Consider the following 230,686-nt stretch of genomic DNA (forward strand, 5'->3'; position numbering starts at 1 on the left):
TTTGGTGCTTGGGATTTCCCTTCCGGGGATAAGTATTTTTTACTTATCCCTTTTTTGTATAGACACGTATATTTATGGCAAAACTAATTACAAGCAGATTTTCTGTTTATGCGTAGTTCTAAACAAGATTACTTTTTCTCCTATTAAAGGACGGCAGGTACGACTGCTAGTCCTTTTTTCTTATTTCGCATACTATCCTATCCCTTTTGTTAACTTCACACTGCATTATCTTCATCGTCGTAATAAGCAATTTCCCAATAAGGATGGCAGTTGTGCATCTCGAGTTCCCATCGAACAAAACTAACAAAGTTACAAATTTCTTTCACCAAATCGGCCAATTCTTTGTTTGCAAAAGATGTTTTCATATCGTTATACCAATTGATGTTTTCATAATTCGTATCATCATCAGAGGGGCTAGTACGAATTGCTTGCTCTCGATTTTTTTCGATTAAATATTGTCCATACGTAAGTTGCACCTGTTCTTGAATTCCGACATGGTTGTAGTACCCTTGTTCTACTGGTTTTGGATTATAAAATTTCCCTTATAAGTTTTAAATACGGTGAATGAAATTTTTGTTTTTTTCTTGCCATCATCCTTGTTGTATACAAACAAAAAAAGAGCCACAATATTTTGCGACTCTTTACAATTATAACTATTTAACGGCCACGTCTTTGCTGGCCTTGCTTTGTACTACCTTTTTTATTACTTGGCTTATTAAATGATCGGTTGTTTTCATTTCTTGAACTATTTCTTGAATCGTTTCTTGTGCGACCTTTAGAACCACTTCTTGAACCTTCACGGCTATCTCTTTGACGATATTCGCCTGATTTCTTCGGAGCCGGCTTTGGTAGCGGTTTTCCATTTTCATCTACACGTTTTATCTTCGGTTGTTCGATTATTTCTCTTTGTATTGGTGCGCCAAGCGTTTTTTCAATTTCTTCTAAATGTTTTTCATCTTTCGCTGCAACGAACGTAATTGCAAGACCTGATCCACCTGCACGTCCTGTTCGGCCAATGCGGTGAATATAACTCTCTACATCTTCAGGGATATCATAGTTAAATACGTGCGTTACACCATCTACATCAAGTCCACGAGCTGCTACATCCGTTGCGATTAAGTACTGAATTTTAGCTTCGCGGAAACTCTTCATAACTCTTTCACGTTTCGCTTGAGGTATATCACCATGAAGTTCAGCACAATTATAACCTAGTCCTTTTAAATTATCATAAAGCTTACTCGCTCTAACCTTTGTACGACAGAAAATAACTGCTAAAAATGGCTGATCACGATCCATAACAAAACGAAGTGCATCTGGCTTTGCACGATCTGTCGTCTCAATGACACGCTGATCAATTGTATTTACCGTTACTTCTTCACTTTGTACTTGAATCATTTGCGGCTCATCCATATAACGTTTCGCCAATTTTTTAATATCTTTTGGCATCGTTGCTGAGAATAACATCGTTTGTTTACTACCAGGTGTCTCATCTAAAATATCTTCAATATCATATAAGAAACCGAAATAAAGCATTTGATCCGCTTCATCTAGTACAATCGTTGACAGATTACTTAAATCAATTGTCTCACGTCGTATATGATCTAATAATCGTCCTGGTGTTGCAACAACAATATGTGTATTACCTTTTAATTTTCTCAATTGTTGTGCTACATCTTGCCCGCCATAAATCGCTAGTACATTAATATCTTCTCTTTGAACAAGCATTTTTTTAATTTCAGTTGTAATTTGTAGTGCTAGTTCCCTTGTTGGTGCAACAATTAAAGCCTGAACATCACTAGACTCTGGATCGATTTTTTCTAAAATCGGTAACACGAATGCTAACGTTTTACCCGTTCCTGTTTTCGCTTGCCCAATAATATCTTTACCTGACAGAATAACAGGAATTGCCTTCTCTTGAATTGGTGTTGCTTCTGTAATTCCATTTTCACGTAATGTATGATTAAACGTTTCACTAATTCCTAATTCTAAAAAGTTTTTCAAATAGACCACTTCTTTTCCTTATTTTTCACATTAGCTTTCATTGTACCATTTGTTTCGCCAAATATGAAAAATAAAAAAATTCTTATCTTCTTTTTTTATATTCATCGTGTACTAGGTGGACAAATTCTTTTTGCTTTTTCTCACATTTTATTAATGCTTCCATATTAGTAGAAGACAAAATGAACTTCTTAATTTTTCTATTACTCCAAATTAATTTTGTATACTTTGTATCTTCGTGTAGCTTTCGAAACCACTCAAATTCGCTTAATTTAGCAATATGATGTTTTAATTTCATGTCATTTCGAGGATAAAATGTAATTATATCCATTATTACATCAAACAATAAACTCATCTTCTCCCCTCCAATACATATATTTCAATGTTATGGAAACATAGTTACAGGGCGATAAAATTGACCATTACACTCATCAAGATATTTTGTATATTTTTCTTACTATATTTTCAATCGACCTCCATTATTATGGAAAAACCTCAAACAGATGTGATAAGTGAATTTAAACAAGCTTTACTCATAAATGATAAAAAATTAATGCAGTCCTATATAACAGAAGGGATTGAACTACAATGTTAATGATTTGATTAGAATTGCGGAATCTATGAATTAAAAAACCGATTTTTTCGATATAAGAAATATCAGCTTTTTAATATTTTATATCATGAGTTTTCCTCCATGATAGCAATAATACCTTGCTGCTTTAAGGTTTTTAATTCTCTTTAAAGACTCTTCCGCTTTTTCTATATCTAAGCAAAAATCCGGATTCGCTATTACTAACTCACGATTCTCTTGAACAGCCGCATCTCCTGTAATTACAAAATCTAAATTCGGAAAATATAATGAAATATGTCCCGAAGTATGTCCTGGGGTCGCTACTATTTGACATTCACCATTCAAAATCATTTGGCCATCATGTACTTTTTCATCGACGAAAATATGTCTTATATTTTTTAACTGTTGTATAAACCATTTACCAAATTCTTTTTCTTCATTTGGCATACGTTCTAACATTTCTTCTGCTTGAACTAATCTCTCTGATTTTATATCACCATTAATGTAGTTAGATTCAATTTCACTAGCAATAATATGAACGTGAGGATATTTAACTTGGAAATCATATAAAGATCCTATATGATCGTCATCATAATGAGTAATAATTATATTTTTTAAGTTTTTCAGCTCATACCCATGTTTTAATATTGCATTTTCAATTAAAGGTAAAAAATTTGTATATCCTGTATCGACTAATGTTAATTCATTATGTAATATAATTAAACTTGGAAAAATACATTGTTTTTTCCCGTTAAATTCGAATTCAATTGGTAGTTCTATTATCTTCATTTTTCTTCCCCCATACCGCTTAATAAATGTTTAATAAATTAAATCATCTACATACATTTCTTTCAAATTCATGTTTAATGTGTACATTCTATATAACAAAGAAAAAAGCATCCGTTATGAATGCTTTCCTTATCTTACCTGTTCAACTACATAAATCAACTTGGGCCTATCCGAAACCTGATATGTATAGTCTTTATTTTTATGCATATATGTTTCTATCCTATTTATCACTTTAAACATTCTGTCTGAATTCGCACTGAAACGAGATACTGAATCACATAAAACTATTGACCCTTTCTTGTAAAAGTTTATAATTTCATAAATATCTCGTTCTAAACAAACTTCTCCTACTTGCAAATCCTCTTTCGCTTCATAGTTGTCAACTACCCCCACTGAGATAAAACCTTTCAGTGGGGGCTTGAGTTCGAACACTAGGTCTTTTCGTCTATCGCTAGACAGTTTGACGCTCTAGCATTCATGCTACCTTATGGTAACACCCCAAGTCTGTTTTTGGTTGGTACTGACAACGAACGATTGTTTTCCCACTTGCACCACCCTTTCGAAAAAGAGCAATTCTTCCTTATGGAAGAAGCCACCACTCAGATGACTCCGGCGTGTGCTACAAGCCCCGACAAGCCGCGTACACATGGATGGTTGACGCACCCACTAAGCTATGCGTGAAGCAACAGCCTTACGTTTTTGTACTTCTAGTAGAATCGGCGTTTTCACTTTGAGATTGTCATCCAATTCTACAACTCCTGACTTTTTCAATGTATTCAGGGCACCATTAATATCAGCATGGATACATGTTCCTGCTTTACTTTGATACAGACCGCGAGTCATTCGTTTGCCACTAAAGCGATACTGCGTCTTATCATCCTTAGACCAAACTGGAACCGGATCCTTATCAAAAAAACTAGCTTTTGAAGTATAGCTTTCTTCTTGTTTAAAAAAGCGGATGCCTTCTTTTACACATTTATTCTCAATCGCTGCCATCAATTTTTGAAATGGGATTTGAACAAACTTTTGATTATTCTTTTTCCCCATATGAGATTTTTGTTTCCAACCAGCGTTATACCCTATAACAATCGTATCTATATCGAATTCTTTCACTTTTTTGAACAATAGACCTACCGTTTGTGCAATGTAACCGTTTATTTGTCTTTCTCGTTTACGCCAAAGTGCGGCCATTTTATTCGTTACAATACGTTTTGAAATTCCATTGTCCATATTTTTCTGCCCTAGATTACATATCATTTTGTTGAAGTATTGATTTATGGATTTTAGTTTTTTTCCATCAATTAAGAAGGCATCACCTGTATTGGTTACGCAACTTACTAATCTATCTACACCTAAATCGCAACTCAAAGCGTTACTCGTAGTCGTGGATGGTTTCTTCATTTGAGAAACGTGCATTTCATATGTGTAATGCACCTCAAAGAACCGACCTTTTTGCTTCGGTACAATCTCAATGTAGGAGATGTTTTTATTTCTTAAGTTTTTTGGCATACGTATTTTAATAGAACCGAATTTTTTTCTGAACGCAACATTCATTGGAATGATCCAATACCCGTTCTCATCCACTTTTGGCACTTGATAGATTTCAATGATTCGTTTGTCAGTGGAACGAGAATAATTTGGAAACTGAGGACGACCTGTGAACTTCTCAGGGTGTTTCTTCCACTGTTCCATTGCTTTAAAAAAGCTCTTCACTTCTGTAAATAAGGCTCTGCGAATCGCTTGAACAGAGTTTGATTGAACTCCTGGATAGTTCATATCGGCTTGCATGGCAGTATCCACTTCTTTTACAGTAGCCATCCTGTTATGGTTCAAGTAACTTTGTTTCATCGTGTACAAGCCAACATTTCGCAACGCTTTTGAACTATGTGACATGCGTTGCAGTAAGCGAAATTCTTTTGCAGTCAGACAAGCTCGTCCGATATTCTGTTTCTGCGTGAATCGTTGCATGTTTTCTCTTTTCTTTTGTTTCCGTAATACTTTCACTGCTTTCTTTCTAGTCATTGTTTTCACCACCTTTCTTAGAGGGAGTATTAAAATTATTTTTGAAAAATTAATATGTAGAAAGAAATGGAACAAGTAGCGGAATGAGAATCATTATCTAATTTCGTTGTCTTACAATCTATTTCCTCTTTATCTACATGATATCGTAAGAAAAAAAGAAACAAACATTCGCCCTCAAATATTATTATGAGCGAAACAAAAGAGTTCAGCCTACCTGCTGACGGCAATTCATCTCCACCTGAATTGTTGGGTTTCACCCGTAACACAAATCAGATGGAGTCTTCTTGCCGAAAAGGATAAATTCCCATTCTCATCTTCCCCTCAACTTGTATTTTTTCTTACAACATCCCCTTGTTACATAAATAATACCACGATAAAATTCTAAAACTCAAACTCATCGGCTTCATCTGAGAAAATAAAAAGCCATCACCGAAGTGACTACTTTCAAGAAGATGGGAGAAAAGAGAGGAAAAAATAATTCAAAACAAAGTAACACCTGAAATGCTAGATGAAGCAGCTAATCGTTTAATAACAGAATCACATTAGAAGCTTATGAATCACCAGCGAGTAAAGGGGCTATTCAAGAATTACTAAATTTCTCACCAATAGATTATTTAGAAGTAATTTAACATTGTACGAATGCAGAGATTAATGTGAAAAATTAACTTTAATACGCATTACCACAAAACGTTATCTACGTAGTACCTTTACTTGGAACGAACATATACACTGTGAGATGTTACATAACCAACATTCTATTATTTTGAACAGGTAATTCCCTATTTTTATGGAAATATACAATGAGAAAAACAATAAAATTGATTATTTCCTCACTTCTTTGTCTATCCTTTTAAAAAATCTATGTTTTTGTAAAAGGAGTGTTTATATGGAGAAACAGACACTTTGGAAAAAATTCAAGAAAAGCTCAGCAAATCTCGGTAAATCTAGCGTATATGAAAGTATTATTTTATATTACATAATGAGAAAAAAAGGATTACCTACTAAAGCGAAGTTCATCATATTAGCCGCTTTATCTTATTACGTATTAACAATCGATTTCATTCCAGATATAGCTGCTATTATTGGGATTGGCTTATTAGATGATGTTTTGGCGATCGCTGTAGCTCATAAATACGTGATGCGCCATGCAGACGCTGAAATTCGAGAAAAGAGCAAAGTAAAAATGGAGTCATTATTTACTCCCGCACAAACATAATGAAAAAAGAGCTAATATAATTTCACTTAGCTCCTTTTTCATAAAACTATTTCACTTCATTCGCCACAAAAAATTGCTCACAAACACTCGATATGCGCTGTAAGTCTACGTTCCCACCAGATATAACCGCTACTACTTTTTTCCCTTTAATATATGTATCCACTTTCCCTGAAAGTAGAGCAGCAGTAGCTAAAGCACCTGCACCTTCTACAACAGCTTTCCCACGCTGTAATAAGTCTTTCATCGCTACTTCCAGCTCTTTTTCTGATACTGTTACAATATCATCTACTAATTCTTTTACAACTTCAAAAGTTAAATTGCCTGGTATTTTTACCGCGCAACCATCTGCTATCGTAGGTGCCTCATAATGTTCTATAATTGTACCTTTGTCATAAGATGCCTTCATCCCATGAACATTTTCTGCTTGGACACCAATTATATGAATCGACGGATTAAAAGATTTTAATGCAACAGCAATTCCAGAAATAATTCCTCCCCCGCCAATTGGTACAATGACCGTATCAACATCCCACATATCATCAAGAATATCTAATCCTATTGTACCTTGACCAGCCATTACTTCTACATCGTCATATGGATGTAAGTATGTTTCACCTGTTTCTCTAATAATCTCCTCACATTTTGCCTTCGCATCATCAAAGGTTTCACCATGTAAAACCACTTCAGATCCATATCCTCTCGTTGCATCAACTTTCGCTTGAGGGGCAGAAATCGGCATTACAATTTTACTTTTAATACCGAGTAAATGAGCAGATAAAGCAATTCCTTGCGCATGATTACCAGCAGAACAAGCAATTACTCCTCTCTCTTTTTCTTGATCTGTCAGCTGTGACATTTTATTAAACGCACCACGGAATTTAAACGAACCTGTTAATTGCATATTTTCTAATTTCAAGTGAATTTCTCCACCCGTTTTACTAGTCAAATAAAATGATTTTACTAATGGAGTTTTACGAGCATTTCTATCCAGAATGCTTTGAGCTTTTTTAATATCGTCTATATGTAATGGTAGTTTTTTAGTTATCATACTAACACCTCTTCCAATGTTCTATTCCTAAGTTTTCGTATGTAGCAACTCCTTTATACGAAACCAACTATATTAAGAAAAAGTCTTTATATATGTACCTCACTCTGTAATACACACATTTGTAAACAATTCAACATCCTTTTCATATCACGTTCTTTGTAATGATTTAGGCATGCAATTTGGATCCAGTTATTCTTTTGTAAATACGCTGATTCATAATGGACAATATATCCTTGTAATGCTAACTCATCACCTATCGTTTTAGAGGACTGGCCTTCGCTTAATTGAATCGTAAGTATAATTGGCGCGGCATGTTCTTTAGGTGAAACAAGGTTTAATCCTATAGTCGTAATAGCTTCTTCCATATAATCATATGTCTCTTTTATTTTTACAAATGCTGTTTCATCTTCAAATCTCTTCAATGCTTCTTGCAAAGCATTAATTAAATTCCATGAATGAGAATATGGAATACTTTCATTTTCTTCGTACATGCCAATGTCCATATAGGCCGGTACTGCTTCATTTATTTTTACAATATGGTTATGAAAAACAAAAGATAATCCTGTATATGATTTAATCGCTTTTCCACTAACACCGCTTGCAAAATATATATCCTTTAAATCTATGGGTATTGCTCCAATCGAACTGATACAATCTACACATAGTTTCAGTTGATACTTGTTACTTAGAGCATTTAGCTCGTCTAAATCATTTAACATTCCAGTTGATGTTTCATGGTGAACAAACCAAAGCCATTCATAATTTCCACTTTCCATTACTTTTTCTAATTCTGTATAAAGAAATGGTTCCCCCATTTCTTTTTTATACGTATCAAAATGTAATTGCGCGCGTGTTGCATGCCCGACTAATCTATTACCAAATTCCCCATTTGTTAATACGAGCCCCTTTCCTTTTAAAGAACGTAACTGTAAAGCAATGGTATCATTCGCTAATGTCCCTGTTCCTAACATGATTTGCACACGTTTTGCTTTTGTCATTTGAAGTAATCGTTTCTTTACATTATCCATCGTCACTTGAAATGACTTAGAACGGTGTGAAATAGGCTTAGTAGAAAATGCCTTTCGAACATTCTCTTCAATATCTACTGGGCCGGGTAAAAACGTATACTCTTTCGTCATAATTCCCCCAACACTCGACGCTTCAAACATAGCAGGGGTAACATACATTGGCTGGAATGCTGCTGCTTCTGTACCAACTAACGAATGGAAAGATTTGAATCCCATTTGCTCATATAAAGGTAGTTCACGTGTTGTTGCAGAAATGAGTGCCAATTCATATCCATTTAGAAGCAAATAACGATGTAAAAAGCGAATTAAACCTAATAACGCTCTTCCATTTCGATATGCACTTTCTACTGAAAGTAAACGAATTTCATATACGTTTTCTCCATGTTCTTGCAAATAAAAATCTAGATTTGAAATTTTATAATCTAACGAGAATGGTCGTTTTCCTCGCAACGCAACCATACCTACTAACTTATCGTCATCTAAACAAATTAAATATGTATTTTCTTCATGAAAACGATCTATACGAACACGCTCTTTCGTTTCTTCATGTTGCGGAATTTCTTCTACAAATGTTTTATAATTCAATTTATGAATACTTTCAAATTCCCAAACTTGATCAGCAACTTTATAAATTAACCCCATGCCCTATCTCCTTTATCTATTTAATAAAAAATGATAAGTGGAGATTAACCCCACTTATTAAATGTTTATTTCATTCGCGATTTACATATAAAATAAGTACAATGATGAGTGCACTTAAAATAGTCGTAACAATTGAGTAAGAATACAAAATCATGCAAAGTGGTAAACAAGCAATTGTAATTAGTCCTGGCTTCGTAAATCCTTTAAAGATTAAATAAAATATAATGAAAACTGCAACGAGAGTAAGCGCTATCAAATAATCAAATGCGATTAGTCCTCCGATAAATGTTGAAATACCTTTACCGCCCTGACCTTTAAATAAAACTGGATAAATATGTCCAATTATTACAGCCAATAATGTTAGCATTACGAATGTAGAATCTTCAAAAAGGTATTTTGCAATAGAAACTACGATTGCCCCTTTGATCGCATCACCTAAAAATGTAGCAACGAAATACCCTTTTCCATATACGCGCCCCATGTTTCTTGCGCCAGGATTACCACTTCCTTCATCACGAATATCAACGTTATATCTCCATTTCGTTACTATATAAGCGGTCAATATGTTTCCAAATAAATAAGAAGCGACCAAATACAAAAATTGCATACTATTAATCATGTAATCATTCACTTTCTACGTAGGAGTACTTATACAATATTCAAGAACTATGTATATTGTACGTTTCTATCCACATCCCTTTATACATTTTAACATCATATATTTACAAATCATACAAAAATTCTCATACAGCTATTTTTTAAAATATGTATTTTTCATTAAATAATATGTTCCTTTCACTGCAGATTGTGATTGTGATATAAATGTAACTTTTCCTATGCTTTTCTCACAGCATTTCTTAAATTCATCATATATTTCAGGAACGAAACGCAATATGCTACCACTTACTGCAATGGAAGCTGATAAATCAAACTGCATCTTGTTATAAACATCTATTGTAATCCTTGCTAATTCCTTTCCAGCTTGCATCATAATTTCATGTGCAGCATCATTCCCATTTCTAGCTTCCCGAATAACTAATGGTGCGATTGCTGCAACTTTATCTTTTGAAGAACTATAAACTAGTCTTTTTATATGAGACGATGTTAATAATTGAAACTCATCTTGAATCCTTAAGCTTAATGGACAAAATGTAACGCCTTGATCAAATTGATTTGCCATTCTCTTTAAACCTTGTAATGCAATCCAATATCCGCTTCCTTCATCTCCTAAAATATGTCCCCATCCACCGCTATACTCATGTACTTCTCCTTTTCTCCCTAGACAAATCGCACCTGTGCCACCAATCGTTAAAATTCCATCCATTCCTTCTAAAGCGGCTGCATGTGCTATCATTGCGTCATTAAAAACTTCAATTTGTATTCCATACTTCTTTTTTAGACGTAATGTTAATTCATTTATATTTGCTCCACTTATACCTGCTAATCCTAAACAAATACACACACAATGCTCTTTCACTACACTTATCTGGCAATGATCAATCGCTTCCATAATATGCACAAGAGCTTCTTCAAAATCTATTAATATGTTTCCAAATCCACTAGTAGCTCTTACAAGTTCATTTCCGTCTTTATCAAATGCAATTGCTTCTGTCTTCGTTCCCCCGCCATCTATTCCAATCATATACTTCATATACGTTCTCCTCATTTTCTTCATATTGAAGGGTACGTTACATTCCCTAAAACTACAGATTTCTTTGCACCTGTTGCGCTCGGCACGTTACTCGGATTACGATGATATGTTTCATTTGCTAAAATGGCAAAGGCAATAGCTTCTTTCGCCTCTGAAGAATAGCCTATATCTTCTTGAATGAATATTGCGCAGTTTTCATCCTTCAATCCATTTCGCAACATTTCAACAAGTGTGCTATTATAACTGCCACCACCGCCTAATATCACCTCATCGATTTCATAATACGGCAAGATAAACTTCTTATAATGATGAACAATTGAATTTGCAGTAAACATCGTGACAGTCGTCAATATATTTTCTTTACTATGCTTTTCAAACCGCTTCAATAATTCACTTGCAAATTTTTCTCCAAACTGTTCTCTACCTGCTGATTTCGGTGGATTCATTTTCAAAAATGGATGACTGATACAATATGTCAAAATTTCATCTACAACTCTACCCTGTTTTGCAATTTCACCATTTTGATCATATGGCAACTGAAATAACCTTTGACATACTTCATCAATTATCATATTCCCTGGACCAGTATCAAAAGCTATAACGTTCTGATCACTTTTTTGACTTGGTATTACGGTAACATTACCAATCCCGCCGATATTTTGTAGTAGTCTATTTTTACTTGGGTCACGATACAAAATAACCTCTGAATATGGCACAAGTGGTGCACCTTGTCCTCCTGCTGCCATGTCCATCGTTCGAAAATTTGAGATAACCGTCGTGTTCGTGTTATATGCTATTACTGCAGGCTCCCCAATTTGTAATGTGGAAGCTATCATATTCCCTTCTGGCTTTGGCTGATGATAAATCGTTTGTCCGTGAGAACCTATCAAATCTAATTGTTCCAAAGAAAAATTGGCCTCTTTACAAACTTCTTTTACAGCGTTGGCGAAACATAAACCTAACTTAAAATTCAAACTACATATGAGTTGGACATTTGAATTTTCTATTGATAATGCTTGTTGTATTTCACTTTTTATATCATTACGAAATGGAACTGTAGTAAAATGGATGAGTTTAACCTTAGAATCTACACCACTCCCTTCTATACGAACGAGCGCTACATCTATTCCATCTAATGACGTACCGGACATTACACCTGCAATATACATAACATGCGTGACCTCCTATTTATTAAAAAACAATCATGTAAGTTACAAACGTACAACCGATCGAAAAGAATATAAATCTAAAAAACAACTGAGCTTTCGATGCAAACGATCCATCAATGAAAGAAACAACTACTGTAAGCAAAATGCTTGCCGCAATGCTTGTAACAAGCCATATACTATGCATTTGTGATAGATGTAGCATTCTTAATAAAGGCACAAAAAGTAAATTCGCACATATCACTCCAAATAATAATAAAAATACACCTTTATAACTAAATTTTATATTCATTCCATTTCATCCTCTCTGGACTTCATGTGAAAGAAGTGATAGGCAAAATACCTATCACTCATAAATTAAAGCATAAAGATTATGGATTAACAGATTCGCCTTCACCACTCTTCTCAATTTCAAGCATATTTTTGTCGTACATTTTAAAGAATGGTAAATATATAAGGAACGATATTGCTATATTTATAAAAACTAATACAATCGCACGCCAATCCCCACCTGTTGCTAAATAAGCACCAATTGGAGCAGGTAATGTCCATGGCGGCATAATATGCGTTGGTGTTACAAATCCCATTGCAGTTGCAGAATATGCAACAGTTGCCGTTACAAGTGGTGTAATGATAAATGGGATAATTAAAATTGGATTTAGTACAATCGGTAATCCGAATATGACTGGCTCATTTATATTAAAAATACCCGGAACAATACAAGTTCTTGATAATGCTTTCGAATATTTTGATCGACCAAATACAATCATAGCTAATACAAGCCCTAATGTCGCACCAGAACCGCCAATCCATATAAACCATTGATATAACGGCTCTGGTGAAATAAATGGCAACTGATCTGCTCCACTAGCAACTGCTTCTCCATTTTTCCCTAGATATACTTCCCATAATGGCCGAGCAACAGTTCCAACAACCGACACACCATGGATTCCGAATGACCAAAAAAACGTAATTAAAAACACTGGAATCATTACACCGAAGTAACTATCGCCAGCTTTTACTAATGGTGCTGCTAGTTTATCAACAACATGGTGTAAATCAATGCTAAAAACGACAGTTACTAGACTCATTATAATAATAACGAATGCAGCAGGTATAAGTGCTTCAAACGAACGCGACACAGATGGCGGTACTTGTTCTGGCATTTTAATCATTACATTTTTCTTCTTACAAAACCTTAAAATCTCTACGGATAAAATAGAAACAATCATCGTCACGAATAATCCATGACCTCCGAGATTTGTCATCGGAAGCATAAATCCTTTTTTATCAATTAATTCAGGAGTTAATGTTAATAGCAATGAACATACTGCAAGCTGTGCTCCTGATAAAGCATCTAGTTTATAACTTTTCGCCAAATTATATCCTATTCCAAATGCTATATATAAAGACATAATAAACATCGTTAACCGATATGGTATTAATATACTTGTTTGATTCTTTAATGCCCAAACGGATATGAAACTATCTTTCGGTAAAGGTGGAAATGCTACGATTAAAAAGAAACTTCCTACGATGATAAATGGTAATGCTGAAATCACTCCATCACGGATTGCTTGTAAATGTCTCTGTTCAGAAAGTCTTGCCATCGGTCCAGATAAGTTTTTATCGAGAAACGTGACAAACTTATTCATAACGGTTCCCCCTAACGAATTAAATCATTTACAGTCTTTAATAAAGTCGGTCCACCAAGAGGTGTATATGCTTGCGGCGGTATAATACCGCACGGGATAGATTCCTCTTCTGCGAATTTTTTAACAGAATCAAATCGATGTCTAACTTGAGGTGCAACCATTACAACGTCCCAGCCATTCTTTACTTCTTCCTCTACCTCATTTGTTCCAATCGCATGCACTTCCATGTTCATCCCCTTTTTCTCCGCCTCCCTTTTTAAAGCGTTTACAACAATTGCGCTGGACATTCCCCCAGAACAAACGAACAAAACCTTCATTTATGAATCCTCCTATACTTATAATTTATTCCCCTTCAAATGAAAGGAAGTTTCACTTTACTAACAAGCATATGAAGTAGTAAATGAATTTAGTTATACTGAAAGTAAATTTCATTAAAAATATTTTTCCTATTAAATTAATGTTTCAATATACAATTTTCTCTATTGCAAGGCCAACCTTGCCTCGTATATTATCTTAGATAATCATATGATAAGGAGGCGTATACATGATCGTTAAACGTTTATTTATGATATGTTGCATCGTCATCTTGTTCATCCCTTTCTCTTTCATTTCCCCTCACCTTACTTATGCTGAAGTAACTACTACGTACAAAAAACACGAATTACGTGCTGTATGGATCGCATCTGTTCTTAATATTGATTGGCCCTCAAAAACTGGCTTACCAATTGAAAATCAAAAACAAGAATTTATTAAATTATTAGACGATGTAAAAAACACTGGTATGAATGCAGTCATTGTACAAATAAAACCAACTGCTGATGCCTTTTATCCTTCCAATTACGGCCCTTGGTCTGAATATATTACCGGTACACAAGGAAAAGATCCCGGATACGACCCACTAGCATTTATGATTGAAGAAGCACATAAAAGAAATATAGAATTTCACGCATGGATTAATCCATACCGAATAACGATGAATCACACTGATATAAATCGATTATCAAATAATCACCCTGCAAAACAACACCCCGATTGGATTGTACCTTATGGCGGGAAGTTATATTACAATCCCGGTATTCCAGAAGTGAAAAAATTTATAACTGAAGGTGCTTTAGAAATCGTGCAAAATTATGACATTGATGCGCTGCATATGGATGATTATTTTTATCCATATAAAGTAGCAGGTGAACAATTCCCCGATCAAAAAACGTACGAATTATATAATAACGGTAGATTTACAAATATAGAAGATTGGCGACGTGACAATGTAAATGAACTTGTAAAAGATTTAAATACTGCTATAAAACAAGAAAAATCATATGTAAAGTTTGGCATAAGTCCGTTCGGCGTATGGCGAAATATAGCTGACGATCCAACTGGCTCTAACACAACTGCCGGCCAAAGAAACTTTGATGATCTTTATGCTGATACACGTGAGTGGATACAAAAAGGTTACATTGACTACATCACACCGCAAATATATTGGAATATAGGTTTCACTCCTGCTGCGTATGACATATTAGTAGATTGGTGGGTAAAAGAAACAAATAATAAACCGATCCACCTATACATCGGTCAGGCGGCCTATAAAATTAATAATAATTCTGTCCCAGCTTGGTCTAATCCAGAAGAATATCCAAGACAAATTCAATTAAATCGGTTATATCCTGAAATAAAAGGTAGTATGCATTTTAGCTTGAAAGATATTAATAACAATCCACTAGGAATTAAAGATAGACTCTCAAAAGACATATATAAATATCCTGCATTAATCCCCTCTATGCCTTGGCTTGATCATGATCCACCAAAACAACCGACTTTAAAAGGTGCTATTCCAAGAGATGAAGGTATTGCTGTAGGTATCATTGATAATAGAGAGAATGATTCTGCTTATTACGCTATTTACCGCGTGAATGGAAAAAGTAAAGTGAATATAGAAAATCCGAAAAATTTACTTACTACTGTAAGAAAGACAAAGCCTGGAGAAATTTATGTAGATAAAACGGCTATTCCTGGAGAAACATATACGTATGTAGTAACTGCGGTTGATCGATTGCATAATGAAAGTGTTGCATCTATTGAGACCACTGTAAAAGCAAAGTAAAGTATACAACAAAAAACTACCTATTCTTTTATGAATAGGTAGTTTTCATATTATCATTTATAAATTAAACTACATCATTTCTTTTAATAAAGAGTTCGCACTCTTAAGAATTTCTCCACCATCATTCATTAAATTTGTAGCTCTTTGCATTTTTTTTGTATTTCCTTCATCCAAAGCTTCTGGAGTTAACTTCGCAGATTGATTAAATTTCTCTAAAGCCTGCAAATATAAACTATTAACTTCTTTGAATTTGTCAGGCACTTGAGCGTTTGGTGGGTTTTGAGTTACATCTTGTAACATAATTAGACTCGCAGCTAATTTAATCGTCCATTCTTCATCCCCAATTTTATTATTTACCAAAAGATTACCTGTCTGATTTAAAGAATCTGTTAGTTTTTTACTATGAGTAGCATATGCAGATCTATAATTTGATTCCAACACTTTTTGTTGTGTTTCTGCCTTACGCGCCTCTGCTTCTGCTTTCTTTTTTTCTTCTTCTTTTTTACGTTGTTCTTCTTCTATTTTCTTCTTTTCTTCTTCGTCTTTTTTACGTTGCTCTTCTTCTATTTTCTTCTTTTCTTCCTCTTCCTTCTTACGTTGCTCTTCTTCCGCTTTCAGTCTATCTGCTTCTGCTTTTTCAGCCGCTTCTTTTTCTAACTTTTCTTTTTCCTTCGCCTCAGCTACTAATTGCTTCTCTTTTTCTTTTTTCGCCTTTTCAGCAATTTTTTCTTCTTCTATTTTTGCTTTTTCAGCTTTCTGTTTCTCTTCTTTTTTAGCTACTAACCGTTTCTTTTCTTCAGCTTGTTTATCCATTTCAGCCTGTTGTTCTGCAGTTATTGGATAAAAAATATGACTTAATGTTAAAGAAACGATAAACACAGATAAACATGAACCAAAAATAATAGCAAATTTTTTCAAGCGCGAACGATATTTCTTTATAATTATCGTCCCTATCATAGCAATAAAAAATACTATCGCTCCAATTAAACCAACCATCCCAATAAACATTAACAAAGTATCCACTATTTAAATGTACTCCTCTACTTATGTATTTCATAAGACCCAAACTAGTTATCTATACATGTTTTTGGATATTTTTATATAAAAACAATTTCTTTTGGAATCTTACATTTTCAATATTTGTCAGTATAGCAATAATAATATCATAATAAAAGTCTTTTACTTACTTATTAATACTTCAACTAATTCCGCAATTTCTGATTAAACTATAATTTTTATCAAAATAAAAAGAGATCCCTCAAAAAAGCTATATTTATCAGCTTTTTTGAGGAAATCTCTCCTACTTATTTTTAAACTTCTCAGTCGCTGCTCTCATCTTCACATTCAAATCGTGATCAATCGAGTCACGAATATCTCGCTCTACTTCTTCCATTTCTTTTTGGAAATTTTGCAAGTAGATTTTTAATTCTTCTTCTTTTTCTGGCCGTTGTGAAGGTGGTAATTGTACGACTAACGATAGCATCGCTATTAAATCTTTCATTAAGAACGTTTCAAGTTTATGTTGCTGTTCAAACATACGCTGCTCTTGATAATATGGCAAAGCATTTAATACTGAAATTGTAATATCATCAACCGTTCGTTGTAATGAAGGATTTATTGAGCGTTTATACGCTTGAATTGTATTTAATGCATCTGGATATCGATCATAAAAATACAATTTATAAAACGATAAATCTGTCGGTTTTACTGTTTGTTGCGTTTCTTGTCTTAAAAAATCTTTTATTTTCATCGCTGCTACATCAATATCTTCATTAGTAAGCTTTTTCGTCGTTTTTGCCATTACATGTACTTTTTTCTGTTTTTCTTTCGGTAACATTGAGAATACTTGCTCTCTCGTACGTTGACCTGATGCACAGAAAAGCGTATTTAATATATGTTGTTCTTTTTTTCCTTCCGTACGAATCCAACGATAAAAGAGTGGATGTTGTGTAAATTCTTGTAGAAACGGTAATGATTTATTCGATAACTTATCTAAAGAATCGTGTGCTCTTTTATATGGCTTCGTCCACGAAAAATACAGTTTACGTCCGAAATATACAACTAAAACAACGACAGTAAATGCGATTAAAAACAATGTACCTAGTAGTAATAATACAGTTTGAATAAAACTCATTTTTTCACCTCCTCTAAAAGTCTGCTATTTTCTTGGGCGCTGAATGAGTTTTTGTTTCATTTCATCATTAAATGTGTCTAGTTCAATAACAAACTTCTTACTTGACTCGATAATACGTTCTGACGATTTTTCAGAAGCTTCAATTGCAGCAAATACGTTTTGGAATGATTCACGTAATTTATCCATGCTAATTGCAGGATTTTCAAGTAATTTCGTTGTTTCTTCTGTATTTTGTTTTAATGCCTGAGAATTACTTAATACCATAGACTCAATTGCTTCATTTGTTGCATTCACTGCATCAATTGTTTTACGCTGATTTGTTAATGCTAACTGGATAGCAGCAGAAACTGTTACAACGTTTTGCGTCATCGTAATTGCATTACGAATTGCCTCTGTTAACTTTTCATTATTTTTCTTAATAATGTCTACTGATGCGATAGATTGTAATAACACACTTTTCGCTTGCTGCATATTGCGCGTACGCACTAAAATCTTTTCTAATGCATCATTAATTAATGGAATATCCCTTTGACGTTCTGGATTTTGTTTCTCAGCTTCCAGCATGCCAGCAAGTTTTTTCCCTAAGTATACTTGCTTATCAAGCGCGTGAATTTTATCGTGTGATTGCTCTTTAAGCATTTCAAGACCGACTGTATCTTCTTGTAAATTATCACGACCAATTAGAAGCGATCTTATAATCTCCTCAATTTGCTTATCTATAGATTGATATTTATGCACGTATGTTTCAAGTGGATTTTTCTTGAATACTTTAAACATAATTTTTTTCATACCACTGGCTTTTAATGAATTCGGATCAAGCTCTGATACCACTTTTCGTAACTCTAACAATGTATTTGGAATTTCTTCGTTCTTTCCATTCATCATCGCTGTGACAGGACGTTTTAATGCTGATAACGTTTGTCCTGCTGCTTGTTGCTCTTTATCCCCTAAATCTCCTAGCTGAGACAATACTTTTGATAAATCTGTATTTTGCTCGCTATTTAACTTTTGTACATAAAGATCAGCTTCTTTATTCAGTTCCTCTAATTCTTCATCTTTTATAACTGTATCCACTACTACTTCTACATTATTATCTTTCACAACCGATACAGGTTCTTTTTTCTCGAGTTCAGTCAACAAAATCGCTCCTTTATTTATATGTGCGAATTTATATGCACTATATTTCATCTATTATATCGTATTTCATATGCATTCTGACTGCTTGAAATCGATTTTTTTAGAAATGTCTGTTTATGCAGTCATTCCCTGTTTCTTACTATAAGTATACCTGTAATCAACATAATTTTCCTCAGACTTAAGACCTAGAGAACCACATGCTGAAGGCCGATTCTTCGTATGTTATATAAATTATGTTCTTCCTATCCTTCTGTACTCAATATTTTGACATACACCTTTTACAATGTGATAATTATATTACGCTCAGTCCTATTTCTTCTTGCGCGCTACAAACGCTCCATTTTGGAATGCCAATAACACCGTTTCAAACATTTCATCTTCTTCAATCATTTTTCTAAACTCGGCTAATTCACTTGCATGAGAGGTTGCATTATCAACAACTAGAAAACCTTTTGGTTGTAAAATGCGTTTTATATGCTCAAGCCACCACATGTATTGCGTACGCTCTGAATCTAGGAAAATAAAATCAAATGAATGATCTAGTTGCGCATCTAAAAATGCCCCTGCTTCTTGATTATGAACATCAATCCTTTGCAACAAGTTTGCCTTTTCAAAATTGACAAGTGCCTCTCCAACTCGTTCTGAAGAAAGCTCCACAGTTGTTACATTTCCATTTGTTTCTTCTACCGCATTAGCTAACCACAATGTAGAATAACCATTAGAAGTTCCAATTTCTAAAATATTTATTGCGCTACACCCTTTTACTAAAATTGATAAAAACTGCCCCATCTCACGAGAAATATTCCGTAGTTTTTCTTCCCGTGTTTTTTTATTTCGATCATGCTCTTCTCCATATTGTTCAAGTTGAAGTAATAATGAATCTAACGTATCCATTCTTTTCATCGCCTTTCCAAAGCAATATGATGAGAAAGCTCTCGTTGCCCGTCTACTTTCATTATATGCGAAACGAAAACCTTTTTCTCGTTATATGATAAAGATTTGCAATTTTTTATAGCATATTGTTTCGTTTTTTGGTAAAGTTAATTTCTACGTGCAATTATTCCATTCATACTATTTTTATTTCAATTGCAGTTGTTAAATCATATAAACCTCATTTAAATGAATCGGTATTTCAAATTCAATTAAGCGCCCTTTCCGGACGCATTTTCTTTTGTTTATATATTTATTAGAAGAAAGGATGCTTACAATGAACGTGATTAGCTTAGATGCCGCTCGAAAGCGAAAGCAGCATAAAAAATTAATGATTACTATACCGATTATTTCACGTATTTATGAAGAAGACGGGGAAATTAAATTTGAGGTAGCTGGCGAAAAAGACGTACCTCTTGAAATGTTAGAGAAATAATAAAAAGACGCACTTCTAAAGAAATGCGTCTTTTTTATACTATTCTATTTAAGTGCATAAGTTTTTCAGGATTAACCATCATATAAATATTTGAGATTTTCTCATTCTCAAATGTGAATGAAAGTACATAAGTCACTTTGTTTTTCACTTTAACAATAACACCTGGGGCACCATTTACTATCTTATAATCAACATTGTACGCTGATGGGAACTTACTTCTAATTCCAGAGAATAAACGAATAATTCTATCTGCAGAATAGATTGGATGAATTGCAGTTGTAACTTTGCCACCACCATCAGCTTTCAATATCGCATCTGTTTTTAATACTTCTAACATGCCTTGCGCATCTCCACATTGTAATGATGATACAAACTTTTCCACATAAGCAGCCATTTGTTTCGTACTTAACTTTGACTGCTTCGGCTTATCTAAAATACTTTTTCGTGCACGTTGAAAGATTTTCCGGCAATTCGCACTACTCCTATCAACAATCGAAGCGATTTCTTCGTACTCATAATCGAAAACTTCTCTTAATATGAAAACAACCCTCTCTACTTCAGACAATTGTTGTAAAAGTAATAAATATGCCGTAGAAATTGATTCTTTCATTACAAATGACTCTGATGGGTCATCAGTCTCTTCCACAAATGGTTCTGGTAACCACATTCCGACATATACGTTCCGTTTATGTGCTGCTGAACGTAATTTATCAATTGATCGATTTGTTACCATTTTACATAAATATGCTTTCATATTTTCTATAGATTGAACGTCCTCTATTTTATTTAACGAGATAAAAACGTCATGAACGATATCCTCAGCATCCATAACACTCCCAAGAATTCTGTATGCTAATGAAAACAATAATGGTTGATATGCTTCATATAACTGCTCCGTTTCCATGATGAACCACCTCACTTTCGGAATGCTTTAAAATGTGTAACGCTGCACGTTTTCCGCTTGCCACTGCAGCATCAGCTAATATTTCATCATGCCCTACCCAATCTCCTGCTACATAAACACCTGGCATTTCAGGTATATTAGGACCAGGATCTTCAATACGGTTAATATGAGGAAAATCATGTACTACTGTTATTTTCGGTAAATATTGTTGTGCAACAACTTCTCTTTTCCAATTTGGATGTAGCAAATCCATTGTACTTTCTAACTGTTCTTTATCTTCATGAGTATGTTTCATCTCTAGTACAGGATTATGGTACTTAATTAAACTCACTGCAATTGATCCATCATCACTTAATTTAGCTGCTCTTGATTGATTCGTGAAAAATATAGGCTGATCTAACCCTAATGCAAATTGATGTGTCGGATTAGGTAATCGTCTCAAACCAATATCTAATGCAGCAACAGTAACCGGTACCGATTGTTTACTCCATCTATGCAAACTTGTTCCTTCCACACCTTTAATTATGTTACAAGCTTCTTTCGGTGGAGTCGTCACAATGACTGTACCTACTTCAAATACCTCATCATCAAAACAATATATTCTTTGTTTATCTTCGTAATGCTCTATTTCCAAAACATGCTTTTTATCCAAAAATTGCACCCCGGCATGATTCGCAATGTCTCTTAATTTTGTTATTATCGTCTCCCAGCCACCATCTACATAAAATACCCCATCTTTTATCGAAAGCTGTATTTGCTTTAGTACAGATGATGCTAATTGTATTGTAGGAGCAAACGTATATGTTGTTGTTCGGCATAGCGCATAAAATATATTTCGAACCATTGGATCTTTTATTTCATTTTCTGCCCATGTAGTTAGGCTCACTTTTTGAACTTTTCTTACATCTAAATTCCCTAAACGAATCATAAGACGTGAGAATTGTACTTTTGCAGACCACGAAAGTAGTGGTGTTGATAAAATTGAGCGGAAATCTGTTGGTATGGTGAAAATATCCCCTTTCCATATTCCATGTGCTTTTGTAGATGGAATTCCACCCGGTAGATTCATACCGAGCTCATTAAAAGTTAAAAATGCGGCTCCTCCTCTATATAAGGCGTGTGCACCAAGATTCATACAGATCCCATTTTTATTAATAGTCATCCCTCGACCACCAAAGCGATTGGACTTTTCTAAAACAATCACTTTTCTTCCAGCTTTCGCTAAATATATAGACGCTGTTAATCCAGCAAGCCCACCACCAACAATGGCTACATCAAATTTCTTCATAATAAAATCCCTCCTTATCGTTCTACATACAAGACGAACGATTAAGGAGGGATGTGACATGAAAATATATTTTTACTCATCTATTTTATTTCATTATTTTTTTAATCGGTCATATTGCATACGAAATAACTCAATTGCAAATGGTATATCCTCTTCACTCTTTATATAATAACTTATCCATCCTGATTCAGGTAATACGTGATGTGGTTTGACCAATCCTTGTTTTACTAATTCATCCCGCTTTAACTTTGGAAATGGTAAATCAACTAACTTATCTCCATGCAGATGACCAAGTTCTTTCTTGCCATAATTTATTTCAATGCCGCCAAATCGATGCGGTTTTTCAGAGACACCTGCCCAGCCAAGCACTTCATTTCTAATCATTTCACTAAATGACATGAACCTTCACCCCTTATTAATGATTGATGTAATATTAAATTAACACGTTCTTTACTTTTTTCCATCAATCCAAAGTATGAATGGATATACGAATATAGTTTCATCTCAACACCTTTATTTTTTACATAATTAATATAATTTCAAAGGGTATTTATTCTATTATATAGAATTACTATTAAAAATAATTTTAAGGGACGGATTTATATGAGCGAGGTATTATTACAAAAGGCAAATTATCTACAATCTAATGAATTAAAACTCTTGAAAAAAGCTATATATTTTGCAGAGCAAGCACATGATGGACAATACCGTCAAACTGGAGAACCATATATTATTCATCCTTTCGCAATTACAGAAATACTGCTAAATTATAAAGCTGACATTACAACATTGATTGCTGCTTTATTACACGATGTTGTAGAAGATACCGAATATTCTCTAGAAGAAATCGAATCACATTTTGGTGCGACTATTCGATATATTGTAAATGGATTAACAAAAGGGAAAAAACAACAAGATCAAAACAAAGTATTATACGAAGCAATTAATTTTAAAAAATTACTATTATCCTCTCAACATGATATACGTGTTGGCATTATTAAAGTTATAGATCGCCTTCATAATATAAAAACTTTGAATGTTAAAAAACCCGCGAAACAAGTAGCATATGCGAATGAAACATTAACACTTTTTGCGCCACTTGCAAAGCGACTTGGATTATATACAATCCAGTATGAATTAGAAAATCTTGCTTTTCAATATTTACATAAAGAAAGATATAGCAAGGTACTTAAATTCTTAACGGGATATGTTCCACATCTTCAAAAAAATATAACCGATTTAAGCAAAGGAATTCATTCTTTTTGTGATACTAACCTTTCATTTGAAATAAGCTATGAGTTCCCTCCGATTTATACTGCTTACTCACAATTACAAGAAATACAAAACGTATCAGAGGTTTCACAAATTTGTATTACAACTACAAGTCTACTAGATTGCTATAAAATTCTTGGAATGATACATCAATTATACAATCCAACTATAAACTATTTCGAAGACAATATAGCACTTGAAAATAGCTATTTTAATAACAATTTAAAAACTAAAGTCAATATGAATAATACTGAACAAACAATTATCATTCAAACACAATTAGCAAAAACATTAAAAGATAACGGCATTTTTTCTTTATTAAATAATAGAACTGCAAATGTCCAATCCATATCTTATAAAATAATGAATGATACAATTGTGCATAACAATTTATTAACTACAGATCCAATTGTGTTCCACAATCTAGTATCGTACGAACTATTTGAAAATACCATAACGGCTTATACTTCAGATTTACAACCTATTTATTTACCAGATGGTGCTACAATTATTGATTTTACTTTCTCTGCATTTCCAAAAATTGCACATAACATGAAAAATGCAAAAGTCAACGGTATACCTGTTCCACTTAAAACAAAGGTATCTCATTTTGACATCATAGAAATCCATTTTGGTTTAAAACAAAACTTGGCATTAGAGTGGCTAAATTACGCCAATACCGCTAAAGCACAATTAATTATTCAGCAAAAACTATCTTGAATAACAGACCAATACCTCTATGAAAAAGGATTGGTCTGTTATTCAAAATACGAAATACAACCCATATTCTTTATGGCATAGGCAAATTTATTATGATACCAACAACCGCACATAACAAACACTAGACACATATCCTAATTTTATAACCTTACTTACTAATAGAAAGGCAGGTAATACAATTGAGTTCTAATATCGACTACACTTCCCCCTCAATTAATTTCACTTATGATTTAAATAAAAGTAATTTTTTTCAGAAAGATGCCCAAAATTATATAAACGTACTTGGCGAGAATCAATTAAATACGTTAGAAAATACTTCTTTATTAGATATCTATTTAAGTACAGGAAATGTTGTAGAACCACATATTCATCAAAATGCAGCTGAACTTGTTTACTGTATTTCAGGATCTGCGGTTGTTTCTTTACTTAATCCATTTACGAATCAACTATTAAACTTACCGATAAAACCAGGGCAAGTTGCCAACATTCCACAAGCGTGGTGGCATTATGAAATTGCTACAGCAGATAATACTCATTTATTAGCAATTTTCGATGCCCCAACACCAGAAGTTATTTTTGGTTCTGATATTTTAAGATTAACTCCCGCTAATATAATGGCCCATACTTACTGTCTCGATGAGCAACAATGGAAACAAGCGGTATCCCCTATTCAATCCACTACAGTAATTGGTCCCCCAGTAAATTGTAATAAAAACCGTGGAACGATAAACCCAACAACTCAGCCTCCTAATCCACAACAAAATTTATATTACCAAGATTCGTATTATTTTCCTCTTTACTGGGGATATTAATTTATATTATGAAAGGACAATTATTTATCTCCTCGGAAAATACGTAGGAGATTTTTTTATTGTATACCCATTCCTATTTATTATCGTAACAATTAATAGAATAGCTACATATAATAGTTATATATTTAATTGGAGGTGATAGTACTATGAGTAATTATAACTATCGAAAAAACTACTCTCATAATAAAAATAGTAGTTCATCAGCATCCTCTCAGTCTTCAAATTCTCAATCTTCCAATTCCCAATCACAAAGTGAATCGGCTACACTAAGTTGGACAGATACTATAAGGGCTAGTAGACTTAACATACTAACCTAAGGGAGCGTGCTACTATGTCACGTCAACGTCGAACTTTTACACCAGAATTTAAACTTCAATTAGTAAAGCTATATGGAAATGGAAAGTCCCGTGCAGATATCTGTCGAGAATATGAAATAACGCCTTCTGCGTTGGATCGCTGGATTAAGAATCATCAAGAAACTGGGACATTTACTGCTAAAGAAAATCGGACAGAAGAAGAAAATGAGTTAATCAGATTACGTAAAGAAAATCAACGTTTAATGATGGAGAATGACATTTTAAAGCAAGCAGCGCTGATCATGGGACGAAAATAGATGTGATCCGAAATAACACTCACAAATATTCAGTATCAGCAATGTGTAACGTCCTTAACATCGCCAAAAGTACCTACTACTATCACGCCAAGCCGCGTGAACAAGACGCACATGAAAAAGAAGACGTTGAGCTTTCCAACGAAATAGAACGACTCTTTAAAGAAAGCCGTAGTAACTATGGTACTCGTAAACTCAAAGTAGAATTAAAGAAACAGAAGATGGTCGTTTCTAGACGTCGAATCGGTCGAATTATGAAACAATTAGGACTTGTATCAAATTATACGGTGTCACAATACAAGCCGTATAAACAAACCTGTAATGAAGCACCAATCAAAAATGAGTTACAACGTCAGTTTAAACAAGAAGAGCAATTAGCTGTAGTTGTCAGTGATTTAACATACGTCCGTGTTGAAAAAAAATGGCACTATGTATGCTTATTTGTGGACCTTTTCAACCGAGAAATTATAGGTTACAGTGCTGGTCCAAATAAGACAGCAGACCTTGTGTATAAAGCATTAGCGAGTATTAAAGGAAATTTACATAACATCAAGATGTTTCATACAGACCGAGGAAAAGAGTTTGATAATAAACTGATTTCAGAGGCTTTAGAAACATTCAGAATTCAACGATCATTAAGTATGAAGGGCTGCCCCTACGATAACGCTGTGGCCGAAGCGATGTTCAAAGTGTTTAAAACAGAATTCGCAAACGGAGCACACTTCGCTTCTCTTGAACAGCTCGCTCTTGAACTTGATGATTATGTTCATTGGTTTAACAACATTCGAATTCACGGAACACTAGGCTATTTAACGCCAGTGGAATATAAGAAACAGACCTTATAAAAATTGTCCAGTCTAGTGTTGACATTCCAAAGAGACTTAGCCGAGCAAGGCTATGTAAAGAAAAAAGGATGTAACTGTAATAAAAACAAATAGTTTATTATTAATTTGAACAATAACATTGCAACGCTCACGATAAATAATGTACTTCCCTTTTATTTAAAAGATGAATTCTATTAGAAATAGAATTCATCTTTTTTATTTATAGATAATTTTTCATATCCTATAACTTATTCCATAAACAATAGATTATAAATCATAAATTTTGATTTTTTAACAAAGAGTACTTTCTCAATTGATTTATCGCCTATCTTTCCATAAAATATAGCCCTTCCTAATACAATTAGGAAGGGCTATATACAAATGCCAGTTCAAATTTCTAACAGACATTACAGCAAACTAGACGATATTAATACCTGCACTTACAAATCCAGCTACTGCAGCTATTGGACTTGCTGCTGTTAAGGAAACATATAATAATACTTTATCCCCAGCTGCTACTGGAATAGCTTCAGGTATGATCCCTGATGCTGTAGAACCAATTGCTATTGCAGCAAATGCTGGTGTTAATAATAGAGGTGCGCCTTGTACTGTAAACGTATTACTTGCAGCTGGTGCAGTTAATATTTGTATCTGCACTTGAACAGGTGATAATGGAGATAATGCAGCTGTTGCACTAAAGAAACCTGCTAATGACGTAATAACACCTGCGCGTGGTGCTACAAATGCATAATCACCTACACCTAACGCTAACGTGATACTTGTTCCACCCGTTAAAGCTATACCAGGCTGACTAAAACCAAACCCAAGGAGAGTTCCTGTATTAGCTATTAACGCGTTAACTAACGCAGCTGGTGTTGTACCCGAAGCGAATGGAATAATAGCTCCGCCACCTGTTGCTCCTGTTGCTCCAGTTGCTCCCGTTAGGCCTGTTGCTCCTGTCGGGCCTGTTGCTCCTGCTAGACCTGTTGCTCCTGTCGGGCCTGTTGCTCCTGTTAAACCTGTTGCTCCTGTCGGGCCTGTTGCTCCTGCTAGACCTGTTGCTCCCGTTGGGCCTGTTGCTCCTGTTAAACCTGTTGCACCACCAGTACCTGCTGGACCCGTCGCACCTGTTGGACCTGTTGGACCTGTCGCTCCTGTTGGACCTGTTGCTCCTCCTCCTGGACCCGTTGGACCCGTTGCTCCTCCTCCTGGACCTGTTGGACCTGTTGGACCTGTTGGACCTGTTGCTCCTCCTCCTGGAGTAGCACCAATTAGTTGAACTAATAAGTTTAATAGAAGTTGTAAGCTTGCAGGATCAAGAATTAAAGAGAAGAAGAATGGTGCAAGAGCACTGAAGAATTGTTGTAATAAAGAAAGTAATTGACTTAGATTTGGATTAGGTGATTGAAGTAAGTTAATAATACTTTGAATTAATTGTTTTAAGAAATTTCCTTCTGGAGAAGGTGCTAATTCATTTAGCAAGTTCAATAGCTGAGTAAACAAATTGAGTAAAGCTAATCTGTTTGCATCACTTGGATTTGCAAAAAACGCTGCAATAGCCGCAATTAAAGAGTTTAGTAAAGTTATTAATCTTCCTAATTGTTCGCTAGTAATTGGAACTGTTTGTGGATTGTTACAACAATCTGGTGTGAAAACAATCGGATTATTGCAGTTGTTATGACCAAAACAATCATTATGTTTCATTTATTTCCTCCTTACCTTTCTTTTATTTGAGTATTTTCCTATTATAAGAACTATAAAATTGTGCATAGATTTCATTCACTTAAAATAGGAAACATGAATAATAATTAAACTTTAAAACGTTATTTAATTATGTTCATGACTCACATATTAATTATATGTTTTTAATAATTGACTGCTTAGATTAAACACCTAAACTTAAAAGTTTATTTTATTTTTCCACGTTTATCTCTTAGGTTTAAAAGCACATTTTAATCTGAATATAAAAACTAAACATTACCATATAACCAACAAGTAACAATAATATGTTTATTAAAATTGTGTTCCCTCTATTATCATAAAGCCGTTTCTATTATCAAAAACTCTCATACAATATAGTGGACAAGTTATTGTATACTTCGTTCCAAAAAAACAATATAGGGAGTGAGAATTAATTGCCAATTATTCAACCATTTATGGCATCCAGAAGATTTACATCTACATTAGGAGCTGGAACCGGAACTGGTGCAGCTTTTGCAATTGCTGCTACAGCTTGTTTAAACGATGTTGGCACTACTGCAACTGCTTTTCCGACTTTTACGTATTACAACTTATATGTAAACGGCATTCTTCAACCTAGTGTGAACTCCAGTGTTACTACTGGACCTACTGGTGCTATTACAATTCCTGGCGGAGATGCATTAGACGGTGGAATTCCAATTACAATCGAATTTATCGTCACTTAGTTTTAACTATTTTAATGTAGAGCAAAAAGACAGATCCTTCTTATTTAAGAATCTGTCTTTTTTAATTAATAATGATAAATTGTAAAATAATTGAAGAACCTTGTGGTGGTGGTTGATTATCTAATAAAGTTAGCTGGCCAGTACTAACCTGATATAATGGCTGTGGTTGAAGTATTCCATTAATAAACAAATTAATGTACGAAACCTCATCAGGAGATAATATGTGAGTTGTACCATATTGAGCTAGCCCATCTGAATCTGTATATGTAAGTTTTTCTCCATCTGAAAAAGTGTAAAATAATAAATTAGTTGTTGTTATGGGGCCAATAACGCCAGTTGGACCTGTTGCTCCTGTTATTCCTGTTGCCCCTGTTACTCCTGTTACTCCTGTTGCTCCTGTTGTCCCTGTTGTCCCTGTTACTCCTGTTGCTCCTGTTACTCCCGTTACTCCTGTTGCTCCTGTTGCTCCCGTTGTCCCTGTTACTCCTGTTACTCCCGTTGCTCCTGTTGCTCCTGTTACTCCCGTTACTCCTGTTGCTCCTGTTGCTCCCGTTGTCCCTGTTACTCCTGTTACTCCTGTTGCTCCTGTTACTCCCGTTACTCCTGTTGCTCCTGTTGCTCCCGTTGTCCCTGTTACTCCTGTTACTCCCGTTGCTCCCGTTGTCCCTGTTACTCCTGTTACTCCCGTTACTCCTGTTGCTCCTGTTGCTCCCGTTGTCCCTGTTACTCCTGTTACTCCTGTTACTCCTGTTGCTCCTGTTGCTCCTGTTGCTCCTGTTACTCCTGTTGCTCCTGTTACTCCCGTTGTCCCTGTTACTCCTGTTACTCCTGTTACTCCTGTTGCTCCTGTTGCTCCTGTTGCTCCTGTTACTCCTGTTGCTCCTGTTACTCCCGTTACTCCTGTTGCTCCTGTTGCTCCCGTTGTCCCTGTTACTCCTGTTACTCCTGTTGCTCCTGTTGCTCCTGTTACTCCCGTTACTCCTGTTGCTCCTGTTGCTCCTGTTGCTCCTGTTGCTCCTGTTGCTCCTGTTGCTCCTGTTGCTCCTGTTGCTCCTGTTGGAATATAAATTGGCGGAAGAACCGGAAAAGTAGGTCCAATATTCTCTGGTCTTACCATCCCTTTATTCAAAGATAATTTTTCATTACTGTTCAATTTACTACCTCATTCCACATTTTGTTTACTAATTAACAAAATAAAACCTCTATCATTTTAGAAAAATTCCATAACTACTTTTTCATACTCAAATGATTTTACATAAAGTAAACTTTTTACCGTTTCTATAACTAGTAGTATTCATATTATAAAATGATAGCTCTATTTCAAAATACTAAATTGGTTACGTTCTAATTAAAAGATGAGGTGATTTATATTCAAGATAAGAATGAAAAAACAAAAAAAAAATCTATTATCACTGGCTCTTGAAATTATTCTTCCATACAGACTTACAGGTCCTACAGGTATCACTGGTTCCACAGGCATCACTGGTCCCACAGGTATCACTGGTCCCACAGGCATCACTGGTCCCACAGGCATCACTGGTCCTACAGGCATCACTGGTCCTACAGGCATCACCGGGCCTACAGGCATCACCGGGCCTACAGGCATCACCGGGCCTAATATTACAACAAACTCCATGTTCGCTAATAATACGTCAGGTGGTCCCATTTCAGTTATATTAGGCGGAACTAATATTCCACTTTCTAATAACCAAAGTCTCGGTAATTTTACAGTGAATGCTTCAAATGATATATTTACAATTCCTGTTACTGGGAGATATTATTTAACCTATCAAGTTAATACAACAACTGCACTACTTGCTGGTACAAGGCTACTATTAAACTCTTCGACTCCACTTTCCGGATCTATTTTTTCTCCCGCATTATCAACTTCAAATTATAATAATAATTTAATAATTAATTTAACTGCTGGTAATACAATTTCACTTCAACTATTCGGCGTATTATCCATAGTTAATTTAGTTGGAGGTGGTTCAACAGGTGCCTCTTTAACAATTATACGAATCGATTAAAAAATGATTCATTCTTTTTATAATAATCATTCTTAAATGCTAAAATAGTAACTACTAGGTCATTCCTTTAGTTTATATTTTAATAACTTCACGTAAGTGATTATGCAATAAGAAATACTTTGTACTATATTCATAGTACAAAGTATCTATACTAAATTTTCCGTATATACATTATCAATTTACACTGCTCTCTGCCAATGTTACATTAAAGGTGAAGGTAGTTTCTCAAATGCGAACCATCTCAATACGTATATGAGAAACAAACTCCAATCCTATACGCGAGAGCAATACTATGTTGACACTCAAACGAGTGTCCTTTTTTATGAATTTCAAAAATAAAACCATCTTTTATAGATGGTTTATCAACGCACTTTTCTTTATATTCTTCGTGTAATAGTAAATTTATATATTAGGATAATATATGGTTATACTTAACCTAGTTAGCGTTCTTCCGAAATTATGATAAGAGTGTGGTCTATCCGCCTTAAAGCGAATTGAATCCCCACTATTTAATTTATATTGACAATCATTTATTTCAATTGTCAATTCCCCTTCAAACACCGTTATAAATTCTTCGGTTCCTTCTTTATGACCTTCCGAACTTAATTTTCCTTCAGTTTCAATTTCAACTGTATAGATTTCAAAGTTCCTATTATCTTGAAAAGGAAAAGATGGATACACTTTATATCTCCCATTGTCTTCTAATAATGCTTGAACATCACTTCGTAAAACGACTTTCGTATCCAGTTGGGGATTATTAATTAAAGAAGTAAAAGACACTTTCAACCCATTAGCTATTTTCCATATCGTTGTTAATGTTGGACTTGACTCTCCACGTTCAATTTGTCCAATCATTGTTTTACTCACACCTGTTAATTGGGCAACTTTTTCTAAACTTAATTTTTCTTTCTCTCGTATTGTTTTTAAATTTTTTGCCAGAATAAGTTGAATTTCTTCCATAAGAAACACTCCTAAACTATATACAATATAACGACCGTTATGTATAATAAAAAGCACACGTTATATTGTTATTTTCGGTCATTATAACATACACCAAATAATTAGGGGGTTTTGAAATGCCTATATTCTCTTTTTTGTTATTTGTTATTATAAGTAGCTTCACACCCGGTCCTAACAATTTCTTAGCTATGACATACGCCAATCAACATGGTTTAAAAAAGAGTATGCAATTTTGCTTTGGAGTAGCTTTCGGTTTTTTCATCCTCACTTCATTATGTAGCTTCTTTAATATTGTACTAATTAATATCCTACCTATAATTGAATTCCCTTTAAAAATTTTAGGTGTAGCATACATGCTATATTTAGCCTTTAAAATACTCACTAGTAAAACTAGTGCAGATCCAGATGAAAAACATAATAAAAACTTATTTACAGTCGGGATTTTTCTTCAATTTGTTAATCCTAAAGGAATACTATTCGGACTAACTGTAGTATCAACCTTTATTCTTCCTTACTACAATTCATATTCAAGTTATCTACTTTTTTCATTATTTCTAGGTGTAGTTGGATTAATGAGCACATTTAGTTGGACATTATTCGGTTCCATGTTTCAAAAACTTTTGTTGAAGCATACTAAATCATTTAACATCATTATGGCCGTTTTATTAGTTTTCAGTGCGCTTTCCATTATAACCAATTAAATTTCCTTTATTAAAAAAAAGAGGATTACTCAATAAAAGTATCCTCTTTTTGAGGCCGAGTGATTTTTCTGTTTCACTAAAATAAAATTTTTACTTAACTTCATACCACCAGCCTCTACGCTCAAGGTAATCCGTCATTCCTTTAAGTTGCAGCCTCTACTTTTTATCATTCATTTTAAAATCTCTTTATAATAATACAGAAAAATACGCTATAATATAAGTTATTGTTCTTTAGGAGGGGTTTAATGGCTGATAAGTATAAATTTTTAATTCTTGTTGTTACAGCATCTTTTTCTTTCTTTTCCTTAATAAAAGATTTCCGTAACACTTCAAAAAGTTTCTTTTGGGGAAGCTTTGCAATCCTAACAAGCTTTATATTATTATTAACACACGCTTTAGAGTTAACTCCAATACTTCTCCATTCAGCCCAGATGGCTCTTGAGATTATTACAATACCTCGTAAATTATTGTTCCCGTCTGGCACTGAAGTTGCTAGTATTTGCTAACAATTCGTGTATCTAAAAAAATTCAAGTCTATATTTCTAATTATCTTTATAAATATAAAAATGCGGTTTCTCCTTTCTAGAGAAACCGCACCCTATCAAAAATTCTTATTAAATTTTAAACTGACTCGTATACAGATCAAAGTAAAATCCTCTATCTTCCATGAGAGATTCATGGTTCCCTTTTTCCAAAATACTTCCATCTTTTATAACAAGGATTTGATCTGCTTTTTCAATCGTTTTCAGTCGATGAGCGATTACGAAACTTGTTCGACCTCTCATTAAATTGTTTAGTCCTTCTTGTATTTGTAATTCTGTTCTCGTATCAATATTAGATGTTGCTTCGTCGAGAATTAATATATCTGCATCTGCTAAAATTGCCCGTGCAATCGCAAGAAGTTGTTTTTGTCCTTGACTTAAATTCGATCCTTCTGAAGCAATTTTCGTTTCATATTGATTCGGTAAATGTTTTATAAAAGAATGTGCAGATGCTGCCTTAGCTGCATTGATTACCTCTTCATCACTAGCATCTAATCGACCATAACGTATATTATCCATAATCGTCCCAGCAAATAAATACGTATCTTGTAAAACTACTCCTATTTTACTTCGCAACGAATTCATATCATATTCTTTTATGTTTTTTCCATCAATGCGAATTTGCCCTTGCTGTATATCGTAAAAGCGCGTTAGCAAATTAATGATTGTTGTTTTGCCCGATCCAGTTGGACCTACTAAAGCAATTGTCTCCCCTGGCCGCGCTTTAAGACTCACTTCTTTTAAAATCGTTTTATTTTCCTCATACCCAAATGAAACATTCTCGAGTGCAACATGTCCTTGTAAATTTTGTACAACGAATGCATCTTTTTTATTTTTGATTTCCGGTACTTCATCCATAATTTCAAAGACACGTTCCCCACCAGCCACTGCCGCTTGAATCGTATTCATTAAAGTTGCGAATTGACTGAGTGGTCTTGAGAATTGACGAGAATAATTAATAAAAGCTGCAATGACACCTACTGTTGTCATTCCATTTAAAACCATTACTGACCCAGTTCCAATTACAAGTCCCATACCTAAGTTGTTAATAAAGTTCATACTCGGAAAAATAAAAGCTGAAAATGTATCCGCCTTCGTTGCAGAAACTCTTAGCTGTTCATTAATTTTATTGAAATTTTGTACGGTTTCTTTTTCTTTCCCATATAACGTTGTAACATCCGCACCTGTTATAGCTTCCTCAATAAATCCATTTAATTCTCCTAAATCTTTTTGACGCTTTGCAAAGTTTTTACCACTATAAGCAACTAGTTTTTTTGTAACGAAAAACATAATAGGTACTGTAATTAAAGTAACAATCGCTAAAATCCAATCTAATGCGAACATCGCAATCGTCACACCTATAAAAGTTAGCGCTGATGAAATAATTTGTACAACACTTTGTGTCAACGCTTGATTCAAATTATCTATATCATTTGTTACACGACTCATTAAATCCCCTTGAGAACGTACATCAAAGAACCGTAAAGAAAGCGTTTGGATTTTCTCAAAAATATCTTGTCGTATTTTTTGTATCGTTTTTAATGCAACATTAACCATTACAAATGTTTGTAACCAAGTTAATAATACTGTTACACCATAAATCGCGATAAGTATCAAACACATTCTCGCCGTACCGCTTAAATCTTTCGGTACAATATATTGATCGATAATTACTCCCATTAAATACGGACCTAATAACCCAAGTAACGTCGTAACAAACACTAAAAATATAACGAACGTAAGGGCAGCCTTTTGGTAGCCCATATAGTTCCATACTCTCATCACAGTTCCTTTCGTATTTTTAGCCTTCCCCATCTTTGATGCGTTACGCCCACCTTTATTAGCAAATTGTCCTTGAAAATTACGCATGTTCTTTCCCACCTTTTTTATATAAATTACCGCCTTGGGAAAGATAGATTTCTTTATATACCTCACATTGTTCTAACAGTTCTTCATGTGTACCATCACCAACTAATTCACCATTATCTAAAACGAGAATTTTATCAGCATCTATTATTGATGAGATTTTAGAAGCAATTAATAATGTTGTTGTTCCTTTATATTCTCTCCTTAATGCTGATTGAATGTTAGATTCTGATTTAGCATCAACTGCTGATGTAGAATCATCTAATACAAGAATAGATGGCTTTCTCACAAGCGCCCTTGCAATGGATACACGTTGTTTTTGTCCACCTGATAAATTCGTCGCACCTTGTGTTACATGATATTGATAAGAATCTTCCAGTTTGTTAATAAACTCAGTCGCACAAGCTGATGAAGCCGCCACTTCCAGCTCTTCCTTCGTTGCATCTTCTTTTCCATAACGTAAGTTCTCTTCTATACTACCTGAAAACAACAATGCCTTTTGAGGTACAAACCCGATTGAACCACGAAGTTTTTGTAAATCGTATGCCTTAACATTTATTCCATCAATACATATTTCACCTTGATCAACATCGTATAAGCGTGGTAACAATTTTGCTAAAGTAGATTTACCACTTCCTGTAGAACCGATAACCCCTACTTTTTCACCTTTACATATGCGAAATGAAATATCTTTTAAAACATATTCATTATTTTTCGTATAACTATAACTAACATTTTTAAAATCAATATTCCCCTCAATTTCCTTAGGTACAAGCGCATTTGTTTCGCTCGTAATATCAACCTCAGTATTTAAAACTTGCTGTACTCGATCCGCAGACGGAAATGCTCGCGCGATTTGCATAAATACCATACTGATAGACATAAGTGACATTAAAATGATATTCAAATAATTTATAAACGCTAATATAGCTCCTACTTGAAGAGTCCCGTTAAATACTTTTTCTCCACCAATCCATAATGTTGCGACAATCCCTCCGCTTACAACTAACATTATGATTGGCATCATTAAGGAAATAAGCTGCACCGCTCGAATATTTATCTTCGTTAAATTTGTATTAACATTTCCAAACTGATTAATTTCATATTTTTGTCTTACATACGCTTTAATAACACGTACTCCAGATAAATTTTCTTGTAACTTTGTATTCACTTTATCTAATGCTTCTTGCACCTTTTTGAACGTCCCGCTCGCTTTACTCGCAATGAATATAATCGCAAGTAATAAAATTGGAACGACTACGAGTAATATAGGAAATAACTCGCGTGCTGTTACAAAAACAATTATGATACTTCCGATAAATAACAAAGGACCACGAACGAGAACACGTAATGTCATCGTCATCGCCGATTGAATAGATGTAATATCATTTGTCACTATCGTTAATAACTTTCCAGTTCCAAACGAATCACGATTTTCACTAGAAAATGTTTCTATTTTCGCAAACACATTTTTTCGTATGTCAGTAGCGAAATTAACAGCTGCTTTTGTAGAATACATCATACACCCAAGCCCTCCAACTAAACCGAGTGCTGCAGCTCCTATCATAAGAAGTCCCATTTTTATTACATAATTCATATCCCGATTTGCTATCCCAACATCAATAATATGTTGCATAATAGTCGGTTGAATTAAGTCCATCGCAACCTCAAGTACCATAAATAGTGGTCCAATAATAGCGAAGAACATGTATGGTTTTAAATACTGTAATAATTTATGAAATGATTTCATACATAATCTCCTTTTCCCATGAAATTACCCCCGAATAACTCATATCCCTCCTTATTTAAGCGCTGTAGTTTGTAATTTCTTTCTTATTCCTATTATATTATGTAAATTAATATTTAACATTATTAAATGATAAGCATTAATGACTTTACGGTCAATAAATGTGCTTTTTATTATATACATATAAAAACCGCATTCCTAATGAAAAGAATACGGTTTTTCATCTATATTTTTTCAGTCGTAAACTCTAAAAACTCAGTCTCAAATCCATTATTTTTAGACGGACTACACGTGTAAAAACCTATTTTAATAGGCTTATTTCCTATATCCTCCATCAAATGAGCGATTCTTATTTGTTCCCATTGGTGGATCTTCTTCACATATATTGTATAATCACCACGTTTACGAACAATTCGAAAACGCAGTTGCTCGTTAGCTAATTCTGTCGGAAAGTCTTGCGTGGACCAATCGGAATATCCATTATTCGTTACGACAGCTCCTAAATGAGATGGACCATCTGGAATATATTCTAATGAAGTTTTCAGCCAACACTTTTCCGAAACCATAACAAAAAGACCAGCTTGATCGAATTTTGAATTTGGATTCATACGCAATTGAACTTCAGCTTGAAAGTCTGTCATCGTCTCTGTATAAAATACATGACCATTCATTACTTCGAATCCATAATGTGTTTTAAGCCAAAAATCTGTTTCGGCTTTCGAGCGGACAATAAGCGCATGATTGTTATTAAGCTTATAATATTCAGGTACATTCATTATAGTAAGTTGCTCAATATGTTCTGGTATATGTGATATTTTCATAGTTCCTCCCTAATAAAGCATCTATATACACATTTAAAATTCTACTAATACTGGGAATTTATAACCTTTCAAATCCAACTCTCTATTACTTCGAACCATTAAATACTTACTTGATTGTAATTCTGTAAACTGTACATCCTCAACCCCTAATTGATCTGGAGAGAAGTAAAATTCGATTTCTGTAAATCTTTCAGCGATCTCCCCACATATTTCATCTAAAACTGGAATTACTGGTGCAAACACTCCATATAATTTCAACTTTTCATTATCTACTTCATACACAATTAGAGCATCTAGTTTCTCTGAATAATACAATTTCTCATTCCATTCCGAATTGTACATATTCAAATAAAACGAAGGATGGAAGTTTAATGTTGAAAAATTATTTGAAAGTCTTTGGCTACTATCTATAGTTTCATGTATTAATTTTCTATCCTCTTCCATATAATAATCTAGCTCTCTAAGTAAGGAATCATTATTATTCTTTTTATCATATGGAATAGTCATCAAATACTCCTGTACAACTTTAAAACCATATGATGTATATAGTTCAGGTTTTTCCGTAAACAATAATGTGCATTCACATTTCTTATCGATTTCTTCTATCATTTTACTCATTAATTGCGTCATGAGTCCTTGTCTTCGAAAATTAGGGTGTGTCATTACCGATTGAATGCCTGCTGCATTTATTCTTTCACCATTCACTAGCAATGGTAACGAGAATACCGCAACGTTTGCAATCGCTTTATCTTCTTGTAAAAATGATAAAGCTTTATATGTATCATCCCAATAACCTCTCTCTGAAAAATCATGCAATGTTTGACTTGAAATCCCAAACACTTCTTCAAATAAAGGAAATAACTGCTCTCTTTTCGGTTCTTCTAAAAGAAGTTTTTCAAAATTTTCAACATTCCCCATGTTGTCCCTCCATATGTTAATTCCATCAAATTAGATATAGTTGTAGAACCTGCTCTTAAAGTAATAGGTCTTACCAATCAATATACTATCATAAAATATAAAAAAAAAGTCTAATTAATTTTATGTTTCGACTATTCGAAAATAAGTCGAATAAAAAGATATTAAGATTTTTGAATATTAATAAGTTTATAATATAAAAATAGCGCTTTCTAATTCGTTTTTACTAATAGAAATGCACCATTTATAAAAAAATATTTTTTATTATTTTTTCCCTTCTAGTCTTTCCTTCGTATTAATTTCTTCTCCTCTCATTCGCTTTTCAAATGTATTTCTCCAACTTGTAGAAAGTGCATGTACTTCTAAGATCCTCTTTACCCCTTCCGAATTTTGTTTTTCCTTATGCATAATACGATTAGCAAAAGCTACTGTCACACCTTTCAGATCCGACTTCAGTAACTTTAATGTATCAGCAGGTGATACCCATCCTTCTTTTAATACGCGAAAATAAAACCCTGTATATCCTGTTTCTTGAAAATATAGTGGTAACTTCGGGATATTGTATTTCTTAGCTAATTTAAAACAAGGTTGCCTTGGCTGCGTTACTTGTACAATTGCTTCTCCAATTTGAAATGTATCACCAATACAAACATCCTCTTCACACATACCACTAATTGTTATATTTTCTCCGAATGCTCCATATACAAGTACTTGATTCAACTCTTTTTCCCAATATCTATAATGTTCTCCCGAATACACACAAACCGCTTTATCTACTCCACCATGATGAACTAAATCCGCTTGACCATCTCCATTAAATTTTACAAAGGATAAAAACACCGGTTCTTTTATTTGTTTCTTATTTATGCCTGTATGAATTACTTTTCCGCCGTATGTAACCTCTTTTGGTAATCCTATATTTAAAGATAATAATTGATATTCATTAGCCATTCTATTTCCTCCTTTAAAGGTGTTACATGTATTTTCTCTCGGTTAATTTTTACAATCCTCTCTGTTATATAAAGATGATTATAAAACCTCTAAAATCATTGTTCAATTCAATTATTTATATAATAATGATAGGTATAACCTATTATTATACTTGAGGTGATTCCAATCGAATTACGACAACTTGAATACTTTTTAGCTGTTTCAAAAGAATTACATTTCACAAAAGCAGCTGAGAAATTAAATATTTCACAGCCTTCACTAAGTCAACAAATACGTGCATTAGAGCATGAAGTAGGAATGCCCCTTTTCGATCGAATTGGTAAAAAAATATCTTTAACCGAAGCTGGGAGGATTTTATTATTACATAGTAAAACAATTTTTCATGAAGTTGAACAAGCCCGTTCTGCTATTCAAGATTTAAACGGATTACAACAAGGTTCCTTAACAATTGGATCATTATTAACCGTCGTAAATTACTTACTACCACCAGCTATTTTAAATTTTAATAATTTATATCCCAATATAGAACTTTCTGTATTAGGACTTCGCACAGGAGATATTCGTGAAAAATTATTACAAAACGAACTAAATATTGGCATTACATTTCTACCGGTGCAAGATAAAGAAATTATTTCTATCCCTCTCTACAAAAGTGAACTTATAATAGTCGTACCAACTGGTCATCAATTAGCTGAACATAATCATGTATCTATTGCTGAATTACAGAACTACCCTTTAATTCTTTTACCTAAAAATTTCTTTTTAACCGAACTAATTACATCTCATTGTCAAAAATTCAACTTTAAACCAAAACCAATTTTAGAAATTAGTACAATGGAATCTTTAATCCAAATGGTTTCAAAAGGCATGGGAATTACAGTTTTACCAAAACCGTATATAGACTTTTTACAAAATACAAACATTCAAGCTATTAAAATAGAAAATCCTACTCCAACAATAGAAATAGGGCTTATTTATAGAAAAGATAAATATATGTGTGCTGCAACTCGAGAATTTATTAAACAATTGAAACTAACCGTACATTCTTTACAAAATTAAACAAACAAAAGAGATTATCCTATGAAGTCATTTCATAACGACCTAGTAGAATAATCTCTTTTCATAATGAAATAAAGTATTAACTATAAGTTTCAGTGCACCTTTTTGGAAATTGGAATATATTTTGTAAAATAAGCCCCAACTAACAATATTACGATTGAAAATAGCACTGTCAACATACCACCGAACTGAAACCAATATGCGAACAATTTAAAAATTGCAAGTGAAAAGAAACAAATTGAAGTTAATGCACTCTTCAATCCTTTTATTTCTGCTTTTTTTCTTTTTTGATACGCAATATACATGGAAACGGCTAAAAAAATGATAAAAACAATCATTAATAAAATGTTTATCATCGGTAATCCCTCCAGTATAAATAACCTCCTTCGGTGCTACCATATTACCCCATTTACCCTTTTGGAATCAATTTATTATTCTCTTCTCTCCAAAAATCAGTATAAGTTTTATTTTCAAAGTTCACATTCACCTCAGAAAAAGGAAGACTCTCTCCAACCTCCAACGAGTACCAGTCATTTAAAAGTGGAGACCCGAAACAAATATTCATTGTGCATTCATGCAAATCAAACAATACGGAATGTAAAGTTCCAAACCATTCTTCATAATTATGCACCGTCAGCCCGGCAGGATATTCTTTTTGTACTAATCCTTTTAAAGACTCTATACTCACTTGTTCATTTCGATTTAAATGTTCATACAATGTGTGATATCTGTTTGTAGATTGTTCTAATCTTCTACTATTCAGTTTTTGAATAGGTAAACTAATTGCATGGTTTGTTGATACGATAAAATCTTGGCTTTCCTCATCAATTGAAGTTATTGATTTATATCCGTCAAATATTTCAATACGTGCTGCGTCTAATGAATCTGCTACTATTAAATTTATATTACTAGCAATCGGTATTTCTTCTAATAGTGACTTAGCCTCCTGCACATTTTTGCATTTCTCCAATAACAGTCGAATTACTGCAAAACATTGTAAACCACTTACTACTGGCTTTCGTAGACCTTCAATATTTCCTACTGGTTGACCACATGCTGAAAATGTAACAGCTAATCCATGCTCGTTAACCCCTTCCGTTCGGCCAAAATATTGAGTAGAAAAGCCACTATGTGCATACGCACCTTCAACATGAGTTGAACAAAAACGCATATCATCTATTTTTGGTGACAAATCATAATTTCTTAATACATAAGTATGCTTTAAATCTGTCTTTTTAGGTAAAACAGCACAATGGCTACAACCTGCTTTTAATAGTGTTTGATAATAATACATTATATTTTCAGATGGAATTTTTAATACTTCACAAAATCCTTCAATCTCTTCATTAATTCCTGGACAATAATTATGTAATATGTTCCTAGATTCTGTCCAATGCTGATGCGATATTAACTTTTCTTTCTGTATAAATTGCGGAATAAGGTAAGGATGTTGTTTTACAAATTCCCCTTGTTGCTTACCGATTTCATAATGACTTCCTTTTAGCGATGAAAAATACCCCTTTACTTGATACATCTAATTCCCCCTTATTGAATTTATCCATATCGTACCAAATAAACTGTATTCATTCTTGATGTTTTTTACTGTCTTTCAAATCAAATACGGCTGGAATAAAGCGAACAGTTATAAAATAAAAACTAGGAAACTGTAATCTTTAACAGTTCCCTAGTTTCCTTCATACTAAATGATTCCCTCTTCCACCATCGTTTCTGCAATTTGCACCGAGTTCCATGCCGCACCTTTTAATAAATTATCGGAAACGATCCAAAGATGGAATCCGTTTGGTGTATCAGGATCTTTTCTAATTCTACCGACAAATGTATCTATTTTCCCTTCTGCGTATAATGGCATTGGATACAGCTGTTCACTAGGGTTATCCTGCAAAATAACACCTGGTGCATCCATTAATACTTCCTTAATTTCCGTAACGGTAGCTTCTTTTTCCAGTTCTATATAAACCGATTCTGAATGCCCTGATACAACTGGAACACGTACACAAGTAGCTGCCATTTTCAGGTTTGGGTCTTCTAAAATTTTCTTCGTTTCTTGAATCATCTTTACTTCTTCAAAGGTGAAATCATTATCCGTGAATATATCTACTTGAGGAAGTACATTAAATGCAATTGGATAATGTTTTTTATCTTTTTTCGCTGGTAATATAGTACTCTCCACTTCTTCACCTGCAAGTATTGACTTAGCCTGTTCTTTTAATTCTTGAATCGCATGAATACCAGAACCCGATACAGCCTGATAAGTGGAAACGATAATTCGTTCTAATCCGAATACTTTTCGTATTGGCTGAAGAGCTGTTACCATCTGTAATGCTGAACAATTCGGAACTGCTATTATCCCTTTATGTTCCTTTAAAGTGTGCGCATTCACTTCCGGAACAACGAGCGGTACATCATGTGCCATTCGGTATTCGCTTGTGTTGTCAATGACGATGGCACCGCTAGAGACAGCTTGATTTACAAATTGTCTAGAAACTTCTCCTCCAGCGCTAAAAAAGGCAATATCTACCCCTTCAAAACTATTTATTTTTGCTTCTTGTATAATGATCTCTCGCCCTTTAAATTGTACTGTCTTACCAGCTGATCTTTTTGACGAAAGTAACGTAACTTCAGCTATATTAAACTTTTTTTCTTTTTCTAACAGTTCAATAATTTTCTGACCTACTGCACCCGTAGCCCCAACAACAGCTACATGATAGCCCTTTTCACTCATCTTTTCTCCTCCAATGTTAAATGAATAAATATTTCTACAATTTCATTTTATAAGGAATTTAATCATTTGGAAAATTGAAATACGTGATATAATCATTCACAAATCATGATAATAAAAGAGGGATTGTTTATGGAAATGAGACACGTTAAAACATTTTGTGCGATTGTTAAGTATGGTGGTTTTTCTAAAGCTGCTCATGCATTAGGTTATGCACAATCTACAGTTACAGCGCATATGAAAGCATTAGAGAACGATTTACATATTCCTCTTTTCGATCGGTTAGGAAAAAAAGTACTTCTTACAAAAGCAGGTCATCAATTTCATCCTTATGCTTTAGAATTACTTGCAATTTATGAAAAAGCGCAAGAAATCCCTCAAAATACCGATCAATTAGAAGGTACATTGAGTATTACATCAAACGAATCATTAGCAGTGTACCGTTTACCACAATTATTACGCGCTTATAAACAGAAAAATCCGAAAGTAAATATCGTACTTGAAACAAACACAAACGAACAAGCATTACAAAAATTACGTGAAGGAGAAACAGACGTTGTCTTCTTAATTGGAGAAAGTATAGAACATAATGATTTTATTACACTTACTTTTAGTAATGAAACATTTGGATGGATTTTACCTCCCCATTACTGTATACACTCTAACCCATTTTATTTATTAATGGATACTCAGTTTATTTTTACCGAACAAAGCTGCGGTTATAGACCAATGGTAGATCGTTTTTTACGTCAAAGCGGGAATATTCCAGCTAAAACATTTGAAACGTCCAACGTTGAAGTTATTAAACAATCTGTTATGTGTGAGTTAGGAATTTCAATTCTTCCTTACATCGTTGTACAAGAAAGTTGTCAAAAAGAGCAACTCTGTTTTCAGCCTATTGAAACTCCAACAGTTATTCAAAGCCATGTAATCTATCATAAATCTAGATGGATTTCCCCTGTAGTACAGTCGTTTCTTTCACTATTAAAGGTTATGAAAGTATAAAATAATATGAAAGAAAACATGAGTTGAAATCCTTTAAAGAATATCAACCCACGTTTTCTTTACTACTACTTATATAGTCATCTTCTTTTTATTAGGTGATGTTTTTTCTTTAACTATAACAAATATGATTGGAAGGACAAGTAAACTAGCAATTGCACAGATTGTTCCTAAAGAAGAAAACGGAAATCCATTACTTATGGCAAGTGACGCTATGCCAGAAGCAATAGTCATCCCAATATACATGGCAGAGCTATTTAATGCCATTACAGTCCCTCGCACAGCTGGTTTTAATTCTGAAATTAGTGCCGTTAATGATGCTTGGCCAAATCCAATAAATAAACTCCAAATAATATGTACAATAATTGCAATTACTAGATTTCCTGTGGAAAGCGAGAATAACATTACACTAATTGAAGATACAATACTCGCAATGACTATAACATTCTTCTTTCCTATTTTATCAGCTAACTTTCCACCCAAAATATTACCAGCTACACTACCAACTCCCGCCAAAAAGATTACAATACCTATTTCACCAACGGAAAGTCCAAAATTATCCCCATAATAAATACCTATGTATGAAAACATGCCGTGTAATCCAATTGTCCATAGAAAAGTTGCTAATAATGCAAATAAAACTGATATATTTACTACAGTCATTTTCAATGGTGCATCCACCGTTTTCGTTAAAGAAACATGCACATCCTCTCTCTCTTTTTCATTTCTTAATATGTGATTAATAAGTAATGTCAGAAATAAAGTTAAAAGTCCTATACTATAAAATGTCCATTGCCAATTTCCTACTTCAGATAAAAATGCACCTATAGGTACTCCAATGACTGTCGAACCTACCATTGCTCCCATAATCGTTCCCATCGCTTTTCCTCTTGACTCATATGTAACTTTATCTCCCACTAATGCAAAGATACTTGGCATAATCATCGCACCAGATAAACCTGTTAGACCGCGAAATAATAAAAGAATTTCAAAACTCTTCGCTAATCCCGTACAAAATGTAGAAATAGAGAAAATAGCAAATCCTATTATGATCATACGTTTCCTTCCAACTCTATCGGACATCGTTCCAAATACGGGTGCAGTTATTCCATAACAAAGTGCATAAATAGTAATTAATAACCCTCCACTTCCATCAGGAATACTAATTGTTTCTGTAATTACTGGTAATAAAGGTGCGACTAATAATGAATCTAATCCAACAAAAAAAGCTACAATTGCCAAAATGCGTATCATTGACTTTAACTCCATATATAACTCCCCTTTATTTCATATATGAAATAACTCTTTATTATGACCTCTTCTTCAATTTTTACTACTCTACATTTTATTTCATATATGAAGTATTTATATAAATAAAAATGTAACAGAGTGTTACATTTTTACTATATTTAATTCAAGTGCTTCTTCCACTTTAATAATAAATCCTCTAAAATCCCTTCTTCTTCTTTCGTAAAACAACCACAATTCTCTTTTAAAAAATCACTATATTGCACATCGACTTGCTTTTTCGTCTCTTCACCTTTTTTAGTTAAATAAACGAGCGTTTCACGTTGGTCATTCGGGTTCTTCTCTGTCATTACGTAACCATCACGCTTCATCCGTTGAATCATTGTTGTCATATTACTTGGAACGCATCCCATGTTTTCAATTAACTTTGACATAGATACTTTCCCAGATTTTGCGAGTACTTGAATCACTCCAAATTGTACGTAACTTATATCATACTGTTCAATTGCCTTATCTAGATTTTTTTGGAGTAAATGATAAACATCACGAATATTACCGTAAAGCTCTCTGTTATTCATATGTATATTTAAGCCCCTCTAATTTATTTCATATATGAATCATATTCCCATTTATTTCTTGTGTCAACAAAAACACCTTTGTATGCATAACAACAAAGGTGTTTCAAAATCAACATACTTCTTATTTATTAGTCTGTTCTCCACCTGCAATTAATTTACTGCCTGAATATGTACTTTTTTGCATAAACACTTGATTAATTAACTCTTTTTGTTCGGCTTCTGACATTACACCTTTTCCTTCGCCTAAATTCCCGCTTTGTAATTTCCAAATCTTGTTGTGATCCGCGTCCATTTTTTCATATTTTCCTTGTTTCCATCTCTCTAAAATATCTACATATGTAGTTCCTTGTACTAGATCATTGCTCTTTACAATATCAAGTAAACTTTCAATACGTTCTTGTGTAATAAAAATATAGCCCCACTTTTGATCAGCTTTCGTTTTTTGATGTGCCATTTCATGTAATGCTGTTTGTATATTCTCATCAGTCCATTTAAAATTTTTATTAAATCCGCTATTTGGCAATGAATGATTGCCATTTTCTAAAACCTTTGCATCTTCAGCTTTTACATTACTATCAGCTAGTACTTCTGCTGCCGGTGCAGCTGGTGATGCCTTTTTCGCAGCTGGTTTACTATTATTTAAATAATACAGCATACCATATGTTAAACCTACTCCGATTACCGCCATGCCAGCTATAATTCCAATTATTTTAAAGAATGTTTTCATCTTGCTTGTTTCCTCCCACATATCTCATTTCATATTTTCTATTCCCTAAACCACATATGTATTTCCTTATATTATATTTCTTTCTTTTATAAATTGAAAGATTATTCTGTCAAAAAACACCGTCTTTTTCAAATGCAACTTCACCTCTAAGCATTTCATTTTAATTTTATAAAAATATGTGCTAGCCTATCTATAAAGGAGATGAATAAATATGAGTTTATTGCATAACGGTTTAACTTTTTTAAACTTTGATGATACGTATTTATTACAAAATAAACTACATTCTTATTCACATGAAGATATTGATTTTACTCATTTAGAACACGCAAATCTATATTGCGAAAACACTTCTTTAATGCATATAAAAAGAGCATTAAATCGTAGAAAGAATAAAGGAATTACTTTTATAGGTTCTGGAAATTATCATTATGTATCTCATTTATTATTAGAAGAAATAAACAAACCTTTTACCCTTATACTATTTGATCATCATACTGATATGAACTTACAGGAAGCAAATGAACAGACTCTTATTTCCTGTGGATCTTGGGTATCATTTTCTCTTCGAAATAATGATAATTTAAAGAAGGTAATCATTATTGGGCCTTCTTCTCTTACAATTCATTCTAATGATTGTCCATACGTAGAAATTTTTCCAATTGATATATCACATGAAGTATCTATACATACAATACTTTCACATATTCATACAGAAACAATATATGTAAGCATTGATAAAGATGTTTTAGATCCAAAAGTTACTATTACCAATTGGGATCAAGGGCACATGAAATTATCTAGACTTTTACAATTTATTCATTCTCTAATTATGAATAAATCTATTTATGGTATTGATATTTGCGGTGAACTCCCAGTTTATCCTTCTCAACTTTTCTTACCTAAATATAAAAATGCTATTCATAAAAATGAACAAGCAAACTTACAAATTTTAAAAACAATTTATGAAACAAACTTACATATTCAATATGCATAAAAAGAACGAGTACCTTATAAGGTACTCGTTCTTTTTATGCGCGATTTTCTTTTAACCACTTCGTAATCGCATCTAATCTCGAAACATCAAAACGACTCTCTTCACACACATGTAAACTGTTTAAACTTTTCACAATTTCTAATTCATTCGACTTTACACTTTTTGCCTCAATTAATTTACAGTACCCGTCTGTAACGGTATTTAAATTTTCATAATAACGTTGAAACGCTTTTGATATATGTAAATGCTTTTCAAAGTTTCTTCTTCTTTTTGTCTCGTCAGATTCTTTCCGTTTTCTAAGTTCTTCATCATTCGTATATAAATAAAAATATTGATCAGGAAAACCAATTTCCCTATGTATCAGCTTTTCTTTATAAAAGTTTTCTATTAAAGATAATGGCTGATCAAATACTTCAAAATGGAAACACCAATTATAACTAAGTGGTTGATAAATGTCGCCATCAAGTATTATTAATTTATATTGCTCTGACTTCTGCATTGCTATTTTCCAGCGCTCTACTTGTTTTTCAAAATACCATGTTCTATGTTCATTTTTTGGTCTTTCAAATAATAAATTCACTTCAGGTATAATATAAGCACCATAATTCTTTTCTAACTCACGACACGTTGTGCTCTTACCAACCGCACTTGCTCCCTCAAATGCTATAATCCCCATAGTTTCTCCCTCTTTCATTAACTAAAATCTCTTTGTTTCGCTTTTCTCCCCCATAACTGTTTCCATAAAACAATTGAAGCGATGGAGAGCATTATTGTTGTAATGATACTCCCCTCAATTCCGAACGAGCCTCCATGAAGGAATTCCGATCCACTTGTTACAGGTTTAAAAATTGGTGTAGAATACATTGTCATCCCACTAACTGCAAAACCAAATACGTTATATTGTGCCCAATTCCAAATGGAATGCCATGCGCATATCCCCCAAAGACTACTGTCTTTCAAAACGTAAAAAGCTGCAAACACACCCACTAATATTATATTCGATATTGAAAGAATTGTAATACCTGGATTTAGTAAATGAAGAAAACCAAATAAAAATGAAGTTACAACAATACCGACCCATATACGGCTTCTAACAGAAAGAACTGGAAATAACCAACCCCGAACAACAATTTCTTCTGTTGCACCTTGTATTAAAAAAGCAACTAAAGATCCCACAATTCCAAGTATAACGGTTGGTGTAATGTGTTGCATTTGTAGTTGTACATTTCCAGTTAATAAAAGTAGCATGACTGGTATTGAAATAAAAACAAAACCTATTAATGCACCTCTTAAATATTTTCTTATCCACTGATTTCTCCAAAATCCAATGGATGAAATTGATCTTTTCTCTACAAATCTAATCCATAAAAAAACAAAAAATATAGCTCCGCCAAACGTCAATATCATTTCAATATCACTATAAATTGCTTTCATTAAAAGCGTTTCTGCTTTCGGTAAAAACAACATAAATAACATGAACAATTCACCTAAAGTTAAAAATACAATTGCAAGTATAACAGCGAATACTGGATGAACTTTTCTTCTTCCTTTTTTGGCTGCTTCAATTATTTTAAATTTATTGGACTGCAATATTCTCGCCTCCTAAACAAATACATCAACACTATTCTTATACTATATATCGATTCACTAATACAAATTTTCAATAAAAATGTTCTTAGTTTAGCATAAACCAAAATTAGGAATAATATATAAATAAAAGAGATGTTTTTGTGTCTTTTACCATCCTATTTCAGATTGGTATTACCAGCACTTGCTATTTCCCACCATTTGTTGTAAGATAGTAATTAAGGTCAATTTAACAGTATATTTTCTTTGCATATTATCAAGTATCAATGAGGAACATTTTATATTCCTTATGGGTTTTTGATAATATGTGAAATTTTATTTTTCATTCAAATAAGGCCGAACATATTGTAATCTTTTTAATTTTTAGGAGGCATTACCATGACATTAACAGGTAAAGTAAAATGGTTTAACAGCGAAAAAGGTTTCGGTTTCATCGAAGTTGAAGGTGGCAACGACGTATTCGTTCACTTCTCAGCTATCACTGGCGACGGCTTCAAATCTCTTGACGAAGGTCAAGAAGTTAGCTTCGAAGTTGAAGACGGTAACCGTGGACCTCAAGCTAAAAACGTTGTAAAGCTATAATTCAAACAATAAAAAGGTTGTTACCAGCACGGTTAACAACCTTTTTAATATATAACTAAAATTTTTTACATAAAAGGAGTGGTTACATGTATCGCAATCGAAAGAACGATGTAGCAGAAGTACCACCAGAACAAACCCCTGTCTGGGAATGTGAAGCAGAGGATTGTTTAGGATGGATGAGAAAGAACTTTTCATTTGAAGAAGAGCCTAAATGCCCTTTATGTAAAAGTAGCATGAAAAGCGGAGAACGTTTATTACCTAAGTTAGGTTAATTTTTTACTTAACCCCTCTTATTTAAGAGGGGTTTTTTATTATAAATTTATATCTTCAACATCCGTTCGAACTATAGAATACAATAATGCATCATGTTGCTTATTTCCTTGATGAATATATCCACGTAATAATCCTTCTTTATGAAAGCCTATTTTAGATAACATTTTGCAAGAAGTAACATTTTCAGGGTATGTAATAGCACCAATTCTAAATAAGCCTAAATCTTGAAATCCATAACGAATAATTTCCCTGGCTGCTTCTGACGCATAACCATTCCCCCAATAACGAGGATGTAAGTCATATCCAATTTCAGATCGTTTACTCCATAATTGTAAATTATTTAATCCAATTGTACCTATTAAAGTATTTGTTTCTTTTAATACAATCCCCCATCGTATTGCCTTTTTCTCAAAGTAATTTTTTGAAAAAGATTCAATCATACGTGAAGCTTGTCCAAACTCTGTAAAAGAATTCATACCGTAATAACATGTTACCTCATCCAATGAAAAGATTTCATATATTTTTTGACAATAAGATTGTTCTATTTCAACTAAACGCAAACGTTCTGTTTCTAATATAGGAAATGCCATAGGATCACTCCTTTCTTTCTACTTATTCATTATAGCAGAAAACATATTTATAATTAGGAAATGCCTCAATGTCCCATTAATCAAATATTTCAAGAGTAGCCTACCCTCTTAATTCAATACGAACTAAGAGTAACCCTTCTTGCATTTACTTGATGCGAAATGAATCGGCTACACTAAGTTGGACAGATACTATAAGGGCTAGTAGACTTAACATACTAACCTAAGGGAGCGTGCTACTATGTCACGTCAACGTCGAACTTTTACACCAGAATTTAAACTTCAATTAGTAAAGCTATATGGAAATGGAAAGTCCCGTGCAGATATCTGTCGAGAATATGAAATAACGCCTTCTGCGTTGGATCGCTGGATTAAGAATCATCAAGAAACTGGGACATTTACTGCTAAAGAAAATCGGACAGAAGAAGAAAATGAGTTAATCAGATTACGTAAAGAAAATCAACGTTTAATGATGGAGAATGACATTTTAAAGCAAGCAGCGCTGATCATGGGACGAAAATAGATGTGATCCGAAATAACACTCACAAATATTCAGTATCAGCAATGTGTAACGTCCTTAACATCGCCAAAAGTACCTACTACTATCACGCCAAGCCGCGTGAACAAGACGCACATGAAAAAGAAGACGTTGAGCTTTCCAACGAAATAGAACGACTCTTTAAAGAAAGCCGTAGTAACTATGGTACTCGTAAACTCAAAGTAGAATTAAAGAAACAGAAGATGGTCGTTTCTAGACGTCGAATCGGTCGAATTATGAAACAATTAGGACTTGTATCAAATTATACGGTGTCACAATACAAGCCGTATAAACAAACCTGTAATGAAGCACCAATCAAAAATGAGTTACAACGTCAGTTTAAACAAGAAGAGCAATTAGCTGTAGTTGTCAGTGATTTAACATACGTCCGTGTTGAAAAAAAATGGCACTATGTATGCTTATTTGTGGACCTTTTCAACCGAGAAATTATAGGTTACAGTGCTGGTCCAAATAAGACAGCAGACCTTGTGTATAAAGCATTAGCGAGTATTAAAGGAAATTTACATAACATCAAGATGTTTCATACAGACCGAGGAAAAGAGTTTGATAATAAACTGATTTCAGAGGCTTTAGAAACATTCAGAATTCAACGATCATTAAGTATGAAGGGCTGCCCCTACGATAACGCTGTGGCCGAAGCGATGTTCAAAGTGTTTAAAACAGAATTCGCAAACGGAGCACACTTCGCTTCTCTTGAACAGCTCGCTCTTGAACTTGATGATTATGTTCATTGGTTTAACAACATTCGAATTCACGGAACACTAGGCTATTTAACGCCAGTGGAATATAAGAAACAGACCTTATAAAAATTGTCCAGTCTAGTGTTGACATTCCAAAAAATAAAGAGATGATTATAGTACACTGATCATCCCTTTATTCCATACTAACTTTTCCCTTCTAAAACAACACCCTACCCCATACATTTATGGTAAAATATAGTCAATACATTATTTTATTGTGGAGGTGTAAATTTCCTTTGTATATATTCATCGGTTTATCCCTCTTACTCATATTACTCATATTTTTATTCGCAAAAAAGTTCACTCCAAACTCATTCATAATGACTAGTTTTAAAGGTAATAGCTTTAAAACATTTTCAATCAGCATTTTAATCGCCGCTACTCTTTCTCTTTCATATGGAATCTATCACGCAGCAACATATCAACCTAAACATTTAGACATCACATTACAAAATCAAAACTTTACTGTTTTCGGTAACGTTGGAGAGCTTGGATATTTCTCAGAAGAATTACTAAAAAAAGATACAGAAGTTAAGCTACATTTTGCCTCTTGGAAACCAATGCAATTAAATAATCCAGAAATAATAGTAAACTATCCTTCAGGTAAACAGGAAACATGGAAACCGAACATCACATTACTTCCTGCCAATAAATTAAAAGAGAAACATGGTATAAAAGAGCTTTATCAACTCTCATCATATTCATTTAAAGAATCCGGTAACATAACATTAATGATTACTGAGAATCATACAACGAATAAAAAGATCTCAATTCAAGTGAAATAAATAAAATGTCCCTCCAGCATAACGGAGGGACATTTTATTTATATATGTATGCTATATTAATTTGTCGGTTCATTTAATGTTGCAATTATCTTATTTGCAGTGTTCTTTCCATTTCCAATACACGCACCAATACCGACACCGTAATATGAGGCACCTGCTAAGTATACATTAGGATATAGATCCGTCATTTTTTCTTGTAATGTTTGAACTGCTTGATTATGTTCTAAATGATATTTCGGCATTAAATCTTTCCATTTTGTCACTTCAACTACTTCTGGTTCACCTTTAATTCCGAGACTCTTTTCAATATCATATAAAGCGACTCGTACTAGTTCTTCTTCATTATAATTTTTAATCGTTTCATATACCGGATTCGTACTCTTATAAAACATTCTCACTAATAGCTTTTGGTTTCCAGATGTATGTTTCCACTTCCGGCTTGTCCATGTACAAGCATCACAATGTAAATCACTGTTTTCTGTTACGATAAATCCTGTGCCGTCCGCTGGTAATTGTTCATCTAGTATGTCAAATCCTAAGTAAATACTTATAAGTGATGAATTTTTAAATGTATGAAACTGCTCGTTTAACTCATTAGACTGTAATAAAGTTTCTGCGATATCATGCGGAGTTGCTAAAACAACATAATCAGCTTGGATTGATTCTTGATTTGCAAAGGAGACTTCATAGCGATTACCTTGTTTACTTACAGCTGTCGTTACAACACCCTTCTTAACAACCGTCTCAGTCAGCACTTCTTCTAAACGATCAATAATCGTAGATAATCCACCTTTAAATGATACGAACTTTTTATTTCCTGCTGATTGAAACTGCTTTTTATTCTCTTCAAAACCTTTAATAATACTTCCATATTTATTTTTATAATCCAGTAAATACGGTAGTGTAGACGCCATAGTAAGCTCATTCAATTTACCAGAATATACACCTGAAAGCACCGGAGCAATTTGTCTTTCTACTAACTCTTTCCCTAAAAAGCTTTCTAAAAATACAGCAAGAGAAGTATCCTTCGTAAACTCTTTATTTTTCGTTATGAAATCTTTTAAAGCAACAATTTTCCCTTTCGTTGATACTAGCGTACTGCTAAACAACGACTGGACACTCATCGGTATCCCAAATATAGTATCAGAAGGAATTGGATGTAAAGTATTATCAGAATATATGTAAGAAATACCCGTTTCGTTATACACCATTTCTTCTTCTAAATTTAAATCCTTTATAAGCGGCATGACATGTTCATTACGAGCAACGATAGAATCTGCTCCGGATTCCATAATAAAATCCTTTTCTTCTACACTATGGATTTTCCCACCTAAGTACTCTTCTTTTTCTACAAGGATTAAATTTAAATCTATATTATAATCCTTTTTTAATTTTTCTAAATAAAACATAGTAGAAAGTCCCGTTATACCTCCACCGATAACAACAACTGTTTTCATATGTATTGCGCTCCTAACCGATACAATTAATAATTCCTTTATTATTATACCCAAAAGTCCTTATATTCGACTAGCAACTTGCGCATTCTGTAAGAAATTAGACAATATATCCGAATAAATTTTCGGTTGATCATTATGTACTAAATGACCGGCAAACGGAATAACGGCAATATGAATATTTCCGTTTAATTGTTTGAACGTTGTAGCAGCTGTAACTTCATCTTCTGAATCTCCCCCAACAATACAGAGTGTAGGTATTTGAAGATTCGCTACATCACCAGTTTCATCGAAAGGATACCAACCTTTAACTTGCCACGATTCAAGCAATGCTTTCCAATCACTTTTTTCATGAATTTGATTCATATACGTTATAACTTCTTCATTTTTCATCAATTGCTGATGACACTTCGCTTCATACTCCAGAGACTCTTCCCAATTATCCCTCTTAACTGGAAATATACCTGAAAAAGTTAATGTTCTCACTTTCTCTGGATACTTTTTTGCAAATAATAAAGCGACTAATCCTCCTAGTGAAACACCAGCTATATGACATCTATCAATTTGTAGATGCTCTAACGTATCATATAAATCCTTTACAGAACGTAGGAAATAATTCTCCAATGTCCCCCCTGATTTTCCATGCCCTCTTAAATCAGGACGAATAACTTGATAATTTTGTTCTCGAAAAAATGCTGCCTGCTCTTCATATTCTACTAAACCTGTCATACCACCAGAATGTAAAAGTACGATTGGTTCCCCTTCTCCTGAAATGTACGTATGTAATATCATGTATCCGCCTCCTCTAAAACAGAATATTCCATCTATTATTAGTATATAGAATATACATCTGAATTTCCAAATAAAAAAGAACTATAACATTTTCACATCATGTCATAGTTCTTCCTATTTTAAAAACATAAAGTAATTAATCAGTTTGTCTATTTCTTGACTTAATGCCAATACTTTTTCATGTTGAATTCCGTAATCCGATACTAAATATAAAAGTTCTTCTTTCTTTATTTCAATTACTTTTTCCAATTTCACTAATTCCATGTCGTTTTACTTCTCTCTCCAATACTAAAATGTATGTATTTTAGTATAGCCTATTTACATAATTAGTAAAAGTAAAATACTCATGTAAAATCTTACATATTTTAAAATAATATACTAACAACAAATAAATTTATATTTTTGTACCTTAATACAGACCATTAGGCTTCATTACGTATTCATAACAAATCGGAATTTCTCTAAAGTTATATCTTTATATTTTGGAGCCCTCTTAATATGATCAAAGTAACTATATGAGAATTTAAAGACATGTCCAAAATCCCAATCAATTGACAAGCCACCTTTTAAAACAGTTTTATTTTCCATCTTTTTATCCCCCGTAATAAAAATCACTTTATACTCATCCTAAAGATGGCGTCAATACAAATAAAATATGATTGGATTCATCACTTTTATTCAAAAAACGATGTTTCACATTTGGTGGGATACGTACAACATCTCCTTCTTCTAAGAAGTACTCTTTTCCTTCTAACTCCACATAAACTTCTCCTTTCATAACAACAGCAATTTCTTCTTTATCTTCATGTGAATAGTGATTTTCCGTTGTATTTGCTTGTTTATTTAGGTCCATCATTAACATTTCAATACGCGCTTTCATAAAATCAGGTGTTAATACATCGTATACGATGTGATCGTTATTTTCTCGATATACTTTCTTTCTATCTTTCTTCTTAGAAATGAGTGAATCTGTATCAATCTCATTAATAAATAGTGTAAATAGCGGTACATTTAACGCTTTCGCTATTAATTCCAATACACTTAACGAGGGATTCGCATGTCCTCGTTCAATTTGACTAATTAATGAAGTACTAATCCCTGCATAATCCGCAAATTCGCGAATAGTCATTTTATTTTTCTTACGATAATTTAATACAGTTTGTCCAAGCCTATCATGTATCATAGTAAATCCTTCCTTCGTCCATCATAATATATATTTCATCGTTTTTGTGCTGACTTACTAAACAAAGGCAAATAATCCTTTTCTATCGTCTCCGAGACTTATATACTTACCTTTGTACATTTTATCGTATTTAGTTCATTATAATAGACAATCTATCGGAGGGACAAACTTTGAAATCACCTATTCTTTCATATTGCATCTTATTTTTCGGTGTATTCGCCTTATCAACTTCAGCGATTTTTGTAAAATTGGCAGATGCTCCTGCAACTATCATTGCTTTTTATCGATTATTTTTCGCTGCATTAATTCTGTTACCATTATTACTTTTTAATCAAAACAATCGAAGCGAACTAAAAACAATAACAAGAAGACAATGGGGATTCGGATTCATTTCTGGTCTATTTTTAGCTGCACATTATGTACTATGGTTTGAATCGTTACAATATACTTCTGTAGCAAGTTCTACAGTTATCGTAACGTTACAACCTTTATTCTCAATGATTGGTGGTTATTTTTTATTCAAGGAAAGGTTTACGAGAGGCGCGATTATCGGTTGCCTCATCGCTATTTCAGGAAGTATCGTTATCGGATGGCAAGACTTCCAAATTAGTGGAGAAGCTTTATACGGAGATATTTTAGCGTTTATTGCGGCCGGAATTATTACCGCATACTTTTTCATTAGCCAATATGTTCGTAAAGATTTATCACTTATACCGTATTCGATAATTAGTTATGGGAGTAGTGCCTGTTTTCTTGGTGTATTCTCTTACATGCAAAACGAATCTTTCATCCACTACTCTACACAAACTTGGCTGTGCTTTATTGGCTTAGCATTTATTGCTACGATTTTAGGGCAAACAATTTTTAATTGGTTATTAAAATGGATAAGAGCTACTGTTATCTCTATGAGCATTTTAGGAGAAACGATTGGGACTTGTATACTAGCGTACTTTATATTAAATGAGACTATTTCTTTACAACAAGGACTAGGCATTACAGTTATTTTTATTGGTCTTACATTATTTTTATTACAACCAAATTCTAATAAAAAAGCATGACATTATACTGTCATGCTTTCACTATCCATTATGTATGATTAAACCGTCAGGTCTAAAACGACTCATCATAATTTCATTAATAAACTTTCCGTGAGCCTTCAAATTCCCTATCTTTACTCCCTCTTCTACAAATCCGAATTTTTCATATAGAGATTTCGCTTTCGGATTCGTTTCTAAAACACCAAGTTCCACTCGCTCTAACATTAACCAATTATCAGCCAAATCAAGCTTTTTTGTAAGAAGAGCTTTTCCAATGCCTTTATTATGATATTCACTATCTACCCCGATAAACAAATCACCCGAATGAGATCTACGTCCAGGACTTTGGGTTAACCCAACAAATCCTACAACTTCCCCATCATACTCTGCGACAAATTCAAATTGATTTGGTGCTAAATTTCGAATTCTATTTTCCATCGCATCTACACGCATGCTAGGTAAGAAAACCATATAAGGTAAAACGTCATCTTGTATGCATATACGGTGAATCGCTCTGGCATCTTGTATTTCTACTGCTCTTACTTTGATCGTCATATTTTCTTCCCTCCATATTCTTAACAATACATATATTCATTCTAGCCTCCTGCATGAAACCCCTTCTCTCCTTTATTTCTTTATGTTATTTTTATATAATTATTTCGGCATAATATTAGATTTACGAACAAACTTATCTACATTATACATTAGGGTTAACTTTTTACTTTATTATATAATGCAAGCAGCTTTTCCATTGGAATACCATTTACTTTCATACCGGCTATATCACAATTTTCTATTTCAATATTCTTCAAGTTACTATTATGTATTACACTACCTTGTAAATCACAATTATCAAATAAAATAGGTTCCTTCTCATCTCCAAGACTTGTATCTTTAAATTGAACTCCACCTAAAGTCACCAAACTAAATTTACTGCCAGAAAGATTTAAATCTGCAAATAAAGATCTTTTAAAGTTTATATTTCTAAACTTAGATTGGCTTACATTACAATTACTCATATTCATATGCATTATATTACTACCAATAAATGAACTATTTTTTAAATTTACTTGATAATACTCGGTATTTTCCAAGTTACAGTTTTCATATTGGCTATTTTTTATGTCTTCATTTTTAAATACACTTTCTTTGTTTGAGCTCGTCCCTATTCTTTTCACGTAACAATACTCATCTTCTGATTCAAAAATTGTTTGGTAACCCATCTTTTTATAAAAATGATGATTATTAAGTTGTCTACTAGATGTTTCAAGATCCCAAATCCTTATGCTTGGATACTCCGCTTCTATTAATTTAATAACATTTGATTCAATTCCTTTTCCTTGATAAACAGGCTCTACAAAAATACGATCAATCCGGCCATATGACTTACCTGAGATCGTAACTATAATTCCCCCGATTATTTTTCCATCCATTATCACTTTGTAACAATTCAATTCTTCGATTGAATATCTCATCATTTCTACTGAAGAATACCCTGGTGGTTGGATGTTATAGTCAATAACATCACCTTGACCACATAACCATCGTTTTGCTTCTTCATCAAATGTTCTTGTCATTATTTCTGTTAACTTTTCTGCATCTAAAATTGTAGCTTTTTCTATAGATATTATTGTCATTTTTTTCCCCTTTATTATTACAAGATAATATTTTTGTAAACAATACAGTTATAAAATAAAGAAAATTTAAATTAATCACACTACTTATTATTAAACTACAAATCAACCTATATTTTCCACTGTTCTTTAGATGAATAAAAAAGAGACCATGCAATATAAACATGATCTCTTCTATTATTTATTTTCACTTGTATATAATTTAAAATTAGTTTTTATTTCAGCCACTCGTTGCAACTATTACTTAACTCCTGTAAATCTTCTATAAATCGACTCGCATGATATCCATCACAAACCGAATGATGAACTTGTAATGAAATTGGTAGCATAATCTTATTTTCTTCATTAAAATATTTCCCACAAGTTATAATAGGTAATAGAAAATCAGCATTATTACTAATATTAAGATTAAATCCAGTAAAACTAGTCCAAGGTATGCTAGAAATCGGAAATACATTAGGCGGAATATTTTCTTTCGTGAAAAGACCATGGACACTAGCATAGTATCTCATATCGTCTTCATAATTTTTATAGAAAGTGCGGAAATCACTTGAATAATCCGTCCATATACTTGAAAAAGACTTATCATCTTTATGAAAGATTGTATAACTCGGTATCATTTCCTCCCAATAGCCTAAAGCTCCTTCATCATTAAAAGATGTTCGAAATTCTTTATGATTATTTACTACTTTAGAAATTAAGTATATAAAAACGGGATAAAATTTTATTCCCTTTTGATATACTTCCTCTAATAACATCGTGATATCAACATTAACAGTCATACTAAATGTACATTTCAACTTTAAATAATGCTCAAAATACTGCTCTCTATTCCAATTTTCTCTATCCATTACATGAAACTTCATTTTAATAGCCTCCTAAAATTTTCTTTTTATTTTAGGAGGCTAATTTCCTTGCTTTCACCATAATTGTTCACTCCTAACAGTTTACATTTCACCCTAATTGTTTATTTAATTATATTACATCTATAAGAATCAATTCACATATTTCTGGAAATCCATCCACATACTATAAATAAATCAAATGAAATTTGGAGGATTCATACATGAATAACAAAAATATAAATATAAATAAAAATGAAAATGTTATCGAAAACGCTACACCTATTCAAAATAATAATACTGCCAATCTTACTATCGAAGAACAAGCAATGAACGGCTTATATGGAATGCCAGAAACCGATATTGAAGATGCTGATCATGCTGCATCTGATGATTTGACTTCAAAAAATTAATTACATTGAAAAAAGCCAAGGAAAATATCCTTGGCTTTTTCAACTACGCATCCACTTTTTGTATCTCTTTACTCTTCCTTGAAAGTTTTCCTGGCCAAAAAGCAAAACGGCCTAAAACGACTGTGATTGCCGGTACAAGTAGTGGTCTTACAATAAACGTATCCAGTAATACACCAATTGCTGTTACAATACCAAATTGAACAAGAACTTGAATTGGAAGTGTTCCTAATACAGCAAAAGTTCCGGCTAAAATTAAACCTGCAGATGTAATGACACTACCTGTTTGTATAACGCCATTTTTTACTGCATCCAAATGATTTTGTGTCTTTCTGTTTTTCCATATTTCTGAAACCATAAAGATATTATAATCTTCACCTAAAGCAACTAGAAATACAAATGCGTATAACGGTATTGCACCTTGAATGGCCGGTGCTCCCATACCGAAGTGAAGTAATATCCATCCGGCTCCTAATGCAGAGAAAAATGATAAAACAACAGTTACAATTAAATAAATCATCGCAACAATTGATCGTAAGTAAACAAGTAATAATAAAGCTATAATACTAATCATTACTGGAATAATAACAGCTTCATCACGTTCCGTAATTTGCTTAGTATCATATAATGAAGCTGTTTCTCCGCCAATCCATAGTTGATCTTCTGCATTACTAATCCCAGCATCTTTGAATACTTTTTCTACACTGTTTTTCAATTTAGGGATTTGATCTAACGCTTCAATTGAGTATGGATTTTCAGCTAAGGAAACCTCATACATTTGTATTTGCTTATTTTCTTTACCCTCTTTGGGGTCTTTAACTGTATTTACAAAAGAAAATTTCTCTAGTTCTTCTTTTATAGGAAGCTCTTTTCCTTTCGTATCAACAACAACTTTTACTGGCGCTAGTTCACCAGCTGAGAAATGATCACTAATTAACGTAAACCCTTCGCGTGAAGGCATATCTTTAGGAAACGATTCTAATAAGTCGTATGTGTATTGAATACGTGGTACAAATGATGCCAATCCACCTAATACAAATACAGTGAGCATAATGATTGTCCACGGTCTTCGTACTACAACATCTCCAAGTTTTTTACTAAAGGCGCCTTTTGATTTTTTAACTTTTACTACTTTCTTTTTCCTTCTTGCTAATTCTTCATTCATCGAAATTGTTCTCGGTACAAACGGGAAGAATGCAGTTCTATCGAAAATTAATAAAAATGCTGGTAAAATCGTTAAAGCAGCAATTCCCATTATAAATACAGCTACACTAAATGGCACTGCAAATCGATGAAAGGCACCATAATGAGCAAGTAATAATATTCCTAATCCAAGTACAACTGTTAACGCACTCATTATAATTGCTCCGCTAGAAGCTTTAATTGCAAGTTGCAATGCCTTATATTTACTTTCTTCTTCTAGCAAGTATTCCCGATATCTCGAAATTAAAAATAGACAATAATCCGTTCCAGCACCAAACAATAGTACAGTCATAATTGATATCGCCTGTGCATCTACTTTAATCCATCCGTGATCAGCTAAAAACCCAAGCGTCGGACTAATAATACCGTATGCAAAGCCAACAACAAGTAAAGGTAAAATTGCTAAAATTGGTGAACGGTATAGCAAAATTAATAGGACTAATACAAGTAATACAGTAGCAACTAACAGTTTTACATCAGCTTGACTAAATAAGCTAACTGCATCCGTTTGAATGCCAACAGGTCCAGATAATCGAACATGTAAACCAGCGTCACTAATTTTTCGTTTGAATGGATCTTCATCGACTTTACTATTTACTATGTTTCTTAAATCTTCAAGATTTCCTTTTAATATATCTGTTCCAGCCGACTTGTTAAAAAATACCGGTGTAACAAATGATGTACCGTCTTTTGAGGCACTTTTTGATAATACTTGTTCCGGGATTGTATCAAATGGTGGTAATGTTGATTGCTCCTTTAAAGGACTAGCTTTTAACTCTTTATAAACGTCTTGTATGAGTTTATAATCCTGCGACTGTAATCCACCATCCCTATACCATACTACTAACAAAGGATTCCCCGCATTATTCGGAAACTCTTTTTTCATAAGTGCTTCCGCTTGCTGCGACATAGCTGTTTCGGGTAAATTTTTCGGGTTCGGTTCTTTCGTACTGTTTACTTGTGGTAACGTAAATGAAAGTAATAATGTAATAAGAATCCATACCGATAAAGTGATCCATTGCGTATTTTTCCCTGCTACAAGCCTCCCTAACATATGTAACGGGTGCTTTTTCATAAAAAACCCACCTTCCTTTTTTCCTCCACTATTAATTATATATACTGGTCGGTTAATTAATCAAGAATGAATAAAAATTATGTTATAATTATCTAAACAATACATGTCAGGAGCGAATGGATTTGGAACAAAAACAACGCCCTCTTGGAAGGCCTCGTCAAAATAAAAATACAAAATCTACAAAAGAAACCATTTTAGAAGTTGCAACTCGGTTATTTCTTACTCAAAATTATCAAGTCGTTTCTATGGAGGAAGTAGCAAAAGTTTGTGGTGTTACGAAAGCAACCGTCTACTATTACTATTCAACAAAAGCAGATTTATTTACCGCTACTATGATTCAAATGATGGTACGTATACGTGAGAATATGTCGCAAATACTCTCTACAAACAATATTTTAGAAGAGAGATTATTAAACTTTGCTAAAGTTTACTTACATGCCACAATGGATATCGATATGAAAAATTTTATGAAAGATGCAAAACTGTCGTTATCTGAAGAACAATTGAAGGAATTAAAAAAAGCTGAAGATAGCATGTATGAAGTATTAGAAAAAGCACTCGATAAAGCGATGCAACTTGGAGAAATCCAAAAAGGAAACCCTAAATTTGCCGCTCATGCATTCGTATCTTTATTATCAATTGGGAATTTTAAAGATGAAAATGACAATCCTATTCTTACAAATATAGATGAATTAGCACAAAAAATCGTTTCTTTTTATTGGAACGGATTAGGTCATTCATATTAAACAGATTTCCTTTAATAAAAAGCATGTTTGAATTTTTTTCAAACATGCTTTTTTATAATTTAGCATCCATTATCAAAAAATTATTATCTTCGACTTTTACAAATTTTGAAGTTGAATCTTTATATTCCCCTTACTTAATCCCCCATGGTAACAAACTACAGATTCAATATCTAGATTTAAATACTTCTCCAAAGACTGCTGTGCTTCCATAATATTTAAAGTTGTTGGGGCGTGAATTCCTCCTAACTTTCCATTCACACTATACATCGATTCTCCTGCAATAAGAGTTTTACTTTGTTTCAAATATAAACTAATATGACCAGGAGTATGCCCTGGAGTATGGAGAATTCGTATTCCACCGCAATACGGAAGTTCTTGCCCGTCAATCACTGTGTCACTCACTTTTCCTTTTGGTGGATTCTCTACATGTACATCTTTCAATAAAGGTAAATCCCCCTCAATATATCGTTTATCTAACTCGTGCGCATAAACTTTAATATCGCTTACACCATTCTCCAATACATCAGGAAGGCTACCTATATGATCTATATCCTGGTGTGTCAAAATCACAACTTTTAGCTTATCAACAGATACCCCAACTCTCTTCATCTCTACTTGTATATCTTCGAATTGTCCAGGAAAACCAGTATCTATTAAAACTGCCATTTCATCATTCCATAAAAGAATTGGGTGAATGATAAATTCTTGAAATTCGAGTTGTAACATTTCTACCCCTTTTGCAATCTCCATACAGCAATTCTCCTTTATAATGAAGTTTGAAAATATGTACGAGTAAACTGAAAATATAAAGCACCGCTATCTCATAATATGTTTTGTCATCCCAATAGAGAATGCTTCAAACCCTATAGATTCATAGTAAGATTGCAATTTTTGTACACACATAAGTTGTGGAATAACTTTGCTTTGTTCACATCGCTGGATTAACCGTCCTACTATTTCTTTTCCAATACCAATGGACTGATACTCTGGCATTACACATACACCGCAAATAACGCCCGTTATTACACCATCTGATATAATACGCCCCATTCCTACTAACTTCTTATCATCAAATGCATAAATTGCATACCAACTTTGTTTACACATTTGTTCCAATTCATTAACCGTTAATTTAAGAGAATTCCATCCTAAAGATTCGTATAAGTCTAATAATCCATTAAAATCTGTAGGATGTTCACTTGTGTAGCGTATACTATTTTCCATATAAATACTCCTTATTCTATAGTTTGTTAATGCTCCATAAAATTCCCCTTATAAAAATTGCAATTGACGTGAAAATAACTAGAACAAACTTCAATAAGAAAAATAGAATTCCTTCTCAACATAAAATAAAAAGAAGTTATCTCACTTGAGATAACTTCTTTTATATAAGACTCTCATTATATTATTAACCAAAAATTATACAACTACATACGATAAGCACAAACACAACTAATAAACCATTTGAGAAATAACCCATAGAATACTGCCCCTTTATTAAATTATGTAAAAGATTTTATCATAAAATGATTTACAACATAATAACTGAAAAAGACATTGTATTCATTAGTTACGTATATTTAGTAATATTTTAATTTCTATTCATATTCTCCTTACTTTATTGTACTAGAAATTAAAAAGAATTCTCTTTCCCTTTTCATCCCTCAACTAAAATTCAATAATACAAATTTCAAAATGTTAATATATGATAAAATAAATTTAACAACACTTTACTTACAATAATAAGGGGGCCTGCTCATGAAGGCGAATCTAGGAACATGGAATGTCAACACTAGACTGGACAATTTTTATAAGGTCTGTTTCTTATATTCCACTGGCGTTAAATAGCCTAGTGTTCCGTGAATTCGAATGTTGTTAAACCAATGAACATAATCATCAAGTTCAAGAGCGAGCTGTTCAAGAGAAGCGAAGTGTGCTCCGTTTGCGAATTCTGTTTTAAACACTTTGAACATCGCTTCGGCCACAGCGTTATCGTAGGGGCAGCCCTTCATACTTAATGATCGTTGAATTCTGAATGTTTCTAAAGCCTCTGAAATCAGTTTATTATCAAACTCTTTTCCTCGGTCTGTATGAAACATCTTGATGTTATGTAAATTTCCTTTAATACTCGCTAATGCTTTATACACAAGGTCTGCTGTCTTATTTGGACCAGCACTGTAACCTATAATTTCTCGGTTGAAAAGGTCCACAAATAAGCATACATAGTGCCATTTTTTTTCAACACGGACGTATGTTAAATCACTGACAACTACAGCTAATTGCTCTTCTTGTTTAAACTGACGTTGTAACTCATTTTTGATTGGTGCTTCATTACAGGTTTGTTTATACGGCTTGTATTGTGACACCGTATAATTTGATACAAGTCCTAATTGTTTCATAATTCGACCGATTCGACGTCTAGAAACGACCATCTTCTGTTTCTTTAATTCTACTTTGAGTTTACGAGTACCATAGTTACTACGGCTTTCTTTAAAGAGTCGTTCTATTTCGTTGGAAAGCTCAACGTCTTCTTTTTCATGTGCGTCTTGTTCACGCGGCTTGGCGTGATAGTAGTAGGTACTTTTGGCGATGTTAAGGACGTTACACATTGCTGATACTGAATATTTGTGAGTGTTATTTCGGATCACATCTATTTTCGTCCCATGATCAGCGCTGCTTGCTTTAAAATGTCATTCTCCATCATTAAACGTTGATTTTCTTTACGTAATCTGATTAACTCATTTTCTTCTTCTGTCCGATTTTCTTTAGCAGTAAATGTCCCAGTTTCTTGATGATTCTTAATCCAGCGATCCAACGCAGAAGGCGTTATTTCATATTCTCGACAGATATCTGCACGGGACTTTCCATTTCCATATAGCTTTACTAATTGAAGTTTAAATTCTGGTGTAAAAGTTCGACGTTGACGTGACATAGTAGCACGCTCCCTTAGGTTAGTATGTTAAGTCTACTAGCCCTTATAGTATCTGTCCAACTTAGTGTAGCCGATTCAACAATAAAAGAACACTTAAACAGTGAAGAAGATATTCTTTCTACACTCTACTGCGTAATAAATTTTGGTTATATCAGTAGATCTGGCATTTTAGCTGCTACAAATAAAAGATTATTGTTCTGTTCTGATGCTATGTTTGGAAAAGGACTAAAATGGGAATTCAAATATACTGAAATAGAAGATTTCAGTCATACGGATGGGGTTGTATTAGAGATGTCTGCAATTCCCTTTATCAAAAAAATAACCATGAACCATGGAGACGATTTTATTGTCTTTGATAATTTTTCAAGCCCACAAAACGTACAATCCTTTTTTAAGTTGGTTCAATCCAAGCAATAAACCTATCAAGACTCTTACATATACCATATTCTTTGGCACGGTAAAGCTTATAGAATGTACAAAGAGGGTTGCATTTGCACCCCTCTTTGTATATGTCACTGTTTTACTTTAAAATCTCTTTTTCACACATAGCTCTACTTATATTTTTTTGACTCATAATACCTTCTTAATTTTCATAATGTTTTCACCTAACTAAACGTATGATTTAGATTATCTTCATTATGCATGCTACAATCTTTCAATAGATCACATTTAATATTATATAATTTTTATAATTAGATAATACAAATTTATTTACGCTACTTTTACAGCTTTATTCTTCAAAATAAACTTTGCAAATAAGAAACGCACAAGTGGCCCCATAATAATTAATTGTAATGGATAAGCCATAATGAAATTTTTAATAAAAATTGTAAAATATATTGAAACAAATGAATCCCCTTGTAGCCCACCATGTAAATGCATCATAGTCATTCCGAAAAATGACATAAAGAACACCATTCCGATTACCATTGCTGTCGCCATCGCAACTATAATATTTATTTTCTTCGATTTATCAAACGGTAGCATGAATACAATTTTTTTCGCACAAGGTCCAACGATACATATTTCAATTAATAGCGCAATAATAAATCCAATTAGTAGTTCTAATGCGATCTCCTTAATATGAATTGGCCCTCCTGATCCATTCGTTAGTAAATTGTAAAACGTCATTACGATAACCATCCCAAGGCACATCATCATACCAAATTGGAGGTTTTCCTTTCTTGTTGTTGGCAAAATTCATCATCCTTTCTCTTTGAGTCTTTGTCATTATATCGATATTGGAAACCTCTTCGTAAGTGAACATTTTGTGAACAAATTTAAAACGTTTTCATATATTTTCTTTGCTTTCAACTCAAATTCTCACTTTTACTTATAAAGGTTTTATATATTTCAATGTTGAATTACTAAATTGAAACATTACTACTAGGAGGAGAACCATGAATGAACAAGGATTTTTCGTATATCATATCGTAACAAGGAAAAAAATGAAGATCGGACAAAGCATTCAATTTAATAAAAATCAAACTAATACGCTATTCCACTTCTTTTTTGAAAGAAAACATTTAAATTCTAATGGTGAAGATTCTATACAAATTTTAAAAGAACATTATACAAATGAAGAATTACATATAAAGAATGAAAATGCTACAGTAGTTATGAATTACATGGATCAAACAATTAGAGCCATTAGAGAAACGATTGTGGAAATGGTTAGGCTGCAAGAATATCCTGATTATCCATCAAGATTGTCTTGTTTATATGCTGCTAAAAGCTATGAAGATGCTTTAAAATGGAAAGCATTATTTGATTCTTACAATCGAGAAGTTTTGCAGATTGTTAAACTACGAGTAATCGGAAGTTCTTTTGAAGGTGACGGGAATCTTTTACCGAAAGAAGATGCTATTCCTTTTCTCAAAAAATGGAACAATATAGAGAATATTGGAAAGGAAATGTGAATAACGAACTCCCTGAGCTACTCATTAATGGCGAAATTGAAGTAGTCGAAATTATTGATGACTTTTCCTCAATGCATGTTTAATTTCTAACTAAATCAAATAGGATGGAGATTACAATGATGAAAAAAGTGTACTTCAATCATGATGGTGGTGTAGATGATTTAATTTCACTATTTTTATTACTTCAGATGGATAATGTCAAACTTACAGGTGTTTCAGTTATCCCTGCTGATTGCTATTTGGAACCAGCAATATCTGCAAGTCGCAAAATTATTGATCGCTTCAGCAAAAAATATATTGAAGTAGCCGCATCAAATTCCCGTGCGAAAAATCCATTTCCAAAAGACTGGCGGATGCATGCATTTTATGTAGATGCTTTACCCATTTTAAATGAGGCTGGAAAAGTTAAAACACCTGTAGCAGCAAAGTCTGCACATCATCACTTAATAGAAACGCTTCTACAAACGGAAGGGAAAACAACTTTATTATTTACGGGACCCCTAACTGACCTTGCTCGTGCATTATATGAAGCTCCCATAGTCGAAGATAAAATTGAACGTCTCGTTTGGATGGGGGGTACATTTCTTACCGCAGGCAATGTACATGAACCAGAGCATGACGGAACAGCTGAGTGGAATTCGTTTTGGGATCCTGAAGCAGTAGCTCGTGTATGGGAATCAAAAATTGAAATCGACTTAGTGACACTAGAAAGTACAAACCAAGTTCCATTAACTATAGACATACGTGAACGTTGGGCAAAAGAACGAAAGTATATTGGTGTAGATTTCCTTGGTCAATGCTATGCGATGGTTCCTCCCCTCGTTCACTTTTCAACGAACTCTACTTACTACTTGTGGGATGTACTAACAACTGCGCTTGTCGGAAACACTAACCTCGCAAAAACTCAAACGATTAATAGTATCGTTCATACATACGGACCAAGCCAGGGGCGTACAGTGGAATTTGATGGTGGGCGACCTGTAAATGTAGTATATGATGTAAACCACAATGGATTTTTCAACTATATAACTGAATTAGTAAGGAAAGCTTCCACTTGAACCACTATCTATACGAAAAATACATAGAATGACACCCCTCCAGACAATGATTCCCCATTTATAATTTGGTTGAAACTACATATTTAACTATTGAAAAGAGTATTGAATTAAATTTCAATACTCTTTTTGTGCAATTTAATTATATTGGATTCATGTCGTGTCTTATTGATTATTCATTTCATAACCATTTACAAAAAACGTTATTGTTTCTAGTTCATCTTCATTTAATTCTCTATCTATGTTTCGTTTATACGCTTCCTTTATCTTCCCTTCATCGCCTTTATGTATTTCAGTATAAGTTCCTACTGTTTTTAACATACGAATCTCTTGTAAAAACTCCTCTCGATTTATCGCTTCCCCATGAGAGAGAATATATGTCTCAGCATCAAATTTTTCTAATTCATCTATTAATGCAAACGTTCTTTTCGTCGTATAGTTCCACTTCGAAGAAAAAATATCTGCATATATACAGTCTCCTAAAAACAATATCTTTTCTTCTTTTATGTACATAACAATTGAATCATGTGCATGATCTCCGCTCACATGTTTTAACACGCAGGTCACCTCACCAAGGTCTAATTCAATTTGATCCTGGAACGTTAAGGTTGGAAGAATAATTTTAATATTTCTCGCTTTTTCTTCAAACTCTTTTTTGATGCAATCCGCACAAAATGCAATTTCCGTACCCTCTTTTACGCGTGCGTCCAACGCTTCATCTGTCCATTCATAAGATACTATTGCCTGCATTTCTTTTTTCGTTTCAGCGTGTGAAATAGTTAATGCATTCTGTAATACAGATAATCCAAAAATATGATCCCAATGCCAATGCGTTAGTGCTACAAAATCAGGATTCGATACATTTTTTTCTTTTAACATTTCTAAAAATAATTGTGCATGTTCCTCTGAATTCCCTGCATCGATCATTAAAGTTTTTTCTTTTCCAATGACCATTCCTAATATAGGTCTATCTGTTTCGGAAACGGGTGTCATATACCAAAATGAGTTTCCTATTTTTTTAATTTGTTGCATCATTTGTTCCTCCATTTACTATTACTCTCTTGAATTATTATCTGTAGAACCTTTATCAAGCACATAGGGTGAAATTATATTGCTTTCTTTAAAACGTAATAACTTTTTCTATCCATTTAAATATGCATCCCAATCGTAGTCTTCAATTTTATAGAATCTACCTTCATCATTTCTTTCATATGCACATAAAGGTGGTTCCTCAAGAAATTTTAAAATAGAATCATCTATATTCAAAATGACTCCAATTGAAATAATTTGAAAGTTTTTAGGATTATTGACATAGTCATCACTTTCATAACCACTCAGTATTGACCAACCAGAGTCACCTTTTTCTCTTGAACCCTCTTTAAGCATAAAGTTAAATTCTCTTTTTTCAAGTACATCATTACTAACAATTACCTTCGTATCAAAATAAAAATCCCAATCTTTTGAAGATGGATCGTCATATTCCGTATCACATATATTTTCAATCCCAAATGAAATTTTATCACCTATTTTTAAATCTAAGCGATATGGTTCATTGCTCAGTTCCCCTACAAACTTCTTCTCATTTCTTTCAATGATTTCAACCCACATTCTTTCACCATTAAATCCATCTTCTTCCTCATTTTTAGATACAAAAATTAGCTTTACCAAATCCCCAACCTTTAATTTCTCCAAAACTTCTGAGCTAGGAAGGTAGAATGTATAGGGCGCTTCTTTATTTAATTCATAAACATTATCTAAGTACCAAGTCATTTTTTCCTCTCCTTAAAGGCTTTTCACATTCATATTTTTAAAATAATACTATTTTTTCTTCCGGCAGACTACTACCATAGAATAGCAATCTTCTCCCAACTCATTGCCTTCCCAATCATTATATATATGTAATAATTCAAAACCATTCGCTACTAATAATCTTTCTAACTCCTGCGGGTACGTATAACGAAGATCTATCGTTGTTTTTATTTCCTCTACTAGAGTATCCCCCTCATAAAACCTTCTTGTTGTTATGTAGTGCTGTATTTGTTGAATTGAATTGAATCGTATGTCATTTCAGTATATAAATCACATTTTCTTCCCTTTTCATCATTAACAGTTGTCCAATATTCTTCTATAGATGGTTGTATTAATTCTTCTTTTGAAGGGAAACGTGTATCGAATATGAATATACCATTCTCAGCTAACACATGATGAATAGATGTTAATAATTGATTTTGATGAATATTTGTAAGGAAATGCTGGAATCCATGCCCCACCATAAATGCTAGCGAAATGGTATCTTCAATGTTCAATTGTAAGCAGTCTTGTTGTAACCATTTTACCTTCTTACAATCCGTAGTTTTTGTCTTTGCTTCAGCAAGCATGCCTTCATGTATATCTACACCAATCATTTGATATCCATTTTCTATAAATGGAATTGTAACCCTTCCTGTACCACAGGCAAGATCTAGAATCCATTCATTTTGTATATGTAGTTTTTGTGCCCATGATAGTAAAAACGGAAAATCTGATAAACTTTTATTTTCTATATCATATCGTTTTGGATTTTCGTATTCAGATAAACTCCATTTTGTTTGCAAAATTCTTCCTCATTTCATATTTACACTTAAATTTAATATATAAATTATAACGAATTATTAGTTTTTTCTCTATAATGAAACACAATTACTTGGACTAATCTAACTTTCCTTTTCGTAAGCTAAAAATAAGGTGGAAGAATCGGAGTGTGATACGATGGAACGATTATGGATTCCTATGATAGTTACATTTTTTTCATTTGGTGGCTTATTATTAGGCGGTGCTGTTGGCATTGCTACACGCCAGCTAATTGAAGAAAAGATGCACCGTTTATACGCATTATGTGGAGGGATTTTGCTTGGGCTTTTATCCCTTGAAATTATTCCTGAAACATTTTCAAGCTATGAAATAATTGGTCCTATACTTGGTATAGCTATCGGCATTTTAGCTATGAGCTTATTAGATAACTATTGTCATCATCCAATGATACATAAAAAAGATCAACAAGCTTGGCAAACTTTCCTTTTCCTCTCTTTCGCTATATTTATTCATAATTTACCGAGTGGCTTTGCTTTAGGTACTGCTTTTATTAATCATGCTGACTCTGCCATACCTTTTTTAATAGCAATCGTCGTTCACCATATTCCTGAAGGCTTAGCATTAATTATCCCCTTTCTATTTACAAAACATAAATATATTTCCTTTTTATTAACAACTTTATTACTATCTCTTATTCTCGGTACCGGTACAGTTTTTGGCATTTTAATGGAAGGAAAAGCGCTTCATTTACAAGGACTCATTATGGGAAGTGCTATCGGTTCACTTGGCTATGTCACAATTCATGAAATGCTTTGGAAAGCAAAGAAGCAGCTCTCTTTCCTTTCATTTTTAACATGGGCATCTAGTGGATTTTTACTAATAACAGTATTTACACTATTCGCTGGTCATCATTAAAGATAATAATATTATCATTTGTATATTTTTCCTTTTTCTCCAAAACATAATAGTATCTACCTGATTATAAGGAGGAACAATTATGTTTGGAAAAACAGCCGGTGAAGCATTAGTTGATTTATTAATTGACTGGGGCGTAGAACACATATACGGTATGCCTGGAGATTCCATCAATTCTATCATTGAAGCTTTAAGAAAAAAACAAGATAAAATTAAATTCATTCAAGTTCGCCACGAAGAAGCTGGTGCATTAGCAGCGGCTGCCTATGCGAAATTAACAGGAAAACTTGGCGTTTGTATGGCAATTGCAGGACCTGGTGCTATTCATTTATTAAATGGTTTATATGATGCGAAACTCGATAAAGCCCCTGTTCTAGCAATTTCAGGTCAAGTAGAAACCGATTTACTCGGAACGGATTTTTTCCAAGAAGTAAATTTAGAAAGAATGTTTGATGATGTCGCGGTTTATAACCAGCGTATTATGTCAGCAGAGCAACTACCTGCCGTAGTGAATCAAGCAATTCGAATGGCTTATACGAAAAAAGGTGTATCCGTTCTTACAATTCCAGATGATGTCCCGAAATTCGAAGTAAAAAATGGTGCTCGTATTACAAATACTTCTTTTACTTTGCCTGAGTTGTTTCCACAAAAAGAAGATTTAGATGCAGCAAAACTCGCAATAAATGCAGCGACAAAACCTGTTATTTTAGCTGGTAAAGGAGCAAAACATGCGAGAGAATCTTTACTTGCATTTGCAGAACATATTGGTGCTCCAATCGTACTTACATTACCAGCTAAAGGCGTTATTCCGGATGAACACCCTCTTTGTATTGGTGGATTAGGATTAATTGGAACGAAACCTTCTTATGAAGCAATGAAGCATGCAGATACTTTAATTATGGTCGGTACTTCTTATCCGTTCACCGGCTTCTTACCTGAAAAAGCAAAAACAATTCATATCGATACAGATCCTGCCCAAATCGGGAAACGTTATGCGACAGATATTGGTTTAGCTGGTGATGCTGATAAAACATTACGATGGTTAATTGAAAATGTTGAAGAACACACAGACCATTCCTTCTTAGAACATCACCAAGACATGATGAAAAAGTGGGAAGAAAAATTACACGATCAAGAAGAAGACTCTTCCATTCCAATTAAACCACAACGCGTTATGCATGCTCTGCAGCAAGTAGCACATGATGACGCAATTCTATCAGTCGATGTCGGAAATGTAACAGTATGGACCGCAAGGCACTTCCGTATGACAAACCAGCAATTTGTCATTTCTAGCTGGCTCGCAACACTTGGTTGCGGTTTACCTGGTGCTCTTGCTGGAAAAATTGCATTCCCGGATAAACAAGTATTTGCAGTTTGTGGTGATGGCGGATTTGGAATGACGATGAATGACTTCGTAACAGCTGTTAAATATAAACTACCAGTCGTTGTCGTCGTATTAAACAATAATAAAATTGCGATGATTAAATTCGAACAAGAAGTGATGGGTAATATCGAATTCGAAACAGACTTAACGAATCCTGATTTTGCAAAATATGCAGAGGTATGCGGAGGTATTGGATACCGTGTTGAGAATTTAGATGAACTACTTCCCGCTTTCGAAAATGCAGTAAAACAAAATAAACCGTGCATTATTGATGTAGTTGTAGATGCTAACGAAGCACCAATGCCAGCAAAAATCACATTTGGTCAAGCTGCTGGTTATACGAAGCATATGATAAAAGAATTATTTGAAGAAGGTAAGATTGATTTACCACCACTATAAACAGAAAAAGATAGCTGAAAACAAGTTGCTTTCAGCTATCTTTTTATTTTTGTATCTCTCTATAAAAAGAAAAGTCATTCGTAGTTGGTTGTACTTGTTTCTCTGCTTGCACTTCTCTACCTTTCCGCTCTGGCCTTCTCGTATTTCCTAACTTAATCGCATCTTGCATACTATTACTAACTAGATTTCCTGCGAGAATTGTCATACTATAAAAAGCAATCGGTATAAGTACAATCCATGTATGTGTAGTTAAATGGCGGAAGTTTTGACCAATTAGGCCAGTCCATTCCTTTGTTACACTATCTGCATCTAATCCAAATAATATCGTTCCGCCAAAAAACAACTTAAGTAATCCAAGATGCAAAAGAAGCAATAGTACACTCACAAATTGTTGGGCTACTAATAAAAGAAATGATGGTAACATATGAGGCCATATATGGCGCTTCAACCTCTGCCACTTACTACCGCCGAGCACAGTGGCTGCCAACATAAATTCTTCTTTCTTAATACGTTTTACTTCTTGCGCTACATACAACATCACTGTTGGTACAGCGAGACATACAAGAACTATAATTTGAAATGCCACACGCAAATATAACGGCACAACTTCTGCTCCACTATCAAACGTTAATACTTCATTTAACATAAAATAAGAAATCATAACCATCGGTACAATACTAAAAGGATCAAAAAAGGATGAAATAACTGGAAAAGAACGTTTACCATACATACCAAGAAGTAAACCAATTCCCCCTCCAACTATAACTCGTAAAATCGCTATAATTATACTTGCACCAACTGTCCATTTTGCACCTTCTATTATTAATTGAACAAGGTCACGACCTTTCACATCACTTCCAAACCAAAATTTACTTGATGGTGCAAATGGAGCTGCCTCTAGTTCCCCTTTTTCGTTATACATCATCGTAAGTTCACGAATATTCCCATCAAAAAACAACGTATATCCAATACTAACAATCATTAGTACACTCAAAAAAGTAATACCTATCCAAAATCTCACATCTCTTTTTACAACTTGCCACATGTTACACACGCTCCTTTATAACATTTTGTAAGAACGTATGTAATAAACGAAATAGTATAAAAAGCGGTACGTATAATATAATTAAGCTCACTGTAAATATTTCTAATTTCGAATTTTCTTTTACAAAAACAAACATGCCGTACGTATTAAATATCCATTCAATAATATATAGATTTGATAACATAAATAAAATATTTGTTTTTGCATAATAGATCGTTGTTAACAAAACATTTCTTGAAATATGATGTGTTAAAATATGTCTTAAACTAAGCCCTTTACTTTTAGCAAACAAACTATAATCTTTCTCTAATTCTTCTTTAAACCGTAATAACAACAGTTTAATAAACAATAATGTTGTTGGTATTGTAAGACATATAATTGGTAACAAACGTATCCTTTCTTCCCCTAATCCAGCCAGTTTGATCGGCATAAATCCTGTTTTTTGAAACATAATTACGACAAGAAGTTGCGATAATAAAATAAGTAATATATCTGGTATACTCTCAAGCGTAAGAAAAATCCCGTTCCACATTTTCTGTTTCATATGAGAACGCTGTAATACCCAAATGACAAGTATATACGCTATAAGCAACGAGAATAAAAAAGCTGAAAGAAATACAATCATCGTTTCAATATAATGAATCCATATTTGCGGAAATAATTTTCTTGAGTCCCGAAATCCATATGTAATTTCACCCGGTTGAAGTAACTTTCCTCCAAGAAATACAATCGTGTTCCAAAAACCGATTAAATCAATTTGCAACCCCTTAAATAAACGCGGTAGTGCACCTAGGCAGAGTATACATAAAATTGCAGCTACTAGTTGTAAACAAGTAATCCCACACCACTTAACCATTCGCATCAACATAACAATTTCCCCTTACCATACGATAGAATATTCAGAAATAAAAAACTAAATATATCACATCTCTTTAGCTACTGTATGTACTTGCTTTTGCCCACTTGGTAGAATAGCTTGATATAAACATGTAACAAACAATAATAAACCAAATAAAATAATATACAATGTATCTGCAAGAATCCATTTTGGGAATAACATCGCTATCGCACCGAGAGATAAAAGCTGGAATCCTGTCGTTAATGGACTAAGCAAGCTTTGTACACGCCCCATGAATGACTCTTCTACAATTTCATACATCCAGCCCGATATTGCAACATTAATAAACGGTAAAAAGAAAGTCGCAAAAGCGATACATACATAAAAAGACCATACGTGATTTACAAAGTAACACATACCGAAGAAGATCCCTGAACCTGCCATACCAAATACAATAATAGGTTTAGGAGCATATTTCTTACCTATACTCGTTGCTACTATACTTCCAATTAATAATGAAATCCCTCCAACTACACCGCCCACCATTGCTAAACTTTCATACGTTGCTGGTGCCAATTTGTATTTTAATATGTAAGTAGTAGATACGCTTAAAATACCATTTAATAAACCAAACACGATAAATCCTAAAAGTAATTTTTTTAAAGTTTCATTTTGGTATATATACTTGATCCCTTCTTGAAACTCTGTTATTAACATCTTCAAATTAACTTCTTTCCATTTTGTTCTCCCATTTGGTAAACGAACTTTTTCTGGAATGGAGATCGTTTGAATCAAAATACCACTCATAATAAAAGTGAGCGTATTTACTAAAATGCTCCCGTAAATTCCAAAAGTCCAGTACACCATCGTTGCAATTCCTACACCAAACAAAGCATACAAACTATTTACCATTTGATTCATACCCGCTGCTGCACCGTATTGGTCTGATTCAACCACTCCCTGTATCATCGACTGTTCTGATGGAGAGAAAAATTGTATACATGCATTTTCCAAAAACAAAAATATAAAGACAAGTATAATCATCCCGTAATAAAGCGAAACTAGGATTCCAATATTACAGAGCGAACAACATATATTACTTATCGTACAAATACGTTGTCTATCAAAACGATCCACTACTGTCCCTACTAATAGAAAAAAGATTAATGCAGGTAACGCAATCATAATTTGCGTCATTGTTGCGTAAACTGGTTGTTTTCCGTATTGATCTAACAAGTAAAACATTAAAGAAATTCCAGCAATCATAGAACCGAGTCGTTCTAAAATATTCGCTAGAAAAAATCGTGCATACACTTTGTTGCGAAATAACTGTAGCATTTCTTTCATATTTCGTATCCTTTCTCTCGACAAAATAGTATTATTTTAGTCATTTCTCGGAAGTTATATTATATTTTTCGACCATTATCCAATCTTTTCCTTCTGTATAGAGAACATTATGAAAAAAGCCCTTGTTTTCAAACAAGGACTCTTTTCATAAACTATTTAGCTACTTCTTCTTTCGGCATTACCATTCCTTTATACAATTGAACAGTTATCCAGTAATAGATGAAATAAATGACTAAGAAAATCCCAATTGGCACCCACACTTTTACAAACGGGTCAACTAATATAAAACTAAATAAGTTAAGCCCTACTAACACGTGAGAAATACCAATGATTGCTGGGAAGATAAATAAATATGAAATTTCTTTATATATACTTTTCGTTAACATACTACGTCTCACACCGATTTTTCGTAACATTTCATAACGGCGTACATCACGAGAAGCACCTGTTAATATTTTGAACATTAGTGAACTTGCCATCATCGCTAAAAAGGCAATTCCAAGGAAAAATCCCATAAACATTGTTCCGCTCATTAAACTGCTCGTTAACTGATAAATTGTCATTTTCGTAAATATGTCTACTTTTGTACCTGTTGTTTTTTCAATTTGTTCTTTTTGTCTCTTATCTATTTCAATCAACAACGGTTTATACTTTTTCATATCATCTACTTTTGCTAATGTTACAGTGTGTTCTGTTCCTTGAATTCCTTTATAATACGCTTCATCTGCAATTCTTACAGGTTTTCCATTAAATTGATTATGTGTAATTTGTATTTCTCTTACAATTGCATCTTCCCAATCTTTCGGCATACGAGGGAATTTTGCTAATTCAGGAGCCTCTAAAGCAGAGTATACAGGTTCCGTTAAAGGTTCGGCCACCCGTTTACGCGCAGGCTCTTTTAAAGTTTTCGTATCAAAGCGTTCAGAAATTAGTGGTGGTTTCGCTGTTAAATCATTACGTAAGTAATAAACCGCTTCCCCATCTACTTTATACTTGTACTTGCTTTCTTCAACAATTTCCATTTCTTTTAATGCAGCTGTATCTTGTTCATTTGGATCATGAATTACGACATCATACACACGTGAGAAGTCTGTCATAATACCTACATTTTTTTGGAACGCCATACCTGCTGTCATCGCACCTGCCCCTAATGCAATTAACATCGCTACAGTGCCTAATACTCTCGATAAACTATTTACTCGAAAGCGTAGCTGTGCGTATGTAAAACTATTTAAGCCCGTTTCATTTCGTTTTTTATTTCCTTTAATTTTCATCACAAAAAATGGGAGCAATGAACTAAAGATAAAATATGTTCCAAGTGTTGTGACGATTGTCGCTATTATAAAACCGAGTTCAGCAAACATTTTTATATTTACGATAAAATAGTAGCCTGTACTTACTAGTAATACACCAAGTACTGTCATTATAATAATGCGAGTTTTACTTTTCTTCACTTCATCTAGTGTTTCATCTTCACGAATTAGCTCTAGTTCTGTTTTTCGTAATAAACGGATGCTATTCATTAAACCAGTAATAAAAAATAGTATTACGAAGAAAATAGCTGTAACTAGGATTGCTGGTATATATACAGATGAATAACTACCTTTTGCTGAAATTTCCATACCATTCATTAAAAAGTTTCCTGCTACACTTGCAAGTAACATCCCTACTAAAATTCCTATAATAATACTGACAATACCTATACCGAATGTTTCAATAAATAATAACTGTGCTACTTTTTTCTTTTTCGCTCCGAGCATCATATACATACCGAGTTCTTTTCTTCTTAACGAGAGTAAGAAAGAATTGGCATATATAATATAAAATACAGTAATGAAAGATAATAGTATTGCACCTACCCAAAATACAAGCCTTATACTACTAATGAGACTATTATCCTTCGTGAATTCACTATTCATCGCCATCGTTTGGAACATGTAAAAAATACTAATGCTAATAACGAGACCAATAAGTAAAACCATATAATCTTTTAACATCTTTTTCATACTATGACGTGATAATTTGAATAACATAGTCTCGCCCCCTACTTAGACTCAGCAGCTGAGCCCATATGAGCGAGCACACCTAAAATGTCTTGATAGAAACTTTCTCTCGTTCCTTGACGCTTTAACTCTTTATAAAGAAGACCGTCTTGAATAAATAATATACGCTCACAGTAACTCGCACTAAATGCATCGTGTGTCACCATCAAAATACTTACATTGTGATTTTCATGTAAATCTTGCATCGCTTCTAATAAGCTTTTTGCATTTTTGCTATCAAGCGCTCCTGTCGGTTCATCTGCTAATACAATGGCTGGATTATGTACTAAAGCTCGTGCTGCTGCTGTTCTTTGCTTTTGACCACCCGAAACAGCCGTCGGATATTTTGTTAAAATTTCAGTAATCCCTAATTTCTTCGCTACGTCATTTACCTTTCCCGTAATCTCACTTGAAGGTACGCCTTGCAGGGAAAGTGGTAAAGCGATATTTTCATAAATTGATAAGTTTTCTAGTAAGTTAAAATCTTGAAAGATGAACCCTAATTTTTGAGATCGAAAATCTGATAATGCGTTCCCCTTCATAGAAGTAATATTTGTGCCAGCTATTATCACACTACCACCCGTAGCTTGATCTAATGTACTAATCACATTCAGTAAAGTCGTCTTTCCAGATCCAGAAGGACCCATAATCCCTACAAATTCCCCTTCTTTAATACTTAATGACACACCCCTTAATGCTTTTGACTGATTCTCATTTCTTTTCCCATACGTTTTTTCTACACTTTCTACAGTAACTACATTTGTTGACATCTCTTTCACTCCATCCCTTTTGTATAAATTTAATTTCTCACATATTCCTTATTTTTTCTCATATGAATTATTATTTTTTTTTAATTATTCATTCTATTAGGATTACACAGGCTACATGGACCTATTTCCTACTTCATATTCTCATTTTTCTACAACTCGTTCCTTCGATTTCGCTTACATTTACCTTACATTTTTGTAAGATAAAAAAGAAAACACACCATTATGAAGTGGTGTGTTTTTTTTCAAACTCTATTTTCGATTTTTTATTTCCTCTTTCATACTTTCCACAAATGCATCTAACATAATAACTTCCGACTTCTCTTCCCCATATTTACGTACATTTACAGCAACGTTTTCCATTTCTTTATCACCAATAACAAGAACATAAGGAACTTTTTGCATGTGTGCTTCTCTAATTTTATATCCTAATTTTTCATCTCGTACATCTCGTTCGACACGAACACCAGCTTGTGCTAATTTATCCGCAATCTCATCTGCGTATTGTACATGGACTGCATTTGAAACTGGAATGACTTTTACTTGAACTGGCGCTATCCATGCCGGGAATGCACCTCCAAAGTGCTCAATTAATATTGCTAAGAAACGATCTAAAGATCCTAATACTGCCCTGTGAATGACAACCGGTCTTTTCTTTTCATTCTTCTCATCTATATAATTTAAATCAAACTTCTCTGGCATTTGGAAATCTAGCTGGATTGTTCCGCACTGATGACTTCTATTTAAAGCATCTTTAATATGGAAGTCAATTTTCGGTCCGTAAAATGCACCATCACCTTCATTTAGTCTATATTTATAATTTAGCGATTGTAATACATTTTCTAATGACGCTTCTGCTTGCTCCCATAACTTATCATCACCCATTGAATCTTCTGGACGAGTAGAAAGTTCTACTTCATATTCGAATCCAAAAGTTTTATATACATAATCGATTTGCGCCATTACAGATTTGATTTCATCTTCAATTTGTTCTGGAGTTACAAATAAATGTGCATCATCTTGGCAGAAAGTACGTACTCTTAATAATCCGTTTAACGCCCCACTAAATTCATGGCGATGTACTTGACCAAACTCACACATACGAATCGGTAATTCGCGATAAGAATGCAATTTATTTTTGAACATTAACATATGCCCTGGGCAGTTCATCGGTTTTAATGCAAAACTTTTATTATCCACTTCTGAGAAATACATATTATCTTTATAATGTCCCCAGTGCCCTGATCTTTCCCATACTTCTTGGTTCATCATGAATGGAGTGCGTACTTCTTGATAATTATATTGTTTTTGAATTTCTCTTAAAAAAGCTTCTAATTCATTACGAATAATTTGTCCCTTCGGTAAATAAAACGGCATTCCCGGAGCCTCTTCAGAAAACATAAATAACTCAAGCTCACTGCCTAATTTACGATGATTTCTTTTTGCTGCTTCTTCAACGAAATGTAAATACTCTTCTAATTCTTTTTGAGAAGAGAATGCAACACCATATATACGCTGAAGCACTTGGTTATTACTATCTCCTCGCCAATATGCACCAGAAACGTGAGTTAATTGGAAGGCTTTCAAATAACCTGTAGATGGTAAATGTGGCCCTCTACATAAATCTACAAATTCACCTTGCTTATATAGTGTTACACTTTCCTCACTAGGAATTGCTTCTAAAAGTTCTAATTTCAAGCGATCATTCATTTCTTGAAATAGTTTTGCTGCTTCTTCTCGAGACACCTCAACTCGCTCTATATTTATATTTTCTTTTATGATCTTTTTCATTTCTTTTTCGATTTTCCGTAAATCTTGTACGTTTACACTACTTGGAAGATCCATATCATAATAAAATCCATTTTCAATAACAGGCCCTACTCCAAGATTTATATCACCATACAATCTTTTTACAGCTTGCGCTAAAATATGTGCCGCAGAGTGTCTTGCAATTTCTACACCTTCATTTGAATCTATAGTAACGATTTCTACTTCCGCATTTTTTTCAATATTACGGCGTAAATCATATAACCCATCATTTACTTTCCCTGCGATTGCTTTCTTTTTCAAACTACTGCTAATGGATCCAGCAATTTCTTCTAAAGTAATTCCTTTTACAAATTCTTTCACGCTACCATCTGGAAATTTAATTTCAATCATTTGTTCTTTCATTTTTCATCTCTCCATTTCATAATAAAAAGCACACTCCTCCCTAAAATAGGGACGAGCGTGCTTATACCCGTGGTTCCACCCAGATTCCCATCATAAAAAACATAATGGCTTCATTTACGGTAACGTCGTTTACACGGCACTAGATACTTACTTTCCCCAGTGCAGCTCTAAGGTGGTAAGTTATTTTTCTGCGTTAGGAAGTTCTCAGCTTTCCTTCCTTCTCTGTATAACCGGGGAAAATAACTCGTGTCCTTTTCTTCGCTTATTATGAAATTGAATGCAAAAAAGCATATTCATCCCTAAAAATTAGGGACGAATATGCTTATATTCGTGGTTCCACCCAGATTCCCATTACAAAAAACATAATGGCTTCTTTTGCGATAACGTCGCTTACACGGCACTAGATACTTACTTTCCCCAGTGCAGCTCTAAGGTGGTAAGTTATTTTTCTGCGTTAGGAAGTTCTCAGCTTTCCTTCCTTCTCTGTATAACCGGGGAAAATAACTCGTGTCCTTTTCTTTGCTTTTATAATTACATCCATTAATTGTTATTTACTATATCTTATTCATTTTATTTTTGCAAGTGTTAAAAATAAATTTTTATTTAATAAAAAAAGAAACCAAAAATAAATTTTTGGTTTCCTCTTCTCAATTTTACCAATCTTGTGGTTCGTAATTTAAGTCTGCAAATAGACGTCGTTTCTCTTTCTTCGTTAAATCTCTCCACTGTCCAACAGGTAAATTATTCAATTCAATATTCATAATTCTCGTACGTTTTAACGTGTATACTTGATAACCTAAAGCTTCACACATACGACGAATTTGGCGATTCAACCCTTGTGTTAAAATAATTTTGAACTCATATTTTGATAACTGTGTGATCTCACAAGGAAGTGTTTTTGTACCTAGAATTTTAACACCCGCTGCCATTTTTTCTAAGAAATCAGGTGTAATTGGCTTATCTACTGAAACGATATATTCTTTCTCATGTTTGTTTTCAGCACGTAAAATTTCATTAATAATATCACCATCATTCGTTAACAAAATTAAACCGTCTGAATCTTTATCAAGACGTCCAATGTGACTAATTCGTAATGGATGATTCACTAGATCGATAATATTACCTTTTACTGATTTTTCACTCGTACATGTAATACCTACTGGTTTATTTAAAGCGATATATACGTGATCTCGAGCAATGCGAAGTTGCTCTCCATTTACGCGTACATCATCACCTGGATTCACTTGGTCACCAATTTTTGCAACCTTACCGTTAATAATTACTCTTCTCTCATTAATTAATTTATCTGCTCCGCGTCGAGACGCTTTTCCAGCTTCACTAATAAATTTATTGATACGCAAATTAGGCACATCCTTTTCTAAAAAATTTCAAGCTCACACTGCTTCTACCATACAATACAAAAGGGTAAGCCTCCTATTATAACTTAAATATATTAACATGAAAGGGTATATAACGTCTTCTATTAATTTCTTGTTTATAAGAAATTATCTTTATTATACATTCATTTATGCACTTTTTCTGTGCTTAATATACAAGCCATTCTTCCTTACATATAGCTTGTTTACCTCTTATATCTTCTATATCTTCATGAATATTAGCTAGTTTATACAACTCAGGGAAAATCTCTTCTACATAATTTTGATGCGCCATTCCATCTTTCCAATACGTTAACACGATGTAACGATTTTCATTTTTTAAAGACTTCCCAACTACTCCACCTAGCATGCCTTTTATATTTTCCATTCCTTTATTCCAAATTGTTTCTTGTTTATGTAAAAATTGCTTTTCTTTTTCTTCCTTTACATCACATACAGCCGCCCTTACGAAGGATCCTTCTGTAACAACGTCTTTCAAAGGCACTTCTGCTATATCATACAATGTTTGAAATAATTCAATTTCACATGAAAGAAACGTATCCTCTTGATTACTATTTACATAAATGGTATCGTGAGCACCATTCATAAATGATTGATATGCATTTCTATCTTCCCATAAAGTAAATACACATGCCTCATTTTCATTCCATCCACCAAATTGTCCATAAAAACCATCTAGGTGCTGTATATCACGCCATTTTTCTTGTGCCATTGAAAATAACTCTTTTTTCTCTTCTTCTACTTTACAATAGATTGTTTTTAGTAGCATTTTTAATTTCCCCTTTAGCATATAATTTATCTTCTTCTCACAATAATTAGTTCACATAATATTTTTATAATCACCCTAATACTCTTTATAGATATATAGAACTAATCATATTTAGCACTACATCTATCAAAACATCTATCGAATTTAATTTCAAATAATTCAGAATGCAAAAAAGATGTAACTCTTAATGAATTACATCTTTAGCTAATCTCCCTTATTCATCTTTTTCTCAAATAAATAATACGTAATTTCTCCCGGATAATGTAATACAGTTACCTTCCGCTCCCCTTTTTTAAAACTAACAGTATGCCCGTTTTCACCTAAGTTCTCCCATCCACTTACCGTTGTAATAGGCATTACACTTATATATTTATAATCCTCTTCCTTATCATCGTTAATATGGATTGCTGACATGGGCACTGGAAAATCTTTAATTTTAGATTCTTTATTCATAAATATGAATGCAATTAAACCAACTAATAACATAGCCATTGAAATATTTGAAACTAGTTTTCTTCTATTCATTTCCACTAAAAATCCTCTTTTCTTACATATTACTTTCATCATTTTACTAACTTTAATTATTTATGTATATAAAATATATATATTATATACTTTCTAACCTATTTTCTCTACTTAAAACAACATTATTGTTATATATTATAATTATAAGTTTTTTAATTTTGGAGGCGTTACATATTGCAAAAATTACTTTTTACTAAATGGACAGTTGTTATTTCTATTTTCATCATTTTCGGTACAATTTTCTACGTTACTAATGTTAAAAATAACAAAGAAAAAGCACCTGTAGAAACAACAGATACAAAAACTTTCAAAACGAAATTACAGCCTAAAATTAATGAATTGACTACTAATTATAATGATATCATCGAAAAAGATTGGTTGCCTGCCTGGGAAGAGATTAACACGAACGGTGATTCAGTAGACAGAGATAAACTATTAGTTACAATGAATGCTGTTTCAAAACAATATGAAAACATTATGAATGAAATAGACATTTTGAAAATTAAAGAAGATATATCAGAAGTACAAATACAAGAACAACTTCTTTATTTCACAACTGAATTTAAGGCTGCTTCTAAATTTATGAAAAACGCGGCAGATTTAATTATAGACGGAGCCACTAACTCTACTCCAAACAGTGCAACAATTGAAAATACGAAACATGCTTTAGGGCTTGCAGATCAACATATTGTCATCGCTTTATCTACTTTAACTGAAGTTGAAGAGAAATTAGGACTTTCGAAAAAATAGAATTCTTTACTATTTTAAAATAAAAAATGATTGCATTTCATTAATTGTATATCTATAATGTTTTTATTGATTCTATACACATTCAATGCGTATAGGTTATTAATTTTATAATTCGGATGAACCATTCAGGAGAAGGTCTATTGATCTACCGACGGGGCAAAAAGTTGTTAACCAACTTTGAAACTCTCAGGTCTTGTTTACAAGTAGAACTGCATGGGGACGAATCTCTGGAGAGACTCCCTCTCGCTTTAAATAGCGCGGAGGAAAACGAGCACCGAAGGAGCAAATCCGCTACTATAGCGGATAATCTCTCAGGTAAAAGGACAGAGACAAGCGAAAGAAAATGCCGATTTATATCGGTTTATTTTTCTATCCCTTGTTTCTCCAGAGACCATTTCATTTACTTGAAGTGGTTTTTATTTTTTCTAAAAAAGGAGAATAAAGATGGAGACAGTAAGTACAGTATTAGAACAAATCAATCAATATGTGTGGGGATTACCAACGTTATTGTTACTCGTTGGTACTGGTATTATTCTCACAGTGCGTTTAAAAGGTTTACAGTTTAGTAAACTATTATACGCTCACAAACTAGCTTTTAAAAAATCAGAAGATACATCTTCCTCTGGAGATATTAGCCACTTCCAAGCACTTATGACAGCTATGGCGGCAACGATCGGTATGGGAAATATAGCTGGTGTTGCAACTGCTGTGACGATTGGTGGACCCGGTGCCATCTTTTGGATGTGGATTACTGCTTTGTTCGGTATGGCAACAAAGTATGCCGAAGCAATTCTTGCGGTGAAATACCGTGTTAGTAATGAAAATGGCGAATATTCAGGTGGACCCATGTACTATTTAGAACGTGGTTTAGGTAAGAAATGGCTTGCAGTTTTATTCGCTATATTCGGTACAACTGCTTCTTTCGGTATCGGGAATATGGTGCAATCTAATTCAGTGGCAGAGGCAATGCGAATTAATTTCTCTTTCCCTCCTGCTTTAACTGGTATAGTAATGTCATTTTTAATCGCTATCGTTATTTTAGGCGGTGTAAAAAAAATCGGGAAAGTAACAGGATATGTTGTTCCTATTAAAGCTTTCTTTTATATCATTGCTGGTCTTATTATCATTTTCTATCACTACGATCAAATTCCTGAAGCATTTTCACTTATTTTTTCTGGTGCGTTTAATGGTACTGCAGCTGCTGGTGGTTTTATCGGTGCAACAGTTGCATCAGCTATTCAAATTGGAATGGCGCGCGGCGTATTTGCGAACGAAGCTGGTTTAGGGAGTGCCCCTATTGCCGCGGCGGCTGCAAAAACTGATTCCCCTGCAAAGCAAGCTTTAGTTTCAATGACTGGTACTTTTCTAGATACGTTTATTGTATGTACAATTACAGGGCTAGTATTAATTACTACAGGTGCATGGAAGTCTGGTAAAACTGGGGTTGAAGCTACAACACTTGCGTTTCAATCTGTATTCGGTACTGCTGGTAGTATGATTCTTGGTATCGCAATTATTTTATTCGCCTACTCTACTATTTTAGGTTGGTCGTATTACGGTGAGAAATGCGTGGCTTATTTATTTGGAGAAAGTGCTGTTAAATATTATAAAGCAATCTTTATTGTCATGATTGCTATTGGTGCGAATTTAAAATTAGGCATCGTATGGACATTTGCGGATATTGCAAATGGACTTATGGCGATTCCAAACTTAATCGGTCTTATTGGGTTAAGTGGTATTGTTGTTGCTGAAACGAATCGCTTTTTACAAGCAGAGAAATTGAAAGAAAATAATAAAAAACAGGCAAGTTAATCTATGAAAAAAGGAATGACTCATACATGATGAGCATTCCTTTTTTCATCCCCTCTTTTACTTTATTACTATCATTAAAAATATATTTATATCAATGTTTACTCCTTTTTATTCCTCCAAAAGTTTTTCACATAAATATCATAAATCGTATGGTCTAACTATATAGTTGAAAAGGAATGCGACATTAAAGTGTCGCTGAAAAACTCATCCAAGAAAAGGGAGGAAAAATCTTTTGAAAAACAAAATCATTGTTTTCTTATCTGTTTTGTCATTTATTATTGGTGGTTTCTTCTTTAACACGAATACTTCAAGCGCTGAAACATCATCTACTGATTACGTTCCTAACCAATTAATCGTTAAGTTCAAGCAAAATGCATCTTTAAGTAATGTGCAATCTTTTCATAAATCTGTCGGAGCTAATGTCTTATCTAAAGATGATAAGTTAGGTTTTGAAGTCGTTCAATTTTCAAAAGGTACTGTAAAAGAAAAAATAAAGAGTTATAAAAATAATCCAGATGTGGAATATGCAGAACCGAATTATTACGTTCACGCCTTTTGGACTCCGAACGATCCATATTTTAAAAATCAATATGGATTACAAAAAATTCAAGCTCCACAAGCTTGGGATAGCCAACGAAGTGATCCTGGTGTAAAAGTAGCCATTATAGATACAGGAGTTCAAGGCTCACACCCTGATTTGGCTTCGAAAGTAATTTACGGGCATGATTATGTTGATAACGACAATACATCTGATGATGGTAATGGTCATGGTACACATTGCGCTGGAATTACTGGAGCACTTACGAATAACAGCGTCGGAATTGCTGGTGTTGCCCCACAAACTTCCATTTATGCTGTTCGCGTATTAGATAATCAAGGAAGTGGTACTCTCGATGCTGTAGCGCAAGGTATTCGAGAAGCTGCTGATTCGGGTGCAAAAGTAATTAGTTTAAGTTTAGGAGCTCCAAATGGTGGTACTGCATTACAACAAGCCGTTCAATATGCATGGAATAAAGGCTCTGTTATAGTTGCAGCTGCTGGAAATGCTGGAAATACAAAAGCTAATTACCCTGCTTATTACAGCGAAGTGATTGCAGTTGCTTCTACAGATCAATCAGATAAGAAATCTTCATTTTCTACTTATGGTAGCTGGGTTGATGTTGCAGCACCAGGTTCAAATATATATTCCACATATAAAGGAAGCACGTATCAATCATTAAGTGGTACATCTATGGCAACACCTCATGTCGCAGGAGTTGCTGCTCTTTTAGCAAATCAAGGATATAGCAATACACAAATTCGCCAAATTATTGAGTCAACTTCTGATAAAATTACTGGTACAGGTACGTACTGGAAAAACGGTAGAGTCAATGCATATAAAGCTGTACAATATGCGAAGCAATTACAAGAAAATAAAGCTTCTTAAGAAATAAAGTAAAACTTTAATCAGTAGATTTACCATTAATACGGAATAAAATAGAAGGAGAGACTTCTACAACTAAAGCCTCTCCTTCTTATAAACTATATTACTCTCCCTGCTTTTTAACCATATGTAAATACAGAACAAAATCCATCATTGTCGACGAATGACCAAGTTGACGAATCATCGCTGTTATATTTCCTCTATGATATGTACCATGATTTACAACATGTTGTACTAACTCTAAAATTGAAGTTTCTAATTTTCCTACATATGGATTCTCGATAACAAATACAGCATTCACATCTTGTATTGTACTTAAAAAGTCTTTATATTGATCTGCCATGTTTTCAAACATTTTTTCTAATTCATGTAACGATTTGTTTTCCATTTGTTTTCGTAAATCTTCTCGGCCTTGTATTGCTTCATTCATACTTTTACCATGCAATATGTGTAACCACACTTGATCTGTAATATAAATATGGGCAAACGTATCCTTGATTGATGGAAATACACTCTGCATCTGTTCAGTAAAAATCGTCTCATAGTTTGGTAATTCTTTTAGTCGATTGAATAATCGTAGATTAGCCCAAGCATGGTAATCCACTTGTTTTAACATGTACTCTTTCAATCGAAATCGCCTCCTTATTGTATGAAACGAATAGTTTGTTTCTTTATTTCTGATTCTCTATCAGCTTTTGCAATTCCTTTTTCTTCAATTTCTTGTTTATTTATAGTTTTATATTTTACATACGTATGAAATTCCGTTTGAAATGGAAACGGTGTAATCCGAATTGTTTCCTTGTCCACCCATTCAGCTTGTATAGGTTTCTCCTCCTTACTATTAAACATTTCTGTTCCTTCAAAACCATCTTTAAACAAATCAATTTCCTCTTCCTTTTCTACACCCGGTTTATTCATACAGACATATAAAGAAAGTTCATCGCAAAACTTTAATAATCTATAATGTTTATCGAACATCGCAAATTGTTCTTTTGTTAGCGTCGTCAATATTCTTTTTTGTCGTTCCAATTCCCCTGTATAAAATGACATCATCTCTTCATCTTCCTCATTTAATGGAAATGATAAAAAATGCTTACTACAAAGTAATGCTCCGTATGGATTGGAATCTTCAATTTCATTCAAACCAATCGTATAAAAGACAAAACGTAATGAACTTGGACAATCCATAAATGTATATGGGATATTTTTAGCATCATTTAAAATTGGTACTTTATCAAGTTCTATCCATCCTCTATCATGCTCATATATTGCATCAATTGTCTCTTTTAAATATGTGTCATCTTCAAAAAAATCTTCTTTTATATGCTTTGCAATCTCTCCAGCTAAAAAACCATGATCATGTTGACGAATTAATGTACTTTCTTTCTCATCCTTTTCACGAAAAATCATCCGTATACTCCCCCTCATCCTCATATTATAGCGTTTTGTATGCATCATTTCTTAATTAATCCCTAATTATTAGCAGGGATTCAGTTTCCTGCAACGAAATTAACATAACTATATAGCATTCTTTCTAACAATATAAATAGCTTTATCTTTACTATCTATTATACTAAATCATTCATTACAAAAAATTTTTTATGAGGTGAAAACATGAACAAAACAGAATTAATTAAAAATGTCGCACAATCAGCTGATATTTCTCAAAAGGATGCTTCTGCAGCTGTACAATCTGTATTTGACACAATTGCTACTGCATTACAGTCTGGCGATAAAGTTCAATTAATCGGCTTTGGAACTTTTGAAGGTGCGGGCTGTTGCTCAATAACTAGTGCTGTCTAAACGTCACTCATGACAATCAGGTGGTAGGACGCAAGTCCGAAAACTAGGAAATGAAGCGGGATTCAACCTGAATCCTAACTGCACCAATCTTATGGGTGAATGAAAACACACCCCTTATCCAATATCACAACCAGGATAAGAGTCTGATACTCCTACGTGCGACGAGGTGATAGCACACCAGATTGTGCGGAGCTAGGTAAAGTCGTAATCCACGTTGCGTGTGGCTCTTCTATTATAAGAAGACCTCAGGTCTTGAGGACGTAACAATGATGCGGGACTCCACAACTAAATATGGCTAGGAGACGAACCCTTGCGTGAAGCGTCGATAGTTCCACCTCCCCTTGTCACAAAGGGGATACAGAGTAGGTGTGATGAAATTCTCTTCAATAATTTCATCATCCAAATCTTTAAATGGATCTGGAATTTGAGAACAATTCGTGGTATTAAACTCAAATCAGACCTAACGGCGTAAAGAGGGAGCCTAAGTTTAGTTTATAAGGAAAGATAGTGCGGAACAGTCGAGAGCAAGTAATCACAGGAGGTATGCTATTACCAATGAAGGTGATGAAAGCAGTCAGTGTCCCATAGTAGTGTTGATGGTATGCCATTAGTAATATAGAAGTAATTCTATATGAAGGATATAAACATACCGGAGCAAAGGGGACTAGTCGGTGTTAGAATATAGCGAAAATCGACGTACGACAATACGAGGCAAGTCCGAGTCAAACAGCTAACCTATCAGTAACTACTATTAATAGGAGTGATGATATGGGGTTCAAAGGTCGTACAATCGCAGGCGAAAGAGATTTATTAGGATTCCAAGATAAAATGTATCAGGTGGCTTTAGAAGGAAAACCCATCTACAATCTAACCGAGTTCATGAAATCCGAACCAGTTATCGATAAAGCCATACATAACATCAAATCCAATCGCGGCTCTCAAACCGCAGGAGTAGATGGGACAACCATCAATGACTATCTCCAAATGGATAGAAAACAACTTATCAACCTAATACAATCTCAAATCGACAACTATAATCCAAGCACGGTAAGAAGAACCTATATTCCTAAAGGAAATACAGGAAAACTCAGACCACTAGGGATTCCTGTCATAGTTGATAGAATTATTCAAGAGATAGCAAGAATGGCTATCGAACCTTATTGCGAGGCTAAGTTCTATCCTCACAGTTATGGTTTCAGACCATACAGAAGTTCAGAACACGCAATCGCTAGAATAGTTCAGAATATCAACTCGAAAGCCTATATAGCCATCGAAGGTGATATCAAGGGTTATTTTGACAACATCAACCATAATAAGCTACTCGCGATATTGTGGGAAATGGGGATAAAAGACAAGCAATTCCTCTTCCTCATCAAGAAAATGTTAAAATCTAAAATCCTTGACAATGGAAACATAATCAGCTCAGACAAAGGCACACCACAGGGTGGTATTATCAGCCCTTTGTTAGCAAATGTTTACCTAAATAACTTCGACTGGATGGTCAGTGATTTATGGGAATCGCATTCGGCAGTGACCACTTATGCTGCTACACGAAATGGTAAAACGGTTGAGGAAAAGAATTACCAATTCCTTCGAAAGAAATCTGTTGCCAAACACTACAAGACGAATCTTGTAAGGTACGCGGATGATTGGATAATCCTAACGGAGACAAAAGAGTATGCAGAAAAACTTCTCACGAAGTTACGAAAGTATATGAAACACCAACTCTCCCTTGAACTATCGGAAGAAAAGACGGTCATCACGGATTCTCGTGAGGAACCCTTACACTTCCTTGGATTCCGAATCAAAGCCGAACCGAAGCGTTTGGATGGTAAGATTGTCGGAAAAGTCTATCCTGACTGGAAGAAAATACTGCCCAAGGTTAGCGAAATAAGTAAAGATATTTCCCAATTACGGAGGACCAAACACCTCAAACATAGAGTCACTAAGATTGAACTAATCAACTCTAAAATAATTGGACTGTCTAACTATTACAGTATTGCTATGTCCAAACGGACATTTTCCAAAATCGACCACATACTGTTTAAGTCAACTTACGGGAGTTTCAGAAAACTCTATGGTAAGAACCATACTAAACAGATTTACAAATGTTGTGAACTTACAAATAGGGCTGTAAGGCACGATAAGTACAACTCCAAAACATATGCTGAAACTTATCAGGATACTATCGTGGGTATAACTAAATGTGCAATCACAAAGATTGAATACGCTAGATTGTTTAATCCAACGTGGCTACCTTACACCCCTTCGGGACGAGACCTTTGGCACGATGCTCATAACAAAAGGCTAAAGTTACATCTCGAAGACATATGGGTTAACTATGAAAAATTAAACCTATATGCTAACCACAACAATCACAAGCACAACTTTGAGTACTTTATGAACAGACCGTATGCCATAAAGCGTGATAAAGCCAAATGCTCCGTATGTAAATCATTTGTTTATCCTGAATCGGTGGAAGTCCACCACAAGAAACCTAAATTACCTTTAGAATTAGTAAACAAAGTGTCTAACTTAACAACGCTTTGTCTTCGATGCCACAAATATGTCCATAATAATGTACAAGTTATGGAACTAAATCCTAGCCAGTGCAAAAAGGTCAACAAATTAAGAAAAGAATTAACAATGACTGTATAGGTATAGTTGTAAAAATGTGCGACGAGAAGTATCTATAATGCCCGTACAAAGGTGACGATGTACAGGGTAAACATTTGTATCTACATCGATGGAACGCCGTATGCGCTGAAAGGCGCACGTACGGTGTGAAGTGGGGGAAAACGTGGAGTTGCATAAACAAAACGTTACCTATCACTATTGCGTGAAAGATCTGCTCGTACAGGACGTAATCCACAAACCGGCGAAGAAATTCAAATCGCTGCTGGTAAAGTTCCTGCATTTAAAGCAGGTAAAGAGTTAAAAGAAGCTGTGAAATAAACAAGAAACCAGCCATTTTATAGGCTGGTTTCTTGTTTTAATTTAGTAATTGCTTTATATTTTCTGCATGATACACCTCGCAAATATAAAATATGCATCTGCAGTTACTTACAATTTGATATTTTCTTGTTGGATACACATGCGCCGAAACAGAGCATCCATCGAACAATTCAATAATATTCCCAGAAGGCTGATATCCTTCATATAATACGTTCCTTCTTACTTCCATCTTTTCTATAAGTTTTTCAACTGGAATGTTTCCACTCTCTAGCTCCATCTTTATTGTATTTGGTAAAAACGAGGTATCCGCAAAAATGAGATTTTCAGATAACACTTTTCCTTTATAGCTAACATGAGATACACGATAAAGAAATGTTCCGTTTTTATCAAAGAAGTTCTTCGCTTCTTTCGGGATGTACTGTCTATCCAGCACCTCTTGTTCTAAAACATCAAACTGAACTGTATCATTCAATAACTTTTCTAAAGCATGAATAGATGATGTATCTCCAGAAAATAAAATATTTTTAATTGCTTGTACATTATAAGTGGATTCATTTGTTCTATTTTCCGCTACTAGCATGAGGAACACCTCTTCTATAAAATATTTTATTAAACTTATTTATAATTTAAAAGCGCTACTGCATCCAGCTGTATGATTTCGGTGACTTCTTTACTACATATTGCAATTGAAGCTATATAATCTACACTTGGCCTTAAATCTCTCATCACTGTATTTTCTACTAACTCTTGTCTATCCTGAAAAACTAACAAGTTTGGAGGATCATTTGGAGCTGATATAGTAATATCCACTGGTGGAATCATTAGACCTTCACCTGTCGCTTTGAGCACAGCTTCCTTTCTAGTCCAATATGTTAAAAAACCTTCTATTTTTTGTTCATTAGGTAACTTCATAACTTGCGCTATTTCAATGTCGGTTAATACGCCTTCTGCCATTTTCATAACATCAACATCTGGATTCATTTGTTCAACATCAACGCCTACAGGTGCAGACTTTGTAAATGCAACTACAACCCACTCACCCGAATGTGAAACCGATAACTGCGGCATCCCCTCTGGTAATTGTGGTCTACCATGTTGTAGCTTACATACTGGGCACATTCGATTAATTGGAACTTGAACCGGCGACATAGAAAGCATTTTACCTAGAACTAATCTACTAATTACACAGCCTATTATAAAACGGGCACGATCTGCCGAATGATGATATGAATTTGCTTTTTCTCGTTCAACATCATTTAGTAAATTGTAATGCCATGATTGTAAATCCAAAATCCTTCCCCACCATATTTGACAATCATTCTCATTCAAAATTGGTATAGAATCTACAACTTTACTTTCTATCATGTAAACTCTCTCCTTCTAAATACCCAATGTAGATTAATTCCAAAATACTATTACCAAACTTATTCATTGACAATTTCTTTCTCTTTTTGTAATACAGGTAACGGTTTTTTCTTCTTTTTTGACATTACCTCTTTATCAGAAATACGTAAAGAAAATAGTAATGCTACGAGTAAAAATATTGCTGATCCAATTAATGCTGCTTGATATGGCAATAAATCTGAATGAGTATTATGTTGTACACTGCTATTTCCAAAACCGGCTAGTATACTAGCTAAAACAGCAACTCCTATAGCTGAACCTAATCGATTTTGCACATTAAATATAGTAGTTGCTCTCCCCATAGAAGGCGGCGTTATATTGTTAAATGCAGAAAATTGAACTGCTCCAACTGATTGGCCTAAGAAAATACCTATGCCAAACAATAATACCCGTATTTGCCAAGGGTTCGTATCGTGATTTACAAAACTTAATAAAATAAAGATAATCGCCGTACAAATTAACCCTATAGAAATTACCTTACGAGCTCCTAATTTCTTATATGACCATGGTACGATCTGTGACGATATCATTAATCCAATGGCCTCTGGGAATGTAGTAAGGCCTGATTCCAGTGCGGATACCCCTATTACATTTTGATACATAAGCGGAAAAACAAATAACATTCCTAGTAAACCAGCTGAAGAAAACAATGAAATAAGACTCATTTTTCTAAAGACTGGTTCTTTTAATAAGTTTAAATCTAGCATCGGTTGCTTTACTTTAAGTTCTACAATGATAAACAGTGTAATAAATACAATCCCAGCTATTCCAGTACTTATAACCTCTGTAGAAATCCAGCCTCTTGATGGCCCTTGACTGAGCGCATAGATTAGCATCGCAAACCCTGGTGCTGAAAAAACAAAACCGAGGTAATCAAAGCGACCAGCTGATTTTTCAATATGCTCTTTTAAAAATAGAAGACCGAATAGTAACGCCATAATTCCAAATGGTAAATTAATATAAAATGCCGAGCGCCAAGACATTTGATCTACAAAAAAGCCCCCAATAATTGGTCCTACTGCCGGTGCAACAGCAATTGGCAACACAATAAACCGAGAAATTTTCGGCCTTTCCTCTGGTGAAAATGTTCGGAATAACATCGCCATCCCAACTGGTGTTAAAAGCCCCCCACCAGCACCTTGAATAATACGAAAAATATTCAATGAAGTAATATCGTTCGCTATCCCACATAACGCAGATGCGGTTGTAAAAACGAAAAGAGCAGTTAGAAATATCCTTTTCGTACCGAATCGATCTCCTAGCCAACCAGAAATCGGAAGGAATACAGCTAAGCTAACTAAATACCCAACATTAACTGTCCCCATCGCAGATGGTGGCACTTGCAGTTCCTTACTTATCGTTTGTAGTGCTACATTTACAATCGTTGCATCCATGGCAGCCATAAACATCGCTGTTATATATACGATGCTTACAACTACTTTTGGATTTATTTTTGCTTTCATTATCGTTTTCCTACTACTATGTTTTCACCAGCTTGATTACTTTTTGGATTCAAATCTGTCCAGGTATTTTCAACATATTGTAAGCAATCGTGCCTGCTAGCTTCTTCATGTACGACATTCCATCCAATAGGTACATCAAGAAAGACAGGCCAGAGAGAATACTGGCCCTCCTCATTTATTAATACTTTATATGTGTAATTATCGTTTTCAAATGGATTCGTCATACTCTACTTACCCCTTTCTTATTCTGCAAATATTTCGCTAATACTTGTCCAATTTCCGTAAGTGGACCTGGCTGACATAGATCTTTATGTCTACAGTCAATATCATGCTGCACAATTTTCCCATCTAAATAATTTAGCCACGTATTTGGAGAAATAGGATCAAACCAGTCTGGTATAACAGTAGATCTAAAGAATAAAATATCTCCATTATAAACTTTCGGTACGTATCTCCCTAATAATCCTACCGAATTTACATATGTTTCTTTCAAGTTCAATATAGTCTCTTCTTCAAGACTTGCTAATGCACTTCCATCTTTACGAAGGATTTCAACTGCACTTTCCATCGTAAGTGGTTTACCATCCATGTTATCTGGGTCATATCCGCCTAAAGCAAGTAATGCGATTAATGCTTCCTCTTCAGTAGGCGCTTCCGTATTCGGTAGGAAGTGACCAGGATAAGAATCTAGCATAACGAGTAATTCTACTTCTTCCCCTTCATTTTGTAGTTGCGCTGCCATTGCATGCACAACATTTCCTCCGAGCGACCAACCGAGTAAACGATATGGTCCGTGAGGCTGTACTTCACGAACGTGTTTTAAATAATCCGCTGCCATTTCCTCTAAACTTCTTGGAAGTTCTTCATTTTTAGCGATACCACGTGCTTGTACACCATAGATTGGATAATCTGTTCCTAAAGATTTCATAAGTCCTGCATAGCACCAACTTAATCCACCTGCTGGGTGTACACAAAATAGTGGCAATTGGTTTCCGCTTGCTCGTAACGGAAGCAACACATCGAGTGCACTGTGTCCATTTCCCACTTCAAGTCTTTCAGCAAGGCCTGCAACAGTAGGTGCTGCAAATAAAGTTCCGATATTTAATTCGATCCCAAGTGCTTCTTTAATACGGCTCATAAGCTGCACTGCAAGGAGTGAATGACCACCTAAATCAAAGAATCCGTCATCAATTCCAATTTGAGGTACACTTAGCACTTCTGTAAACAAGTCACATAACATTTCTTCTTGCGGTGTTCTTGGTCCACGACTAGAAGATGATACGATAAATTCTGGAGCTGGCAATACCTTTCTATCTAACTTACCGTTCGGAGTTAAAGGGAACTCATTTACTACTACAAAAGCGTATGGAACCATATAATCTGGTAAACTACCACTAGCAAACTGACGCATTTCATTCGTATCAATCGCTTCATTATTTGATGCGACGATATAAGAAACTAATCGTTTATCCCCTGGTTGATCTTCCCGTACAATAACTGCTACTTGCTCAACTGTAGGGTGTTTCATTATGACCGCTTCTATTTCTCCTAATTCAATTCGGAATCCACGAATTTTTATTTGATGATCTGCACGTCCTATATAATCTAGCGTCCCATCTTGACGCCAACGTGCTAAGTCTCCAGTACGATACATTCTTGTACCTGGCTTGCCAAATGGATCTGCAATAAAACGTTCTGCAGTTAAACCTGCCCTTCCTAAATATCCACGAGCAAGCCCTGCACCTGCAACATACATTTCTCCAACTACTCCAGGTGGCACTGGTTGTAAATAATGATCTAATACGTATACTTTAAGGTCAGGTATACTGCACCCAATTAAACTATTTGCTCGTAAAGAAACGGTACTCTCATCTAGCTCAATATAACTAACATGTACTGTCGTCTCAGTAATACCGTACATATTAATAAGCTTCGGTGCGTTATGAGGATGTCGACTATACCAATCTTCTAATCGACTTAGCTCAAGTGCTTCACCTCCAAAAATAACATATCGTAAAGATAATTGTTGGCCAATCTCTTCATTTTCACGATCTGCTTGCATCAATTGATAGAACGCTGATGGAGTTTGGTTTAAAACAGTTACCTTTTCTTTAACAAGAAGCTGTAAAAATTCTTTCGGCGAGCGACTTACAGTATGTGGAACTACAACTAAACGCCCTCCGTATAATAAAGGTCCCCAAATTTCCCAAACCGAGAAATCAAAAGCATATGAATGGAACATCGTCCACACATCATTTCCATCAAACTGGAACCAATGATCAGTTGCTCCTAAAAGTCTTACTACATTTTGATGAGGTATCATAACGCCTTTCGGTCTACCTGTTGAACCTGATGTATAAATAACGTAAGCAATATGTGATGGAGTTAATGGCTTCACGCGCTCCATTTCATCAATATTGTCTTCACTATGTTTCTCAATTTCTTCTATTACTTTTACATTATCAACTAAAACTTTTAGTGCCTCATTACATTCAATTTCCACTTCTGAATTCGTTAAAACACATGATGGTTTCGCATCGTGTAGCATAAACGAAATACGGTCTGCTGGGTAATCTGGATCTAACGGAAGGTATCCAGCACCAGCTTTAAGAACAGCTAATAAGCTTACAACCATGTTTAATGATCTTGGCATCGCTAAAGCAACGAGTTGATCAGGACCAATTCCTTTTGTTATTAGGAATCGAGCTATTTTATTTGCTTTTCTATTTAACTCTTCATAAGTTAATTTCTTATTTTCAAAGGCGACAGCAATAGCATTTGGATTAATATGAACCTGCTTTTCAAATAATTGTGGCAATGTCATTTCTGGTGCAATTTGAAAACCACCATTCCACTTTTCTAACACTGTATTTTTCTCTGCTAAAGTTAATATTTCTAATCTGCCAATGGATTGATCTGGATTTGTCGCCGCATCATCTAATAACAAAATGAATCGTTCTATTAGTTTTTGAACCGTTTCATGTTTATATAAATCGGTACTAAACTCTAGTAATCCATGTAAACCGTTCGGAGTACCATCAACCCCGTTACTCTCACTAATTTCAAATGTTAAATCAAACTTCGCAGAGCCAACACTTTGAATTTCAAGGCTCGCTTCTATATCCGGGACATCAAAGATTGCTTCTGGCGTATTTTGGAAAGCTAACATAACTTGAAATAGCGGATGACTATTTCGAGTACGCACCGGGTTTAACACTTCAACGAGTCGTTCAAATGGAACATCTTGATTTTCATAAGCTGCAAGATTTGCCTGCTTCACTCTATTTAATAATTCTTTAAAACTTGGATCTCCTGAAGTATTTGTACGTAACACTAATGTATTTACAAATAAACCAACAATATCTGAAAGTACATCATCATTTCTTCCAGCAATCGGACTTCCAATTGGTATATCAGTGCCTGCACCTAATCTTGTAAATAGTGCACTTAGTCCTGCTTGCAATACCATAAACAAACTAACTCCGTTTTTCCGTGCGAGCTCTACTAACCTACTATGCATACCTGCATCTATATGAAAATGAATTGTTTCTCCTCTGTAACTCGTTTCCATTGGACGCTGATAATCTGTAGGTAACTCCAATTGATCTGGTAATCCCTTTAACTCTTTCTTCCAAAAATCTAATTGTGTTGAAATGAGACTTTCTTGTGTAGTTTCATCCCCTAACAATTGCTGTTGCCAAAGTGCATAATCTGCGTATTGAACTGGAAGTGTCTCCAGCTGTACTTTGTTCCCTTGACATCGCGCTTTATACGCCGCTGTAAAATCTCTCGTTAACGGTTGTAACGACCAGCCATCCCCTACAATATGATGCAATAGAATTAGTAATACATGTTCGTTTTCATTCACTGTAAATAGTTGCATACGAACTGCTGGTTCAACATCGAGGTTAAAGCTATATCTTACCGCCTCCGCAAGTACACTTTCTAATTCATTTTTACATGTATTTGTTATAATCATTTCAAGATTTAAGTTTTCCATATGTAAAATTTCCTGATAGGAACTACCTAATACGTTAGGGAAAATTGTTCTCAGTGTTTCATGTTTCTCGACTACATCATAAAAGGCACCTTGTAATGCTCCCTCGTTCAACTTTCCAGACAAACGAATGACTAACGGAATATTATAAGTAGGACTTGGACCTTCTAAACAATGTAAGAACCATAATCTACGCTGTGCAAATGAAAGTGGAACTTCATTTGGCCTACTTACTTTCTTAATCGCTGGTCTTGCAGTTTTTGCTCGATCCAATTGTTTCGCTAATTCAGCAACAGTTGGCGATTCAAATAGTTTTCCAATTCCTAATTCGACACTTAACGTTTCACGAATTCTTGCCATTAAACGCGATGCAAGAAGCGAATGTCCACCCATTTCAAAGAAATTATCATCAATGCTAATGCGAGAAACACCAAGTACTTCTGCAAATAAATGACATAATATTTCTTCTTTCGGATTTCTAGCAACTCTCTCATTGTTCATGCCATTAAAATCAGGAGCAGGTAATTTCTTTCTATCAACCTTTCCATTTGGCGTTAATGGTAATTCTTCTAGCAATACAAATGCTGATGGCACCATATAATTCGCTAAACTTTCTGAAATATAAGAACGAATTTCTGAAAGATGAATCGTTTCCTTCTCTTCGGCAACAATATACGCAATGATTCGTTTATCATTTGGACGATCTTCTCGTACCATAACCACTGCTTGCTTAACATTTTCATGTCGTTGTATTACCATTTCAATTTCAGCTAATTCAATTCGGAAACCACGAATTTTAATTTGATGATCTGCGCGGTTCATGTACTCTAAAACACCATCACTGCGCCATTTTACTAGATCACCTGTACGGTACATGCGCTGCCCTGGTTTTCCATAAGGATTTGCAACAAACCGTTCAGCTGTTAACTCTGGTTTTCCTAAATATCCGCTTGCAAGTCCTTCCCCTGCAATATATAATTCACCAATAACTCCAGGTGGAACTGGTTGTAACCCTGCATCCAATACATACACTTCTGTATTGCAAATTGGCTTTCCGATAGGAGGTATCCCCTTTTCACTTTCTTCAATGTTCATGAAGGTAGACCAAATCGTTGTTTCAGTTGGTCCATATAAATTAGTTAATGAACAACCTAATTCTTTTAATTTATTTGCTAAATGCGCTGGAAGAGCTTCACCACCAACTAGTATGTTTAGCCCTTGTAGCTTCTCTGGATAATCAGTTACTAACGCCTGCCAAAGCGTCGGTGTAGCCTGCATAATGGTCACTCTTTCTTCCTGTAAAAGTGTCGTTAATGCAGAAGGCTCTTGAATGTCTTCCTTTTGCGCAATTGTTAAACTTGCACCACTAATAAGAGGTAAATAAATTTCTAGAGCAGAAATATCAAACGCAAATGTTGTAACTGCTAATAAATGATCATTTTCATGTAATGACAACATATCGTCCATGGCCAATAAAAAGTTACTTAAAGCTTTCATAGGAACAATTACACCTTTTGGGTTACCCGTTGAGCCTGAAGTATATATTGTATAGGCTGGGTTTAAAAGTGATACATCATTCTTACATTCTATATTCATGCGAGAATATGTATGTAATGCTAGTTTCGTTTCTTCGTCATCTAATACAATTTTTTTCATATCATTTTCTATAACTAACTTAGATGAAACAGATGAATGCGTTATGATACAAACTGGTTTTGCATCATTTACTATATAATTTATTCGCTCAGCTGGGTATTCTGGATCTATTGGTAAATACGCTGCACCAGCCTTTAAAACTGCTAGCATACTAGTTACCATTTCTATTGATCTTGGAAATACTAAAGCTACAAACTGATTTGGTCGTATTCCTTCTTCTACTAAATAATGTGCTAGTTCATTCGCTCGTTCATTTAGCTCTTTATACGTAAAGTTTACACCGTCACAAGTAATCGCTAGTTTATTTGGAGTTTTTTGCACTTGTTTTTCAAATGATATAGGTAGACTGATTAACTCATCGTCTTCCTTCGTTTCATTCCATTCCAATAAAACTTTATGATTTTCTTCAGGAAGAGTAATATTTATTTTTCCAATCGACTCGTCTTTTTGATAAGCATTTATCATTAATTCTAATAATTGCATAAATCTTTCTTTATGCAATGCTAGCTCCACACCATTATATACTTCCGGATTCGCATCAAAATGAATCATTAGCTCATTTTGATCAAAACGTTTATATACATTTATTGATAAATCATCGACAGGTCCTGCTGATAAATTATGTGTAATACCACGATTCCCACCAAAGTTAAGCCCGTAATCAAAAGGCATAACATTCACTAACGGTCCAAATAATCTTTGATTTTCACCTAATAACTTTAAGTCTCTTCTTAATTCCTCATGACGGTATTTATGATGGCGACGTACATCTTGGATTTCTTTAGAAACTTGCTGTAATAATTCTACGAGAGTTATATTTGGAGTTACAGTAAGACGAAGTGGTACTAAATTCATTACCATACTCGGTGTATGAATAGATGCAGAACCTAGACGCCCCATCATCGGTAAACCTAAAACAATATCATTTTCACCTGTTAATTTATGCATATAAATACTTGTTACAGCGACAATGAATTCCGGCCAACTTGTTAACGAAATATTGATATTTTCTAGTAAAGTTTTCGTACTAGAACTAGATAAATAAGCTGTTTCACGTAAAAATCCATTCGATGTTCTCGGTGCTCGTTCTGCCAAACTTACAACTTCTGGTTCATCCGCAAATTTTTCTAACCAAAAAGCACGATCTTCCTGAAATTGTTTAGACTCACGATACTCCATATCTTCTTGCACAACTTTTGCAAGAGAACCAAATGTCTTTTCATTCTTGTTTGTTTCTTCTATAAGTGATGTATACTCATTCGCTACCTTTTGGCTAAGAAGTGAAAATCCATAGCCATCCATCACAATGTGATGGATGCGCTGATACCAAAAGAAACGGTTATTTTCAACTTGAATAAGTGCTTCAATAAATAAAGTATCTTTTTTCAAATCGACTGGCATAGATAAATCATTTTTCATCCATGCTTTAGCAGCCCCTTCAGGATTTTCTTCTTTACGAACGTCAATAAAATGCATATGAAACTGTGATTCTTCAATAACTTGCCATGGGCCAATTTCATCCTCTTCGAAGCGAACATGAAGTGCTTCTGCTTCCATTACAACTTTACGTACAGCTAATTCAAAAATGTCTTGATGAATATTTCCGTTTATTTCTACATATTCCCCAGTATTATAAATTGGATTAAGTGGATCTAATTTTTGCGCAAACCACATACCAGACTGCGCAGATGATAACGAATGACGAACCTTTTGACTATTAGGCATTCTTCACTACCCCTTTATTATGTAGTCTATATTAAAGTACACGTTCTGTTTGCAGAGATAATAAGCGATGCCAATCAACAACCGTTGGGTTCTCTGCTAAATCCGCAAAAGTAATCTCCTTTCCTTCGCGACGCCACTTCTCTACTAAACTCATAATTCTGACCGAATCAAGTCCTCTATTTAATAAATCTTCATCAGTCCCAACACTCTCTACTGGTTCACGAAGTAATTGTGCAACTAGTTCATGTACTTTTTGTAAAGTGATTTCATCATCATCTTTTAAACCTTGTAACTCTGTTAACAAACTGTTAGTTGATGTCGTTACTGCACATCTATTTGACGCATACTCCAACGCTTGTTTATGATGTTCTAGTGAAAAATCAGCAACTGCATCCGCTACAAAGAACGGCTGAATTCCATCCATAAATGCTTCACAAGCTGTTAAAAGGCAGCCAATATGCGCATAAATACCGCAAATAATGAGTTGATCTCTTCCTTGTTCGTTTAAAATTTCTAATAGATTTGTCTTTTTAAATGCACTATATCTCCATTTTGTTAAGAATATATCATCCTCATCAGGAGTAAGTTCATCGACAATTTTCTTTTTATCTGGTCCAGCAGGAATACCGTCCCCCCAAAAATCTTGTAATAACCCTCGTTGTTCTAACGTTTGTCCACCTGGTTGAGCTGTATAAACAACTGGTATACCAAGTTCCTTACATTTTTCTCTTATCACCTTAATATTTGAAATGAGTTCTACTTTCGGTGACTCTTTATCGCTATATGCATCAAGAAAATATTCTTGCATGTCATGGATTAGAAGAACCGCACGTTTCGGATCTGGTTTCCAATCCACTTTATTTTTTGGTAGTTCTGATTCAATTGGCATTTTATATACTGAAATAGATGGGATAGCCATCTAATCACTTCCTTCCGGTTTTTATTATTGTTTTACTGTAATAAGTTTTTCAGCAATGACTTTACGTAATTCTTTTTTGCTTACCTTTCCAACGCCTGTTTGCGGGAATGATTCAATAAATTCAATTCGATCTGGAATTTTATAAGCCGCTATACCACGTTCTCTTAAAAACATTTTTAATTCACTTACTGCTGGAACTTGTCCGCGAGCTATAACAAAAGCACAGGTGCGTTCACCTAAATAATCGTCAGGCATAGATACAATTGCTACGTCATGGACCGCATCGTGTGCTAATAGATGATTTTCAACTTCTTCCGCAGCAACTTTCTCACCACCACGGTTAATTTGATCTTTATCTCTTCCTTCTACAATGATGTATCCTTGTTCATTTACTTTTACAAGATCACCTGTGCGATAAAATCCATCCTTTGTAAATGATCGTGCATTATGCTCTTCGGCTTTATAGTAACCACGAATTGTATATGGACCTCGTGTTAATAAACTACCTACTTCGCCAGGTTTTACATCGTTGTCATTTTCATCAACAACTCGTACTTCATCGAGTGTAGACATTGGTCTACCTTGTGTATGAATAATAATTTCTTCCGGATCATCTAATCTTGTATAGTTCACTAATCCTTCCGCCATACCGAACACTTGCTGTAATGTACATCCAAATGTAGGGCGTATACGTTTTGCAACTTCAGCACTAAATTTCGCGCCACCTACTTGAATCACTTCTAGACTCGATAAATCGTTATTACGTGAAGATGCAGCATCAAGCCATATCATTGCTAATGGCGGTACGAGAGCAGTAATCGTAACTTTTTCTTTTTCAATAAGTGCAAATGCCTCATCTGGACTACCTCCAGTTGCCAGCACTACTTTTCCACCCGCATAGAAAGTTCCAAATGTTCCAGGAGAGCTCATCGGGTAATTATGTGCTACTGGAAGAACGGCCATATAGACACTCTTTGCACTTAAATTACAAATTTCAGCGCTAACACGTAAACTATAAATATAATCATCATGCGTTCGAGGAATTAATTTAGAAAGTCCTGTTGTCCCCCCTGATAATTGGAGAAACGCAACATCACTCGGCTGAACTTCTGGTAATGGAACGGGATCTATATATAAATCACTTATGTTCACAAATTCTTCTTCTTCTCCCACTACAATTACATGTTGTAAAGTTGGCACTTTCTCTTTCACTTCTCTTGCTAGTTTTCGATAATCAAAACCGAGAGCTTTATCTGAAATAACGTAAGCACTCGCCTCACCAAACTCACAAAAATAACTAATTTCACTACTTCGATGTGAAGGTAATGCAAAAACAGGAAGTGCCCCAATTCGAAATAGCGCAAAACATACTTCGAAAAACTCAATAACGTTAGGTAGCTGGATTACAACTCGATCCTCTTGCTTTATTCCTAAATTCAGTAGCCCTGAAGCTAATCGATCTACTTTTTTATCAAACTCACTATACGTAATATGCGTATTACCACTTACAACTGCAATTTGATCGCCATATTTTTCAGCTCGCTCTCTTAACATCCCGCCAAATGTTTCCCCAAGCCAACACCCTTCCTCTCGATAACGATCAGCAAATTCTTTTGGCCATTTTGTATAACCTGTTAGCATTCTTTCTGCCCCCTACTTTTCATTAAGTGAACTATCATTTAATCCTAATGCTTTCAACATTGTTTGGAACTTAGCTGATGTTTCTGCTAATTCATCTTCTGGTTTTGACTCAGCAACAATGCCCGCTCCTGCATATAAACGGAGTGTATTTTCTTGTACTTCAGCACAACGAATTGTAACAATCCATTCACCGTCTCCATTTAAATCACTCCACCCTAGCATTCCTGTAAAGAATTCACGGTCAAATGGCTCAATTTTTTGAATCGCCTCTCTCGCTTCTTCCATCGGTGTGCCGCAAACTGCTGGCGTCGGATGAAGAGCAATTGCTAATTCCAAAGAAGTAGTATTCGGATCCTTTAGTTCACCTTTCACTTCAGTAGATAAATGCCACATCGCTTCACTATGAATAACGGATGGCTTTTCCGGAACATGTAATGTATGACAGTACGGACGAAGCGCTGTAGCAACTGCTTCTACTACTACCGCATGTTCATGTAAATCTTTTGGAGAAGAAAGTAATTCCTCTGCTCTTCTCTTATCTTCAACTGAATCCTCACTACGTGGCCTTGAACCAGCTAACGGATTAGAAATGACTTGCATACCATTACGTGAGACGAGTAATTCAGGGCTCGCTCCAATTAACGTCTTACTATTCTCATTTTCATCTTTCGATACATTCACAGCAAATGTATATCCATGCTTATTATGCGCTGCTAATTCTCGAAGAAGTTTTTGCTTATCAATCTTTTCGGAAGAATTAACATCTAACGATCTGGATAGAACGATTTTCTTTAAATCCCCGCCCTTTATTTTTGCAATTCCTTGCTTCACACCATTCATATACACTTCAGGCGCTGGTACAGGCGTCATTTCGAATGTTAAGTTCTCATTTATTTCAAGCTGATTTGTTGTATCCAATTGTAATCGCTCAGAAGTCCTACTATATTCTGGTACGATAAGTTGGACTTCTTTTCTACGATCAAATGGCAAAGCACCGACAACGATAGGATTCGGATTTCCGGCTTGTTTTGCATTACATAATACTGCTTGTACAAGTTTTGGGAAACTTTCAATTTCATGATGCTTTACTGTAGTAAACTCTCCTTCTGCTAATATCGTTCGAGTTGGTGAAGCAAAAAAGAATGAAGATTCAGTCTTATAATCTTCTAGTAATTTTTCTGACAGTTCCTTTACAGCCGTAAATTCCTTCATTGTATAGTAACCCCCTGAATTTTTTATTAAACGCCTAATGTAGCTCCGCCATCAACACATAAATTATGCATTGTAATATGACTAGCTTTATCTGAAGCTAAAAACAATACTGCTTCAGCAATTTCTGAAGGCTGTGCAATTTTTTGTAACGGTATACCGAGTCTATATGTACTTTGAGAACCAGCAATTATATTTTTTTCTCCATTCTCATCAGCCCATAGTAGCTTTTGCATTTCAGTTTCAGTAGAACCTGGAGAAACTACGTTACAGCGAATGTTATACGCTGCAAGTTCTAATCCTAAACATTTCATAAACATCGTCGTAGCAGCTTTTGATGCAGCATATGCAGCCATCTCCATTCTCGGCGTATTTGCTGCATTTGAACCAACTGTAACAATTGCCCCTGACTTTCTTTGCATCATATGTTTACTTACTGCTCGGGACATATAGAAAACTCCTGTAGAATTTACAGAAAACGTTTTATTCCAATCTTCATCACTTAACGAGTGAATCGCTCCCATACGTAAAACCCCTGCAACATTTACTAATATATCTATTGGCGCTATTTCATTTTCAATATCATTTACCATCTGTTCAACTGCGGTACTATCACTCACATCTAAGCAAAACGTTTTCAAATGTATTTCATTTAAGAGTTCGTTTAATCCCTCTTCATTTTGATCAACCGCAATAACTGTAGCTCCTCTTTCTAAAAACATTTTAGCAACAACACTACCTATACCTTGAGCTGCACCTGTTACTAAAACAGTTTTCCCATCAAATTCCCCTAAGTTCATTTCCTCTATCCTTTCATTTAAAAATCAATCTAATTAAACAAATAATGATAATGATTATCATTATCGATGTAAAAAATAATACACTTACTAAACTAATTGGTCAAGTGTACTTTTCATTAAAATATTATTCATTGATAATGTTTTTCATTTAACGTTCTTACACCGAAATGATAATATTTCTCAATAAACTTGTCAACCTATTTTTATTTTTCAGATAAAAACTTTAGTGCTTTTCAATACAATTACATCTAAAAGTATTAATAAATACTTACATTAATACTTTAATTCTTACTCCTCTTTGTAAAAATTGAAGATGATAAACTGAAGATCTCTTCAGTTACAAAGCCTTAACAAAAAGTCGAGCATTTATTTTCTCAATATTTGTCTGAAAATATATCTTGCAAACATCAATTCATATTTTCTTTATTATTTAAGATTTAATACATATTTCGAATACGATGTATCGATTTATTATATTCCAATATAATCCAAACGGATATTTCACTCACTTTTATATCAAAAAAAATAAAAAGTAATTTAACCTTGTTAAAATAACTCAAAAAAGCACCCTATTTAACAGGATGCTTTTTCGTAACTATAGTGTTATAGAAGATTTATATACTTATGCTACGCTGCGATACTCTTCTTCTTGTTCTTTTTTCTGTTTAGGTGCTCGAATTAAAATTGCGATAATGAATGACACGACACATAGTACGCCAATCACCATAAAGGTTGGTTTGAATCCACCTAGAAGTGCACCGATAAAGGAACCTGCAAGCGCTCCAAATCCAAATCCTTGATACACAATTCCGTAATTCTTACTATGGTTTTTCATACCGAAGAAATCACCAACAATAGCTGGGAAAATAGTAATATTTCCACCAAAGCAAAACGCTACACTTGCTACACATACGAAGTAGATACCGTAATTCAAATCTACGAAACTTAGAACTAATACCGAACTCGCCATAACCACAAAAGTACCCGTAACGATTTTCAAACGACCAATTTTATCTGATAACGGTCCTAGAATAATACGACCTAATGTGTTAAATATTGCAACCATAGCCACCGCATTAGCTGCTGTCGCTGCACTAAGCCCTACAAGTTGAACACCAATGTCTTTTACCATACCAATTAAGTATAAGCCACTCATACATGATGTAAATAACATGATGAATAATAAGTATACTTGTTTTGTGCCTAACATTTCTTTCACTGTATATTCATGAGTGTTTGTTTCCTGAACTGCACCTTGATCAGCAGCTTGATGGATTAAACAAGCTCCAAGGACAATCATAGCTGTAACAATTAAACCCCAATATATAAACGCTTGCGATACACCAACGGAATCGATTAACTTTGCATTTATATATTTGAAAATTAAGCTACCTGTACCATATGCAGCTACAGATATACCAGAGATTAAACCTTTACGTTCAGGGAACCACTTAATTAAATTAGATAGTGAAGTAATATAAGCTGTACCATCTGCGTAACCTACAACAACTCCTGCTAGTACATAAAGCAATATTAACGAAGAAGCTTGTGAACTAAGTACTAATCCTAGTCCTAATGCTAGTCCAGCTATCATAATAAGTTTACGAAGTCCCCATTTTTCTTGCAATTTACTTGCAAATAAAGTTGAAAATGCTAAGGAAAGACTAGTAATTGAGAAAGTTATCGCAACCGCGTTAAGACTCCAACCGTATTTACTAACTAAAGGCTGATTGAATAAACTCCATGTATATATCGTTCCAAGTCCCATTTGAACTATGACTGTACCAAGGACAACAAGCCATGGATTAACCTTTGATTTTTTCATACCTTTCTGCCTCCTCTTTCTATTTCAATGCTTTTCGCTAAGTCTTGTTTTTTTATGTTCATTTTGGTCATCTCTTTTGATTTAACACCTTCATTGTATAAGATGTTTTCAGTTATGTAAGCACTTACAAGACAGGACGTCAAAAACATGGAATCAGTTACAGAAAACGAAGGATGAAATACAAAAAATGTTTTTTAAATACGTAATAGTTGTTCATATTGTTTTGTATAAGTTAAATTTACATATGTTTTTGAATCCTTTTTTCAATAGTAAAACAATAAAACCGTCTCTTTAATAAATATTAAAGAGACGGTTTTATTAAATTAATTCATAAGCCTGACTTTCTTTATACATTTATAATTGTTTCTTCAAATGTAATAATTGGCTCTACAAATTCCATCATAATAAAAGCATTTTCAATACGTCTTGTTAAAACTTCTTTTAATTCTGCACACATTTCTTCTGTAAGTAATTTTACAAATACAAAGTTGTGATAATACATCACACTCTTCTCTTTACTTAAAGGATTTAAAAACATCCCCTCTTTTGTAACGAGAGCGTTAGAATGCCCCGCTAAAGCTGAAAGAAATGTCTCTAAAATTTTTATTTCTCTTTTTGAAAATGCTTCTTCACAAACTACTTTAATATTCATTTCTGTTATCATTTATATATTCCCCCAACCATTTTTTCACAAGGGGATACTATTAAATCTTTACACAACTCCCCTTGTCGTTCAAAAAATTCACCAGAAAACTAAGTTGACTAACTTGTTTTTTCCCTTTATTCATATAAATCTCTCCTTTCGTATATATTACTTCTCCATTTGTAATTGATTACCTTTTTATATTGAAGTTTTTCTATGTTTTTAATTGGAATTCCACCAAAAAGAGATCTTATTCCTAAACATATATTTTTTTGTACTCCTAAAAAACCCTTACTTATTTACTTTACGTTTTGGGCTACATAGTATTTGTCTTTTAAATAATTTGTTTAGCTGCAGTATATATTACATAGAAATATTGTTTCACTGATGCTGAAAACAATTTACTTTGCTTATAATAAAATATAAATTTTAGCATAGGAGTACTTTATACTCTTCTATTAGACTACAAATATTTTTTTGAAAAATAAAACTAAATATTCACTAATATACTTATACGTGGTTTAATATATATAATAAAAAATATTTCTGTCTTTAATGAGGAGGTACTATGAAAGCAAACGTAGGGGATACTATACTTTTTCAACGAAACAATTTAAAGATTACAGGATCTGTATTAAAACTTTATACTGAATCGGTCTTAGTTGAAATTACAAATGTAAGCGGTGGTACTTTTGAATTTGATCGAACAATTGTAAATCATAAAAACTATAAAGTTTTAAATGCAAATACATAAAACAACACAAAATAGCCCCTGCTCACCAGCAGCGGCTATTTTATATAAAAATACTTCATTAGTTTATATATCCTAAAACATTAACAATCTTACTCGCTTTTAAATTATTAATATGATAATAAATTTCTAAACCTCTTCTCTCTGCTCGTAACACTTTACCCTTCATTTTTGATAAATGTTGTGAAACAGTAGATTGCGGGATGTTCAGTAACTCTGTTAATTGTGTTACATTACAAGTTTTTCTTGTACTTAATTCATTTACAATTTGCAGTCGGATTGGATGCGCCATAATTTTTAAAATATCTACATCTTCTTCTGAAACTAAAGTTTTTTTCATTTCACTTGTATATGTTGTCATAAGACATTCCCCTTTTATATGAATTCCATTTTTATAAGATCTATTTCCAAAATTTTTAAAACCCTCGATTAAAACTTTCATATAGAAATAAAAGGATTTTAAATTTTTGAAAACAGAACTTACATTCACTTTATTTATTTGGTACATACACATAATACAATGTTAATATGTGCTCTATGTGAAGTTCGCATAAATTTGTGATGAAGATTTATTTAGCCACTCGCATCCTACTCAGCTAATTATCCTCTACATAAAATCATCAGTTATTTTAACACATTTTAGGCGTTTGTATATACTATTTATAAAACAACTTTTATAAAGGGGGATTCATATGCCTACAGCGTTACAAGAAGAAGTCGAAGAAGCACGGGAAACATATGTCAGTCGTATCATCTTAGTTGGAGGATCGACTTTATTTTTAGTAGGCGGGGTTATATCGGCAATTTCAGCTTTTAAAGCTTATAATCGTTTGGAAAATACGCCGCCTTCTACAGATAACTCATAGGTAAATTATCTAATTTTGAATAACAAATAAAGAGGCTGTCCCAAAAGATGCTTTTTAGCCAAAATCGTATAAAAAGTGAAAGGCAGAAATGTTGATTTTATAACATTTCTGCCTTTTCGATTTCATGTGATCTTACTTCGAAAGAGACTTATGAGACAGCCCCTTTATTTTATCAAAAGTTCTATACTAAAGAATCGCAAATAATATGAATTACAATTGAACTTACTTCACCACAAACCGCGTCTGACTACACCCATCCTTCTGCTTCGTTACTTCTAATACAGCTGGCATTGCGTTTTTCAGCTCTTGAACGTGTGAGATTACACCAATAAATCGACCTGATTTTTGTAAGTCAATTAAGGCGTCAACCGCTTTTGTTAATGACTCCTCATCTAATGAACCGAATCCTTCGTCGATAAACATCGTTTCGATTGAAATACCGCCTTCATACGCTTGAATGACGTCTGCCATGCCGAGCGCTAAGCAAAGTGAGGCATTGAATTTCTCGCCGCCAGATAATGTTTTTACATCGCGTGTTTGGCCAGTATATGCGTCGTATACATCTAACCCTAATCCACTTTGACGATTTCTCTTTTCAACTCGTTCACTTCGTTTTAAATAAAATTGTCCATTTGATAATTTACGTAATCGTTCGTTTGCAATTTGAACAATTTGTTCTAAATACTCAATTAAGATGTAACGTTCAAATGATATACGGCTTTCGTTATCACCTTTCATTACTTCATATAAGTCAACAAGTTCTTGGAAGGCTTTTTCTTCCTCATGAATTTGCTCATCAATACGTCTAATATTTTCATGTAAATCAGAAATATATGTTACCGCATTTTGCGAACGTTGACGTTTTTCTTTAATGATATCAAGGTTAATTTCTAGTTCTTTAATGTGTTCACCTAACGCCGTAATATCCATATACTCTTTATCTTTTAATTCAGCATGTAACTCTTCAATTTGTTTTGCAAGTACTTCAAGAGATGAATAATAGCTTTGAATTTCTTTTTGTAACATACCCATCTCGGCATCACTTAATTTCGCTTCTTTATACGTAATTTGATCTGTAAATCCACTCTGTTCAAGCTCTTTCATAAAGCGCGTGAAAGTCTCTTCTTTCTTCGATTTTGCACTTTCAAATTGATTAGAAGCACCTTCCTGTTCTGCTTGAATACGTATATTTTCATTTTGCCAATGTTGATACGCCTCCTGCACTTTCTTCCATTCGTCCTCCATTAATTTGAGTTCATGCATAGCTTGGTCAAACTGGACTTTCCAAGCTTGGACTGTTTGTAAGTTTTCAGGAATGTTTTTCTTATCATGTTCATATGACGTACGAAGCTGCATACAATCTATTTCTATACGGTGCTGTTCTGTTTCTACCTCATGTTTTTGTTTCTGAAGTGCATCTACTTTTTCTTCTATGCTTTTTATTTTCACAGCTGTTTGCTTACGCGTTTCTTCACTTGCTTTTAACGTATTCACTTCAGTTGCTAATTGTTTTCCTTTTTGAACAAGCGCACTATATGTTTCAGCTAATTCTTCTGAGCGATAACCTCGCTTCTTAACCTCTTCTATTACTTGTTCATATTGAAGATGATAGAAATTCCATTTCTCCTCTACTTGCACATGTAATTTTTCAGCAATGTTCTTCTTGTCTCTTAAATCATTTAACTCTTTTTCATTGATGGCATCACTTTGCTCTGAAGCTTTTTTCGGATGGTTCGTGCTGCCACATACTGGACAAGATTCACCATCATGTAGATGAAGAGCTAATATACCAGCTTGTTCACTTAACCAGCGACGTTCCATATTCTCATATGCACGAACTGTCTCTTGCATCTTAATAAATGCAGTTTCTTTTTCTTGCTCGAATTTTTGTTTTTCTTGCCATACGTCATATGCTTGCTTTAAAACTTTTGCATCTTCTCGCATATTCGTTAGTTCTTCTACTTTATCTACATATCGTTCAAGCGCTCGCTCTAATTGCTGTAATTCACCAGACATTAGCTGTTTTTGATTTGTATGCTCTTCTAATTGTCGATCTAAGTTTTGCATACTTTCTTTTAATTTTCCTAGTTGAATTTCTGCATTTTGTAAATTCAACTGTTTCTCAGCTAATGATGCAATAATCGGTTGTAACTCTTCTAATCTTTGAACAAGTTTTTTTGCATTCTCTCTCTCAGGTTCTTTATTCTTTACTGCTTCATATTTCTCCTGAGCAAGTTCAAAATTATTCATTATATTTTCTTTTTTAGCGATAATTTGTTTTAACAAACTTTCAGCTTTCTGCTCATTTTGCATTGCTTCTTCGTACCACTGTTCAAATGGTAATAAGCGCTTCGCTTGTTCCGCACGCTTAAAAGATAGTTCTTTCATTTCAATTACTGAACGTTTTTCTTGTAAAGTATTATATTTCTCATTCTTTTGTTGTAAATCTATAAATTTCTCATTTACAGACTTCGCTGCATGAAAACGTGTTTCAGCATCCTTTAATTGCTTCGTTTGAATATCTTGTTCTAATTGTAATTGCTCCACCTCTGCCTTATACGCAGCTGTCTCTTGTTCTAATGCCTCTACTACTTGATGCGTATTTACATGGTCTTGTTCCACTAATGTCTCTAATAATGCTCCATCACGAATTGGTAATTTAAAAACATTACGGAAATATAACTCTCGCTCTTTCTGTTTTTCTTGTAAGACGTCTTTCCATTGTTTTCGTTTTTGGTCAAGTAACTCACGCATTAACTTATAACGATCTGTTTTAAAAATACGACGCAAAATTTCTTCTTTGTTTTCTGTCTCAGATGTTAATAGTTTTCGGAATTCCCCTTGCGGTAACATAACAATTTGACTAAATTGATGTTTACTTAAACCAATTAAATCTTCTACTTTTTTATTTACATCCGTTACATGGAAACGATCAACAGCCGGAATCTTCTCTTCATCAATTACTTCATATAATTCTACTGCATGTCCCGTAACCGTCTTGTTCCCTTGTTTTTTATGTCCCAGTTGTCGTTTTATTTCATAACGTTTCCCTTTTAACTGAAAGGTTAATTCTACGCTTGTATACACATTATCATCAGCAAATTGACTGCGGAGCATGCTCGTATCACTTCGTTCTTCTCCGCTTGCCTCACCATATAAAACATAACAAATCGCATCAAAAATCGTTGTCTTTCCGGCGCCCGTGTTTCCAGAAATGGCGAAAATACGATGCTCTCCCAAATCGTCAAAATCAATTACTTCTTTCTGTTTATATGGGCCAAATGCCGTCATAATAAGCTGAATCGGTCTCATCCTCGTTCACCTTCCCGTTCTTGCACTGTTTGTAATACTTCTACAAATAGACGTTCTTTCTCTTCTGATAAATCTAAGCCTTTCATTTCTTTATAAAAAGCCTTTAATAATGATAAATCATCCATTTTATGTCTTGAAACAGTTACTTCATTTGACTCAGTGAACTCTCGTCTTTGAATGGCTCTTTCAACATGCATTGCATTTGGATAAACAGAGCGTATTTTTTCCATTGGCTGCAAGACAGGATTTTCATCTAATAATTTTACAAACACGTAATCTTCACTTACTGGATGTTGTAACAATTCATCTATTTTCGCTTCTACTGTTCGCATTTTACGGCGTGGTGTAAGTAACCTTTTTTCAATTGTTACTTCACCTTGCTCGTCCAATTCCACAATATAATATCCTTTTTTATGTTTTTCTTCAGAAATAGAATATGCAAGTGGAGAACCTGAATATCGAATTGTCTCATTACGTACGAAATGCGCTTGATGTAAATGTCCAAGCGCTGTGTAATGAAACTTATCAAAATAATGACTATTCACGTATTCAGCACCACCAATTGAAAGCGGTCGTTCAGCATCACTTGTATTCTCTTCCGCTTCGCCCGCAGAAGTTACAAATGCATGACCAACAAATACATGTCTAGCTTCTTTATCCATCGTTTCAGAAAGCTCATTCATAAAAATACGCATCGCATCATCATGAGAACGTACGTCTTCGTTTTTCAATACATGTCTCACTATGCTTGGATCCGCATAAGGAATGAGATGGAAGTGAACCTCCCCATATTCATCATTTAATATAATTGGCTCATATGGAAATTGAAATTGCCCCACAATAAATAATCCTTGTTTCTTCATTAAACTACTTCCAAAATGAATACGATCTGGACTATCATGGTTTCCTGCGACTGCAATAACTGGTGTTTGTAAATCAATCACTATTTTTTGCAGCACATCATTTAATAAGTCTACTGCTTCCGTAGGTGGAATTGCTCGGTCATATAAATCCCCTGCAATAATTATGGCATCTGGTTTTTCTTCTTCAACAGCTTGTACAAACTGATCTAATACAATCTTTTGATCTTCAGTCATATACACGCCATGAACAAGCTTTCCTAAATGCCAATCGGCTGTATGAAATAACTTCATGGTTTCCTGCTCCTTTTAATTTACTGAATTTAGTGATACAAGTTGATAGTTTATTGTAGTTTTTCCGTTCTCCCATTCTAACTTATGTATCATTGCACTACCGATTCTTTCTTCATTTGATTTATATAAAGGTAATATTTCTTGAACTGTAAATAAGTGATAACCATCCAATTTTAATTGAAATATGTTTTCTTCTATATGTAATCTTACTTCTTTTTCATTTGAAATAATTTTTGTGTGCATCTCAAATTTCATGATAGATACAACCCCTTTTTCTAATCTCTACACTATTAATAGTATATTGGCTATGCAAGATTGACAAGTACATACACGGTAAAGTACATACTTTTCTATTGCGATATGTTTTTTAAATTTCACATATAATACGGTATGTGAAATTTTATTCTTTCCAAAAATAAAAATGTCTCATATGACATCTTTATTTTTGGATAAATTCTTTCATTACATAATATAAAACTGTAATGAAAACAATCGCTACAAAAAATGAAAATACTGCAACAATGTACCCATCTTTATTTAATAAAATGCAAAAAGAAATAGATATGATAAAAATCGGAAATACAAGTCGTACTTTATCCTTCACTTCCTCTGTCGTATCTGTATGATGAAAATACTGCGTTATCCCTATCATTAAAGAAGACAAAATAATCACCGACAATAGTAAAGGTACTGGCATTCCGATTTCTCCTTTCTCTATTTCTAATGAAAAGCAATTTTTCTTTCATTATAATCACTCTTTTCGAAGTGATTATGTACAATTTACACATATATAATAGCGTGTTTATCATGGTAACTTCAAATAATTACAATTACAGTAATGTTGTAATATTCATTTTCAACCTCCAAAATCCTGCAAATATAACTCGTCAAAATATGCAGTGGATAAATTAACATATACCGCCAACTTTAGACAAAATTTATAAAGGACATTTCAGTACGTATAAAGAATTAAGAATAAGAAGATATGTAAGGGAGGATGAATTATGACTGAACACGTTTTATTTTCTGTTAGCGAAAACGGCGTTGCATCAATTACTTTAAACCGCCCAAAAGCACTTAATTCTTTATCTTATAACATGTTGCAACCAATTGGGCAAAAACTGAAAGAGTGGGAACATGATGAGCGAATTGCGCTTATCGTATTAAAAGGAGCTGGCACAAAAGGTTTTTGTGCAGGTGGCGACATTAAAACTCTTTATGAAGCACGTTCAAATGAAGCTGCATTGCAGCATGCGGAACGTTTCTTTGAAGAAGAGTATGAAATTGATACATATATTTATCAATATAAAAAACCGATTATCGCTTGTTTAGATGGAATTGTAATGGGTGGTGGTGTCGGTCTTACAAATGGTGCGAAATACCGAATTGTAACTGAGCGTACGAAATGGGCAATGCCAGAGATGAATATTGGCTTCTTCCCAGACGTCGGTGCTGCTTATTTCTTAAATAAAGCTCCAGGGTATGCCGGCCGTTATGTCGCTTTAACAGCATCTATTTTAAAAGCTTCTGACGTATTATTTATAAACGCTGCTGATTATTTTATTGCATCTGATTCATTACCAAATTTCCTTACTGAACTGGAAAGTGTAAATTGGCCTAAAGAAGATGATGTACATACTCATTTAAAAGAAGTCATTCGTACATTTGCAACTGCTCCAACATTAGAAAGCGAGCTTGCTCCTTCATTAGAAGAAATTAATTCACATTTTGCATTCGATACAATTGAAGAAATTATTCATTCATTAGAGAAAGATCAAAGTTCCTTTGCTTTAAAAGCGAAAGAAACGTTATTATCAAAATCTCCTATTTCACTAAAAGTAACATTAAAACAGTTTATTGATGGACAAAATAAGTCCGTTGAAGAATGTTTCGCTACTGACCTTGTACTTGCTAAAAACTTCATGAGACATGAAGATTTCTTTGAAGGAGTACGATCTGTTGTCGTTGATAAAGACCAAAATCCAAATTATAAATATAAGCAGTTAAGTGATGTTTCAGAAGAAGATGTAAATAGATTCTTTAACTTACTTAACGCATAAAGTGAAACTTTAATCAGTGGGGGTTTTGTTCATCCCCCACTGATTATTAGCCCTCACCAATCGGACTTTTACGGACAGTTGATCCCCCACCTAACTTCTTTGCTTCCGTTGAATTTTGAGGTGGGAGTCTTACTGCCCGTTTATGCGGGATAAACCTGAGGCTATATAGTCATGTCATTACATGACTATATAGCCTCTTTATCATTTAATAATTTTTAATAAAATTTAATTTTATTAAATCGAATTATGTGCTACACTATTTTTAATTAAATATTCTAAAAATAAAAGAAGGAGGAGCGACTATGATTGAAAATTATTTTCTTTTCATCATTATGTCTATTTGTCTTATTATTTTACCTGGTCCTGATACTGCAATGGCTACGAAAAACACATTAGTTGCTGGTAAGGTAGGCGGGGTGAAAACAGTGTTCGGTACATGTGTTGCACTATTGATTCATACTTTAGCAGCAGTAATCGGACTTTCCGCACTTATTGTAAAGTCAGCTCTTTTATTTTCTATTTTCAAGTACGTTGGAGCTCTATATTTAATTTATATTGGTATTAAAGCCCTTTTAGCAGTAAGAAATAAAGAAGGCGTCAATACGAACGATATATCTTTGAATAACGCAAACGAGAATACTTCTTGCTTTCGCCAAGGGTTTCTTACAAATTTATTAAACCCTAAAATCGCAGTCTTCTTTTTAACATTTTTACCGCAATTTTTAAATCCAAATCATAATACGTTTATCCAACTTCTTATAATGGGCCTTACTTACTTAGTTTTAACAGTTATTTGGTTCGCTTTTTATATATTTTTAATTGATAAAATTAGTGCTTTTATGAAAAAACCGAAGACACAACGTTATATTCAAGGGTTAACGGGAATTGTCTTAATTGGTTTTGGTATTAAACTAGCTTTTGAAAAAAGCAATTAACAAGAAGAAAACCACCACTATTCATAGTGGTGGTTTTCTTTTAACAACTGATTTGGCTGTCTACTTTATATTAAAACCAGCGCTCAGTTACAACTTTTTTACGTGTATAGAATTGAACGCCATCTGTACCATTTGTACCTAAATCACCAAAGAATGAAGCTTTATTTCCTGCGAATGCGAAGAATGCCATTGGTGCTGGAACGTTTACGTTTACACCGATCATGCCCGCATCGATGTTATCACGGAATGTTTGTGCATGTTTACCGCTTGATGTATAAATAACCGCTCCATTTGCAAATTTAGATTGATTTGTTAGTTTAATACCTTCTTCTAAATCTTTAACACGTACAATGCTTAATACTGGAGCAAAAATCTCATCTTGCCAAATTTTCATTTCTTGATTTACACCGTCAAAGATTGTCGCACCTACAAAGTAACCTTCTCCAACTTCTTCCTTAATTTTACGGCCATCTACTAATAAAGTAGCTCCATCTGCTACACCGCTGTTAATATAGCCCAATACGCGTTCTTTATGAGACTCACGAATTAATGGTCCAACATAATTATCTTCGTGGAAACCGTCACCTACTTTTAACTTCTTCGTCTCTGCTACTAGTACGTTGATGAATTCATCTGCAATTTCATCAACTACTGCTACTACTGAACATGCCATGCAGCGCTCTCCACTACTTGCAAATGCAGATCCAATTACACCTTGTACCGTTTTCTCAAGATTGCAATCTGGCATAACAATCGCATGGTTTTTCGCACCAGCTAACGCTTGTACACGTTTCCCATGTTTCGTACCTGTTTCATATACGTAACGAGCTACCGGCTCAGATCCAACAAACGAAACAGCTTGAATATCTTTATTTTCTAAAATGCTATTTACAACATCTTTTCCGCCTTGTACTAAATTTAATACTCCTTTTGGAAAACCAGCTTCATAGAATAACTCTACAAGTCTCTCTGCTAAAAGTGGTGTTCTTTCAGATGTTTTTAATACGAATGTATTACCACAAGCAATTGCAAGCGGGAACATCCATAATGGAATCATCATCGGGAAGTTAAACGGCGTAATTCCAGCAACAACTCCAATTGGGTAGCGCCAAATTGATCCATCAATGCCGCTTGCAATATTCGGAAGTGCTTGTCCCATCATTAAATTTGGAGTAGATGTTGCAAGTTCTACTGCTTCAATACCACGTTGTACTTCACCAGTTGCATCCGTTAATGTTTTACCATTTTCTAGCGTAATGATTTTTGCAAGTTCTTCTTTGTTTTCTTGTAAAAGCTGTAAATATTTATACAATTGTCTTGAACGATTCGGAACTGGTACTTTAGACCACGTTTCGTATGCTGCTTTTGCCGCTTCAACAGCTTTTTCAACATCTTCTTTCGGAGATAGCGGAACGTAAGCGATAATTTTTCCAGTCGCTGGATTCGGAACTGCTTCTACTTCTGTACCAGTAGATTCTACCCACTCACCATTAATATGATTTTTTACTCGTTTAATTTCAGTTGTAATCATTATATACTCCCCTTTTTTATGATGTTTATAAATCTATTATTTTTGATTAGAAATTAATTGTTCACTAACTTTCTTATATAAAGCAGCCATATCATTTTCACCATAACCTGCTTCACTTGCTTCTTCATATACGTTTAATAGCATTTCGCTTACTGGTAAGTGAAGCTCACTTTCTTTCGCTAAATCTACTGCAAACCCTAAATCTTTCTTTAATAAATTTACAGTAAAACCTGGCTCGTAGTTTTCTGATGCAATAAAACTTTTATAATTGCGCTCATAAATTCTACTTTGACCATAGCTTACATTTAAAATATCAAACATTTTATCTAAATCCATATTGTTCTTTTTCGCTAATGTTAAAGCTTCACTCACACCAGCTGTATAAAAACCAATTAATAGGTTATTAATTAATTTAACTGTTGTCCCACTATCAATTTGCTCACTAACATGGAAAATGTTCGCACCTAATACACCCATGATAGATTCCGTTTTCTCATATACCTTTTTTGATCCACCAACCATAAACGTTAATGTACGGTTTTCGGCTCCAATTACCCCACCACTTACAGGGGCTGCTAAAAAGTCTACTTTCTTTTCCTTTGCAGCTTCCTCTAACTGTTTGTTTAACTGTGGAGATACAGTACTTGTATCAATTAAAACTACATTCGAATGACTATTTTCAAATAATCCTTCTTGTCCAAAATACACCGCTTCAACAGCACGAGGTGAAGGTAAACTTGTAAAAATCACATCGCATGTTTCTGCTAATTTTGAGATTGATAAGCCAATAATTCCTCCTTCTTTTTCAAAGGAAGCTTCAGCATCTTTATTTAAATCCACACCATATACTGTGTAACTTGATTTAACTAAATTTTTAGACATCGGAAGACCCATGTTACCTAAGCCGATAAAACCAATCTTTTTCATATCGCTTTCCTCCTATTTACACAATATACTTTCCACGATTTATAATAGCTTTCGCAACTTCTCTCTTTTTTGTAAATACGTTCGTATATAAAGGTACTAATAATTGACGAATTTCAGCTAAAATTACGTGTCTATCTTGTTCTTCTGTAACAGCCGCTGAAAGTATAGAAATCGCCGCTTCTTCTACTTTGCGATAGCCTTCTTCACAAATAACGTCAGTTATCATTTGTTTCGTACGTTCTTTCTCTTCACCATTTTTACTAATTGCTTTACTCGTACGTAAAAATGCTGATTCCATGACGTACACGTCCGTTAACATATTTGATAATACACGTGAATATTCTTGCTCTTGATCAATTTTTAACCCTGGAGTTTTAGAGAGCGTTTTCAAAGATTGTTTCAACAATTTTTTCGCTAATAAAATGTAACGATGGTTTCTTTCGACATTTGCTACATCAATCTCTACTTCAGTATCTTCAATTTGTTCCATTTGTTTCATTAACATTTTGGCAACTGTTAATCTATTAATTTCATTCGTTCCTTCAAAAATACGACTAATTCGAGCGTCACGATATAAACGTTCTACTTCGTATTCTTGCATATAACCGTAACCACCATGAATTTGTACAGCTTCATCTACGATGTGACCAAGTGTTTCAGAAGCATTTACTTTATTTAGTGCACATTCAATTGCAAATTGAGACATTTTCTTCATAAGATCTTCATCGCTCTCATGAATTGCTTCATCAATTACACCTGCTGTACGATACGCTGCACTTTCTGCTCCATAGGTAGCAATGATCATATTTGCAATTTTCTCTTGAATCATCGTAAAGTCTACTAATTCCGTTTGGAACTGTTTACGTTCTTTTCCGTATTGAACGGACAATCCAATTGCTTGCTTTGCTGTTCCAATATTTCCAAAGGCAAGTTTTAATCTAGCAAAGTTAAGAATATTAAGAGCTACGTGATGCCCTTTCCCAACTTCCCCTAAAACATTTTCAGCAGGTATGACAACATCTTCTAAAATAAGGGTAGCCGTTGAAGAACCTTTAATCCCCATTTTCTTTTCTTCTAGCCCAATAGATACCCCTTCACATGTTCTTTCGACAATAAACGCTGTCATTCCTTTATTTGTCTTCGCAAAAACAACGTATACATCTGCCATATGAGCATTTGTAATCCATTGCTTTTCACCATTTAGCTTCCAAGCAGTACCATCTTCATTTAATACTGCACTCGTTTTTGCACTTAAAGCATCAGAACCCGCATTTGGTTCAGTTAAAGCATAAGCCCCAATCCATTCTCCTGATGCAATTTTCGGCAAATATTTTTCTTTTTGTTTTTTCGTTCCGTAATATATGTAAGGCAATGTACCTACACCTGCGTGTATATTAAATGAAACGCTAAATGCACCAGCGTATCCCATTTTTTCGGCTACAAGCCCTGAAACTGCCTTTCCTAATTCAAATCCGCCATATTCTTCTGGAACCTCGATACTTAATAATCCAAGTTCTCCAGCTTTCTCAAACAATTGACGAGAAACTTTATAGTTATGTTGTTCAATATTCTCCATTTGTGGAACAATTTCTTGTTTAACGAATTGTTCAGTCGTTTTTGCGATTAAATCTTCGTCTCCTGAAAAATCTTCTGGCGTAAAGAAAGCATGATTCACATCTTTATTAAGTGAAAAAAATTCATCCCACGGTAACTTCGTTTTCTCCATCTGAATCCCCCTATCATTTCGGCCTTACTTGCTACTACATATGCTCGTCTACGATGAGTGGAATATCTTATTTTTGAAAACAGAAGGCGATGAATTTTCACATCAAGCAGTTTGTCTTGCTAAAGATGTATTCTCATCGCCTTAGTTGTTTTATCTATTGATCCTCTGATAATACTGTTTTTGCAATTCCAGTATCTAGTTCTTCAAAGTCATGATATGAAATTGTTTCATATAACTCACTTCTCGTTTGCATATTAGAAAGTGCATCTTTTTGAGAACCAGTTTCCTTAATTAAAGTAAACACATTCTCATACGCTTTCGCTGCTACGCGAAGTGAAGTTACAGGATAAATAACCATTTGGAAGCCCATATTCGCAAATTCCTCTGCACTATAATACGGCGTTTTCCCGAACTCAGTCATATTGGCAAGTAAAGGTGCATTTACTTTACTATTAAATAGACGGAACTCTTCTTCTGATTGAAGCGCTTCTGGGAATATTGCATCTGCACCTGCTTTTACATAGGCGTTTGCTCTTTCAATCGCTTCATCCAAGCCCTCTACACCGCGAGCATCTGTGCGCGCTACAATATATAAGCTCGGTGCAACTTCTTTAATCGCTTTAATCTTTTGAACTAATTCTTCTGTCGTAACGAGTTTTTTACCATTTAAATGTCCACATTTCTTTGGTAATTGTTGATCTTCAATTTGAACAGCTGCTACTTTTGCTTCCACCATTTCTACTGCTGTTCTCGCTACATTTAGGACGCCACCGAATCCAGTATCAATATCAACAAGAACTGGTAAGTCTGTAGCTCTTACTAGATCCCTTGCTCTCTCTGCTACTTCAGTAGACGTCACGATTCCTAAATCAGGTAGCCCTTTACTTGCAGTATAAGCAGCTCCTGATAAATAAAGAGCTGAAAAACCTGTATTTTTCGCAACAAGAGCTGCCATTGCGTCATGAGCACCTGGAATTTGCAAAATTTCATTTGCTTCTACTAAAGCTCGGAAGCGATTCGCAAGCTCTTCTTGTGTTGACTGTTTATTCACAACCCAAGCCATTCTAAATTCCCCCTATTATTAAATTAAGAATAGATCTATAAATTCATTTACATTCATATTTTCTAGTTTCTCTTCATTTAAACAAGCTTCATGAATTTGTTCTTGTTGCTTACTAGAATAATGACCTGCCATATTTGCAGTGAATTTTTGAACAACTTTTGGAATTGCTTCGTCTCTACGGAAACGGTGACCAAGTGGATATTCACATTCCACATTTTCTGTTACAGTTCCATCTTTGAAATGAACTTGAACAGCGTTGGCGATTGAGCGCTTGTTCGGGTCAAGGTAATCTAAACTGTACTGTTTATTTTCAACAACAACCATCTTATTACGTAATTCATCTACACGTGGATCATTTGCTACTGCATCCTCATAATCATCCGCAACGATATCCCCTTTTAATAAACCAATTGCCGTAATGTATTGTAAGCAATGATCACGATCCGCTGGGTTATTTAATGGACCTTCTTTATCAATAATACGAATTGCTGATTCATGCGTTGTAATTGTAATACGGTCAATTTCATCTAATTTTCCTTTAATTTCTGGATGTAATTTCACAGCACATTCTGCAGCTGTTTGTGCATGGAATTCTGCTGGATATGAAACTTTAAATAATACATTTTCCATTACATAAGAATCTAATGGTCTTGCTAATTTTAATTCTTGTTTATTGAATAATACATCTTGGAATCCCCAGCCCGGTGCAGATAATGCCGTAGGGTAACCCATTTCACCTTTTAGAGCAGTCATTGCAAGATGAACACCGCGGCTCGTTGCATCACCTGCTGCCCATGATTTACGTGATCCCGTATTTGGAGCATGACGATATGTACGAAGACTAGAATTATCAATCCATGCATGTGATAATGCATTAAAGATTTCTTCACGTGTTCCGCCAAGCATTTTTGCAACTACTGCAGTTGTTGCTACTTTTACATATAATACGTGGTCAAGACCAACTCTGTTTAAGCTGTTTTCTAAAGCAAGTACACCTTGAATTTCATGTGCTTTAATCATCATTTCTAATACTTCACGTACTTTTAACGGTTCTTTTCCTTCTGAAATACGAACACGGCTAATATAATCTGCCACAGCTAAAATTCCGCCTAAGTTATCAGATGGATGTCCCCACTCTGCTGCAAGCCAAGTATCGTTATAGTCTAACCAACGGATCATACAGCCGATATTAAATGCACCTTTCACTGGATCAAGTACATATGACGTACCTGGTACACGTGTACCATTTGGCACGATTGTTCCTGGTACAACTGGTCCTAATAATTTCGTACATTCTGGATATTGTAATGCTAAAATTCCGCATCCAAGTGTATCAAGTAATACGTAACGAGCAGTACTGAATGCTTCTGCACTTGTTACCTCTTTATTTAATACATAATCCGTAATCTCTTCTAATAATGCATCTTTTTGTTTAATTTCATTTGTTTTAATCATGCTATCCTTCCCTTTCTGTCGAAAATTCGTTATTATTAATGATGGGTGTCGGTCAAACACCCATCTGGCGGGCGGTGCTAACAACTCCCCAGTTGTTCTTATTTACTAAGCACATGTCGCTCGCCAATATAATTTACACGTGGACGGAACAAACGATTGTTCGCATATTGCTCAATAACGTGCGCACATAGTCCTACTGTTCTAGAGCTAAAGAAGATTGGTGTGTACAGTTGAATTGGAATACCAAGCATCCAATATACTGGAGCTGCGTAATAATCAAGGTTCGGATAAATTCCTTTTTCCTTCTCCATAATCTTTTCTCCAGCTTCACACATTTCATATAGTGTATAATCACCTTTCACATCACATAACTGCTTTAAAGCTTCCTTCATCATTAAAGCTCTTGGATCCATCTTCTTCATATATACACGGTGTCCAAAGCCCATAATTTTTTCTTTGTTATATAGTTTCTTCTGTAATAACTCTTCAAACTTTTCAACATTACCAGCTTCTAAAAGCATGTACATAACCGCTTCGTTCGCACCGCCATGTAAGCTACCTTTTAAAGATGCAACCGCACCTGTTAAAGCACCATATAAGTCGGATTGCGTAGATGCAATAACGCGCGCTGTAAATGTAGAGTTTGGCATTTCATGTTCACTATATAAAACAAGGGAACGATCAAAGATCTTCTCCTCAAGTTCAGTTGGTTTTTTACCTGTTAACATATAGAAGAAATTCGCGCTATATGATAATTCCTTAAGTGGTTCGATTGGCTCTTCATTATTTAAAATATGATAGCTATTCGCTACAATGTTTGGTACTTTACTCAATAATTTGTATCCGCGACTTTTGTTTACTTCTAACGAGCGATTTTCAATATCATTATCGTAACCAGCTAATGCGGACACACCTGTACGCAATCCATCCATAGGGTGTGTTTCTTTCGGTAATGCCTTCAGTACGTTAAATACACCTTCTGGTACCGCGTATTCTTCTTTTAATTTCTTTTCAAGTGTTGCTTTTTCATCTTCATTCGGTAGATGTTCTTCCAATAAAAGGTGCACAATGTCTAAGTACTCTTTTGTTTTTGAGAGTTCAATTAAATCATACCCTTGAATTACAATTTCACCTTTCACTGTGTCAAGAAACGAAATCTTCGTCTCCGCTGCCACTACACCATCTAATCCCGGGGAAAATTTTTCTTCAGCTTTCATCATTATTTCCTCCAATCCTAATAGATCTTCGTGCACATAACTGTAAGCCTTTACAATATTGTGAAACTACATTTCTATTTCAATGTATCAGAGTTTTTAGAAGATTTCAATTTATTTTATAATGATAAGTTTCCTATACTTTTACCGATGTAACAATACAATTTTTCAACAATAATTTTCATAGTTTATAAAAAAGGACAGACTTCTCTTTATTTATCTTTAAAACAAAATATAAAGTTAATTCATATAACCCAGTTAAATATATACCTACTTTACAATTCCTTTTACTAAATAAAAAAACGAGCTGTATTCATATACAGCCCGTTTTTTTATTACATTTATTTCACTATTCTCTAAATATAATTTCCATATAAAATTTATTTATTTTTAATAAAGTTATTATTTTACGTAATTAAATTGAATTTCTTCTATTTCCTCATGATAACCTACAACTAAATCATAGTTTTGAAAGTACCAAAGATCATCAACATCTACAAAAAATAAAATACTTTCCTTCTCAACTGAAACGATTTCCCCATCTGGTTTCTCTGCAACAATCCCTAAAGAATAACCAGGCTGAATGGAGCTATCTCCGCCGTATCTTACATTAAACCGTATAGACTCACCATGTTTTATACGTAATTCTTCTTGAAACCATTGTAAAGCTTTATGATCAATTGAAATCTTCATCTTTGTTCCTCCCGTTTACGCAAATTCTTTTTTACCTAATCGCTGTTTTACAAAAACGACAAAAATAATGAAAGCAATTAATCCTGAAATTGCACTACCAGCAAATAAAATACGGTAACCAAACATTTGTGAAACAACTCCAAGTAAAATTACACCAAGTCCAATCCCTAAATCAAATGCTGTAAAGAATGAAGCATTAGCGACTCCTCTTTTACTCGGATCAACAATTGTAAGCATCGCCGCTTGTAATGCTGGCTGTGCTGAACCGAATCCAACACCATATAATGTAGCTGCGATAACTACACCTATTAAATTATTCGAAATTGTTAGCACGACTATTGCAATAACAGTAATGCATAGTGCCGGAAGTATGATAAATACTTCTCCATACTTATCTAATAGTTTTCCTGAAACTGGTCTTACGATTGTTAAAGCAATTGCATACACAAGAAAGAATGTCCCAGGATTCACATCAATTGACGATGCAAATAGCGGTAAAAACGTCGTAATCCCTCCATATGCAAATGATAAAAAGAATACAACTATCGTAATGGATAGTACGGATTTTTCAAACAGTTTCATTTTTCCTTTTTCTTTTTGTGGTGTGAATGGCATTTTCGTCATTAACGATAATAAGACTGCCATAAAGGATAAAAGAGTGGCTAATAAGAAAAGGCCATGAAATGAATAATTTTGTACAACCGATAATCCAATCATTGGGCCGATTGCCATTGCAATCGTCATAGCCATCCCATACCAACCCATACCTTCACCACGGCGTGAATCTGGAATAATATCAGTTATCGCTGTTCCAACAGCTGTTGTAGAAACAGCCCATGTTATTCCGTGAATAACACGTAAAACAGCTAAAAGGACAATAGTCGTCGCTAAATGATAAGAGTACATCGTTAACCCAAAAAAGATGAGTCCGAAAATAATAAAGGATCTTCTACCATATTGATCCAACATCCCTCCAATAATCGGTCGTATTACAACTGCCGCTATTGTAAACATTCCCATCATAAGTCCGACTTGTGATTCATTGCCACCTATCTCTTTAATAAAGAGTGGGAGCGTTGGAACAAGTAAATAAAATCCTGTAAATAAAAATAACATTGCGAAAGTCATTTGAATAAATGATTTCGTCCATAATCGTTCCATTCATATTCCTCCATAAACACGTAAGTTATTGCAATTAACACCTCCATTTTACAGTTTCTTCGTTCCTTTTCCCTCCGTAAATAGACGTATCTTTTTATAATAAATGGTCCAAAATCAATTTAAATTGGTCTTACAACTTTATATGTATACATTAGCCTAAAGTCCCATCTATATGTACCTTTATACACATGAAAAGAATATACTACTTTATTATCACAACTTAGGAGTGATTATGTTATGTGGATCTCTTCAAGAGTAACAGCCGTCGTTCCTTCGACTCCTGGGATACACGTTCCAGCCGTTCATACAGCTAGTTCCGATGTAGGAATTGAACTTCCTGCAACTTGGCAACACTATCAAATTCCAGGTCAAGTTACTCCCTCATTTTGGCATCATGGCGCACATCCAAGTAGTACCCCCTTTCAAAGCCACGCTTATCCTCCGTTACCTCAATCTCAAATTTTTTATCACTTTCCTTCAATTTATTTTCAAAACTTCTATGGTACTTTTAATATTTAAAATACATTGTCTCATAGCTACTGCATTTAAAAGAAAAAAGCACTTAAGATTGTAATTTTACAAAACTTAAGTGCTTTTTAATATTTTTTATAAAATTTTCTTATTGTCCATTATTAGCAGGGGCCTCTCCTGCATTACCGCCAGTTTCTGGTTGTGTGGTCGCTGGTGGAGTTGTATTTCCTTGGCCTCCTCCATTATTTGCTGGAGGTGTCGTATTTCCTTGACCTCCACCGTTATTTGCTGGAGGTGTCGTATTTCCTTGACCTCCTCCGTTATTTGCTGGAGGTGTCGTATTCCCTTGGCCTCCTCCGTTATTTGCTGGAGGTGTCGTATTCCCTTGGCCTCCTCCGTTATTTGCTGGAGGTGTCGTATTCCCTTGGCCTCCTCCATTATTTTGTTCATTTTGTTTCTTTTCTTCTTCTTGTTTCTTTTGCTCTTCTAGTTTCTTTTGTTCTTCTTGCTTCTTAAGTTCCTCTTGTTGCTTTTGTTCTTCTTGTTTTTTCAGTTCTTCCTGTTTCTTTAATTCTTCTTGCTTTTTCTCTTCTTCAGTTTTTTGCTGTTGATCTTGTTTTGGTTTTTCCGTTGTATCCGGTACGCTCGTATTTGGAGAAGAATCACGTTTTTCACCTTTTATACGCAGCTCACTACCTTCTTGAATTACACTACTTGGCATTTTAAATCTTGATTTATCTGTAGCCATCTGGCTCATCATTGCTTTAAAGATCAACTGTGCAATTTTCGTATTTTTACTACTAATATACTCGTCTTTACCATCTTTCATATACCCAGTCCATACTGCCATCGTATATTGCGGCGTATAACCTGCAAACCAACTATCACGAGTTGCACTTTCCGGAATATTAAATTTTGCTAATTGTTTTGAATCATAGTTTGTTGTACCTGTTTTTCCAGCTATATCTAAAGAACTTATATTTGCTGCTGTACCAGTACCTGATGTCACTACTGAACGAAGCATATCAGTAATCATATATGCTGTAGAGTCAGCTATAACTTGTTTTGGTTTTTGCCCGAAACTTTGTGACTTACCGTCTGGATAAACTACTTTCTTAACAAAATGCGGTTTTGCATACTTTCCACCATTACCAAATGTCGCATAAGCACCCGCTATTTCAGTTGGTGATACTTCGTTTGTACCAATAGCTGTAGATTCTGTTGGCGCTTTTTTAAATGTAATACCTAATTTCTCAGAGAATTCCTTTGATTTATTAAGTCCTACTTCTTTTGCAGTTTTAACTGCTGGAACGTTACGTGACATTTTTAACGCCTCACGCATAGTAATTGGACCTAAATGACTTCTGTCTGCATTTCGAAGTTCTTGTCCAGTTGAATATTTAAATGGAGAATCATCAATTTGATGATACGTAGCCCATTTTAAGTATTCAATTGCAGGACCGTAATCAAAGATTGGCTTCATCGTCGAACCAGCTGCACGATCTAATTCAATGGCCATATTATGCCCTTTAAATACGGCTTTATTTTCACCGCGCCCACTACCTATAGCACGAACCTCTCCGGTTTTCGTATCCATAAATGTGAAAGCACCTTGGAACTTATCATTTGGATAATTAATAATATTTTCATTTAAAATCTTATCAGCAAAATCCTGTGCTTTCGTGTCTAATGTTGTATAAATTTCTAAACCGTCAGAACCAATATTAGCATCTGGCAATTCTTTTTCAACTTCTTTCACAACCGCATCCATAAATGCAGGATATGGCATTGCTTGTACAGTTGCAGTCCTAAGTCCATCTGTTACTTTAACTTTCGAAGCTTCTTCCATTTCTGCCTTCGTAATATAACCATGTCGATTCATTAATTTTAGTACAACATTTCTTCTTTCTGTTGCTCTTTCAATATTTTCTGTTTTCGTCGGATCATAGTTATTCGGTGCTTTTGGTAAACCTGCAAGCATCGCAACTTCTGGTAATGTTAAATCTTTCAATTCTTTACCATAGTAGTTTTGTGCTGCTGTTGCGATACCATACGAACGGTTTCCTAAGTTAATTTTATTTAAATACATTTCTAAAATTTCATGTTTTGAATATTGTTGTTCTAGTTTATACGCTAAATATATTTCCTGAACTTTACGTTTTGATGTTTTTTCCATCGATAAGAAGTAATTTTTAATAACCTGTTGCGTTATTGTACTTCCACCTTGTGAACCGTAATCTCCTTTAAGACTCACCAAAACAGCACGGGCAGTACCTTTAAAGTCTACTCCGCTATGCTCGTAAAAACGTGCATCCTCTGTTGCTAAAAATGCATTTTCTACTAATTTAGGAATTTGATCATACGTAACATTCGTCCGCTTTTCTTTCCCGTATTCATATACCAAATCGCCATTTTTATCATAAATTTTTGAGGATAACGGATTAACAAGTTTTGCTTTCTCAAGTTTTGGTGCATCCTTAATCATTACAAAGAAGGTAGCAACTCCCCCCACTAAACCAACAATACCAAGTAATAAACAAGTAATTAAAAACTTGCGAAAAAATGATGTTTTACCTTTTGGTTTTTGTGTTTTAGAAGCTGGCTGTTTTTTCTTTTTAACTTGTCGTCGCTCCTCTCGAGAACGATAATTTTCTGACATGTTACTTTCTCCTGCCTTTCAATTCTCCCGTTGATTTACTTAAAAATATTGAGGTCACTTTCTAAAATAAATTTAATTAAGAAAGTATATTGACCTGGAGCATTCAATATTTTCCTAATTCACAGATTATAAATTTTAGAATGCTTGTTACACAAAGTATTTTCACTTCTATTTTTCTAATAATGCTGCCCCTTTAAGCATAGAATGTAAAAAGTGAATTTTTAATACCTCGTATAAATAATATACCTTTTTTTCAAATGGTCAATATTTTCTTATTTATAAATCAAAGGTGAAATAAAAATAGCACAACGATATGTACTTCGTGTGAACTTCCTTATAATTACGTATAACGAACATTTAATATATTGCATATAAGTATAATACCTCTTTAATTATAAAGATTTCAACATCACAACCTCAACATCTATAAGAAATTATTAAAAATGAAAAGTGAGGAGTTGCGTAATGATGGAGTTATCTCCCGTGATTTCCAAAACTATAGTTGCTGTTGGATATAATCCTTTTTCTATGATTTTACGTATTCAATTAAAGAATGGACTGTATGATTTCTTTAACGTTCCTGAAAACATTTACACCGGTTTACTAAACGCACACTCTAAAACGAGTTATCACAATACTTATATTAAAAATTCTTACCGCTACACCAAAATATAAACTTAACCAGAATAAAAAAAAGAAAGGAGGTGGTCCCCCTTTCTTTTTAAAATCGTTTCACAACTCAGCTATCTTCTGTTCTTTTTATTTATTTCATCATATGCTTGAATTTGTTTTTTTAAACGCCGATCTGCTTTTTTATCATGTACAACTAATATCGCATGAATAACGCCTGGAACCCAAAATATTAATGTTAATAGGAAATTAATTATTGCTTGAAATGGTTTTCCACAAAATAATACGGCTACAGGCGGTAGAAGAATTGCCAACAAATACATCATCTCTTGAAAACTCCTTGTTTTGTATTTTTATCTCTCCATACACTATAAAAACCAGTGACTTTTACATTTCCGATATTTTTATTACCCACTAATAACTGTTCTACCATTATATATTCTATTTCAATGCAAAAAAACCTACCACTTCAACTTTTCTACTTATGTAAAATCAAAATTTTACATACCATCTTTCCATGAACAATTTCATATGATTATTTTTTCTAATCTTTTTTCTTTCTCTATTATAGTTAATCCAATTGCCGAAATAGCAGTTCCTATCGCTTGTATCCAAACACCAATAAGTGCTATTATTCTCTCATCTTTCTTATCAACCTTACTGTCTTCATTTTGTATTCTATTCTGCATTACATTAACAATACCTTGATACGCTTGAAGTCCAGCGCCTAAACTTTGCAGAGAATTTCCTATCACTATAATTTTCTGCAACATTTTCATCTGAAGTAAAGCCGCTTCTACTCCTAAAAAAGCTCCAATTGATTGTAAGCTATTCCCTACAATTATAAGATAATCATTCTCTTTCAATTGTTCATTTATATTAAAATATATTCCTATTACATTTGATATATTCCCTAACGCTAATAACTCAATGCCCATTTTATCGAGCATTTCACTTTTTTTCTCCAAACACATATTTTGATTTTCTTTTTCAACTTTATCTTCGGTTTCATTACTCCCTATAATTTGCAATATATACCCGAGGGCTTGTAATGAACTTCCTACAATTACAATCTCCGATTCAACTTTCTCTTCCCCTATAAATCCTCTTGTCGTCCCAATTGCCGCTGTAAGATTCCCTCCTACTTGAAACCATGCTCCTGTCACTTTTAAACCGTTTGGATTCATTCTTATCACCTATTTAGAAATTTTCTAGTGCTTTCGAAATACATAAATGGCATCCTTTAACTCATATTTATTTTCTATATGTAATTTTGTGCATTCTATAATGAGTTAAAAATACAAAAAAGAGTAACTCATAACAGTTACTCTTTCCTATATATCAAAAAAATCATTATTTATTTCGTTATTGCTTTTAAATTTCAACTTCTCTTTCCCGCACTTCTCACACCTATACACATAAGCTACACCTAGCTTACCACTTTTGAAATCTTCATTATCCTGCATCTTAATAAAACTATATGTATGTTTACAGTGAGATTCGTCTAAAAAATTTTCAAACCATTTTTTCAACATAGAACTGTTCACCTCTATGCAAGAATCTTCCTCTTGCCTTATTACATACTTTTACTTAAATACTCAATCTCATGTTGTAACTTTTTAAATTGTTCAAAATGCATAGTGATAGATTGACTGTTTCCATACTCAGCACTATGCTTCACCAATAAAACACCCGTGTCATGAAAAAACGCGTCAAGCTCTTTTCTAATGGATACTTTCATTATATGCGCTGTTTTAATAGCCGATAAAATTGCAATTTCATTAAACTTTAATTTTATTTCCTTTGGACAAAATGCTTCTTCCACCAATATAACTTCATTGCTATAAATAAGTGCAACAAGATTACTTGGCTTTGCATCTGTTAAATCTACTTTTTTTATAACTTTATTCATTACATTTTGCCTCCTTTGTTTTCATATATGACAATTATACAATTTCGATTTTTAATTACGTAACCTTACATTCAGTTTAACACACTTTTATTATGGGATTAAGCTACACTTCAAACGTTTTATTATTCCGCAATTTTCGTTAGATGAACCATTTGGACTATAAGACCATATAGTAGTGTTAACAAATGATTGTAAAGTGGGTGAGAACTATGCCCTCAGTTGTAGGGAATTTAGTTGTACAAAATAGTAACGGTTCATTTAATTTAGGTGATTTCTATAACGTTTCTCCAAAAGAAAACACGAAGGCTTATAATGGATCTGGTGCTTCCAACGTTGGTTTTGTTGTTAATACTTTTAATGGTGTGAGTGCGACTAATACGTTTGATTCTGACCTTGCGGATCAAAACCAAGTCGGTACAGCTTAACCCTATTTTTTCATCGTTCTGTTTAAGAATTTTTAATTTGTCCATACTATAATCAGGCTGTTATACAGCTATTGTTGATTTTTGGAGTACCCTATCTTTTTCTCCCTTTCCCTGGGGCTTAGCAGCTAGTATGAAGCTAGCTGCTTTTCCGTTTCATTTTTTCTGTTTCACATCTAACATAGCTTACTTTACGCTATTTCAATAATATCCGTGGTATTAAATACGTAAGTTTTATAAAACGCGTCAGTACACATTACAATGCGCTTTAGCGGATTTATATGTACAACTGTCATGTAGCTTGTAAGTATGTATCCATCTTCAAAATATGTCACCAATATTTCTTTCTCAGACAATAATGACATTAATAATTTATCAGAAATTCCCTCTTTTGCTTCTTTTGTTAAAAATGGTTTTTGTACTTTAAATTTCTCCCCAATAACCTTTCGCATACTTAATAACTGTTCCGACATTACTGTAAATGGAACCCATTCTCTTTTTGCTCTTTGCATCTTTACATCATTCATTTCTCTATCTCCTCGATTATTTATCCATTCTATTTCAAACATATTGCGCTTCGATTATTCTTTAATAATTGCTCGGCTCATATTTCCCCCGCATGAACAGGTAAGAAATCTCCCACCTCAAAATTCAAGACATACAAGGAAAGTAAGTCGAAGATCCACTTCCCGTAAACACCCGCTAATTACAGTTTCACTTTATTTCTAAATCTTATACTATCTACACTTACAAGAACATTCGTTCTAATTATACACGAACTTACGTTCTTTTGAGAAGAGATTTATTTTTTCTTCATCAAATGATCTTTTCACTTCCTATTAAATGGGAGGTGAAAAGATCAACTAAACAGTTTTAATTTTTTCGAGTTTATTAACCATCTATAAATGAAAGCATATATTATAAAGAACGAACTCACAAAATTTAAGGGATTTATAATGGACCTCCATTCGTTCCTTATGAATTTCTATGAAAAGAGAGCAATTTAAACACTCTCTTTTCGTACATACTACATAAAACTATTCATTAATAATTCACTCTAATTACTAAATATATTTTGGTTGTACTATTATATGTAACTCCCTCTCTGTTACTGCTTTTTTCGGGTTTCGAAAATACTCTAATTCGTATTTTAATACCTCATATTCAACCATCCCGATCTTAATCCCTTTCGTTTCTTTTAAAATAGCTAATAGGTTATTTATATCTTCATCATACGATTCAAAAATTTTCCCTCCGTCTTCTCTTTGAAAAATTAATTTCACATTTTCTCCCCCTACATCATTTATTTATCTATCCAATAATTCATTCTTTACCTTAAAATTTCATACGAAAAAGAACATCCATCTTAATAGAATGCTCTGCTTTTCACTTCATTTAACGTCAATATATTTCAATCTTATTGTATGTTTCATTCTGCAAATTATGTTTATCGACTTCTATAAAGTGAAACTTTAATCCACTCAAGCTTTGTTCATTCCTGACTAATAATTAGCCTACGCAAATCTTACTGCCTACAAATAATGGGCTAAAATTAATTAATTCGTTTTATATTTAATGAGATGAAACAAAACATTATAATATCAACATTCTATGAAGTGATGATTAACCTACTTTAAGAAAATTACATAAATTTCCATTGTAATTCTTAATATTTATATGTAATATTGTATTGTCTTACTATCTATTTATAACTCACACACTAATTAGAAAAGGGAACCTTTAAAGGTTCCCTTTTCTAATTACAGTCATTATTTCTTTTCTAGAAATTCAAATGTATTTTTAAACTCTTTATCATTCACCTTAATATCAGCATCTTTCAATAATTCATTGACTACTTGTTGTTTCCATTTACCTGTCGTGTCTTGTAGTCTTTGCTGTTCTATATCTTTACGAATTGAATCTTTTACTTCATCAAATGGCTTTAATTCTTTTTTATCTGTCACTTTAATAATATGGTAACCGTAAGTTGTTTTTACTGGTTCACTTACTTGTCCTGCATCTAATTTATATGCAGCTTCCTCAAATTCTTTTACCGTTTGCCCTGGAGCAAAACCAGTGATTTCCCCGCCCTGTTCTTTTGAACCAGTATCCTCTGAGTATTGCTTCGCTAAAGCCGCAAAATCTTCTCCGTTATTTACTTTCTCTTTCACTTCTTTAGCAGTCTTTTCATCTTTTACTAAAATGTGACTTACCTTCATTTCTGGTTTATAGTTATTTTTTACATCTTTTTCTGTAACAGTCGCTTTAATCGCTTTCTCAAATGCAATTTCTGGCTTCATTTTTTCTTTTAATTCATCTTCGTTTTTCAATCCAAGTTGTTCTAAAGTCGCTTTAAAGTTCTCACCCATTTTATCTTTTGCTTCTTCTACTTTCTTTTTTGCTTCCTCATCTGAAACTTTATATTTATCGAGCAACGCCTTACTTAACACCATTTGGTATAAAGTACTTTCCCCATATTTTTGTCTTAATTCTTTACTTAACTCTTTCTCTGTAACATTTCCTACTTTTGATGTTACTACGTTGTCTGAGGAGCCACATGCGGATAATGCCAGTACTACGCATGAAATAATTGTTCCTAAAAATAGCTTTTTCTTTTTCAATTCAAAATACCTCACTTTTATTATTATATAAGAATAACTATACAGTGTTGTTGTGTATACAATGTGTTTTCTAGATGTAATTCATTTCATGTGAAAAAACTATGTATCAGTAGATAACATTAGTTAATCAATCTATCTTTTGCGCTAATATTAGAACCATTTTCTCTATTACTAATCTTCGTTTTTTGTAATTAATCTTCTTTATACTATGAAACAAATGTATGAAAGTTAATTTACTGTATTTTTTGTGATTATTCTATATTAACGAAAACAATTTATCTCTCATTTCTTTTATATTTCAATTCAAAAATACTATCTTTACACTCTATATAAGATTCAGTAACAATTTTATCAGTGGAAGCCTCGTTTATCGTCCGCAATAACTCTACAAAATAACGTTAATGCATACGAAAAAGACATTTTCTATTAATGAAAATGTCTTCTCACAATTTAATAAAACAGTTTTGGTGTTAAATCTGTATTTTGTAATTGTGCACTTTCACTGCTCGGAACACAGCTTGTGGAGAATAATATTGGGATACCACAAACATCATCGTTCATTACATCATGAAATACATTTGCAGCAACACCAGTAAATGTTTGACATAAATTTGAAATATCATCATTAAAAAATTGAATTACTTGTGCAGCAAAAACAGGAAAGACAACATTTGCCCCACCAGGGAGTTGAGGCTGTACAACAACTTGTTCGAAATAAGGATTATTTTCTAGCGCCACTTGAAATAAATGGGCAATTTCAAATGCATCTAGTGGACATGGCAGTGGATTTACAATGTCATTTTCATTATTAGTTACAATAACTGTTACACTTACATTCCCAAATTCTACAAAAGATTTTAGGAGCGTTGCTAACGCTCTCGCTTTTTCATCACTTAACGCGTGCACTAAAATAATATAATTCCCGCCAACTGGAATTAGCGGACCAACTGTAACTGTTGGATCAGCACCAATTGAATTTTTTAACTCATTGAAATATGTGATCCATGGTGGTGAAAGCTGAGGTTGAGCTTGTACATTTTCTTGCAATCTTTCATTACCTCCTAATACAATTCTTACTACTATAATATGTAGCAAGAAAAAAAGCGTATTAGATAAATTACTTATTTTTTACTTTTACCTATTATACTGATTATACATTGTATAGAACATTCTCAGTTTTTACTGTATTTTCCACATTTTCACCATGCCATAGAACTCCATATCATTATCAACTCAACTAAAATTTCATATTATATTAGTACGTCTTTATAATATGAACGAAAAAACGCAGTATACAATACTGCATCATAGGAGCTGATTTCATGGAGAAAAAACCTATTGTTTTCAAAGTCCCACCAAATTCAAAATTAAAAGTTACATTTTTCGGTCCTTGTAACGAGGTCATTACAAATGTTTCTATAATTAATCAACTTTCCACACCTAAATGTCAAACTATTACACAATATCCAAACTATACGAAATATGAAACTGAAGTACGATCATTATCCAGTTGTTAATCTATTCTATACAAAATCCTTACAATTTGGTTAAATACACAACTTTATAAATAGACTAAAATTACTCATTTCATGATATTCCATTGATAATTTATTGATTTTTTACACGTTTTTATTAGCCGAGCATATATTATCGTATGGAGATTATCCACTCATAAAACCTATCTTTCTTTAGAGCGTACTTTTTATGTATGCTCTTTTTTTATTTATCCCTTATTCTGTACATATAAATCTGATCACTTTTATATTTCACGTCGGGTAAATCGACCTGCCCTTTATAAATAATCTAGTCAAGGTGTCCCCCATAATACTTCTTTATTTATTAGACATTCACTACTCTATTAAATTCGTGTATCCATTCAAGCACCATTCATCTAATATATTTTCCTTCTAAATTCACCAAAGGTGTATTAAAATTCTTTATATACTCAAGGAGGTCAAATATGTTCAAGTTGCATCCCATACTACTCATCTTAGGATTTATTTTATTTTTATATAGTGTACTTGCCTTCATGTTATTCCTTTCCATACAATAGTAATACCTGCACAAACCGATGTTAAATATGTAATTTCTATATAGTAATGAAAAAGCCTTTAATTATACGGACATAAATTAAGATGTCTTTTTATACCATTAGGCAACTAGCAAATGTAACGCCAAAGAACTTTTACAACCTAGTTACTTACTCTTTTTATTACCTGCAGAAGATCTAATACTTAAAATAAGATAGCCCTTTCAACATCAAAACTGTAAAAAATAATTTTTAAAATTTACCTTTCATCATTACATCTTTAGCATGTGAAATTTTCATGAAACAAACTATATTTAATCGATTCACTTGTATATTTTAAATAAACAATAATAATCCCCCACCATTCGGTACAGGGGATTAACTAGACCTACTGAAAAGTATTTTATTCTCTTCGTTATTTAATTGGAGAAGGGAATCTTGCTGCTTCAAAATGTGAGCCGTCTTCCGAAGTACTTAAAACTCCGTCTATGCTACTTTGTGCATAAACCTCAACTTGATCCCCTTCATGCAATTGAATAATTGTCGAAACACTTACTACATTTCCAAAACCTATTGGACCAAAAAAGTCATTATCTATAGCTATTGCTGCATTGCCATTCACACGAATTTCTACCCGTGCTCTATAATTTAAACTTGGATCGTTAGGAAAGAAACCAATCGTTCCAATAAAAGAATATACTCCTTTAGTCTTCGGTATAAAAATAGATGTTTCTGGATTATACTCATTCGCTAAATCAAATTGTTCATTTTGGAACAATACTTTTACAAAAGTATTAGCAGGAACAGGTTGATTCACCGTATTTCTAGCTCTAAATGCTGATGCCCTAACAAGACTATCCTTGTTATCATTACACTTACTATTGTTCTTACAACCGTTATGCTGTTTCTTTTTATATTCTTTACAATACTTACAGTAGTAATAGCAAGACATACTCGTTCCCCTTTCATGCTTATTACTCCATATTATGTAAAAGAGATTCACAATGTTTGGACGAACTATTGTTCCCCCCTATACTTGTCGCCTATTTATATACACGTAAGCGGAAGACATTTCAATAACACAACAACCTAGTAGTATAGTAATCTCTATTCAAATTTGATAAATCCCTTTCCTTTCTATTTTACTTTTTATGGTCCAAAGCTTATCATCCAACCTAACATAAATCCAAATATAGAAAACAGTAGCATAAAAACAAATAAACTACATGCCCACAATGCATATTTTCGACTTTTTCTTTTTGTGATCATGCCTATGACTGAACATAACAATCCAACGCCAACTATTTCCCGAAAACCTTCGCCTATAAATGTTTCTTGACTAAGCAATGTAATGTTCAAATACAATAACGCTAGAAAGGCAATAATTAATGAAATAGTCCCCATCCATGTTTCTTTTTTATAACTATGACTCTTTCTTTTTTTTAAGAATGCCAATTCCATAATCTCGCTTCACCTACTTTCAAGTTTCTAACTTTTTCATGGCTCATCAATTTTTCAACTTCCCCTTTAGGTCCAGTTACAACTGCCCCGTATGTTTTTACCCCATTTTTTTCAAGGAAAGAAATACGCTTTGACAACTCTAATGTTTTCGCTCTAGATAGCTTCATCGCTAAATCTTCATGCTTTTGTAATGACTTTAACACATCAATAAATTGTTCCTCATGAGGTGAATCACTCACAAAAGCACCACTTGGTCTTGAAATCATATCTGCTGGAAAACCAATCGGAGCAACATACATACCCTCGTCATTCGTTTGCTTCTCCTCTAACCCTGTATTAACGGCATACCAGACGATATCAATAGTGGGAAACATATTCGTTACCTCTTGTACACTCAACAATTCTCTAAAAGATATAAATGCTTCTACAACAGATTCTTGCGGAAGACCCTTTAATACTTGCGCTTCTTCACTACTATTATAGGATGAATTATAATTATTAGGATGAGACAATACCTCGTTTTCTATATATGGGACTTCCGGAATTTTTTCATCTGTTGTATATTTACGGCTAACTTTCGTTGCTCTACTAAATATATAATCTGTTTTCTCTTCCCCTATTCGAATATCTTTCTTCCCTACCCTTTTATACAAATCAAAATGCAATTGTAAACTAAGCGGTAACAATGTTTGCTCCATGTCCCTATCTTTCAAAAATACATTTGGTTCTGTTACACTTAATGTTTGATTTACTACATTCCGTATCTCCATTGCGTTTGTAGGTGCAAATACATAGTATGCGAGAGTAAATATATATAATATAGGTTGAATAAGTAATAAAAAAGTAAATACAATTAAAACATTCGTAATACGCGCTCTTTTTTTCCCTATTTTCATCACTTGCTCCTGTTTTCCATTAGAAAGTGCATCTGGCCTTTGATGAAGAGCTTCTTGTAACAATTCTTTATAATCATCTTGTTCAGAATGAGGTTTATCATTTGTCATTTTGACTCTTTTCCTCCTTTAACAATTCTTTTAATCTCTTTCTCCCGCGAAATATGTGACTTTTATACGTGTTTAACTTTAAATCTAATACAGAAGCACCCTCTTCGTACGTTAATTGATGTACGTCACATAATAAAATAGCTTGCGCCTCTACCACTGGTAAAGTATGAATAATCTGAATTAATTTTTTATAACTATTTTTTGCGACTACATACTCTTCTGTAGATTCACCTGCTTGAATTGTTTCTAATTCCTCCGTTCCTACAAAAGCTACTTTTTTCTCTTTCCTAACAAAATCAATAAAGGTATGATATGCCACTTTAAAAAGCCATGATTTCACCTTTTGGTTTTCATAGTCTTCTAGATAAAGAAACGCCCGATAAAAAGTCTCCTGCATCAAGTCCTCCGCTACATGATGGCTACGAGAAAGGGAAAATAAATACCGGTACACATCGTTTATATAAACTTTATATATTTCTTCAATCTCCATCCCCCTCCTCCTTTCATATATAACACGAATAAACAAATTAAAAAGTTGCATTATTTTTCCTTTTTATTCATAAAAAACATTTATACATTTCAATAACTATTTACAATTATAAACAAAACATAAGATGTTATGGCTATAAATATACTTCAAAATGGGGAAAAACGGTCCGGATGTTCTCCTGCTCTTGTAAATTGATAGTCATAGGACAATCTTCCTGTACGATATAACCACAGATAGGATTTCGTTGCTACCTCTCGTCCTGGTTCGCGTTAGTAAATGTTCATGTATCTTTTCATATAGTGCCACTATCCATGATTTGTCATGATAAGATAATTCTCATTCTTTCTTCGATCGACGATATTTTCTTACCAAAAAACAACTTGTAGAGTATGTACAAAGATTATCTCATCAGCTATTTACAAATTGTAGATGGAACTATTTGACGCTTACATATACACTCACCCCCCTCAATTATTTCCGCTATTTGCGGATACCTCAAAATTCGGCATCTGTGATAAAGGTAGGTGGGAGCTGGGTTTCCCGTATATATCCAATTGGTAATGGTTAGGTTAATAATCGGTTTGGGATACCTGCTCCTATTCATAAAATTTTCAGCTTATAGATTGAAGACAGTTCCATATGGAATCGTAAGAAAAGAACTTCCATACGGTGTGATTTGATGCACTGGATAAAAATACTCCATAGATGAATAATACGGCTGGATACCTTGTTGTTGCATTTGCATTTGTTGTTGCATTTGTAACGCTTGTTGAACAGCTTGAACTGTACTTTGTGCTCCGCTAAACGTTATTGATGTACCATATGCTGGTCGCATACCCGCTTGAGAATAAAAATACGAATAAAACATTTTTTTCAGCTCACTTTCATATAAGTTATTACAAATTATGTTATGATTCTTTATTTCAGTGGGTGCTGAAAGTTAGTCTATTAGCTTTGATTAGGTTTAAAAATTTCTATTCTCTCTTACACTTTCATATTTCATTTACAAAGTTTATCTCCTAATACTAATTTAATTTTCGTAGGGGCATTTCATTTACAAGTTTTCGATAATTATTTTACAAACTAAAAAGGTAAAAAATTCACTATTTCTAATTCCATTCGATTACCTTCAAAACTATACAAATGAATTTTTAAGATTATTAAAGGTAAATTATCTATCTATACATCCTCCACAAAATAAAAGCACCCTAAACGGATGCTTTATTTTTCACTACTATAATTTCTTAGCAATAATTCAATTGTCCACGAATTTCACCATTAGGATGTTGTACTGTATGAACATTAATATAAATGTTTCCAGATATGATTTCATTTACAAGAGTAGCTAATGTTTGACCCGCTAACGGCCCAACCAAATCTTCTTGAGTAATTATTCCCGTAAGCGTTGCACACTCTATTGAAACCGGATTTGTTATAGGTCCAAATAAAAAAGCTACAACAGGACCATTAGTTCCTTTTGCTCCAATATGCAGATGGGCAACTACTACATCCTCTATATCAAATAAATCCAACTTAAATTTTAGGCTAAGCTCGTCCTGGCTTAATTTAAAGAAAGCCTCCCCTCGAGCGTCTGTTTCTACTGGTGGAACTTCATTTCTACCACGTAGCTTTGCAAAAAACATATCTATCACTCCTATGCTTTTATATACTACTAATATATTCATACCCTTTGTATAAGGTGATAAAGAAGCAGTTGTTAGACCAATAAAAATTCATTTTATATAATAGATTAATTAATGAATTTTATAAAATTCATTAATTTAACTATAACGTTATTTAAATTCAATTCATATATTGTAGTAGATTACTAGAAGGGAGGTGTAAATATGGAAAGTTGTGTTTTGTTCGTTAATGGACAACCTCTTTTAGTGGTATCAGTTGCTGGAATCGAAATTGCTAGATTAGAACTTTCTCTTCAAGTAGCATTGACTTTAATAGCATTAGGAATTCCAATCTGTGCATAAAAGTTAGGCATTTATAAAAAGAGGGCTTAAGCCCTCTTTTTTATTTTTACCTTTCCTTCACAACAAAAAAAGACGCCATTAAAATCACGGCATCACGTACAATAATTGCGATTTGTTTTATCATTACTTCACTAGCAACCCTAATTCATGTAGAATTTCTGAGAACGAATAGCCATATGCAAAACCTATAATACGAATCCCTGGGGTCCATCTATGTTCTAAATTTTCATTGTATGTTTTCTTATAATACTTTAATTCAGAATCTATATTATATTTGTCGTTAATAATTACTTCCTCACTATGAAATCCATCTATTTCAATCTGAACAGCTACGTACTCTGCTCCCTCAATTAAGGCTTTAATATAACACTTTTCTAATTCCTCTAATGTCATCCCCATTATTAACCTCCTATCATAATGGGCGTTTTGTTCGATAAAAAAGAACATCTGGATCAGTAAATACGAAGATATACAAAAGGTAATCTCATTGAGTATTCAATAGTTTATAAGCTGTTTGCTTGTCCCACAACATATTATATGATTTTTATATAAAAATAGTTCATCCAAAAAAGTAAAAATTACCATTTATTATTTTAAAAGATAGTTACAATCTTATTTTTTAAGCTAGTCTATCAATCGCTCCCTTGTGTTAAAAGAAGCAACTAATTATATTTATGAGTTTAAAAACAGTCACAAATTATCTATATCACACTCTAACCTTATTTTCCTAACCTCCTATACCATCACCTTCTAAAATTCCTTTCCACAATAAAAAAGCAGCTGTTACGCTACTTTACATTCATTTTATCCCCAAGAGAAATGATAAATATATTCCCCCGTTACACTTTGATTAATCCCAGTAATTCTAGCAAATCTCATTAAGTCTGCCCCTTGAAGAAAATACATCGCAAGCATTACTGGTACTTGCGACCACATAAATTGATAAAAATCCTCGACTCTTTCGTTTGTTGAAACAATTAAATCATTTACAGGCCCTTGATTCCATACAGAAGTACTAACTAAACGAAACGGAAGATCTTTCCCATTAACTACTATTCTTGCCATGCTTTGAGTTATGTTCACATCAATTCCCTCCATCATTACAAAAATCGGACCTGTGTATTTACTCCTATGGTTATAAATATTCTTGACTTTCATAAATGACTAAGGCAAACCTCTATTTTTCACTTCTATTCAAATGAATTTATTACAGTAAAAAACAAATGAAATTTTAGTATTACTCTCCCTCAACTTCCGTATTATTTAGATCATTTATACCCTTGTTCGCTTTTACAATCTGGTATGCAAAATTACATATCTTATTATCTCAATATCACTTTATTAACTACAATTTGATAGAAATTCATTTGTATCACCTGATAAATCAGCGTTTGTAATTTAATTCCTTATTTAAAATTCCACTCTTTTATTTTTAAACACTATATTCGAATAATTATATTGGAATTTCTTGTTGTATACACATCTATCTTTTTCATGTATTATATACGAGAAGAGTAAGGTAAGAGTTACTCTTTGCCATTTTAGGAAAGGTCCTGTTGGAAACAACAGGACCTTTTTTCGTATTAGTAAAAGCAATCTTGATTTACTCATTTAACCCACTCATTACTTCCCCAAATATAGTTTCAACCATTTTTGCTTTAAGCTCTCTGACCTGAAATGCTATACGTTCTCTTCTAAGTAATCGACTACTCGTACTATGCGTGCTTCTCTTTACATACCTAACTTTCCGTACAGCTTGTTTCCCTTTAAAGTATTTCACATAATACAAACAAAAGAACCGTTCTTGTTCCGTCAATTCTTCATCATCTAGCATCTCGTTCACCTCCTTAAAAATGCAGGATTTCCCTTTCCACTATCGAATTAATAATGTTCGGAAAGGGGGTGTAACATGGCGGAAATTAAAGTGGGACTTACACAATTTTTAGACTTTACACTGAAAAGTAGTGCAGCTAAAACAAATTTTGTAAAGAATCTTAAATCTCAACCTGAATATCACCCAGTTTTTGATTACTGGAAACAATTACGAGAAACTGTTATTAAATTTCATAAAAACGAACTACCTTTTGACTGTTTTGAAACATTAGTACAAACTGTTGACCAGAAGAAAAAGCAAAACTACATTGATGTTATAAAGCAGTATAAAAAATTTATTAAAAACAAAGACGTCTCTTGGTTTGATCCAGGTAAATCACATTGGTTATCACATAATTTAATCGTCCGCTCATCACCTGAACTTGGTTTGCTCATTAATGATGAGCCACATCTTATTAAACTGTTTTTCAAAGGAAAAAAAGAGCGAATTGATAAATATAACATCAACTCAACATTAACATTATTAAACGAATCAACATTTTCGAATGAACATAACAATGTGAATTATACGGTCCTTAATATCCAAAAGAACAAAATGTATACGAATAACTCTATTAATAATGATCATGTAATAGCTCTTGAATCAGAAGCTCACCAGCTTTGTTATTTATGGAATAAGATATAAAGGGTTTAGGAATCTCTTTCTATGTCTTGTTCATGCGCAATTTAGGAACATTTTTCACAAACTACATTCATTTCGTTTAATGGAAGCTCACCTTCTTGTTTCTCACAAACAATGCAGGGTGGGCATTTTAAAAAAAATAGTTTCTTTACCCATTTCACCATCCTAGTTACCCCTTTGAAAGAATAATGTAATACTGTCTTTCTATCACATCTACATTCCCCCTGACTTCTACCGCTAAATACTTCCTAACATGTTCTTACGATTCCTTTCTCGCTCCATATCATGTTTTTCTTTCACTCTATACAGTGCCGCAATTCCCCCTTCTAGTTAGCCTTGCTTCTTTTACCTGCATTACTTTATTTAGCTGTAATTGTTGCTGGAACTCCGCTAACGCCACTTAATCTCTTCTCTCACAACACCTCATAAAAATATATGGGGAAAAGAACTTTATAGCAATGGCTATCATGAATACAATTTACCTTACTAATAAATAGTAGCCTTACAATTTCAGAAGTTTGACACAGCTCACGAAAAAGCTTATAAAGAAAAGTGAGGTTCCTAATATTCATTTCTAGATTTAAGATGCATATAAGACTAGAACATAAAAAGTAGAATCACACTGGATATCTACTCATATGTACCAGGACTTCAAGAAACTGCGGTGGATCAATTTGCTAACGAATTTTTCGAAAAGAAAGGTTCTCCCTTTCACAGCAAATACACCGACTAAATAACCAAAAATATTGATAGTGAAAAAGGAGAAACTAACATGAAAGAAATCAAATCTGAACAGGAATTCAAAGACATCATCGCAAGCGAGGAGCCAGTAGTTGTTAAGTTCTTTACTACATGGTGCCCAGATTGCGTGCGTATGGACAACTTTATCGGAGATGTGATGGAAGAGTTCAATAAGTTTGAATGGTATTCTATTAATAAAGATGAGTTCCCAAATATCGCTGAAGAGTATCAAGTAATGGGTATTCCAAGTTTACTTGTATATCAAAATGGGGAGAAGCTAGGCCACTTACATAGTGCTAACGCAAAAACTGAAGAGCAAGTTACTGAGTTTTTAGAAGCATACTAAGATGAAAACCCTCTGAAAAATATTTTCTAGAGGGTTTTTTATTTTTTCCAAATCAGCTGTCAGAAGTGTAAATATTTGTACTCCCTTCTCCTTCCCCGGTTATACATAGATCTAAATCGCTTACATACCCTAACTTTGCACTTTACAACATATTTTTCCTTCATGAAACTTTGTTATCCACTTCTTAAAAAGCTATAAAACGTCAACAATGTTTGTATAGACCCACACGACTTTCGTTTGATACTCTATTTATAGAAAGAAATTCCTTGTAGAAAGGTGAGTGATTAAAATGGATACTCTTTCTCATAAAGAAGCTGATAAAGGTGCTATTGTCAGCATTTTGGCCTACATATTTTTATCCTCTATGAAAATCATCATCAGTTATATTACCCTCTCTAGCGCGTTACGTGCTGACGGTTTAAATAACTTAACCGATATCGGTGCTTCTTTAGCGATATTAATTGGTCTAAAAATCTCTCGGAAACCTCGTGATCCGGATCATCCATATGGGCATTCGCGTGCAGAACAAATTGCATCACTTGTTGCTTCTTTTATTATGGCAACGGTCGGATTAGAAGTTGTTATTAGTGCCATTCAATCTTTTTTAAATCCGAAACAAGCAGCACCTAATGTACTTGCTGCATGGATAGCTTTATTTTCTGCTGTCGTTATGTACTGTGTGTATTTGTATACGAAAAAGATTGCAGCACGAACAAGAAGTAAATCATTAGAAGCAGCTGCAAAGGATAATTTATCAGATGCTCTCGTAAGTATTGGTACAGTAGTAGGTATTGTCGGTTCGCAGTTCCAAATGCCTATTTTAGATCCTATTGCTGCTTTAATTGTCGGTCTTATTATTTGTAAAACTGCATGGGAGATTTTCGTAGAAGCTTCTCATATGTTAACGGATGGAATCGATCCAGATAAGATGGAAGAGTACGCTGATGCGATTGAACATATTGGTGGCGTGGAAAACATCGTAGATATTCGCGCTCGTATGTACGGGAATCAAACGTACGTTGATATTACAATTGAGGTAGATGCTCGTATGGATGTTGGAGAAAGTCACTGTATTACTGACAACATCGAGGCAATGCTTCGGAAAAAGTTTGGCATTTATCATGCGCACATTCATGTTGAACCAATGGAAAAAGAACCTATTATGACATAGGTTCTTTTTTAATGAACGTTTTATGAAATATAACACATAAAACGAGCCAGCTACCGCCAGCTGCCCATCCTGCTAATATGTCAGATGGATAGTGAACGCCAAGATATATTCGGCTAACTGAAATAGATAATACAACAAAGCTCGCTATAAAAATAATCAACAATTTTTTATGCAACGTAATACGTTCTTCTGTAATCGTGACGTATGCAATAAATCCTAAAAAAGCAGTAGCATTCATCGTATGACCGCTCGGAAAACTATATCCAGTTGCAGTAACAAGCTGCGACACATCAGGTCTTGCTCGCTCGTACCATAGTTTCAGCATACTGTTTAAATAACGAGATCCATAATAATTAATTGTTAGAAGTAATGCACTAAGCAACTTTTTTCTAACGAGAAAATACATTACAAGAATAATGAGTAACGGAAAATATATTCTTTTGGAACCGATAAAAGACACCCAAGTAAAGTAGGCTGTCAAATAATCGTTTCGAAAACTTCGAATAAAATGCGCGACTATATTGTCAAATTTCTCAATACAAGCGGTATGATACGAAAGTGATAATACGACAAAACAAATGAGTAGCGTTGAACTTAACAAGTATAAATGTCGATATCGTTTCACATACATAACCTCACTATGCAAAAAAATGGAGCGGTTGTTTTAGTTTTCCTCTCCATTTCTTTTTTATGCATAGTTTATTAAAAAATATAATTGTTAATTGTTTCTTTCATTTTTGGAATATCTTCATTCGTTACTGTAAAGCGCATCACTTTCTCATCAAGATCAAGTGCTTCTGCAAATAAACCTGCTAATCCACGAGATTTTCTGTCTACTTCCATAATAATCTCTAGGCGATCGTAAGCACTTGGCAAGATCAACAATTCTAGTTCATCTAATTTCCCATAATACTGTCCGGAAACAGGAACAAACTCAAATTCTTGTGCGAATGGAACTTGCTTACGTAGTCGATACGGTAATTCTTCACACTCAATATGACGCGCTTTAAAGCCTAATTGATTGACACTTTCTAACACACTATTTAATAGTGCATTTGGCAATACTTGAATGTAATCACGATCACTTGGATCTATACTACGTTTAATATCAAGGCCTGTGTGTATCCAAACTGTTTTCATTCCAAGAGTAAGCGGTGTTTCAACTGGCATTTTAAATGAAAATGGAATTTCTCTTTTTTCATTCGGCTCAACAGAAAAAGGTTCTGTTAAACGAACTCGCTCTAAATCATATGTTGTTGTTATTTTTTTATCATCCACTTCTCGAATATACGATGTTGATAGCGTTAAGTAAATGCTTTCAATTTGTTGGCTAACGGAACCTCCAGTTATGTGAACCTTCCCGAGTATCTCTTCTCCTACAATATACTCATCTTTTTCAAGAACTGTATCTACCTTTGCATTACCGATACCAACGCTTGCTAAAAACTTTTGAAACATGGATTCTCCATCCTTTCTAAAGCAAAAGCTACATCTTTTTTTAAATCTTGTACATTCTCATAGTACGGCGTTTTTATTTGTAACATACGCATCAACATTTCACGGTTGTAATTTTCCAAAGTTAATTCGTCATACCATGGCTTTTCATGTTTTTCATTAGATTCATAGCCTGCATATAATAAAAATAATGAGAAATGACCAAGCGCATAAAAATCGCTACGAAAGTGAACTTCTCGCATCAAAGCTTGTTCACCTTCATACGTTGTAGCTCGTTCATCACCCTCACCTTTCAATTTCGCCAACCCAAAATCAATAATACTAATTTGGTTTTCTTTCATTAATATGTTTGGAATGCGTAAATCTCGGTGAATAATACCTTTACTATGAAACACTGATACAATTTCTAATATTTTATATAAAATTTTTAAAACTTCACGTTCTGTATATACATGTCCATCTAAGAAAATATAATCTTCAAAATTTTTACCAGGCATATATTCCATCACAAAAAAGCTTTTTTTCTCCCATACGAAATGATCATATAAACTAGGAATTGCATGATGATTTAATGTTTGTAAAATCATTTTCTCTTGTTCAAATGATTTTCTACCAGACTCATATCTTTGTTTACTTTGTCTTAATTGTTTTAAGACTTTATATCTATTTATTTGTAAATCATTAACGACATATGTAACCCCATAACTACCCATTCCAATTACTGATTCAATTTTATAACGTTCTACAACAATTGTATTTTTTCGCAGTGGTCTATCAAATAAAGCTAGTATACGACGCCATTTCATCAACTACTTGAAAAGAAGCTACGGCTTTTACGTTTTCTTTTATAATGATGATGCCCATAACCAGATGAACGTCGTTTATAATCGCTACTTGAATAAGAGCGACCTCTATGGCGATAATCACTACTAGAATACGAACGATATTTTTTCTTTCCTAATAAAGAATCAATAATTTTTTTGAACATCCCTTCACCTCTTGAGTAAAATTTTCTTTTAATTATATCAAGTATTGCTGGCTACATTTGTGACAAGTTTGTAAAGAGTAAAAAACGACGAGTTAAGCCCGTCGTTACTTTCACTCATCCTCTTCATCAAACACTTCATCAATCATACATTTCTCTAATAAATACTCGAATGTAATATCTGCGAGATCTTCAATTTCTTCTCGTTTTGGGACGTATCCTCTTTCAATTAGTTGCTCATAAAAAAACTCCGCAATCTCTTCCGTATCAATTACGACTTCAATTTCCTTCATGAGCATCACTCCTTTATTTCTGTTTTATGAAAAAATCTCAAAAATATGTATATGAGATTAGAAAAATAGTTTTTCTTTTTTATAGGTCATATCCTTTGGACAAGGTGCATACGATGGTAGTACAAGCTATCAAAAAGGGGGATATAATTATGGAATATCAATACGAGGTAAAGCAAGAAGTAGGACAAACAAAAGAAGAGTTCATGCATGAAGATCAATGGGCAGACTCTCTTATTAAATGGCTTTTTATTTTTTTAATAATTGTAGGCATACCTTATACTGCATATGTTGTTGTTCAATTCATTCTCTCTTTCTAGTTAACTATTTTTTCTCTGTCAATTTAACTAAATAATTATGAACAACATCCATAACAATTTTGTATTCTTCATCTTTAAATGTATCAAATAACAATTGATAATCGTTATAAATATCAAGTAATCCATCAATGATTTCTTGACGATTTGTCTTAACACTCACTTTTTTCGAGTTGTTAATTGACTTTAATTTTCCTAAATCTAATTTATTCATACCTGCTTTATCTTGTTTCATTTTCTTCAAAATTGCATTTGCCGTTTGAGCATTGGCAAGTAACGTTAAATCTGACTCATCCGCTTCTAACCATTCACCATCCGTAATTCGTGACAGTTCATATATTGTATCTTCCCATGCGTCATTTTTATATCTCCATACTTCTGTACGAAAACCAACAATTCGAAACACATCTTTATCGTATCCTGTTACTTGCACGAGATCACCAAATGTGAAATTATAGTTTAATTCAATCCACTCAGTTTCACCTTTTTTCATATCTTGCTCTGTAACGTGCTGCAATGTTTGCTCTACGTAAAATCCATCGTGATTATTGACTTCGTATACGTAAACTCCATCTAAAACCTTCATATTTGTGATTTTACCAACGGTTCCATATAGCGTAATCACGACTATGTCCCCTACGTTATATTTAGGTTGCTTTTTCCTTGCCATCTATATCTCTCCTTTTTTTGACGTCGTGATTTTGATAACAGTATATGCAACCTACTTAAAAACGCTTATCACAGAAGCGTATATTCATAAATTTTTTCAATAAAAAATATCATCATATGAAAATTTATTTACAACGTAAAAAAAGCTAGCAAATAGACTAGCTTCATGTCGAAAAAAGTTCATATAGTTTTTATCTATCTTGTATGTATAAATCCCACGCTTCATCAAATATAGACATACTTTCTAGCATTCCACTTAGCTCTAAGTATGAACTAATTTCATCGTAATCTTCAGATTGCTTCGGAAAACTTAAATCATCATACATTGCCTCTGCTAAATTCGATATTTCATTACTAAATAAAGCTGCACGATGCTTCATCATATAGTGGTAAAATGTCTTTTTCAAAAATATTCCCTACCTTTCTAGCTTGGGTACATTATACAAGGCAAAAAAGAAAAAAACCAGCATAAAAGCTGGTTAAAAGTCGAAATAATTTCTTTTTAATAGACGTGGTCTTCCCATTAATTCTTCATATGTTAGTTGTTTTGGTAAGTCTTTCGTATAAATTAGAAACAATTGATCTTCTATTTCTTTCACTGTTTGATCTGATTGATAGTCCATACCACATGAGGAACAAGAAATGCATGGTGTCTCTTGGATTTCAATGGCTTTCGTACCATCTGGTAATTCCCAATATACAGTATTTAAGCTTTCTTTTGCTTCTGTACTGTCACACCACATACAATTCATACTGCATCACCCTCAGTTTTTTTGTCATTTTCTTCTAATTTAGCCATTTGTGCTTGATATTTTTTATCTTTCAATTGGTCGCGCTTATCACGTTTATCTTTTAATGTTGCATGTGTTTCATTATCCTCATAGTCTTTACGACGGTTCATACGCTGTAAATCGTCTGGAACAAGATTAAATTTCTTATCGCTCATAAGACCCGCGATACCAACATCTGAACGTTTTTCTTCGTAGTTTGGATAGATTTCTTTAAAGTATCCTTCTGCTCTTCCTGGAATGTAGCTTTCTGGCTCTGGATACGTTGTAATAACACCTTCAAAGTTACGAAGTACAACTTTATCTGCACTTTGCGAGATTAAATAGTTTGGCTGAAGCGCAATTTTACCGCCTCCTCCTGGTGCATCAACAACGAATGTTGGTACTGCATAACCAGACGTATGTCCGCGTAAACCTTCAATAATTTCAAGACCTTTAGAAACTGGTGCACGGAAATGGCCAATACCTTCAGATAAGTCACATTGATAAATGTAGTATGGACGTACACGGATTTTTACTAAGTCATGCATTAGTTTTTTCATAATTGGAACGCTGTCGTTAATACCAGCTAAAATTACTGCTTGGTTTCCGACTGGAACACCAGCATTGGCTAACATTTCACATGCTTTTTTCGATTCTTCAGTAATTTCAATAGATGTATTGAAATGTGTATTTAACCATACTGGATGATATTTTTTAATAATGTTACATAAGTTTTCTGTAATACGCTGCGGGAATACTACCGGCGCTCTCGTTCCGATACGAATAATCTCAACATGCGGAATCTCTCGTAAATTTTTTAATACATATTCTAAAATTTTATCGTTAATAAGAAGACCATCACCACCAGAGATTAATACATCTCGTACTTGTGGTGTTTCACGAATGTAAGCAATTGCATCATCTAATTGTTTCTTCGGCACACCCATTCCAATTTGTCCACTAAAACGACGGCGTGTACAGTAACGACAATACATAGAACATTGATTCGTTACTAAGAATAGTACGCGGTCAGGATAACGATGTGTTAACCCTGGAACTGGTGAATCTTCATCTTCATGAAGCGGATCTTCTAAATCATATTTTGTTTTATATAACTCTTCCGAGATCGGTACAGATTGCATCCGAATCGGACAGCGTGGGTCATCAGGATTCATTAACCAAGCATAGTACGGTGTAATATTTAACGGGATCGTTTTCGTTGAAATTTTAACGCCCTCTTCTTCATCAGGTGTTAAGTTAATCACTTTCTTTAAGTCATCTAACGTTTTGATCGTATTCGTTAATTGCCAAACCCAATCATTCCATTGCTCTTCAGTAACATCTTTCCATAATTCGATATCCTTCCAGTGACGATTTGGTTTGTATACATCATGTAACATTGCTATTCCCCCTTTTTATACGCTCATTCTTTATATAAGCAATAGTTATGCCAACTTTACTTTATTGATAAGTAAACGTACGGATAACCCTATTATATAAGCGAAAAAAATATTTTTAAGCACTGTATGAAATCCATACATACTATCATATTCATTACTTTACATATATGTAAACGCACTTTTATTGGTGCAAACACACAAAAACCGCCAATTATTCGGCGGTTTTGTCGTACTTACTCAGTTTATATTGAAGCGTCTGGCGAGGGATACCTAACATTTTTGCAGCCTGTAATATATTCCCTTCTGTTTCAATTAACGCTTGATCTATTAATTTTTTTTCCGTTTGATGAAGTGCTTCTCTAAGAGGCAATATGCCCTTCTTCTTTGGAAAACTCTCTTTCCGAAATGTACGCGGTAAACAATTGGCTGTTAATGTATTCCCTTCTGCAATAATGACAGCATGTTCAATCGTATGTTTTAACTCCCGAACATTTCCAGGCCATTGGTAAGCTTGTAGTCTTTCTTTCGCTTCCTTATCCATTTGAAGTACACCTTTTTTATAACTTTTATTATATTCTTTCAAAAAATAAGACGCTAACAATAATACATCCTCCGTTCTTTCACGGAGCGGCGGAATATATAATGAAAAGACATTTAATCGATAGTATAAATCAGTGCGAATTTTATTCTCTTTTAAACATATTTCTGGTGGCTGATTCATTGCGGTAATAACGCGAACATCTACTTTTCTCGTCTTATTATCACCAATACGACGAATAACACCATCTTCTAATACACGTAGCATTTTCGCTTGTAAATCGAGTGGCATTGAATTCAGTTCATCTAAAAACAATGTCCCTCCATCTACAAGTTCAAATAATCCCGCTCGTTCAATTGCCCCCGTATAACTACCTTTCGTCGTTCCAAACAATAAACTTTCTAATAGAGACTCTGGCAAAGCTGCACAGTTTTGTGCAATAAACGGCTTGTTCTTCCGCTTAGAGGCTTCATGAATCGCTTGTACAAATAACTCTTTCCCTGTTCCTGTTTCCCCATATATTAAAACATTCGCATCAGTTGGGGCTACTTTTTGTGCTAATTCTTTCGTCTGTTTAAACCGAGCATCATTCGTCACGATCGTCTCAAATGCAACATCCTTTTTGACCGCTTTTTTTCTAGATGACCGCTTTATTTTCGACTGCAAATCGACTATTGTATCGGTAAGTTTTTGTACTGTGGAATAATCTTTTGCAATTTCAACAGCTCCAGCAATATTTCCATCTATGAAAATAGGTAACGTCGTATTTACTGTACAAATGTCTTCCCCATTTAAGTTTTGATAATGCTGCACTTGATGAACGATTGGCTTTTTTGTATCTAATACTTTCATCAACGTACTTGTTTCCCTAGATAAAGAAGGAAACGCTTCTAACAAATGTTTACCTAACACTTTTTCAATTTTTGATCCATCGTGTTTTGCAGCTACAGTATTATAGAAAATTGTAATACCATTTTCATCTACTGCGTGTATAGCCTCATCAATACTGCCCAAAATCGCCTCAATGACTTCTTGTGTCGAAACTGCTAGCAATGTCATCCCCCCTCTTGCCGAAAATTCAGCAAATACTATGCCGAATTTCCGGCATACCTATGTGCGATTATAAGCATGACGATTCCGTTCTATTTTTATAACGTACTATTTAGACAAATCTTTTACCCATATATTCATATCTTCTAGCTTATCAAAAATGTAGCAATTGTTCGCCAATCTTCCTGTATACGTATAGCCTAACTGATGAAAGGCTGCATTCATTCCGAAAGAAAGCGATCGAGCAATTGTATAAGAACAGAAAATCGATTTTTCTTGAAGTTCTTCTTCTAACTTAATTAATAAACTTTTCATAAACCCATGTTTACGATATTCGGGTAAGGTCGCACAATTCGTTAATTCTGCATTTCCTTCTTTTATATTCATTTCTGCAGACGCTGTACTAATTATTTTCCCCTCGAATTCATACACATAGTAAATTGTATCGTCTTCTTTCATCGTTTGTTTTACATAACTCGCTTCGTTTAAAGGAGTCGGATACACTTCAAATACTTCTCCAAAGACAGCTGCTAATTCTTCTGCGTCCTCTTCTGTCGCTTTTCTTAATAGGAATTTTTCCGGAACTATTTTTTCCTTTACTTCTTTTGCTTTTACACCGCTTAAAATGGTATCTTCCTCAGCCCAATGAATACTATTTCGTCTTTCATCATTATTAAATTTCACGAAGAAGTATGCATCGTGACCTTGAAAATAATGTGGTATTGTTGCTTCTAATAAAAAACCGAAAGAGAGCCATGTTGAAACATGCTCTCCCTTTCCTTTAACAATACATTTAGTGAAAGAATGTTTCTCTGCTAATTCGTCAATTGTTTGGATGATTCTCTCAATATTTCCTGTGTAGTGGTCTACTCGAATACGTTTATTAAAATAGTCCAAAACGCCTTCTACTGTATAGCCATTCGTCTGTTCTCTAAAAGATTCATAGTATTTCATTTTTTCACCTCACACCAATCTAGTAATGTACATGCAATAATTTTTGCGGCAGCTATCATTTTATCAACTTCTATATATTCGTTTGGATAATGCGCTACTTTCGTTTCTCCTGGGCCAAATACTATCGTTGGTACACCTGCGATTTGTGTAAATAAACCTCCATCAGTCCCCCACGGTGATGCTTCAATAATCGGTTTGTTCCCTTCGATTTCAACAAAGTTATGTTCAAGCGTTGTAATTAACTCATGATTTTCTTCTAGTTCACCTGGAACCCATCTTGCTCCAAACCATTCCACTTCTACAGGATTTTCAACAAACCAATTGTCCACATCATTTAATTCAGCGATCCAATTCTCGAACTCTTCTTTTGCTGCCTCTATAGTCTCATTCGGCGCAATACCGCATCTTCCTTCTAAAATTAACGAATCAGGAACAGAACTTGGCCAGCTACCGCCTTCAATTTTCCCAATATTAATTGGAATTGGGATCGGGATTCCTTTAAATAATGGATCTGTAATTCGGTCATTTCTCTTCTCTTCCAACTTTCTCAAATGATCTATAACAAACATACTTTTTTCAATTGCACTTACTCCTTCATAACGCGTCCCACCGTGTGCTGCTTTCCCTTTCACATGTAGACGAAACCACATGGATCCTTGTTGTTTCGGGAAAAACTTCATATTTGTTGGCTCCGGAATAATAACACCATCTGCTTTATATCCTCGTAATATAGTTGCTAATGTTCCTGCTCCGCCGCTTTCTTCTTCTATTACACTTTGAAAATAAATATCTCCTTTTAATTCAATACGAGATTCAATAATTGCTTCCATCGCAAGCATTAATGCGACATTGCCGCCCTTCATATCTGTCGTTCCACGACCATATATACGATTTCCTATTTTCTCACCACTATAAGGATGATGGTCCCACTGATTCACATCTCCTTCTGGTACGACATCAATATGCCCATTTAATATCATAGATTTCCCGTCGCCACTTCCTTTAAGGGTTGCCACAATGTTCGGGCTATCTGAAAAACTTGTACGCGGTGATACAAAATAAGGATGATCTTTCATTTTAGAAAATGATGGCTCCCATATATCAAGATCTAAACCTAGCTCACGTAATTTTTCAATCACAATTGCCTGCGCACCACTTTCATCACCAGATATGCTCTTTTCTTGAATTAATCGTTTTAAAAATTTTACGCTTTCTTCTTCATGACTCTCAATATAATCACAAACTTGTTTTTTTAATTGCTCCATATATTATATCTCCCCTCATTCAATTACTAGTAAGTTAGAGCCAATTTTAAAATCCGCTTCTGTATGTTGTTTTATATCTTCCACTGTGTATGGGCTCATCAATTCTTGTAAAATAAGTCCACCCTGCGTTACTTCCATTACTGCCATATCCGTAATAATTAAATCTACGCATTTTTTTGAAGTTAATGGTAATGTACACTCCGAAACAATTTTTGCATTTCCGTATTTATCGACATGATTCATCACAACAACGACCCGCTTCGCTTTTTGAGCTAAATCCATTGCTCCTCCAATACCTGGAACACGTTTTCCTGGAACAATCCAGTTTGCTAAATCACCATTCTCGCTTACTTGTAATGAACCAAGAATCGTTATATCTAGTAAACCTTTTCGAATCATCCCAAACGCTGTGCAACTATCAAAATAACTTGCTCCTGTAATAAGAGAAGTTGGCAAACCTGCTGCGTTACATAAATTTTCGTCTTCATTTCCTTTGCTTGGCGTAGGTCCCATACCTACAATTCCATTTTCCGCATGAAACATAACGTTTATATCGTCAGGCAAATGATTCGGTACAAGCGATGGTATACCAATACCTAAATTTACAATCATGCCATTTTGTATTTCTTTCGCCGCACGTCTAGCAATCTTATCTCTCACTTCTACGCCCATACCCATTTCCAATTCACTCCTTCCGACGGTACGATATAATTTACAAATACTCCTGGGACAACAATTTCTTCTGGATCTAAACTTCCAAGTGGAACAATTTCTTCTGCTTCTACAATCGTTATATCCCCGGCCATAGCAACGTGAGGATTCATGTTACGAGCGCTCTTATCAAACACAAGGTTACCGAACGGATCCGCCTTTTTCGCATATACAATCGCAACCTCAGCAGTTAATGCTGTTTCAACTAAATATGTTTTACCATTCATTTCAACAGTACGTTTTCCTTCTTCTACAATCGTATCAACACCTACATCAACTAATACGCCACCAAGTCCTACACCACCAGCGCGAATACGCTCTGCTAATGTTCCTTGAGGAGAAAACTCAATTTGTAACCTTCCTTCGTTTAGCTGTCTTCCTGCATTTGGATTTGATCCAATATGAGAAGTAATTAATGATTTTACTCTTTCATTCGTAACGAGACGACCGATTCCTACATCAGGAAATCCTGTATCATTTCCAATTAAATTTAAATTTGTAACTCCTTTTTCTAAAATGGCCTGTATTAAAGATGGAGGGGATCCGATCCCCCCAAATCCCCCAAACATTAATGTCATATCATCGTGGAATAAAGAAATTACCTCCTCTATCTCTTTTAATTTACTGAATGTATTCGTAATAGTTGTCATGCGATACTATGCCCTCCTTTTTGCATCATTTCTTCAACACTTTTTGCAAAAATTGAAAGTAATTCATCTAACTCGGAATATGTAGTTGTCATTGGCGGTGCTACAAGCAGTGCGCTATCTTCTTTTCCTGCTTGCCCTGAAACAGCTTGATATAAAAGAAGACCATTTTTAGCTGCAACCGAAATAAGTTCTGACGCTTTTGTAAACGGTTGCAATTCTACTCCGATCAGCAATCCTTTTCCGCGCACATCAGCAATGATTGTCGATTGTTGCTGAACTTTCTGTAATCCTTTTATTAAATACTCTCCCTTTTCCGCTGTTTTTTCAGGTAGATTATGTTTCTCCATATATTCAATAACAGCTAGAGCTGTTGCTGCAGATAATGGATTTGCACTTAACGTATGTCCACTCATAACAGAACGCGATCCTCGTAAAATTGGCTCCATAACACGGTCACTTACAACCGTCGCTGCCATCGGTGTGTATCCAGCTCCTAAACCTTTACCAAGGGTCATAATATCCGGTTCTACACCCCAATGCTCCATCGCAAACCATGCACCAGTACGCCCAAGCCCAGTCATTACTTCATCAGCAATAAATAAAATATCGTAATGACTACAAATGTCTTTAATAACTTTATAATATTCTTTCGGCGGAACGACTGCACCTCCAGCTGCTCCAATAATCGGTTCAGCAATAAAAGCCGCAATATGTTCTGCTCCAATCCTTTCAATTGATCTTTCTAGTTCAGTCGCACAAGCAAGCTGACAAGTTGGATATACCTTTTGTACCGGACATCTAAAACAATATGGAGCTGGAATAGTTGGATAATCTTCTAAAATTGACACGAAACGTTGTCTACGCAGTGGATGCCCAGACATTGATAAGGCTCCCATCGTAATACCGTGATAACTCATCCATCGTGACAATATTTTATGTTTCCCTTGAATACCTCGCTCTTGAAAATGCTGAATTGCAATTTTCATAGCTGTTTCATTTGCTTCCGTACCACTATTTACAAAAAAGCTCCAGTTCAAATCTCCTACACTTAAATCGCTTAGTTTCTTAGCTAATTTTTCAGCTGGTTCACTCGTAAACTGTGATCTATAAACGAAAGCAATCTCCTCAGCTTGCTTTTTGATAACGTCCGCAATCTCCTTTACGCCATGCCCAATACCTGCCGTAATTGCTCCTGACGAGCCATCAAAATATTTATTTCCGTTTTGATCATACAAATAGACACCTTTTCCATGTGAAATCATTGGATACGGCTGACCAACAAGTGGTTTAATTAAGTAATCGCGCATAGCGCTCCCCCATTTCTCCAATTTGTATATATATATGAAGAAAATTGACGTTTCTTTCATAAAAAAGAACCCTCTGCGAAAGCAGTGAATTTATCAAAAAACTATTATAAAATATACAAATGAGTGCTAAATACCAATTTTAAAAACAGAAAATTCAGAACTTAATTCAAAGACCAATCCTTATCTATACGCTCAAATAACCCTCCCTTATATAAAATTAACGCTTCACTAAATGTTTTTCTAACATAATGTCAGCTTCCCTCAAATGCCGACATTGTGTAAACTTCGACGAAACTCCCTTTAAACTCCTTCCTGTTCTCCTACTTTATATTGCATATTTTTAAACAAATCTCGACAATTAATCCTACTAAATGCATAGCAATTATTTTAAAGAAATCAATATTTCACATACAACTCCATCCGTTTTATACAATAAAAAAAGAACCGATTAACCACATTAATCAGTTCGGCACGACGCTCTTTTATCAGTTAATACCGTCACTTGCTAACATAAATAGAAACAATAGTATTACAAAATCACAATTCATCCTACAGTATAAAGCACAAAACCGTCCATAACTCCATTCACAATTCCTTGCGGGATATCCCCATCCCAAAGTTTCATTCCTTTCCTTAATTTCAAACTACCTTTCCTTTATAATTTATGTAGGACAATTATTACTTTGTATGTGTATTTGCCCATAATTAAAAAAATCCCTAGTTTCCTAAGGGTTTCAGGACATGGTTTCGACATGTCACGTGTTATGCTCTCAAATTTTTCATTTCGAAATACACACTTCCTCTGCCAATATGGATGATATATTTTTGTATCCTCTAGAAAATTATAACTCTCGTTCACCTAAACTTAACTTATCCTTAAAAAATACTTATTATTAATTTTCAACCTTTCTCCTTTAAAAAACAATTTTTTCGCATAACCTCATTCTTGCTAAGCATATAGTTTTAATGATGACAAAGGAGGAATGTTCATGTCTCAATCTGAAATCGAAAAATATGGACAAGAAGCTGCACGTTACGAACAGCTCGCTCGTTACTATCAATTTCATAATCCAAAAAAATATGTAGAACTATATATGAAATATTATGATGCGCTTACGAATCTTGTACAGGCATACGAAAAAAGAAATTCACAAGAAGCTGCTTTACCATCGCACATAAGATTTTTTCACTCTGCTTCAAATACACCTGCCGTTGACATTTTAGTAAACGGGCAAAAGGTAATTAAAAATATTTCATTTAAACAATTTAGTCCTTATTTAACATTAGTACAAGGTAAGTACCGAATAGATATCGTTCCTGTTGGAAATGAAACGCCCATCTTTTCAGCTTTAGTACCAATAATGGGAAATCACACTTATACTTTTGCCGCAATAAATAGTGATAATCATCTACAATTACAACCTATGCTTGATAATACTCATTTACCAGCAGGCCAGGCAAAAATACGCTTTGCACACTTTTCTCCCGATACCCCTGTTGTAAATGTAAGTTTAAAAGCTGGCGATCATTTATTTGAAAATGTACTCTTTAAACAAATAACAGATTTTTTAGAAGTTAGCCCTGGTACAGCGGATATAGAAGTTTCACTCGCAGATCATCAAAGTGTCTTACTAACTATACCGGATTTCAAAGTCGAACCGAACATTATTTATACAATTTCAATTTTAGGTTATTCAACGAAAGATCCTAAATTAGAAGCCGTTATACTTACGAATTAAAACAGTCTACACCATTCATTTGGTGTAGACTGTTTATTTTTGAAATGCAATTTGAAATTCTGTCCAATCATTATCTGAACGACACATGATGGACCCATTATGCTTTTCTACAATTTGTTTACATACAAATAACCCAATACCAGTTCCTAACTTTTTAGTAGTTACAAATGGTTCAAAAATCGTTTCTACATTTTCAGCTGGAATCATTGGCCCGTTATTTTTTATTACAATCCGAATCGATTGATCTTCTTCAAATACATCAATGATAATTTTTCGTTCTTCTTTCATTGATTCAAGAGCGTCAATTGAGTTCATTAATATATTTAAAAATACTTGTCTCACTTCACTCCGATAACCAGTAAGCGGAATTGGATATGGCAAATTCTTTTCAATAGAAACATTTGCATTGACCAAACTTGGATATAAGAACTGTATAATGTCTTGAAACAAATCATTTAGCCAAAACCGTTCAGATTCAGTCCACATTTCTTTTTTCGATACGAGTAAAAATTGCGAAATGCGAAAATTTAATTGGTCTAATTCATGAGAAATAATATCTAAATACGATAAACTAGGATGGTCTGCCTTTAATAATTTGACAAACCCCATAATGGAAGTAAGCGGATTACGAAATTCATGTACAAAACTAGCTGACATTTGCCCTAAAATCGTCAGCCTTTCTTTATGTGTTTCGTTAATATATTGCTGTTTTTCCTCTAAATTTCTTGATATAATTTCCGAGTATTTTAAAACAGTGTAATAAATTAATTTGTCAAAACAAGTATGTATTTGGGCCATAATTGGTTTCAATTCACGTGCACTAACATCTAATTCACACATCGCTTCGAAAAGCTCATTTCTTCCTACATTTGCATTATAAACAAAATCACCTATATTCGCATCTGCTCCTGCACGTTCAATAGCAATTTTCTCGCATAATGGCTGAAGATAATTTATATCTTTTTCTTCCATAGTAAGTTCAATAATAAACTCTAATAAATCCTCTCCATTTTGAACTGCTTCTAGTCTAAATGGATCTTTATCGGAAATTATCATTTTGTTTTTCCAGTTCTCAACGAATTGGTGCCTGTTGTTTTTCAAGTGCGAACAAAATACTTCTTTAATATCCTTATCGATTGGAAAAACCTCCATTCCTCCATTTCCATGCGACGAACACCCTTTATATTTTGAATATTAACACAAAAAACATGATTCGTTAATAGATTATTGTCACATTTTGTTAATATGTGTTGATAAAATTTTTATAACTTTATTAATTGTTTAGATTGTTACATTCCATTTTCCTTCCTTTCATTCAAATTTTTTATATTCGATGCGACTTTTTTTGCATCCTGCTTCATTCTTTCGTACAATAGAAAAGGAAAGGTGTGAAAAATATGGTAAATAAAAATGTGGAAGATTATCTCCAAGAAGGCATTTACGGCCAAAAGCAAAACAAACCAGAAGAACGTAATATGTATTTAACTACATTACGTGAGCGTGTAGAAATCGCTTTAACTATCGGTCAAGTAATGCAAAGTAATGTATATTCTGAAGTAGCTAGTAGCATGCGCTCTTCTCAATCATTACAAATATTCCTAAATGGTGGCATTGCTTACCCACATTTATCAAAATACATTAAATTAGCGAACGAAAAAAATGTTCCTTTTACAATTGTTCAAAATAAAGGTACAGAAACACCAATCGGTTTAGTATTATCTCATAGCAATGCTGTCGACAAAGAACAAATTTATGTAGAAGATGCTATTTTCAAACAAGAAATGAAGTAAAAGGTACACTTGATTAAATGAAATCATTCTAAGAAACGTCAAATAAACAAAAAAAACGAGTATGGAATCGTAAACATTTCCTACTCGTTTTTTTTTGCGATGTTTAAGTTCTAGTTCCTTTATTTTTTAATACACACTAATTTCATTTCTGTCATTTCTTCGATTGCATATTTAATTCCTTCACGCCCCGTACCACTTTCTTTCACACCCCCGTAAGGCATATGGTCTACTCTGAACGTTGGAATATCATTTATCATGACACCACCAACTTCAAGCTCATCAATTGCACGCATAGCTTTAAACAAATTATTTGTAAATACACCTGCCTGTAGACCGTAACGTGAATGATTTACTTGCTCTATAGCCTCATCAAATTCTTTAAATGTATTTACTGTCATAAGTGGACCGAATACTTCTTGGCACTGTACAGATACATGCTCTGGAACATTCGTTAATACAGTTGGTTCAAAAATCCTTTCATCACGTTTGTTACCACCATACAAAACGTTCGCTCCTTCTTTAACTGCTTCTTGCACCCAGTTATCGATACGCTCAACATCTTTTTTCGAAATTAAAGCTGATACATCCGTTTCCTCAAGCAACGGATCACCAACAATAACTGTTTCCATCGCTTTCTGTAACTTAGATAAAAATTCATCCAGTCTCTCTTCATGTACAAAAACGCGTTGTACCGAAATACAAACTTGTCCATTATTAACAAATGCTCCCCATTTTACTCGTTCAATTAATTCATCTGTTAATTCAACATCTTCATCAATAATAACAGCGGCATTCGATCCTAGTTCTAACGTAACTCGCTTTAACCCAGCCTTTGCCTTAATTCCAAGTCCAACTTTCGGACTTCCCGTAAAAGTAATGGAAGCAACATCATCATTTGTAACTATTGCTTCGCCTACAGTTGAACCAGGACCAGAAACAATATTTAAAGCCCCTTTTGGCAATCCTGCTTCTTCAAATAGTTCAACTAATGCATAAGATGATAGAGGCGTTTGATCAGCTGGTTTTAATACAACTGTATTTCCAGCAGCAATTGCGGGGCCCACTTTATGTGCCACTAAATTTAATGGAAAATTAAATGGTGTAATCGCCCCTATAACCCCAATCGGTTTACGTATTGTGTATGCAATACGCCCATCTGCACCAGGTGCCGCATCAAGTGGCAGTGTCTCACCGTATATACGCTTCGCTTCTTCAGCTGCAAATTTGTATGTCTGAACAGTACGATCTACTTCTCCCCTTGCAGCACGTATTGGTTTTGCAGCCTCTTTTGCAATAATTTCTGCAAATTCTTCTCTTCTTTCATCCATTTTTTGTGCGACTTTCTCTAAAATAGTCGCTCGATCATATGCAGATAATGTATTCATTTCTTTCATTGCATTTTTTGCGGCAGTAACAGCCTCTTTTACATCTTCTTCCGTTCCTTGCGCAATTTCCGCTAATGTTTCTTCAGAGTATGGTGCGTATAATGGTTTATACGTGTTTACAGACTTCCAATCTCCATTTATATATAAATGCTTTTTCATAATTCTTCCCCTTTCAAATATATGTATACAACAATACTTCACCTAGTGAAAGGTCTGACTTATTTCATTGTAACATAGCCCTTATTCTGCCAAAAACATTATGCTCAAAAAAAACTCTGCCATCTAGCAGAGTCTACGAACTAATTTGTTCTTGTAATGAAATTTGTTTTTCATCTTCTAAAATAACAATTGATTCTACAGTTTTTGTAACTTCTAGTCTCTTTATATAGTGTCCATCTAATTCTTTCACGCAAAACTTATAATTTTCGATTTCAATGAAATCCTCTTCGGCAATTTCTATATTTTTCGTTAAAATCCATCCACCTATTGTATCAACACCATTATCATCAATCGTTAAACCTAATAACGTATTTACTTCACTAACAAGTACTTTTCCCTCTAGTATCGTTTTCGTTTCACTAACTTGTTGAATTTCTGGCTGTTCATCTGTATCAAACTCATCTTGAATATCTCCAACTATTTCTTCTAAAATGTCTTCAACAGTAACAAGTCCAGACGTACCACCATATTCATCTATCAATATAGCAATATGTGTTCTTTCTTTTTGCATTTTTAAAAATAAGTCGTGTATTGGGATAGAGTCGATAACTAAAATAATCGGCCTAATATATTGCTCTACTTTCTTATTACTAACCGCATTATGCTGCACAAAATCTGTGAAAATATCTTTAAAGTTTACAAATCCTATTACGTGATCTTTGTCACCATCAACAACTGGATATCTCGTATATTTTTCCTGAGACATTTTTTGTAAAGCTTCTTCAGCAGGCATTTCTTTACTTATAATATGCATCTCAGTTCGGGGTACCATTATTTCTTTTGCTATACGATCATCAAATTCAAAGATTTTATTTACATATTTATATTCAGACTGATTAATCTCTCCATTTTTGTAACTTTCTGAAACTAACAACCGTAATTCTTCTTCTGAATGAACTTCATCGTGCCCTTTCGGTGGTTTCAGCCCTAGCAACTTCGTAATTATTCGGGCTGATCCATTTAATAGCCAAATAAATGGAAACGCCATACGATAAAAGAAAGTTAACGGTTTAGCAACAAATAAACTCACCTGTTCAGCTTTTTGAATCGCAAATGTTTTTGGAGCCAATTCCCCTATTACAACATGTAAAAATGTAATAAACAAAAACACTAAAATTACAGCAAAAATATCTGCTAGTTGAGTAGAAATGTTCAAATTCACAAAAAATGTGTCAAACATTTGCTTTAACGCAGGTTTACCGAACCACCCAATTCCCAGTGCTGTAACTGTTATTCCTAGCTGACAAGCAGATAAATATTCGTCTAAGTTTGTAATGACTGTTTTGACAGATGTTGCGCGATTATTTCCTTCTGCAATTAAATAGTCAATTCTTGAACTTCGTACTTTAACAATTGCAAATTCTGCTGCAACGAAAAATGCCGTTAAGGCAATTAAAACAATCACTATACTTATACTATATATGTCCAAATACTTTTCCTTACTTACATTGTAAGCAAGGAAGCCACCTCCTACTTAATTTTATTCAAGTGAAGTAAGCATTCTAATACTCTAACAAAATTCTACATTAGCAACCACCTTTTTATATATTATATGCATACATAAAAAAGATATTTATCATTATGATAATCTAATTTATTTCCCTCAGTCAAATGATTCTAAATTTTAAAATAAAACATTTTTATATACACGGTATATTCTTTATAGCTTCTTTTCGTGAAAAAACACTTTCTTTGCCGATTCCACACTTCTTTTGTCACACTGGAAGGGAACTTACTTCATAGATCGAAATCATTCAACAGGATATATATAGGAGGGATTATTTTGGAATATAAAACACCATTTATCGCAAAAAAATTAGGTGTTAGCCCAAAGGCTGTTGTCCGGATTGCACAACAATTAAATCTTACTATAGAAAAAAATAAATATGGTCACTTTATTTTTACACAAGATGATTTAGACCAAATGTTAGAATACCATCTTTCACAAATAGAGAAGTCCCAAAACACTCACCCTACTCAAAAAACATCATCAAATGATGTTGAAGAATTGAAAACTCAAGTAAATACAATTGTTCAAAACATATCATCACATGATTTTGAGCAATTAACCGCTCAATTAAATACAATTACGAGAAGACTAGATCGGATGGAAGAACAAATGCAAGATAAGGCAAATGATGTTGTTACGTACCAACTTTTACAACATCGCCGTGAAATGGAGGAAATGTTAGAGCGAATTCAAAAACTAGAAGCTACCCTCAAGAAAGAAGAACCAATCTATATTACTCCCGATACAAAGCCAATATATGAACGTGAAAAAAAACCGAAGCGCCGTAAAATGATTTTTAGTATATTTGGATTATAATTTTTAGACCCTTATTAAAATAATAAGGGTCTTTTTCATGAAAAATGATTTCATTTTAAAATCGCATTCTCTTTATTATACATATTCATTTCGTTTTATTTGGTTAACATAATATTCTTACTGTATTCTGCGATTAATGCCTGTGCATGGGCATTTCCTTGAATTACATCTCGAAATTCTTTTAAAGAATACAAATGCGTAGCCCCTTTTCGGGCATGAATTCGTACTGGTACACCTTGTAAAGTATCATGAAATTGAAATGGCTTATCTATCGGTTCAATTGGGAAACCGAGTGTTAATAAATACATATACATTCTTTTTGTAACCGCTGCGATATACCATTCTGCTTTTGTTTCTAATGCATGCATAAATAAAATAGCTGTTAGTCTTTTGAAGTGTCCTCTCCCACGAGACGTTTTCGCGATACTTAACTTGCCTATTTCATATACATTTTGCAAATCTTTCACTAAATCATTTTCAGAAAACGGATAGAAAAACTCAGAATTTGATTGTTCTGGTACCGTATACTTCATACATTCTACTGTACCGATATGATGTTCATCTTCTATTAATAAAAATCGTGATGGATTTAAATTACGTTCTACGAACATTAAGTTTCTTTCTTCACAAAAATCTCCCCACAGTTGCTCGAACCAAAAATGTTCTTCCTTTGTTTGAACACGCTGGAACATATTTCCCCGCCTTTCCCATCGCCGCTCTGTTTTTGATAACGCTTTCACTATCTATCATATAAGAACAAACCTTCGTATGCAACTAAAAACATTTACGCCTTATTATATTCTGCAAAATAAATTAAATTCCATCATAATCGCCTTTTATCCCTCATGTACCGTTCTTCTCAAAATATATTTCTATCACTTGCAAATTCATATCATATGAAGCTGTCTCCCATACTGCATATAATTCTTCTTAATCTAAAAAAATCCTTTATAAAAAAGGATTTCTTTTACTTCTTCATGCTTTTTAACCACTTCTCAAAAATTTGTACTATTCCATGTTTCCCCGCTAATTTCTCTTCTCCTTGTTTCGTTTTATATGGATATAATTGCAAAAAAACACCGCATCCAGACTCAATTTTTTTACTATGCATATGACTTCCTGGGTATACACAAATGACTTCATAAATGGCCCTTCGATGATAGATTCGCTTTCCATCCTGTTCTTCTACAAATTTTATAGACCAGTACTTATACATTTGCTCAGTTGCTTTCGTATTCCCAACATGTTGAAAAATATTGTACATTGGGCTATACTTCACTTCAATAATAATAGAAGATTGATATACGTATTTCTCTTCCTCCTTTACATAACAGTCTAATCGAATATCTGGCTTCTTCGTGTCTTCTCCATTATAAAAATTACTCCCTTTACTTAATGCAATAAGAGGATGTGTTTCAATTAAATCATTAAATGCGACATGGACTTTCATATCATCTCGATGTAAAACTACTGTCGTTCCATCTTGTAATCCATCTACATAAAAATGTTCTTGTATTTGTTCACGAATGGAATTTCTAGCTTCAAAACCAATTTGCTCTAACATGGAAATAACGATAAAAAAAGCGTAATATTCATACACTAAAAAAGTTGGTTTATAAACAAATAATAAAGATGGAGATTGATCTGTATATTGTGGAAGTAAATCTAAATGCTGTAGTAATTGTTGATGTGGTATCGGTAAATTATATGAATTCATCTTACCCGTTTCAGAAACTTCTCTCCAAAATGGAGAATGCATTAAAGTTTGAAAGTATTGTACACTATCATGTACAAAATGCGCTAAAATTTTATATTCTTGTATCTTCATAGAACTTTTTCGTAAATCCGCCTCTTTTAGTAAATGTATATTTTTATATTTTTGTTTCTCTCTATCGGTCACTGATCCATTACGCTCAATTGTTTGTATAATCGTTTTTACAGCTTGAAATTCTTCTGATTTCTTCTTTTTTTCTCTTTCTAATATTTCAATTGTTTGACGCAAAAAATTTTCCGCTTCAAGTAAATAGAGATAAAATTGCATCGCTTTAAATTTAAGAAATGCATTTTCCATACTATTTTTTTGTTCGATAAACTTACGATTATAATATTTTGCATACGGTTTTCTTTCCGCCACTACCGCTCCTTTCCTCGTTGCTTTCCGCTCCTTTTCTTCCCATTTATATTCATGTATAAATTTTGAACTTGATTCTATTTTCTTAAAAATTTGCTTTATCTTTTTCATTTTTTGCGGCAACTTTCTAAGTAACACTAAATAAGAAGAATCTTCAATATCGCTAAGTGCAGAGAAAGTCTTTTTATAATAACCTCTATCTAAAATCAACTCATTTAAAATCGACTTCACATAGTTTTGAATCATTTCAAATTGATCATCAAAAAAATTTTTGGGGACGACTTGAAAAGCGCCATAATACGTTCGCTCTTCTATATTCACTTCAAAATGATATAAACCACAACGCCATGGATAAAAGAATTCCGTTTTTCCATGTTCATATATTAATACCTTTTGTTTTTGGTCATTTATTTCATATTTTGTCTCTTTTATATTCTTCTGTCCCTCATAGACTTTATTCCATATAAAAGTAATATTCATTGGATTTTCATAATGGTATTGCAATCTAATTGGTTTTAATTCTTGCACTTTATAAATACATTGAGCTAATGCTGTTGCAGAGGTACAAAGACGATTTAATAAAATATATTCTCCTTTTGACTCCGTTCCAATAATTAACTTTAATACAAAAGGAAGCGTTTCTTTCGTATCAACGATTTCTGTTTCGTATCGCCCATCATTTTGCATAACCATACAACTCCAGTTCTCTACGCTTTTCTCTTATATATGCTAAAGAGTGTTCAAATGTAGATACTCTGTTTGCAAGTGGAGATTGCAAAAGAGGTACTAATGTTGCCCCCCTTTTTACTTCCTCTGAAAGTAAAGACCCAACCATCATTTCAGTCCCTCTTATTTTCGTCAATACACGTTGCTTTATTTGTAAATCAAATCCTTCCTCTCTACTAATCATATAAGAATGATTATTTTGGAACGGTATATTTTGCAAATAAGTAGCAATTGCATTTGCACATCGAAAAGAAATTCCCTTTGACGTATCGTGTGATGACAATACACCATGTAACTTATCTAATAGCTCTAACTCTTCTTCAGAAAACACCTCAATCATCGTTTTATTCCTGACCCAATTTATGCGAAATTCTCCTGCAGTTACTTTCAGAGGTGGTTGTAATACAACTTTCTCTTGCTCCATACACATCTCACAAAACGGAATCTTTCGTAAAGTTATTACATTCGTCCGATCTAATAATCGATCTGAGAGCTCCTTCGTTGTTTCATCAAAATTCACAGTACCAACAAATATAATATTTTCTCCAATTTCAATTGTTGGCGGAATTGAATTTTCTTTTTCTTGCACACCTTCATATAAATTTAAAATACGATTTTGTTTTTCAAGTTGAAGAACAGATAGAAATGGAGTAAACCAATGCTCAATATGTGACATATTCATTTCATCAAAAACGATTATATACAGCTGATTTTGATTTTCTTTTGCCTTCATTAACGCCCTAACTAATTTTGTTTCACTTTCAATAAAAGTACCATTTGGATGAAGGTAACCAAGTAAATCATGTGGTTCTTGATATGATGGTGAAATCGGGATCCAAACCAATTCTTCCCCGTATTGTAATCCAAGTGCTTCTGCATAAGCTTGCACAAAACGGGATTTTCCAACACCTGGTATCCCCCCCAGAATCGTCAACATATTTGTTTTTGTACTTATATGAAAGTTATAAATATCTGTTTCATCCAGATATAGCCCTTTATTACGTACAAAACTTTTCACATACTGTAAAAAGACGGATTCACGCTCATCCCATTCCCATTCATCCTTTTGCACTTTTATTTCCTCTACCTCTACAAGCTTACCTTCTTCAGTTATTCGTTTTTTTAATTGCTCATACACATGATTGCTTACAAAATATAATTGATCTTCTACCGCTATTTCTACATACTTCATCCAATCATTAAGTTCTATATACTTACATTCCCGCTGCTGTTCAAAATATGCGATTGAACTAATTGACGATGACTTTAAAGATATATTTCCATATAACCTTCCCTCATGCCACAATAACTCAGGAGGCTCAAAGTCTTTCGGATATTTTGGCATTAGAAATGACAAATAACCATTACTAAGTTTTCTTTCTAAAGACTCTCCCTTTTTATAATCGGAAACTTTAGGTACTGGAATCATTTTATAACCGTTTGCTATTTCTCGCGCTTCTTCTGTACAAATTAACTCCACGTATATATGTCCTCTTTCATAATAGAGACGAAACATAATCAATTGCTTTTCTAGTTTTCTTTTCTTTAATTCCGAAAAGACTTTTTCATTCTTTTTATTGCTACATAAACCTTCAAATACATATGGTTCATTTTTCAATTGCTCTTGCAACGTGAATGGTATTGGCGATAGGCATTGTACAAAGAAATTCTCCCCACTCTTCTCACTCTCTGCTTTTGTAAACTTCCCAATAAACCTCATATAGTACATTCGTTTTATAAAACTTGGCTGAAGAGCTTTATGTAATTTCACCTTCGTCACCTTCTTTTTTTCATACTATTCTTAGTGTATGAAAGAAACGCAAAACTAGAAACAAAAAACCTGACGTTATCCGCCAGGTTCAAAATGAAATCGTATATTAATGAGATGGAAATGCGTTTTTCTCTTGTAAGATGGCATTATGAGCAATTTTCATTTTAGCAAGTACATATCGTAAACGATCTTCAGCGTTTTCATCTTTATGTTGCTGTAATTCCGCCAAATTCTCTACCGCACTCGCTAAATTTTCAATCACTCCTCGCAGTTCAGGATGATGATTAAAAAAAGATTCTTGCACTAACACTTTCCTTACTTCACTCGCTAAATCAACAATTCTGTTCAACTGTTCTTTTCCTTCCATTTTCATCCCTCCTGAATATCTTATGTATTAAATATTCTATAGACAAAGAAAAAAGCCCTTTAAATGAAAAGGACTTTTACATTTTTATATTTCCAGTCAATAACATATAAAGAGATGTAACAGCTGCTACAACAATTGCCCACATTACATATCTCTCTATACGAGTAAAACAACGATTTCCTTTTTCTTTTCTTGCGTACACATAAACAATGATCCCAATTCCGTATACGATTGAGACGAGCAATAAATTCTTCAAACCAGCTGCATAAATAAGCCATACAGAGTAAAGTGAAGCAATTAAAGCTAGCGAACCATTTTTCACTTTTGCATCTTTTAGTTCATTTGTAATCACTAATTTGAATTGGAATAACGCTGATAATAAATATGGTACTAAAATTGATGTTGACGCTATGAAATACATAATTTGATATGTTGACTCTGAAAACAGAACGATTATAAATATAACTTGGGCAACGCCATTTGAGATCCATAATGCCATATGCGGCGTTTGTTTTTTATTTGTTTTCGTAAAGACTTTCGGAAACACACCATCTTTTCCTGCTACATGGGAAATTTCAGAAACAAGTAAAAACCAACCTATTAATGTACCTACAAGTGAAGCAACTAACCCGATGTTAATCGCTACTGCGCCCCACGTCCCAACAACATGTTCTAATACATGTCCCATTGACGGCGTTTCTAAAACAGAAAGCTCTCCTCTTGTCATCGCTCCCATTGACAAGACAGAAATTAAAATATAAATAGACATTACTAAAATAAGTCCTAATACTGTCGCTTTACCGACGTCTCGACTATTTTTCGCTCTTCCAGATAATACTACCGCTCCTTCAACCCCGATGAAAACCCAAAGAGTTACAAGCATTGTATTCTTCACTTGACCAAGTATAGAGGAAACTGAAATAGTTCCTTCTCCCCAAAAATCATGTGTAAATGTATCCCAGCGAAACGCTGTTACCATTACAACAATAAATAATACGATTGGTACCAATTTCCCTATTGTTGCAATCACATTCATAATAGATGCTTCACGAATGCCAAATAAAATTAGAAAATGAAGTGTCCATAATAAAAGTGATGCTCCTACGATAGACGCAACACTATTTCCACCTTTAAAAATGGGGAAGAAATAACCTAATGTACTAAACAGTAACATGATTGTTGCAACGTTTCCTAAAATTCCTGCTAACCAGTATCCCCAAGCGCTATTAAATCCGATATATTCACCGAAACCAGCACGTGCATAACTATAAATTCCGCCCTCAAGCTCTGGTTTTTTTCTTGCTAACGTTTGATATACTAGCGCGAGTGGAATCATTCCCATCGCTGTAATACACCAGCCAATTATGATAGAGCCGCTATTTGCTCCTACTGCTAAATCATGCGGTAAACTAAAAACACCGCCACCGACCATTGTTCCGACTACTAATGCAATTAATGGAAAAAACCCTAACTTCTTTTCTATTTGTACCACCCCATCTGTCATTCTAGGTGTTATGTTCGTTCAACTATTAAAGTCACCTTTTTCTCTAATAGACGCTTCTCTTATATTTTTTCAGGAAAACATTACTTATTCTAAAAGAAAATGAAGAAAAATGGAATACTTTTTTGAAAAAATGTATAAGTATGCACAAAAAAACCGTTCATTTTATAATGAACGGTCATTTCATACATATGAATTTGTATATTTTTTGTAAATTTAACGAAGTAAATTCTCTTTTTGTAAAAATTGTTTTGCGACTTCTTCACTACTTTTACCATTCACATTTACTTCATAATTCATTTTTCGCATTTCTTCATCTGTAATTTTTCCAGATAATTTATTTAATACTTTTTCAAGTTCAGGATATTTTTGTAATGTCTCTTTTCTTAATAACGGTGCACCTTGATATGGTGGGAATAACCCTTTATCATCTTTTAACACTTTAAGTCCGTACTGTTCCAATTCACTATCTGTTGAATATGCATCGATTACATTAACATCCCCTGATTGAATTGCACTGTAACGTAATTTCGGTTCCATCGTTTTCACATTTGAAAATTTATAGTTATATATTTTTTGCATTCCTTTATAACCGTCTTCACGATCAGCAAATTCTAATGTGAACCCTACTTTAGCATCCTGTGCAATATTTCCTAAATCAGAAATTGTACTTATATTCTTTTGATCTGCTATTTTTTTCGGCATAGCTAGTGCATATGTATTGTTATACTCCATTGGTTTCAACATAACCATACTATATTTCTTTTCCATTCCAACGCGAGCCTGCTCATATACTTCATCCCGATTTGTACTTTTTGGCTCTTCTTTCACTAATGTAGATAAAGCTGTTCCCGAAAACTCAGGGTATATATCTACTTCCCCTGATTTCAATGCTTCGAATACAAATGCTGTTTTTCCAAGACCTGGTTTTAATTGTACATGTAAATCGGTATCTTGTTCAATAAGCTGCTTATACATTTGAATTAAAATTTCAGGTTCTGATCCAAGTTTGCCCGCAATAACAATATCTTTCTTTTCTCTATTCCAAAGAAATGGAGAAGCAACCATTATACAAACAATACATATCGTCAATATAACACGCTTAGACGAACGTTTTGGACTCTCAAGTACCCGAAGTACTATATCAAAGAATAAAGCAAGTAACGCGGCTGGTACGGCCCCTAGAATGATAAGCGCATGATCATTCCGATCGATACCAAGCAATATGAGTTTACCAAGCCCACCAGCACCTATAAGAGCTGCTAATGTAGCCGTTCCAACAATTAATACCATTGCCGTACGAATACCGGCCATAATAATTGGTAACGCAAGAGGAAGCTCTACCTTCCACAGTCTTCTCCAGCTATTCATCCCCATAGCTTTCGCTGCTTCGATTAAAGATTCATCTAACTCCCGTATTCCTGTATATGTATTGCGTAAAATAGGTAATAGTGCATACACAACTAATGCAATAACGGCCGGGATTTTTCCGATTCCTACTAACGGAATTAATAGTCCGAGTAATGCAAGTGATGGCACCGTCTGCATTACTGCAGAAGTTCCTATTATAAATTCAGCCATTCGCTCTTTTCTCGTTAATAAAATGCCAAGCGGTACCGCAATAATTACTGCAAAAAATAATGAAATAAGCGATATTTGTAAATGCTCACTTAATGCAGTTAGTAATTCTATTTTTCGTTCTTGGAACGTTTGTATAAAATCAGTCACTGTTTAGCCTCTTTCCTTCATTTGTTCAACTATGTAATTGACAATATGACGACTTGTTAAAGCTCCAACATATTGACCATTTTCTTCAACTGGCACTGATTCTTCAGCTTGTAAGCGAATCAGTGCTTCTTGTAAAGGCGAATGCAAAGATAAAGCAATCCCTTTAACTCTTGTGCGATCGTCTAGCGGCATTACCTCTCCTATATTCATGCCCTCATACCAAGGTCGTCCACGATTTCCAATGAACTCCTCTACAAATTCATTTTTCGGGTTATGTATAATTCCTTCTGGTGTATCTAATTGAACAACTTTTCCTTCTTTCATAACGCAAATACGGTCTCCAAGCGATAACGCTTCTTGCATATCATGCGTTACAAATACAATTGTTTTTTGAATCTTTTTTTGCAATTGTACAATATCCTTCTGAAGCTGCTCCCTACTTAATGGATCTAACGCACTAAATGGTTCGTCCATAAGAACAATTTTCGGATTTGCGGCTAATGCCCGTACAACACCAACGCGCTGCTTTTGACCTCCTGACAATTCATCAGGCATGCGATCGCGATATACGTCTGGATCTAGCCCGACCATCTGTAGCAATTCATCGACACGGGCTTTTGTTTTTTCTTTGCTCCACTTTCTCATTTCAGGAACAACTGCAATATTTTCTGCAATTGTCATATGCGGGAACAAAGCGATTTGCTGCAACACGTATCCTATATCCCAGCGTAATTCGTTTATATTATATTGTTGAATATCTTTTCCATCGATTAAAATCGATCCTTCAGTCGTTTCAATTAAACGATTAATCATTTTCATTGTCGTTGTTTTCCCGCAACCACTCGGACCAATAAGGACAAAAAACTCTCCCTTTTTAATTTCTAAATGCAATGAATCCACTGCTTTCGTGCCATCTTCATACGCTTTTGACACATGATTAAATTGAATCACAAATACAACTCCTTTATCGTTGTTTCCTTTATTTTGATGGAAGATGTAATTCATTTCAAATGATACGCTTTATTCTACAAAAAAAGAGCTCCTATTTGAGCTCTAACGGTCGAACAATATTGTTTTCATTATTGCAGCATATTCACGTACATACATTTTCCTCTTAGAACGCATTGGTGTTTCAGCAGCTAGCGCCTCCATCTTCATGCCTAAACGCTTTGCAATTATTTTCGTTCTATACAAATGATACGTATTACTTACAACTACCGCATGTTTCACATCATATAAATCCATACTAAACTTTACATTCTCATACGTATTTGTAGATTGATCTTCTATTAAAATACGACTCTTATCTATACCATTTACCATTAAATAGTTTCTCATACTATGAGCTTCCGGTATATCTTCATCTTCCCCTTGACCGCCTGAAACAATTACTTTCGCTTCAGGATGAGAAACTAAATATTCCAATGCTACATCCAAACGGTTTTGAAGAGATAAAGACGGTCTATCTCCAAATAACTTTGCACCTAATATAAGAACGTACGGAGAGTGATGGCTCAACTTTTCACGAGCAACTTTCTTCATTCGAAAGGTCATATAAAGGATGTATAGTGGTGGTAATAATAAGATTATAAGTAATATCCATTTGTTCATATATACGTTTGCACTCCCTTTCTTTTTAATTATATAGAAAAAGATAGGAAGGCAGAAGTATTTTTTATCCCGCTTTAATGGGCAGTAAGACCCCTACCTCAAAATTCAGCGAAAGCAAAAAAGTTAAGTGGGGATCGGGCTGCCCATTAAAGCCCGATTGGTGAGGGCTGATAATCAGTGGGATGGAAAAAAAACCTACTGATTATTAGTTTCACTTTATATGATTGATTTATTAGAAACGTTCGTTCTTACTTTACGCTGTGAAAGTACATAATAGATAGCGATTCCTAATGAAAAGATCAATATGCAGCTTAATACGTAAAAAGGAAGCATTACCCCGGCTTTAGATACACCCGCTGTAAACAACATTAATAATACAATGCGTATTCCTGTACCAATTAAGCGAAATAAGCTATCTACACGTCCCATTATTTCATTTGGGATTTCCTCCATCATCAATACATTTCTCGCCACTCTTGTCCCCGCATTTCCAATCGCATGAAAAATCGCTAGTCCATATAAAAATAATACGGATGGTTCAATAATCATTACGGTAATTGAAATTACATAAATGCACATCGTCATAACAATTGAAACTTCTGTTTTGACATATTTCATTATGAGTGGAATACAGATTCCTGCAACAACCGCTCCAACACCATACATCATCCCCTCTATTGCGTATACAGAGGCATTAGCTTTAAGTATATCCGAAATATAAACTGGTATTAAATAATTTGCCATCATGACCCCTATAAACGGCATATAAGTGGCAAGTAAGAACCAAAAGAGCTTAGGACGGTTTTTCATAAAGTGAATTCCTTCGAACAATTGCTTCTTAAATGTTATTTTCTTTTTAATCTCTTTTTTCTTGACATACGGTATACATAAAAATAGCAATAATGCTCCTGCAAAAGTTAACATATCTACTAACAATATCCACTTCAAAGACACAACTTCAATTAGGAAGCTCGCGGCTGCTCCTGAAATAACTTGTGTTAACTGTCCTTGTATTTCCATCGTTCCACTTAAACTTTTATAATGTTCTGCTTGAAAAATTTCTTGGTTGAACGCAAAAATTGTAGGATAAAATAATAGATAGTAAAAAGAGCCTGCTATATAAATAAGAATATAATGAATAGAATGATAGGATTGCCCAGCAAATCCCCATATAACCATTATTCCGATTACGGCTATCCCAATACCTTCATTGCATAATAATAAAGATTTTCTTGAAAAACGATCAATACTTTGCCCGATAAACGGAGTTAACAAAAACATAATCAGTGTTGAGATGATGGAAACATAACCAAACGTTGTCTCTCCTCCACTCTCTTTAATTAACAACCATGGAATCGTTATCATTACAATACCGGAACCAATAGCTGATAGACTATTGGCCCCTAGAATGAAATACAAGCGTGAATCTTTATAAAGAGATGACATATCACTCAACCCCTAGTTGCTTTTTCACCTCTTTATATACGCTCATATATGCTTTCAATTCTTTAACTACATCATGAATTAATGGTTTTGCATCTTCCCCAAGTTCACCATCTTGCACATGTAATCCATCAAGAACAACTTGTTTTGGAATTGCATTTGCATAAACACCTCTAGCGACCGTTCGCATGCTGTTTAATGCATTTATTCCACCTTTACCGCCACCAGCAACCGCTAACAACGCAACTGGTTTATGAATAAATTCATTACTACTTAAGTAATCTAAAGAGTTTTTCAGCGCACCGCTCATCGCATTATGATATTCTGGTGTACATAATACAACCCCATCCGCAGCTTTCACTAACGTTTTTAATTTTTTCACTGCCTCTAAATCACGTTGTGACTCTTCTCCATTGTATAAAGGTAACTCCTCAATTGCTAAATCATATAATTCCCCTTCAAATTGATCCGCAATATATTTTGCCACCACGCGAGTTCTACCAAATTTTCTTGGTGTACCGTTAATAACAACTAGTTTCATGATTATTTCTCCCCTTTGTTTTCAATTTCTACTTATATATTATCAGAAATTTCTATACAAAACACAATATAAAGAGTTAACTTGTTTCATAAAATAGTATGATAAACAAAAAAGAACTCATACTTTCGTATGAGTTTCGTACAATTACTTTGTTTCATCTCTCATGCTCAATGTACCTAAACTTTCATTTGCTTTAAAATGGTTATATGCTTTTTCCGCTAATCTTTTCCGTTCTTCTGGTAACTCTATATATTTCATTACGTTTTCAATTATTTTTTCATACGGAGTAAATACAATACCCGGCCAATCTATTTCGTCCTCCGGGTTGCTATTTTCCGAAATAATAAATTTCTTATTTGCCACTGCATAAGAAACTCGAGGAGTTTCAAGAATACCAGATAAGTAAAAGTGGATATTTAATATAATTTTAGACCTAGCAATTAACTCATTTCTAACAATTCCCCATGCATTATTTTTAAAAACAATATTTAAATTCGGGGCAACGACTTTTAATTGATCCAATATAGCTTGCCGTCTTGGGTTAAGAGCACCTATAAACAGTATATCAATGTCTTCAATTAATTCTTCATCAAATGCATCTTTTTTTATTTCTAAAGTTGGTGCATAGTTCATGCCTACATGTTTTATTTCTTTTCCTACTCCTCTTTGTTTTAACCATTCTATATTTTGTTTACTATAATCCCAAATTTCCTTATCTTTTAATAACATTAAATAAAGAGGATGCGTATAAGGGCTTCCTTCATATAGCTGTTCTAAATTATAAATAATTGCATTTTTCGGAAGGAGATGTGGGCTATGTGCATATGTATGAGCTCCAAAAACAATTGTATTCCCCACATTTTCGAGTATTGTTTCTGATATGATTGCTGTATTTCCCTCTTGCTCCAATCGCCATTTCAAAGCTCGCGCAACATCTATAAAACTACCATACGTCTTTGGGCATATAAACAAACAATAATCATATTCTTTATTCAAATAAGCTTCCATTAGCCTTAAATTATTCTTATATAAATCTACATCCGGATATTTCAGTAAAAGATCCTTTGCATGTTTTTTTGCTACTTTATATAGTCCAGCATAATAAGCAGCAATGCACCTTCTTAATTCAATTCTTTGCTGATGTTCATCTGATACGTCCATGTTTAACAGAAGATTTGCGATACAATACGCTTTTAAATGATCACGATCATAATAATAATCTAGTAGTGGCAACAATTCTTCATACGTATTTCCATGCACAGATTCTCCTAGTTCTAGCGCCCATCGTATTAATTCCATTATTACTCCACTACTCCTTTAACCGAAATTGTATTTAATAAAATTTCGCATTACTTTCTACCATATTTGCTATATGCAACGGTAACTCATCTTTTTTCGATTCCAAAAATTTTTGTGACACTGCACCTAAATGCTTTTTATGTGGTATATAAAAAGCATTTATAGAAATTTCATAGTCAAATAAGTAATCATACACATGATAATCTACAAATAGAAGATCATTTTTCGGAAAAGGAATTTCCTTCCCTTGCAGGGCATACATCAAAGCAATATTATTTTGAGATTTTAATCGATACATTCTTGCAAGTTGATATAATGGCTCAGCCCTAGTTGGTCTATATTCCCACGCTTTTTGAAAATAAAGAACAGCTAATGCTGTATATTGCTCTTCTTGTTTCTTAGCATTTTCTTTTTCATCCACTTCTGTTACTTCAAGTTGTTTATTTGCTGAACGAGTTGCTAATTGTTCATAACAAAATCCTATTCGTAATAACGAATAAAATACCTCTTCAACCCATCCCCCTGCTTCCACTCGTTTTTTATACCACTTAATCGAATCTTCAAATTGACTTAAATGAAAATACGTTTGGGCTAAATAAAATAAATATCTTATATGCAAATCTGGCGTAGTTTCTGGATCACTCAGCCCTTGTAACAACAGCCTCTCATCTCTTTCAAATTTATCCGCTTTACTCCCACCATCACCAGGGTCATTAACGACAAGCGTCTCCAGTCTAGCTACTCTCGTATTGTAATTCTCTCCAACTTTGGAACGATCTATATCCCAATACTCATGAGTAACACCGACTGATTTCCATGGTAAAGACGCTTTTAAAAGCCGTGTAAGCCAATACTTAATATGAATATCATATTGTAATGTAAGATAATGGTCTTCCGTTAAGCTCGTTTTATCGAAATTCGGATCAACCTCTAAAATCATATCCGCATCTAATATTAATAAATAATCTGCTTCTGGGTATGTTTTTTGCGCTAACGAAACAGCTAAGCTTCTGTTATAACCAAAGTTTTTAAACGGCTCATGATGAACCGTCCCAGGTATCTCATTTTCCTTACACCAATTTTCAATAATTTCAGGCGTATGATCAGTTGATCCAGTATCACAAATAGAAACAAAATCTACAATTGATTTCGTAGCATTTAAACATCTTTCCATAATTCTAGACTCGTTTTTAACAATCATACAAAGACATAACTTTTTTTCTTCCCCTACATTCTTCACTTGCTCATTTCCCATTTAACCACCTCATATTTTTTTAACACGCTCTCTCCATATGTAACATCATTTCTTAGCTACACTGATGACATAATCATTCTTTTACTATTTATGAAAACTTCATTTTATTTATTCTTATTTTTATGTTGGGACATATTTCATGCAGCGCTTTATACTTAATACAACCAATACAAAAAACATAATGCGGGAATCCGTACATTTCAAAGTCTAAGAGGAGGTTATATTTTGTTGGATTACATTTGGCTAGATGACAAATCACCAATTTTTGATACAAACGGATTATTAGAAGTAGATAATACTACTCCATTAGATATTTGGGACATTAGCAATAATGAGTTAATTATTACTAGCGAAGACAATGAGTATGCGTTTATGAGTATATTCGATTCCTTTACAACCTTATTATTAGCTAAAGAAGAAAATATAGAATATATTGTTCAATCAATGAACGTTGAAGCTGTCATTTATGACAAAAAAACGATGATTGATTGGTATTTTTAAATTAGTAATTTCTTAAACTATAAAAAAAGAAACTTGCGCTTATGCACAAGTTTCTTTTCAAAAATCATCCTCTATTTTTTCACAACTTCATGCCCACCGAACTGATTACGAAGGGCTGAAACTACTTTTCCATGGAATGTATCATCTTCCTGAGAACGGTAACGCATAAATTATGACATTGCGATTACTGGTGCTGCAGCTTGCAGTTCAAGTGCAGTTTCAACAGTCCATTTTCCTTCTCCTGAAGAGTTCATTTCACCTTTAATACCATCAAGTTTAGGATCTTCTGCAAATGCTTTTTCAGTTAAGCCCATTAACCAACCACAGGTAACTGATCCGTTCGGTAAAGTTACATAATATCCGTTTCGAAACAAACTCTTTTTCTAGTTTTTGAGTAACTTGTTCTTTAGCTTAATAGGTATGTGGTTTGTTGTACAAACTCAATATTTTTAGTAAGATTTCGTAAGGTGTTAGGGGACAAAAAGTTTTAAATTTCGTGAGCAAATTGTAGTAATAGATTAGATCAAAAAACGCCATCCTTTCCTATGATTCTATAGAAAGAATAGCGTTTTTTTCATTTTAGGTAGAATTTTATTTTGTTAACTTGATGATACTGTGCTTCTATCCCACATCGTCTCTAATTTGAAAACATTTATTCCATTTAATAATCCTTTAATGAAAATAACCTAACTGACATATTCAAACAACTCTATTGACACTTAACACTACACTTCATTAAGGTACATTATTCTAAATTTATTGATGTAGTTGAGATGGACTCACTTTTTGAATTTGAACAAGTATATCAAACGCTTTACCTAATGATATATCAACTGTTTTTGGTATATCAGGCCCTTCGGTAGTTACTCCAGCGAAAATTGGATGTTGTTCGTTTAACCAAGTTTTTGTCACGCCGTTTGCCTTACGTAAATCAATAAAAAATTGATCTTTTTTAACTTGTCCAAAGATGTAGTTATAACTGTTTGGATCATCCGATTTTAATATTCCATATGGGCCAAATTCACCATTGCTATTCTTGACATTGTATTGTCCTTCATAAACTGATGTTCCAATAGATACGTACCGTTTTCCGTAATACTCTGCTAAATACTGCCCAGCTACTTTAGGGTATACAAAAGGAAGCATATTTGTTTTCGAAACGTGGCCATTATGCCCCCATACAATAGTTTTTCCTAAATGTTCTTCAGTCCACTTTGCATTTTCATACATTGCGATATCATGTTTCAAATATAAATCAGATGGTTTATCAGGAGGTGACGTTAACATTGTAGTAAACTGTTCAATAATACGAGCATTTTGTTTTATCCATGCGAACTCTTTAGATTTCCCATTTAAATAACTTTTATTTTCCTCTAATAAAGCACTAATTTGTTTAGCATCTGAAATATACTTTTCTTTTTCTTCTTTCGTAAGGCTTTCAAAAGTATTCATATCCTTTGTTACAGGAATAAGACCTTTTATCTTCTCTTCTATCCTCGGCACAAGTTTTGAATTGGTTCTTTTAATATATTCTATTATATTATTATAAACATTCTCGTTTACTGATTGAATGTCCATCCCGATGATACGCACTTTAGATTTATGTTTTGGATTAGCATTATATTGCCGAATCCAATCAAGTAAATCTAACATTTCTTTCGTCTTAAATACAGGTGATAGATGCTGGCTTGGATTACCCTTACCAGTAAGAACATATCGATCAAGTTCTAAAGCTCTGTCCCACCCCTCTTCTAAAACTAGGTTGGTAAAACCCTTTTCAGATACTAAATAATTTACAATACGGTTTTTCATCGTAAAAACTTCATGAGCCCCATGCGTAGCTTCACCTAAACCTACAATTGAAGCTGAACCCACCATATTCTTAAATGGTTTTAAATCATTAAAAGGTGTATTTGGATTTGTTGTTTTTAAAGGCTTCGCGTGCATTTCTAACCATTCCGCTATTTGATTTTTATTGTAGGGAGCTGTAACAGAAACTCCTGTTTTAGAGTCTGCATAAGTACTTCCTACAAAATTAGTCAGTATTATAGCAGAAACACCAAGTGCAGTAATCATTTTCTTTTTCATAAAACCCTCCTGAAATATTTACTTAAAACGATAGCGTTCTTTTATACTTAATTACGAGTATTAAATTTTTTTAGAGCAAGTTGTTTTTTGCACCAAAATGATATATTTTAAACTATAAACCTATGACAAAACTTATCCATTTCGCCTTTTTGCCTACTTCCTAAATTCAGCAAGTAAAATACTTTTAAAAGGATCAGGATTACTAAAGTTAAAGCTGTTCAAATTGACGGCCAATGTATGCTTGCCTCCAAGTGTTCCACCAACAAAAGTGGAAAACCCTAGAACGCTACCTCTGTGTCCCCATACCGAGACACCGTTCGGAAGCTTAAATTCAACGATTCCAAGACCATACCCCGCTCCTTCTCTATCTGTAGGAACTGTAGTAAGCATTTGTTTTAGTTGCTGTTCCTTCAGTAATTTACCACTAAGTAAGTATGAGAAGAATTTATTTAAATCGTCAGCAGTAGAAATCATATCCCCATCCGAGCTACCTGGGTTAATATACGTAACGTCTTTTAGCTCACTTGCTCCATCTAGTTGGATATAACCACGGGCATGCTTGGTGCCTGGAATCACGCTTGAATTACCAGGTAGGAATGTATTTGACAAATCAAGAGGTTCAATAATCCGATTTTCAACTTCTTCCGCATAGCTGTTGCCAGTTACTTTTTCAATAAGGATCCCCAGTAATACGTATCCTGTGTTTGAATAAGACCAACCCTTTCCCGGGGCAAAGTCTGGGGGAAGGGAAATCCCCATCTTTACAAATTCTTCAGCCGTATACGATTTTTTTGTATCCATAATATCGAAGTCTTTTGAATTCATATATTCAGCAATACCACTTGTATGATTCAATATTTGCCGGATCGTAATCTGGTTACCATCATATCCGTTTCCTTGAATGACACCAGGCAACCATTTTTCAATGGAGTCGTCTAGATTCAAACGGTTCTCTCCAGATAATTGAAGTAGAACTGTTGCAATGAACGTTTTCGTTACACTGCCAATGCGAAAGCGAAAATCTGCTTTCATTGGTTTCTTGGTTGTCAGATCCGCTATCCCAGCGGTATAACTCCAAGTTTTACCACCCTTAGAAATGTTAGCGAGTATTCCCGGGTATCCAAGTTGCAGTGCATCCCGTATTGCTTTCTTAACGGGAGCACGATCGCTTTGCGTACTTGTTTGTAACGAACTTGATACATTTTGCGACGGTTCTGCTTTTACAATTGAGGCTGGTGTTATGTATAACAGGGAACTCCCAGCTATTAATAGCGCTAGACTTCCACATATAATTTTACTGCGTGTTTTCATAAAGCATTCCTCTCCTCTATTTAAATTGTATTGCTGGTTGATAGTTATGTCATATGCTAATCACACAGCTATCAACCCTCCCAATGATAAAAGTCAATACTGAATTTGCAATCATCTATAGATCAATCATTTCTATAAGCAACGCTCTGACCGAATAAATAATTAATCCCTCTTCTTCAGATATCTGTTAACTTCTATAATTTCTTCTTTTCTTCCATAGCGTTTTATTAATTAATTTGTTTTTATATAAATAGATAGTAACTACTCCCCCTCCCGTTCTTCTCTATATTTTGATCATACACATTGAAAATCTCTTTTTTCTTACTTCTTCCTTACAAATTCCTTACGTTCCAAACCACTTCTATATTTCGGTGGTTTTTGTTTTAAGAAAATTTAGTTCTATTAACTTGGTAACATTGGAATAACACCAAATGCCAATCAATTGAAGTAAAGCAAATGCTTCAAAAATGGAAATATTGGGCATTTCTCTTGATGGACATAGAAATCCGGTCCTCAATATAGAGATTTCCTTATGTAAATATATTCCGTATTATAATTATAAAATCTAATTAATTTCTTGTTTTTCTGAAAAATATAAAAATATCCCAGAATTTATTGTATAATGTTGTAAAAAGATGTCGGAGGGATTTAATGTTACATAAAATATCTCAATTCACAATTAAGCTTTCATCAATTCTTTTATCACTCTTATTATTATTAAATTTACCTTATTTATTTATCACTCAAAATGGATTTACCTTTCAACCAATTCTTTTTTTTAATCAGATTGTTACTATGTTAAAAGATGTTTTCTCCCCTGAATCATTAGTAGTGATAGGATCAGATCCGAAATTTGGTAGTTTCAAAAAAATACCCTTATTCCCAACTGTTTTAGAACCTTACCTATATTCATTTACTGTATTATTTTTAGCCTTTTTACTTGCGCTCTTTCTATCATCCAGCATGGCATTTTTTTATTTTTTAGCAAAAGATTATATAAAAAAATGGATAAACCGAATTGTGTTCATATTAGAAGCTGTCCCTGATATGATGATGATGATTTGTTTGCAAATATTTTTCATATGGGTACTTAGGAAATTCGGGGAAGCTCCTTTCACCATTATTTCTTTTAATGAAAATCGAGCTTATTTACTCCCAATTGTATCTTTAGCAGTCTTACCTACATTACAAATGTTTCGAATGATGGTGTTATACATAAAAGAAGAACATGGAAAAGATTATGTAGAGGTTGCCTATGGAAAAGGCCTTTCATCAAGTTATATACTATGCATTCATTTATTCAAAAATATATCTATCCACTTCTTCCACCATTTAAAAACGATTTTTGTTTTCTTACTTTCTAATTTATTCATTTTAGAATTTGTTTTTAATATGGAAGGCATTATTCAATTCTTATTTAATAAGGCGTTTATTTCACCTCCAGCTGCATTTATCATACTGGTTATGATTATTTTACCGTTTTATACTATTTTTCAAATAATCTCATTCATGATGAATAGATGGCAAAAGCACTTGAAAGGAGTAGCATTATGAAATCTATTTGGAAATCAAAACGCTTTTTAATCGGCTTTACCTATTTATTTATACTTATTTCAGCTAGTTTTATTTATAGTTGGTTCTTTAAAGATAACATCCCAAAACCTCCTCAGTTACTTTACAATGACAATAACGAATTACTTGGAAAGGCCCCCTTTCCGCCATCGTTAATTCCGCCTTTTGGATCTGATCGTTTTGGAGAGTCTGTTTTCTTTCAAATTATAGAAGGAGCAAAATTTACTATTCTATTAGCCGTGGCAATTAGCTTCTTTCGAATTTTATGCGGAACATGTATAGGAATCCTCTTAAGTTTATTTGCTCCAAAACTCAAGAGATTTTTCCAGGGATGCTCAGAAGTTTTTTACTATATTCCAACTCTATTTATCGCATTCATACTTATTACGCCCGTTAATATTGTAATCACATCAAATGCTGATGGGTTAGATCCAAATATTTCATTTACGTTTTATCAAGTACTCGTACTTATTTTCGTCGCTCTGCCTACACTTTCTTTATATATATCCTCAGAGGTTGATGAATTTATGAAACGAGATTACATTTTAAGTGCACAATTATTAGGTGCTAGCCGTTTTCATATTATGAAAAAACACTTACGAGTCTTATTACTTGACCGCTTATTTGTATTATTTATGGAACATATCGTCCAAACACTCATACTCGTTATCCATTTAGCGTTGCTTAACATTGTAATTGGCGGGATACAAATGCGTGAACTATATGACGGAGTGCTCAAACCTGTTTCTCTATCTAATGATTGGGCAGGTCTTATTGGCTTAAATCGTAATGAAATGAATCTTTCATGGTGGATTATTTTTTATACTCTCGCTTCTTTCTTTATTACGATTCTATTTATTAAGCTTATGACACTCGGGATTCAAGATGCACTGAAAGCAAGAGATTCGCAAACTGTAGCAATTCAAACCGTTCCTGATCATAAAAAATTTGTTAAACATAAAGATTCTTTTTCTTTTGCAAATAAAGTGAACCTTTAATCCTGTCTCATTAATCAAGTATGGATTGGCATTGATATTAGTAGAATATAAAAAAGATGATCCCTATTGCATACAGGGATCATCTTTTTATGCAGTCTAACTTTTTTACATGTACTTTGTGAGACTCATATTTTTTATATTTAATGTGAATTATTTGCAATCACAATTATGCTGTTTAAAATCGATTACCATACGTCCTTGAATTCGACCTTGTTCCATTTCTTCGAATACATTTTGTACTTTATCTAGAGAACAAGTTTGAACAACAGGCACTACTTTTCCTTCTGCACCGAACATAAATGCCTCTTCTAGATCCTTACGAGTACCGACTAGAGAGCCAACCACTTCAATTCCATCTAGTACAAGTCGCGGAATGTTTAAATCCATCGTTTCTACTGGTAAACCTACTGCAACGACTTTACCACAAGCACGTACTGCATCAACTGCAGAGTTGAATGCTACTTTTGAAACAGCTGTTACTACAGCAGCATAAGCACCACCAAACTCATCTTGAACAATCTTATCAGCAGGACCTTGAGAAATTGGATTGATTGTCATATCAGCTCCAACCTCTTTTGCTAAGGCTAATTTATCGTCATTAATATCTACTGCAATTACCTTTGCACCAAATACATTTTTAGCATATTGAATAGCTAGGTTACCTAATCCACCACAACCATAGATGACGATAGGTTGGCCAGGTTTAATATTGGATACTTTTATAGCTTTATATGTAGTTACACCCGCACATGTGATTGATGATGCTTGAGCTGGATCTAATCCTTCTGGTACTTTCACCGCATAATCAGCTGTCACAATACATTGTTCAGCCATACCACCATCTACTGAATAACCAGCATTCTTAACTTCACGGCAAAATGTTTCCCTACCTGTTACGCAATATTCACAACGTCCACAAGATTGGAACATCCATGCAATACTTACACGGTCCCCCACCTTTAGTGAAGTAACATCATCAGCGATTTTCGTCACAATACCTATACCCTCATGACCAAGAATACGACCATCTGTGTTTCCAAAATCATGATTTGCAACGTGTAAATCAGTATGACAAACTCCACAATACTCTACATCTACTAGCGCTTCACCTGAGTGTAACGGACGTAATTCTTTTTCAATAATTTCAATGTTTGCTTTACTATTTTTATTAACTACTACTGCTTTCATATGTGATCTCCCCTTTAGTGTTTTAGAATTTTTCATGAGTTCATCTCACAACTTCTGTCTTCACTAGTTTGGCTAATCATTGTGCCAAGTTTAATTGTTCAATCATCATTACATGTTCATCATAACATGACACTTCAAAAACAAATTGTGAAATTATGAACAATGTTTGAATTGTTGTATAAATCTTTTTATATTTTTTAAATGAGAGTCATCACTGGCTATAAGTAAGTCACATATTTCTACAAGAAAATAAATAAACAAACTATTCACTAATAAAAAAGGGGCTGTCTCATAAATCTCTTTCGAAGTAAGATCACATGAAATTGAAAAGGCAGAAACGTTATAAAATCAACATTTCTGCCTTTCACTTTTTATACGATTTTGGCTAAAAAGCACCTTTGGGGACAGCCTCTTTTTTATATTCGTTTCATCGAAATTGTTTCACGGATACTTTGTAGATTTTGCATCGGTGTATGGACAATTTCACGAGCTAATGTAATCTTTAAATCTTGGAATCCTTGCAAACCGAGGTGTTTACATAAGCGAAATATCGTAGCCTCAGAACTATTCGTAACTTCTGCTAACTCAGTAATAGATCTATGTACAACATCTTGTGGATGTTTTAAAATATGTTCAGCAATACTTCGCAATTCCGGTGATAAACCGTTTAACGAAGCTTGAATCTTTCCAATCCCACTTCTTGTACCAGGCATAGCATATCTTCACCTTCCATCGTAGCTTTATCCCGTAAAAAAACAATTGGTGTGGGCTAATAATCAGTGGGGATAGGCCCTCCACGGATTAAAATTTCATTTTATTGTACCTAATTATTGAAAGAAGAAAAACCTTTATTAGACTTAACTATAACATTTTAATTGCTCCTATGTATTCTGTCATACTATACGAAACATTTATTCATACTTATTATTTTCCCCATGTTTCACTGCATACAATGCAGCTTGCGTACGATCATCTACTTCTAATTTAGCTAAAATATTTGAAACATGTGTTTTTACAGTTTGTTCTGTAATATGAAGCACTGCTGCAATTTCTTTATTACTTCGCCCTTTCGCAATTTCACGAAGTACTTCTTGTTCTCTTTTCGTTAACATAGAAAAAGGGTTTTCTTTTTCTTTCTTGACTACTGATCGTCCTAATAGTGCTGGTGTTACCTTCGGATGAAAATTCGTATTTCCTTCATGTACTGCAATAATAGAAGCTACAAGTTGCTCAGGTTGTACTTCTTTTAATTGATAACCATCTGCTCCGGCTTCAAGTGCTGGTAAAACATAATCTTGCTCTGAAAAACTGCTTAATATTAGTATCTTTATCGTTTCATCATATTGTTTTATTTGTTTTGTTGCTTCGATGCCATCCATCTTCGGCATTGATAGATCCATTAATACTACATCTGGCCTTTTTGTTTGGACGAATGTTAACGCATCTTCTCCATTTTCTGCTTCCCCAACAATTTCAAATTCTTCTCTCGTTTTCAAAAAGAATACAAGTCCTCTTCGAACGATATGATGATCCTCAACTAGTAGTAATTTAATTTTCAACCTTCTTCTCCCCTTCAAACTGGCAATTGAATTTCAATTTTCGTACCCTTTTTCAGCTCCGTTTTTATTTGAAATGATCCCCTCATTAACTGAATACGTTCCTTCATACTTTTTAAACCGAGTGCTGACTCTCTTACTTGCTCTTGTATAAATCCTATTCCGTTATCCTCTATGTAAAAATACAACTGGTTATCTTCTATTTTTAAAAGAACATGTACCTTTTCACATGAAGCATGTTTTTTACAATTATGTATCGCTTCTTGACTAATACGCCATAAAACTTCTTCTATTTCATCACCAATTGAAACCATTCCATCAATTCGAACTTCCACGTGAATCCCTAACAACTTTCCGTAATTTTTAATTGCTTCAGCTAACCCTTTCTCTAATCCTTCCGGTCTTAATTGCCAAATCAAAAGTGTCATCTCTTGTAATGCTTCTTGTGATAATTCTCCAATATAGCTCAACATCTCTTGCAAGTCTCTATCTTGCGTCATATTTAGAGTACCTTTTGCGGTTAACATGATAGAAAATAACAATTGTTTTACTGAATCATGTAAATCACGTGCAAGTCGATTTCGTTCAGCTACTACTACATATTTACGTTCTTTTTCCACTAGCTGAATACGTTGGATTGTCGTCCCTATTTGAAATGCAATTGATTCTAATAATGCTAATTCTTCCTCTGAAAAATGTGTTTTTTGAGGCGCGGCCACATTTAAGAGACCAAACTTCTCCGACCCAGACCTTAATGGAATTGTCGCATGGTGCGTAACATCTTCAGTATCTCCCCAATTACATTCAATCGCATCTTCTATCCGCTTACATTCAATAATATTCGTCGCTTTTTCTAATCTTCCATTTACAAAACGCTCTACACACCAGCAATCTCCTTCACACATCGGCTTCTTCTCTTGCCACGTAAGAGCTGGCGGTAAGTTTTGATCTACAAGCATACGGTGTTTTCCACTTTCATCAATAAAAAAGATCCAGCCTGTTTGTAAATTCATAACTTGTAACAAAGTATGTAACACTTTTTCTAACATGTCTTGTAAATTTGTTGCTTCATTTAATAATTCAGCAATTGCTTTTAATGCCTCTAAACGATGCATCTCTTTTTCTTCAAAGTTCATTTTCATCACCATCTACCATTATAACATTAAGAAATTTCTAAATTCTACAAATTAAAAAGAACTGAATTCCTTCAGCTCTTTTTTATATCAATCATTTTATTATTATTTTTCTATCCAATGCTGAAAGCAGCATTTCCGTTACCAAACTATTCTACTTTAGCTGTCCGATAAAGATTGTCCACCTTGGCTATGCTGTAAACTTTCAGTAGTAACAACCATATTTGCTGCTGGCATTTGCACTTGATTCTTATGGAACATAGACATTAATTCAAATCTTACTTGTCTAGAAGTTTCAAAATAATCTTCCGGTTTTATTAAACCTGTAATACAAAATTCATATCCAACGTATTTCAGATTCGGATTTAAATCTGTAACACCTACATATTTAAAAGGTTCAACAGCTTCATCCTCTACTTTATAAAGACTTGGGGTCAACTTTTCATTACAATTCACACAAACTTCCTCTAACAATTCCTTAACTCTTGTCGGATCTTCCTGATAACTTACCGTAATTCGTTCAATTACGCGCATCCAGCCTTTATTAAAATTTTGTATCGTTCTAATCTCTCCGTGTGGTATGGTAAGGAGTTTTCCTGACCATTCACGAATTTGCATAAAACGAATACTAATTTCCTCAATCGTTCCTGAGTTTGTTCCGTTAAAAGTAACAAAATCGCCAACACGAAACTCTTTGTCCGCTAATCTCGCAAAGCCTAATATAACATCTTTCAGCATCTGTTGTGCAGCAAAACCGATAACAACCCCCGCTATCCCTGCACCTGCAATGATACTTTTTATATCTACAAATTGGCTAATTAAATATATGATTAGACTAATGATAATGATATATCTAAAAATAGATCGAATCACACTTTGAATCGTTTGCTCTACCTCTTCATCAAAAAAGCTTGATTTCCTAAAAAACCAATCAATAATGCGGTTTATGACAAATGAAATAATGATTAGAACGAAAGCAAATAGTAAAAATCTTAAAAGTAAAAACTCTCTTACATAATTAAAAAATTCTTCAGTATACGTTAATAAACTCATCTAACCACTTCCTTACTAATTAAAAAATTCATAATCGTCTCAGTTTATTCTAGGAAAATCTATTATCTTCTCTAAAACGTCGCTACCCTTACTATGTATTTTGACTTTATTACTAATTCACTTTAAACAGTATGTTTAGATGTTCTTTTCCTTTCCCTTTAAATATACCCTTTTTAATAACCTAAGGGGAGCTAATCGTGAAATTTTTTAAGCGTTAAAACTTTATTCTACTCATTACGATTTCAACTAATTTATTCATTAACTAGATAAAAAAAGAGCTGAATTTATCAGCTCTTTTATTCGATATTAATTGTTGTTTTACTGTTTTTTTCTTCTTTCAATTTTGGCAATTCAATTGTCAGTACGCCATCTTTATAATTTGCTTTAACATTTTCTTCCTCAACTCGTTGAAAATTAAAGCGTCGAGTTACAGAACCTATAGAACGTTCTTTACGAATATATATGCCATTCTCATTTTTTTCTTCTACTTCATTATGATTAGTTGCTTGAATCGTTAATACATCTTGTTCAAATTCAACTTGAATGTTTTCTTTTTGAAAACCCGGTAAATCTGCTTTTACTGTATATTTATCAGACTGTTCATGAACATCTACTTTAAAAGTATCCATGTTCATCGGTTTAAAGAAAGCATCTGTCATCCCTTCTAATAAAGAAGGCCCAAAATCAAAAATACCATTTTGACGTTTGGTTATCTCTGGAAATAAATTACGCATATTTTTTCCTCCTTATTATTTATGAATGAAAGATTATCTCTTTCTGCCTTTATTATAACACTTGGTCAAAAAAGGTCAAAGATTTTGTTTGACCTTTTTTGATGTATATTTTACCAAATAAAACAAATAAGTTATATGACTTCTCTCCCTCTTATAAGGAGGAAAATATTCACATAAAAACGAATAGTATATTTGCTCTTATTTTTTCTTACGGAGGTTACATACAATGGGGTATATTGAAGAACTTAGAAAAGTTGTCGGATCAAGACCACTCAATCTAGCAGGAGTTGCTGTAGCTGTTTTCAATGAACAAGGACAAATATTACTTCAACAAAGGCGAAATGGTATTTGGGGTGTTCCTGGTGGATTCGTTGAACTTGGTGAATCAACAGAAGAAGCTGGGAGACGAGAAGTGTTCGAAGAAACAGGGATTGAAATAGGAACCTTACAGTTAATAAGCGTATTTTCTGGAAAAGAATTTTTTGTAAAATTACCCAACGGGGATGAGTTTTATCCTATAACAATCGCATATCTTTGCAAAGACATTAAAGGCGGCTTGCTAAAAGCTGATGGGATCGAATCATTAAGTGTACAATTTTTTGATTTTGATAAGCTACCAGAAAATATTAGCCCATTTATAAAAAAATTAATTGAGCAAAAACTCGTCTCAATTTAAACGCAAAAAGAGACCTTTTTTAAAGGCCTCTTTTTTCACTTCACTTCTGCGTTTAAGCAAGATTTAAAATGTCCAAGTGCAAATTCATGCCCTTGCGCATTAAAAGATGCAACCGCCTTTTCATAAACTACAATTTTAAACCCTTTATTATAAGCATCTACTGCTGTATGAAGAACACAAATATCAGTACATACCCCTACAAGGTGAACCTCTTCAATTCCTCTTTCTCTTAACTTCATCTCTAAGTCTGTTCCTGCAAATGCACTATATCGCGTTTTATCCATGTAATATACATTCTCATCATCTTTATATGTTTCATATACGCCTTGTAATTCACCAAACAAATTTCTTCCATTTGTACCTGCTATATTATGAGGCGGGAATAATTTTGATTCAGGATGATATACATCATTCTCTTCATGTTTATCAATAGCAAAGACAACGTAATCTCCATTTTCGATATATCGCTTCGTTATATGTACAAGTTCTTTCTCAATTTCTTGACCGGGTTTTCCGCAAGTTAAAGCACCTTTTTCCGCTACAAAATCATATGTATAATCAATATTTATAAGAGCTCGTTTCATTACTATCTCTCCTTCTCCTGTTTCACAGTAAACAATAGAAAATTTGTTATTACGACATCGTATGTACTATTCGACATTTCAAATGAAATACCTACATTTTTCTTCTGAAACTTACCTTATTCCGAGTTTATCATATAATAGCTAAACAATGGTAAAACAAATAGACCCTATCGATAAGTCATAAATTTGATAATGGAACGTAACTTGCATCATAAACCAAATTACTGACATCATCATATTAATCAAGAAGATACAAATACACCAGTTCACCTCTTCAACCGCTTTTTCTGTCATAGTAGTAACAAGTGGTCTCTTCCTAATTTAATCATATTAGAAAACGAAACAAGTGATTCACTATTACAACCTCTAGTATAAACAAAAAAGTACACTACTTTTTGAGTAATGTACTTTTTATTCTTCTTATGACGCTGGTTTTGTTTCGAATGTTGCTTGATTAAAACTAATAACCTTTCCTTTCGGATCATTGTTTTCATACTGAACTGCCGTAATCGTATGACTACCTGTTTCAAGCGTCTTTTCTTTTAATTGTACTGTTGTCTGTGTTGTACTAGTTACTTGATATTTATCTGCAAACACTCGATCTACAAATACGAATGTTTCTTTATCATTTTGAAAATTAGAGAGCTCTAATTCAACGTGTTGAATTAAAGTATCCTTTTTAATGAATACAGCTGGTATATTACCATTCTCAGAAGTACCGTCTGGAGTAATAACTTTCACTTTTCCTTCTCCAATTGGCATTACGCCTTCAGGAAATACAACTATATTCTCATTACTTGCGTTTACGACTTGTTCTTCAGGCTTTGATTGTGTACCCTCTTTTTCCTTTGGAGCACCGCAACCAACTAATAACAATACAGACAATCCAGTGATTATGAATTTTTTCAAAATTCATCCCCCCTGTCATTTCATTATAATTTATTATACAAAAATAACTTTTAAATTTTAAGACTACTTTCAACACTTTCATGAACAACTAGAATCTTGCTCACGATTAATGTATCATACTTTCCTTAATAGAACATTAATTTTTTTTATGAAATAAATAGTAATTCCCTCTTATCTATCATTTTAGCCTAACGGATTAATTACATACCTATCCAAAATAAAAAGACATTGTTTCATTCAATGTCTTTTTATTTTCGGCTTTAAAAAACAAATGTTGTAATCTCATCCACTTCTTTTCTTGGAAGTTTCTTCGGCTTATCCTTCGGAAAACCGAGTGAAATAACCATATTTATTTGTTTTTCAGGCTCAATTTGTAAATATTGTCGTAGTTCATCTTGAGCTAACAATACCGGTCCTGTCATTGGGCATGTACCAAGCCCCTTCGCATGTGCAGCTAACATTAAGTTTTGTGCCGCTAAACAGCTGCTCTTAATTCCTTCTTCTTCCCAAACTGAATCTGGAACAAAAGCAATCGGATCAAATATTTTTTCACGAAACTTTGATTCATATGGCGTTGCCAAACATACGATTAATACTGGTGCCTCCGAGAAAGCTGTTGCATATGGTCCAAAAGAACGTGTAAGTAATTTCCCTGCTTTCTCTTCTCCGTTTTCTGCCGCTTTTGCCGCAATTTTATGTAATGCATCCCATGTCATTTGTTCAATTTCTTTAATTTTCTCTCGGTTCATAATGACCAAGAACTCCCAAGTTTGTGAGTTCGTATCACTCGGTGCATAACGAGCACAATCAATAATTTCTTTTATATCACTAGTGGATACTTCTTGTTCTGTGAACTTTCTAACACTTCGTCTACCGTGAATTACTTCTTTAAAATCTTCATAATTCATACATTAAATCCCCTTTTTACAGCGTTTTCAAATCTTGTCCTATGTTTGAATTATATCATGAAAAAAAGCTGGAGTAATACCAGCTTTTTTCTTCAATATTAGTTCGTAACTTTAAACAAACGAATACTTTCTTCATATGCAACTTGGAGTTTCTTTGTGATCGGTCCTCTCTCCCCGTTCCCGAACTGCTCGTCACCAATTTGAACGACTGGGAATATTTCAAGTGGCGTCGCTGTGAAGAAGCATTCATCGGCCTCATACACTTCTTGAAGTGGAAATTCTCTTTCTTCTACTTCAATATGTAACTCTTTCGCTAATGTAATAACGTAGTGACGTGTAATGCCGTGTAGAATGAAATTGTCAGCCGGATGTGTAATCAATTTATTATTTTTCACCATAAAGAAATTTGAATGACACCCTTCCGTTACAATTCCATCTCGTACTAATATCGCTTCTTGATAGCCTTGTTCGTTTATTTTATTTTTAATCATAATATTAGGTAGCAGGTTTAAGGATTTTATATGACAGAACTTCCAGCGTATATCCTCTTCTACAGTAACTTTTATTCCTCGTTCCATAGAAGCAATTGGTCGTGGAAAAGAAACAATGTTTGCAAAATATGTTGGTTGCATATTTGACTCATATACATGATTACGTGCTTGAGCCCCTCTTGATATTTGCAAATATACATTCCCATCTTCTTGAAATTTATTTTTTTCAATCATTTGATATAACTCTTCCACTAACTCTTCCTTAGTAAACGGTGGAATTAATTTTATTTCTTCCATAGAATGAAAGAATCGTTCTAAATGTAAATCTAATAAATGTGGCTTCCCATCATATAGTCTGAATACCTCGTATATACCATCACCAAATTGAAAGCCTCTCTCCTCTAATGGAATCATTGGCTGTTCTTCCTTCGTATTTACAATTCTTCCGTTAAATAAAATCCAATCTTTATGAGTAGCTTTCATTTATTCCCACTCCTTTATTACATGATTGTTTTAATTGTACAACTTATGTACGATTAAAAGAAGGAATTTTCTGTATTTTAACAAAATAAAAAGTGCATCACCTATTTACAGTGATGCACTTTTTATTTACTTCAGAAAATATTTTTCAATATCATCTAACATAAGATTTGCAGCTACAATACCACCTGCTGTATTCCAAATCACTTCATCTACTTGGAATACTTTATTATCTTTAGAAGCCTGCAGTTGTTTAAATAGTGGATCTTCTGTCCATTCTTTTGCTAATGTATTTCCTTCATTATTCTTATCCGCGTCTTTATCAGATGTGAAATAGAATAAATAATCCCCGTCCATATTTGGAATTTGCTCTTTTGTAATTCCTTTAATTGCAAATTCATCTTTATCTTGTAATGGTGGTCTTTTAAATCCAATATCATTTAATACAACACCTGAGAATGAATTTTTTTGATAAATACGAACGTCACCAGGGACGAAACGAATAATAGAAACTTTAGAGTTAACTTTATCACCTAATTTTTCTTTTATTCCTGCAATACGCTTTTTATAATCATTAAGAGCATTTTGCCCTTCTTTTTCTTTATTTACAGCTTTCGTATAAAGTGTAAAGTTTTCTTTCCAATCACCGCGTAATGTTTCAGCATATACTGTTGGCGCGATTTCTTTTAATTGCTCGTATATTTTTTCGTGACGCATTTTATTTCCGATAATTAAATCCGGCTGAAGCTTCATTACTGCTTCTAAATTAATGTCACGCTCAGTTCCTACTACTTTCGTATTTTTTAACTCTTTCGCTAAATGAGGATACCATTCATCACCAGCTCGTGGTTTCGTCGTTCCAACCGGCGTTACTCCAACAGATAAAAGTGCCTCAGCGCCCTCATTTGTTAAAACCACAACTCTTTTTGGCGTACCATTTACTGTCGTTTCTCCCATTGCATGCTTTATACTATAAGAATCTTTTGCCTTTACTGATGTATCTTTATCTGTCTTCTCTTCTTCTTTACCGCACCCTGCGATTACGACCATTAGTAACATAACGCAAAGTATAAGAATATTTTTAGTGCGTGTCATAAGCCCTCCTAGATGAAATTGATTATCATTTACACTTAAAGGTTAATGTATATCTCATACATTGTCAATAGATATATCAGAAAACTTTTTCAATATATATAATTACACCCTCATTTTTATTCAAAATATTTTTGTGCCTATTTGCTACTCACATTTTTTTAATCGTAACATATGAAAAATAAATGGACATAAGAAAGTAATTGTAATTCCAGTCACTGCATAACGTAAATAATACATATCAAGTATTACTTTTTTTAGTATAAACTGCATTATTAGCATGATACTTAGGCCCAATACTGTTTTTACCACTTGCATTTTAAAATCATTACTTTCATTCATATTAATAAAATGATTCTCTAACATGATACCAATCGTAGAACCTGTCAAAACTCCTAGTAATTTAAGATTATCTACTTGGCTTGTCATAACATACATAATGAGTGAAACAGCCAATATAATTCGTTGTAACAATATAAATTTCCTATCACTTAATCCCATTGTTACCTTCGTATATAAATAAACAACTATGACACTAAATAAAACGGCACCTATTATATCACTGAGCCAATGTACACGTAAATATAGACGAGAAATAGCAACTAATATAATAAAAACAATACCAATGATCCAAATGATTCTCTTTTTACATAAAATCATGAATGAACCCCAAAACGTTGTTGCTAACTGCACGTGTGTACTTGGGAAAGAATAACTTGCAGCTGATTTTTCATATAAAGATTGAATTCCGTCGTATGTATACGGTCGCGGAATTTTCATAAATTCTTTTATCACTATCCCTATATATCCAGAGAAACTAAGCATAACAATCATATGAAATGCTTTTCTTTTAGAAACGCACCAATACGAAATTGAAATAACAATTAAATATAATGTTTCATTTGCAATAATAGATACAAGTTTAAAAAATGCTGTAAGTACACTTCCCTCCAGACTGATCATCCATTCAAGAAATAACATATCAATATTAAACATACAAACACGATACCTCCCTAAAATTTAATTCTGCTATTTTTCAGCACTTCATATAAAGTGAAACTTTAATCAGTGGGGGTTTTCTTCATCCCCCACTGATTATTAGCCCTCACCAATCGGACTTTAATGGGCAGCCCGATCCCCATCTAACTTCTTTGCTTTCGCTGAATTTTGAGGTGGGGTTCTTACTGCCCATTAAAGTGGGATAAACTAGTTGATTAACATTTCAAATTTATACACCTACTTACTTTACATGTTAAGAACATATAGTACCACATACTAATAATAGATAACATGTTAAATCATCCAATCATTTTTATAGATTTCCAATGATTTTTGGGCTTTATATACAAAATCACTCTAATTACAAATAAAAAAACCGCCCTTAAGTAAGGCGGTTTCTATCATTTTGCTTTAACCAATTTAATATAAATATATACGATTGATAGTGAATATAACGTATGCAAAATAAAAGAAATAAAAGGGCTATTCCAGTGGTACTATACAGCAAACCGAACTTTAAAAAAATATTTAAAAGCGGTGGAAAGTTCGTTATGCTTTGTAATGTAAGTAGCATACAAAACAAAAGGAAAAACACTGGAGCATATTGTAATTCATACGGCTTTCTCTTCTTATTTATTCTTTTTCGAATAAACATATGGCTTAGCTCCGCTACTAAAAAACACCCTCCAATTAATACAAGACCAGAAGTCATCGTCATACATCCACCTGCCTTATATTTATCCCGCATAACTACTCATCGCTATATTTTCTTCACATATATTCCGTCTTCCACATTAAATCCAAAGCTCTCTATGAAAGATTTCGCTTGTTCTGTTAATTCCGTTTGTAATACCTTTATCTCTTTCACATTTCTTTCTTTCATCATCATTTCAAATGTAAAATACGTATTTGTCCCATAACCATAACTTTGATAGTCAAAGTGAATAATTAACTGAGATAAAATCGCAGTCTCCTCTTGTACATTATAGTCTATTACACCAATATATGTATCATCAACCTTCACACAATACTGTACTTGATTCTCAGTTAAACTATGTGAGCGAAACATTTCTTTCACAACGTTTTCATTTTCTACAGTTACTTTTTCAAACGTAATCATATGTTGTCCATCCTTTTACTATTATTGTATCAATAATACGTCCTATTTATGAAAAAAACCTTAAGACCGTATGCGATCTTAAGGTTTTTCTAATTAAACTAAGCTATACGCACGTTTCGTTTCTTCGTGGAACTTATTCGTATCGTATTTATGCTCAACATAAATTTGATGCCATACCATAAACGCAAGTACAGTCCAAATTTTACGGCTATAATCGCCTTTATCTGCACAATGTGCTTCCAGTAAGTTTAATACATACTGTTTGTCGATTAAATGCTCTGTCTTACTCTCGTTTATAATATTGATAGCCCAATCATGCATTTCGTCTTTTAACCAGTGACGAATTGGTACTGGGAATCCAAGTTTTTTACGATCTAATACGTGATCTGGAACGATTCCGCGTGCTGCTTCACGTAAAATAGCTTTCGTAGTTCCGTTAGCAATCTTAAATTCAGTTGGAATTTTAGATGCAACATCGAATACTTCTTTATCTAAGAACGGTACACGAAGTTCTAATGAGTTTGCCATTGTCATTTTATCAGCTTTTAATAAAATGTCACCGCGTAACCATGTGAACATGTCAATGTACTGCATTTTGCTTACATCATCATAATCTTTAATTTCGTTATACAATGGTTTCGTGATATCCATATAGTTAACACTTTCATTGTAATACTTCATTAATTCAGCTTTCTCTTCTTCACGGAAGATTTTCGCGTTTCCATAGTAACGCTCTTCAATTGGCGTACATCCACGCTCTAGGAAGCTCTTTCCTTTAAAGCCTTCTTTAAGAGCACCACTTAGTGCTTTTAGAACGCTCTTACCTGGGCTAGGAATGTAAGAGAACATTTTCAGTGAGTTTGGCTCACGATAAATGTTATAACCACCAAATAGCTCGTCTGCACCTTCGCCTGAAAGAACAACTGTTACATGCTTACGTGCTTCTTTTGCAACGAAGTACAACGGTACAGCTGCTGGATCTGCTAAAGGATCATCCATATGCCAAATGATTTTTGGGAACTCATCCATAAACTCTTTCGCTGAAATGAATACGTTATGGTTTTTAACACCTAATTTCTCAGCAGTTTCTTTCGCAACATCAACTTCACTGAAACCACGTTGCTCAAAACCAACAGAGAATGTTAAAAGATTTGGATTCATTTCTCTTGCGATAGAAGCGATGATAGATGAATCGATACCACCAGATAAGAATGAACCTACTGGTACATCACTGCGCATATGCACTTTTACTGAATCATATAACACATCACGAATTGCTTGGATATGCTCCTCTTTCGTTGCACTTGAAGCATTGAAATAAGGTTTCCAGTAGCGATGGATTTCCATCTCTTTACCGATTTCTTTTACGAAATAATGACCAGGTTCGATTTTATTAACATCAATTGTTAATGTTTCTGGCTCTGGACCATATTGGTACGTAAAGTAATGTTGTAATGACGTTGGGTTAACGCCTTTATCTTCCATCACATGCATAATACTTTTCTTCTCAGATGCGAAGAATGTAGTATCACCTTGTTGTGCGATGTATAAAGGTTTAATACCGAAGTGGTCACGTGCACCGAAAAGTTTCTTTTCTTCACGATCCCAAATCATAAATGCAAACATACCACGAAGGTAGTCTACACATTTTTCTTTCATATGTGCATACAATGCAATGATAACTTCTGTATCAGATTGCGTTGCAAACGTTGCACCTTTTTCAAGTAACATTTCACGTAATTCTACATAGTTGTAAATTTCACCATTAAAAATAATTACATATCGATCATTTTCATAAGTTAGCGGCTGATGTCCTGCCTCTAAGTCAATGATACTTAAACGGCGGAAGCCAAATTGTACATGCTCATCACGAAAATATCCTTCGTCATCTGGACCACGGTGGAAAATCATCGTGTTCATATTTTCAAATTGATGTTTTTCTGTTTCTGAAAACTCTCTAGGGTTTTCACATAAACATCCTACAAAACCACACATACTTCTTACCCTCTTTCAGTTTTCATTCTGTCTCTATACTACTATATCAACCCTATTTATACTAGCATAATCAACTGAATATGGCGACTAAAAACTATAAAAAAATCACTCCATTTCACATTTTTAACAATTTTTTATGAAAACATGAAAATTAGGCAATCACCTTTCTCCGCTTTTGTCATATGATATTGCAAATTGATTTCTAGGAGGGAATACCATGAGTGAAGAAAAAAAAGAATCTTCTCGCCCACCGGTTCGCAATTATTTAAAGCAAATTGATGATTTCTTCGAGCAAACACCACTTCGCAATGTAATTGCTGATTTAAATCATTTTTTCCAAAAAGGAAATCGTTTATTAACATTCCCTGTAGATTTATATGAAGTTGACGAAGAACTCGTTGTTACAGCTGAACTACCAGGTATACAAAAAGAACAAATTCAAATTGAAATACAAAATGAATACTTAAAAGTCTCTGTAAAAGAAGAGATACTGGAAGAAGAAGAGCAAACATCCCATAACTATTATCGCCGAGAACGTTCTATTTCAGAAGCATCCAGATTAATTAAATTACCGTACTCCATTAATAAAAAAGCAGCAAAAGCTTCGTATCAAAATGGCGTGTTAGAAATTCGGGCTCCAAAACTTCCACAGCAACATGACATTTTATCCATAGATTAATGTAAAAAAGAAGGGTGCTTTAATCTGCACCCTTCTTTTTATTCTGCTAATCGCTTCATATCACGTATAATGTCCTCATACGGCGTATTACTAATGCCACTGTACTTTTTCATTACTTTTCCGTTTTGATCAATTAAATAAAATGACGTACCATGTATCACTTGACCATTTTCAGGTTTATCTACAAGTGATTGGAAATTATCTTTTGAAAACTTTGTAATATCTTCTAACGAATAACCTGTTAACAGGTTCCAGTTACTTGTATCTTCTGTAAACTTTTGAATGAAAGCTTTCAAGTTTTCTGGCTTATCAAGGTCAGGATCTACGCTAAATGATACAAACTGAACATCTAATTTCTCTTCCTTTGCCATTTTCTGTAATTTCGCCATATTAGCAGTCATTGGCGGACAAACTGTTTGACAGTTTGTGAACATAAAATCTGCAACCCAAACTTTCCCTTTTAAATCTTTTGTACCAAATGGCTTTCCATCTTGATTTGTAAATTGGAAAGTTTCTAAATCCCAATTCAATGGTTTACGAAGCTTTGAACCTGATCCACTACATCCAGCAAGTACAAAGAGACAAAATACAACCATAAGACCAATTACTTTTTGATAACGCTTCATTTATAAACCTCTTTTCTCTATCCTAAATTTAAATAGGTTATGTTTATCATAACAAAAGTTAACACTACGAGAAAATTGTTTACTACATTTGTTCACGAAATCGTACGAATTTACGTATGTTACTTCTTTATTTCAAGCGAATTACTAGACAAAATAATTTTTTTACTATTATTTCTCTAAATAATCGTCGCAAAACTAATTTTATTGTTATTTTTGTAAATGCACCTTCCTGTTTTTTTACAATTATTTAAACATTCATCCATGTTATACACTGTATTCCTTAACAACATTTCGGTACAATACAATTACAACGATTTTAAATGAGGTGATGTTCATGGCAAAGCGCTATGAAAATATGGATAATGTGAGTACAAAAAAATCAATTCGCTCTTTTATACGCTGGCGTAAAGAACGAAAGCAAAACAAAAAAGATTTTTCTTTCTTAGTAGAACAATCACCCGTTAAACAAAGTGCATTTTTGCAAAGTAATATTGAAGAAACGACTGTCACATGGATTGGGCATTCTACTTTTCTTATCCAAACGAATGGACTTAATATATTAACGGATCCAGTATGGGCCAATAAATTGAAGCTAGTCTCAAGACTTACTGAACCTGGTCTTTCTATACAAGAACTACCTAAAATTGATATTGTCCTCATTTCACATGGTCATTATGATCATTTAGATTTTTCAACACTTCGCCAACTTAATGATGACGTATTATACTTAGTACCCATTGGGCTAAAAAAATTATTTACTCGTAAAAAATTCAACAATGTAGAAGAGTATAAATGGTGGGAAAGTACGACTATTGATGATGTTTCCTTTCACTTCGTACCTGCTCAGCACTGGACGAGAAGATCATTATTTGATATGAACACATCTCACTGGGGCGGATGGATTATTAAAAATGACAATGTGGAGGAAACCATTTATTTTTGTGGAGACAGTGGCTATTTCCAAGGTTTCAAAGAAATTGGCAAACGCTTTTCAATTGATATTGCCCTTATGCCAATTGGAGCTTATGAACCAGAATGGTTTATGAAAATATCTCACGTTTCACCTGAAGAAGCAGTGCAAGCTTATTTAGATTTAAATGCTACACACTTTATACCAATGCATTACGGAGCTTTTGAACTCGCTGATGAAACACCTCGCGAGGCAATAACAAGGCTTCGAAATAATTGGAATTTACGTATGTTACCGTGGGAACAACTGCATGTACTCTTTTTAGGTCAAACTTTCATTTATAATAGCGAAACACATTATAAGAAAGTGAATGAAAAAATTGAAACATTACATGTATAACGTAACTACTGATTTTCTATATTCAACATATAATATAGAAAATCATAAAGGGTGTTTTTTATGAATGAATATTTACAGACTCGCTATATCATTAGCGGGAGTGCCTGTATAGCCCTTCTTATTTCTTACTTTCTATTCACATAAAAAAGCTACTTGAAATAAATTTCAAGTAGCTTTTTTATTATTCTGCTAAATACATAAATCCGATTGCACCCGGACCTGTATGAGTACTAATAATAGGCGTTGTAAAGAAAATTTCTGATTTAGCAAATCCACTTACTTTTTCAACAGCCGCTTTTACATTTTCAGCTAAAGGAATCGCTTTCGCATGCGGAATTGCCACAGCTTTTACAACTTTTCCAGCTGTATCTTCCTCAAATAACTTAGCTAACGTTTTTACAATTTGACCTTGGCTACGCACTTTCGTTACAGGGTTATAAACACCCTCTTCAAGGCTAGCAATTGGCTTTATATTAAGTAGCGAACCGATAAACGCTTTTCCTTTACCGATACGCCCACCCTTTACTAAGTTTTCTAATGTATCTACTACTACATATAATCGAGTATTCTTCCTTACTTCATCTACACGTTTTAAAATTTCTTCTAGTGAGCGTCCTTCATTTGCCATTTTCGCAGCTTCAACTACTTGATATGCTAAAGCATGTGTAATAAATTGCGAATCAACAACTGTTACTTTTGTGTCGGTCATTGATGCAGCACTATTTGCAGTTGCCACAGTACCACTCATTCCACTTGTCATATGAATGGAAAGTACTTCACTTCCATCTTCCCCTAACTTGTCATACATTTCTACAAATGTACCCATTGCTGGTTGTGATGTTTTTGGTAGTTCCTCTGATTTAATCATTTCTTCAATAAATTCATCTGGTTGTAGATCAACGCGATCTAAATATGTTTGTCCATTTACAGAGATTGATAATGGTAGAACATGGATGTCATACTTCTCAATTACCTCTTGTGATAAATCTGCCGTTGAATCTGTTACAATTTTAATTTTTTGCATATTATATTCTTCCCTTTCCAATACGCTCTCCTTGTTATTATACTAGTATTCCCATTGCTTTCAACAATTTGAAACGAAATTTCATTAAATTAATTATATTTTTATATCTAAAATGAAAAAGACAGAGCTCTTAACCCTGTCCCCACTCTATATCATGCATTTTTTTCAAGAGTATTTGTTTTATATACATTTAAATAATCATTCCACTTCAAACAATTTTGTAAATATTCACGGAAAGAATACGAAAATCTTGGGTGCTTTTGTTTTTGAATTTTTGCAATAAATAATTGAAGACGAGACTGTATTAGAAACGATAATGGATGCTGCGCTTGTAGGACAGGGATTTCAAATATTTTAATACACTCCCCTGTTGAATGAGTGAAATAAAAACTTTTCGTAATCACAATATCAATCCTCTTTTTCATTGGATTTTTGAACTTCTTCTACTTTACGCTGTAACACGTTGTTTAAAGTGGCGACTCCCATGAATACAAAGTATCCTTAGACAATCTCTGTAGTCCTTATGGTTAGAAGATTTATACTCTATTCATCTTCACCTAATCCATCCCCCACCCTAAATTCCTAATAAGATAAGGACTCGTTATCCGTATATTGCTTAATATATTCAGTATAAACTTATAAAAGCGCAAAGTTTGTCTAAATTTTGGAGATTCTATAATTTTTTTCTTCTCTATATTGTATACGTTTATAACTAGAGTATAACAAATAAATAAAAAAAGTGCCTTTATAACGAGGCACTTTTCGACTGAATTTCTTCTTCTCTTTTCTTTTTTCGCTTACTAACAATCTTTGATAAAGCGATACTAATTTCATAAATACAAATAAGCGGTACCGCAACTAAACTATGTGATAAAAAATCTGGCGGTGATATACACGATGCAATGATAATCAATGCTACGTAAGCATACCTTCTTATTTTTATTAGAAATTCCGCCGTCAATAGTCCAATACTCGTTAAAAACATTACTACTACTGGCAATTCAAAAATTACAGCAAATGGAACTGTTAAATTAAGAACAAAATGAAAATACTTTTCTGTCGTAAACATCGTATTAAACATTTCATTACCTATCGTAGTTAAAAAATGAAATAAAAACGGCATTACAACGAAATATCCAAAGCATAAACCTGCAATAAATAATATAGACAATACCGGTATATACATTAACGTCATCTTTTGTTCATTTGGATGTAAACCCGGTTTTACAAATAACCAAATTTGTATAGCAGCAAAAGGAATTGTACAAACGATAGCAAATACTGTAGCAATCGAGAAAAAAATCCACAATACATCACTTGGACCGAGAACAGTTAATTTCATTGGTAAGTCTTTTACAAGCCAAAAATAAATATCCTTCGTAAAAGTAAACCCAACAATTAAAAATAGTACAAAGGATAACACGGTATATATTACTCGTTTGCGAAGCTCAACTATATGTTCTACTACACTCATTTCCCGATCTTCCATCTCGTTCACCACACTTTATTTATCCATTTCGAAGAAAATTCATTACATTTTTTCTTTCTTTTCCTTCTCTTGAAATGCATCATCAGTCAATTCTTTCGTTGATTTTTTAAATTCTTTTAACGTTTCCCCTAAAGCCTTTCCGATTTCCGGCAATTTTTTCGGCCCAAATAAAATAAGTACAGCTACTAAAATTAAAATTAATCCTGGAAAGCCAATATTTGAAAACATTTCTCCATCCCCTTTATTAGTAGATTCCTTGTCCTACTATTACATAATTTTATTTTGTCAAAAAAGTTTGAAAACGTCAACAAATCCATTGGTTTTTGTCAAAAAAATTCAAAAATATAATCAATTATACAAATTTCATTTTCTATTGCCCTTGTGTATGATATGGTAAGGGAAATGACATATTATTTTATCCCGCTTTAACGGGCAGTAAGAACCATCACCTTAAAATTCAGTGCAAGCAAAGAAGTTACGTGGGGGGGTGGGCTGCCCGTAAAAGCCCGATTGATTCAACTAATAATCAGTGGGGGGATGCCCCTCCACTGATTAAAGTTTCACTTTATAATAGTAGAAAGGATTACCATTATGACTGAAAAAATGACACGAATGACACAATTTGTGAAAGAAGAAATTGCAAATGCAATTACACATGGTATCGGTGCCATTTTAAGCATCCCTGCCTTAATCATATTGATTATTCATGCCTCTAAACATGGTACCGCATCTGCTGTTGTTGCATTTACGGTTTACGGTGTAAGCATGTTCTTACTGTACTTGTTTTCGACATTGTTACATAGCATTCACCATCCAAAAGTAGAAAAATTATTTACTATACTAGATCACTCAGCCATTTATTTATTAATCGCTGGCACATATACTCCTTTTTTACTTATTACGCTTCGTGGACCATTAGGTTGGACGTTACTCGCAATTATATGGACACTAGCAATCGGGGGTATCATCTTCAAAATTTTCTTTGTACGTCGCTTTATTAAGGCATCAACGCTATGTTATATCATAATGGGATGGCTCATAATCGTTGCTATTAAACCACTTTATGAAAATCTAACTGGACATGGTTTTTCACTACTTTTAGCAGGTGGAATTTTATATTCTGTAGGAGCTATATTCTTCCTTTGGGAAAAGTTACCTTTCAACCATGCCATTTGGCATCTTTTCGTATTAGGTGGTAGTGCGATGATGTTCTTCTGCGTACTCTTTTACGTCTTACCTACAGCATAATAAAAAAGGTTTCAGCTTAATGTAAGCTGAAACCTTTTTTATTACTTATGTAATTGTGATGCGATAACATCCTGTGTATACTTCGTTAACTCTTTAATATCCATAGTCGCATACTCTTCAGGTGTAATCAGCTTAGAAATTGTTACTGTTGCACTAGCTCGCTTCATACGATTTCCATTTGCTTCAAACATTTTATATGTCCCATCTAATGTTACAGGTAAGATTGCTACACCAGATTTTACAGCAAGATGAAAACTACCAGCCTTAAACTCTCCAACTTCCCCACCCTTACTTCTCGTTCCTTCAGGGAAAATTACGATAGAATGTCCATTCTTCAATAGTTCAATCCCATCTTTAATCGCTTGAAGTGACTGGCGGCGATCGCTACGATCCATAAATACACAATTCATAAGTTCCATCCAAGTTGGTACAACTGGAAACTTTTTAATCTCTGCCTTTGAAACGAAGCCAATTGGTTTATTTAAATAACCTAGTAAAACAGGGATATCCATATTACTCTGGTGATTACTTACAACTAGTACCGGCTTGTCTTTCGGAACATTTTCAAGTCCTTTAACTTCTACTGTTCCTCCAGCTACACGTACCATTTTCTTACCAAACCAATTTGTCGTTTTGTACACAGCATTATCTTTTTCTTGTGGCGACATCGTATTTACTTGTCTTTTAAGACGCCACATTCTCGGTGTAATCGCAATTACGATTAAAATTAAATAAAAGATTTTAAAAAACGTTTGAATCATACAGAACCCCCACCTATTATCATTCCGACCTTCATTATACTAGACAAACGAAGGAAAAAGAAGAAAAAATGTCCAAACAACAAGTGTTTGGACATTTTTAAGTATGATATATTAGAAACGTTTTGCTAATTCACGAGCATTAGCAATTGCTGCTTCTTTAATTTCTTGTGCTTTTTCAGGGTTTGCATTCATACCTTCAACTGCAATATATTCAGTATCATTTACACCGACAAATCCTAATACAGTTTTTAAGTGATTGCGTCCGAAGTCTACAGCTGCGTATGCTCCTTCAGAATATACGCCACCTGTTGCTTGAATGTGAAGTGCTTTTTTACCTTCTAACAAGCCAACTGGACCATTTTCAGTATATTTGAATGTTTTACCTGCGATTGCTACGTTGTCTAAGTATGCTTTTACTACTGGTGGGTAGCTAAAGTTCCACATTGGAGTTACAAATACATAACGATCTGCATTCATAAATGTTTCTAAGTTTGTGTTCATTGCTGCAACTTTTTGTTGTTGAGCTTCAGTTAAAGCTTCAAATCCTTCACCTGCTGCAAATTTACCCCAAGCAGCGAATACATCTGCATCGATTGCTGGTACTGTAGTATTGAATAAATCAATTGTTACAACTTCATCTTGTGGATGTTCGTTTTTATAAGCTTCGATGAATGCTTCCCCTACTGCCATTCCGAAAGAACCTTCTGCTGAATTTGGATTTGCTGTAATAAATAGTACTTTTGTCATTGTATTCTCTCCCTTTTCTACACTTTATCTTTAATTTGAGATTTATAACTTGAAAGTAAATAACTTACCTTATGTAAGTATAATATAAAAAGTTTCATTCGATGTCAATAAAAAATAGCTACTTTTTTTTCGTAAGTTAATGATTTATTTTGTTTCTTTAAAATTCGGTATACAGATTTTTAAAATTCCTTCATACAAAAAAGCTATCTCTACAAATTATAGAGATAGCCTTCTATTACATATTATTTTTGAAAAACACGTTTCACTTTTTCAGCTGGAATATTACTTCCGCCTCTACCTTTTACATCTTCAATCATCATTGTAATGACCATATCTGGTGAATTTAAATCAAATGCAGCAAACCAGCCTAGTTCTTTTCCTTCGGCCTCTTTTGATACTTTTAATTCCGCAGTACCTGTTTTTCCAGCAAGCGTCTTACCATCAATTTTAGCAATTTTCCCAGTACCATCTGGATCATTAATTACTTTCATCATAGCAGTCTTTAATATATCCTGATTGCCTTTTGAAATTACATTCTCTTTCCAAACTTTTGGTTGCTTATCTGTTTTAATTATATATGGAGAAGGTATGTTTCCTTCATTAACAATTGGTGCGTACGTTAATGCTAGATGGAGTGGCGTCATTAATACTTGTCCTTGTCCATAACCTGTGTCTGCCATTTGAATATCATTTTTAATACCATCATTTGCGATTTTAGAAGCTGGGAATCCATATTCAATTGGTAATTTCTCATCGAATCCGAATTTTTTCGCTTCACTCATAAATTTATCTTTCCCGATTTTCAAAGCTTCTTGTGCGAAATAAATATTATCCGAGTATTTCATCGCCTTATCAAAATCAATCGGATTTGCATCTTTTACACGTGTCACATAATAATTACCCCAAGAAGAATCTTTTGTCCATTTTAATCCTTCAATTTTTAACTCTTCTTTTGGATCAATTGTTTTCGTTTCAAGACCAATTGCAGCTGTAATCGGCTTAAATACTGATCCTGGAACTGATAATTGTGTAAATCGATTCGTCATCGGTTTTTTCGGATCATTATTTACCGCATCACGTTGCGCTTTTGACGCCCCTCTTGTAAGGGTATTTGGATTATAAGCTGGTGTGCTCACAAGTGCAAGTGTTTCTCCAGTCTTTGGATTAATTGCCGCACTTGATCCTACCTCATTTTTCATTTCATTATAAATTTCGCTTTGAACTGCACTGTCAATCGTTAAAGTTACATTTTCTCCATCAACAGCATCTGTTTTTGCTAAATTTTTAATTTCTTTTCCTTGTGCATCTTCTACGAAGACACGACCACCTTTTTTACCGCGTAGCTTTTCTTCCAGTACTTGCTCTAAACCAGCTTTACCTACTGGATCATCTGCTTGATAACCTTTCTTTTGTAGCGTTTTTAAATCTTCAGCATTCACTTTTCCAATATAGCCAGTAAGATGTGCGGCTTCTTCTCCTAATGGATATGAGCGAACATTTACTGGTTTTGTTGCAACACCAGGTAAATCGATGTACGTATTTTGCGTTGCCCCTTCAGGTAATATTCCAATTGGTACAATGTAATTAGGTTTTACCCATTTAGCTGCTAGTTTTTGATCAATTTCTTCTACTGTCATATTTAACAACTTCGCTACCGTTTCTTTCGTTTGCAGAGCTGTATCCCCTAACTGTTCAGGAATGATTCCAATTTCAGAAGCTTTACCATTTACCGCAAGATATTTACCGTTACGGTCATATATTTCTCCACGTTTTGGTTGTGTCGTTTGCATACGCACTTTACTATCTTTTGTCATGCCTTGGAATATGAAATCAGGAGTCCAATCTATTTTCCAAGATTCTTTATCTCCATCTTTTTCTTTCACCATTTTTGCTTCATGGCTAAAAGTGATTTTTCCACCCACTGTATCCATGCTAACTTTAAAAGGAACAGGACCTTTATCTTTTTTATCTTCTTTTACTTCTCCTGTTTCTACTTTTAAATTCTTCACTTCAATACCAGAATAAATTTTTTCATATTTCTCAGTGAACTCTTTCTTTGAAATATCTTTTTTTGCCTTTTCTGATAATTGATCATACATTTCTGCAAATTTTTGTTTATTCCATGCTTTTGCATATGTATCAAATGCTTCTTGTGGTTTTTCTTCTTTACCACATCCGACTAACACGAATGTTAAGCAAAGAAAAAGAATCCCCCATATCTTTCTCAATCGATTCTCCTCCTCTTTCTATCTTAATACTCTTGAAAATTTTAGCATTTTCACATGCTACCATTCATTATAGCACTATCGAATCTCATCTATAAACCTATATCGATGGATACAAATAAAAAGATTGATGTGAATTTTCACATCAATCTTTTTTACTATTGTTGCTTCTCATATACATGATAATAGTACGTATACGGATTTTTTTCATCCGTTAAACCTTTTTCAACAAAAATTTCTTTCCAATTTGTCATATCCATTTCCGGGAAGAATGTATCTCCTTCAAATGCATGATGGATTTTTGTTATATATAACTTGTCTACGTAAGGTAAAAAGAGATCATAAATTTGCGCTCCGCCAAAAATAAAAATCTCTTCTTCATTTTTGCATAGCTCAAACACTTCTTCTACAGAATGTGCTACTTCACAGCCTTCAACATGATACCCTTCATTACGAGTTACAATGATATTACGTCTTCCAGGCAGTGGTCTACCAATCGCTTCATAGTTTTTTCTTCCCATAATAAGCGAATGACCCATCGTTGTTTTCTTTACATATTGTAATTCACTCGGTAAACGCCAAGGTAAATTATTATCTTTACCAATTACTCTATTCTCGTCCATTGCGACCATAAATGAAACTATCATCTTTTCATCTCCTCTACAATTATACTGCAACCGGTGCTTTAATTGCTGGGTGTGGATCATATCCTTCAATCGTTAAATCTTCCATTTCAAAATCAAACACAGATTTCACATCTGGATTTAATGTAAGTTTCGGGAACGGACGTGGTTCACGCGCCAATTGCTTTTCTACTTGCTCGAAATGATTCATATAAATGTGTGCATCTCCAATTGTATGAACAAATTCTCCCACTTCAAGTCCGCATTCATGTGCAATTAAATGTGTTAGTAACGAGTAACTTGCAATGTTAAATGGAATTCCAAGGAATATATCACCACTTCTTTGATATAGCTGACAAGAAAGTTTACCGTCTGCTACATAAAACTGAAATAATGTATGACAAGGTGGTAATGCCATACTTGGTACATCTTCAGGATTCCAAGCAGATACAATTAGGCGACGTGAATCTGGCTTTTTTTTAATCATTTCAATTACATCTTTTAATTGATCAAGCGTCTCACCAGCTGTCGTTTTCCAAGCACGCCACTGCTTACCGTATACGTCTCCTAAATAACCATATTTATTTGAGAAATCATCATCTTCTAAAACGTTCTTTTTAAATAATTCCATTTGCTCATCGTATTGCACTTTAAATTCCTCATCTTGTTGTGAGCGAAGACCGAAATCAGTCATGTCAGGACCCGTATACTCGTCGCTTTCTACCCAGCTCTTAAATGCCCATTCATTCCAAATGTTATTATTATGCTGCAATAAATAACGAATATTTGTATCACCTTTCATAAACCAAAGCAATTCACTTGCTACAAGGCGAAACGGCACTCTCTTTGTCGTTAATAAAGGAAAACCTTTACTTAGATCAAAACGCATTTGATATCCAAATACAGATACAGTGCCTGTCCCTGTACGATCTTCTTTCTTCGTACCATGCTCCATCACATGGCGGCATAAATTTAAGTATTCATATTCAGCATGTTTCATATGTAGAAAAACCTTCTTTCAAATCTCTAGTCTATATGGATTTTATCATAAATTTAATGCTAACAGATTGAACAAACTAAATTTATAAAAAAACATTTCTATACTTAACAAAATTCTACTTCTGTATGTTCTTACAAAATCTAAATTCATATGCGCCTGAACCTAATTTCATTTCAGGCATATCACTTGCCTTCCAATCATCTTCCACTATTCGTAATGTGGCAGATATATTTGTTGGCACATCAACGTTTAATACTGCTTGTCCATGTTCTACACGCCAATCAATTTTAATTTCTCCATATGCTGTTTCACGCTTTATACAAACCCAGTCTAGATTAGAATTAAAATGAGGCTGAATATAAAAATGTTTATATGCTGGTTTTGTTTCATCCACTTCTAATCCAATAATATATCGGTATATCCATTCAACGATAGAGCCATATGCGTAATGATTGTACGAATTCATACTATCATTCCAAAGTGTTCCATCCTCTTTCACACCATCCCAATGTTCCCAAATCGTTGTGGCACCTTGTTTCACTTGGTATAACCATGATGGATAATCTTCATGAAATAGAAGCTTACAAGCAAGGTCATGACGGTTAAACTTGCTTAATATTAAATTTAAATACGGTGTTCCTATAAAACCTGTTGTTAAATGATTTTTATTTGCTTTTAAAAGCTCAATTAATCGATTAAATACTTTCTCCTTCACATTATCTTTCACTAGTTCAAAAAGAAGTACTAATATGTGGGCTGTTTGGGTATTTGAAATTAACCTACCATTCGGTGTAACAAATTCATTTTGAAACGCTTGAACAATATTTCCATGTAGCTCTGCATAAAACTTAGCATCTGTATTTTCACCTAAAATCTCAGCAACCTTTCGTAAAAGCGATGTAGAATACGCGTAATAAGCTGTCGCAATAAAATGCTTGTCTGTTCCGCCTTCATATACATCAGGTTTCGTATCTAATGCGAGCCAATCCCCTAAATGATAGCCTGTATCCCATAAATACTCATTTTCACCTTGTGAACGTATGTAATCTATATACTTCTTCATACTGTCATATTGTTCTTTTAAAATCGATATATCTCCGTAATGTAAATAATGAACCCACGGACATATAATTGCTGCATCGCCCCAACCGCCAGAAGTATGTAAATCAAAATCCGCTCTTTTCCCAAATGCATCTGGAATAACTAACGGCACAGCTCCATTCACATTTTGATCTAATGATAAATCTTGGAGCCATTTTTTAAAGAACAATTGCACATTCATAATTTGAGTAGCTGTCCCAATAAACATTTGTGCATCTCCTGTCCATCCAAGTCGATCATCTCGCTGCGGACAATCTGTTGGCACATCAAAAAAGTTCCCTCTTTGAGACCATTCCACATTTTGATGCAGTTGATTGATTAATGGATTCGACGTTTCAAATTCAGTCGCTTTTTCCATATCTGTATGTAATACAACCCCTTCAAAATCTGCTATTTGAGGGGGCTGGGTTAATCCACTTATTTTCACATACCTAAAGCCTTGATAGGTAAAATGAGGTTCAAACGTTTCCTCTTCCTCTCCTTTTGCTATATACACTATTTTTTGTTTTGCCTTTCGGAGATTCCCAGTATAAAAGCTACCGTCTTTATTTAATATTTCAGCATGATGCAATTCTATCTTTTGTCCAGTATAAACATGACGGACTTTAAACCGAACCCAACCTACCATATTTTGCCCCATATCAATAAGCCATTCATGATTTGGTAGTTTTGAAATAGCGATTGGTTTTATAATTTTCATTTTACGAATTGCTTAATTTTCTTGTGCAACAATTATTTGTTTAGAATGCACAATTACTTCAACATCTTCTAGCTTTTGATCACTTTCTTCTAGCCTAGCGTCATAAACCTCCCCTTCATATATTTCCGAATACAAAATAGGGCTTGGCATTACTTTCCATGTTTCATCTGTTACAATTTTTTCTTTCGTTCCATCTTCATATGTTATATGTATTTGAGCAATTATCGCACGTCTTTTCCCGTAATAATTACGTACATGCTGCATAGTAATCGGCCCTTTATACCAGCCGTTACCTACCAGAGTAGAAATATCATTATACCCAATCTTTAATACATGCGTTATATCATATGTTTGATACAATATCCTTTTATCATAACTTGTCCATCCAGGGGTAAAATAACAATCCCCAATACGCTCTCCATTTATAGAAGCCTCGTATAATCCTAAACTAGTCATATATAAACGTGCTTTTTTAACTAATTTTTTAATAGAAAAACTTTTATGAAAAGACATAACTTGCGTACGCTCTCTTTTCGCAGCAATCCATTTTCCGCTCCAGTTACCTTGCCCTTGTAATCCAGTCTCCCAAAATGCTACTTCTGACCAAGGTGATTCTTCTCCGTAATTATCCCATACCTTTACCCGGTAAAAATAACGCGTTTCTGCTCTGTATGTAAATGAATTGATTGGTATATGTAAACTTTGGTCTGTTTCTACTTTTTGGGAATCAAACATTATCATTTCAAAATCTCTATCCTTCGCAACCTGCAATTGATAAGCAAATTGTTTTACATTTTGGTTACTCGACTCAAGTTGCCAACTCAATGTAACACCTTTCGAATCTATACCTATCGGATTATTTTTATTATCACAGCGCAATTTCTTTATTATTAGCACACTTCTTCACCGTCTTTTCTAAAAATTAATTTAAATTAATTATAATAAAAATAAAATTCTAAATAAATAATAATTTCATTCATCCTTACAAAATTATTAACTTTCCATATTTGAAGAGGTTTTCATTTTCTATTACCGAAAGTATAGTGCGGTAGAACAAAAATTATATTTGGAGGTTAGAAGTATGTCTAAAATTGAAACGCCTGTTATGACGTCTTTACAAACAACGGTTGAAAAAATGATGAAGGATTTAAATGTGCCTGGTGCTGCTGTCGCTGTTATAAAAGACGGTGAAGTCATTATTTCAGAAGGCTTTGGCTATCGTAATCTAGAGACAAAAGACGCTGTTACACCGAGTACTCGATTTGCAATCGGTTCCTCAACGAAAGCTTTTGGCACACTTTCATTAAGCTTGTTAGCACAGCAAAAAAAGTTTAATTGGGATGCTCCTGTCCAGTCTTATATACCTAACTTTTCTTTATCTGAACTACTTGCTAGCTCACAAGTTACAGGACGTGATTTAGCTTCTCATCGTACTGGGGTAAGTCGTCATGACGCTCTTTGGTACAGCTCTTCCTTATCTCGAAAAGATCTCATTGAAAAAATAAAACATTTACCACTTGATGCACCGTTCCGGACATCATTTCTATATAACAACTTAATGTATGCGACAATTAGCTATATTGTAGAAAACATTACGAATCAAACGTGGGAGCAATACGCTACAGAACATATTTTAGAGCCTTTAAATATGAGGCATACAAACTTCTCTGTTATAGATTCACAAACTACAGATGATTATGCTTTACCTTACATCGAAAATGACGGTGAAATAAAAGAAGTTCCATTCCGCAACATCGATACCGTTGGCGCTGCTGGTTGTATTAATTCTACAATTGAAGATATGGCCAATTGGGTCCTTCTTCACTTAAAACAAGGGAAATTTGGAGAGCATGAATTAATCTCCTCTGAATTATTACAACAAATGTATATACCGCACAATTCCATTCCAGATCAACCAGTTTTATCACTTCCTGAATCTCCAGTAAATAGTTATGGGCTTGGTTGGTTTATTAGCGCTTATCGTGGTAATAAGGTGATTCATCACGGCGGTAATATTGATGGATTTTCAGCGCTTGTTTCTTTCATACCAACAGAAAACATCGGCCTTGTCATTTTAACGAATGCTGGAGGCACATTACTGCCTACTTATCTAGCTAATCAAATTTATGACGAACTACTTGAATTAGAATCCATTGATTGGCATAAACGTGCTGTAGAAGATACTGAAAAAATGAAGGAAATGATGAAAGAAGCAACTGAATCCATTCCAGAACAAATTAAAGGGACTACACCTTCTCACAAATTAGAGGATTATACTGGTACTTTCGAACATCCTGCATACGGAACATTACAAGTATACAAGCGTGATGATTCATTATTTGTGCAATTCATGGAAATGGACATTCAATTAACACATCATCATTACGACATCTTCTCTGCAAAAGTTGACTTATTCCAAATGAAAATGAGTTTATTATTCGCTTATGAAATGAGTGTGAGTGGTGAATTTCCATCCCTTCAGTTACATGTGCCAGCTACACTTAGTACTCAGCCACTTGCATTTAAGAAAACAAAATAAATATTTTAATAGAGGGACGATAACTCTTCCCTCTATTCCCCTTTTCTCTATGCAAAAAGGATAATACATAAAGGATACCGAATTCTATTATTTATCTAATTAAATTATCTGGAGGAAAAGCTATGTACACAGAAATTTTTAAAGAAGTTGTTTCAATTACTCATCACGATTATTCAGGATGTATAGATAAGAAAGGATGGGACGATCCCACTACTTATTTACATTCAATCGAGAAACTAGAGAAACAAGGAGAACTAACACCAGTACGCTTTACTGAAATTGTAAATGACTACTTACTAGACTATAAAGACAATCATATGTTTTTCAAAATTAGCACTAGCGATCAACCTCTTAACGACGTGGGCTTCCAAGTGAAAAGATACGAAGATCGCTTATATATTACATCTACTTCAGAAGAAAAAAGAGTAAAAAAAGGACAAGCTATCCTTGCATTAGACAATATGAAGATTCCTGATTTATTAATAAAATATAAAAAGTATTTAAATGAGAATTCATATGAACGTGAAAAATGGGGATATGTTTTATCAAAGTTTTCAAATTGTACACTTATAGATGAAAATGGATTGCCCCAAACAATTACTTTACAAAAATATAAACAGAGCAAATATACACCTATATATTCAATAGAAAAATGTAATAAAAATACACTCTTAATTACTTTGACAGACTTCGCAAATGCTGAAGCTATCAATACATTATTAGACTCACACAAAGATGAGCTTAATGCTTTTCCGAATTTAATTATAGATGTGCGATTAAATCGTGGCGGAAGTGATGATGCATTTTTCAACCTACTTCCTTACTTATTTGAAGACAAAGAAATTTCTCTTTTCGATTCTTCAGAAACAATGCAATTAAATCATACAGAACGAAACTTTCATTTACGTATGAAAGACATGAAAATGGAAATGGAAGATTATGATTCTTTAGACGAACTTTCCAAATTATTCACTAATATGTTTATTCAAGATTTAAAAAAGAATTATAAAAAAGGATTCGTTACATTTAATACTTCTAGTTTACCAAAAGAACTTCAATCATTAAAAATACACGGACGAAAATCACCTAGTAGAGTAGTTATATTAACAGGTGTTACATGTGGGAGTTCTGGCGATTCTTTTGTAGAAGTTGCAAAAAAATCATTGAAAGTAAAAGTAATAGGTCGTCCTACTGCTGGTGTAAATGATTATTCTAATTTAGCAGTAATGGAATGGGCTGATACATTCGCACTTTACTATCCTACTTCAAGGCTTTCAATTATAGATAAAGGTGAAGGAATGTCCGGAATTGGTATTCAACCACATATACATATCCCGTGGACTCCAGAACATATACAAGAAGATGTAGATTTAAAATTAGCATTGCAACTACTTCAAAACGAAGAATGGTAAAAAATAAAGGTAGATGTGAATCACACCTACCTTTTTTATTTCATCTTAATCTTTTCTGGTTGAAACCAAGTTGGCTTTAATAACTCAAAGTTTTTATGATCCTCTAATACGATAGTAAGACGTTCTAACATATCATCTAACATATGTGGCGCTGCTCGTAATGACCATACAACTGATGAGAACACTGTCATACCTACGTATACCGCGTATAATTTCCAGAACTCCTCTGGTATTCTCCCATTAAAGTATCCTTCTATTTGTCCGATTGAATACGGAATACTAATGTCCCTTGCAAATAGTGCAATTTTTACAAAATCATGGAGTGGGTCGCCCCAGTCGTAGCCATTAAAATCAACAACACCTACATATTTCCCATCACGTACAATTATATTTTCTAAATGAAAATCATCGTGTTGAAATCGATTTGGGCGGTTTTGTAAATACATTTCATTTTCATTGATAAACTTAATGATTTTATCATCATTTTTTATTTTTATTCCGCATGTTTTGTATGCCTCTACATATTTTTGATGTTTTTTCATTGCTCTTTCATACCATGGAAATATATCATTAGGAGCTTCATATGTATGCATTTTTGCTAAATCTTTTCCTGCCTCAATGCCAATTTCATATTGTTTTTTTTGTGAATATGTAGGCAATAGCTTCTTCGCATCCTCCCCTTCTAAATACGAAAAAATGCCATAGCATAAACCTTCTTCTGCCAACAACCCCATTTCAATTGGTTTTTGCGCTTGCACACTACGGTTTTGCATTTCATTTAAAATTTGAAACTCTATTTTCTTTCTTTCATACTCTTTTATATCGCCCATCCGCAATAAATATTTTTCATTATTCGCACTTGTAATGATATATTTCTTATCAGGCGAAAAACCTTTAGAAATTTCCTTAATATCCACTGCATCTTTTACTATTTGTATATTATTTTGCCATGCTGTAATTGTCTTCATGTTTATCCCCCTTACATTTCTACATTTGGAGTGTAAGCTACTTCTATAATAAACCCATTCGGATCATAAAAATCAATCGTATAATACCCTTCCGAATAATGATTCATTTCAATCGGACCACGTATTACGTTAACTTCCGTACTAGAAAGAAAATTTGCTACCTCATCAACAACTTCTCTTTTAATAGCTTGGTAACAAATATGTCTTGGTCCTAAAGTCCTTACGATTTCTTCATCTACTTCTTTAAAATATATTTCACTTTCTCCTGTGCTATATGCTACTTCATTTAACTTTCTCCAGCCAATTATTGAAAACAGCTTATCATAAAAAGAAATAGATTCCTTTAAATCTGCTACCCAAAATTCCATATGATGAATGCCCGCTCGAAGTGTATTCATATTAAGAATACGCCCCTTGTACTACTTGTACAATTTCCATCGGCTTATGAACCATATAATCTGGTGCATCTTTTTTCACTGTTTCAATGACATCATATCCCCAAGATACCCAAATTACGTTCACCCCAGCCTTTTTACACGCTGCTACGTCTCGCTGTTCATCACCAACATATAACATATCTTTCTCTGTTATTTTTTTCGATTTTAAAAACCTTTTTATCATTTTATCTTTACCAAACAAATTTTTAGAACAATACACTTCTTGTATATTTTCTATACCATTATTGTGTAAGAATGCCCGAATGTGCTCTTCTGAGTTCGAAGATATGACTGCAATTCCATAACCTTTTTTATGTAGTTCATCTAATACTTCCTTCATCCCATGGAACAAAATAAGATCTTTTATGGCAGGTTGATACAATTTATAAAACTCCAACGCTAATATTGGTAGTTTATACAGCGGTACATCAAGTTGTTTACATCTTTCTGGCATCGTTAACTTGCGTAAATACTCAATTTCTTCTTCCTTTACCGTTTTATATCCGTGCTTTTTAGCAATTTGATTATAAATTGGTACAAATATATTTTGTGAATCTACTAATGTGCCATCAAAGTCAAAAACAATATATTTTTGCATTCCCATACTCCCTTTGCCTCTTTTTCTAAACCTATCTTATTCAACACCGTAGTTGTCTTACCCTTCTATACACATAAAAAAGAACAAGATTTTCTCTTGTTCTTTTTAAGAAAGCCACTTTGGCGGTACATTCGTATTCCAATAAATATTCCCTAACTCATGGTGTCCAGAGTATCCATCATCAAAACGGTGGTAGTGGAAATTAAAATAGTAACCATCTTGCGGTGGATGATCTCTTCTTACGTGGAAACGCAATAAGTCATTTCCTGTTTTCGTATCGTAAACGTGAAAAATCTTTTCATTATTTCCACCCGCTGGTTTTTGAGAAATCGCTAATGATTGTAGCGATTCTTCTGGCACATCATTTGCTAGTTCAGCAATTGCCTCTTCAATTTTTGGTAATATTACATCTTTAAATTCATCTTCAATTACCGGACCAATTTTAGTCCCAAATTTTTGCATCGACTGCTTCTCTGCTTCTTGCATTGCATACGTAATAAAAGTATCGGTGGTTAACCTGTCATTCGTTTCTTCATATGTATAGGACGTACTCTCCAAATTTTGTTGCCCAGCTGTGCTCGTAGGCTTGTCCGCAGCTTTGGCATTATCAAGCAATATGGAAGGAGGCGTCACTAAACCAAATGTAAATACGGTAATTAATGCGACTAAGGTTTTTCTAAACCAATTTGGCATGTATGTTTCCTCCCCTTTCACTCATTATATTTTATATAACGGTTGTTTCCTCTATTATACAAAATGATTGTAATTTTTGCACTTTACAATTTTGTTAACGTTCACATATTTTTCACTTGAATATGAAATTGTAAGATTTCATACAATAAAATACAACAACAATGAGGAGGAGATCCGATGACTTTAGATGCCATGTATTCCGCCGCAAGCATACTCGTTTTAGTATATTTTATTTATCAATGTGTTACGGATTAGAAAAAAGAGCCCTTTTTCGGCTCTTTTTTCTATGGTAAGAATACTATCCAACCAATTAATACTATAAAAATAATCCCGGCAATTACAGCTGGCAATAAATAAAAATGAGAAAGTATAACTATTCCATACAAAAGTATTACTGGAAGTAATAAATAGCGATCTGTCTTCCATCTTAACAAGAGTAATTTGCCTTCATCACAATATAAATGAAGAAACATTTTGTTCGTAAACTCATTCCAATAGTCGCGCGCATAACGGGAAATTGCAAATAAAGCAAATGCAAGAATAATAGCGGCAATCCATTTCGGACTCATAATAATACTGACAGTGCTTATACATACAATTTGAATATAAAATATTCGTGCACTACTTGTACGGAAAAATTCTTTTAAAAAGGATTCAACAATACGATAATCCGTTTTCTTTCCTAAAAACTTTTTAGAACGCGGAAACATCCACGGCTTTTTATTCGAACTACTCGGTTTAGCTGCATGACCACCAACTTGCATAATCCCACTCGTCCAGCGCATACTTTCTTCTTTTTCTCTCTCAACTTCTTTAAAAAAGCAATTTTTATAATTTAATTTTTCTTTTATCAATATGATAATTAGAAACACTGCTAGACCGATACTTAGTATAGAATACAATGGATTTTTATAAATAAGAAACAAACTCAATCCAAAAAAGGATAGACTTATAGAAAATATTACATTTTTTATAATCCATAGTAGCCATCGTTTCCCCACACGTACATGAATAAATCTCGTTAATAACGCCAACAAAAATCGAAATATAGTAAAGAATAGCCAAAATAATACGACTTGTATCTTCGTCACTCCAATACTTTTCATCAACACTGGTAACATCGCAACAACAACTACTACATTCGTTATTGCTATTCGAATAAACGTATATGTCATGCCATACTGGATTAACTTTTTCATGTGAACAGGATACGAAATTAAAAATAAACTATCCGCTTGCTCAAAAAATGAGCGAACTCCTCTTGCATATGTAATCACATAAAATGCGAGTAGGCCTAATCCGAAAAAAACCGTCTCTCCTATCGCTAGTTCTTCCATCCATAGTGAACGATAATAAATTCCCATAAATATAAGTGCCGGAATAATAATATATAGCGCAACCGTCCAATCAGTTATAGAACGTATGGACTTCCATTTGCGCCCCAGTTCATGGCGTAATCTTTTATAAAATTGTTTTTTAATCATGCTGTTCACGCCTTACGATTACATCAAAACAATCTAATAATGAACTTCCTGGTATTTCTGCTAACGTTTGAATTGCCTCTAAATGGCCATCTGCGACTAATGTACCTTGAGAGATGAGTAAAAATCTTTCGCAAATTCTTTCAGCTGTATCTAATACGTGCGTACAAAGTAAAATTCCTGCCCCGCGTTCTTTTTCTTTATATAAATAACTTAAAAACTCTTTCGTAGCTACTGGATCTAGTCCGATAAAAGGTTCGTCAATGATATAAAAATCTGGTTCTGTTAAAAACGCTAATATAAGCATCGATTTTTGTTTCATACCTTTAGAAAACTTTGATAAATACTCATGTTTATGCTTATCCATTCGAAACATATGTAATAACTCTTCAGCTTTCCGTTCCCAGCTTCCGGCTTCGTTCTCGCGAGCTGCCATTAATAATTCAATATGTTCCCAAAGCGTCAAATAATCATAATATGTCGGGTGTTCTGGCACATATGCATACGGATTTTTCTTCTCGCCAAATGATATTTCACCATCCACATTTATAAGTAACCCGAGCATCGTTTTAATCGTCGTACTTTTCCCGGCACCATTTGCGCCAATAAGAGCAACTAATTCGCCTTGCTCAATCGAAAAGGCAATATCATGAATTGTTTTTTCACCTATTTCATATCCAGCAGAACGGATATTTACTTCTAACATACATTCCCCTTCTTTCCATTTCCAATACAAACTAGGAAAAGAATAACATATAACTATCTATATATCATTATAAAATATTTATTTTCATAGCAGGAATAAATATTTTTTAACAGAATACTTAATGTTTGATTACATTTAATTGGAGTGGATAATATGTCTTTTCAAATTCGTGAAGCTACGATAGACGATATAGATGCGCTTTGCTCTTTGACGAAAGAATTAAAAGGTTCTTCTATTTCCTATGAAGATATGAACAACCGATTGCAATTCGTACAAATGAGTCCTTCTGATTTTTTATATGTTTATGAGGAAGAAGAAACTATATTTGGATTACTTGGGTTTCGTATACGTGAAAATTTAGAAGATGTAACTCGTTATGGGGAAATTTCAATTATTAGCGTTGATTCTACAATACGACGGAAAGGCATTGGGCAAGTATTAATGGATTATGCTGAACAATTAGCAAAGAAGCATAATTGCATTGGCACATGGCTAGTTAGTGGAATAAAAAGAGTAGAAGCGCATCCTTTTTACAAAAAATTAGGATATGAAGTGAATGGATATCGATTTGTAAAACATTTTTAAACTACTTGTTAATTGAAAGGACTATAACTATGACAAACATTCAAGCAATTTTCATTGATCGTGACGGTACAATTGGTGGCGATACTACCATACATTACCCAGGATCCTTTACATTATTCCCTTTTACAAAAGTAGCTCTACAAAAACTAAAAGCTAATCATATAAAAATTTTCTCTTTTACAAACCAGCCAGGTATCGCGGATGGGATAGCAACTGTAGCCGATTTTGTACAAGAATTAGAAGGCTTCGGTTTTGATGATATTTATGTATGTCCTCATAAACACGGTGACGGTTGCGAATGTCGTAAACCAAATACAGGCATGCTGCTACAAGCAGCTGAAAAACACGGGCTTGATTTAACACAATGTGCTGTAATTGGTGATCGCTGGACTGATATCGTTGCAGGAGCAAAAGTGAATGCGTCAACGATTTTAGTACGAACAGGCGCTGGATACGACGCTTTACATACGTACCGAGACAAGTGGGCACATATTGAACCAAACTACATTGCAGAAAACTTTGAAGATGCGACAAATTGGCTTTTAAGTCAACTATAATGCAAATGAAAAGAGACGCCTTCAAAATGAAAGCGCCTCTTTTCATCTAATATTATTTAAAACGTTAATTCATAATGGAAATAACGATTATCTCTCAAATATCCATTTTCAGCGTATAATCGCTGTGCTGATAAATTATCAATCTCTGTTTGTAATTTTACACCTTTTGCACCATTTTCTAAGGCGAATCCTTTCGCAGCTTCTAATAATTTTTTCCCTGTTCCTGCCCCGCGCTTAGCAGCTTGTACAAATAAATCATTTAAAATCCATAATTCTTTCATCGAAATAGAAGAAAATGATGGATATAATTGCGTGAATCCAATATATTCACCGTCTTCAACTGCTACGAAGATAACAGATTCTTTTCTCTCCATTCGATTTCGTAAAAATACTTTTGCTCCTTCTAGATCGGAATCTTGTCTATAAAACATACGATA

General features: G+C 33.9%; 223 protein-coding genes, 11 pseudogenes, 1 riboswitch and 2 other annotated features (1 of these 237 only partly in view). Of the genes and pseudogenes, 60 read left to right on the forward strand and 174 right to left on the reverse strand.

Translation table 11 applies throughout. The features are described 5' to 3' along the window. Positions 1 to 215: 215 nt before the first annotated feature. The 3 genes from QCI73_RS15075 to QCI73_RS15085 form a co-directional block, all read right to left on the reverse strand. Positions 216 to 476 carry a hypothetical protein gene (locus QCI73_RS15075; RefSeq protein ID WP_149238924.1) on the reverse strand — a complete coding sequence of 87 codons (261 nt, stop codon included), beginning with the start codon at positions 474 to 476 and terminating at the stop codon, positions 216 to 218. Between the two features lie 181 nt (positions 477 to 657). After that, positions 658 to 2,010 carry a DEAD/DEAH box helicase gene (locus tag QCI73_RS15080; RefSeq protein WP_149238923.1) on the reverse strand — a complete coding sequence of 451 codons (1,353 nt, stop codon included), beginning with the start codon at positions 2,008 to 2,010 and terminating at the stop codon, positions 658 to 660. A 73-nt stretch (positions 2,011 to 2,083) separates the two neighbouring features. After that, complete coding sequence (locus QCI73_RS15085; RefSeq protein WP_000054539.1) at positions 2,084 to 2,353, reverse strand: hypothetical protein; 270 nt, start codon at positions 2,351 to 2,353, stop codon at positions 2,084 to 2,086. Positions 2,354 to 2,380: 27 nt separating this feature from the next. Here QCI73_RS15085 and QCI73_RS15090 point away from each other — a divergent pair. Next, positions 2,381 to 2,584, forward strand: a pseudogene (locus tag QCI73_RS15090) (hypothetical protein); the annotation flags it as partial. An 87-nt stretch (positions 2,585 to 2,671) separates the two neighbouring features. On the opposite strand, the gene QCI73_RS15095 reads toward QCI73_RS15090, so the two are convergent. The 3 genes from QCI73_RS15095 to QCI73_RS15105 form a co-directional block, all read right to left on the reverse strand. Then, positions 2,672 to 3,358, reverse strand: coding sequence for an MBL fold metallo-hydrolase (locus tag QCI73_RS15095; RefSeq protein ID WP_353823257.1), 687 nt, complete (start codon positions 3,356 to 3,358; stop codon positions 2,672 to 2,674). A gap of 129 nt (positions 3,359 to 3,487) precedes the next feature. Further along, positions 3,488 to 3,751 carry a hypothetical protein gene (locus QCI73_RS15100; protein WP_033682068.1) on the reverse strand — a complete coding sequence of 88 codons (264 nt, stop codon included), beginning with the start codon at positions 3,749 to 3,751 and terminating at the stop codon, positions 3,488 to 3,490. A gap of 273 nt (positions 3,752 to 4,024) precedes the next feature. Then, complete coding sequence (locus QCI73_RS15105) at positions 4,025 to 5,380, reverse strand: RNA-guided endonuclease TnpB family protein (RefSeq protein WP_353823258.1); 1,356 nt, start codon at positions 5,378 to 5,380, stop codon at positions 4,025 to 4,027. 886 nt (positions 5,381 to 6,266) lie between these two features. Here QCI73_RS15105 and QCI73_RS15110 point away from each other — a divergent pair. Further along, positions 6,267 to 6,596, forward strand: a complete 330-nt coding sequence (locus QCI73_RS15110; protein WP_000415071.1) for a YkvA family protein — start codon at positions 6,267 to 6,269, stop codon at positions 6,594 to 6,596. Between the two features lie 46 nt (positions 6,597 to 6,642). Here QCI73_RS15110 and tdcB read toward each other — a convergent pair whose 3' ends face one another. The 8 genes from tdcB to QCI73_RS15150 form a co-directional block, all read right to left on the reverse strand. After that, positions 6,643 to 7,644, reverse strand: a complete 1,002-nt coding sequence (gene tdcB, locus QCI73_RS15115; protein ID WP_070806019.1) for a bifunctional threonine ammonia-lyase/L-serine ammonia-lyase TdcB — start codon at positions 7,642 to 7,644, stop codon at positions 6,643 to 6,645. 86 nt (positions 7,645 to 7,730) lie between these two features. Next, positions 7,731 to 9,314, reverse strand: a complete 1,584-nt coding sequence (locus QCI73_RS15120; RefSeq protein WP_353823259.1) for an aminotransferase class V-fold PLP-dependent enzyme — start codon at positions 9,312 to 9,314, stop codon at positions 7,731 to 7,733. Between the two features lie 70 nt (positions 9,315 to 9,384). Next, the gene (gene plsY / locus QCI73_RS15125; protein WP_353823260.1) at positions 9,385 to 9,933 is read right to left on the reverse strand and encodes a glycerol-3-phosphate 1-O-acyltransferase PlsY; all 549 of its coding nucleotides are present in this window, start codon (positions 9,931 to 9,933) and stop codon (positions 9,385 to 9,387) included. Positions 9,934 to 10,065: 132 nt separating this feature from the next. Then, the gene (locus QCI73_RS15130; RefSeq protein WP_353823261.1) at positions 10,066 to 10,965 is read right to left on the reverse strand and encodes a BadF/BadG/BcrA/BcrD ATPase family protein; all 900 of its coding nucleotides are present in this window, start codon (positions 10,963 to 10,965) and stop codon (positions 10,066 to 10,068) included. A 20-nt stretch (positions 10,966 to 10,985) separates the two neighbouring features. Continuing rightward, on the reverse strand, positions 10,986 to 12,134 hold the full coding sequence (gene anmK, locus QCI73_RS15135) for an anhydro-N-acetylmuramic acid kinase AnmK (RefSeq protein WP_070806016.1): 1,149 nt from the start codon (positions 12,132 to 12,134) through the stop codon (positions 10,986 to 10,988). Between the two features lie 22 nt (positions 12,135 to 12,156). Next, a complete protein-coding gene (locus QCI73_RS15140) occupies positions 12,157 to 12,423 on the reverse strand; it encodes a hypothetical protein (RefSeq protein ID WP_001021970.1) in 267 nt (88 codons plus the stop codon). A gap of 79 nt (positions 12,424 to 12,502) precedes the next feature. Beyond that, positions 12,503 to 13,786: a PTS sugar transporter subunit IIC gene (locus tag QCI73_RS15145; RefSeq protein ID WP_001032282.1), complete on the reverse strand. Its 1,284-nt coding sequence runs from the start codon at positions 13,784 to 13,786 to the stop codon at positions 12,503 to 12,505. Between the two features lie 11 nt (positions 13,787 to 13,797). After that, positions 13,798 to 14,103: a PTS sugar transporter subunit IIB gene (locus tag QCI73_RS15150; protein ID WP_070806014.1), complete on the reverse strand. Its 306-nt coding sequence runs from the start codon at positions 14,101 to 14,103 to the stop codon at positions 13,798 to 13,800. 227 nt (positions 14,104 to 14,330) lie between these two features. On the opposite strand from QCI73_RS15150, the gene QCI73_RS15155 reads away from it, so the two are divergent. Further along, the gene (locus QCI73_RS15155) at positions 14,331 to 15,890 is read left to right on the forward strand and encodes a glycoside hydrolase family 10-like protein (RefSeq protein ID WP_327923793.1); all 1,560 of its coding nucleotides are present in this window, start codon (positions 14,331 to 14,333) and stop codon (positions 15,888 to 15,890) included. A gap of 69 nt (positions 15,891 to 15,959) precedes the next feature. Here the strand turns inward: QCI73_RS15155 and QCI73_RS15160 are convergent, their stop codons facing one another. The 4 genes from QCI73_RS15160 to QCI73_RS15175 all read right to left on the reverse strand — a co-directional run bounded on the left by QCI73_RS15160 (position 15,960) and on the right by QCI73_RS15175 (position 20,064). Beyond that, positions 15,960 to 16,913, reverse strand: a complete 954-nt coding sequence (locus QCI73_RS15160) for a hypothetical protein (RefSeq protein ID WP_327923792.1) — start codon at positions 16,911 to 16,913, stop codon at positions 15,960 to 15,962. A 277-nt stretch (positions 16,914 to 17,190) separates the two neighbouring features. Next, on the reverse strand, positions 17,191 to 18,024 hold the full coding sequence (locus QCI73_RS15165) for a DUF3974 domain-containing protein (protein WP_044791832.1): 834 nt from the start codon (positions 18,022 to 18,024) through the stop codon (positions 17,191 to 17,193). A gap of 24 nt (positions 18,025 to 18,048) precedes the next feature. Beyond that, positions 18,049 to 19,161 (reverse strand): toxic anion resistance protein, encoded by a 1,113-nt coding sequence (locus QCI73_RS15170; RefSeq protein ID WP_000137416.1) that lies wholly within the window; start codon positions 19,159 to 19,161, stop codon positions 18,049 to 18,051. A gap of 309 nt (positions 19,162 to 19,470) precedes the next feature. Beyond that, a complete protein-coding gene (locus QCI73_RS15175; protein WP_041184107.1) occupies positions 19,471 to 20,064 on the reverse strand; it encodes an O-methyltransferase in 594 nt (197 codons plus the stop codon). A 304-nt stretch (positions 20,065 to 20,368) separates the two neighbouring features. On the opposite strand from QCI73_RS15175, the gene QCI73_RS15180 reads away from it, so the two are divergent. Continuing rightward, positions 20,369 to 20,527, forward strand: coding sequence for a hypothetical protein (locus QCI73_RS15180; protein ID WP_001100983.1), 159 nt, complete (start codon positions 20,369 to 20,371; stop codon positions 20,525 to 20,527). A 34-nt stretch (positions 20,528 to 20,561) separates the two neighbouring features. Here QCI73_RS15180 and QCI73_RS15185 read toward each other — a convergent pair whose 3' ends face one another. From QCI73_RS15185 to QCI73_RS15195, 3 genes are all read right to left on the reverse strand, one after another. After that, positions 20,562 to 21,431 (reverse strand): sigma-70 family RNA polymerase sigma factor, encoded by an 870-nt coding sequence (locus tag QCI73_RS15185; protein ID WP_070806012.1) that lies wholly within the window; start codon positions 21,429 to 21,431, stop codon positions 20,562 to 20,564. Next, positions 21,409 to 22,719 (reverse strand): phytoene desaturase family protein, encoded by a 1,311-nt coding sequence (locus QCI73_RS15190; protein ID WP_353823262.1) that lies wholly within the window; start codon positions 22,717 to 22,719, stop codon positions 21,409 to 21,411. Before QCI73_RS15190 ends, QCI73_RS15185 begins: the two co-directional genes overlap by 23 nt. A gap of 93 nt (positions 22,720 to 22,812) precedes the next feature. Continuing rightward, positions 22,813 to 23,118 carry a luciferase domain-containing protein gene (locus tag QCI73_RS15195; RefSeq protein WP_070806010.1) on the reverse strand — a complete coding sequence of 102 codons (306 nt, stop codon included), beginning with the start codon at positions 23,116 to 23,118 and terminating at the stop codon, positions 22,813 to 22,815. A 204-nt stretch (positions 23,119 to 23,322) separates the two neighbouring features. Here QCI73_RS15195 and QCI73_RS15200 point away from each other — a divergent pair, with 204 nt between their 5' ends. From QCI73_RS15200 to QCI73_RS15210, 3 genes are all read left to right on the forward strand, one after another. Next, a complete protein-coding gene (locus tag QCI73_RS15200) occupies positions 23,323 to 24,711 on the forward strand; it encodes an HD domain-containing protein (protein ID WP_353823263.1) in 1,389 nt (462 codons plus the stop codon). Positions 24,712 to 24,890: 179 nt separating this feature from the next. Beyond that, entirely contained in the window at positions 24,891 to 25,523 is a 633-nt protein-coding gene (locus tag QCI73_RS15205) for a cupin domain-containing protein (RefSeq protein ID WP_070806009.1), read from the forward strand. Between the two features lie 331 nt (positions 25,524 to 25,854). Further along, positions 25,855 to 26,978, forward strand: a protein-coding gene (locus QCI73_RS15210) for an IS3 family transposase (RefSeq protein WP_085964333.1) whose coding sequence is annotated in 2 segments (ribosomal slippage) — positions 25,855 to 26,101 and positions 26,101 to 26,978 — 1,125 coding nt in all. Because the reading frame shifts where the segments join, the coding sequence is not laid out codon by codon here. A 396-nt stretch (positions 26,979 to 27,374) separates the two neighbouring features. Here QCI73_RS15210 and QCI73_RS15215 read toward each other — a convergent pair. After that, a complete protein-coding gene (locus QCI73_RS15215; protein WP_353823264.1) occupies positions 27,375 to 28,661 on the reverse strand; it encodes an exosporium glycoprotein BclB-related protein in 1,287 nt (428 codons plus the stop codon). Between the two features lie 431 nt (positions 28,662 to 29,092). On the opposite strand from QCI73_RS15215, the gene QCI73_RS15220 reads away from it, so the two are divergent. Beyond that, a complete protein-coding gene (locus QCI73_RS15220) occupies positions 29,093 to 29,383 on the forward strand; it encodes a DUF4183 domain-containing protein (RefSeq protein WP_118414492.1) in 291 nt (96 codons plus the stop codon). A 61-nt stretch (positions 29,384 to 29,444) separates the two neighbouring features. On the opposite strand, the gene QCI73_RS15225 is transcribed toward QCI73_RS15220, so the two are convergent. After that, positions 29,445 to 30,536 (reverse strand): DUF4183 domain-containing protein, encoded by a 1,092-nt coding sequence (locus QCI73_RS15225; protein WP_353823265.1) that lies wholly within the window; start codon positions 30,534 to 30,536, stop codon positions 29,445 to 29,447. Positions 30,537 to 30,743: 207 nt separating this feature from the next. On the opposite strand from QCI73_RS15225, the pseudogene QCI73_RS15230 reads away from it, so the two are divergent. After that, a pseudogene (locus QCI73_RS15230) lies at positions 30,744 to 31,413 on the forward strand (BclA C-terminal domain-containing protein). Positions 31,414 to 31,815: 402 nt separating this feature from the next. Here QCI73_RS15230 and QCI73_RS15235 read toward each other — a convergent pair. Continuing rightward, positions 31,816 to 32,430, reverse strand: coding sequence for a helix-turn-helix domain-containing protein (locus tag QCI73_RS15235; RefSeq protein WP_353823266.1), 615 nt, complete (start codon positions 32,428 to 32,430; stop codon positions 31,816 to 31,818). A 59-nt stretch (positions 32,431 to 32,489) separates the two neighbouring features. On the opposite strand from QCI73_RS15235, the gene QCI73_RS15240 reads away from it, so the two are divergent. Continuing rightward, positions 32,490 to 33,074: a LysE family transporter gene (locus QCI73_RS15240; protein WP_262726153.1), complete on the forward strand. Its 585-nt coding sequence runs from the start codon at positions 32,490 to 32,492 to the stop codon at positions 33,072 to 33,074. Positions 33,075 to 33,164: 90 nt separating this feature from the next. Here QCI73_RS15240 and QCI73_RS15245 read toward each other — a convergent pair whose 3' ends face one another. Next, complete coding sequence (locus tag QCI73_RS15245; RefSeq protein WP_353824113.1) at positions 33,165 to 33,227, reverse strand: N-acetylmuramoyl-L-alanine amidase C-terminal domain-containing protein; 63 nt, start codon at positions 33,225 to 33,227, stop codon at positions 33,165 to 33,167. Positions 33,228 to 33,319: 92 nt separating this feature from the next. Between QCI73_RS15245 and QCI73_RS15250 the strand changes: the two genes are divergently transcribed. Continuing rightward, the gene (locus QCI73_RS15250; protein WP_262726152.1) at positions 33,320 to 33,580 is read left to right on the forward strand and encodes a hypothetical protein; all 261 of its coding nucleotides are present in this window, start codon (positions 33,320 to 33,322) and stop codon (positions 33,578 to 33,580) included. Positions 33,581 to 33,688: 108 nt separating this feature from the next. On the opposite strand, the gene QCI73_RS15255 is transcribed toward QCI73_RS15250, so the two are convergent. The 5 genes from QCI73_RS15255 to QCI73_RS15275 form a co-directional block, all read right to left on the reverse strand. Next, on the reverse strand, positions 33,689 to 35,485 hold the full coding sequence (locus QCI73_RS15255; RefSeq protein WP_262726151.1) for an ABC transporter ATP-binding protein: 1,797 nt from the start codon (positions 35,483 to 35,485) through the stop codon (positions 33,689 to 33,691). Continuing rightward, positions 35,478 to 37,232 (reverse strand): ABC transporter ATP-binding protein, encoded by a 1,755-nt coding sequence (locus QCI73_RS15260; RefSeq protein ID WP_327923782.1) that lies wholly within the window; start codon positions 37,230 to 37,232, stop codon positions 35,478 to 35,480. Before QCI73_RS15260 ends, QCI73_RS15255 begins: the two co-directional genes overlap by 8 nt. 221 nt (positions 37,233 to 37,453) lie before the next feature. Then, the gene (locus QCI73_RS15265; protein WP_000703153.1) at positions 37,454 to 38,050 is read right to left on the reverse strand and encodes a DUF1349 domain-containing protein; all 597 of its coding nucleotides are present in this window, start codon (positions 38,048 to 38,050) and stop codon (positions 37,454 to 37,456) included. Between the two features lie 33 nt (positions 38,051 to 38,083). After that, positions 38,084 to 38,968, reverse strand: coding sequence for a GNAT family N-acetyltransferase (locus tag QCI73_RS15270; RefSeq protein ID WP_262726149.1), 885 nt, complete (start codon positions 38,966 to 38,968; stop codon positions 38,084 to 38,086). Positions 38,969 to 39,229: 261 nt separating this feature from the next. After that, positions 39,230 to 39,916, reverse strand: a complete 687-nt coding sequence (locus QCI73_RS15275; RefSeq protein WP_353823267.1) for an MOSC domain-containing protein — start codon at positions 39,914 to 39,916, stop codon at positions 39,230 to 39,232. Between the two features lie 156 nt (positions 39,917 to 40,072). Between QCI73_RS15275 and QCI73_RS15280 the strand changes: the two genes are divergently transcribed. Then, the gene (locus tag QCI73_RS15280; RefSeq protein ID WP_070805999.1) at positions 40,073 to 40,975 is read left to right on the forward strand and encodes a LysR family transcriptional regulator; all 903 of its coding nucleotides are present in this window, start codon (positions 40,073 to 40,075) and stop codon (positions 40,973 to 40,975) included. Positions 40,976 to 41,067: 92 nt separating this feature from the next. Here QCI73_RS15280 and QCI73_RS15285 read toward each other — a convergent pair whose 3' ends face one another. From QCI73_RS15285 to QCI73_RS15295, 3 genes are all read right to left on the reverse strand, one after another. Continuing rightward, positions 41,068 to 41,331: a hypothetical protein gene (locus tag QCI73_RS15285; RefSeq protein WP_353823268.1), complete on the reverse strand. Its 264-nt coding sequence runs from the start codon at positions 41,329 to 41,331 to the stop codon at positions 41,068 to 41,070. A 53-nt stretch (positions 41,332 to 41,384) separates the two neighbouring features. Next, entirely contained in the window at positions 41,385 to 42,509 is a 1,125-nt protein-coding gene (locus QCI73_RS15290; RefSeq protein WP_353823269.1) for a C45 family autoproteolytic acyltransferase/hydrolase, read from the reverse strand. Positions 42,510 to 42,674: 165 nt separating this feature from the next. Then, positions 42,675 to 43,718, reverse strand: a complete 1,044-nt coding sequence (locus tag QCI73_RS15295; RefSeq protein WP_353823270.1) for an aspartate-semialdehyde dehydrogenase — start codon at positions 43,716 to 43,718, stop codon at positions 42,675 to 42,677. A gap of 129 nt (positions 43,719 to 43,847) precedes the next feature. On the opposite strand from QCI73_RS15295, the gene QCI73_RS15300 reads away from it, so the two are divergent. Then, positions 43,848 to 44,720 (forward strand): LysR family transcriptional regulator, encoded by an 873-nt coding sequence (locus tag QCI73_RS15300; RefSeq protein WP_353823271.1) that lies wholly within the window; start codon positions 43,848 to 43,850, stop codon positions 44,718 to 44,720. 69 nt (positions 44,721 to 44,789) lie between these two features. On the opposite strand, the gene QCI73_RS15305 is transcribed toward QCI73_RS15300, so the two are convergent. The 3 genes from QCI73_RS15305 to QCI73_RS15315 all read right to left on the reverse strand — a co-directional run bounded on the left by QCI73_RS15305 (position 44,790) and on the right by QCI73_RS15315 (position 47,270). Further along, positions 44,790 to 45,986 carry an MFS transporter gene (locus QCI73_RS15305; RefSeq protein ID WP_353823272.1) on the reverse strand — a complete coding sequence of 399 codons (1,197 nt, stop codon included), beginning with the start codon at positions 45,984 to 45,986 and terminating at the stop codon, positions 44,790 to 44,792. Between the two features lie 140 nt (positions 45,987 to 46,126). Further along, entirely contained in the window at positions 46,127 to 46,543 is a 417-nt protein-coding gene (locus QCI73_RS15310) for a MarR family winged helix-turn-helix transcriptional regulator (RefSeq protein ID WP_001065033.1), read from the reverse strand. Between the two features lie 121 nt (positions 46,544 to 46,664). After that, positions 46,665 to 47,270, reverse strand: a complete 606-nt coding sequence (locus QCI73_RS15315; RefSeq protein WP_353823273.1) for a PRK06770 family protein — start codon at positions 47,268 to 47,270, stop codon at positions 46,665 to 46,667. A 211-nt stretch (positions 47,271 to 47,481) separates the two neighbouring features. On the opposite strand from QCI73_RS15315, the gene QCI73_RS15320 reads away from it, so the two are divergent. Next, positions 47,482 to 48,264: an arginase family protein gene (locus QCI73_RS15320; protein WP_353823274.1), complete on the forward strand. Its 783-nt coding sequence runs from the start codon at positions 47,482 to 47,484 to the stop codon at positions 48,262 to 48,264. Between the two features lie 34 nt (positions 48,265 to 48,298). Here the strand turns inward: QCI73_RS15320 and QCI73_RS15325 are convergent, their stop codons facing one another. Both QCI73_RS15325 and QCI73_RS15330 read right to left on the reverse strand, forming a co-directional pair. Further along, complete coding sequence (locus QCI73_RS15325; protein ID WP_353823275.1) at positions 48,299 to 48,958, reverse strand: nucleoside/nucleotide kinase family protein; 660 nt, start codon at positions 48,956 to 48,958, stop codon at positions 48,299 to 48,301. Then, positions 48,958 to 49,854 carry a CPBP family intramembrane glutamic endopeptidase gene (locus QCI73_RS15330; RefSeq protein WP_046197427.1) on the reverse strand — a complete coding sequence of 299 codons (897 nt, stop codon included), beginning with the start codon at positions 49,852 to 49,854 and terminating at the stop codon, positions 48,958 to 48,960. Before QCI73_RS15330 ends, QCI73_RS15325 begins: the two co-directional genes overlap by 1 nt. Positions 49,855 to 50,229: 375 nt before the next feature. Between QCI73_RS15330 and cspD the strand changes: the two genes are divergently transcribed. Together cspD and QCI73_RS15340 are read left to right on the forward strand one after the other, a co-directional pair. Beyond that, positions 50,230 to 50,433 carry a cold-shock protein CspD gene (gene cspD, locus QCI73_RS15335; RefSeq protein ID WP_000176368.1) on the forward strand — a complete coding sequence of 68 codons (204 nt, stop codon included), beginning with the start codon at positions 50,230 to 50,232 and terminating at the stop codon, positions 50,431 to 50,433. An 86-nt stretch (positions 50,434 to 50,519) separates the two neighbouring features. Next, positions 50,520 to 50,705 carry a cold-shock protein gene (locus QCI73_RS15340; RefSeq protein WP_000286198.1) on the forward strand — a complete coding sequence of 62 codons (186 nt, stop codon included), beginning with the start codon at positions 50,520 to 50,522 and terminating at the stop codon, positions 50,703 to 50,705. A 39-nt stretch (positions 50,706 to 50,744) separates the two neighbouring features. Here the strand turns inward: QCI73_RS15340 and QCI73_RS15345 are convergent, their stop codons facing one another. Then, positions 50,745 to 51,296, reverse strand: a complete 552-nt coding sequence (locus QCI73_RS15345; protein WP_000885381.1) for a GNAT family N-acetyltransferase — start codon at positions 51,294 to 51,296, stop codon at positions 50,745 to 50,747. Between the two features lie 238 nt (positions 51,297 to 51,534). Between QCI73_RS15345 and QCI73_RS15350 the strand changes: the two genes are divergently transcribed. Both QCI73_RS15350 and QCI73_RS15355 read left to right on the forward strand, forming a co-directional pair. Beyond that, positions 51,535 to 52,658, forward strand: a protein-coding gene (locus tag QCI73_RS15350; protein WP_085964333.1) for an IS3 family transposase whose coding sequence is annotated in 2 segments (ribosomal slippage) — positions 51,535 to 51,781 and positions 51,781 to 52,658 — 1,125 coding nt in all. Because the reading frame shifts where the segments join, the coding sequence is not laid out codon by codon here. 170 nt (positions 52,659 to 52,828) lie between these two features. Beyond that, a complete protein-coding gene (locus tag QCI73_RS15355) occupies positions 52,829 to 53,377 on the forward strand; it encodes a hypothetical protein (protein ID WP_353823276.1) in 549 nt (182 codons plus the stop codon). A 56-nt stretch (positions 53,378 to 53,433) separates the two neighbouring features. Here QCI73_RS15355 and QCI73_RS15360 read toward each other — a convergent pair whose 3' ends face one another. From QCI73_RS15360 to QCI73_RS15380, 5 genes are all read right to left on the reverse strand, one after another. After that, positions 53,434 to 54,834 carry a protoporphyrinogen oxidase gene (locus QCI73_RS15360; RefSeq protein WP_262726138.1) on the reverse strand — a complete coding sequence of 467 codons (1,401 nt, stop codon included), beginning with the start codon at positions 54,832 to 54,834 and terminating at the stop codon, positions 53,434 to 53,436. A gap of 60 nt (positions 54,835 to 54,894) precedes the next feature. Further along, positions 54,895 to 55,623 carry an alpha/beta fold hydrolase gene (locus QCI73_RS15365; RefSeq protein WP_262726137.1) on the reverse strand — a complete coding sequence of 243 codons (729 nt, stop codon included), beginning with the start codon at positions 55,621 to 55,623 and terminating at the stop codon, positions 54,895 to 54,897. A gap of 114 nt (positions 55,624 to 55,737) precedes the next feature. After that, positions 55,738 to 55,887: an aspartyl-phosphate phosphatase Spo0E family protein gene (locus tag QCI73_RS15370; RefSeq protein ID WP_000424361.1), complete on the reverse strand. Its 150-nt coding sequence runs from the start codon at positions 55,885 to 55,887 to the stop codon at positions 55,738 to 55,740. A gap of 168 nt (positions 55,888 to 56,055) precedes the next feature. Continuing rightward, a complete protein-coding gene (locus tag QCI73_RS15375) occupies positions 56,056 to 56,211 on the reverse strand; it encodes a hypothetical protein (protein ID WP_000428943.1) in 156 nt (51 codons plus the stop codon). 34 nt (positions 56,212 to 56,245) lie between these two features. Further along, positions 56,246 to 56,806: a helix-turn-helix domain-containing protein gene (locus tag QCI73_RS15380; RefSeq protein WP_262726429.1), complete on the reverse strand. Its 561-nt coding sequence runs from the start codon at positions 56,804 to 56,806 to the stop codon at positions 56,246 to 56,248. 170 nt (positions 56,807 to 56,976) lie between these two features. On the opposite strand from QCI73_RS15380, the gene QCI73_RS15385 reads away from it, so the two are divergent. Further along, on the forward strand, positions 56,977 to 57,864 hold the full coding sequence (locus QCI73_RS15385; protein WP_353823277.1) for a DMT family transporter: 888 nt from the start codon (positions 56,977 to 56,979) through the stop codon (positions 57,862 to 57,864). 21 nt (positions 57,865 to 57,885) lie between these two features. On the opposite strand, the gene QCI73_RS15390 is transcribed toward QCI73_RS15385, so the two are convergent. From QCI73_RS15390 to catA, 3 genes are all read right to left on the reverse strand, one after another. After that, positions 57,886 to 58,398, reverse strand: coding sequence for a GNAT family N-acetyltransferase (locus QCI73_RS15390; protein WP_353823278.1), 513 nt, complete (start codon positions 58,396 to 58,398; stop codon positions 57,886 to 57,888). Between the two features lie 155 nt (positions 58,399 to 58,553). After that, positions 58,554 to 59,480, reverse strand: coding sequence for a GNAT family N-acetyltransferase (locus QCI73_RS15395; RefSeq protein ID WP_353823279.1), 927 nt, complete (start codon positions 59,478 to 59,480; stop codon positions 58,554 to 58,556). Positions 59,481 to 59,692: 212 nt separating this feature from the next. Further along, a complete protein-coding gene (gene catA, locus QCI73_RS15400; protein WP_353823280.1) occupies positions 59,693 to 60,343 on the reverse strand; it encodes a type A chloramphenicol O-acetyltransferase in 651 nt (216 codons plus the stop codon). 200 nt (positions 60,344 to 60,543) lie between these two features. Between catA and QCI73_RS15405 the strand changes: the two genes are divergently transcribed. Next, the gene (locus tag QCI73_RS15405; RefSeq protein WP_353823281.1) at positions 60,544 to 60,732 is read left to right on the forward strand and encodes a DUF4021 family protein; all 189 of its coding nucleotides are present in this window, start codon (positions 60,544 to 60,546) and stop codon (positions 60,730 to 60,732) included. A gap of 43 nt (positions 60,733 to 60,775) precedes the next feature. Here the strand turns inward: QCI73_RS15405 and QCI73_RS15410 are convergent, their stop codons facing one another. Then, on the reverse strand, positions 60,776 to 63,007 hold the full coding sequence (locus tag QCI73_RS15410) for an MMPL family transporter (protein ID WP_353823282.1): 2,232 nt from the start codon (positions 63,005 to 63,007) through the stop codon (positions 60,776 to 60,778). A 116-nt stretch (positions 63,008 to 63,123) separates the two neighbouring features. Between QCI73_RS15410 and QCI73_RS15415 the strand changes: the two genes are divergently transcribed. Then, positions 63,124 to 63,753, forward strand: coding sequence for a TetR/AcrR family transcriptional regulator (locus QCI73_RS15415; protein WP_353823283.1), 630 nt, complete (start codon positions 63,124 to 63,126; stop codon positions 63,751 to 63,753). A 96-nt stretch (positions 63,754 to 63,849) separates the two neighbouring features. Here QCI73_RS15415 and QCI73_RS15420 read toward each other — a convergent pair whose 3' ends face one another. The 3 genes from QCI73_RS15420 to QCI73_RS15430 all read right to left on the reverse strand — a co-directional run bounded on the left by QCI73_RS15420 (position 63,850) and on the right by QCI73_RS15430 (position 66,685). Then, positions 63,850 to 64,503: an MBL fold metallo-hydrolase gene (locus tag QCI73_RS15420; protein WP_353823284.1), complete on the reverse strand. Its 654-nt coding sequence runs from the start codon at positions 64,501 to 64,503 to the stop codon at positions 63,850 to 63,852. 66 nt (positions 64,504 to 64,569) lie between these two features. Further along, positions 64,570 to 64,977, reverse strand: a complete 408-nt coding sequence (locus QCI73_RS15425; RefSeq protein WP_353823285.1) for a GNAT family N-acetyltransferase — start codon at positions 64,975 to 64,977, stop codon at positions 64,570 to 64,572. Positions 64,978 to 65,561: 584 nt separating this feature from the next. Beyond that, positions 65,562 to 66,685 (reverse strand): IS3 family transposase gene (locus QCI73_RS15430; protein ID WP_085964333.1). Its coding sequence is split into 2 segments (ribosomal slippage): positions 65,562 to 66,439 and positions 66,439 to 66,685, totalling 1,125 coding nucleotides; the frame shifts between segments, so codons are not numbered across the junction. 24 nt (positions 66,686 to 66,709) lie between these two features. On the opposite strand from QCI73_RS15430, the gene QCI73_RS15435 reads away from it, so the two are divergent. Continuing rightward, entirely contained in the window at positions 66,710 to 67,102 is a 393-nt protein-coding gene (locus tag QCI73_RS15435) for a PH domain-containing protein (protein WP_353823286.1), read from the forward strand. A gap of 294 nt (positions 67,103 to 67,396) precedes the next feature. Here the strand turns inward: QCI73_RS15435 and QCI73_RS15440 are convergent, their stop codons facing one another. Beyond that, positions 67,397 to 67,882, reverse strand: coding sequence for a DUF2798 domain-containing protein (locus QCI73_RS15440; RefSeq protein WP_001143424.1), 486 nt, complete (start codon positions 67,880 to 67,882; stop codon positions 67,397 to 67,399). A 203-nt stretch (positions 67,883 to 68,085) separates the two neighbouring features. Between QCI73_RS15440 and QCI73_RS15445 the strand changes: the two are divergent. Both QCI73_RS15445 and QCI73_RS15450 read left to right on the forward strand, forming a co-directional pair. Beyond that, positions 68,086 to 68,687: pseudogene (locus QCI73_RS15445) on the forward strand (DUF2441 domain-containing protein). 33 nt (positions 68,688 to 68,720) lie between these two features. Then, entirely contained in the window at positions 68,721 to 69,662 is a 942-nt protein-coding gene (locus QCI73_RS15450) for a nucleoside hydrolase (protein WP_353823287.1), read from the forward strand. A gap of 162 nt (positions 69,663 to 69,824) precedes the next feature. Here the strand turns inward: QCI73_RS15450 and QCI73_RS15455 are convergent, their stop codons facing one another. The 3 genes and pseudogenes from QCI73_RS15455 to QCI73_RS15465 form a co-directional block, all read right to left on the reverse strand. Further along, positions 69,825 to 70,691: an MBL fold metallo-hydrolase gene (locus tag QCI73_RS15455; RefSeq protein ID WP_353823288.1), complete on the reverse strand. Its 867-nt coding sequence runs from the start codon at positions 70,689 to 70,691 to the stop codon at positions 69,825 to 69,827. A 108-nt stretch (positions 70,692 to 70,799) separates the two neighbouring features. Beyond that, positions 70,800 to 71,429, reverse strand: a complete 630-nt coding sequence (locus tag QCI73_RS15460) for an immunity protein Imm33 domain-containing protein (RefSeq protein WP_353823289.1) — start codon at positions 71,427 to 71,429, stop codon at positions 70,800 to 70,802. 48 nt (positions 71,430 to 71,477) lie between these two features. After that, positions 71,478 to 72,253 (reverse strand): annotated as a pseudogene (locus QCI73_RS15465) (class I SAM-dependent methyltransferase). Between the two features lie 154 nt (positions 72,254 to 72,407). Here QCI73_RS15465 and QCI73_RS15470 point away from each other — a divergent pair. Together QCI73_RS15470 and QCI73_RS15475 are read left to right on the forward strand one after the other, a co-directional pair. After that, positions 72,408 to 73,145: a ZIP family metal transporter gene (locus QCI73_RS15470; RefSeq protein WP_074539995.1), complete on the forward strand. Its 738-nt coding sequence runs from the start codon at positions 72,408 to 72,410 to the stop codon at positions 73,143 to 73,145. 82 nt (positions 73,146 to 73,227) lie between these two features. Next, the gene (locus QCI73_RS15475; RefSeq protein ID WP_327923759.1) at positions 73,228 to 74,928 is read left to right on the forward strand and encodes a pyruvate oxidase; all 1,701 of its coding nucleotides are present in this window, start codon (positions 73,228 to 73,230) and stop codon (positions 74,926 to 74,928) included. A 43-nt stretch (positions 74,929 to 74,971) separates the two neighbouring features. Here QCI73_RS15475 and QCI73_RS15480 read toward each other — a convergent pair whose 3' ends face one another. The 9 genes from QCI73_RS15480 to QCI73_RS15520 all read right to left on the reverse strand — a co-directional run bounded on the left by QCI73_RS15480 (position 74,972) and on the right by QCI73_RS15520 (position 85,872). After that, complete coding sequence (locus QCI73_RS15480; protein ID WP_353823290.1) at positions 74,972 to 75,973, reverse strand: ABC transporter permease subunit; 1,002 nt, start codon at positions 75,971 to 75,973, stop codon at positions 74,972 to 74,974. A gap of 1 nt (position 75,974) precedes the next feature. Next, positions 75,975 to 76,841: an ABC transporter permease subunit gene (locus QCI73_RS15485; protein WP_219913552.1), complete on the reverse strand. Its 867-nt coding sequence runs from the start codon at positions 76,839 to 76,841 to the stop codon at positions 75,975 to 75,977. A 54-nt stretch (positions 76,842 to 76,895) separates the two neighbouring features. Then, a complete protein-coding gene (locus QCI73_RS15490) occupies positions 76,896 to 78,167 on the reverse strand; it encodes an MFS transporter (RefSeq protein ID WP_483299578.1) in 1,272 nt (423 codons plus the stop codon). 143 nt (positions 78,168 to 78,310) lie between these two features. After that, positions 78,311 to 80,191, reverse strand: coding sequence for an FtsX-like permease family protein (locus QCI73_RS15495; RefSeq protein WP_353823292.1), 1,881 nt, complete (start codon positions 80,189 to 80,191; stop codon positions 78,311 to 78,313). 11 nt (positions 80,192 to 80,202) lie between these two features. Beyond that, entirely contained in the window at positions 80,203 to 80,970 is a 768-nt protein-coding gene (locus QCI73_RS15500) for an ABC transporter ATP-binding protein (RefSeq protein ID WP_070805974.1), read from the reverse strand. 249 nt (positions 80,971 to 81,219) lie between these two features. Then, entirely contained in the window at positions 81,220 to 83,139 is a 1,920-nt protein-coding gene (gene thrS / locus QCI73_RS15505) for a threonine--tRNA ligase (RefSeq protein ID WP_353823293.1), read from the reverse strand. Between the two features lie 44 nt (positions 83,140 to 83,183). Further along, positions 83,184 to 83,407 (reverse strand) — a binding site (T-box leader). A gap of 37 nt (positions 83,408 to 83,444) precedes the next feature. Further along, positions 83,445 to 83,668, reverse strand: a binding site (T-box leader). Between the two features lie 124 nt (positions 83,669 to 83,792). Further along, a complete protein-coding gene (rluF, locus tag QCI73_RS15510) occupies positions 83,793 to 84,500 on the reverse strand; it encodes a 23S rRNA pseudouridine(2604) synthase RluF (RefSeq protein ID WP_353823294.1) in 708 nt (235 codons plus the stop codon). 184 nt (positions 84,501 to 84,684) lie between these two features. Then, a complete protein-coding gene (locus QCI73_RS15515) occupies positions 84,685 to 85,305 on the reverse strand; it encodes a YdbC family protein (protein WP_327923754.1) in 621 nt (206 codons plus the stop codon). 204 nt (positions 85,306 to 85,509) lie between these two features. Then, entirely contained in the window at positions 85,510 to 85,872 is a 363-nt protein-coding gene (locus QCI73_RS15520; RefSeq protein ID WP_046197452.1) for a hypothetical protein, read from the reverse strand. Between the two features lie 132 nt (positions 85,873 to 86,004). Here QCI73_RS15520 and QCI73_RS15525 point away from each other — a divergent pair, with 132 nt between their 5' ends. The 3 genes from QCI73_RS15525 to QCI73_RS15535 all read left to right on the forward strand — a co-directional run bounded on the left by QCI73_RS15525 (position 86,005) and on the right by QCI73_RS15535 (position 89,818). Beyond that, positions 86,005 to 86,580, forward strand: a complete 576-nt coding sequence (locus QCI73_RS15525; protein ID WP_074540004.1) for a hypothetical protein — start codon at positions 86,005 to 86,007, stop codon at positions 86,578 to 86,580. A 217-nt stretch (positions 86,581 to 86,797) separates the two neighbouring features. Next, a riboswitch (glycine riboswitch) is annotated at positions 86,798 to 86,917 on the forward strand. A gap of 107 nt (positions 86,918 to 87,024) precedes the next feature. Beyond that, positions 87,025 to 88,392, forward strand: a complete 1,368-nt coding sequence (locus QCI73_RS15530) for an alanine/glycine:cation symporter family protein (protein WP_353823295.1) — start codon at positions 87,025 to 87,027, stop codon at positions 88,390 to 88,392. Positions 88,393 to 88,624: 232 nt separating this feature from the next. Continuing rightward, positions 88,625 to 89,818 carry a S8 family peptidase gene (locus QCI73_RS15535; RefSeq protein WP_262726167.1) on the forward strand — a complete coding sequence of 398 codons (1,194 nt, stop codon included), beginning with the start codon at positions 88,625 to 88,627 and terminating at the stop codon, positions 89,816 to 89,818. Between the two features lie 100 nt (positions 89,819 to 89,918). On the opposite strand, the gene QCI73_RS15540 is transcribed toward QCI73_RS15535, so the two are convergent. Further along, on the reverse strand, positions 89,919 to 90,443 hold the full coding sequence (locus tag QCI73_RS15540; protein ID WP_000666447.1) for a DinB family protein: 525 nt from the start codon (positions 90,441 to 90,443) through the stop codon (positions 89,919 to 89,921). 14 nt (positions 90,444 to 90,457) lie between these two features. Beyond that, positions 90,458 to 91,225: a DUF3891 family protein gene (locus QCI73_RS15545; protein WP_000577275.1), complete on the reverse strand. Its 768-nt coding sequence runs from the start codon at positions 91,223 to 91,225 to the stop codon at positions 90,458 to 90,460. 204 nt (positions 91,226 to 91,429) lie between these two features. Between QCI73_RS15545 and QCI73_RS15550 the strand changes: the two are divergent. The 3 genes and pseudogenes from QCI73_RS15550 to QCI73_RS15560 all read left to right on the forward strand — a co-directional run. Beyond that, positions 91,430 to 91,582: pseudogene (locus tag QCI73_RS15550) on the forward strand (HU family DNA-binding protein); the annotation flags it as partial. An 804-nt stretch (positions 91,583 to 92,386) separates the two neighbouring features. Continuing rightward, positions 92,387 to 94,276: a group II intron reverse transcriptase/maturase gene (gene ltrA / locus QCI73_RS15555; protein ID WP_016098481.1), complete on the forward strand. Its 1,890-nt coding sequence runs from the start codon at positions 92,387 to 92,389 to the stop codon at positions 94,274 to 94,276. A gap of 177 nt (positions 94,277 to 94,453) precedes the next feature. Then, positions 94,454 to 94,573, forward strand: a pseudogene (locus QCI73_RS15560) (HU family DNA-binding protein); the annotation flags it as partial. 37 nt (positions 94,574 to 94,610) lie between these two features. Here the strand turns inward: QCI73_RS15560 and QCI73_RS15565 are convergent. From QCI73_RS15565 to QCI73_RS15615, 11 genes are all read right to left on the reverse strand, one after another. Then, positions 94,611 to 95,153 carry a cold-shock protein gene (locus QCI73_RS15565; protein WP_262726170.1) on the reverse strand — a complete coding sequence of 181 codons (543 nt, stop codon included), beginning with the start codon at positions 95,151 to 95,153 and terminating at the stop codon, positions 94,611 to 94,613. 35 nt (positions 95,154 to 95,188) lie between these two features. Beyond that, positions 95,189 to 95,938, reverse strand: coding sequence for a 4'-phosphopantetheinyl transferase Sfp (sfp, locus tag QCI73_RS15570; RefSeq protein WP_262726171.1), 750 nt, complete (start codon positions 95,936 to 95,938; stop codon positions 95,189 to 95,191). A 59-nt stretch (positions 95,939 to 95,997) separates the two neighbouring features. Continuing rightward, entirely contained in the window at positions 95,998 to 97,440 is a 1,443-nt protein-coding gene (locus QCI73_RS15575; RefSeq protein ID WP_353823296.1) for an MDR family MFS transporter, read from the reverse strand. Then, complete coding sequence (locus tag QCI73_RS15580; protein WP_353823297.1) at positions 97,440 to 97,664, reverse strand: MbtH family protein; 225 nt, start codon at positions 97,662 to 97,664, stop codon at positions 97,440 to 97,442. The genes QCI73_RS15575 and QCI73_RS15580 overlap by 1 nt, the downstream gene beginning before the upstream one ends. Beyond that, positions 97,661 to 104,818: an amino acid adenylation domain-containing protein gene (locus QCI73_RS15585; protein WP_353823298.1), complete on the reverse strand. Its 7,158-nt coding sequence runs from the start codon at positions 104,816 to 104,818 to the stop codon at positions 97,661 to 97,663. The genes QCI73_RS15580 and QCI73_RS15585 overlap by 4 nt, the downstream gene beginning before the upstream one ends. Before the next feature lie 31 nt (positions 104,819 to 104,849). Further along, positions 104,850 to 105,737: an isochorismatase gene (gene dhbB / locus QCI73_RS15590; RefSeq protein ID WP_001007245.1), complete on the reverse strand. Its 888-nt coding sequence runs from the start codon at positions 105,735 to 105,737 to the stop codon at positions 104,850 to 104,852. Positions 105,738 to 105,761: 24 nt separating this feature from the next. Continuing rightward, positions 105,762 to 107,378, reverse strand: coding sequence for a (2,3-dihydroxybenzoyl)adenylate synthase (locus QCI73_RS15595; protein ID WP_353823299.1), 1,617 nt, complete (start codon positions 107,376 to 107,378; stop codon positions 105,762 to 105,764). Positions 107,379 to 107,390: 12 nt separating this feature from the next. Continuing rightward, positions 107,391 to 108,590, reverse strand: a complete 1,200-nt coding sequence (dhbC, locus tag QCI73_RS15600; RefSeq protein WP_353823300.1) for an isochorismate synthase DhbC — start codon at positions 108,588 to 108,590, stop codon at positions 107,391 to 107,393. Between the two features lie 26 nt (positions 108,591 to 108,616). Beyond that, positions 108,617 to 109,387, reverse strand: coding sequence for a 2,3-dihydro-2,3-dihydroxybenzoate dehydrogenase (dhbA, locus tag QCI73_RS15605; protein ID WP_353823301.1), 771 nt, complete (start codon positions 109,385 to 109,387; stop codon positions 108,617 to 108,619). Positions 109,388 to 110,009: 622 nt separating this feature from the next. Further along, entirely contained in the window at positions 110,010 to 111,212 is a 1,203-nt protein-coding gene (locus QCI73_RS15610) for an L-lactate MFS transporter (protein WP_242303661.1), read from the reverse strand. Between the two features lie 346 nt (positions 111,213 to 111,558). Further along, on the reverse strand, positions 111,559 to 111,876 hold the full coding sequence (locus QCI73_RS15615) for a hypothetical protein (protein WP_353823302.1): 318 nt from the start codon (positions 111,874 to 111,876) through the stop codon (positions 111,559 to 111,561). A 547-nt stretch (positions 111,877 to 112,423) separates the two neighbouring features. On the opposite strand from QCI73_RS15615, the gene QCI73_RS15620 reads away from it, so the two are divergent. Beyond that, positions 112,424 to 112,609 carry a YkvS family protein gene (locus QCI73_RS15620; RefSeq protein ID WP_000646792.1) on the forward strand — a complete coding sequence of 62 codons (186 nt, stop codon included), beginning with the start codon at positions 112,424 to 112,426 and terminating at the stop codon, positions 112,607 to 112,609. 58 nt (positions 112,610 to 112,667) lie between these two features. Here the strand turns inward: QCI73_RS15620 and QCI73_RS15625 are convergent, their stop codons facing one another. Continuing rightward, positions 112,668 to 112,967 carry an ArsR/SmtB family transcription factor gene (locus QCI73_RS15625; protein ID WP_000214794.1) on the reverse strand — a complete coding sequence of 100 codons (300 nt, stop codon included), beginning with the start codon at positions 112,965 to 112,967 and terminating at the stop codon, positions 112,668 to 112,670. A 331-nt stretch (positions 112,968 to 113,298) separates the two neighbouring features. On the opposite strand from QCI73_RS15625, the gene QCI73_RS15630 reads away from it, so the two are divergent. Next, positions 113,299 to 113,472 (forward strand): hypothetical protein, encoded by a 174-nt coding sequence (locus tag QCI73_RS15630; RefSeq protein ID WP_001141668.1) that lies wholly within the window; start codon positions 113,299 to 113,301, stop codon positions 113,470 to 113,472. A gap of 222 nt (positions 113,473 to 113,694) precedes the next feature. On the opposite strand, the gene QCI73_RS15635 is transcribed toward QCI73_RS15630, so the two are convergent. From QCI73_RS15635 to QCI73_RS15650, 4 genes are all read right to left on the reverse strand, one after another. Next, positions 113,695 to 116,784, reverse strand: coding sequence for an AAA family ATPase (locus tag QCI73_RS15635; RefSeq protein WP_353823303.1), 3,090 nt, complete (start codon positions 116,782 to 116,784; stop codon positions 113,695 to 113,697). Further along, positions 116,781 to 117,938, reverse strand: a complete 1,158-nt coding sequence (locus QCI73_RS15640; protein ID WP_076869775.1) for an exonuclease SbcCD subunit D — start codon at positions 117,936 to 117,938, stop codon at positions 116,781 to 116,783. The genes QCI73_RS15635 and QCI73_RS15640 overlap by 4 nt, the downstream gene beginning before the upstream one ends. Before the next feature lie 15 nt (positions 117,939 to 117,953). Beyond that, entirely contained in the window at positions 117,954 to 118,193 is a 240-nt protein-coding gene (locus QCI73_RS15645) for a DUF2584 family protein (protein WP_061656808.1), read from the reverse strand. 184 nt (positions 118,194 to 118,377) lie between these two features. Beyond that, positions 118,378 to 118,635, reverse strand: a complete 258-nt coding sequence (locus QCI73_RS15650; RefSeq protein WP_001145041.1) for a hypothetical protein — start codon at positions 118,633 to 118,635, stop codon at positions 118,378 to 118,380. Between the two features lie 307 nt (positions 118,636 to 118,942). Here QCI73_RS15650 and QCI73_RS15655 point away from each other — a divergent pair, with 307 nt between their 5' ends. Then, a complete protein-coding gene (locus QCI73_RS15655; RefSeq protein WP_353823304.1) occupies positions 118,943 to 119,998 on the forward strand; it encodes an enoyl-CoA hydratase/isomerase family protein in 1,056 nt (351 codons plus the stop codon). Positions 119,999 to 120,300: 302 nt separating this feature from the next. Further along, positions 120,301 to 120,933 (forward strand): LysE family translocator, encoded by a 633-nt coding sequence (locus QCI73_RS15660; protein WP_000572339.1) that lies wholly within the window; start codon positions 120,301 to 120,303, stop codon positions 120,931 to 120,933. 70 nt (positions 120,934 to 121,003) lie between these two features. Here QCI73_RS15660 and QCI73_RS15665 read toward each other — a convergent pair whose 3' ends face one another. The 8 genes from QCI73_RS15665 to QCI73_RS15700 form a co-directional block, all read right to left on the reverse strand. Beyond that, positions 121,004 to 122,464, reverse strand: coding sequence for a CoA-acylating methylmalonate-semialdehyde dehydrogenase (locus tag QCI73_RS15665; RefSeq protein ID WP_327923747.1), 1,461 nt, complete (start codon positions 122,462 to 122,464; stop codon positions 121,004 to 121,006). 36 nt (positions 122,465 to 122,500) lie between these two features. Then, positions 122,501 to 123,391 (reverse strand): NAD(P)-dependent oxidoreductase, encoded by an 891-nt coding sequence (locus tag QCI73_RS15670; protein WP_353823305.1) that lies wholly within the window; start codon positions 123,389 to 123,391, stop codon positions 122,501 to 122,503. Positions 123,392 to 123,407: 16 nt separating this feature from the next. Beyond that, positions 123,408 to 125,117, reverse strand: coding sequence for an acyl-CoA dehydrogenase family protein (locus QCI73_RS15675; protein ID WP_353823306.1), 1,710 nt, complete (start codon positions 125,115 to 125,117; stop codon positions 123,408 to 123,410). A gap of 154 nt (positions 125,118 to 125,271) precedes the next feature. Further along, positions 125,272 to 126,180: a methylisocitrate lyase gene (gene prpB / locus QCI73_RS15680; RefSeq protein WP_000312650.1), complete on the reverse strand. Its 909-nt coding sequence runs from the start codon at positions 126,178 to 126,180 to the stop codon at positions 125,272 to 125,274. Between the two features lie 18 nt (positions 126,181 to 126,198). Next, positions 126,199 to 127,635: a 2-methylcitrate dehydratase gene (gene prpD / locus QCI73_RS15685; RefSeq protein WP_327923744.1), complete on the reverse strand. Its 1,437-nt coding sequence runs from the start codon at positions 127,633 to 127,635 to the stop codon at positions 126,199 to 126,201. A gap of 98 nt (positions 127,636 to 127,733) precedes the next feature. Continuing rightward, on the reverse strand, positions 127,734 to 128,855 hold the full coding sequence (mmgD, locus tag QCI73_RS15690; RefSeq protein ID WP_353823307.1) for a citrate synthase: 1,122 nt from the start codon (positions 128,853 to 128,855) through the stop codon (positions 127,734 to 127,736). Between the two features lie 396 nt (positions 128,856 to 129,251). Next, positions 129,252 to 129,542, reverse strand: a complete 291-nt coding sequence (locus QCI73_RS15695; protein ID WP_070805955.1) for a HesB/YadR/YfhF family protein — start codon at positions 129,540 to 129,542, stop codon at positions 129,252 to 129,254. Between the two features lie 15 nt (positions 129,543 to 129,557). Further along, positions 129,558 to 130,703, reverse strand: coding sequence for an MFS transporter (locus QCI73_RS15700; protein ID WP_353823308.1), 1,146 nt, complete (start codon positions 130,701 to 130,703; stop codon positions 129,558 to 129,560). A gap of 237 nt (positions 130,704 to 130,940) precedes the next feature. On the opposite strand from QCI73_RS15700, the gene QCI73_RS15705 reads away from it, so the two are divergent. Then, the gene (locus QCI73_RS15705; RefSeq protein ID WP_070805953.1) at positions 130,941 to 131,222 is read left to right on the forward strand and encodes a hypothetical protein; all 282 of its coding nucleotides are present in this window, start codon (positions 130,941 to 130,943) and stop codon (positions 131,220 to 131,222) included. A gap of 100 nt (positions 131,223 to 131,322) precedes the next feature. Here the strand turns inward: QCI73_RS15705 and QCI73_RS15710 are convergent, their stop codons facing one another. Then, positions 131,323 to 133,833, reverse strand: coding sequence for a PBP1A family penicillin-binding protein (locus tag QCI73_RS15710; protein ID WP_327923742.1), 2,511 nt, complete (start codon positions 133,831 to 133,833; stop codon positions 131,323 to 131,325). A 465-nt stretch (positions 133,834 to 134,298) separates the two neighbouring features. Here QCI73_RS15710 and QCI73_RS15715 point away from each other — a divergent pair, with 465 nt between their 5' ends. Beyond that, positions 134,299 to 134,508, forward strand: a complete 210-nt coding sequence (locus QCI73_RS15715) for a KTSC domain-containing protein (protein ID WP_000970367.1) — start codon at positions 134,299 to 134,301, stop codon at positions 134,506 to 134,508. A 68-nt stretch (positions 134,509 to 134,576) separates the two neighbouring features. Here the strand turns inward: QCI73_RS15715 and QCI73_RS15720 are convergent, their stop codons facing one another. The 4 genes from QCI73_RS15720 to QCI73_RS15735 all read right to left on the reverse strand — a co-directional run bounded on the left by QCI73_RS15720 (position 134,577) and on the right by QCI73_RS15735 (position 136,375). Continuing rightward, positions 134,577 to 134,789, reverse strand: a complete 213-nt coding sequence (locus QCI73_RS15720) for a YqaE/Pmp3 family membrane protein (protein WP_000990229.1) — start codon at positions 134,787 to 134,789, stop codon at positions 134,577 to 134,579. 201 nt (positions 134,790 to 134,990) lie between these two features. After that, entirely contained in the window at positions 134,991 to 135,650 is a 660-nt protein-coding gene (locus tag QCI73_RS15725; RefSeq protein WP_353823309.1) for a DUF6944 family repetitive protein, read from the reverse strand. 147 nt (positions 135,651 to 135,797) lie between these two features. Next, positions 135,798 to 135,998 (reverse strand): hypothetical protein, encoded by a 201-nt coding sequence (locus QCI73_RS15730; protein ID WP_327923741.1) that lies wholly within the window; start codon positions 135,996 to 135,998, stop codon positions 135,798 to 135,800. A 41-nt stretch (positions 135,999 to 136,039) separates the two neighbouring features. Further along, a complete protein-coding gene (locus QCI73_RS15735; RefSeq protein ID WP_353823310.1) occupies positions 136,040 to 136,375 on the reverse strand; it encodes a hypothetical protein in 336 nt (111 codons plus the stop codon). Positions 136,376 to 136,584: 209 nt separating this feature from the next. On the opposite strand from QCI73_RS15735, the gene gerPF reads away from it, so the two are divergent. Then, the gene (gene gerPF / locus QCI73_RS15740; protein ID WP_001141565.1) at positions 136,585 to 136,800 is read left to right on the forward strand and encodes a spore germination protein GerPF; all 216 of its coding nucleotides are present in this window, start codon (positions 136,585 to 136,587) and stop codon (positions 136,798 to 136,800) included. A gap of 188 nt (positions 136,801 to 136,988) precedes the next feature. Here gerPF and QCI73_RS15745 read toward each other — a convergent pair whose 3' ends face one another. The 4 genes from QCI73_RS15745 to QCI73_RS15760 form a co-directional block, all read right to left on the reverse strand. Then, positions 136,989 to 137,324, reverse strand: a complete 336-nt coding sequence (locus QCI73_RS15745; RefSeq protein ID WP_001000620.1) for a YolD-like family protein — start codon at positions 137,322 to 137,324, stop codon at positions 136,989 to 136,991. A gap of 537 nt (positions 137,325 to 137,861) precedes the next feature. Then, positions 137,862 to 138,080, reverse strand: coding sequence for a hypothetical protein (locus tag QCI73_RS15750; protein ID WP_353823311.1), 219 nt, complete (start codon positions 138,078 to 138,080; stop codon positions 137,862 to 137,864). A gap of 486 nt (positions 138,081 to 138,566) precedes the next feature. Beyond that, positions 138,567 to 139,418, reverse strand: a complete 852-nt coding sequence (locus QCI73_RS15755; RefSeq protein ID WP_070805949.1) for a peptidylprolyl isomerase PrsA — start codon at positions 139,416 to 139,418, stop codon at positions 138,567 to 138,569. 450 nt (positions 139,419 to 139,868) lie between these two features. Continuing rightward, on the reverse strand, positions 139,869 to 140,465 hold the full coding sequence (locus QCI73_RS15760; RefSeq protein ID WP_001157706.1) for a hypothetical protein: 597 nt from the start codon (positions 140,463 to 140,465) through the stop codon (positions 139,869 to 139,871). Positions 140,466 to 140,740: 275 nt separating this feature from the next. On the opposite strand from QCI73_RS15760, the gene QCI73_RS15765 reads away from it, so the two are divergent. Further along, positions 140,741 to 140,935, forward strand: coding sequence for a hypothetical protein (locus tag QCI73_RS15765; RefSeq protein ID WP_000412568.1), 195 nt, complete (start codon positions 140,741 to 140,743; stop codon positions 140,933 to 140,935). 927 nt (positions 140,936 to 141,862) lie between these two features. On the opposite strand, the gene QCI73_RS15770 is transcribed toward QCI73_RS15765, so the two are convergent. The 6 genes from QCI73_RS15770 to QCI73_RS15800 all read right to left on the reverse strand — a co-directional run bounded on the left by QCI73_RS15770 (position 141,863) and on the right by QCI73_RS15800 (position 146,045). Next, on the reverse strand, positions 141,863 to 142,399 hold the full coding sequence (locus tag QCI73_RS15770) for a C1q-like domain-containing protein (protein ID WP_327923739.1): 537 nt from the start codon (positions 142,397 to 142,399) through the stop codon (positions 141,863 to 141,865). Between the two features lie 197 nt (positions 142,400 to 142,596). Continuing rightward, positions 142,597 to 142,908, reverse strand: a complete 312-nt coding sequence (locus QCI73_RS15775) for a hypothetical protein (protein WP_262725494.1) — start codon at positions 142,906 to 142,908, stop codon at positions 142,597 to 142,599. Then, positions 142,890 to 143,912, reverse strand: coding sequence for an anti-sigma factor (locus tag QCI73_RS15780; RefSeq protein WP_353823312.1), 1,023 nt, complete (start codon positions 143,910 to 143,912; stop codon positions 142,890 to 142,892). The genes QCI73_RS15775 and QCI73_RS15780 overlap by 19 nt, the downstream gene beginning before the upstream one ends. Further along, entirely contained in the window at positions 143,902 to 144,402 is a 501-nt protein-coding gene (locus QCI73_RS15785) for a sigma-70 family RNA polymerase sigma factor (RefSeq protein ID WP_353823313.1), read from the reverse strand. The genes QCI73_RS15780 and QCI73_RS15785 overlap by 11 nt, the downstream gene beginning before the upstream one ends. A 616-nt stretch (positions 144,403 to 145,018) precedes the next feature. Further along, positions 145,019 to 145,270, reverse strand: coding sequence for a DUF3947 family protein (locus QCI73_RS15795; protein WP_000500111.1), 252 nt, complete (start codon positions 145,268 to 145,270; stop codon positions 145,019 to 145,021). Between the two features lie 376 nt (positions 145,271 to 145,646). Further along, positions 145,647 to 146,045, reverse strand: coding sequence for a CHRD domain-containing protein (locus QCI73_RS15800; protein ID WP_000464534.1), 399 nt, complete (start codon positions 146,043 to 146,045; stop codon positions 145,647 to 145,649). A 204-nt stretch (positions 146,046 to 146,249) separates the two neighbouring features. Between QCI73_RS15800 and QCI73_RS15805 the strand changes: the two genes are divergently transcribed. After that, complete coding sequence (locus QCI73_RS15805) at positions 146,250 to 146,387, forward strand: DUF3956 family protein (protein WP_000443219.1); 138 nt, start codon at positions 146,250 to 146,252, stop codon at positions 146,385 to 146,387. Between the two features lie 123 nt (positions 146,388 to 146,510). Here the strand turns inward: QCI73_RS15805 and QCI73_RS15810 are convergent, their stop codons facing one another. The 3 genes from QCI73_RS15810 to QCI73_RS15820 form a co-directional block, all read right to left on the reverse strand. Beyond that, entirely contained in the window at positions 146,511 to 146,786 is a 276-nt protein-coding gene (locus tag QCI73_RS15810) for a hypothetical protein (RefSeq protein WP_000525900.1), read from the reverse strand. 405 nt (positions 146,787 to 147,191) lie between these two features. Continuing rightward, complete coding sequence (locus QCI73_RS15815) at positions 147,192 to 147,545, reverse strand: hypothetical protein (protein ID WP_353823314.1); 354 nt, start codon at positions 147,543 to 147,545, stop codon at positions 147,192 to 147,194. 445 nt (positions 147,546 to 147,990) lie between these two features. Continuing rightward, a complete protein-coding gene (locus QCI73_RS15820) occupies positions 147,991 to 148,221 on the reverse strand; it encodes a terminase small subunit (protein WP_000883185.1) in 231 nt (76 codons plus the stop codon). Positions 148,222 to 148,296: 75 nt separating this feature from the next. Here QCI73_RS15820 and QCI73_RS15825 point away from each other — a divergent pair, with 75 nt between their 5' ends. The 4 genes and pseudogenes from QCI73_RS15825 (at position 148,297) to QCI73_RS15840 (ending at position 151,160) form a co-directional block, all read left to right on the forward strand. Further along, positions 148,297 to 148,905, forward strand: a complete 609-nt coding sequence (locus QCI73_RS15825) for a hypothetical protein (RefSeq protein ID WP_070805944.1) — start codon at positions 148,297 to 148,299, stop codon at positions 148,903 to 148,905. 506 nt (positions 148,906 to 149,411) lie between these two features. Further along, positions 149,412 to 149,635, forward strand: a pseudogene (locus QCI73_RS15830) (hypothetical protein); the annotation flags it as partial. 12 nt (positions 149,636 to 149,647) lie between these two features. Continuing rightward, complete coding sequence (locus QCI73_RS15835) at positions 149,648 to 149,989, forward strand: thioredoxin family protein (RefSeq protein ID WP_255256062.1); 342 nt, start codon at positions 149,648 to 149,650, stop codon at positions 149,987 to 149,989. 289 nt (positions 149,990 to 150,278) lie between these two features. Further along, positions 150,279 to 151,160, forward strand: coding sequence for a cation diffusion facilitator family transporter (locus QCI73_RS15840; RefSeq protein WP_353823315.1), 882 nt, complete (start codon positions 150,279 to 150,281; stop codon positions 151,158 to 151,160). Here QCI73_RS15840 and QCI73_RS15845 read toward each other — a convergent pair. From QCI73_RS15845 to QCI73_RS15865, 5 genes are all read right to left on the reverse strand, one after another. Continuing rightward, complete coding sequence (locus QCI73_RS15845; RefSeq protein WP_002163663.1) at positions 151,150 to 151,785, reverse strand: phosphatase PAP2 family protein; 636 nt, start codon at positions 151,783 to 151,785, stop codon at positions 151,150 to 151,152. The two genes, QCI73_RS15840 and QCI73_RS15845, sit on opposite strands and share 11 nt — an antisense overlap. Before the next feature lie 77 nt (positions 151,786 to 151,862). Beyond that, positions 151,863 to 152,618: a sporulation protein gene (locus tag QCI73_RS15850; RefSeq protein ID WP_353823316.1), complete on the reverse strand. Its 756-nt coding sequence runs from the start codon at positions 152,616 to 152,618 to the stop codon at positions 151,863 to 151,865. After that, a complete protein-coding gene (locus tag QCI73_RS15855) occupies positions 152,600 to 153,421 on the reverse strand; it encodes a serine/threonine protein kinase (RefSeq protein WP_353823317.1) in 822 nt (273 codons plus the stop codon). The genes QCI73_RS15850 and QCI73_RS15855 overlap by 19 nt, the downstream gene beginning before the upstream one ends. Further along, the gene (locus tag QCI73_RS15860; RefSeq protein ID WP_000473370.1) at positions 153,421 to 153,603 is read right to left on the reverse strand and encodes a hypothetical protein; all 183 of its coding nucleotides are present in this window, start codon (positions 153,601 to 153,603) and stop codon (positions 153,421 to 153,423) included. The genes QCI73_RS15855 and QCI73_RS15860 overlap by 1 nt, the downstream gene beginning before the upstream one ends. 110 nt (positions 153,604 to 153,713) lie before the next feature. Next, positions 153,714 to 153,893, reverse strand: coding sequence for a YozD family protein (locus QCI73_RS15865; RefSeq protein WP_000658451.1), 180 nt, complete (start codon positions 153,891 to 153,893; stop codon positions 153,714 to 153,716). Between the two features lie 149 nt (positions 153,894 to 154,042). Here QCI73_RS15865 and QCI73_RS15870 point away from each other — a divergent pair, with 149 nt between their 5' ends. Continuing rightward, entirely contained in the window at positions 154,043 to 154,210 is a 168-nt protein-coding gene (locus QCI73_RS15870; protein ID WP_000456537.1) for a DUF3930 family protein, read from the forward strand. 4 nt (positions 154,211 to 154,214) lie between these two features. Here the strand turns inward: QCI73_RS15870 and QCI73_RS15875 are convergent, their stop codons facing one another. From QCI73_RS15875 to QCI73_RS15920, 10 genes are all read right to left on the reverse strand, one after another. Continuing rightward, the gene (locus tag QCI73_RS15875) at positions 154,215 to 154,877 is read right to left on the reverse strand and encodes a hypothetical protein (protein WP_000101501.1); all 663 of its coding nucleotides are present in this window, start codon (positions 154,875 to 154,877) and stop codon (positions 154,215 to 154,217) included. 190 nt (positions 154,878 to 155,067) lie between these two features. Beyond that, positions 155,068 to 155,283, reverse strand: a complete 216-nt coding sequence (locus QCI73_RS15880; protein WP_000750724.1) for a YozE family protein — start codon at positions 155,281 to 155,283, stop codon at positions 155,068 to 155,070. A gap of 72 nt (positions 155,284 to 155,355) precedes the next feature. Beyond that, positions 155,356 to 155,628: a YokU family protein gene (locus QCI73_RS15885; RefSeq protein ID WP_000995764.1), complete on the reverse strand. Its 273-nt coding sequence runs from the start codon at positions 155,626 to 155,628 to the stop codon at positions 155,356 to 155,358. Further along, complete coding sequence (kamA, locus tag QCI73_RS15890) at positions 155,625 to 157,046, reverse strand: lysine 2,3-aminomutase (protein ID WP_000902136.1); 1,422 nt, start codon at positions 157,044 to 157,046, stop codon at positions 155,625 to 155,627. Before kamA ends, QCI73_RS15885 begins: the two co-directional genes overlap by 4 nt. 211 nt (positions 157,047 to 157,257) lie before the next feature. Next, positions 157,258 to 158,643 (reverse strand): arginine utilization transcriptional regulator RocR, encoded by a 1,386-nt coding sequence (rocR, locus tag QCI73_RS15895; protein ID WP_001997445.1) that lies wholly within the window; start codon positions 158,641 to 158,643, stop codon positions 157,258 to 157,260. A gap of 99 nt (positions 158,644 to 158,742) precedes the next feature. Then, positions 158,743 to 159,588, reverse strand: coding sequence for a putative beta-lysine N-acetyltransferase (gene ablB, locus QCI73_RS15900; protein WP_000878613.1), 846 nt, complete (start codon positions 159,586 to 159,588; stop codon positions 158,743 to 158,745). After that, a complete protein-coding gene (locus tag QCI73_RS15905) occupies positions 159,585 to 160,853 on the reverse strand; it encodes a peptidase (RefSeq protein ID WP_353823318.1) in 1,269 nt (422 codons plus the stop codon). Before QCI73_RS15905 ends, ablB begins: the two co-directional genes overlap by 4 nt. 15 nt (positions 160,854 to 160,868) lie before the next feature. Further along, the gene (locus QCI73_RS15910; protein WP_000525283.1) at positions 160,869 to 161,531 is read right to left on the reverse strand and encodes a CoA transferase subunit B; all 663 of its coding nucleotides are present in this window, start codon (positions 161,529 to 161,531) and stop codon (positions 160,869 to 160,871) included. Then, a complete protein-coding gene (gene atoD, locus QCI73_RS15915; RefSeq protein ID WP_000208119.1) occupies positions 161,516 to 162,214 on the reverse strand; it encodes an acetate CoA-transferase subunit alpha in 699 nt (232 codons plus the stop codon). The genes QCI73_RS15910 and atoD overlap by 16 nt, the downstream gene beginning before the upstream one ends. Next, positions 162,211 to 163,521, reverse strand: a complete 1,311-nt coding sequence (locus QCI73_RS15920; protein ID WP_001205894.1) for an aspartate aminotransferase family protein — start codon at positions 163,519 to 163,521, stop codon at positions 162,211 to 162,213. Before QCI73_RS15920 ends, atoD begins: the two co-directional genes overlap by 4 nt. 989 nt (positions 163,522 to 164,510) lie before the next feature. Between QCI73_RS15920 and QCI73_RS15925 the strand changes: the two genes are divergently transcribed. Further along, complete coding sequence (locus tag QCI73_RS15925; protein WP_000083263.1) at positions 164,511 to 165,260, forward strand: DUF4397 domain-containing protein; 750 nt, start codon at positions 164,511 to 164,513, stop codon at positions 165,258 to 165,260. A 33-nt stretch (positions 165,261 to 165,293) separates the two neighbouring features. Here the strand turns inward: QCI73_RS15925 and QCI73_RS15930 are convergent, their stop codons facing one another. Beyond that, a complete protein-coding gene (locus QCI73_RS15930; RefSeq protein ID WP_000451748.1) occupies positions 165,294 to 166,412 on the reverse strand; it encodes a BA2291 family sporulation histidine kinase in 1,119 nt (372 codons plus the stop codon). Positions 166,413 to 166,657: 245 nt separating this feature from the next. On the opposite strand from QCI73_RS15930, the gene QCI73_RS15935 reads away from it, so the two are divergent. Further along, positions 166,658 to 167,050 (forward strand): YueI family protein, encoded by a 393-nt coding sequence (locus QCI73_RS15935; RefSeq protein WP_353823319.1) that lies wholly within the window; start codon positions 166,658 to 166,660, stop codon positions 167,048 to 167,050. Positions 167,051 to 167,169: 119 nt separating this feature from the next. Here QCI73_RS15935 and QCI73_RS15940 read toward each other — a convergent pair whose 3' ends face one another. Both QCI73_RS15940 and QCI73_RS15945 read right to left on the reverse strand, forming a co-directional pair. Further along, positions 167,170 to 168,594: an aldehyde dehydrogenase family protein gene (locus tag QCI73_RS15940; RefSeq protein ID WP_327923734.1), complete on the reverse strand. Its 1,425-nt coding sequence runs from the start codon at positions 168,592 to 168,594 to the stop codon at positions 167,170 to 167,172. 133 nt (positions 168,595 to 168,727) lie between these two features. Continuing rightward, positions 168,728 to 170,083: a hemolysin family protein gene (locus QCI73_RS15945; RefSeq protein WP_070805937.1), complete on the reverse strand. Its 1,356-nt coding sequence runs from the start codon at positions 170,081 to 170,083 to the stop codon at positions 168,728 to 168,730. A gap of 354 nt (positions 170,084 to 170,437) precedes the next feature. Here QCI73_RS15945 and racA point away from each other — a divergent pair, with 354 nt between their 5' ends. Continuing rightward, complete coding sequence (racA, locus tag QCI73_RS15950; protein WP_000456007.1) at positions 170,438 to 170,980, forward strand: chromosome-anchoring protein RacA; 543 nt, start codon at positions 170,438 to 170,440, stop codon at positions 170,978 to 170,980. A gap of 95 nt (positions 170,981 to 171,075) precedes the next feature. Here racA and QCI73_RS15955 read toward each other — a convergent pair whose 3' ends face one another. The 12 genes from QCI73_RS15955 to QCI73_RS16010 form a co-directional block, all read right to left on the reverse strand. Further along, entirely contained in the window at positions 171,076 to 171,672 is a 597-nt protein-coding gene (locus QCI73_RS15955) for a hypothetical protein (protein WP_101167077.1), read from the reverse strand. A 275-nt stretch (positions 171,673 to 171,947) separates the two neighbouring features. Next, positions 171,948 to 173,798, reverse strand: coding sequence for a hypothetical protein (locus QCI73_RS15960; RefSeq protein WP_353823320.1), 1,851 nt, complete (start codon positions 173,796 to 173,798; stop codon positions 171,948 to 171,950). Further along, positions 173,788 to 175,608: an AAA family ATPase gene (locus QCI73_RS15965; protein WP_353823321.1), complete on the reverse strand. Its 1,821-nt coding sequence runs from the start codon at positions 175,606 to 175,608 to the stop codon at positions 173,788 to 173,790. Before QCI73_RS15965 ends, QCI73_RS15960 begins: the two co-directional genes overlap by 11 nt. Positions 175,609 to 175,714: 106 nt before the next feature. Next, entirely contained in the window at positions 175,715 to 175,975 is a 261-nt protein-coding gene (locus QCI73_RS15970; protein WP_000398576.1) for a hypothetical protein, read from the reverse strand. A 76-nt stretch (positions 175,976 to 176,051) separates the two neighbouring features. Next, positions 176,052 to 177,479 (reverse strand): arginine-ornithine antiporter, encoded by a 1,428-nt coding sequence (gene arcD, locus QCI73_RS15975; protein ID WP_000129464.1) that lies wholly within the window; start codon positions 177,477 to 177,479, stop codon positions 176,052 to 176,054. A gap of 213 nt (positions 177,480 to 177,692) precedes the next feature. Further along, positions 177,693 to 179,204 carry an ABC transporter permease/substrate-binding protein gene (locus QCI73_RS15980; RefSeq protein WP_353823322.1) on the reverse strand — a complete coding sequence of 504 codons (1,512 nt, stop codon included), beginning with the start codon at positions 179,202 to 179,204 and terminating at the stop codon, positions 177,693 to 177,695. A gap of 3 nt (positions 179,205 to 179,207) precedes the next feature. After that, positions 179,208 to 180,155, reverse strand: a complete 948-nt coding sequence (locus QCI73_RS15985) for an ABC transporter ATP-binding protein (protein WP_353823323.1) — start codon at positions 180,153 to 180,155, stop codon at positions 179,208 to 179,210. A 102-nt stretch (positions 180,156 to 180,257) separates the two neighbouring features. Next, on the reverse strand, positions 180,258 to 180,815 hold the full coding sequence (locus QCI73_RS15990; protein ID WP_353823324.1) for a YdcF family protein: 558 nt from the start codon (positions 180,813 to 180,815) through the stop codon (positions 180,258 to 180,260). Between the two features lie 216 nt (positions 180,816 to 181,031). Further along, on the reverse strand, positions 181,032 to 182,261 hold the full coding sequence (locus QCI73_RS15995) for an MFS transporter (RefSeq protein ID WP_353823325.1): 1,230 nt from the start codon (positions 182,259 to 182,261) through the stop codon (positions 181,032 to 181,034). A gap of 1 nt (position 182,262) precedes the next feature. Further along, positions 182,263 to 182,799, reverse strand: coding sequence for an NADPH-dependent FMN reductase (locus tag QCI73_RS16000; RefSeq protein WP_000780354.1), 537 nt, complete (start codon positions 182,797 to 182,799; stop codon positions 182,263 to 182,265). 144 nt (positions 182,800 to 182,943) lie between these two features. Next, entirely contained in the window at positions 182,944 to 184,098 is a 1,155-nt protein-coding gene (locus QCI73_RS16005; protein ID WP_353823326.1) for a CgeB family protein, read from the reverse strand. Between the two features lie 34 nt (positions 184,099 to 184,132). After that, positions 184,133 to 185,353 (reverse strand): tetratricopeptide repeat-containing glycosyltransferase, encoded by a 1,221-nt coding sequence (locus QCI73_RS16010; protein WP_318581566.1) that lies wholly within the window; start codon positions 185,351 to 185,353, stop codon positions 184,133 to 184,135. Between the two features lie 258 nt (positions 185,354 to 185,611). Here QCI73_RS16010 and QCI73_RS16015 point away from each other — a divergent pair. Beyond that, positions 185,612 to 185,854: pseudogene (locus tag QCI73_RS16015) on the forward strand (DUF2711 family protein); the annotation flags it as partial. A gap of 71 nt (positions 185,855 to 185,925) precedes the next feature. Here the strand turns inward: QCI73_RS16015 and QCI73_RS16020 are convergent. From QCI73_RS16020 to QCI73_RS16030, 3 genes and pseudogenes are all read right to left on the reverse strand, one after another. Then, a pseudogene (locus QCI73_RS16020) lies at positions 185,926 to 186,195 on the reverse strand (6-phosphogluconate dehydrogenase); the annotation flags it as partial. Between the two features lie 415 nt (positions 186,196 to 186,610). Beyond that, on the reverse strand, positions 186,611 to 187,942 hold the full coding sequence (locus QCI73_RS16025; protein WP_353823327.1) for an erythromycin esterase family protein: 1,332 nt from the start codon (positions 187,940 to 187,942) through the stop codon (positions 186,611 to 186,613). 153 nt (positions 187,943 to 188,095) lie between these two features. Then, on the reverse strand, positions 188,096 to 189,253 hold the full coding sequence (locus QCI73_RS16030; RefSeq protein WP_327924613.1) for a serine hydrolase domain-containing protein: 1,158 nt from the start codon (positions 189,251 to 189,253) through the stop codon (positions 188,096 to 188,098). Positions 189,254 to 189,904: 651 nt separating this feature from the next. On the opposite strand from QCI73_RS16030, the gene QCI73_RS16035 reads away from it, so the two are divergent. Together QCI73_RS16035 and QCI73_RS16040 are read left to right on the forward strand one after the other, a co-directional pair. After that, complete coding sequence (locus tag QCI73_RS16035) at positions 189,905 to 190,807, forward strand: ABC transporter permease subunit (RefSeq protein ID WP_000902489.1); 903 nt, start codon at positions 189,905 to 189,907, stop codon at positions 190,805 to 190,807. Continuing rightward, positions 190,804 to 191,823, forward strand: a complete 1,020-nt coding sequence (locus tag QCI73_RS16040; RefSeq protein WP_046197509.1) for an ABC transporter permease — start codon at positions 190,804 to 190,806, stop codon at positions 191,821 to 191,823. Before QCI73_RS16035 ends, QCI73_RS16040 begins: the two co-directional genes overlap by 4 nt. 150 nt (positions 191,824 to 191,973) lie before the next feature. Here QCI73_RS16040 and adhP read toward each other — a convergent pair whose 3' ends face one another. The 6 genes and pseudogenes from adhP to QCI73_RS16070 all read right to left on the reverse strand — a co-directional run bounded on the left by adhP (position 191,974) and on the right by QCI73_RS16070 (position 197,487). Further along, the gene (gene adhP, locus QCI73_RS16045) at positions 191,974 to 193,011 is read right to left on the reverse strand and encodes an alcohol dehydrogenase AdhP (RefSeq protein ID WP_074607785.1); all 1,038 of its coding nucleotides are present in this window, start codon (positions 193,009 to 193,011) and stop codon (positions 191,974 to 191,976) included. A 455-nt stretch (positions 193,012 to 193,466) separates the two neighbouring features. Continuing rightward, positions 193,467 to 193,724 (reverse strand): annotated as a pseudogene (locus QCI73_RS16050) (MurR/RpiR family transcriptional regulator); the annotation flags it as partial. 198 nt (positions 193,725 to 193,922) lie between these two features. Continuing rightward, the gene (locus tag QCI73_RS16055) at positions 193,923 to 194,570 is read right to left on the reverse strand and encodes a response regulator (protein ID WP_061686189.1); all 648 of its coding nucleotides are present in this window, start codon (positions 194,568 to 194,570) and stop codon (positions 193,923 to 193,925) included. A 14-nt stretch (positions 194,571 to 194,584) separates the two neighbouring features. Beyond that, positions 194,585 to 195,703 carry a two-component system sensor histidine kinase CasK gene (gene casK / locus QCI73_RS16060; protein WP_070805922.1) on the reverse strand — a complete coding sequence of 373 codons (1,119 nt, stop codon included), beginning with the start codon at positions 195,701 to 195,703 and terminating at the stop codon, positions 194,585 to 194,587. A 156-nt stretch (positions 195,704 to 195,859) separates the two neighbouring features. Next, positions 195,860 to 196,753 carry a mechanosensitive ion channel family protein gene (locus QCI73_RS16065; RefSeq protein WP_070805921.1) on the reverse strand — a complete coding sequence of 298 codons (894 nt, stop codon included), beginning with the start codon at positions 196,751 to 196,753 and terminating at the stop codon, positions 195,860 to 195,862. Positions 196,754 to 197,049: 296 nt separating this feature from the next. Further along, a complete protein-coding gene (locus QCI73_RS16070) occupies positions 197,050 to 197,487 on the reverse strand; it encodes an Hsp20/alpha crystallin family protein (protein ID WP_001245061.1) in 438 nt (145 codons plus the stop codon). 226 nt (positions 197,488 to 197,713) lie between these two features. Here QCI73_RS16070 and QCI73_RS16075 point away from each other — a divergent pair, with 226 nt between their 5' ends. After that, positions 197,714 to 198,163, forward strand: coding sequence for an NUDIX hydrolase (locus QCI73_RS16075; protein ID WP_074607792.1), 450 nt, complete (start codon positions 197,714 to 197,716; stop codon positions 198,161 to 198,163). 35 nt (positions 198,164 to 198,198) lie between these two features. On the opposite strand, the gene QCI73_RS16080 is transcribed toward QCI73_RS16075, so the two are convergent. From QCI73_RS16080 to asnB, 9 genes are all read right to left on the reverse strand, one after another. Continuing rightward, positions 198,199 to 198,747 carry a cysteine hydrolase family protein gene (locus tag QCI73_RS16080; protein ID WP_098340337.1) on the reverse strand — a complete coding sequence of 183 codons (549 nt, stop codon included), beginning with the start codon at positions 198,745 to 198,747 and terminating at the stop codon, positions 198,199 to 198,201. Between the two features lie 420 nt (positions 198,748 to 199,167). After that, entirely contained in the window at positions 199,168 to 199,656 is a 489-nt protein-coding gene (locus QCI73_RS16085) for a hypothetical protein (protein ID WP_000713490.1), read from the reverse strand. Between the two features lie 260 nt (positions 199,657 to 199,916). Then, a complete protein-coding gene (locus tag QCI73_RS16090) occupies positions 199,917 to 200,564 on the reverse strand; it encodes a nitroreductase family protein (RefSeq protein ID WP_353823328.1) in 648 nt (215 codons plus the stop codon). Between the two features lie 98 nt (positions 200,565 to 200,662). Beyond that, positions 200,663 to 201,538 carry a D-amino-acid transaminase gene (gene dat / locus QCI73_RS16095; RefSeq protein ID WP_000648366.1) on the reverse strand — a complete coding sequence of 292 codons (876 nt, stop codon included), beginning with the start codon at positions 201,536 to 201,538 and terminating at the stop codon, positions 200,663 to 200,665. A 126-nt stretch (positions 201,539 to 201,664) separates the two neighbouring features. Next, on the reverse strand, positions 201,665 to 202,630 hold the full coding sequence (locus QCI73_RS16100) for an ABC transporter substrate-binding protein (RefSeq protein WP_353823329.1): 966 nt from the start codon (positions 202,628 to 202,630) through the stop codon (positions 201,665 to 201,667). A 144-nt stretch (positions 202,631 to 202,774) separates the two neighbouring features. Continuing rightward, entirely contained in the window at positions 202,775 to 203,623 is an 849-nt protein-coding gene (locus tag QCI73_RS16105) for a phosphatase PAP2 family protein (RefSeq protein WP_353823330.1), read from the reverse strand. A gap of 385 nt (positions 203,624 to 204,008) precedes the next feature. Then, complete coding sequence (locus QCI73_RS16110; RefSeq protein ID WP_353824114.1) at positions 204,009 to 204,338, reverse strand: hypothetical protein; 330 nt, start codon at positions 204,336 to 204,338, stop codon at positions 204,009 to 204,011. A 48-nt stretch (positions 204,339 to 204,386) separates the two neighbouring features. Beyond that, a complete protein-coding gene (locus tag QCI73_RS16115; protein ID WP_044790704.1) occupies positions 204,387 to 204,746 on the reverse strand; it encodes a GNAT family N-acetyltransferase in 360 nt (119 codons plus the stop codon). Between the two features lie 93 nt (positions 204,747 to 204,839). Then, positions 204,840 to 206,741, reverse strand: a complete 1,902-nt coding sequence (gene asnB / locus QCI73_RS16120) for an asparagine synthase (glutamine-hydrolyzing) (RefSeq protein WP_000333816.1) — start codon at positions 206,739 to 206,741, stop codon at positions 204,840 to 204,842. Positions 206,742 to 206,958: 217 nt separating this feature from the next. Here asnB and QCI73_RS16125 point away from each other — a divergent pair, with 217 nt between their 5' ends. Next, entirely contained in the window at positions 206,959 to 207,420 is a 462-nt protein-coding gene (locus QCI73_RS16125) for an Hsp20/alpha crystallin family protein (protein WP_353823331.1), read from the forward strand. A gap of 38 nt (positions 207,421 to 207,458) precedes the next feature. On the opposite strand, the gene QCI73_RS16130 is transcribed toward QCI73_RS16125, so the two are convergent. Next, positions 207,459 to 208,046 (reverse strand): SCO family protein, encoded by a 588-nt coding sequence (locus QCI73_RS16130; RefSeq protein WP_000833353.1) that lies wholly within the window; start codon positions 208,044 to 208,046, stop codon positions 207,459 to 207,461. 334 nt (positions 208,047 to 208,380) lie between these two features. On the opposite strand from QCI73_RS16130, the gene QCI73_RS16135 reads away from it, so the two are divergent. Continuing rightward, positions 208,381 to 209,355 carry an MBL fold metallo-hydrolase gene (locus QCI73_RS16135; protein WP_353823332.1) on the forward strand — a complete coding sequence of 325 codons (975 nt, stop codon included), beginning with the start codon at positions 208,381 to 208,383 and terminating at the stop codon, positions 209,353 to 209,355. Between the two features lie 181 nt (positions 209,356 to 209,536). Here QCI73_RS16135 and QCI73_RS16140 read toward each other — a convergent pair whose 3' ends face one another. The 4 genes from QCI73_RS16140 to QCI73_RS16155 form a co-directional block, all read right to left on the reverse strand. Further along, entirely contained in the window at positions 209,537 to 210,379 is an 843-nt protein-coding gene (locus QCI73_RS16140; RefSeq protein WP_041184214.1) for a DegV family protein, read from the reverse strand. 152 nt (positions 210,380 to 210,531) lie between these two features. Then, a complete protein-coding gene (locus tag QCI73_RS16145; RefSeq protein WP_000629015.1) occupies positions 210,532 to 210,783 on the reverse strand; it encodes a DUF2535 family protein in 252 nt (83 codons plus the stop codon). Positions 210,784 to 211,124: 341 nt separating this feature from the next. Next, a complete protein-coding gene (tatC, locus tag QCI73_RS16150) occupies positions 211,125 to 211,868 on the reverse strand; it encodes a twin-arginine translocase subunit TatC (RefSeq protein WP_000390139.1) in 744 nt (247 codons plus the stop codon). A gap of 42 nt (positions 211,869 to 211,910) precedes the next feature. Continuing rightward, positions 211,911 to 212,096 (reverse strand): twin-arginine translocase TatA/TatE family subunit, encoded by a 186-nt coding sequence (locus QCI73_RS16155; RefSeq protein ID WP_000492443.1) that lies wholly within the window; start codon positions 212,094 to 212,096, stop codon positions 211,911 to 211,913. 363 nt (positions 212,097 to 212,459) lie between these two features. Here QCI73_RS16155 and trhA point away from each other — a divergent pair, with 363 nt between their 5' ends. Continuing rightward, positions 212,460 to 213,116, forward strand: coding sequence for a PAQR family membrane homeostasis protein TrhA (trhA, locus tag QCI73_RS16160; RefSeq protein WP_000136894.1), 657 nt, complete (start codon positions 212,460 to 212,462; stop codon positions 213,114 to 213,116). Between the two features lie 41 nt (positions 213,117 to 213,157). On the opposite strand, the gene QCI73_RS16165 is transcribed toward trhA, so the two are convergent. The 6 genes and pseudogenes from QCI73_RS16165 to QCI73_RS16190 form a co-directional block, all read right to left on the reverse strand. Beyond that, the gene (locus QCI73_RS16165) at positions 213,158 to 213,877 is read right to left on the reverse strand and encodes a lysophospholipid acyltransferase family protein (protein WP_353823333.1); all 720 of its coding nucleotides are present in this window, start codon (positions 213,875 to 213,877) and stop codon (positions 213,158 to 213,160) included. Positions 213,878 to 213,988: 111 nt separating this feature from the next. Beyond that, the gene (locus QCI73_RS16170; RefSeq protein ID WP_000170021.1) at positions 213,989 to 214,624 is read right to left on the reverse strand and encodes an FMN-dependent NADH-azoreductase; all 636 of its coding nucleotides are present in this window, start codon (positions 214,622 to 214,624) and stop codon (positions 213,989 to 213,991) included. A gap of 242 nt (positions 214,625 to 214,866) precedes the next feature. Next, on the reverse strand, positions 214,867 to 216,852 hold the full coding sequence (pbpC, locus tag QCI73_RS16175) for a penicillin-binding protein 3 (RefSeq protein ID WP_353823334.1): 1,986 nt from the start codon (positions 216,850 to 216,852) through the stop codon (positions 214,867 to 214,869). Between the two features lie 155 nt (positions 216,853 to 217,007). Beyond that, entirely contained in the window at positions 217,008 to 217,496 is a 489-nt protein-coding gene (locus QCI73_RS16180; RefSeq protein WP_014893782.1) for a dihydrofolate reductase, read from the reverse strand. 19 nt (positions 217,497 to 217,515) lie between these two features. Beyond that, on the reverse strand, positions 217,516 to 218,472 hold the full coding sequence (locus QCI73_RS16185) for a thymidylate synthase (RefSeq protein ID WP_353823335.1): 957 nt from the start codon (positions 218,470 to 218,472) through the stop codon (positions 217,516 to 217,518). 115 nt (positions 218,473 to 218,587) lie between these two features. After that, positions 218,588 to 221,170, reverse strand: a pseudogene (locus QCI73_RS16190) (family 78 glycoside hydrolase catalytic domain). 184 nt (positions 221,171 to 221,354) lie between these two features. Between QCI73_RS16190 and QCI73_RS16195 the strand changes: the two are divergent. Then, the gene (locus QCI73_RS16195) at positions 221,355 to 222,812 is read left to right on the forward strand and encodes a serine hydrolase (protein WP_327924593.1); all 1,458 of its coding nucleotides are present in this window, start codon (positions 221,355 to 221,357) and stop codon (positions 222,810 to 222,812) included. 122 nt (positions 222,813 to 222,934) lie between these two features. Further along, the gene (locus tag QCI73_RS16200) at positions 222,935 to 224,224 is read left to right on the forward strand and encodes a S41 family peptidase (RefSeq protein WP_353823336.1); all 1,290 of its coding nucleotides are present in this window, start codon (positions 222,935 to 222,937) and stop codon (positions 224,222 to 224,224) included. 35 nt (positions 224,225 to 224,259) lie between these two features. On the opposite strand, the gene QCI73_RS16205 is transcribed toward QCI73_RS16200, so the two are convergent. The 6 genes from QCI73_RS16205 to QCI73_RS16230 all read right to left on the reverse strand — a co-directional run bounded on the left by QCI73_RS16205 (position 224,260) and on the right by QCI73_RS16230 (position 229,107). Next, a complete protein-coding gene (locus tag QCI73_RS16205; protein ID WP_353823337.1) occupies positions 224,260 to 225,192 on the reverse strand; it encodes an aminoglycoside phosphotransferase family protein in 933 nt (310 codons plus the stop codon). A gap of 11 nt (positions 225,193 to 225,203) precedes the next feature. Further along, on the reverse strand, positions 225,204 to 225,590 hold the full coding sequence (locus QCI73_RS16210; protein ID WP_327924589.1) for a VOC family protein: 387 nt from the start codon (positions 225,588 to 225,590) through the stop codon (positions 225,204 to 225,206). A 1-nt stretch (position 225,591) separates the two neighbouring features. Next, the gene (locus QCI73_RS16215; RefSeq protein WP_327924588.1) at positions 225,592 to 226,227 is read right to left on the reverse strand and encodes an HAD family hydrolase; all 636 of its coding nucleotides are present in this window, start codon (positions 226,225 to 226,227) and stop codon (positions 225,592 to 225,594) included. A gap of 105 nt (positions 226,228 to 226,332) precedes the next feature. Then, positions 226,333 to 226,920, reverse strand: coding sequence for a YpjP family protein (locus tag QCI73_RS16220; RefSeq protein ID WP_001134414.1), 588 nt, complete (start codon positions 226,918 to 226,920; stop codon positions 226,333 to 226,335). Positions 226,921 to 227,204: 284 nt separating this feature from the next. Next, positions 227,205 to 228,404, reverse strand: coding sequence for an ABC transporter permease (locus QCI73_RS16225; protein WP_353823338.1), 1,200 nt, complete (start codon positions 228,402 to 228,404; stop codon positions 227,205 to 227,207). Continuing rightward, the gene (locus tag QCI73_RS16230) at positions 228,397 to 229,107 is read right to left on the reverse strand and encodes an ABC transporter ATP-binding protein (protein ID WP_353823339.1); all 711 of its coding nucleotides are present in this window, start codon (positions 229,105 to 229,107) and stop codon (positions 228,397 to 228,399) included. Before QCI73_RS16230 ends, QCI73_RS16225 begins: the two co-directional genes overlap by 8 nt. 153 nt (positions 229,108 to 229,260) lie before the next feature. Between QCI73_RS16230 and QCI73_RS16235 the strand changes: the two genes are divergently transcribed. Further along, a complete protein-coding gene (locus QCI73_RS16235) occupies positions 229,261 to 229,692 on the forward strand; it encodes a GNAT family N-acetyltransferase (RefSeq protein WP_353823340.1) in 432 nt (143 codons plus the stop codon). A 29-nt stretch (positions 229,693 to 229,721) separates the two neighbouring features. Then, positions 229,722 to 230,249: an HAD-IIIA family hydrolase gene (locus tag QCI73_RS16240; RefSeq protein WP_000181892.1), complete on the forward strand. Its 528-nt coding sequence runs from the start codon at positions 229,722 to 229,724 to the stop codon at positions 230,247 to 230,249. Positions 230,250 to 230,305: 56 nt separating this feature from the next. Here the strand turns inward: QCI73_RS16240 and QCI73_RS16245 are convergent, their stop codons facing one another. Further along, a protein-coding gene (locus QCI73_RS16245) for a GNAT family N-acetyltransferase (RefSeq protein ID WP_001223874.1) crosses the window boundary here: on the reverse strand, positions 230,306 to 230,686 show its 3' portion. The gene runs 60 nt beyond the window's last position; 381 of the gene's 441 nt are visible here — the last part of the coding sequence; its start codon lies beyond the right edge, outside the window; the stop codon is at positions 230,306 to 230,308.

Origin of the sequence: Bacillus cereus group sp. MG16, assembly GCF_040459875.1 — a bacterium.
Lineage (GTDB): Bacteria > Bacillota > Bacilli > Bacillales > Bacillaceae_G > Bacillus_A > Bacillus_A paranthracis.

Excerpts from the sequence above, each read along its gene's own strand:
- QCI73_RS15085 (WP_000054539.1), bottom strand. The coding sequence starts at position 2,353 with ATGAGTTTATTGTTTGATGTAATAATGGATATAATTACATTTTATCCT.
- QCI73_RS15095 (WP_353823257.1), bottom strand. The coding sequence starts at position 3,358 with ATGAAGATAATAGAACTACCAATTGAATTCGAATTTAACGGGAAAAAA.
- QCI73_RS15105 (WP_353823258.1), bottom strand. The coding sequence starts at position 5,380 with ATGACTAGAAAGAAAGCAGTGAAAGTATTACGGAAACAAAAGAAAAGA.
- QCI73_RS15110 (WP_000415071.1), top strand. The coding sequence starts at position 6,267 with ATGGAGAAACAGACACTTTGGAAAAAATTCAAGAAAAGCTCAGCAAAT.
- tdcB (WP_070806019.1), bottom strand. The coding sequence starts at position 7,644 with ATGATAACTAAAAAACTACCATTACATATAGACGATATTAAAAAAGCT.
- QCI73_RS15120 (WP_353823259.1), bottom strand. The coding sequence starts at position 9,314 with ATGGGGTTAATTTATAAAGTTGCTGATCAAGTTTGGGAATTTGAAAGT.
- plsY (WP_353823260.1), bottom strand. The coding sequence starts at position 9,933 with ATGATTAATAGTATGCAATTTTTGTATTTGGTCGCTTCTTATTTATTT.
- QCI73_RS15130 (WP_353823261.1), bottom strand. The coding sequence starts at position 10,965 with ATGAAGTATATGATTGGAATAGATGGCGGGGGAACGAAGACAGAAGCA.
- anmK (WP_070806016.1), bottom strand. The coding sequence starts at position 12,134 with ATGTATATTGCAGGTGTAATGTCCGGTACGTCATTAGATGGAATAGAT.
- QCI73_RS15140 (WP_001021970.1), bottom strand. The coding sequence starts at position 12,423 with ATGAATATAAAATTTAGTTATAAAGGTGTATTTTTATTATTATTTGGA.
- QCI73_RS15145 (WP_001032282.1), bottom strand. The coding sequence starts at position 13,786 with ATGAATAAGTTTGTCACGTTTCTCGATAAAAACTTATCTGGACCGATG.
- QCI73_RS15150 (WP_070806014.1), bottom strand. The coding sequence starts at position 14,103 with ATGAAGGTTTTGTTCGTTTGTTCTGGGGGAATGTCCAGCGCAATTGTT.
- QCI73_RS15155 (WP_327923793.1), top strand. The coding sequence starts at position 14,331 with ATGATCGTTAAACGTTTATTTATGATATGTTGCATCGTCATCTTGTTC.
- QCI73_RS15165 (WP_044791832.1), bottom strand. The coding sequence starts at position 18,024 with ATGAGTTTTATTCAAACTGTATTATTACTACTAGGTACATTGTTTTTA.
- QCI73_RS15175 (WP_041184107.1), bottom strand. The coding sequence starts at position 20,064 with ATGAAAAGAATGGATACGTTAGATTCATTATTACTTCAACTTGAACAA.
- QCI73_RS15180 (WP_001100983.1), top strand. The coding sequence starts at position 20,369 with ATGAACGTGATTAGCTTAGATGCCGCTCGAAAGCGAAAGCAGCATAAA.
- QCI73_RS15185 (WP_070806012.1), bottom strand. The coding sequence starts at position 21,431 with ATGGAAACGGAGCAGTTATATGAAGCATATCAACCATTATTGTTTTCA.
- QCI73_RS15190 (WP_353823262.1), bottom strand. The coding sequence starts at position 22,719 with ATGAAGAAATTTGATGTAGCCATTGTTGGTGGTGGGCTTGCTGGATTA.
- QCI73_RS15195 (WP_070806010.1), bottom strand. The coding sequence starts at position 23,118 with ATGTCATTTAGTGAAATGATTAGAAATGAAGTGCTTGGCTGGGCAGGT.
- QCI73_RS15200 (WP_353823263.1), top strand. The coding sequence starts at position 23,323 with ATGAGCGAGGTATTATTACAAAAGGCAAATTATCTACAATCTAATGAA.
- QCI73_RS15215 (WP_353823264.1), bottom strand. The coding sequence starts at position 28,661 with ATGAAACATAATGATTGTTTTGGTCATAACAACTGCAATAATCCGATT.
- QCI73_RS15240 (WP_262726153.1), top strand. The coding sequence starts at position 32,490 with ATGCCTATATTCTCTTTTTTGTTATTTGTTATTATAAGTAGCTTCACA.
- QCI73_RS15250 (WP_262726152.1), top strand. The coding sequence starts at position 33,320 with ATGGCTGATAAGTATAAATTTTTAATTCTTGTTGTTACAGCATCTTTT.
- QCI73_RS15255 (WP_262726151.1), bottom strand. The coding sequence starts at position 35,485 with ATGCGTAATTTTCAAGGACAATTTGCTAATAAAGGTGGGCGTAACGCA.
- QCI73_RS15260 (WP_327923782.1), bottom strand. The coding sequence starts at position 37,232 with ATGAAATCATTTCATAAATTATTACAGTATTTAAAACCATACATGTTC.
- QCI73_RS15265 (WP_000703153.1), bottom strand. The coding sequence starts at position 38,050 with ATGAAAATATCACATATACCAGAACATATTGAGCAACTTACTATAATG.
- QCI73_RS15270 (WP_262726149.1), bottom strand. The coding sequence starts at position 38,968 with ATGGGGAATGTTGAAAATTTTGAAAAACTTCTTTTAGAAGAACCGAAA.
- QCI73_RS15275 (WP_353823267.1), bottom strand. The coding sequence starts at position 39,916 with ATGGCTAATGAATATCAATTATTATCTTTAAATATAGGATTACCAAAA.
- QCI73_RS15285 (WP_353823268.1), bottom strand. The coding sequence starts at position 41,331 with ATGATAAACATTTTATTAATGATTGTTTTTATCATTTTTTTAGCCGTT.
- QCI73_RS15290 (WP_353823269.1), bottom strand. The coding sequence starts at position 42,509 with ATGTATCAAGTAAAGGGGTATTTTTCATCGCTAAAAGGAAGTCATTAT.
- QCI73_RS15295 (WP_353823270.1), bottom strand. The coding sequence starts at position 43,718 with ATGAGTGAAAAGGGCTATCATGTAGCTGTTGTTGGGGCTACGGGTGCA.
- QCI73_RS15300 (WP_353823271.1), top strand. The coding sequence starts at position 43,848 with ATGGAAATGAGACACGTTAAAACATTTTGTGCGATTGTTAAGTATGGT.
- QCI73_RS15305 (WP_353823272.1), bottom strand. The coding sequence starts at position 45,986 with ATGGAGTTAAAGTCAATGATACGCATTTTGGCAATTGTAGCTTTTTTT.
- QCI73_RS15310 (WP_001065033.1), bottom strand. The coding sequence starts at position 46,543 with ATGAATAACAGAGAGCTTTACGGTAATATTCGTGATGTTTATCATTTA.
- QCI73_RS15315 (WP_353823273.1), bottom strand. The coding sequence starts at position 47,270 with ATGAAAACATTCTTTAAAATAATTGGAATTATAGCTGGCATGGCGGTA.
- QCI73_RS15320 (WP_353823274.1), top strand. The coding sequence starts at position 47,482 with ATGAGTTTATTGCATAACGGTTTAACTTTTTTAAACTTTGATGATACG.
- QCI73_RS15325 (WP_353823275.1), bottom strand. The coding sequence starts at position 48,958 with ATGAAAGAGGGAGAAACTATGGGGATTATAGCATTTGAGGGAGCAAGT.
- cspD (WP_000176368.1), top strand. The coding sequence starts at position 50,230 with ATGACATTAACAGGTAAAGTAAAATGGTTTAACAGCGAAAAAGGTTTC.
- QCI73_RS15340 (WP_000286198.1), top strand. The coding sequence starts at position 50,520 with ATGTATCGCAATCGAAAGAACGATGTAGCAGAAGTACCACCAGAACAA.
- QCI73_RS15345 (WP_000885381.1), bottom strand. The coding sequence starts at position 51,296 with ATGGCATTTCCTATATTAGAAACAGAACGTTTGCGTTTAGTTGAAATA.
- QCI73_RS15360 (WP_262726138.1), bottom strand. The coding sequence starts at position 54,834 with ATGAAAACAGTTGTTGTTATCGGTGGAGGTATAACGGGACTTTCTACT.
- QCI73_RS15365 (WP_262726137.1), bottom strand. The coding sequence starts at position 55,623 with ATGATATTACATACGTACATTTCAGGAGAAGGGGAACCAATCGTACTT.
- QCI73_RS15370 (WP_000424361.1), bottom strand. The coding sequence starts at position 55,887 with ATGGAATTAGTGAAATTGGAAAAAGTAATTGAAATAAAGAAAGAAGAA.
- QCI73_RS15375 (WP_000428943.1), bottom strand. The coding sequence starts at position 56,211 with ATGGAAAATAAAACTGTTTTAAAAGGTGGCTTGTCAATTGATTGGGAT.
- QCI73_RS15380 (WP_262726429.1), bottom strand. The coding sequence starts at position 56,806 with ATGATACATGATAGGCTTGGACAAACTGTATTAAATTATCGTAAGAAA.
- QCI73_RS15390 (WP_353823278.1), bottom strand. The coding sequence starts at position 58,398 with ATGACGATCAAAGTAAGAGCAGTAGAAATACAAGATGCCAGAGCGATT.
- QCI73_RS15395 (WP_353823279.1), bottom strand. The coding sequence starts at position 59,480 with ATGACAATAATATCTATAGAAAAAGCTACAATTTTAGATGCAGAAAAG.
- catA (WP_353823280.1), bottom strand. The coding sequence starts at position 60,343 with ATGAAGTTTCATGTAATGGATAGAGAAAATTGGAATAGAGAGCAGTAT.
- QCI73_RS15405 (WP_353823281.1), top strand. The coding sequence starts at position 60,544 with ATGAATAACAAAAATATAAATATAAATAAAAATGAAAATGTTATCGAA.
- QCI73_RS15410 (WP_353823282.1), bottom strand. The coding sequence starts at position 63,007 with ATGAAAAAGCACCCGTTACATATGTTAGGGAGGCTTGTAGCAGGGAAA.
- QCI73_RS15415 (WP_353823283.1), top strand. The coding sequence starts at position 63,124 with ATGGATTTGGAACAAAAACAACGCCCTCTTGGAAGGCCTCGTCAAAAT.
- QCI73_RS15420 (WP_353823284.1), bottom strand. The coding sequence starts at position 64,503 with ATGGAGATTGCAAAAGGGGTAGAAATGTTACAACTCGAATTTCAAGAA.
- QCI73_RS15425 (WP_353823285.1), bottom strand. The coding sequence starts at position 64,977 with ATGGAAAATAGTATACGCTACACAAGTGAACATCCTACAGATTTTAAT.
- QCI73_RS15435 (WP_353823286.1), top strand. The coding sequence starts at position 66,710 with ATGTTAAGTCTACTAGCCCTTATAGTATCTGTCCAACTTAGTGTAGCC.
- QCI73_RS15450 (WP_353823287.1), top strand. The coding sequence starts at position 68,721 with ATGATGAAAAAAGTGTACTTCAATCATGATGGTGGTGTAGATGATTTA.
- QCI73_RS15455 (WP_353823288.1), bottom strand. The coding sequence starts at position 70,691 with ATGCAACAAATTAAAAAAATAGGAAACTCATTTTGGTATATGACACCC.
- QCI73_RS15460 (WP_353823289.1), bottom strand. The coding sequence starts at position 71,429 with ATGACTTGGTACTTAGATAATGTTTATGAATTAAATAAAGAAGCGCCC.
- QCI73_RS15470 (WP_074539995.1), top strand. The coding sequence starts at position 72,408 with ATGGAACGATTATGGATTCCTATGATAGTTACATTTTTTTCATTTGGT.
- QCI73_RS15475 (WP_327923759.1), top strand. The coding sequence starts at position 73,228 with ATGTTTGGAAAAACAGCCGGTGAAGCATTAGTTGATTTATTAATTGAC.
- QCI73_RS15480 (WP_353823290.1), bottom strand. The coding sequence starts at position 75,973 with ATGTGGCAAGTTGTAAAAAGAGATGTGAGATTTTGGATAGGTATTACT.
- QCI73_RS15485 (WP_219913552.1), bottom strand. The coding sequence starts at position 76,841 with ATGTTGATGCGAATGGTTAAGTGGTGTGGGATTACTTGTTTACAACTA.
- QCI73_RS15495 (WP_353823292.1), bottom strand. The coding sequence starts at position 80,191 with ATGTTATTCAAATTATCACGTCATAGTATGAAAAAGATGTTAAAAGAT.
- QCI73_RS15500 (WP_070805974.1), bottom strand. The coding sequence starts at position 80,970 with ATGTCAACAAATGTAGTTACTGTAGAAAGTGTAGAAAAAACGTATGGG.
- thrS (WP_353823293.1), bottom strand. The coding sequence starts at position 83,139 with ATGAAAGAACAAATGATTGAAATTAAATTTCCAGATGGTAGCGTGAAA.
- QCI73_RS15515 (WP_327923754.1), bottom strand. The coding sequence starts at position 85,305 with ATGCTACTAAAAACAATCTATTGTAAAGTAGAAGAAGAGAAAAAAGAG.
- QCI73_RS15520 (WP_046197452.1), bottom strand. The coding sequence starts at position 85,872 with ATGATGAAAGTAATATGTAAGAAAAGAGGATTTTTAGTGGAAATGAAT.
- QCI73_RS15530 (WP_353823295.1), top strand. The coding sequence starts at position 87,025 with ATGGAGACAGTAAGTACAGTATTAGAACAAATCAATCAATATGTGTGG.
- QCI73_RS15545 (WP_000577275.1), bottom strand. The coding sequence starts at position 91,225 with ATGATTTTTCGTGAAAAGGATGAGAAAGAAAGTACATTAATTCGTCAA.
- ltrA (WP_016098481.1), top strand. The coding sequence starts at position 92,387 with ATGGGGTTCAAAGGTCGTACAATCGCAGGCGAAAGAGATTTATTAGGA.
- QCI73_RS15565 (WP_262726170.1), bottom strand. The coding sequence starts at position 95,153 with ATGCTAGTAGCGGAAAATAGAACAAATGAATCCACTTATAATGTACAA.
- sfp (WP_262726171.1), bottom strand. The coding sequence starts at position 95,938 with ATGATAGAAAGTAAAGTTGTAGATTCTATACCAATTTTGAATGAGAAT.
- QCI73_RS15575 (WP_353823296.1), bottom strand. The coding sequence starts at position 97,440 with ATGAAAGCAAAAATAAATCCAAAAGTAGTTGTAAGCATCGTATATATA.
- QCI73_RS15580 (WP_353823297.1), bottom strand. The coding sequence starts at position 97,664 with ATGACGAATCCATTTGAAAACGATAATTACACATATAAAGTATTAATA.
- QCI73_RS15585 (WP_353823298.1), bottom strand. The coding sequence starts at position 104,818 with ATGCCTAATAGTCAAAAGGTTCGTCATTCGTTATCATCTGCGCAGTCT.
- dhbB (WP_001007245.1), bottom strand. The coding sequence starts at position 105,737 with ATGGCTATCCCATCTATTTCAGTATATAAAATGCCAATTGAATCAGAA.
- QCI73_RS15595 (WP_353823299.1), bottom strand. The coding sequence starts at position 107,378 with ATGCTAACAGGTTATACAAAATGGCCAAAAGAATTTGCTGATCGTTAT.
- dhbC (WP_353823300.1), bottom strand. The coding sequence starts at position 108,590 with ATGAAGGAATTTACGGCTGTAAAGGAACTGTCAGAAAAATTACTAGAA.
- dhbA (WP_353823301.1), bottom strand. The coding sequence starts at position 109,387 with ATGAACTTAGGGGAATTTGATGGGAAAACTGTTTTAGTAACAGGTGCA.
- QCI73_RS15610 (WP_242303661.1), bottom strand. The coding sequence starts at position 111,212 with ATGAAAAAATCAAAGGTTAATCCATGGCTTGTTGTCCTTGGTACAGTC.
- QCI73_RS15615 (WP_353823302.1), bottom strand. The coding sequence starts at position 111,876 with ATGATAACAGAAATGAATATTAAAGTAGTTTGTGAAGAAGCATTTTCA.
- QCI73_RS15620 (WP_000646792.1), top strand. The coding sequence starts at position 112,424 with ATGAAAGCAAACGTAGGGGATACTATACTTTTTCAACGAAACAATTTA.
- QCI73_RS15625 (WP_000214794.1), bottom strand. The coding sequence starts at position 112,967 with ATGACAACATATACAAGTGAAATGAAAAAAACTTTAGTTTCAGAAGAA.
- QCI73_RS15630 (WP_001141668.1), top strand. The coding sequence starts at position 113,299 with ATGCCTACAGCGTTACAAGAAGAAGTCGAAGAAGCACGGGAAACATAT.
- QCI73_RS15635 (WP_353823303.1), bottom strand. The coding sequence starts at position 116,784 with ATGAGACCGATTCAGCTTATTATGACGGCATTTGGCCCATATAAACAG.
- QCI73_RS15640 (WP_076869775.1), bottom strand. The coding sequence starts at position 117,938 with ATGAAGTTATTTCATACAGCCGATTGGCATTTAGGAAAGCTTGTTCAT.
- QCI73_RS15645 (WP_061656808.1), bottom strand. The coding sequence starts at position 118,193 with ATGAAATTTGAGATGCACACAAAAATTATTTCAAATGAAAAAGAAGTA.
- QCI73_RS15650 (WP_001145041.1), bottom strand. The coding sequence starts at position 118,635 with ATGCCAGTACCTTTACTATTGTCGGTGATTATTTTGTCTTCTTTAATG.
- QCI73_RS15655 (WP_353823304.1), top strand. The coding sequence starts at position 118,943 with ATGACTGAACACGTTTTATTTTCTGTTAGCGAAAACGGCGTTGCATCA.
- QCI73_RS15660 (WP_000572339.1), top strand. The coding sequence starts at position 120,301 with ATGATTGAAAATTATTTTCTTTTCATCATTATGTCTATTTGTCTTATT.
- QCI73_RS15665 (WP_327923747.1), bottom strand. The coding sequence starts at position 122,464 with ATGATTACAACTGAAATTAAACGAGTAAAAAATCATATTAATGGTGAG.
- QCI73_RS15670 (WP_353823305.1), bottom strand. The coding sequence starts at position 123,391 with ATGAAAAAGATTGGTTTTATCGGCTTAGGTAACATGGGTCTTCCGATG.
- QCI73_RS15675 (WP_353823306.1), bottom strand. The coding sequence starts at position 125,117 with ATGGAGAAAACGAAGTTACCGTGGGATGAATTTTTTTCACTTAATAAA.
- prpB (WP_000312650.1), bottom strand. The coding sequence starts at position 126,180 with ATGGCTTGGGTTGTGAATAAACAGTCAACACAAGAAGAGCTTGCGAAT.
- prpD (WP_327923744.1), bottom strand. The coding sequence starts at position 127,635 with ATGATTAAAACAAATGAAATTAAACAAAAAGATGCATTATTAGAAGAG.
- mmgD (WP_353823307.1), bottom strand. The coding sequence starts at position 128,855 with ATGATGAAAGCTGAAGAAAAATTTTCCCCGGGATTAGATGGTGTAGTG.
- QCI73_RS15695 (WP_070805955.1), bottom strand. The coding sequence starts at position 129,542 with ATGAAGATTTCAATTGATCATAAAGCTTTACAATGGTTTCAAGAAGAA.
- QCI73_RS15700 (WP_353823308.1), bottom strand. The coding sequence starts at position 130,703 with ATGGAACGATTATGGACGAAATCATTTATTCAAATGACTTTCGCAATG.
- QCI73_RS15705 (WP_070805953.1), top strand. The coding sequence starts at position 130,941 with ATGTGGATCTCTTCAAGAGTAACAGCCGTCGTTCCTTCGACTCCTGGG.
- QCI73_RS15710 (WP_327923742.1), bottom strand. The coding sequence starts at position 133,833 with ATGTCAGAAAATTATCGTTCTCGAGAGGAGCGACGACAAGTTAAAAAG.
- QCI73_RS15715 (WP_000970367.1), top strand. The coding sequence starts at position 134,299 with ATGATGGAGTTATCTCCCGTGATTTCCAAAACTATAGTTGCTGTTGGA.
- QCI73_RS15720 (WP_000990229.1), bottom strand. The coding sequence starts at position 134,789 with ATGATGTATTTGTTGGCAATTCTTCTACCGCCTGTAGCCGTATTATTT.
- QCI73_RS15725 (WP_353823309.1), bottom strand. The coding sequence starts at position 135,650 with ATGAATCCAAACGGTTTAAAAGTGACAGGAGCATGGTTTCAAGTAGGA.
- QCI73_RS15730 (WP_327923741.1), bottom strand. The coding sequence starts at position 135,998 with ATGTTGAAAAAATGGTTTGAAAATTTTTTAGACGAATCTCACTGTAAA.
- QCI73_RS15735 (WP_353823310.1), bottom strand. The coding sequence starts at position 136,375 with ATGAATAAAGTTATAAAAAAAGTAGATTTAACAGATGCAAAGCCAAGT.
- gerPF (WP_001141565.1), top strand. The coding sequence starts at position 136,585 with ATGCCCTCAGTTGTAGGGAATTTAGTTGTACAAAATAGTAACGGTTCA.
- QCI73_RS15745 (WP_001000620.1), bottom strand. The coding sequence starts at position 137,324 with ATGAATGATGTAAAGATGCAAAGAGCAAAAAGAGAATGGGTTCCATTT.
- QCI73_RS15765 (WP_000412568.1), top strand. The coding sequence starts at position 140,741 with ATGGAGAAAAAACCTATTGTTTTCAAAGTCCCACCAAATTCAAAATTA.
- QCI73_RS15770 (WP_327923739.1), bottom strand. The coding sequence starts at position 142,399 with ATGTCTTGCTATTACTACTGTAAGTATTGTAAAGAATATAAAAAGAAA.
- QCI73_RS15775 (WP_262725494.1), bottom strand. The coding sequence starts at position 142,908 with ATGGAATTGGCATTCTTAAAAAAAAGAAAGAGTCATAGTTATAAAAAA.
- QCI73_RS15780 (WP_353823312.1), bottom strand. The coding sequence starts at position 143,912 with ATGACAAATGATAAACCTCATTCTGAACAAGATGATTATAAAGAATTG.
- QCI73_RS15785 (WP_353823313.1), bottom strand. The coding sequence starts at position 144,402 with ATGGAGATTGAAGAAATATATAAAGTTTATATAAACGATGTGTACCGG.
- QCI73_RS15795 (WP_000500111.1), bottom strand. The coding sequence starts at position 145,270 with ATGTTTTATTCGTATTTTTATTCTCAAGCGGGTATGCGACCAGCATAT.
- QCI73_RS15800 (WP_000464534.1), bottom strand. The coding sequence starts at position 146,045 with ATGTTTTTTGCAAAGCTACGTGGTAGAAATGAAGTTCCACCAGTAGAA.
- QCI73_RS15805 (WP_000443219.1), top strand. The coding sequence starts at position 146,250 with ATGGAAAGTTGTGTTTTGTTCGTTAATGGACAACCTCTTTTAGTGGTA.
- QCI73_RS15810 (WP_000525900.1), bottom strand. The coding sequence starts at position 146,786 with ATGGGGATGACATTAGAGGAATTAGAAAAGTGTTATATTAAAGCCTTA.
- QCI73_RS15815 (WP_353823314.1), bottom strand. The coding sequence starts at position 147,545 with ATGAAAGTCAAGAATATTTATAACCATAGGAGTAAATACACAGGTCCG.
- QCI73_RS15820 (WP_000883185.1), bottom strand. The coding sequence starts at position 148,221 with ATGCTAGATGATGAAGAATTGACGGAACAAGAACGGTTCTTTTGTTTG.
- QCI73_RS15825 (WP_070805944.1), top strand. The coding sequence starts at position 148,297 with ATGGCGGAAATTAAAGTGGGACTTACACAATTTTTAGACTTTACACTG.
- QCI73_RS15840 (WP_353823315.1), top strand. The coding sequence starts at position 150,279 with ATGGATACTCTTTCTCATAAAGAAGCTGATAAAGGTGCTATTGTCAGC.
- QCI73_RS15850 (WP_353823316.1), bottom strand. The coding sequence starts at position 152,618 with ATGTTTCAAAAGTTTTTAGCAAGCGTTGGTATCGGTAATGCAAAGGTA.
- QCI73_RS15855 (WP_353823317.1), bottom strand. The coding sequence starts at position 153,421 with ATGAAATGGCGTCGTATACTAGCTTTATTTGATAGACCACTGCGAAAA.
- QCI73_RS15860 (WP_000473370.1), bottom strand. The coding sequence starts at position 153,603 with ATGTTCAAAAAAATTATTGATTCTTTATTAGGAAAGAAAAAATATCGT.
- QCI73_RS15865 (WP_000658451.1), bottom strand. The coding sequence starts at position 153,893 with ATGAAGGAAATTGAAGTCGTAATTGATACGGAAGAGATTGCGGAGTTT.
- QCI73_RS15870 (WP_000456537.1), top strand. The coding sequence starts at position 154,043 with ATGGAATATCAATACGAGGTAAAGCAAGAAGTAGGACAAACAAAAGAA.
- QCI73_RS15875 (WP_000101501.1), bottom strand. The coding sequence starts at position 154,877 with ATGGCAAGGAAAAAGCAACCTAAATATAACGTAGGGGACATAGTCGTG.
- QCI73_RS15885 (WP_000995764.1), bottom strand. The coding sequence starts at position 155,628 with ATGAATTGTATGTGGTGTGACAGTACAGAAGCAAAAGAAAGCTTAAAT.
- kamA (WP_000902136.1), bottom strand. The coding sequence starts at position 157,046 with ATGTTACATGATGTATACAAACCAAATCGTCACTGGAAGGATATCGAA.
- rocR (WP_001997445.1), bottom strand. The coding sequence starts at position 158,643 with ATGACATTGCTAGCAGTTTCGACACAAGAAGTCATTGAGGCGATTTTG.
- ablB (WP_000878613.1), bottom strand. The coding sequence starts at position 159,588 with ATGAAATACTATGAATCTTTTAGAGAACAGACGAATGGCTATACAGTA.
- QCI73_RS15905 (WP_353823318.1), bottom strand. The coding sequence starts at position 160,853 with ATGGAGCAATTAAAAAAACAAGTTTGTGATTATATTGAGAGTCATGAA.
- QCI73_RS15910 (WP_000525283.1), bottom strand. The coding sequence starts at position 161,531 with ATGGGTATGGGCGTAGAAGTGAGAGATAAGATTGCTAGACGTGCGGCG.
- atoD (WP_000208119.1), bottom strand. The coding sequence starts at position 162,214 with ATGACAACTATTACGAATACATTCAGTAAATTAAAAGAGATAGAGGAG.
- QCI73_RS15920 (WP_001205894.1), bottom strand. The coding sequence starts at position 163,521 with ATGCGCGATTACTTAATTAAACCACTTGTTGGTCAGCCGTATCCAATG.
- QCI73_RS15925 (WP_000083263.1), top strand. The coding sequence starts at position 164,511 with ATGTCTCAATCTGAAATCGAAAAATATGGACAAGAAGCTGCACGTTAC.
- QCI73_RS15930 (WP_000451748.1), bottom strand. The coding sequence starts at position 166,412 with ATGGAGGTTTTTCCAATCGATAAGGATATTAAAGAAGTATTTTGTTCG.
- QCI73_RS15935 (WP_353823319.1), top strand. The coding sequence starts at position 166,658 with ATGGTAAATAAAAATGTGGAAGATTATCTCCAAGAAGGCATTTACGGC.
- QCI73_RS15940 (WP_327923734.1), bottom strand. The coding sequence starts at position 168,594 with ATGAAAAAGCATTTATATATAAATGGAGATTGGAAGTCTGTAAACACG.
- QCI73_RS15955 (WP_101167077.1), bottom strand. The coding sequence starts at position 171,672 with ATGTTCCAGCGTGTTCAAACAAAGGAAGAACATTTTTGGTTCGAGCAA.
- QCI73_RS15960 (WP_353823320.1), bottom strand. The coding sequence starts at position 173,798 with ATGCAAAATGATGGGCGATACGAAACAGAAATCGTTGATACGAAAGAA.
- QCI73_RS15970 (WP_000398576.1), bottom strand. The coding sequence starts at position 175,975 with ATGGAAGGAAAAGAACAGTTGAACAGAATTGTTGATTTAGCGAGTGAA.
- arcD (WP_000129464.1), bottom strand. The coding sequence starts at position 177,479 with ATGACAGATGGGGTGGTACAAATAGAAAAGAAGTTAGGGTTTTTTCCA.
- QCI73_RS15990 (WP_353823324.1), bottom strand. The coding sequence starts at position 180,815 with ATGAACAAATGGATATTACTTATAATCTTATTATTACCACCACTATAC.
- QCI73_RS15995 (WP_353823325.1), bottom strand. The coding sequence starts at position 182,261 with ATGTCATCTCTTTATAAAGATTCACGCTTGTATTTCATTCTAGGGGCC.
- QCI73_RS16000 (WP_000780354.1), bottom strand. The coding sequence starts at position 182,799 with ATGAAACTAGTTGTTATTAACGGTACACCAAGAAAATTTGGTAGAACT.
- QCI73_RS16005 (WP_353823326.1), bottom strand. The coding sequence starts at position 184,098 with ATGGAATTAATACGATGGGCGCTAGAACTAGGAGAATCTGTGCATGGA.
- QCI73_RS16010 (WP_318581566.1), bottom strand. The coding sequence starts at position 185,353 with ATGGGAAATGAGCAAGTGAAGAATGTAGGGGAAGAAAAAAAGTTATGT.
- QCI73_RS16025 (WP_353823327.1), bottom strand. The coding sequence starts at position 187,942 with ATGAAAAAGAAAATGATTACTGCACTTGGTGTTTCTGCTATAATACTG.
- QCI73_RS16030 (WP_327924613.1), bottom strand. The coding sequence starts at position 189,253 with ATGAAAACACGCAGTAAAATTATATGTGGAAGTCTAGCGCTATTAATA.
- QCI73_RS16035 (WP_000902489.1), top strand. The coding sequence starts at position 189,905 with ATGTTACATAAAATATCTCAATTCACAATTAAGCTTTCATCAATTCTT.
- QCI73_RS16040 (WP_046197509.1), top strand. The coding sequence starts at position 190,804 with ATGAAATCTATTTGGAAATCAAAACGCTTTTTAATCGGCTTTACCTAT.
- adhP (WP_074607785.1), bottom strand. The coding sequence starts at position 193,011 with ATGAAAGCAGTAGTAGTTAATAAAAATAGTAAAGCAAACATTGAAATT.
- casK (WP_070805922.1), bottom strand. The coding sequence starts at position 195,703 with ATGAACTTTGAAGAAAAAGAGATGCATCGTTTAGAGGCATTAAAAGCA.
- QCI73_RS16065 (WP_070805921.1), bottom strand. The coding sequence starts at position 196,753 with ATGAGTTTATTAACGTATACTGAAGAATTTTTTAATTATGTAAGAGAG.
- QCI73_RS16070 (WP_001245061.1), bottom strand. The coding sequence starts at position 197,487 with ATGCGTAATTTATTTCCAGAGATAACCAAACGTCAAAATGGTATTTTT.
- QCI73_RS16075 (WP_074607792.1), top strand. The coding sequence starts at position 197,714 with ATGGGGTATATTGAAGAACTTAGAAAAGTTGTCGGATCAAGACCACTC.
- QCI73_RS16080 (WP_098340337.1), bottom strand. The coding sequence starts at position 198,747 with ATGAAACGAGCTCTTATAAATATTGATTATACATATGATTTTGTAGCG.
- QCI73_RS16090 (WP_353823328.1), bottom strand. The coding sequence starts at position 200,564 with ATGAATTATGAAGATTTTAAAGAAGTAATTCACGGTAGACGAAGTGTT.
- dat (WP_000648366.1), bottom strand. The coding sequence starts at position 201,538 with ATGAAAGCTACTCATAAAGATTGGATTTTATTTAACGGAAGAATTGTA.
- QCI73_RS16100 (WP_353823329.1), bottom strand. The coding sequence starts at position 202,630 with ATGACACGCACTAAAAATATTCTTATACTTTGCGTTATGTTACTAATG.
- QCI73_RS16105 (WP_353823330.1), bottom strand. The coding sequence starts at position 203,623 with ATGTTTAATATTGATATGTTATTTCTTGAATGGATGATCAGTCTGGAG.
- QCI73_RS16110 (WP_353824114.1), bottom strand. The coding sequence starts at position 204,338 with ATGACTTCTGGTCTTGTATTAATTGGAGGGTGTTTTTTAGTAGCGGAG.
- QCI73_RS16115 (WP_044790704.1), bottom strand. The coding sequence starts at position 204,746 with ATGATTACGTTTGAAAAAGTAACTGTAGAAAATGAAAACGTTGTGAAA.
- asnB (WP_000333816.1), bottom strand. The coding sequence starts at position 206,741 with ATGTGTGGTTTTGTAGGATGTTTATGTGAAAACCCTAGAGAGTTTTCA.
- QCI73_RS16125 (WP_353823331.1), top strand. The coding sequence starts at position 206,959 with ATGAGTGAAGAAAAAAAAGAATCTTCTCGCCCACCGGTTCGCAATTAT.
- QCI73_RS16130 (WP_000833353.1), bottom strand. The coding sequence starts at position 208,046 with ATGAAGCGTTATCAAAAAGTAATTGGTCTTATGGTTGTATTTTGTCTC.
- QCI73_RS16135 (WP_353823332.1), top strand. The coding sequence starts at position 208,381 with ATGGCAAAGCGCTATGAAAATATGGATAATGTGAGTACAAAAAAATCA.
- QCI73_RS16140 (WP_041184214.1), bottom strand. The coding sequence starts at position 210,379 with ATGCAAAAAATTAAAATTGTAACAGATTCAACGGCAGATTTATCACAA.
- tatC (WP_000390139.1), bottom strand. The coding sequence starts at position 211,868 with ATGGAAGATCGGGAAATGAGTGTAGTAGAACATATAGTTGAGCTTCGC.
- QCI73_RS16155 (WP_000492443.1), bottom strand. The coding sequence starts at position 212,096 with ATGTTTTCAAATATTGGCTTTCCAGGATTAATTTTAATTTTAGTAGCT.
- trhA (WP_000136894.1), top strand. The coding sequence starts at position 212,460 with ATGACTGAAAAAATGACACGAATGACACAATTTGTGAAAGAAGAAATT.
- QCI73_RS16165 (WP_353823333.1), bottom strand. The coding sequence starts at position 213,877 with ATGATTCAAACGTTTTTTAAAATCTTTTATTTAATTTTAATCGTAATT.
- QCI73_RS16170 (WP_000170021.1), bottom strand. The coding sequence starts at position 214,624 with ATGACAAAAGTACTATTTATTACAGCAAATCCAAATTCAGCAGAAGGT.
- QCI73_RS16180 (WP_014893782.1), bottom strand. The coding sequence starts at position 217,496 with ATGATAGTTTCATTTATGGTCGCAATGGACGAGAATAGAGTAATTGGT.
- QCI73_RS16185 (WP_353823335.1), bottom strand. The coding sequence starts at position 218,472 with ATGAAACATGCTGAATATGAATACTTAAATTTATGCCGCCATGTGATG.
- QCI73_RS16195 (WP_327924593.1), top strand. The coding sequence starts at position 221,355 with ATGTCTAAAATTGAAACGCCTGTTATGACGTCTTTACAAACAACGGTT.
- QCI73_RS16200 (WP_353823336.1), top strand. The coding sequence starts at position 222,935 with ATGTACACAGAAATTTTTAAAGAAGTTGTTTCAATTACTCATCACGAT.
- QCI73_RS16205 (WP_353823337.1), bottom strand. The coding sequence starts at position 225,192 with ATGAAGACAATTACAGCATGGCAAAATAATATACAAATAGTAAAAGAT.
- QCI73_RS16210 (WP_327924589.1), bottom strand. The coding sequence starts at position 225,590 with ATGAATACACTTCGAGCGGGCATTCATCATATGGAATTTTGGGTAGCA.
- QCI73_RS16215 (WP_327924588.1), bottom strand. The coding sequence starts at position 226,227 with ATGCAAAAATATATTGTTTTTGACTTTGATGGCACATTAGTAGATTCA.
- QCI73_RS16220 (WP_001134414.1), bottom strand. The coding sequence starts at position 226,920 with ATGCCAAATTGGTTTAGAAAAACCTTAGTCGCATTAATTACCGTATTT.
- QCI73_RS16225 (WP_353823338.1), bottom strand. The coding sequence starts at position 228,404 with ATGATTAAAAAACAATTTTATAAAAGATTACGCCATGAACTGGGGCGC.
- QCI73_RS16230 (WP_353823339.1), bottom strand. The coding sequence starts at position 229,107 with ATGTTAGAAGTAAATATCCGTTCTGCTGGATATGAAATAGGTGAAAAA.
- QCI73_RS16235 (WP_353823340.1), top strand. The coding sequence starts at position 229,261 with ATGTCTTTTCAAATTCGTGAAGCTACGATAGACGATATAGATGCGCTT.
- QCI73_RS16240 (WP_000181892.1), top strand. The coding sequence starts at position 229,722 with ATGACAAACATTCAAGCAATTTTCATTGATCGTGACGGTACAATTGGT.